General features: G+C 73.0%; 174 protein-coding genes and 1 riboswitch. Of the genes, 58 read left to right on the plus strand and 116 right to left on the minus strand.

What is annotated here, in order from left to right; genetic code table 11:
- Window positions 1–176: 176 nt before the first annotated feature.
- Genes ACF07N_RS19335 through ngcE form a run of 3 tightly spaced genes read right to left on the minus strand, consistent with a single transcriptional unit; the run spans window position 177 to window position 3,523 of the window.
- Window positions 177–1,100 carry a carbohydrate ABC transporter permease gene (locus ACF07N_RS19335; protein WP_094053971.1) on the minus strand — a complete coding sequence of 308 codons (924 nt, stop codon included), beginning with the start codon at window positions 1,098–1,100 and terminating at the stop codon, window positions 177–179.
- Window positions 1,100–2,026 carry a carbohydrate ABC transporter permease gene (locus ACF07N_RS19340; protein ID WP_383330293.1) on the minus strand — a complete coding sequence of 309 codons (927 nt, stop codon included), beginning with the start codon at window positions 2,024–2,026 and terminating at the stop codon, window positions 1,100–1,102. Before ACF07N_RS19340 ends, ACF07N_RS19335 begins: the two co-directional genes overlap by 1 nt.
- Window positions 2,027–2,068: 42 nt before the next feature.
- Window positions 2,069–3,523: an N-acetylglucosamine/diacetylchitobiose ABC transporter substrate-binding protein gene (gene ngcE / locus ACF07N_RS19345; protein ID WP_383330296.1), complete on the minus strand. Its 1,455-nt coding sequence runs from the start codon at window positions 3,521–3,523 to the stop codon at window positions 2,069–2,071.
- Between the two features lie 368 nt (window positions 3,524–3,891).
- Between ngcE and ACF07N_RS19350 the strand changes: the two genes are divergently transcribed.
- Both ACF07N_RS19350 and ACF07N_RS19355 read left to right on the plus strand, forming a co-directional pair.
- A complete protein-coding gene (locus tag ACF07N_RS19350; RefSeq protein ID WP_392114321.1) occupies window positions 3,892–7,692 on the plus strand; it encodes a GH92 family glycosyl hydrolase in 3,801 nt (1,266 codons plus the stop codon).
- A gap of 20 nt (window positions 7,693–7,712) precedes the next feature.
- Window positions 7,713–9,695, plus strand: coding sequence for an alpha-glucuronidase (locus ACF07N_RS19355; protein ID WP_392114324.1), 1,983 nt, complete (start codon window positions 7,713–7,715; stop codon window positions 9,693–9,695).
- A gap of 58 nt (window positions 9,696–9,753) precedes the next feature.
- Here the strand turns inward: ACF07N_RS19355 and ACF07N_RS19360 are convergent, their stop codons facing one another.
- The 4 genes from ACF07N_RS19360 to ACF07N_RS19375 are packed head-to-tail and all read right to left on the minus strand — an operon-like array spanning window position 9,754 to window position 14,014.
- Window positions 9,754–10,437: a hypothetical protein gene (locus ACF07N_RS19360; RefSeq protein WP_392114327.1), complete on the minus strand. Its 684-nt coding sequence runs from the start codon at window positions 10,435–10,437 to the stop codon at window positions 9,754–9,756.
- Window positions 10,438–10,456: 19 nt separating this feature from the next.
- The gene (locus tag ACF07N_RS19365; RefSeq protein ID WP_392114330.1) at window positions 10,457–12,112 is read right to left on the minus strand and encodes an extracellular solute-binding protein; all 1,656 of its coding nucleotides are present in this window, start codon (window positions 12,110–12,112) and stop codon (window positions 10,457–10,459) included.
- A gap of 43 nt (window positions 12,113–12,155) precedes the next feature.
- Window positions 12,156–13,028 carry a carbohydrate ABC transporter permease gene (locus ACF07N_RS19370; protein ID WP_392114333.1) on the minus strand — a complete coding sequence of 291 codons (873 nt, stop codon included), beginning with the start codon at window positions 13,026–13,028 and terminating at the stop codon, window positions 12,156–12,158.
- Entirely contained in the window at window positions 13,022–14,014 is a 993-nt protein-coding gene (locus ACF07N_RS19375) for an ABC transporter permease (protein WP_383338234.1), read from the minus strand. The genes ACF07N_RS19370 and ACF07N_RS19375 overlap by 7 nt, the downstream gene beginning before the upstream one ends.
- A gap of 230 nt (window positions 14,015–14,244) precedes the next feature.
- On the opposite strand from ACF07N_RS19375, the gene ACF07N_RS19380 reads away from it, so the two are divergent.
- The 6 genes from ACF07N_RS19380 (at window position 14,245) to ACF07N_RS19405 (ending at window position 23,496) form a co-directional block, all read left to right on the plus strand.
- The gene (locus ACF07N_RS19380) at window positions 14,245–15,285 is read left to right on the plus strand and encodes an acetylxylan esterase (protein ID WP_392114336.1); all 1,041 of its coding nucleotides are present in this window, start codon (window positions 14,245–14,247) and stop codon (window positions 15,283–15,285) included.
- Window positions 15,286–15,750: 465 nt separating this feature from the next.
- Window positions 15,751–18,642, plus strand: a complete 2,892-nt coding sequence (locus tag ACF07N_RS19385) for a SpoIIE family protein phosphatase (RefSeq protein ID WP_392114339.1) — start codon at window positions 15,751–15,753, stop codon at window positions 18,640–18,642.
- 265 nt (window positions 18,643–18,907) lie between these two features.
- On the plus strand, window positions 18,908–20,002 hold the full coding sequence (locus tag ACF07N_RS19390) for a sugar ABC transporter substrate-binding protein (RefSeq protein WP_392114342.1): 1,095 nt from the start codon (window positions 18,908–18,910) through the stop codon (window positions 20,000–20,002).
- A 13-nt stretch (window positions 20,003–20,015) separates the two neighbouring features.
- Complete coding sequence (locus ACF07N_RS19395) at window positions 20,016–20,795, plus strand: ATP-binding cassette domain-containing protein (RefSeq protein ID WP_383330322.1); 780 nt, start codon at window positions 20,016–20,018, stop codon at window positions 20,793–20,795.
- On the plus strand, window positions 20,786–22,081 hold the full coding sequence (locus tag ACF07N_RS19400) for a sugar ABC transporter permease (protein ID WP_392114345.1): 1,296 nt from the start codon (window positions 20,786–20,788) through the stop codon (window positions 22,079–22,081). The genes ACF07N_RS19395 and ACF07N_RS19400 overlap by 10 nt, the downstream gene beginning before the upstream one ends.
- Before the next feature lie 56 nt (window positions 22,082–22,137).
- Window positions 22,138–23,496, plus strand: coding sequence for an ABC transporter substrate-binding protein (locus tag ACF07N_RS19405; protein ID WP_392114348.1), 1,359 nt, complete (start codon window positions 22,138–22,140; stop codon window positions 23,494–23,496).
- A 73-nt stretch (window positions 23,497–23,569) separates the two neighbouring features.
- Here the strand turns inward: ACF07N_RS19405 and ACF07N_RS19410 are convergent, their stop codons facing one another.
- Complete coding sequence (locus tag ACF07N_RS19410; RefSeq protein ID WP_392114351.1) at window positions 23,570–26,368, minus strand: aconitate hydratase; 2,799 nt, start codon at window positions 26,366–26,368, stop codon at window positions 23,570–23,572.
- A gap of 444 nt (window positions 26,369–26,812) precedes the next feature.
- On the opposite strand from ACF07N_RS19410, the gene ACF07N_RS19415 reads away from it, so the two are divergent.
- Window positions 26,813–27,013, plus strand: a complete 201-nt coding sequence (locus tag ACF07N_RS19415) for a DUF4236 domain-containing protein (RefSeq protein WP_365091939.1) — start codon at window positions 26,813–26,815, stop codon at window positions 27,011–27,013.
- 84 nt (window positions 27,014–27,097) lie between these two features.
- A complete protein-coding gene (locus ACF07N_RS19420) occupies window positions 27,098–28,627 on the plus strand; it encodes a helix-turn-helix domain-containing protein (RefSeq protein ID WP_383330336.1) in 1,530 nt (509 codons plus the stop codon).
- A gap of 124 nt (window positions 28,628–28,751) precedes the next feature.
- Here the strand turns inward: ACF07N_RS19420 and ACF07N_RS19425 are convergent, their stop codons facing one another.
- The 3 genes from ACF07N_RS19425 to ACF07N_RS19435 are packed head-to-tail and all read right to left on the minus strand — an operon-like array spanning window position 28,752 to window position 32,622.
- On the minus strand, window positions 28,752–30,938 hold the full coding sequence (locus ACF07N_RS19425; RefSeq protein WP_392114355.1) for a hypothetical protein: 2,187 nt from the start codon (window positions 30,936–30,938) through the stop codon (window positions 28,752–28,754).
- Between the two features lie 2 nt (window positions 30,939–30,940).
- Entirely contained in the window at window positions 30,941–31,789 is an 849-nt protein-coding gene (locus tag ACF07N_RS19430; protein WP_392114358.1) for a hypothetical protein, read from the minus strand.
- Window positions 31,786–32,622 (minus strand): vWA domain-containing protein, encoded by an 837-nt coding sequence (locus ACF07N_RS19435; RefSeq protein ID WP_392114361.1) that lies wholly within the window; start codon window positions 32,620–32,622, stop codon window positions 31,786–31,788. The genes ACF07N_RS19430 and ACF07N_RS19435 overlap by 4 nt, the downstream gene beginning before the upstream one ends.
- An 817-nt stretch (window positions 32,623–33,439) precedes the next feature.
- Between ACF07N_RS19435 and ACF07N_RS19440 the strand changes: the two genes are divergently transcribed.
- Window positions 33,440–35,380 carry a DNA/RNA helicase domain-containing protein gene (locus tag ACF07N_RS19440; protein ID WP_392114364.1) on the plus strand — a complete coding sequence of 647 codons (1,941 nt, stop codon included), beginning with the start codon at window positions 33,440–33,442 and terminating at the stop codon, window positions 35,378–35,380.
- A gap of 304 nt (window positions 35,381–35,684) precedes the next feature.
- On the opposite strand, the gene ACF07N_RS19445 is transcribed toward ACF07N_RS19440, so the two are convergent.
- The gene (locus ACF07N_RS19445; RefSeq protein ID WP_392114367.1) at window positions 35,685–35,870 is read right to left on the minus strand and encodes a hypothetical protein; all 186 of its coding nucleotides are present in this window, start codon (window positions 35,868–35,870) and stop codon (window positions 35,685–35,687) included.
- A gap of 621 nt (window positions 35,871–36,491) precedes the next feature.
- Between ACF07N_RS19445 and ACF07N_RS19450 the strand changes: the two genes are divergently transcribed.
- The 6 genes from ACF07N_RS19450 (at window position 36,492) to ACF07N_RS19475 (ending at window position 42,768) form a co-directional block, all read left to right on the plus strand.
- Entirely contained in the window at window positions 36,492–37,040 is a 549-nt protein-coding gene (locus tag ACF07N_RS19450) for a DUF488 family protein (RefSeq protein WP_392114370.1), read from the plus strand.
- 451 nt (window positions 37,041–37,491) lie between these two features.
- The gene (locus ACF07N_RS19455; protein ID WP_392114373.1) at window positions 37,492–38,958 is read left to right on the plus strand and encodes a Y4yA family PLP-dependent enzyme; all 1,467 of its coding nucleotides are present in this window, start codon (window positions 37,492–37,494) and stop codon (window positions 38,956–38,958) included.
- Window positions 38,955–40,274, plus strand: a complete 1,320-nt coding sequence (locus tag ACF07N_RS19460) for a pyridoxal-phosphate dependent enzyme (RefSeq protein WP_392114376.1) — start codon at window positions 38,955–38,957, stop codon at window positions 40,272–40,274. Before ACF07N_RS19455 ends, ACF07N_RS19460 begins: the two co-directional genes overlap by 4 nt.
- 5 nt (window positions 40,275–40,279) lie before the next feature.
- Window positions 40,280–41,476 carry an aminotransferase class V-fold PLP-dependent enzyme gene (locus tag ACF07N_RS19465; RefSeq protein WP_392114379.1) on the plus strand — a complete coding sequence of 399 codons (1,197 nt, stop codon included), beginning with the start codon at window positions 40,280–40,282 and terminating at the stop codon, window positions 41,474–41,476.
- A 91-nt stretch (window positions 41,477–41,567) separates the two neighbouring features.
- Complete coding sequence (locus tag ACF07N_RS19470) at window positions 41,568–42,332, plus strand: class I SAM-dependent methyltransferase (RefSeq protein ID WP_383583416.1); 765 nt, start codon at window positions 41,568–41,570, stop codon at window positions 42,330–42,332.
- A gap of 136 nt (window positions 42,333–42,468) precedes the next feature.
- Entirely contained in the window at window positions 42,469–42,768 is a 300-nt protein-coding gene (locus ACF07N_RS19475) for a hypothetical protein (protein ID WP_392114382.1), read from the plus strand.
- A 12-nt stretch (window positions 42,769–42,780) separates the two neighbouring features.
- Here the strand turns inward: ACF07N_RS19475 and ACF07N_RS19480 are convergent, their stop codons facing one another.
- The 6 genes from ACF07N_RS19480 to ACF07N_RS19505 all read right to left on the minus strand — a co-directional run bounded on the left by ACF07N_RS19480 (window position 42,781) and on the right by ACF07N_RS19505 (window position 48,533).
- Complete coding sequence (locus tag ACF07N_RS19480) at window positions 42,781–43,434, minus strand: ABC transporter ATP-binding protein (protein ID WP_392114385.1); 654 nt, start codon at window positions 43,432–43,434, stop codon at window positions 42,781–42,783.
- Window positions 43,427–44,356: an ABC transporter ATP-binding protein gene (locus tag ACF07N_RS19485; RefSeq protein WP_392114835.1), complete on the minus strand. Its 930-nt coding sequence runs from the start codon at window positions 44,354–44,356 to the stop codon at window positions 43,427–43,429. The genes ACF07N_RS19480 and ACF07N_RS19485 overlap by 8 nt, the downstream gene beginning before the upstream one ends.
- 98 nt (window positions 44,357–44,454) lie before the next feature.
- Entirely contained in the window at window positions 44,455–45,354 is a 900-nt protein-coding gene (locus ACF07N_RS19490; RefSeq protein WP_392114388.1) for an ABC transporter permease, read from the minus strand.
- The gene (locus ACF07N_RS19495) at window positions 45,344–46,312 is read right to left on the minus strand and encodes an ABC transporter permease (RefSeq protein ID WP_392114391.1); all 969 of its coding nucleotides are present in this window, start codon (window positions 46,310–46,312) and stop codon (window positions 45,344–45,346) included. The genes ACF07N_RS19490 and ACF07N_RS19495 overlap by 11 nt, the downstream gene beginning before the upstream one ends.
- Window positions 46,313–46,332: 20 nt before the next feature.
- On the minus strand, window positions 46,333–47,922 hold the full coding sequence (locus ACF07N_RS19500; protein ID WP_392114394.1) for an ABC transporter substrate-binding protein: 1,590 nt from the start codon (window positions 47,920–47,922) through the stop codon (window positions 46,333–46,335).
- A 170-nt stretch (window positions 47,923–48,092) separates the two neighbouring features.
- The gene (locus tag ACF07N_RS19505) at window positions 48,093–48,533 is read right to left on the minus strand and encodes a DUF6299 family protein (protein WP_392114397.1); all 441 of its coding nucleotides are present in this window, start codon (window positions 48,531–48,533) and stop codon (window positions 48,093–48,095) included.
- Between the two features lie 245 nt (window positions 48,534–48,778).
- On the opposite strand from ACF07N_RS19505, the gene ACF07N_RS19510 reads away from it, so the two are divergent.
- Entirely contained in the window at window positions 48,779–48,973 is a 195-nt protein-coding gene (locus ACF07N_RS19510; RefSeq protein WP_383330373.1) for a DUF5999 family protein, read from the plus strand.
- Window positions 48,974–49,097: 124 nt separating this feature from the next.
- On the opposite strand, the gene ACF07N_RS19515 is transcribed toward ACF07N_RS19510, so the two are convergent.
- Entirely contained in the window at window positions 49,098–49,496 is a 399-nt protein-coding gene (locus ACF07N_RS19515; protein ID WP_392114400.1) for a RidA family protein, read from the minus strand.
- On the minus strand, window positions 49,493–50,620 hold the full coding sequence (locus tag ACF07N_RS19520; protein ID WP_392114403.1) for an acyl-CoA dehydrogenase family protein: 1,128 nt from the start codon (window positions 50,618–50,620) through the stop codon (window positions 49,493–49,495). The genes ACF07N_RS19515 and ACF07N_RS19520 overlap by 4 nt, the downstream gene beginning before the upstream one ends.
- Window positions 50,621–50,746: 126 nt before the next feature.
- Here ACF07N_RS19520 and ACF07N_RS19525 point away from each other — a divergent pair, with 126 nt between their 5' ends.
- Window positions 50,747–52,375 (plus strand): AMP-binding protein, encoded by a 1,629-nt coding sequence (locus ACF07N_RS19525; protein WP_392114406.1) that lies wholly within the window; start codon window positions 50,747–50,749, stop codon window positions 52,373–52,375.
- Between the two features lie 15 nt (window positions 52,376–52,390).
- Window positions 52,391–53,203, plus strand: coding sequence for a PaaX family transcriptional regulator C-terminal domain-containing protein (locus ACF07N_RS19530; RefSeq protein WP_392114409.1), 813 nt, complete (start codon window positions 52,391–52,393; stop codon window positions 53,201–53,203).
- A gap of 25 nt (window positions 53,204–53,228) precedes the next feature.
- On the opposite strand, the gene ACF07N_RS19535 is transcribed toward ACF07N_RS19530, so the two are convergent.
- The 4 genes from ACF07N_RS19535 to ACF07N_RS19550 all read right to left on the minus strand — a co-directional run bounded on the left by ACF07N_RS19535 (window position 53,229) and on the right by ACF07N_RS19550 (window position 61,189).
- Complete coding sequence (locus tag ACF07N_RS19535) at window positions 53,229–57,542, minus strand: trypsin-like peptidase domain-containing protein (protein WP_392114411.1); 4,314 nt, start codon at window positions 57,540–57,542, stop codon at window positions 53,229–53,231.
- Window positions 57,532–57,903: a CU044_2847 family protein gene (locus ACF07N_RS19540; protein ID WP_392114413.1), complete on the minus strand. Its 372-nt coding sequence runs from the start codon at window positions 57,901–57,903 to the stop codon at window positions 57,532–57,534. The genes ACF07N_RS19535 and ACF07N_RS19540 overlap by 11 nt, the downstream gene beginning before the upstream one ends.
- A gap of 122 nt (window positions 57,904–58,025) precedes the next feature.
- Window positions 58,026–60,362 (minus strand): bifunctional salicylyl-CoA 5-hydroxylase/oxidoreductase, encoded by a 2,337-nt coding sequence (locus tag ACF07N_RS19545; protein ID WP_392114415.1) that lies wholly within the window; start codon window positions 60,360–60,362, stop codon window positions 58,026–58,028.
- Entirely contained in the window at window positions 60,362–61,189 is an 828-nt protein-coding gene (locus ACF07N_RS19550) for an enoyl-CoA hydratase family protein (protein WP_392114418.1), read from the minus strand. Before ACF07N_RS19550 ends, ACF07N_RS19545 begins: the two co-directional genes overlap by 1 nt.
- Before the next feature lie 307 nt (window positions 61,190–61,496).
- Here ACF07N_RS19550 and ACF07N_RS19555 point away from each other — a divergent pair, with 307 nt between their 5' ends.
- Window positions 61,497–61,964: an ATP-binding protein gene (locus ACF07N_RS19555; RefSeq protein WP_383330393.1), complete on the plus strand. Its 468-nt coding sequence runs from the start codon at window positions 61,497–61,499 to the stop codon at window positions 61,962–61,964.
- Here the strand turns inward: ACF07N_RS19555 and ACF07N_RS19560 are convergent.
- From ACF07N_RS19560 to ACF07N_RS19590, 7 genes are all read right to left on the minus strand, one after another.
- Complete coding sequence (locus tag ACF07N_RS19560) at window positions 61,921–63,351, minus strand: amino acid permease (RefSeq protein ID WP_383338196.1); 1,431 nt, start codon at window positions 63,349–63,351, stop codon at window positions 61,921–61,923. The genes ACF07N_RS19555 and ACF07N_RS19560 overlap by 44 nt on opposite strands.
- Before the next feature lie 103 nt (window positions 63,352–63,454).
- Window positions 63,455–64,498 carry an ornithine carbamoyltransferase gene (gene argF, locus ACF07N_RS19565; RefSeq protein ID WP_392114422.1) on the minus strand — a complete coding sequence of 348 codons (1,044 nt, stop codon included), beginning with the start codon at window positions 64,496–64,498 and terminating at the stop codon, window positions 63,455–63,457.
- A gap of 84 nt (window positions 64,499–64,582) precedes the next feature.
- Window positions 64,583–65,806 (minus strand): arginine deiminase, encoded by a 1,224-nt coding sequence (locus ACF07N_RS19570; RefSeq protein ID WP_383330401.1) that lies wholly within the window; start codon window positions 65,804–65,806, stop codon window positions 64,583–64,585.
- A 111-nt stretch (window positions 65,807–65,917) separates the two neighbouring features.
- A complete protein-coding gene (locus ACF07N_RS19575; protein ID WP_392114425.1) occupies window positions 65,918–67,642 on the minus strand; it encodes an HEXXH motif domain-containing protein in 1,725 nt (574 codons plus the stop codon).
- Between the two features lie 85 nt (window positions 67,643–67,727).
- Window positions 67,728–67,955, minus strand: coding sequence for a hypothetical protein (locus ACF07N_RS19580; RefSeq protein WP_383330407.1), 228 nt, complete (start codon window positions 67,953–67,955; stop codon window positions 67,728–67,730).
- Between the two features lie 104 nt (window positions 67,956–68,059).
- Window positions 68,060–69,166, minus strand: a complete 1,107-nt coding sequence (locus ACF07N_RS19585; protein WP_392114428.1) for a caspase family protein — start codon at window positions 69,164–69,166, stop codon at window positions 68,060–68,062.
- Window positions 69,163–70,329 (minus strand): hypothetical protein, encoded by a 1,167-nt coding sequence (locus tag ACF07N_RS19590; protein ID WP_392114431.1) that lies wholly within the window; start codon window positions 70,327–70,329, stop codon window positions 69,163–69,165. The genes ACF07N_RS19585 and ACF07N_RS19590 overlap by 4 nt, the downstream gene beginning before the upstream one ends.
- Before the next feature lie 110 nt (window positions 70,330–70,439).
- Here ACF07N_RS19590 and ACF07N_RS19595 point away from each other — a divergent pair, with 110 nt between their 5' ends.
- On the plus strand, window positions 70,440–71,798 hold the full coding sequence (locus ACF07N_RS19595) for a cation:proton antiporter (RefSeq protein WP_392114434.1): 1,359 nt from the start codon (window positions 70,440–70,442) through the stop codon (window positions 71,796–71,798).
- 46 nt (window positions 71,799–71,844) lie between these two features.
- Here the strand turns inward: ACF07N_RS19595 and fxsT are convergent, their stop codons facing one another.
- From fxsT to ACF07N_RS19625, 6 genes are all read right to left on the minus strand, one after another.
- Entirely contained in the window at window positions 71,845–76,443 is a 4,599-nt protein-coding gene (fxsT, locus tag ACF07N_RS19600) for an FxSxx-COOH system tetratricopeptide repeat protein (RefSeq protein WP_392114437.1), read from the minus strand.
- Window positions 76,444–77,568, minus strand: a complete 1,125-nt coding sequence (locus ACF07N_RS19605) for a MoxR family ATPase (protein WP_392114440.1) — start codon at window positions 77,566–77,568, stop codon at window positions 76,444–76,446.
- Window positions 77,565–79,070, minus strand: coding sequence for a hypothetical protein (locus ACF07N_RS19610; protein ID WP_392114442.1), 1,506 nt, complete (start codon window positions 79,068–79,070; stop codon window positions 77,565–77,567). Before ACF07N_RS19610 ends, ACF07N_RS19605 begins: the two co-directional genes overlap by 4 nt.
- Before the next feature lie 204 nt (window positions 79,071–79,274).
- Complete coding sequence (locus ACF07N_RS19615) at window positions 79,275–81,815, minus strand: polynucleotide kinase-phosphatase (protein ID WP_392114445.1); 2,541 nt, start codon at window positions 81,813–81,815, stop codon at window positions 79,275–79,277.
- Window positions 81,812–83,275 carry a 3' terminal RNA ribose 2'-O-methyltransferase Hen1 gene (locus ACF07N_RS19620; protein ID WP_392114448.1) on the minus strand — a complete coding sequence of 488 codons (1,464 nt, stop codon included), beginning with the start codon at window positions 83,273–83,275 and terminating at the stop codon, window positions 81,812–81,814. Before ACF07N_RS19620 ends, ACF07N_RS19615 begins: the two co-directional genes overlap by 4 nt.
- Window positions 83,276–83,431: 156 nt before the next feature.
- Window positions 83,432–84,355: an LLM class F420-dependent oxidoreductase gene (locus ACF07N_RS19625; RefSeq protein WP_392114450.1), complete on the minus strand. Its 924-nt coding sequence runs from the start codon at window positions 84,353–84,355 to the stop codon at window positions 83,432–83,434.
- Between the two features lie 240 nt (window positions 84,356–84,595).
- Between ACF07N_RS19625 and ACF07N_RS19630 the strand changes: the two genes are divergently transcribed.
- Window positions 84,596–84,769 (plus strand): hypothetical protein, encoded by a 174-nt coding sequence (locus tag ACF07N_RS19630; protein WP_311683230.1) that lies wholly within the window; start codon window positions 84,596–84,598, stop codon window positions 84,767–84,769.
- A 273-nt stretch (window positions 84,770–85,042) separates the two neighbouring features.
- Here the strand turns inward: ACF07N_RS19630 and ACF07N_RS19635 are convergent, their stop codons facing one another.
- From ACF07N_RS19635 to ACF07N_RS19650, 4 genes are all read right to left on the minus strand, one after another.
- Window positions 85,043–85,513 carry a DUF6099 family protein gene (locus ACF07N_RS19635; RefSeq protein WP_383330438.1) on the minus strand — a complete coding sequence of 157 codons (471 nt, stop codon included), beginning with the start codon at window positions 85,511–85,513 and terminating at the stop codon, window positions 85,043–85,045.
- Window positions 85,514–85,712: 199 nt separating this feature from the next.
- Window positions 85,713–86,039 carry a nucleotide pyrophosphohydrolase gene (locus ACF07N_RS19640; protein WP_383330441.1) on the minus strand — a complete coding sequence of 109 codons (327 nt, stop codon included), beginning with the start codon at window positions 86,037–86,039 and terminating at the stop codon, window positions 85,713–85,715.
- Window positions 86,032–87,306 (minus strand): AAA family ATPase, encoded by a 1,275-nt coding sequence (locus ACF07N_RS19645; protein ID WP_392114455.1) that lies wholly within the window; start codon window positions 87,304–87,306, stop codon window positions 86,032–86,034. The genes ACF07N_RS19640 and ACF07N_RS19645 overlap by 8 nt, the downstream gene beginning before the upstream one ends.
- Window positions 87,307–87,405: 99 nt before the next feature.
- Window positions 87,406–87,801, minus strand: coding sequence for a cell division protein SepF (locus tag ACF07N_RS19650; protein ID WP_383330446.1), 396 nt, complete (start codon window positions 87,799–87,801; stop codon window positions 87,406–87,408).
- A 193-nt stretch (window positions 87,802–87,994) separates the two neighbouring features.
- Between ACF07N_RS19650 and ACF07N_RS19655 the strand changes: the two genes are divergently transcribed.
- From ACF07N_RS19655 to ACF07N_RS19675, 5 genes are all read left to right on the plus strand, one after another.
- The gene (locus ACF07N_RS19655) at window positions 87,995–92,206 is read left to right on the plus strand and encodes a molybdopterin-dependent oxidoreductase (protein ID WP_392114457.1); all 4,212 of its coding nucleotides are present in this window, start codon (window positions 87,995–87,997) and stop codon (window positions 92,204–92,206) included.
- A 238-nt stretch (window positions 92,207–92,444) separates the two neighbouring features.
- Window positions 92,445–93,797 (plus strand): hemolysin family protein, encoded by a 1,353-nt coding sequence (locus ACF07N_RS19660; protein ID WP_392114460.1) that lies wholly within the window; start codon window positions 92,445–92,447, stop codon window positions 93,795–93,797.
- On the plus strand, window positions 93,794–94,816 hold the full coding sequence (locus tag ACF07N_RS19665) for a hemolysin family protein (RefSeq protein ID WP_392114462.1): 1,023 nt from the start codon (window positions 93,794–93,796) through the stop codon (window positions 94,814–94,816). Before ACF07N_RS19660 ends, ACF07N_RS19665 begins: the two co-directional genes overlap by 4 nt.
- A 402-nt stretch (window positions 94,817–95,218) precedes the next feature.
- Window positions 95,219–95,446 carry a hypothetical protein gene (locus tag ACF07N_RS19670; protein ID WP_392114465.1) on the plus strand — a complete coding sequence of 76 codons (228 nt, stop codon included), beginning with the start codon at window positions 95,219–95,221 and terminating at the stop codon, window positions 95,444–95,446.
- Between the two features lie 197 nt (window positions 95,447–95,643).
- Window positions 95,644–95,814, plus strand: a complete 171-nt coding sequence (locus tag ACF07N_RS19675; protein ID WP_392114468.1) for a hypothetical protein — start codon at window positions 95,644–95,646, stop codon at window positions 95,812–95,814.
- 15 nt (window positions 95,815–95,829) lie between these two features.
- Here ACF07N_RS19675 and ACF07N_RS19680 read toward each other — a convergent pair whose 3' ends face one another.
- The 4 genes from ACF07N_RS19680 to ACF07N_RS19695 all read right to left on the minus strand — a co-directional run bounded on the left by ACF07N_RS19680 (window position 95,830) and on the right by ACF07N_RS19695 (window position 98,579).
- Window positions 95,830–96,165 carry a DUF3140 domain-containing protein gene (locus ACF07N_RS19680; protein ID WP_383330469.1) on the minus strand — a complete coding sequence of 112 codons (336 nt, stop codon included), beginning with the start codon at window positions 96,163–96,165 and terminating at the stop codon, window positions 95,830–95,832.
- 6 nt (window positions 96,166–96,171) lie between these two features.
- On the minus strand, window positions 96,172–96,402 hold the full coding sequence (locus ACF07N_RS19685; protein ID WP_392114471.1) for a DUF2945 domain-containing protein: 231 nt from the start codon (window positions 96,400–96,402) through the stop codon (window positions 96,172–96,174).
- Between the two features lie 120 nt (window positions 96,403–96,522).
- Complete coding sequence (locus ACF07N_RS19690; RefSeq protein ID WP_392114474.1) at window positions 96,523–97,581, minus strand: N-acetylmuramoyl-L-alanine amidase; 1,059 nt, start codon at window positions 97,579–97,581, stop codon at window positions 96,523–96,525.
- A 299-nt stretch (window positions 97,582–97,880) separates the two neighbouring features.
- Window positions 97,881–98,579 (minus strand): GNAT family N-acetyltransferase, encoded by a 699-nt coding sequence (locus tag ACF07N_RS19695; RefSeq protein WP_392114477.1) that lies wholly within the window; start codon window positions 98,577–98,579, stop codon window positions 97,881–97,883.
- 351 nt (window positions 98,580–98,930) lie between these two features.
- Here ACF07N_RS19695 and ACF07N_RS19700 point away from each other — a divergent pair, with 351 nt between their 5' ends.
- The 3 genes from ACF07N_RS19700 to ACF07N_RS19710 all read left to right on the plus strand — a co-directional run bounded on the left by ACF07N_RS19700 (window position 98,931) and on the right by ACF07N_RS19710 (window position 104,036).
- Complete coding sequence (locus ACF07N_RS19700) at window positions 98,931–101,132, plus strand: NACHT domain-containing protein (protein WP_392114480.1); 2,202 nt, start codon at window positions 98,931–98,933, stop codon at window positions 101,130–101,132.
- 33 nt (window positions 101,133–101,165) lie between these two features.
- Window positions 101,166–102,080 (plus strand): hypothetical protein, encoded by a 915-nt coding sequence (locus ACF07N_RS19705; RefSeq protein WP_392114483.1) that lies wholly within the window; start codon window positions 101,166–101,168, stop codon window positions 102,078–102,080.
- 105 nt (window positions 102,081–102,185) lie between these two features.
- Window positions 102,186–104,036: a BTAD domain-containing putative transcriptional regulator gene (locus ACF07N_RS19710; RefSeq protein ID WP_392114486.1), complete on the plus strand. Its 1,851-nt coding sequence runs from the start codon at window positions 102,186–102,188 to the stop codon at window positions 104,034–104,036.
- A gap of 140 nt (window positions 104,037–104,176) precedes the next feature.
- On the opposite strand, the gene ACF07N_RS19715 is transcribed toward ACF07N_RS19710, so the two are convergent.
- Together ACF07N_RS19715 and ACF07N_RS19720 are read right to left on the minus strand one after the other, a co-directional pair.
- Window positions 104,177–104,713 (minus strand): hypothetical protein, encoded by a 537-nt coding sequence (locus tag ACF07N_RS19715; protein ID WP_392114489.1) that lies wholly within the window; start codon window positions 104,711–104,713, stop codon window positions 104,177–104,179.
- A gap of 75 nt (window positions 104,714–104,788) precedes the next feature.
- A complete protein-coding gene (locus ACF07N_RS19720; protein WP_392114491.1) occupies window positions 104,789–105,622 on the minus strand; it encodes a 4'-phosphopantetheinyl transferase family protein in 834 nt (277 codons plus the stop codon).
- A gap of 197 nt (window positions 105,623–105,819) precedes the next feature.
- On the opposite strand from ACF07N_RS19720, the gene ACF07N_RS19725 reads away from it, so the two are divergent.
- A complete protein-coding gene (locus tag ACF07N_RS19725; protein WP_392114494.1) occupies window positions 105,820–106,818 on the plus strand; it encodes a TauD/TfdA family dioxygenase in 999 nt (332 codons plus the stop codon).
- A gap of 88 nt (window positions 106,819–106,906) precedes the next feature.
- On the opposite strand, the gene ACF07N_RS19730 is transcribed toward ACF07N_RS19725, so the two are convergent.
- The 25 genes from ACF07N_RS19730 to sbnA all read right to left on the minus strand — a co-directional run bounded on the left by ACF07N_RS19730 (window position 106,907) and on the right by sbnA (window position 143,313).
- Complete coding sequence (locus ACF07N_RS19730; protein WP_392114497.1) at window positions 106,907–109,468, minus strand: FtsX-like permease family protein; 2,562 nt, start codon at window positions 109,466–109,468, stop codon at window positions 106,907–106,909.
- The gene (locus ACF07N_RS19735; protein WP_383330498.1) at window positions 109,468–110,247 is read right to left on the minus strand and encodes an ABC transporter ATP-binding protein; all 780 of its coding nucleotides are present in this window, start codon (window positions 110,245–110,247) and stop codon (window positions 109,468–109,470) included. Before ACF07N_RS19735 ends, ACF07N_RS19730 begins: the two co-directional genes overlap by 1 nt.
- A gap of 331 nt (window positions 110,248–110,578) precedes the next feature.
- Window positions 110,579–111,259 (minus strand): hypothetical protein, encoded by a 681-nt coding sequence (locus ACF07N_RS19740; RefSeq protein WP_383338160.1) that lies wholly within the window; start codon window positions 111,257–111,259, stop codon window positions 110,579–110,581.
- Between the two features lie 139 nt (window positions 111,260–111,398).
- Window positions 111,399–112,214 carry a 4'-phosphopantetheinyl transferase family protein gene (locus ACF07N_RS19745; RefSeq protein WP_392114502.1) on the minus strand — a complete coding sequence of 272 codons (816 nt, stop codon included), beginning with the start codon at window positions 112,212–112,214 and terminating at the stop codon, window positions 111,399–111,401.
- A gap of 31 nt (window positions 112,215–112,245) precedes the next feature.
- On the minus strand, window positions 112,246–113,601 hold the full coding sequence (locus ACF07N_RS19750; RefSeq protein WP_392114838.1) for an alkaline phosphatase family protein: 1,356 nt from the start codon (window positions 113,599–113,601) through the stop codon (window positions 112,246–112,248).
- A gap of 29 nt (window positions 113,602–113,630) precedes the next feature.
- Window positions 113,631–114,791: a metabolite traffic protein EboE gene (gene eboE, locus ACF07N_RS19755; protein WP_383330507.1), complete on the minus strand. Its 1,161-nt coding sequence runs from the start codon at window positions 114,789–114,791 to the stop codon at window positions 113,631–113,633.
- 9 nt (window positions 114,792–114,800) lie between these two features.
- Window positions 114,801–115,658, minus strand: a complete 858-nt coding sequence (locus ACF07N_RS19760; protein WP_383330510.1) for a TatD family hydrolase — start codon at window positions 115,656–115,658, stop codon at window positions 114,801–114,803.
- Window positions 115,659–115,687: 29 nt separating this feature from the next.
- A complete protein-coding gene (locus ACF07N_RS19765) occupies window positions 115,688–116,383 on the minus strand; it encodes an EboA domain-containing protein (RefSeq protein ID WP_392114505.1) in 696 nt (231 codons plus the stop codon).
- Window positions 116,380–117,366, minus strand: a complete 987-nt coding sequence (locus ACF07N_RS19770) for a sugar phosphate isomerase/epimerase family protein (protein WP_392114508.1) — start codon at window positions 117,364–117,366, stop codon at window positions 116,380–116,382. Before ACF07N_RS19770 ends, ACF07N_RS19765 begins: the two co-directional genes overlap by 4 nt.
- Window positions 117,363–118,643 (minus strand): SCO3242 family prenyltransferase, encoded by a 1,281-nt coding sequence (locus tag ACF07N_RS19775; RefSeq protein WP_392114511.1) that lies wholly within the window; start codon window positions 118,641–118,643, stop codon window positions 117,363–117,365. Before ACF07N_RS19775 ends, ACF07N_RS19770 begins: the two co-directional genes overlap by 4 nt.
- Window positions 118,640–119,842 carry an inositol-3-phosphate synthase gene (locus tag ACF07N_RS19780; RefSeq protein WP_392114514.1) on the minus strand — a complete coding sequence of 401 codons (1,203 nt, stop codon included), beginning with the start codon at window positions 119,840–119,842 and terminating at the stop codon, window positions 118,640–118,642. Before ACF07N_RS19780 ends, ACF07N_RS19775 begins: the two co-directional genes overlap by 4 nt.
- Window positions 119,843–119,957: 115 nt before the next feature.
- On the minus strand, window positions 119,958–120,743 hold the full coding sequence (locus ACF07N_RS19785; protein WP_383330525.1) for a Tat pathway signal sequence domain protein: 786 nt from the start codon (window positions 120,741–120,743) through the stop codon (window positions 119,958–119,960).
- 162 nt (window positions 120,744–120,905) lie between these two features.
- Window positions 120,906–122,303 carry an MFS transporter gene (locus ACF07N_RS19790; RefSeq protein WP_392114517.1) on the minus strand — a complete coding sequence of 466 codons (1,398 nt, stop codon included), beginning with the start codon at window positions 122,301–122,303 and terminating at the stop codon, window positions 120,906–120,908.
- 50 nt (window positions 122,304–122,353) lie between these two features.
- Window positions 122,354–123,334, minus strand: coding sequence for an ornithine carbamoyltransferase (locus ACF07N_RS19795; RefSeq protein ID WP_392114520.1), 981 nt, complete (start codon window positions 123,332–123,334; stop codon window positions 122,354–122,356).
- A 13-nt stretch (window positions 123,335–123,347) separates the two neighbouring features.
- Entirely contained in the window at window positions 123,348–129,806 is a 6,459-nt protein-coding gene (locus ACF07N_RS19800) for an amino acid adenylation domain-containing protein (protein ID WP_392114523.1), read from the minus strand.
- Window positions 129,803–134,881, minus strand: a complete 5,079-nt coding sequence (locus tag ACF07N_RS19805; protein ID WP_392114525.1) for an amino acid adenylation domain-containing protein — start codon at window positions 134,879–134,881, stop codon at window positions 129,803–129,805. Before ACF07N_RS19805 ends, ACF07N_RS19800 begins: the two co-directional genes overlap by 4 nt.
- Before the next feature lie 32 nt (window positions 134,882–134,913).
- On the minus strand, window positions 134,914–135,123 hold the full coding sequence (locus ACF07N_RS19810; protein WP_383339234.1) for an MbtH family protein: 210 nt from the start codon (window positions 135,121–135,123) through the stop codon (window positions 134,914–134,916).
- Window positions 135,124–135,304: 181 nt separating this feature from the next.
- On the minus strand, window positions 135,305–136,564 hold the full coding sequence (locus ACF07N_RS19815; RefSeq protein ID WP_392114528.1) for an FAD-dependent monooxygenase: 1,260 nt from the start codon (window positions 136,562–136,564) through the stop codon (window positions 135,305–135,307).
- Window positions 136,561–138,006, minus strand: coding sequence for a condensation domain-containing protein (locus tag ACF07N_RS19820; RefSeq protein ID WP_383330547.1), 1,446 nt, complete (start codon window positions 138,004–138,006; stop codon window positions 136,561–136,563). The genes ACF07N_RS19815 and ACF07N_RS19820 overlap by 4 nt, the downstream gene beginning before the upstream one ends.
- A complete protein-coding gene (locus ACF07N_RS19825; RefSeq protein ID WP_383587056.1) occupies window positions 138,003–138,713 on the minus strand; it encodes a 2-hydroxychromene-2-carboxylate isomerase in 711 nt (236 codons plus the stop codon). The genes ACF07N_RS19820 and ACF07N_RS19825 overlap by 4 nt, the downstream gene beginning before the upstream one ends.
- A 30-nt stretch (window positions 138,714–138,743) precedes the next feature.
- Window positions 138,744–139,487, minus strand: a complete 744-nt coding sequence (gene fabG, locus ACF07N_RS19830) for a 3-oxoacyl-ACP reductase FabG (RefSeq protein ID WP_383330553.1) — start codon at window positions 139,485–139,487, stop codon at window positions 138,744–138,746.
- Between the two features lie 48 nt (window positions 139,488–139,535).
- Entirely contained in the window at window positions 139,536–140,630 is a 1,095-nt protein-coding gene (locus ACF07N_RS19835) for a beta-ketoacyl synthase N-terminal-like domain-containing protein (RefSeq protein ID WP_392114531.1), read from the minus strand.
- Window positions 140,631–140,667: 37 nt separating this feature from the next.
- Entirely contained in the window at window positions 140,668–141,924 is a 1,257-nt protein-coding gene (locus tag ACF07N_RS19840; protein ID WP_392114534.1) for a beta-ketoacyl-[acyl-carrier-protein] synthase family protein, read from the minus strand.
- Window positions 141,921–142,184, minus strand: a complete 264-nt coding sequence (locus ACF07N_RS19845) for an acyl carrier protein (protein WP_383330562.1) — start codon at window positions 142,182–142,184, stop codon at window positions 141,921–141,923. Before ACF07N_RS19845 ends, ACF07N_RS19840 begins: the two co-directional genes overlap by 4 nt.
- Before the next feature lie 82 nt (window positions 142,185–142,266).
- Window positions 142,267–143,313 carry a 2,3-diaminopropionate biosynthesis protein SbnA gene (gene sbnA, locus ACF07N_RS19850; protein WP_383330938.1) on the minus strand — a complete coding sequence of 349 codons (1,047 nt, stop codon included), beginning with the start codon at window positions 143,311–143,313 and terminating at the stop codon, window positions 142,267–142,269.
- 287 nt (window positions 143,314–143,600) lie between these two features.
- Between sbnA and ACF07N_RS19855 the strand changes: the two genes are divergently transcribed.
- The 3 genes from ACF07N_RS19855 to ACF07N_RS19865 all read left to right on the plus strand — a co-directional run bounded on the left by ACF07N_RS19855 (window position 143,601) and on the right by ACF07N_RS19865 (window position 147,252).
- Window positions 143,601–145,217 (plus strand): tryptophan halogenase family protein, encoded by a 1,617-nt coding sequence (locus ACF07N_RS19855; protein ID WP_392114538.1) that lies wholly within the window; start codon window positions 143,601–143,603, stop codon window positions 145,215–145,217.
- A gap of 117 nt (window positions 145,218–145,334) precedes the next feature.
- The gene (locus tag ACF07N_RS19860; RefSeq protein ID WP_383587053.1) at window positions 145,335–145,997 is read left to right on the plus strand and encodes a flavin reductase family protein; all 663 of its coding nucleotides are present in this window, start codon (window positions 145,335–145,337) and stop codon (window positions 145,995–145,997) included.
- A complete protein-coding gene (locus tag ACF07N_RS19865) occupies window positions 145,984–147,252 on the plus strand; it encodes a cation:proton antiporter (RefSeq protein ID WP_392114541.1) in 1,269 nt (422 codons plus the stop codon). The genes ACF07N_RS19860 and ACF07N_RS19865 overlap by 14 nt, the downstream gene beginning before the upstream one ends.
- Window positions 147,253–147,500: 248 nt before the next feature.
- Here the strand turns inward: ACF07N_RS19865 and trpD are convergent, their stop codons facing one another.
- The 6 genes from trpD to ACF07N_RS19895 all read right to left on the minus strand — a co-directional run bounded on the left by trpD (window position 147,501) and on the right by ACF07N_RS19895 (window position 155,476).
- Window positions 147,501–148,580 (minus strand): anthranilate phosphoribosyltransferase, encoded by a 1,080-nt coding sequence (trpD, locus tag ACF07N_RS19870; protein ID WP_392114544.1) that lies wholly within the window; start codon window positions 148,578–148,580, stop codon window positions 147,501–147,503.
- Between the two features lie 48 nt (window positions 148,581–148,628).
- Window positions 148,629–148,931, minus strand: a complete 303-nt coding sequence (locus tag ACF07N_RS19875) for a hypothetical protein (protein ID WP_383330576.1) — start codon at window positions 148,929–148,931, stop codon at window positions 148,629–148,631.
- Window positions 148,932–149,189: 258 nt separating this feature from the next.
- Entirely contained in the window at window positions 149,190–149,780 is a 591-nt protein-coding gene (locus ACF07N_RS19880) for an anthranilate synthase component II (RefSeq protein ID WP_392114547.1), read from the minus strand.
- The gene (locus ACF07N_RS19885) at window positions 149,777–151,300 is read right to left on the minus strand and encodes an anthranilate synthase component I family protein (RefSeq protein ID WP_392114549.1); all 1,524 of its coding nucleotides are present in this window, start codon (window positions 151,298–151,300) and stop codon (window positions 149,777–149,779) included. The genes ACF07N_RS19880 and ACF07N_RS19885 overlap by 4 nt, the downstream gene beginning before the upstream one ends.
- 38 nt (window positions 151,301–151,338) lie before the next feature.
- Window positions 151,339–152,376, minus strand: a complete 1,038-nt coding sequence (gene sbnB, locus ACF07N_RS19890) for a 2,3-diaminopropionate biosynthesis protein SbnB (protein WP_392114551.1) — start codon at window positions 152,374–152,376, stop codon at window positions 151,339–151,341.
- 124 nt (window positions 152,377–152,500) lie between these two features.
- Window positions 152,501–155,476 (minus strand): BTAD domain-containing putative transcriptional regulator, encoded by a 2,976-nt coding sequence (locus tag ACF07N_RS19895; RefSeq protein WP_392114553.1) that lies wholly within the window; start codon window positions 155,474–155,476, stop codon window positions 152,501–152,503.
- A gap of 837 nt (window positions 155,477–156,313) precedes the next feature.
- Here ACF07N_RS19895 and ACF07N_RS19900 point away from each other — a divergent pair.
- Window positions 156,314–158,626 carry a beta-L-arabinofuranosidase domain-containing protein gene (locus ACF07N_RS19900; RefSeq protein WP_392114556.1) on the plus strand — a complete coding sequence of 771 codons (2,313 nt, stop codon included), beginning with the start codon at window positions 156,314–156,316 and terminating at the stop codon, window positions 158,624–158,626.
- Window positions 158,627–158,812: 186 nt separating this feature from the next.
- Here ACF07N_RS19900 and ACF07N_RS19905 read toward each other — a convergent pair whose 3' ends face one another.
- From ACF07N_RS19905 to ACF07N_RS19915, 3 genes are all read right to left on the minus strand, one after another.
- Window positions 158,813–161,464: an RICIN domain-containing protein gene (locus ACF07N_RS19905; protein WP_392114559.1), complete on the minus strand. Its 2,652-nt coding sequence runs from the start codon at window positions 161,462–161,464 to the stop codon at window positions 158,813–158,815.
- A 280-nt stretch (window positions 161,465–161,744) separates the two neighbouring features.
- Complete coding sequence (locus tag ACF07N_RS19910) at window positions 161,745–162,161, minus strand: hypothetical protein (RefSeq protein WP_392114562.1); 417 nt, start codon at window positions 162,159–162,161, stop codon at window positions 161,745–161,747.
- Between the two features lie 109 nt (window positions 162,162–162,270).
- Complete coding sequence (locus ACF07N_RS19915) at window positions 162,271–163,182, minus strand: LysR family transcriptional regulator (protein WP_392114565.1); 912 nt, start codon at window positions 163,180–163,182, stop codon at window positions 162,271–162,273.
- Window positions 163,183–163,325: 143 nt separating this feature from the next.
- Between ACF07N_RS19915 and ACF07N_RS19920 the strand changes: the two genes are divergently transcribed.
- Genes ACF07N_RS19920 through ACF07N_RS19950 form a run of 7 tightly spaced genes read left to right on the plus strand, consistent with a single transcriptional unit; the run spans window position 163,326 to window position 170,109 of the window.
- Entirely contained in the window at window positions 163,326–164,321 is a 996-nt protein-coding gene (locus tag ACF07N_RS19920) for a fumarylacetoacetate hydrolase family protein (RefSeq protein WP_392114568.1), read from the plus strand.
- Complete coding sequence (locus tag ACF07N_RS19925) at window positions 164,318–165,274, plus strand: cyclase family protein (protein ID WP_392114571.1); 957 nt, start codon at window positions 164,318–164,320, stop codon at window positions 165,272–165,274. The genes ACF07N_RS19920 and ACF07N_RS19925 overlap by 4 nt, the downstream gene beginning before the upstream one ends.
- A gap of 24 nt (window positions 165,275–165,298) precedes the next feature.
- A complete protein-coding gene (locus tag ACF07N_RS19930; RefSeq protein ID WP_392114574.1) occupies window positions 165,299–166,429 on the plus strand; it encodes an FAD-dependent oxidoreductase in 1,131 nt (376 codons plus the stop codon).
- Window positions 166,426–167,424 (plus strand): amidohydrolase family protein, encoded by a 999-nt coding sequence (locus ACF07N_RS19935; RefSeq protein WP_392114577.1) that lies wholly within the window; start codon window positions 166,426–166,428, stop codon window positions 167,422–167,424. Before ACF07N_RS19930 ends, ACF07N_RS19935 begins: the two co-directional genes overlap by 4 nt.
- Before the next feature lie 4 nt (window positions 167,425–167,428).
- A complete protein-coding gene (locus ACF07N_RS19940; protein ID WP_383330608.1) occupies window positions 167,429–168,361 on the plus strand; it encodes a VOC family protein in 933 nt (310 codons plus the stop codon).
- Window positions 168,362–168,388: 27 nt separating this feature from the next.
- The gene (locus tag ACF07N_RS19945; protein WP_392114580.1) at window positions 168,389–169,360 is read left to right on the plus strand and encodes a fumarylacetoacetate hydrolase family protein; all 972 of its coding nucleotides are present in this window, start codon (window positions 168,389–168,391) and stop codon (window positions 169,358–169,360) included.
- The gene (locus ACF07N_RS19950) at window positions 169,357–170,109 is read left to right on the plus strand and encodes an SDR family NAD(P)-dependent oxidoreductase (RefSeq protein ID WP_392114583.1); all 753 of its coding nucleotides are present in this window, start codon (window positions 169,357–169,359) and stop codon (window positions 170,107–170,109) included. Before ACF07N_RS19945 ends, ACF07N_RS19950 begins: the two co-directional genes overlap by 4 nt.
- 315 nt (window positions 170,110–170,424) lie before the next feature.
- On the opposite strand, the gene ACF07N_RS19955 is transcribed toward ACF07N_RS19950, so the two are convergent.
- The 3 genes from ACF07N_RS19955 to ACF07N_RS19965 form a co-directional block, all read right to left on the minus strand.
- Complete coding sequence (locus ACF07N_RS19955) at window positions 170,425–171,753, minus strand: class I SAM-dependent RNA methyltransferase (RefSeq protein WP_392114586.1); 1,329 nt, start codon at window positions 171,751–171,753, stop codon at window positions 170,425–170,427.
- A gap of 110 nt (window positions 171,754–171,863) precedes the next feature.
- Window positions 171,864–173,915, minus strand: a complete 2,052-nt coding sequence (locus ACF07N_RS19960; RefSeq protein ID WP_392114589.1) for an APC family permease — start codon at window positions 173,913–173,915, stop codon at window positions 171,864–171,866.
- 265 nt (window positions 173,916–174,180) lie between these two features.
- Complete coding sequence (locus ACF07N_RS19965) at window positions 174,181–175,095, minus strand: PfkB family carbohydrate kinase (protein ID WP_392114592.1); 915 nt, start codon at window positions 175,093–175,095, stop codon at window positions 174,181–174,183.
- Window positions 175,096–175,351: 256 nt separating this feature from the next.
- Between ACF07N_RS19965 and ACF07N_RS19970 the strand changes: the two genes are divergently transcribed.
- The gene (locus ACF07N_RS19970) at window positions 175,352–176,023 is read left to right on the plus strand and encodes a potassium channel family protein (RefSeq protein ID WP_383330629.1); all 672 of its coding nucleotides are present in this window, start codon (window positions 175,352–175,354) and stop codon (window positions 176,021–176,023) included.
- Window positions 176,023–176,700 carry a TrkA family potassium uptake protein gene (locus ACF07N_RS19975; protein WP_010035052.1) on the plus strand — a complete coding sequence of 226 codons (678 nt, stop codon included), beginning with the start codon at window positions 176,023–176,025 and terminating at the stop codon, window positions 176,698–176,700. Before ACF07N_RS19970 ends, ACF07N_RS19975 begins: the two co-directional genes overlap by 1 nt.
- A 73-nt stretch (window positions 176,701–176,773) precedes the next feature.
- Here the strand turns inward: ACF07N_RS19975 and ACF07N_RS19980 are convergent, their stop codons facing one another.
- The 8 genes from ACF07N_RS19980 to ACF07N_RS20015 all read right to left on the minus strand — a co-directional run bounded on the left by ACF07N_RS19980 (window position 176,774) and on the right by ACF07N_RS20015 (window position 184,606).
- A complete protein-coding gene (locus tag ACF07N_RS19980; RefSeq protein WP_365092089.1) occupies window positions 176,774–177,505 on the minus strand; it encodes a DUF3159 domain-containing protein in 732 nt (243 codons plus the stop codon).
- A gap of 3 nt (window positions 177,506–177,508) precedes the next feature.
- The gene (locus ACF07N_RS19985) at window positions 177,509–177,907 is read right to left on the minus strand and encodes an OB-fold nucleic acid binding domain-containing protein (RefSeq protein WP_383330633.1); all 399 of its coding nucleotides are present in this window, start codon (window positions 177,905–177,907) and stop codon (window positions 177,509–177,511) included.
- A 52-nt stretch (window positions 177,908–177,959) separates the two neighbouring features.
- Complete coding sequence (locus tag ACF07N_RS19990; protein WP_383330636.1) at window positions 177,960–178,643, minus strand: response regulator; 684 nt, start codon at window positions 178,641–178,643, stop codon at window positions 177,960–177,962.
- Window positions 178,640–181,207 carry an ATP-binding protein gene (locus ACF07N_RS19995; RefSeq protein WP_392114597.1) on the minus strand — a complete coding sequence of 856 codons (2,568 nt, stop codon included), beginning with the start codon at window positions 181,205–181,207 and terminating at the stop codon, window positions 178,640–178,642. The genes ACF07N_RS19990 and ACF07N_RS19995 overlap by 4 nt, the downstream gene beginning before the upstream one ends.
- Before the next feature lie 165 nt (window positions 181,208–181,372).
- Window positions 181,373–182,548, minus strand: a complete 1,176-nt coding sequence (locus tag ACF07N_RS20000; RefSeq protein WP_392114600.1) for an alginate lyase family protein — start codon at window positions 182,546–182,548, stop codon at window positions 181,373–181,375.
- Window positions 182,549–182,719: 171 nt separating this feature from the next.
- Window positions 182,720–183,472 carry a DUF3710 domain-containing protein gene (locus ACF07N_RS20005; RefSeq protein WP_309094472.1) on the minus strand — a complete coding sequence of 251 codons (753 nt, stop codon included), beginning with the start codon at window positions 183,470–183,472 and terminating at the stop codon, window positions 182,720–182,722.
- Window position 183,473: 1 nt separating this feature from the next.
- On the minus strand, window positions 183,474–184,025 hold the full coding sequence (dut, locus tag ACF07N_RS20010) for a dUTP diphosphatase (protein ID WP_383584779.1): 552 nt from the start codon (window positions 184,023–184,025) through the stop codon (window positions 183,474–183,476).
- Entirely contained in the window at window positions 184,022–184,606 is a 585-nt protein-coding gene (locus ACF07N_RS20015) for a PaaI family thioesterase (RefSeq protein ID WP_392114604.1), read from the minus strand. Before ACF07N_RS20015 ends, dut begins: the two co-directional genes overlap by 4 nt.
- Before the next feature lie 58 nt (window positions 184,607–184,664).
- Here ACF07N_RS20015 and ACF07N_RS20020 point away from each other — a divergent pair, with 58 nt between their 5' ends.
- Window positions 184,665–185,123 (plus strand): DUF3093 domain-containing protein, encoded by a 459-nt coding sequence (locus ACF07N_RS20020; RefSeq protein WP_392114607.1) that lies wholly within the window; start codon window positions 184,665–184,667, stop codon window positions 185,121–185,123.
- 99 nt (window positions 185,124–185,222) lie between these two features.
- Here the strand turns inward: ACF07N_RS20020 and ACF07N_RS20025 are convergent, their stop codons facing one another.
- The 4 genes from ACF07N_RS20025 to ACF07N_RS20040 all read right to left on the minus strand — a co-directional run bounded on the left by ACF07N_RS20025 (window position 185,223) and on the right by ACF07N_RS20040 (window position 188,793).
- The gene (locus tag ACF07N_RS20025) at window positions 185,223–186,185 is read right to left on the minus strand and encodes a hypothetical protein (protein WP_392114610.1); all 963 of its coding nucleotides are present in this window, start codon (window positions 186,183–186,185) and stop codon (window positions 185,223–185,225) included.
- Window positions 186,186–186,198: 13 nt separating this feature from the next.
- Window positions 186,199–186,495 carry a DUF4193 domain-containing protein gene (locus ACF07N_RS20030; protein ID WP_003993510.1) on the minus strand — a complete coding sequence of 99 codons (297 nt, stop codon included), beginning with the start codon at window positions 186,493–186,495 and terminating at the stop codon, window positions 186,199–186,201.
- Between the two features lie 405 nt (window positions 186,496–186,900).
- Window positions 186,901–188,133: a sensor histidine kinase gene (locus ACF07N_RS20035; RefSeq protein ID WP_392114613.1), complete on the minus strand. Its 1,233-nt coding sequence runs from the start codon at window positions 188,131–188,133 to the stop codon at window positions 186,901–186,903.
- Between the two features lie 6 nt (window positions 188,134–188,139).
- Complete coding sequence (locus ACF07N_RS20040) at window positions 188,140–188,793, minus strand: response regulator transcription factor (RefSeq protein ID WP_003993508.1); 654 nt, start codon at window positions 188,791–188,793, stop codon at window positions 188,140–188,142.
- A gap of 412 nt (window positions 188,794–189,205) precedes the next feature.
- Between ACF07N_RS20040 and ACF07N_RS20045 the strand changes: the two genes are divergently transcribed.
- Window positions 189,206–189,379, plus strand: coding sequence for a hypothetical protein (locus ACF07N_RS20045; protein WP_184989363.1), 174 nt, complete (start codon window positions 189,206–189,208; stop codon window positions 189,377–189,379).
- Window positions 189,380–189,444: 65 nt separating this feature from the next.
- On the opposite strand, the gene ACF07N_RS20050 is transcribed toward ACF07N_RS20045, so the two are convergent.
- Window positions 189,445–190,260 carry an inositol monophosphatase family protein gene (locus tag ACF07N_RS20050; RefSeq protein ID WP_383330661.1) on the minus strand — a complete coding sequence of 272 codons (816 nt, stop codon included), beginning with the start codon at window positions 190,258–190,260 and terminating at the stop codon, window positions 189,445–189,447.
- Between the two features lie 8 nt (window positions 190,261–190,268).
- Window positions 190,269–191,396, minus strand: a complete 1,128-nt coding sequence (locus tag ACF07N_RS20055; protein WP_383330664.1) for a ferrochelatase — start codon at window positions 191,394–191,396, stop codon at window positions 190,269–190,271.
- Window positions 191,397–191,577: 181 nt separating this feature from the next.
- On the opposite strand from ACF07N_RS20055, the gene ACF07N_RS20060 reads away from it, so the two are divergent.
- From ACF07N_RS20060 to sepH, 3 genes are all read left to right on the plus strand, one after another.
- Window positions 191,578–192,816, plus strand: a complete 1,239-nt coding sequence (locus tag ACF07N_RS20060) for an MFS transporter (protein ID WP_383338096.1) — start codon at window positions 191,578–191,580, stop codon at window positions 192,814–192,816.
- On the plus strand, window positions 192,776–194,095 hold the full coding sequence (locus ACF07N_RS20065) for a D-arabinono-1,4-lactone oxidase (RefSeq protein WP_392114618.1): 1,320 nt from the start codon (window positions 192,776–192,778) through the stop codon (window positions 194,093–194,095). The genes ACF07N_RS20060 and ACF07N_RS20065 overlap by 41 nt, the downstream gene beginning before the upstream one ends.
- A 511-nt stretch (window positions 194,096–194,606) precedes the next feature.
- Complete coding sequence (gene sepH, locus ACF07N_RS20070) at window positions 194,607–195,656, plus strand: septation protein SepH (protein WP_383330673.1); 1,050 nt, start codon at window positions 194,607–194,609, stop codon at window positions 195,654–195,656.
- A gap of 73 nt (window positions 195,657–195,729) precedes the next feature.
- Here sepH and ACF07N_RS20075 read toward each other — a convergent pair whose 3' ends face one another.
- Complete coding sequence (locus ACF07N_RS20075) at window positions 195,730–196,581, minus strand: sulfurtransferase (protein ID WP_392114621.1); 852 nt, start codon at window positions 196,579–196,581, stop codon at window positions 195,730–195,732.
- Window positions 196,582–196,833: 252 nt separating this feature from the next.
- On the opposite strand from ACF07N_RS20075, the gene ACF07N_RS20080 reads away from it, so the two are divergent.
- Entirely contained in the window at window positions 196,834–197,637 is an 804-nt protein-coding gene (locus ACF07N_RS20080) for a VOC family protein (protein ID WP_392114624.1), read from the plus strand.
- A gap of 65 nt (window positions 197,638–197,702) precedes the next feature.
- Here the strand turns inward: ACF07N_RS20080 and ACF07N_RS20085 are convergent, their stop codons facing one another.
- From ACF07N_RS20085 to ACF07N_RS20100, 4 genes are all read right to left on the minus strand, one after another.
- On the minus strand, window positions 197,703–198,353 hold the full coding sequence (locus ACF07N_RS20085) for a thymidine kinase (protein WP_392114627.1): 651 nt from the start codon (window positions 198,351–198,353) through the stop codon (window positions 197,703–197,705).
- 43 nt (window positions 198,354–198,396) lie between these two features.
- On the minus strand, window positions 198,397–199,593 hold the full coding sequence (locus tag ACF07N_RS20090) for an alkaline phosphatase family protein (protein ID WP_383338086.1): 1,197 nt from the start codon (window positions 199,591–199,593) through the stop codon (window positions 198,397–198,399).
- Entirely contained in the window at window positions 199,593–200,180 is a 588-nt protein-coding gene (locus tag ACF07N_RS20095) for a DUF5998 family protein (protein WP_309094457.1), read from the minus strand. The genes ACF07N_RS20090 and ACF07N_RS20095 overlap by 1 nt, the downstream gene beginning before the upstream one ends.
- 73 nt (window positions 200,181–200,253) lie before the next feature.
- A complete protein-coding gene (locus ACF07N_RS20100) occupies window positions 200,254–203,220 on the minus strand; it encodes a GNAT family N-acetyltransferase (protein ID WP_392114631.1) in 2,967 nt (988 codons plus the stop codon).
- Between the two features lie 174 nt (window positions 203,221–203,394).
- Here ACF07N_RS20100 and ACF07N_RS20105 point away from each other — a divergent pair, with 174 nt between their 5' ends.
- Window positions 203,395–203,676: an HPr family phosphocarrier protein gene (locus tag ACF07N_RS20105; RefSeq protein ID WP_003993478.1), complete on the plus strand. Its 282-nt coding sequence runs from the start codon at window positions 203,395–203,397 to the stop codon at window positions 203,674–203,676.
- A gap of 176 nt (window positions 203,677–203,852) precedes the next feature.
- On the opposite strand, the gene ACF07N_RS20110 is transcribed toward ACF07N_RS20105, so the two are convergent.
- The 4 genes from ACF07N_RS20110 to ACF07N_RS20125 form a co-directional block, all read right to left on the minus strand.
- Complete coding sequence (locus ACF07N_RS20110; protein WP_392114635.1) at window positions 203,853–204,548, minus strand: GntR family transcriptional regulator; 696 nt, start codon at window positions 204,546–204,548, stop codon at window positions 203,853–203,855.
- A 188-nt stretch (window positions 204,549–204,736) separates the two neighbouring features.
- On the minus strand, window positions 204,737–205,525 hold the full coding sequence (locus tag ACF07N_RS20115) for a M23 family metallopeptidase (protein WP_392114638.1): 789 nt from the start codon (window positions 205,523–205,525) through the stop codon (window positions 204,737–204,739).
- A 12-nt stretch (window positions 205,526–205,537) separates the two neighbouring features.
- Window positions 205,538–205,703, minus strand: a riboswitch (cyclic di-AMP (ydaO/yuaA leader).
- A 192-nt stretch (window positions 205,704–205,895) separates the two neighbouring features.
- Entirely contained in the window at window positions 205,896–207,284 is a 1,389-nt protein-coding gene (locus ACF07N_RS20120) for a M16 family metallopeptidase (protein WP_392114641.1), read from the minus strand.
- Window positions 207,281–208,684 carry a M16 family metallopeptidase gene (locus ACF07N_RS20125; RefSeq protein WP_383330704.1) on the minus strand — a complete coding sequence of 468 codons (1,404 nt, stop codon included), beginning with the start codon at window positions 208,682–208,684 and terminating at the stop codon, window positions 207,281–207,283. Before ACF07N_RS20125 ends, ACF07N_RS20120 begins: the two co-directional genes overlap by 4 nt.
- A gap of 219 nt (window positions 208,685–208,903) precedes the next feature.
- Here ACF07N_RS20125 and ACF07N_RS20130 point away from each other — a divergent pair, with 219 nt between their 5' ends.
- Window positions 208,904–211,360, plus strand: a complete 2,457-nt coding sequence (locus tag ACF07N_RS20130) for a DNA topoisomerase (ATP-hydrolyzing) subunit A (RefSeq protein WP_392114645.1) — start codon at window positions 208,904–208,906, stop codon at window positions 211,358–211,360.
- Between the two features lie 62 nt (window positions 211,361–211,422).
- On the opposite strand, the gene ACF07N_RS20135 is transcribed toward ACF07N_RS20130, so the two are convergent.
- Together ACF07N_RS20135 and ACF07N_RS20140 are read right to left on the minus strand one after the other, a co-directional pair.
- The gene (locus ACF07N_RS20135) at window positions 211,423–212,508 is read right to left on the minus strand and encodes a CobW family GTP-binding protein (protein WP_383585673.1); all 1,086 of its coding nucleotides are present in this window, start codon (window positions 212,506–212,508) and stop codon (window positions 211,423–211,425) included.
- A 161-nt stretch (window positions 212,509–212,669) separates the two neighbouring features.
- Window positions 212,670–213,830 (minus strand): citrate synthase, encoded by a 1,161-nt coding sequence (locus tag ACF07N_RS20140; RefSeq protein WP_392114649.1) that lies wholly within the window; start codon window positions 213,828–213,830, stop codon window positions 212,670–212,672.
- A 112-nt stretch (window positions 213,831–213,942) separates the two neighbouring features.
- Here ACF07N_RS20140 and ACF07N_RS20145 point away from each other — a divergent pair, with 112 nt between their 5' ends.
- The 4 genes from ACF07N_RS20145 (at window position 213,943) to ACF07N_RS20160 (ending at window position 218,702) form a co-directional block, all read left to right on the plus strand.
- Entirely contained in the window at window positions 213,943–215,235 is a 1,293-nt protein-coding gene (locus ACF07N_RS20145; protein WP_392114652.1) for a citrate synthase, read from the plus strand.
- A gap of 53 nt (window positions 215,236–215,288) precedes the next feature.
- On the plus strand, window positions 215,289–216,233 hold the full coding sequence (locus tag ACF07N_RS20150; protein WP_392114655.1) for a sucrase ferredoxin: 945 nt from the start codon (window positions 215,289–215,291) through the stop codon (window positions 216,231–216,233).
- Between the two features lie 118 nt (window positions 216,234–216,351).
- Window positions 216,352–218,022: an ATP-binding protein gene (locus tag ACF07N_RS20155; RefSeq protein WP_392114658.1), complete on the plus strand. Its 1,671-nt coding sequence runs from the start codon at window positions 216,352–216,354 to the stop codon at window positions 218,020–218,022.
- On the plus strand, window positions 218,022–218,702 hold the full coding sequence (locus tag ACF07N_RS20160; protein ID WP_383339230.1) for a response regulator: 681 nt from the start codon (window positions 218,022–218,024) through the stop codon (window positions 218,700–218,702). Before ACF07N_RS20155 ends, ACF07N_RS20160 begins: the two co-directional genes overlap by 1 nt.
- Window positions 218,703–218,730: 28 nt before the next feature.
- Here ACF07N_RS20160 and ACF07N_RS20165 read toward each other — a convergent pair whose 3' ends face one another.
- From ACF07N_RS20165 to ACF07N_RS20175, 3 genes are all read right to left on the minus strand, one after another.
- Window positions 218,731–220,323: a cation acetate symporter gene (locus ACF07N_RS20165; RefSeq protein WP_392114661.1), complete on the minus strand. Its 1,593-nt coding sequence runs from the start codon at window positions 220,321–220,323 to the stop codon at window positions 218,731–218,733.
- Window positions 220,320–220,880: a DUF485 domain-containing protein gene (locus tag ACF07N_RS20170; protein ID WP_383330727.1), complete on the minus strand. Its 561-nt coding sequence runs from the start codon at window positions 220,878–220,880 to the stop codon at window positions 220,320–220,322. The genes ACF07N_RS20165 and ACF07N_RS20170 overlap by 4 nt, the downstream gene beginning before the upstream one ends.
- A 161-nt stretch (window positions 220,881–221,041) precedes the next feature.
- Window positions 221,042–223,165, minus strand: coding sequence for a type IIA DNA topoisomerase subunit B (locus tag ACF07N_RS20175; protein WP_383330730.1), 2,124 nt, complete (start codon window positions 223,163–223,165; stop codon window positions 221,042–221,044).
- Window positions 223,166–223,607: 442 nt separating this feature from the next.
- Here ACF07N_RS20175 and ACF07N_RS20180 point away from each other — a divergent pair, with 442 nt between their 5' ends.
- Window positions 223,608–223,838 carry a hypothetical protein gene (locus ACF07N_RS20180; protein WP_383330733.1) on the plus strand — a complete coding sequence of 77 codons (231 nt, stop codon included), beginning with the start codon at window positions 223,608–223,610 and terminating at the stop codon, window positions 223,836–223,838.
- A 430-nt stretch (window positions 223,839–224,268) separates the two neighbouring features.
- Here ACF07N_RS20180 and ACF07N_RS20185 read toward each other — a convergent pair whose 3' ends face one another.
- From ACF07N_RS20185 to ACF07N_RS20200, 4 genes are all read right to left on the minus strand, one after another.
- The gene (locus tag ACF07N_RS20185; RefSeq protein WP_392114665.1) at window positions 224,269–225,105 is read right to left on the minus strand and encodes a serine protease; all 837 of its coding nucleotides are present in this window, start codon (window positions 225,103–225,105) and stop codon (window positions 224,269–224,271) included.
- A 251-nt stretch (window positions 225,106–225,356) separates the two neighbouring features.
- Window positions 225,357–226,898, minus strand: a complete 1,542-nt coding sequence (locus ACF07N_RS20190) for an RNA polymerase sigma factor (RefSeq protein ID WP_392114668.1) — start codon at window positions 226,896–226,898, stop codon at window positions 225,357–225,359.
- Between the two features lie 426 nt (window positions 226,899–227,324).
- Window positions 227,325–228,212: a FadR/GntR family transcriptional regulator gene (locus ACF07N_RS20195; protein ID WP_383330741.1), complete on the minus strand. Its 888-nt coding sequence runs from the start codon at window positions 228,210–228,212 to the stop codon at window positions 227,325–227,327.
- A 161-nt stretch (window positions 228,213–228,373) separates the two neighbouring features.
- Complete coding sequence (locus tag ACF07N_RS20200; protein ID WP_392114671.1) at window positions 228,374–230,650, minus strand: ATP-binding cassette domain-containing protein; 2,277 nt, start codon at window positions 230,648–230,650, stop codon at window positions 228,374–228,376.
- Window positions 230,651–230,686 lie beyond the last annotated feature (36 nt).

Raw genomic sequence — 230,686 nt, forward strand, 5'->3', positions numbered from 1 at the left:
CGGTGCCGGGGGGTGCCCGTCCTCGGAACGGCGCGATGGGGTTGCGTGCCGGCTGACTCCCCGTTGACGCGCCAACCGCTGCGGGCGGACACCCCCCGGCACGGCCCCTTGCGTCGTCCGGCGGGTGCGGGCCGCCCCCGCTGCGGGCATGCGTGGCGCTGGGGGGCGGCCAGGGTTTACTTCAGCGCCCCCGCGGTCAGCCCCTGCACCACCTGCCGCTGGAAGATGATGTACGCGGCCAGGACCGGCAGCATCGCCATGACCAGGCCCGCGAACAGGCCCGACCAGTCGCCCTTGTAGCCCTGGCTCACCGCCAGCTGGACGAGGCCCTGGGTGAGGACCCGCTTGTCGGGGTCGGTGTTCAGGACCGTGGGGAGCATGTACTGGTTCCACTGGCCCAGGAAGTTGAAGATGCCCACGCTGATCAGGCCCGGCTTGGCCATGGGCAGCATGATCTGGAAGAACGTGCGGCTGTGGGAGGCGCCGTCGACGAAGGCCGCCTCGGCGATCGAGGTGGGGAGGGTGCGGAAGAACGCCGTCAGGAAGAAGACCGTGAACGGCAGCGAGTACGCGATGTAGACCAGGATCAGGCCGTGGATGGTGTTCAGCAGGCCCATGTTGTTCACGACGTAGAACAGCGGGACCAGCGCCAGCATGATCGGGAAGCTCATGCCGCCGATGAACAGGTAGTAGATGAAGCGGTTGCCCGGGAAGTCGAAGCGGGCCAGGACATAGGCGGCCATCGAGCCCAGGACGAGCGTGCCGATGAGCGAACCGCCGACCACGAGGACCGTGTTGAGGAAGTAGTCGCTCATGTTGGCCTGGGTCCACGCCCGCGACCAGTTGTCGAAGTGCAGCGAGTCCGGCAGCGACCAGGGCGAGCTGAAGATGGAGCGGTCGTCCTTGAAGGACGTCATGACCGCCCAGAGCAGCGGCATGACCACCATGATCGCCCAGATGACCAGGACGCCGTGGGAGAAGACGTTGAGGACCGTGCCCTCTTTCTTCTCCTTGGGCGGTACGGCCGGCGGCAGGTCCTCCTTGGTGAGGACGGCGCCGGACTCGGCGGGGAGCGGAGCGGGGGTTTCGGTCGTCTTCATCAGTACTCCAGCCGCTCGCGACGGCCCAGCCGCATCACCACGGCGGCGAAGGCCAGCGTGACGACGAGCAGGGCGACACCGATGGTGGTGGCGTAGGCGGCCTGCCCGTCCCGGAACGCCTTCTGGTAGACGTACAGGACCATGACGGTGGTCGAGTAGTCGGGGCCGCCCGGCCCGGTCGTCATGATCTGCACGACCGCGAACGACTCGGCGCCCAGGGCGAGGATGCCCATGTAGACCCAGCCCGACTGCACGGTGTCCCACAGCAGGGGCAGGGTGATGCGGAAGAACGTGGTGAAGCGGCTCGCGCCGTCCAGCAGGGCCGCCTCGTACATCTCCGCCGGGATGGAGGCCATGCCGGCGGAGAAGAGGACCACGAAGAAGCCGACCGTGGACCAGACGAGGACCGCCATCACGGCCCACAGGGCCAGGTCGGGGTCGCCCAGCCAGAGCGGCTGGACGTCGCCGAGGCCGATGCCGCGCAGGACCGAGTTGATCGCGCCGCTGTCCGGGTTGTACGCGAACGCGAACAGCAGCGCGACGATGGCGATCGAGAGGACCTGCGGGAAGAAGTAGACGATCTTGTAGAAGGACGAGCCGCGGACGCCGGTGACGACCGGGCCGTTCTTCCTCTTTCTGCCGCCCACGTTGATCATGAAGGCGAAGAACAGCGCCAGGCCGATCGTCACCACCGGCAGCAGGAGGGCGAACAGCAGGCTGTGCTGCAACGACTTCCAGAAGATGTCGTCGTCCAGCATCCGGCTGTAGTTGTCGAAACCGACCATCTTGAATTCGGGACTCAGGCCGGTCCAGTCCGTGAACGAGTAATAGATGGACTGGATGAACGGCCAGATCACGAAGAGCGCGTACAGTCCCAGGGGCAGCGCGAGGAAGCCCACGATGAACCGGTACTTGCCGTGCTGCATCGCCACTCCGGTGCCGTTGCGGAAATTGGGTTTCCGGTGCCGTTACTGGTGCTTGTAGTGCTTGATGGAATCGTCCTTGGCGGCCTCGTCGGCGAAGCCCTGGATCTTGTTGATGGCCTCGGCGGGGGTGAGGCGCCCGGCCATCATCTCGCCGAGACCGGAAACACCGATCTTCTCCTTCTGCAACTGCACGTACCAGTCCTGCAGCCGGGGGTTCACCACGTTCTCGCCGGCCTTCTCCAGCGCCGCGACGCCCGACTTGAGGCCGGGGGTGAGGGGGATGCCGTCGGTGCCGCCGTTGTACGCGGTCAGCGACTTCACCTTGCTGGTGAAGTTCTTCGAGGACGCCTCGCTGAGCATGATGCGCAGCTGCTCCATGCCGCCGGGGGCGTTCTTCGCCTTGGCCGGGACGATGAAGGGCTCGCCGCCGGAGGCCCAGATGGTGCCGAAGGGCATCTTGTCGGAGCTGTCGAGGCCGGTGGGCGCGGAGACGGCCAGGTCGAAGTCCTTCGGGATGACGTTCGCCGACTCGTTCTCCACCCAGGAGCCGTTCGGGATGAACAGCGCCTTGCCCTCGGCCCAGGCGGTCTGCGACTGGATGTGGTCCAGGCCCGGGGTGCCCTTGAGGACGTAACCCTTCTTGTAGAGCTCGTAGTAGGCCTCGAAGCAGGCCTTGACGGCCGGGTGCTTCCAGGCGTTCGGCTCCAGGTTGTCGATGGCGTCGAGGACTTCACGGCCGCCGACCTTGCCGATCATCGGGTAGAGCGAGAAGGGGATGTAGTAGGGGTACTTGCCCGCGTACGTCCAGCCCGCCATGCCCTTCTTCTTGGCCTTGGCGCAGACCGCGAGCATCTGGTCCCAGGTCTCCGGGTACTGCTCGTCGAGCGAGTCCAGGGCCTTCTGCGAGTACCAGACGCCGTAGACCGTGTAGGCGTAGTACAGGATCCAGACCTTCTCGCCGTCGAACTGGCCCATCTCCACGATGCCGGGGCGCAGCGTGTCGCGGACCTTCTTGGCCGGGTCGTCGTAGGAGGGCGCGTCCAGCAGCGGGGTGAGGTCGGTGAGCTGGTTCTTGCCGACCAGGACGCCCATGTCCATCTGCTCGGCGCCGGAGTTGTCGATGAGGTCCGGCGGGGTGCCCTGGTTGAAGCGGGGCTGCAGCGTGGACTGGATCTTCTGGGTGGCGGAGAACTTCACCGAGGCCTTGGGGAAGTTCTTCTCGTAGATCTTCACGGCGTCCTCGGCGTACTCCTTGCCGAAACCGCCGTCGAACAGGACGAATTCCATGCCCGCCGTGTCATTGACGGCGAGCGGGTTCTTCGCGGTCTTCTTGCCGGCCTTGGCCTTGTCCCCGCTGTCGTCCCCGCCGCTGCTCGCGCACGCGGAGAGGAAGCTCATGGTGGGGACGGAGATCAGCCCGAGCGCGGCGGACCTTTTGATCAGATCACGGCGGCCGACACCCTCGGTGCCGTGCTGCTCGGCGGAAGTGGATCCCATGCTCAAGTCCTCGCCTTCTCCAGGACTCAGGCGGTGAACCGGATCCTTGCCGGCACCGCGATCGGGTCACGCTGGGTCGTGCAGGAAAGTGCGGGTGGTGACGTGCTGATGGGGTGAATCGCCCGACAGGTATAGTCCACTTCCCGCCAGCGGAGCAAGATCGAACACAAGGTTGGCCACGGGTCTTATCCGAGTTGAGACCTCGCGGAAGTATGAGCGGCCTGTGTGTTTCGCGACGGAAAAATCCCGGTCGTCGCCCCCGAATGCCACAGGCAACACCCTTGACACATGGTGGCACTTGAGCAACTACTGGTCCTTGCGCATCGAAGGTGACAACGTTGTCCACTGCGCAGGGAGGGTACCCGTTGATGCAGCGGAAAGCTCGGTACAGATGGGGTTCGGCGGTCGTGTCGGCGACCGCCTTCGCTTTGACCCTGGGTTCACAGGGCGTTGCGGTCGCACTGCCCCAGGCCCCGGAGAGACCCGATCGGGGGTTCACGTCGTCCTTCGAGGCGGACGACCCGCTTCCGGACTGGCTGAACACCGTCGACACCGGCCCCGGGGGCGAGAAGCGCGCCTCGGGCGTGGACGGCGGCTACAGCAGCGGCATACCGGGCAATGTGACCGGCCAGGTCACCGACGTCCGGGCCAGCGCCGAGAACACGGGCGGTGGCGAGGTGAAGGAGAACCTGGTCGACCTCGAACCGAGCACCAAGTGGCTCGCCTTCGAGCCCACGGGCTGGGTGGAGTTCGACCTGGACGAACCGGTCAAGCTGGCGCGCTACGCGCTGACGTCGGCCAATGACGCCGACGAGCGCGACCCCAGGGACTGGACCCTGAAGGGCTCGTCCGACGGCAAGGAGTGGAGGACGCTCGACACCCGCTCCGGGGAGTCCTTCCAGGAGCGGTTCCAGACGAAGACGTACGACCTGGCCGAGCCCGCCGAGTACCGGCACTTCCGCCTGGAGGTCACCCGGAACAACGGCGGCGGCATCCTGCAGCTCGCCGACCTCCAGCTGTCCACGGGCGGCAGCGACGGGCCGGTCCCGCAGGACATGCTCTCGCTGGTCGACCGCGGCCCGAGCGGCTCCCCGACCGCCAAGGCGGGCGCCGGGTTCACCGGCAAGAAGGCGCTGCGCTACGCCGGCCGGCACAACGCCGGGGGGCGGGCGTACTCGTACAACAAGGTCTTCGACGTGAACGTGGCCGTCGGCCGGAACACGCAGCTGTCCTACCGGATCTTCCCGTCGATGGCCGACGGCGACCTCGACTACGACGCCACGAACGTCTCCGTCGACCTGGCCTTCACCGACGGCACCCACCTGAGCGAGCTGCGCGCCACCGACCAGCACGGCTTCCCGCTGACCCCGCAGGGGCAGGGCGCCTCCAAGATCCTGTACGTCAACCAGTGGAACAACGTGGCCTCGCGGATCGGCTCGGTCGCGGCCGGGAAGACCGTGGACCGGATCCTGGTGGCCTACGACTCCCCCAAGGGCCCGGCCAAGTTCCGCGGCTGGCTGGACGACGTGAGCATCGCCTCGGTCGCGCCCGAGCGGCCCAAGGCGCATCTGTCGGACTACGCGGTGACGACCCGCGGCACCAACTCCAGCGGCGGCTTCTCCCGCGGCAACAACTTCCCGGCTACGGCGGTCCCGCACGGGTTCAACTTCTGGACGCCGGTGACCAACGCCGGTTCGCTGAGCTGGCTGTACGACTACGCGCGCTCCAACAACGCGGACAACCTGCCGACGATCCAGGCGTTCAGCGCCAGCCACGAGCCGAGCCCGTGGATGGGCGACCGGCAGACCTTCCAGGTGATGCCGTCCGTGGCCGCCGGGACCCCGGAGTACGGGCGAGAGGCGCGGGAGCTGGCCTTCCGGCACGAGAACGAGATCGCGCGGCCCTACTACTACGGGGTGCGGTTCGAGAACGGGCTGAAGGCCGAGATGGCGCCGACGGACCACGCGGCGGCGCTGCGCTTCACCTACCCCGGTGACGACGCGAGCGTCCTGTTCGACAACGTGACCGACCAGGCGGGGCTGACCCTCGACAAGGAGAACGGGATCGTCACCGGCTACTCGGACGTGAAGTCCGGGCTGTCCACGGGCGCCACCCGGCTGTTCGTCTACGGCGCGTTCGACAAGCCGGTGGCCGAGGGCGACTCCAGCGGTGTGAAGGGCCATCTGCGCTTCCGGGCCGGCGACGACCGGACCGTCACCCTGCGCCTTGCGACCTCGCTCATCAGCGTCGACCAGGCCAAGGACAACCTGCGCCAGGAGATCCCCGAGGGCCGGTCCTTCGAGGCGGTCAAGAAGAGCGCCCAGCGCCAGTGGGACCGGCTCCTCGGCAAGGTGGAGGTCGAGGGCGCGACCCCCGACCAGCTGACGACGCTGTACTCCAGCCTGTACCGGCTGTACCTGTACCCGAACTCCGGGTTCGAGAAGGTCGACGGGAAGTACCAGTACGCCTCGCCGTTCTCCCGCATGCCGAACCCGGACACCCCGACCCACACCGGCGCGAAGATCGTCGACGGCAAGGTGTACGTCAACAACGGCTTCTGGGACACCTACCGCACGACCTGGCCCGCCTACTCCTTCCTGACCCCCTCCCAGGCCGGTGAGCTGGTCGACGGGTTCGTGCAGCAGTACAAGGACGGCGGCTGGACGTCGCGCTGGTCCTCCCCCGGCTACGCGGACCTGATGACCGGCACCTCCTCGGACGTGGCGTTCGCGGACGCGTACGTCAAGGGCGTCGACTTCGACGCGAAGGCGGCCTACGACGCGGCCGTGAAGAACGCCACGGTCGTCCCGCCGAACTCGGGCGTCGGCCGCAAGGGCATGACCACGTCCCCGTTCCTCGGCTACACGAGCACCGAGACCCACGAGGGCCTGTCCTGGGCGCTGGAGGGCTACCTCAACGACTACGGCATCTCCCGCATGGGCCGGAAGCTGTACGAGGAGACCGGCGAGCGGCGCTACAAGGAGGAGTCGGAGTACTTCCTGGACCGGGCCCGCGACTACGTGAACCTCTTCGACGACAAGGCCGGGTTCTTCCAGGGCCGCGACGCGAAGGGCGACTGGCGGGTCGCGTCCGAGAAGTACGACCCGCGGGTCTGGGGCCACGACTACACCGAGACCAACGGCTGGGGCTACGCCTTCACCGCCCCGCAGGACAGCCGGGGCCTGGCCAACCTGTACGGCGGGCGCAAGGGCCTCGGGGACAAGCTCGACGAGTACCTGTCCACCCCGGAGACGGCCTCCCCCGAGTTCGTCGGCTCCTACGGCGGTGTCATCCACGAGATGACCGAGGCCCGGGACGTCCGGATGGGCATGTACGGGCACTCCAACCAGGTCGCCCACCACGCCCTCTACATGTACGACGCGGCCGGTCAGCCCTGGAAGACGCAGAAGAACGTCCGCGAGGTGCTGTCCCGGCTGTACACCGGCAGCGAGATCGGGCAGGGCTACCACGGCGACGAGGACAACGGCGAGCAGTCGGCCTGGTACCTGTTCTCCGCGCTCGGCTTCTACCCGCTGGTGATGGGCAGCGGCGAGTACGCGATCGGCTCGCCCCTGTTCACGAAGGCGACCGTGCACCTGGAGAACGGGCACGAGCTGGTGGTGAAGGCGCCGCGCAACAGCGCGAAGAACGTCTACGTGCAGGGGCTGAAGGTCAACGGCCGGGCCTGGTCGAAGACTTCCCTGCCGCACTCCGTGGTCGCCAAGGGCGGTGTCCTGGAGTTCGACATGGGCCCGAGGCCGTCGTCGTGGGGCACGGGCAAGGACGCCGCGCCCGTGTCGATCACCCAGGACGACGAGGTGCCGGCGCCGCGCGCGGACCTGCTGAAGCGCGAGGGCGCCCTGTTCGACGACACCTCGGCGACGGACGCGACGGTGACGTCGGTGGACCTGCCGGTCCGCGAGGGCGCCGAGGCCGTCCAGTACACCCTGACGTCCTCGGCGGACCGGGCCGAGGCGCCGGCCGGCTGGACGCTCCAGGGCTCCCCGGACGGCGAGACCTGGCGGACGCTCGACGAGCGCTCCGGTGAGGCCTTCGCCTGGGACCGGCAGACCCGCGCGTTCTCGGTGAAGTCACCGGGTACGTACGAGAGGTACCGCCTGGTCCTCGACGGAGAGGCGACCCTGGCGGAGGTGGAACTGCTCGGCTGAACGAGTGAGTTGGGGGTCTCGTGCCGCTTCCCGTGCCCGTCCTGCCCGAGGGTGTCGACCCGGCCTGGCTGCCGCCCGCCGCCTTCCGGGCGATCGGTGGCCGCAGGACCCTGATCCACGGATCGGGTCCGCTGGTGGAGACGGTGCACGGGGAGGTGGCCGAGGCCTGCCGGCGGTTCGGGGGCCGGGCCGAGCGCGGCGCGCCGGACGGCGGCCCGTACGACCTGGTCCTCGCCCTCGGCGCCGGCGGCCTCGGCGACGAGGGCTTCTCCTGCGTCCGTGAGGGCGGTACGACGACCGTCACGGCGTCCGGCGGGCGCGGGCTGCTGTACGGCCTGTTCCACGTGGTACGGCTCGGCGAGGACGCCTTCCGCGGGGAGCGGGCCCGGGAGCTCCACCGGCCGGCGCTCGCCGTGCGCATGCTCGACCACTGGGACAACGTGGCCGTGCACCCGGTGATGGGCCAGGTCGAGCGCGGGTACGCGGGCGGCTCGCTGTTCTGGGAGGACGGGCGGGCGCGCGGCGACCTGGAGCGGGTGCGGGCGTACGGCAGGCTGCTCGCCGCGTGCGGGATCAACGCCGTCGCCGTCAACAACGTCAACGTGCACGCCACCGAGGCCCGTCTGCTCACCGGGCGGATCGGTGAAGTGGCCGCTGTCGCCGACGCGTTGCGCCCCTACGGCATCCGCACCCACCTGTCGGTCTCCTTCGCCGCGCCGGTCCTGCTCGGCGGGCTGCCCACGGCCGATCCGCTGGACGCGGCGGTGCGCGGCTGGTGGGCGCGGGCGACGCGGCGGGTGTACGAGGCGATCCCCGACTTCGGCGGGTACGTGGTGAAGGCGGACTCGGAGGGCCAGCCGGGCCCGTTCGCGTACGGCCGCAGCCACGCCGACGGGGCGAACGTGCTGGCGGCGGCGCTGGAGCCGTTCGGCGGCACGGTGCACTGGCGGGCCTTCGTCTACGACCACCGGCAGGACTGGCGGGACCGTTCGACCGACCGGGCCCGGGCCGCCTACGACCACTTCGTGCCGCTGGACGGGGCGTTCGCGGCGAACGCCGTGCTCCAGGTGAAGCACGGGCCCATGGACTTCCAGGTGCGCGAGCCCGTCTCGCCGCTGCTCGGGGCCGTGCCCCGCACCCGCCTCGCGGTGGAGCTCCAGGTCACCCAGGAGTACACCGGACAGCAGCGGCACGTCTGCTGGCTGGGACCGATGTGGAGCGAGGTGCTGCGCTTCCGGCCCGGGCCCGGACCGGCCGTGGGTGAGGTGGCCCGGGGCGGGCTCGTGGCCGTTTCGAACGCCGGGGACGACCCCTTCTGGACCGGGCATCCGCTGGCCCAGGCGAACCTCTACACCTTCGGGCGGCTCGCCTGGCGGCCGGACGCGGGGCCGCGCAAGGTGCTCGACGAGTGGATCTCCCTCACCTTCCCCGGCGCCCCGGCGCGGCTGTCCGGCGGGCTGCACGCGGTGCTCGACGGCTCGTGGCGCACGTACGAGAAGTACACCGCCCCGCTCGGGGTGGGCTTCATGGTGCAGCCCGGGCACCACTACGGGCCGAGCGTCGACGGCTACGAGTACAGCCCCTGGGGCACGTACCACTTCGCCGACCGGGACGGCGTCGGCGTGGACCGCAGTGTGGCGGCCGGCACCGGGTACGCCGGGCAGTACGGCGAGCCCTGGTCCGCGCTGTACGAGTCGCCGGACACCTGCCCCGACGAACTGCTGCTGTTCTTCCACCACGTGCCGTACGGGCATGTGCTGCGCAGCGGGAAGACGGTGATCCAGCACATCTACGACACGCACTTCGAGGGGGTCGAGGAGGTGGCGGAGGCCCGCCGGGTGTGGGCGGGCCTCGGGGACCTCGTCCCGCCGCGGTGGCACGCGCGCGTCGCGCAGCGGTACGAGGAGCAGATGCGCAGCGCCCGGGAGTGGCGGGACCAGATCAACAGCTACTTCTTCCGCAAGTCCGGGGTGCCGGACGCCCGGGGGCGGCGGATCCACTGAAGGACGGCGACGCCCCTGAGGTCCTCGGCGTCGGCCGGCCCCGGGGTGCGGGGCGCGGTCACGCGGTGAACTCCTGGCGGGTCTCGGTGATCACCGTGCGGCTGCCGTGCAGCAGGGACAGCAGCAGCGGGGCGGCCAGCAGGGCGGGCAGGGCCTCGGTCAGCAGGACGGTCAGCGCGGCGGTCAGGACGAGCAGGGAGGCCGCGGCGAGGGTGGCGCGGCCGTGCCGGAGCAGGAAGTAGGCGGCCAGCCGGGCGGTGTCCCGGGCACGGAAGGTGAACAGGGAGGTGAGGACGAGCGCGTGCGCTCCCCACAGCAGGGAGCCCGTGCCGATTCCCGCGAGCAGCACCGCCCACCAGCCGGGCAGGCCCGTGGCGGCGAAGTGGGTGAGGGTGAAGGCGATGACCGTCAGCCAGGCCAGCAGGGGTGTCCAGAGGGCCAGTGCCGGGCGGGCGTTGAGCCGCCACCCGCGCACGAAGGCCCGGGCCGGGTGGAGGTCGGTGAGGTCGCGGGTGCGGTGGTGCAGGGCGTAGAGCGCGGCGGACAGGGCCGGGCCGAGGGGCAGCAGACACGGCGCCGCCAGGGGGAGGTTCGCCGGGTCGGGCCCGAGCAGGAGCAGTCCGGCCAGGCCCGGGGAGGCGGCGAGCAGCAGCAGCGCCTCGACGGTGAGGAGGGTGTGGACCAGGGCGCAGGCGCGCGAGAGTGCCCCGGTGCCGAAGCCGCCGGCCCGCACGGTGCTCATGCCGCCGCCTCCCCGCCCGTCACCCGTTCTCCTTCGCGAACCGCTCGTACGCCTTGTTGTGCAGGTCGACGAGGGGCCGCATGTTCTTCGCCTCCAGCTCGGCCACGTAGTCGTCCCACTCGGACAGCGGGCGCTTGCCGAGGACGAACTTCAGGGTGTTCTGGATGACCGTGTCCTTCAGCGGGGTGTCCCACAGGGTCGCCTGCTCCTGCTCGAAGGATCGCAAGGGGTGGGCGGGGTCGACGGGCAGCTGCCGCCGCCGGGCCATGGCGTCCTGGAACTTCTTCTCGTCCGGGCCGAAGGAGGAGGAGACCAGCTCCCAGCTGCCGCCGTAGGTGAAGACGCCGTTGAAGAAGCCGTAGTCCTTCTGGAGATCCTTCGCGGCGTCCGGGTCCGAGCCCATCAGGGAGATGCCGGGCTTCAGCCGGGGCCGGCCGCCGGGCTCGGTGTAGGTGACGCCCTCGACGCCCCACTTGCAGAACTTCTGGCCCTCGTCGGAGTACCAGAGCCAGTCGAGGAACTGCATCATGGCGACGAAGCCGTCGTTGTCGAGGGCCTTGCTGGAGACCATGACGCCGTTCTCCAGCCGGGTGCCGCCGAGCACGACCGGTCCGGCCGGGCCGATCGGCACCGGGATCATCTCGATCCTCGCGCCCTCGACCTGCTTCTCCAGGTTGTAGCGGTAGTTCTGCACCAGCTCCTGGGGGTTGGCGCTCATCGCGAAGCACTTCTCGGCGAGCAGCTTCTGCACCGCCTGGTCGTCGGTCTGGCTGAAGCTCTCGGGATCCATGAGCTTGTCGGCGACGAGTCCGCGCACGTACTCGACCATCCGGCGGTAGCCGTCCTGGGCGCCGGTGAAGACGAACCTGCCTGCCGTGGGGTCGAAGCTGATGTTGTCGTAGCTCCATCCGGCCCGGACGCCGAAGGCCTGGCCGAGGTAGCCGAACAGGGCGCCGCAGGGGAACGGGGTGTTGGTGCTCCAGCGGTCGGAGAGGGGATACCTGCCGGGGTACTCCTCCTTGAGCGCCGTGAGGACTTCGCGCACCTCGTCCCAGGTGGTGGGCAGGGTGAGGCCGTGCCGGTCGAGGACGTCCGTGCGGAGGGACAGCGAGTAGGTGGCCTTGGCCTTCTCGTGCAGGCCCGGCAGCAGGTAGTACTTGCCGTCGGACTGGCGGATCGAGTCCAGTTCGGGCTCCAGCTTCCACTTGCGGGCCTTGTCCCGGAAGTTGGGCATCAGGTGGACGTAGTCGCTGACGGGGAGGATCGCGCCGGAGGAGACGAAGGCGACCTCGGACGGGTGGTAGGTCTTGGGGATCAGGAACGGGGCGTCCCCGGCCCCGATGAGCACGCTGCGCTTCTTCTCGTAGTCGGCCAGCGGGACGTCGACGGGTTTGAGGGTCACGCCGGTGCGGCGGGTGAGCTCCTTCCAGAACAGCCAGGAGTCCTTCATGGGGTAGACCGGGTTGTTGTTGTGCAGCACCGAGAAGGACAGCGGCTCGGCCGCCTTGAAGCGCTGCCCGGCGCGGTAGTTCTTCATCGCCCCGTGCCGCTTGCCGGAGAGGTCCTTCGGGTTGCCGCCGTCGTCCCCGCCGCCGCAGCCGGTGAGGACGGCGAGGCCGGTGAACCCGGCGGCGGCGAGCATCTGGCGTCGCGACAACTGTCCTGCGTTCTGCACGGAGACTCCTTTGTTCCGTGGGCGGGCCGGCGGTGCGGCGGGGTCAGCCCTTGACCGCGCCGAGCATCACGCCCGAGACGAAGTAGCGCTGGACGAACGGGTACACGCAGAGGATCGGCAGGGCGGTGAGCACGATGGTGACCGACTGGATGTTGGCGCCGACCTGGCTGAGCTGCTCGGTGCCCGCGCCCGCGTTGCCGCCGCCGGTGGCGCCCTGGATGAGGTTGCGCAGGTAGACCGTGACCGGCATCAGTTCGGTGCGGTCCATGTACAGGAAGGCGCTGAACCAGGAGTTCCAGAAGGACACGGAGTAGAAGAGCACCATGGTCGCCACGACCGCCTTGGACAGCGGCAGCACGATCCTGAGGAGGATGCCGTACGTGCTCAGGCCGTCGATCTGCGCGGCCTCCTCCAGCTCCGTCGGCAGGTTCTCGAAGAAGGCCTTCATCACCAGCAGGTTGAAGACGCTGATCGCGTTCGGCAGGGCGATCGCCCACACGCTGTTCTTCAGGCCGAGGCTGGTGACCAGGATGTAGTTCGGGATCAGGCCGCCGGTGAAGAACATGGTGAACACGGCGACGCCGACGAGGAGTCCGCGGCCCTTCAGCCGCTTCTTCGACAGCACGTAGGCGTAGCACGTCGTCAGCACCATGGCCACGGTGGTCGCGACGACCGTGTAGAGCACGGTGTTGCCGTAGTTCCGCCAGAACATCGCGTCCTGGAACACGATCCGGTACGTGGTGAGGTTGAACCCCTTGGGCAGCAGGGTCACCTCGCCGGCCCGGATGTGCCGTTCCCCGCTGAAGGAGCGCGCGAGGATGTTGACGAAGGGGTAGAGGGTGACCAGCACCACGAGGGTGAGGACCACTCCGTTGACGCCCTGGAAGACCCGGTAGGAGCGGCTCGGCCTCACCACAGGCTCGTCCCCACCGTGCGGCGCGAGAGCTGGTTGGCGGAGGTGATGAGGACCAGGCCGATGACCGCCTCGAACAGGCCGATGGCGGCCGCGTAGCTGAAGCTGTTGGACTCGACGCCGGCCCGGTAGACGTACGTCGAGATCACGTCGGCGGTCGGATACGTCAAGGGGTTGTACAGCAGCAGGACCTTCTCGAAGCCGACGGCCATGAAGGTGCCGATGTTCAGGATCAGCAGCGTCACCATGGTGGGCCGGATACCGGGCAGGGTGACGTGCCAGATCTGCTGCCAGCGGTTCGCTCCGTCGATGCGGGCCGCCTCGTAGAGGTCCTCGTCGATGGTGGTGAGCGCGGCGAGGTAGAGGATCGTGCCCCAGCCGGCCGTCTGCCAGACCTCCGAGCCCACGTAGATCGCGCGGAACCACTCGGGTTCCTGCACGAAGCGGATCGGTTCGTGGCCGAACCAGCCGAGCACGTGGTTGACCGGTCCGTCGCTGGCCAGCATCTGCAGCGTGATGCCCGCGACGATCACGATCGACAGGAAGTGCGGCAGGTACGACACCGACTGCACGAACCGCTTCAGGGAGCGTCTGCGCACCTCGTTGAGGAGCAGGGCCAGCACGATCGGGACGGGGAAGCAGAACAGCAGGGTGAGCCCGCCGATCCACAGGGTGTTGCGGAACACCTGCCAGAACGTGGGGTCTTCGAGGAACATCCGCACATAGCGCAGCCCCACCCACTCCTCGCCGAAGAGCGATCCGCCGGGCTCGAAGCGCCGGAACGCGATCACGTTGCCGATCATCGGCAGGTAGCGGAAGACCAGGAAGAACAGCAGCGGCAGGATCGCCAGCGAGTACAGCTGCCAGTCGCGGCGCAGGGCCCGGCGCCAGCCGGTCCTGGACGCTGCCCGGCCGTCGCGCCGGGGCGCGGCCCGGGCCGGAGGCGGTTCCCCGGTGCCCGGTGGGGCCGGTGTGGTCGACGTGCTCATGGCTCGGGCCTCCCGTGGACAGGGCACGTGGATCCGAAACTTTCGAGCTCTTACCGGTAACTCCGCGGCAACTTAGGGCCACTAGAAAGCGCTGTCAATGGGTGCCGCGGCAGCCCGAGGGGCGGCTGTGGCGCGTTGGATCCCCGGCCGGGATGGGTAGACCCCAGGCACCGCACCGCCTTCTCCGCCGCAAGTTTCTGTCCTGCCACCGACTCCTGCGAGGTGCCGTCGTGCCCGCGTTCGACCTGCCGCCGACCGAACTGGAGCACTACCGCCCGGACGTCGAGGAGCCCGGCGGCTTCGACGCGTTCTGGCGGAGCACGCTGGAGGAGGCCGGGCGGGCCGATCCGCTGGTGTCCGTACGGGAGGTGGAGACCGGGCTGCGGCTGACCCGGACCTGGGACGTGACGTTCCGGGGGTTCGCCGGCGATCCGGTCCGGGCGTGGTTCAGCACACCTGCCGCGGCCGGCCGGGCCCTGCCCGCGGTGGTCGAGTTCGCCGGGTACGGGCGCGGCCGGGGGCTCCCGCACGAGCGCCTCACCTGGGTGAACGCGGGGTACGCGCACCTGCTCATGGACAACCGCGGCCAGGGCGACCAGTACGGGTGCGGCGGTGACACGCCCGACCCGCACGCCGGGGTGCCGGGCGGGCCCGGGGTGATGACGCGAGGACTGCGCACTCCCGAGGACTACTACTATCGACGCCTGATCACCGACGCGGTGCGGGCGGTGGCGGCGGTGCGCGCACTGCCGGGCGTCGACCCCGCGCGGATCGCCGCCGCGGGCAACAGCCAGGGCGGCGGGCTGGCACTGGCGGTCGCGGGGCTGGTCCCGGACCTGGCCGCCCTGCTGGTGACCGCGCCCCTGCTGTGCGGGATCCGGCGGTGTCTCGACCTCACGGACGCCGCCCCCTACGGCGAGATCACCGCGTACCTCGCCGTCCACCGGGGCGTCGAGCACGACGCCCACCGCACCCTCTCCTTCGTCGAGGGCGTCTCCTTCGCCCGCCGCGCCCTGGCCCCGGCCCACTTCGGAGTCGGCCTGCGGGACACGGTGTGCCCGCCGAGCGGGGCGTACGCGGCGTTCAACCGCTACGGCGAACTCGCCGGGCAGGAACCCCGCAAGGAGTTGCACGCGTATCCGTACAACGGGCACGAGGGCGGGGACGCGGTGCAGGTGCGGCGGCAACTTCTGTGGCTGCGGGCGGTGCTGGAGGGACGGGACGGCACACAGGGCGCAGCCCCCTCGGCGCCGGCGCGGGTCGCCCCGTGACCGGGGACTCCGCGGCGCGGCCGCCGGCGGATACCGCACGCTCACCCCGGGCGGGACCGCCACCCCGCAGGTGTCCGCGGAGCGAAGGGCAGCCGAGATCGACGTGCGCCGGGTGGCCGCCGGTTGCGCGCCTGCGGCCCCGCGTTCGCGCGATGTGCGCGAGCCGTTTACAGGCGGGCGACTGGGCGCTACCTTCCACAGCAGCCGGGGTGGGAGCGCTCCCATTCGGTGGACCGGAACCCACCCGTGGGGCGCCCCCACCTCGCGCGTTCGCCGCCGCCCCATATGTCGCCTATATCCGGTTGTGCGACCCTGTTGGTGGGTGCCCTGCCGCTCATGTGCGGCGTGGTTCCGCCGTGTCGGTGTGACCCGGCGCCGCCGGTCCCTGCCCGCGTCGCCGTCGCCTGAGTTCCGGGGACTCCCACCTGCCGGTGGCCGCGGCACGGACGGGAGGTGGACGCGGACATGCCCCATGACGGCGAGACCCCGGCCGAGGTCCCCCGCCTCCGGGCCCCGGTGGGCGGAACCGCCGGTGCGCCTCGCCCGGCGCCGCAGGCCGCCGCGAGGGAACGGGTGCTGGCGTTCGCCGGGGTGGTGCTGGCGGCGGTGTACGTGCGCGGCGCGAGCGGGGCGGAACTCCGGATGGTGGAGTCCGCCGGGGGCGAACCGGAACGGTACGGAGTGCCCGGCGGCGTGCGGCTTCCGGGGGGTGGAGCGCCCGGACCGGCGCCCGCGGGCGGGCCGGCGGAGGGATACGGCCCGGCGGCCGCCGTCGTGGAGGCATGTCTGCGCGGCCGGGCCGTGTGGCTGGACGGAGCCGCCGCACGGGCAGGAGACGGGACCGTCCCCGGCCCGTTCGGGGCGCTGCCCCTCGGCGCGGCGGGCGGGTGGCTGGGATGTCTGGCCGTGGTGGGAGAGGCCGGGGAGGGCTTCGGGGGCGAGCAGCGGGAGTTCCTCGAGCGGTACGCCGAGGCCGTCGCCGGGCGGCTGCGGGGCGAGGCCGACCGGGCCGCGCCCTCGCCGCTGCTGGACTCCGCACTGCGCGCCATGGGCGTCGGCTCCTTCGCCCTCACCCCCGGCACCGGGCTGGTCGAGACGGACCCGGCCCTGCTCGAACTCGTCGGCGTCCCCGCCGACGGTTTCGACGGCAAGACCGACACCCTCCTGTCGTACAGCGTCCCCGAGGACGTCCCCGCCCTGCTGTCGGTCATCGAGCCGTCCGCGCAGACCCCGGGCCGCCGCGAGCTGGAGTTCCGTATCCGCCGGCCCACCGGTGAGCTGTGCTGGCTCCGCCTGGACTGCCGTGTGCTGAAGGGCCCCGACGCCGCCCCGCGGCGGGTGCTGGGCGTGGTCACGGCGGCCCCGGTGCTGCGTCGTGGCGCGGGCGACGTCGCCCGCCTCCAGTGGCTGACCGCCGCGCTCGACGACGCAACGACGGTGCGCGACGTCAGCCGGGTGGTCGTCGCCGCGCTGCGCGAACCGCTGGGCGCCGGCCGTGTGGCGCTCGCCGAGGTGCTGGAGGACCGGCTGGCGGTCACGGTGCTCGATCCGCCGGGCGCCGGCGCCTGGCCGAAGCTGTGGCGTTCGGAGTGGCGCTCGGAGTGGCCCGACGCGCCGGTCAGCGCCCTGCCCACGCTCCAGGCGGCGCTGCGGGACGGCCGGATCAGCCTGTGGCCCGCGGGCGCCGAGCTGGAACCGGGGCTGGCCGGGATCGGCCCCGGCGGGCTGGCGGTCCTGCCCCTGCCGGCTAAGGCCGGGGTGGCCGGGGTGTGCCTGGTCGGCTGGGACGCCCCGCACGATTTCGCCCCCGAGGAGCGGGCCCTGCTGACCGCGACCGCCGGGCTGGTGGGCCAGGCGCTGCAACGCGCCCACGCCTACGACGCCGAGCAGGAACTCGCGACGATGCTCCAGCGCAGCCTGCTCCCCCGCCGCCTGCCCCGGCTGCCGGGCGGCATCGCCGTCGCCCGTTACCTGCCCGCCCGGCGCGGACTGCAGGTGGGCGGCGACTGGTACGACGTGATCGCCCTGACCGAGGGGAAGGTCGCCCTGGTCATCGGGGACGTGCAGGGGCACAGCGCCGGGGCCGCGACGATCATGGGCCAGATGCGTACCGCCGTGCGGGCCTACGCCGTCGAGGGGCATCCGCCGGACGTGGTCGTCGCGCACGCCAACCGGCTGCTGGTCGGCATGGAGACCGACCTGTTCGCCACGTGCTGCTACGTCGAACTGGACATGGAGGAGGGCAACGCGCTGTTCGTGCGGGCCGGGCACCTGGCCCCGCTGGTGCGTCATCCCGACGGCGGCACGGCGGAGATCGCGGTCGAGGGCGGGCTGCCGCTCGGGGTGCTGGCGGACGCGGAGTTCCCGCTGACGGCGCTCGCACTGGCACCGGGCTCGGTCCTCGCGCTGGTCACGGACGGTCTGGTGGAGTCGGCGGACCTCCACCTCGACGAGGGCATGCGCCTGGTGCGTGAGGCGCTGGCGGCGGCCGATCCCGCCGATCCGGGGCGGATGGCCGACGTCCTGCTGGGCGAGACCGGGCGCCGAGAGGACGACGTGGCGGTGCTGCTGCTGCGCTACGACGGGATGCGGGTCAGGCCGGTGCGGGCCGGGTGGGTGGTGTGGCGGCTGCCGGACGCGGTGATGCACGCCCGGCGCTTCAGCGCCCGCACGCTGCGGTCGTGGGGTGTGGTGGCCGAGGCCGACAGCGTCCTGCTGGTGGTGTCCGAGCTGGTCACCAACGCGCTGGTGCACACGCAGGGCGCGGTCCGGCTGGATCTGACCCTCGCGGCCGACCGGCTGCGGGTGACGGTGAACGACTCCTCGCCGCGCGCGCCGGCCAAGCCGGTGGTCGTCGACTGGGAGTCGACGGGCGGGCGCGGCCTGTTCCTCGTCGAGGCGATGTCGGCGGCCTGGGGTTCGGTGCCGGTCGGCGGTGGCAAGCAGGTGTGGAGCGAGATCGTCGTCTCCCGCCCCGAGGCGGAGGCGGAGCCCGGGCCGGGGTCCGGCCCGGAGGCGGAACCGGAACCCGGGCGGCAGGCCCCGCCACGGCCCCGTGCCCGCGAGCGGTTGGGCGCGTGGGGCTGGGGCACGGGCCGTGCCCGGGGCGGGAACCGCGCTCCGGAACGCGACGACGTCCCCGGCCGGGCGCGCGGTGGCCGCGCCGGTCGGGGCACGCGCCGGAACCGCTCCCGCGGTGAGGAGCATGACCAGGCCCCTGACCGGGACCCCGGGCGCCGCCGCTCCCTCCCCCGGGCCACGGACCCGGGTCACGCCCGTCACCGGGACGCCGGCCCCGGCCGGCTCCGGGGGCGGCCCGGGGAGGGCGGACCTCCACGGCTGGGCGGGCCGTCGTGAGGAGGCGCGACGGGCGGGTGGCCGCCGCGGCAGGCCGGTCCGTCATGGCTGGGCGCGCCGTCGTGAGGGGGCGCGCCGGGCGGGTGGCCGCCGCGGCCCTGCGGCGCCACGGGGAGGGCGGGCCGCCGCGGCTGGGCGGGCCGCCACGGCAAGGCGGGCCGCCACGGCAGGGCGGGCCGTCGTGAGGGGGCGCGACGGGCGGGTGGCCGCCGCGGCAGGCCGGACCGTCACGGCTGGGCGGGCCGTCATGGCTGGGCGGGCCGTCATGGCTGGGCGCGCCGTCGTGAGGGGGTGCGCCGGGCGGGTGGCCGCCGCGGCCCTGATGGCGGCCGTTCTCCTCGCGGCCGGATGCACCGGCGGCGGGCAGGGCGAGGACGGGCCGACCGTCGGCCTGCTGCTGCCGAGCCGTGCCGTGCCCCGCTGGGAGCACTCCGACAAGCCCATGATCGAGAAGCGGGTGAAGGAACTGTGCGCCGACTGCACGGTGATGTACGCCAACGCCGAGAACGACGCGGCGAGACAGCGGCAGCAGATGGACTCCATGATCACGAAGGGCGCCTCGGTGCTCATCCTGGACGTGGTCGATCCCGGGGCGCTGCGCTCCTCGGTCCGCAAGGCGCACCGCGAGGGCATCCCGGTGGTCGCCTACGACCGTCTCGCCGAGGGGCCTATCTCGGGTTTCGTCAGCTTCGACGGCGCCCGGGTCGGCCGGCTCCAGGGCGAGGCGCTGCTCGCGGCGATGGGCCCGCGAGCCGCCGGGGGCGGTGTCGTCATGGTGAACGGCGACTCGTCGAGCCCGAACGCCGCCTGGTACGAGGCCGGGGCGATGAGCGTCCTGAAGGGCAGGGTCCGCATCCTGAGGTCGTACGACACCCTGGGGTGGCGCACGGAGAACGCGCACGACCACATGTCCGCCGCCATCGGCGCCCTGGGCCCGCACCGGATCGACGGCGTACTGGCGGCCAACGACTCGATCGCCGCCGGCGTCATCGCGGCCCTCAAGAGCGCCCGGGTGTCCCCGCTGCCCCCGGTGACCGGTCAGGACGCGGACCTCGACGCGGTGCGGCGCGTGGTCGGGGGCGAGCAGTACATGACCGTGTACAAGCCCTTCCGGCGGGAGACGGACGCGGCCGCCGCGCTGGCCGTCGCGCTGGCGCGCGGTGACGACGTCGACGGCCTGGTGACGACGACCGTGGACAGCCCCACCACCCGGGACGTCCCGGCCGTGCTGCTCTCCCCGGCCGCCGTCACGCGGCACACCGTCGGACGGACGCTCGTGCGGGACGGCGTCTACACGACCGGCCAGATCTGCACCCCGGAACTCCGGCGCGCCTGCGACCGGATCGGGCTCACCCGGTGAGGAGGCGATCGCCGTGCTCCATCCGCCCGTGCTGGCGCTGCGCGGCATCTCCAAGCGGTTCGGCGGCGTCCAGGCCCTGGTGGACGTGGACCTCCAGGTGCGGGCCGGCGAGGTCGTGGCCCTGGCGGGCGACAACGGCGCCGGCAAGTCCACGCTGGTCAAAGTGGTCTCCGGGGTGAGCCCCGCCGACCGGGGCGTCATCGAGTGGGAGGGACGCCCCGTGCAGATCAGGCGGCCGCACGACGCCCACCACCTGGGCATCGCGACCGTCTACCAGGACCTCGCGATGTGCGACAACCTCGACGTGGTCGGCAATCTCTTCCTCGGCCGGGAGATCGACCGGGTGGGCATCCTGGACGAGGTGGAGATGGAGCGGCGCGCCCGCGCGCTGATGCGCACGCTGTCCATCAGCATCCCCGACGTGCGGGTGCCGGTGGCGGCGCTGTCCGCCGGGCAGCGGCAGGCCGTGGCGATCTCCCGCTCGCTCATGGCCGCGCCCAAGGTCCTGCTGCTCGACGAGCCCACGGCCGCGCTGGGCGTCGAGCAGACCAGCCATCTGCTCGACCTGATCGAGGAGGTCCGCGACCGGGGCATGGCGATCATCCTCATCAGCCACAACATGGGCGACATCAAGGCCGTCGCGGACCGGGTGGCGGTGCTGCGGCTGGGGCGCAACAACGGCCTGTTCGACGTGAGCACCGTGACGCAGGAGCAGATCATCTCGGCGGTCACCGGTGCGGCGGACAACGCCGTGGCCCATCGCGCCAGGGGCGACGAGGAGGGGTGGCCGTGACCGGCGGCGGGCCGCGCCGGGACGGCACAGGGGCCGGACCGGTCACGGCCGGCCGGGAGCGGCACGGCCGCGGCTGGCAGGGGAACCTGCGGGGGTACGTCCTGGAGGTGCGCGGGAGCGTGCGCGAGGGCGAGCGCGGGCCGGTCCTGGTGGTCGCCGGGCTGATCGTGATCTGGTGCGTCTTCCAGGCGCTGGACGACAAGTTCCTCTCGCCGCGCAACCTGTCGAACATCGGCGTGGACATCGTCGGGACCGGGCTGGTCGCCGTCGGCATCGTGTTCGTGCTGCTGATCCGGGAGATCGACCTGTCGGTCGGCTCGGTCAGCGGTCTGGCGGGGGCGGCGTTCGCCGTGCTGAACGTGAACCACGGGGTGCCCGAGTGGCTCGCGGTGCTCGTCGCGGTGTCCGCGGGCACGGCCGTCGGGGCCTTCCACGGTTCCTTCCACGCCTGGCTGGGCGTGCCGGCGTTCGTGGTGACGCTCGCCGGGCTGCTGATCTGGAACGGCCTGACCCTGTACCTGCTGGGCGCGAGCGGCACGATCAACATCGACGAGGAGGGGCTGGTCGCGTCGTTGACCAGCCGGTACTTCGGCGCCGACGGGGCGGCGTACGCGGTCGCGGCGCTCGGCACGGCCGGGTACCTGCTGGCCGCGCGCCACCGGCGCGGCCGCCACCGGGCCGCCGGGATGCCGTACCGGCCGGAGCGCGAGATCTGGCTGCGGACCGCGCTGCTGGCGGTGGTCTCGTTCGCCGCTGCCCACACCCTGAACCGGTTCCAGGGCCTGCCCCTGGCGCTGCTGATCTTCCTGGTGGTGCTGGTGGTCTCGGACCTCGTGCTGCGACGGACGCGCTACGGGCGGCGGGTGTACGCGCTCGGCGGCGGTGTCGAGGCGGCGCGGCGCGCGGGGGTGGCGGTGGAGCGGGTGCGGGTGGCGATGTTCATGGTGTCGGGGACGCTGGCCGCGGTCGGCGGGCTGTTCGTGGCCTCGGGGCTGACCTCGGCGAGCCCCACCACGGCACGGGCCGCCGGTTCCGGGATGCTGCTGATCAACGCGATCGCCGCGGCCGTCATCGGCGGCACGAGTCTGTTCGGCGGGCGGGGCTCGCCCTGGTCGGTGCTGCTGGGGGTGCTGGTCATCCAGTCGATCGCCTCGGGCATGGGTCTGCTGGGGGTGGAGGACGCCGTGCAGTTCATGATCACCGGCGGGGTGCTGCTGGCCGCCGTCGCGGCCGACGCCCTCTCCAGACGGTCGGCGGCCCGGAAGGGCCGGACCCGAGCCGGATAGCCCCGCTTTGACCCTTTATGAGTAGAAAGCCGGGAGAAGGGTAAGGGCCGGTTGTCATGACACGGAGCCGCCTCGTCAGAGTGGCCGTGGCCGCCACGGTCGCCGCGGGCCTGGCCCTCGCCGGGTGCGGTGACACCGATCCGCCCGGCGCCGGGGAGCAGCGGGCCGACCTCCGCGTGCTCGCGACGGACGCGCCCCAGATGGAGACCCTGAAGCGGCTCACCAAGCGGCACTTCACCGCGCGGACCGGCATCACGGTCGACTACACGCTGCTCCCGGAGAACGAGGCGCGGGACCGCATGAACCGCGAGTTCGCCACCCAGGCCGGGACCTACGACGTGGCGAGCGTCAGCGCGTACGAGGTGCCCATCTACGCGGACAACGGCTGGCTCGCCCCGCTGGACTCCTATGTGGAGGCGGACGAGGACTTCGACCAGGACGACGTCTTCCCGAACCTGGTGGCGTCGCTGACCGGGGAGGACGGCAAGCTCTACGCCGAGCCGTTCTACGGCGAGGGCTCCTTCCTGATGTACCGCAAGGACCTGTTCCGCAAGGACGGCCTGACCATGCCGGCCGAGCCGACGTGGCGGGAGGTCGCCGGCCTGGCGGCCCGGCTCGACGGCACGGACGGCGCGAGCGGCATCTGCCTGCGCGGCCTGCCCGGCTGGGGCCAGAACCTCGCCCCGGTCAACACGGTCGTCAACACCTTCGGGGGCGCCTGGTACGACACGGACTGGAACGCGCGCCTGACCTCGCCCGAGTTCCGGGAAGCCGTCGGGTTCTACGTCGGGCTGCTGCGCTCCCACGGCCAGCCCGGCGCCGAGCGGATGGGCGTCATGGAGATCCTCGACCGCTTCGTCCAGGGCGGCTGCGCCATGATGTACGACGCCACCTCCCTGGCGTCGACCATCGAGGCCGACACCTCGGCGGTCAAGGGCCGGGTGGGCTACGTCCCGGCCCCGCACGAGAGGACCGGGAAGGCGGGCTGGCTGTGGACCTGGGCGTGGGGCGTCCAGCAGGCCTCGCGGCAGAAGGACGCCGCCTGGGAGTTCATCTCCTGGGCCTCCTCCAAGGACTACCAGAGGCTGGTCGGGGAGGAACTCGGCTGGACGTCGGTGCCCGCCGGGAACCGCCGGTCGCTGTACGCCAATCCGGAGTACCAGCAGGCGGCCGGCGCCTGGTACCGGCAGGAGTACACGGCGGCCACCGACTCCGCCGACCCGCGCAACCCCGGCGTCGCCCCGCGCCCCTACGGCGGCATCGGCTTCCTGGACATCCCCGAGTTCGCCGTGCTCGGCACGGCCGTCTCGGAGCAGATCGCCGCGGCCATCGCGGGGCGGCAGTCGGTGGACGCGGCCCTGGAGAAGTCCCAGGACCTCGCGCAGGCCGCGGCGGCCAAGTACCGGGGCGGGTGAACGGCGCGGGCCGCGCCCCCGGTCACCCGGGAACGCGGCCCTCGAACTGCCCCAGACCGACCTGCGGTTCCGCTTACTTGCGGATCAGGCTGCGCAGCACGTACTGCATGATGCCGCCGTTGCGGTAGTAGTCCGCCTCACCCGGGGTGTCGATGCGGACGACCGCGTCGAACTCGACGCCGGTGTCGGTGGTGACCTTCACCGTGCGCGGGGTGGTGCCGTCGTTCAGCTCGGTGACGCCGGAGATGGAGAAGGTCTCCTCACCGGTCAGGCCGAGGGACGAGGCCGACTGGCCCTCCGGGAACTGCAGGGGCAGGACGCCCATGCCGATGAGGTTCGAGCGGTGGATGCGCTCGTAGGACTCGGCGATGACGGCCTTGACGCCGAGGAGCGCGGTGCCCTTGGCCGCCCAGTCGCGGGACGAGCCGGAGCCGTACTCCTTGCCGGCCAGGACGACCAGCGGGATGCCGGCGGCCTGGTAGTTCTGCGAGGCGTCGTAGATGAAGGAGACCGGGCCGCCGTCCTGCGTGAAGTCACGGGTGTAGCCGCCCTCGGTGCCCGGCGCGATCTGGTTGCGCAGGCGGATGTTGGCGAACGTGCCGCGGATCATGACCTCGTGGTTGCCGCGGCGCGAGCCGTAGCTGTTGAAGTCACGGCGCTCCACACCGTGCTCGGTGAGGTACTTGCCGGCCGGGGTGTCGGCCTTGATGGCACCGGCCGGGGAGATGTGGTCGGTGGTGACCGAGTCGCCGAGCTTGGCGAGCACCCGGGCGCCGGAGATGTCCTGGACCGGGGCCGGCTCCATCTCCATGCCCTCGAAGTACGGGGGCTTGCGGACGTAGGTGGACTCGGCGTCCCACTCGAAGGTGTTGCCGGTCGGGATGGGCAGCGCCTGCCACTGGGCGTCGCCCGCGAAGACGTCCGCGTAGGACTTGGCGAACATGTCCTCGCCGATGGCGTTGGCGACGACGTCGTTCACCTCGGCCTCGGAGGGCCAGATGTCCTTCAGGAAGACCGGGTTGCCGTCCTGGTCGGTGCCCAGGGCGTCCTTGGTGATGTCCACCTTCATGGAGCCGGCGAGCGCGTAGGCCACGACCAGCGGCGGGGACGCCAGGTAGTTCATCTTGACGTCGGGGTTGATGCGGCCCTCGAAGTTCCGGTTGCCGGAGAGGACCGAGGTGACCGCGAGGTCGTGGTCGTTGACGGCCTTGGAGACCTCCTCCGGCAGCGGGCCGGAGTTGCCGATGCAGGTGGTGCAGCCGTAGCCGACGAGGTTGAAGCCGACCTTGTCGAGGTAGGGGGTCAGGCCCGCCTTCTCGAAGTAGTCGGTGACGACCTTGGAGCCCGGGGCGAGGGTGGTCTTGACCCACGGCTTGCGGGTCAGGCCCTTCTCCACCGCCTTCTTGGCCACCAGGGCGGCGGCGACCATGACGTACGGGTTGGAGGTGTTGGTGCAGGAGGTGATGGCCGCGACCGTCACCGCTCCGTGGTCCAGCTCGTACGAGGTGCCGTCGGGGGCGGTCACGGTGACCGGGTTGGACGGGATGCCCGCACCGGTGCCGCCGGCGTGCTGCGGGGCGCCGGCGCCGTTCTCCTGGCTGCCGTAGGCCGGGGCGTCGGAGGCCGGGAAGGACTCGTCGCCGGCCTCGTCGACCGGGGAGGCCGCGGTGCCGGACTGCGGCGCGGCGGGGACCTCGACGTAGTTGAGGACGTCCTTGGCGAACTGCTGGGCGGCCTCGGCGAGGACGATGCGGTCCTGCGGGCGCTTCGGGCCGGCGATGGACGGGACGACCGTGGCGAGGTCGAGCTCCAGCTTCTCGGAGAAGTCGGGCTCGGCGGCCGGGTCGAGCCAGAGGCCCTGCTCCTTGGCGTACGCCTCGACCAGGGCGAGCTGCTGCTCGCTGCGGCCGGTGAGCCGCATGTAGTTGATCGTCTCGTCGTCGATCGGGAAGATCGCGGCGGTGGAGCCGAACTCCGGCGACATGTTGCCGATGGTGGCGCGGTTGGCCAGGGAGGTGGCGGCCACGCCCTCGCCGTAGAACTCGACGAACTTGCCGACGACGCCGTGCTTGCGCAGCATCTCGGTGATGGTGAGCACCAGGTCGGTGGCGGTGGTGCCGGGCTGCAGCTCGCCGGTCAGCTTGAAGCCGACGACGCGCGGGATCAGCATGGAGACCGGCTGGCCGAGCATGGCGGCCTCGGCCTCGATGCCGCCGACGCCCCAGCCGAGCACACCGAGGCCGTTGACCATGGTGGTGTGCGAGTCGGTGCCGACCAGGGTGTCCGGGTAGGCCTTGCCGTCGCGGACCATCACGACCCGGGCCAGGTGCTCGATGTTCACCTGGTGGACGATGCCGGTGCCGGGCGGGACGACCTTGAACTCGTCGAAGGCGGTCTGGCCCCAGCGCAGGAACTGGTAGCGCTCCTTGTTGCGGCCGTACTCCAGGTCGACGTTCTGCTTGAAGGCGTCGTTCGTGCCGAACTTGTCGGCGATGACGGAGTGGTCGATGACCAGTTCGGCCGGCGCCAGCGGGTTGATCTTCGCCGGGTCGCCGCCCAGCTCCTTGACGGCCTCACGCATGGTGGCGAGGTCCACGACACAGGGAACGCCGGTGAAGTCCTGCATGATCACGCGGGCCGGCGTGAACTGGATCTCCTGGCTGGGCTGGGCCTGCGAGTCCCAGCCGCCGAGGGCACGGATGTGGTCGGCGGTGATGTTCGCGCCGTCCTCGGTGCGGAGCAGGTTCTCCAGCAGGACCTTGAGGCTGTAGGGCAGGCGGGCCGAGCCCTCCACCTTGTCCAGCCGGAAGATCTCGTACGACTCGTCGCCCACCTGCAGCGTGCTGCGGGCGTCGAAGCTGTTCGCCGACACGACAGTCTCCTTCATTGATGTGCGCGTACCACCACGATCCTGCCGCCATGGCCTCTCGACCGATCCGCTAAGGTAAGGCTAAGTTAGGTAACCCTTACCGGGGTGACGGCTGCGGTGCTCCTCGGCAGATATCTCGATGTCGAGATAACTCTAGTACACCCGGGGCGGTTGGTCATGCCCGGGCGACGTCCGTGCCGGATTCCGCGATGACCGAAAGACACCGGTGCGCTCCCGCCGGGGGCGGACCGGCGCCACCTCACCCCCGGCGCAGGCGGCGGAAACGCCCCACGGAAGCCGCGGGCGGCCGGGAGCCCGCCGCGCCCGGGACGGCCGGATCGTCACGGCGGGGACTCCCCTCGCGCCGCCGGCGGGGCCATCAGAGGGCGAACTCGGGGTAAGCGAACGGCACCGGAGAAACCCGGTGACACCGAAAGGAGGCCCTGAATGCCCCTCACGTTCCGTAAGAGTTTCCGGATTCTGCCCGGCGTGCGGCTCAACATCAACAAGCGCTCCTGGTCCATCACCACCGGCGGCGGGAAGAACGGTCCCCGGTACACACGGAGCAGCACGGGACGCCGTACGACATCGATGGATTTGCCCGGACCTTTCGGGTGGCGGCGCACCACGACGTCCAAGCGGCACTGAGGTGACCGGGCGGGCTTGACGACCCGTCACCCGAACGGACCCCCCGTTCGGGCCCCATCTCATATCTGAGATAACCTCGATCCCATGGCAGACGACTACCTCGTACGCATCGGCAAGCTCATCCGCGACGCACGGCAGCACCGAGGCTGGACCCAGTCGCAGCTGGCCGAGGCGCTCGGCACCAGCCAGAGCGCCGTGAACCGGATCGAGCGCGGCAACCAGAACATCAGCCTTGAGATGATCGCCCGCATCGGGGAGGCCCTCGACAGCGAGATCGTCTCGCTCGGCTACGCCGGACCGATGCATCTGCGGGTGGTCGGCGGCCGCCGGCTGTCCGGCGCCATCGACGTCAAGACGAGCAAGAACGCGTGCGTCGCGCTGCTGTGCGCCTCACTGCTCAACCAGGGGCGCACAGTTCTGCGCCGCGTCGCCCGCATCGAGGAGGTGTACCGCCTCCTGGAGGTGCTGAACTCCATCGGCGTCCGCACGCGCTGGATCAACGACGGCGTCGACCTGGAGATCGTGCCGCCGGCCGAGCTGGACCTCGCGGCGATCGACGCCGACGCGGCCCGCCGCACCCGCTCCATCATCATGTTCCTCGGCCCGCTGCTGCACCGCATGGACCACTTCAAGCTGCCCTACGCCGGCGGCTGCGACCTCGGTACCCGCACGGTCGAACCGCACATGATCGCCCTGCGGCGCTTCGGCCTGGACATCGCCGCCACCGAGGGCCAGTACCACGCCCAGGTGGACCGCTCCGCCAGCCCCGACCGCCCGATCGTCCTGACCGAGCGCGGCGACACGGTCACCGAGAACGCGCTGCTCGCCGCCGCCCGGCACGACGGCATCACCGTCATCCGCAACGCCTCCTCCAACTACATGGTCCAGGACCTGTGCTTCTTCCTGGAGGCGCTCGGCGTCAAGGTCGACGGCATCGGCACCACCACGCTCACCGTGCACGGCGTGCCGACCATCGACGCCGACGTGGACTACTCCCCCTCCGAGGACCCGGTCGAGGCGATGAGCCTGGTCGCGGCGGCCGTGGTCACCGAGTCGGAGCTGACGGTGCGCCGCGTGCCCATCGAGTTCCTGGAGATCGAGCTGGCGGTCCTGGAGGAGATGGGCCTCGACCACGACCGCACGCCGGAGTACTTCGCCGACAACGGCCGCACCCGTCTGGTCGACCTCACGGTCCGCCCCTCCAAGCTGGAGGCGCCGATCGACAAGATCCACCCCATGCCGTTCCCCGGCCTGAACATCGACAACGTCCCGTTCTTCGCGGCCATCGCGGCGGTCGCCCAGGGCAAGACCCTCATCCACGACTGGGTCTACGACAACCGCGCGATCTACCTCACGGACCTGAACCGCCTCGGCGGGCGCCTCCAGCTGCTGGACCCCCACCGCGTCCTGGTCGAGGGCCCCACCCGCTGGCGCGCGGCCGAGATGATGTGCCCGCCGGCGCTGCGCCCCGCGGTGGTCGTGCTGCTGGCGATGATGGCGGCCGAGGGCACGTCGGTGCTGCGCAACGTGTATGTCATCAACCGGGGTTACGAGGACCTGGCGGAGCGGCTGAACTCGATCGGGGCGCAGATCGAGATCTTCCGGGACATCTGACGGCTCTCACTGGCGGTTCGTGTGAGGATCGTGCGCCGTCAGATCCTGCCGACCTGCGGCATCACTGCGGGCAGGCCCCTCGGGTCAAGGGTTCCGGTGACCCTGCTCTCTCGTGCGGGGGGCCTCAGTGCCCGAGGTACAGGAAGCGCAGGTAACTTCCATACGACAGTCCGCGCTGCCTGCGCTTGGCGGCTTCGAGGGAGTCACTCAGCGTTGCGTGGAGCGCGCTGTTCTGCTGCAGTTCGACGGCGCGCCGGCTGAATTCCTGCCGCTGCTGCCGGGCCCGGTCGCCCGCGCGCGTGTTCTCCCGGCTGAGGCGTTCCTGCGCTTCCTCCAGTTCCTTGCGTGCCTTGGCGCGCGAGGAACTGGCATCGGACTCCACAGCCTTGCGCTGGGTGGTGAGTTGGGACCGTCGGTGGTCGATGCCCTGCTCGATCGACTGTCGCTCCGTCACGCTGAGCGTGGTCGGCTGCCGAGCTTTGGCGGAAGCGACCCGTTCTGTGCGCCAGGCATCGAGAGCGATGGCTTTGGCCTCGCCGATGCCGTGGACACCGACCAGCCGGCCGTTGTCGAGCACGAGTACGGCTCCGGTGCTGTTGAAGTTGGTGTTCTGCACGGACCGGTAGCCCTTGAAGTCGGCCGCCGTCCGAATGCCTGCTGCCGCGAGACGAGCGGCGAGCTTCTGTCCGATGCCGGACGGCGGTGACTGGGCGATCAGGCAACGGCTGAGCTGGTTCCGTACAAATGCGGACTGCTTGTCGGCGAGTGCCTTGCTCAAGGCCCTGCGCAGTTCCTCCGCAAGGCCGTCGATCTTCTTGTCGAGGTCACGCTGTTTGCGGACCCTGCGCTTCTCGATCTCCTTCAACTGCGCGTGGTACCGGGCTTTGACCTTGTCCTGGGCTCTCGGGTGGTCGGCGATCCGCTTCGCCTCGGCCGCGTCGAGCTTCGCCCGCTCCTTGCGCAGTCTCTCAGCTGCCTTGACCGGGTCCTCGAGTCCGGCGAGCTCCTTCGTCAGCTGGGCCAGAGCGGCCCGCGCCTGAGCCCGCTCCACGCGACGGCCCCGGGCGAACGCGGTGAACACGACGGCGGCGGCAACGGGCACAACCGGCCCGATCAGCGGCGCCGAGAGTCCCGCCACGACGATCAGGGCCGTCGCGGCGAACACGAGGGGCCAAAGCACGGCCGTGAAGACATCCAGCGGCATTCGGACGCGGAAGCTGTCCGGTGAGGTGACCACCATTCCGGCCGAGGGTGGCGCGGCCGGCTGAGTGACGTGTCCTGTCATCCATTCGGGCAGTCCGCCCGCAGCGGGGGCGGGGGCAGTGCCCGCGCGGGAAGCGGCCGTTTGCCTGGTCCCTGTCGCGGTGGTGCGCTGTTCAGGAACCGCGGCGGCGAGCGGCGGAAGCACGTCCAGAGGCTGAAAGGCCAGCGACCTCACCTGGTCGGCGAGGCCGCTCACCATCCGGTCGGGGTGGGACAGCAGCGTCTGCAGACCGGTGGAACCGCTGGGACTCTTGAAGTCCTCCTCGGTGAGCAGCAGGAACTCGCCTTTCGGCTCGTGCAGCCGGCTCCATAGGGCGGGGTCGGCGGCGATCGCCTTGAGCGACAGAAAGATGACCCACGCGGAGAAGCGGTCCAGGTTGTCCCCGAAGTCGTCGTTCCCCCGCAGAGGCGACTGGTAGTTGCGGTGTCCCCGCTCCGTACCGTTCAGACCGGCCAGTGCGGGCACGTACATACCGTCGTAGTCGACCAGGCGCAGGGTGTCATCACTCGCGACGAGCAGGTTGCCGTGCTGGAGGTCACCGTGAGCTATCTGATGCTCCGCGAGGTCTCGGGTGAGTGCCTCGAACCGGTCGGCCAGCCGGCCGACGGCGAACCGGTCGGCGTGGTTGTCGTCAAGCCAGGAGGACAGAGTGACGGCCTCGCACCACTCCATCTTCAGGACCGGATAGCGCTCCTTCCCGACGCTGATCGCGTCGGGAAGGTATTCAAAGCCGAGAGCCCACGGTTGGGAGAGTTCGGCCGGGTCCAACTGGGCAAGCCGGGAGCTGATGGCCTGGTAACGGCGTTCCTGGTCGGGAACGTGGCGGGTGAAGCATTTGACCGCGTACCGCTGGCCGGACGTCGCGGAGGTCAGCGAGAACACACTGGCGAAGGCGCCGGAGATGGCGCGGGGCAGACCGAGCTTGGTCAGTTCCGGCCGGGCGCCTTTGAGTTCGGGGTGCCGGAAGCACAGGTGCGTGTGCTGCAGTGCCTCCGCGTAATCGCCGCCGCTGGGGAACTGCCTCTGCGGACCGGAGGCCGAGCCCATGTTCACCGCCCTTCGAAGTCGATCCGTACGACCGCCACGTCGTCGTTGCGCAGGTGGCCGCCACACCGCAGGCCGTTCAGCCACTCCTTGAACCCGTCCAGGTCGTCGGGCCCGGCGAACTCCAGCAGTTGACGCAGCGCGCCCATCTGATCCGCGGCCGACAGGAACCACGCGGCCAGGGCGTCGGTCATGAGGAGCAGCCGGTCACCGGGCGCGCACCGTCCTTCGGTGAAGCGCGTACGGCAGGCCAGCAGCGCCGCATCGTGGTTGCGGCTGCCGAAGAGGTCAGGAGTGGTACCGAACTCCTCGGCGGCCTGCACCGGGAACGCCCGGACCAGGCGGTCGTCCCGCAGGTGGAAGAGGCAGCTGTCCCCCAGGGCGGCAGCCCGCCACCGCCACGCCGGTTCAGTTGCTTCGTGCTCGACACCGGAGTCCGGATCCACGCGCACCATGAGCAGCGTCGCGTAGGCGCCTTCGGCCATCTTGGTGTGTTCGTACCACTTCAGCGGCCGCCCTTCCGCGCTGCGCGCCTGTGTGTACTGCGCCAGCCAGGGGTCCCACTGAGCCACCGCCGACGAAGCGAACTCCTCATAGGCGGTTCCGCCGGCCAGGAGGTCCGGCCGCTGCCAGGCGCTTTCGGCAGCAGCACGGGACAGCAATCGGGCCCAGTCCTTGGCCAGGGCACTTTCCGTCGCACCGTCACAGACGCCCGCGGTGACGGGTTCGAGCAGCATGTCGTCGTGTGAGCGGCTGGGAAGCACGGCGACCGCGTCCTCGCATTCGTCCTCGGTACTCCCGTGCTTAGGGACGATGAGGTGCGTGACGTACACGCAGGAGAACGGAGTCGTCACCGCAGTTCGGTGGCTCGGGTGCCGATGTCGAGGAACTGCACGACCGTGGTGATGTCCGCGTTGTAGACGAAGCCGCGGGTCGTCTCGCTGACCCTCTGCCCCTGGGAGGCGGCGTACGAGCGCATGTGACTGGGCAGCGGGCTCGACATGTTGAAGAGGGTACGGGCGTAGGCGTCGGGAAGTCCGTCGGCCGTGTCGGGGAAGGCGGTGGGGGTTCCCCCCGCTGCGGAGACGTGCAGGTTGAACAGGAGCGCCGCGCCGTCGGCGGTGGCGTGCGAGGTGATGGCCTCGGCGGCGGCGGTGGGGTCCCCGTCGGTCGACTCGCCGTCCGTCAGGTTGATGACGATGGGCGGGAAACCGGCCGGGTAGCGCTCCGTCCAGCCCGCCACGAGGTTCTCGGCGTACTGGAGGGCCCGGTTCATCGGGGTTCCGCCATGGGCGACCGGGTCCATCCACAGCGGGAAGTTGACCACCGTCTCCACCAGTCCACCGGCGCCGTCGGGCACCTTCTTGCTGCGCTCGTCAACGCGGGCCGGATTGTCCGCTACCTCGCTGAGCGGGACGATGTCACGGCCGGCGAGCGAGCCCGCGAACGCCGAGCCCACCGTGGCGCCATAGCCGATGACGGCGATGTGGAAGTAGTCCCGCACGCCCTCTTCCTTGGCGCACTTGACCGAGAGTTCCGTCAGCAGGCGGTTGATGGCGTCAGCGACGACGTCCGCCTTCTGCTGGGGGACCTCCCCGCCGATGGGGTCGCTCATGGAGGTGGACTGATCGACGAGGAAGATGATGCTCGTCGGATTGCTGCGGCTGATCTCGGCCGTGTACGGCACTGGGCGCTCCTGGCTGGCTGCTGAAGATCTCGGTCACGCGGAGGAACTCACACGGCACGTCGAGTTCCGGCTGTCAGCGCGCACGCCGGGACGCCGGGATCCCCCCGGTTACATCGTAGGTCGAGCTCCTCGGTGCCGGGATCGAAGTGGTCAAAATGCGCCTCGCTCGGAGCGATTGCCCGGCGTACCAGCCGGGTCCGAAGGCCCGCGGGCTCACCCGTCTGCCGCGCCGCGCGGACCAGGAGCCTGCGGTTCGGGTGTCCGCCCCGCTCGCGGCAGAGCGTCCTCCTCCCGCCCTGGTCCGCCGTCCAGGAGGTACCCGCTGTCGGTGACCGCGACTGGCGTCAAGCGGATGCACGCATCGTCAGGAAGCCCTCGCCGCCCGTGATGTCCTCGCCTCCGCGCTCAGCCCGGCCGGGATCCAGCTCCCGGCGATGTACATCCATACTCCACGGGTGGCCGACCGCGAGGACGATGCCCGGAACGCGCTCGTCCACCTCGAGGTGTGCTCGTCCCGTACCGCCAGGTCCGGCCACTCGGTGGCGGCCGTGAGTGGGAGGCCGGCCCGCGTCCCGTCCGGCACTGAGCCAGGACGTATCGCTGAGCGCCCTCCTCACCGAGGTCAACGCCCACTCCCCTCGGAGCATCAGGTGACCGTGCCGTCCATCACCGGACGTGGCCGAACCCGTACGGCAGTCCCTCCTCTTGATCGCCGCGCTCACCTAGGATGTCGACACCACATCTCAGCGGCCCGACGGGCTTCCTGATCCACCATCGCACCCGCTTCACGGCAGTGCGCGGCGGACATCCGCAGGACATGCCCCCACCCGCACGAGTCTTCTTCGTGCTGCCTGGGGGCATCTCCTTGCTGTTCCGTGAGTCCGCGGCGTCCGTGGCCACCCGCATCCTCGAAGGGTCGCTGGCACTGCAGCTGACCGAGAACTTCCTTCACCTGCACGGGCGCAGGCCCGCACAGGCGGAGATACGGTCCTGGGAACGCAGCCTCCCCGCTCTCGTCAACGCCCTCATCGAAGCCGGGCTCGGCGAGGTCGAGGTGGTCATCGAGTACAGCCTGCCCCTTACCAGCAAGCGCGCCGACGCCGTCCTGGCCGGCGTGCACCCGACGACGGGGCAGCCGTCATACGTCGTCGTCGAGCTGAAGCAGTGGAGCGAGGCCCACCCGGACGAGGAGGACCCTCTTCTGTGCCGGCTCGACGCCTACCCGCAGCCCGTCCTCAACCCCATCGAACAGGTGCGGGGTTACTGCGAGTACCTGCTGTCGTTCAACGCGGCCTTGGAGCGGATGCCCGGGTCGCTGGCCGGGGTGGCGTTCCTGCACAACGCGACCGAGTCCCGGATCGCGGGACTGCGGAGCGTACAGGAGGACCAGTACGGCCGGATGTACACGGCCGACCAGCGCGGGGCCTTCCTGGACTTCCTGCGATCCCGGCTGGCCGCCAAGTCCGGCGCGGAGGCCGCCGACCTGCTGAGGGAAGCCAGGATCCGGCCGTCGAAGCAGCTGATGGCGGTCGCCGCAGCCGAGATCCGCGACCGTGAGCAGTTCGTCCTCCTCGCCGAGCAACGGGTCGCCTACGAGATGGTGATGTCCGCCGTACGCAAGGCCAAGCGCGGCAACCACAAGAAGGTCATCGTGGTGACCGGCGGTCCCGGCTCCGGCAAGAGCGTCATCGCGATGTCGCTGCTGGGTGAGCTGTACCGGCGTGGGGAGACCGCTCTGCACGCCACCGGGTCGGCGTCGTTCACCAAGACGATGCGCAAGGTCGCCGGGCACAAGAAGCGAGAAGTGCAACAACTGTTCAAGTACTTCAATAGCTTCATGGACGCGGAGCCGAACGACCTCGACGTGCTGATCTGCGACGAGGCGCACCGGTTGCGGAGGACCTCCGCCAACCGCTACACCAAGGCCGAACTGCGCACCGGCCGGCCGCAGGTCTCGGAACTCATCGACGCGGCTCGTGTGCCGGTGTTCCTGCTCGACCAGCACCAGGTGGTGCGGCCCGGCGAGATGGGAACGAAGGAGGCGATCCGGCGGGCCGCCGCCGCGGAGGGGCTCGACTGCACGGTGATCGAGCTGGACGGCCAGTTCCGGTGCGGTGGCAGCGACGCCTACGAGAGGTGGGTCGTCGACCTGCTCGGCCTCGAAGGCGGCACGCCGCACCCATGGAGGCCCGATGGCAGGTTGGAGCTGCGGACCGCCGAAAGTCCGCAGGAGCTGGAGGACTTCCTCATCGCGAAGCGTGCGGAGGGCTACGGCGCGCGGATGTCGGCCGGTTACTGCTGGAAGTGGACGACCAAGGTCACGCCCGAGATGACAGCACTTCCCACCGATGTCGTCATCGGCGACTGGGCACGGCCCTGGAACGTGTACGGCGACCGGTCCGTGTTCGGAGCCCCGCCCGCGCCCCTGTGGGCCACCGAACCGGAAGGATTCGGCCAGGTCGGGTGCGTTTACACCGCGCAGGGCTTCGAGTACGACTGGTCGGGCGTGATCATCGGGCCCGACCTGGTGTGGCGGACGGACCGGTGGGTCGTGGACCGGTCGGCGTCGAAGGACCCGAGCTTCACCAAGGCGACGCCGGACAGCGAGATCGACCGGCTGATCCGCAACACGTACAAAGTACTGCTGACGCGGGGCATGGTCGGCACGATCATCTACTCGACCGACCCGGAGACGCGGGAGAAACTGCGGTCGCTCGTCCACACCGCGTCCGGCGTGGAGGCGCCCGCGCTCGTGTAGTCGGGCATACGGCTGGCTCACCTCGTCCGACGGCGACGGGACGGACGAGGAGGACGAGTGAAGCGAGGCATTCGGCTGGGCGCCCGCGCTGCTTGACACCGCGCTGTCGTCGCCGGAGGTCCACGAGCGCCTGCGGGCGCTGCATCTGGTCAGCCCGTCCCCGCCCGGCTGGCTGCGGGCGGAACGCGGCCGAGGACGGGCACGGGTTCGTCTCGCTCGACGCGGGCCTGTCCGGGATCGCCGGCTCATGGCGACTTGAGCACGATGGAGCAAGGTTCGCCTCACACCGTACGGATTGGACGCGCTACCCCTTCCTCACCGAAGAGCATGGATAGCGCACTCCCCGGCTCACCATGCTGAGACGGTCGCGTCCCTGGGCCGAGAACGGGTTCGGCAGGTCGAAGACGCGGCGTTCCTCCGGGACGAGGGCGGAGGTGATCAGCGGGATGCGGTAGCGGTTGCTGCGGGCGTGATCGCGGGCCGCGTCCACCTCGGACGGTCCTAGTTCGAACTCCACCCGACGGCGGACGGATCGCTCGGGCCACCTCGTACAGCCGAGTGGTGTCACGCCAGGCGACCGCGAAGTCGTGGCCGAGGGGTTGAGCAACTCTTCCTCGCTCAGGGGCAACAGGTCGCCCAGCCCGGTCCCGTCGATGTGACTCCTGCATTCCATCAGCACCGCTCCGTGCCATTCCGCGGGCACCTGAACGCCGTGGCGGCGGCACCAGGCGGTCACCAGGCGGTCACCAGGGGAGCAGCGTCGGAGCGAGCGCGTCGAGCGCGGCCGTGTTGCGCGCACGTAGTCGGTCGGCGGGCTCGAGTTCTGTAGGCCTCTGGAGGTCGTCGTCGGCTCCGTGTGCTCTGAGCCACTCCGTCACGCTGGCTCGCATCGCCTGTTCGGGCGGGGTGATGAAGCTAGGCAGCCATTCCGGGTCCGGCCCGTCGTGTGAGACATGGGTATGTGGCCGCTCCAACTGCTCCCCTTGCATCCGAGCAGTCAGCGACCCGAGACCGGTGTCATCGCGGCAGCTCAGGGGGTCCGCCGGTTCCGAGCACTCGACGGCACACTCCGTTGGGGTGTAGCCCCACCCGAACGGGAAAGTCCGCCCCTGTGGACGCATCACTGCTGACCTTCGGCCACAGCACCGCCGGCCAGGAGCGGATCACGGAGTTGCTGGGTGCGGCCGGGGTCGCGGTCGTCGTGGACGTGCGGACCGCCCCCGGCAGCCGGCGTGATCCCGACCTGCTGCGGGAGCGGCTCGGGGAGTGGCTGCCGGCCGGTGGTGTCGGCTACCGGTGGGAGCCCGCCCTCGGCGGGTTCCGGCCGCTGCCCGCGGACAGCCCGGACGTGGTCTGGCGCAACAAGTCCTTCCGCGGGTACGCCGCCCACACCCGCTCCCCCGGGTTCGTCGGTGCGATGGACCGCCTGCTGCGCGAGGCCGCGGACGCCCGGACGGCCGTGATGTGCAGCGAGGCCGTCTGGTGGCGGTGTCACCGCCGGCTGATCGCCGACTTCGCGGTGCTCGCCCGGGGCGTACCGGTCCATCACCTCATGCACGACGGGCGCCTCACCCCTCACACCCCGACAGCCGGTGCACGGCTGCGGGACGACGGGCTGCTCGTGTACGACGGCTATGAAGGGGAGGCGGCGGGCGGCTGAGTCGGGACCTCGCCGAGCGCGGCGACGGCGGCCGGGGCGTACCCCGCGCGCAGGGACGCGGCGCGGATGTCCCCGTCCAGGTCGCTCGTACGGGGGGAAAAAATCGGTCGCGGCCGCGGTGGTCAGGGGCCGGATCGGTCGCGCGCACCCGGGACACGGCCCGCTCGCGCTTCCGTCACACCCCGTCGTGCGCGGGCACCGCCGGGTACCCCTGGTGCGTGTGGTGCATGCGTGCGGCGTGCTCCCGGACGGACGACCGGGAGCACGGCCGGGCGCCCGGCGCGCGCCGCCTGCTCCGGTCGTGATCCGCTTCGCCCCGGCCGGCAGGGCAGGCCCTGGCCTTACAGGGCGTAAAGCGACCGAAGAATGGATATGGGTCATACGGCGACACGCGGGGAGTGTCCGACGTGCCCGGATGCCGGGCGCAGCGGCTTCAGGGGAGGGAGCGCGCATGGACGGCCGGCCCTTGTTTCTCGAACCGCGGATGGAGGCACGGCTGAGGTCGCTCACGGCGGCGGCGGGGATCTTGCACACGCTCACCGACGCGCTCGGCTCGCCGCTGCACGTCGTGGTGCCCGACCAGATCGCGGAGAACGTGGAGCGGTTCCGGTCCGTGTACCGCGCGCACCACCTGTCCGGGCAGGTCTTCTACGCCCACAAGGCCAACCGGTCCAGCGCGCTGCTGCGCCGCCTGGCCGCCACGGACGCGGGCGTGGACGTCGCGTCGCTGGAGGAGCTGCAGCACGCGTTGGGGGCCGGTTTCTCCCCGGAGCGGATCATGGCCACGGGGCCGAAGAACCCGGAGTTCCTGTGGCTCGCGGCCCGCGCGGGCGTCACGGTCGGCGTGGACGGGCCCGCGGAGCTGGACCAACTGGCCACGCTGGTACGCAAGTACGGGCTGGCAAGGGTGCGGGTCCTGCCTCGGCTGTCGGGGTTCGAGACGACGGGCGTGCGCGTGCTGAGCCGGCGCAGCCGCTTCGGCACCCCCGTACGGGAGGCTGAGCTGCTCCTGGAGGCGGTCGAGCGGCACGGTGACGCGGTCGACGCGACCGGAGTGGTCTTCCACCTGGACACGACGAGCGTGGCGGAGAAGGCGACCGCCCTCGAAGGGTGCCTGGCGGTGCTGGAGGCGTGCCGCAGCCGGGGGTTGCGGCCCCGGGCCGTGGATGTGGGCGGCGGGTTCGGCGTCAGTTACCTCGCCGAGCGGGAGCAGTGGGAGACGTACACGAGTGAGCTCACCGCGGCGGTGATGGGCCGCCGTCCGCCGCTGACCTGGGGCGGGCACGGTTACGGGCTGCGTGAGGAGTCCGGCACCCTGCGCGGCTCGCTCGGCCTGTACCCCGCGTTCCGGTCGGTGGCCGGCGCCGCGTACCTGGACGAGCTGCTCGCGCAGCCCGCTCCCTCCCTGGGCGGGCGTCCGCTGGCCGCGCTGCTGCTGGAGCACCTGTACGACCTGTACACCGAGCCCGGCCGGGCCCTGCTGGACCAGTGCGGGCTGACGCTCGCGAAGGTGCTGGAGGTGCGCACCGATGGGACCGACGGTGCCCTGCTCGTACGGCTGGCCGCGAAGGCGGACGACATCGCCCTGGAGGACCACGGCGTGCTGATGGACCCGGTGCTCATCCCGCGGAGCGGAGTCGCGGCGGGCGAAGGGCCCGTCGCCGCGCACCTCTTCGGCAGTCTGTGCCTGGAGAGCGACCTGATCACGCGGCGCACGGTGTTCCTGCCGCGCCGCCCGGCCCCCGGCGACCTGCTGGCCTTCGCCAACACCGCGGGCTACGCCATGGACTTCCACGCCACCCGCGCACAGCAGCAGCCCGCCGCCCGCAAGGTCGCCGCCTGGCAGGACGGCGACGCCTGGCGGTGGTGCCTCGACGACCAGTTCTGGCCGATCACGCCCTCGGGGGGAGTCCAGTGAGGTACGACAGCATCACCGAGGCGATAGGCAACACGCCTCTGGTGCGGATCGACCCGGCCGTGCACGGCCTGCGCCACATCGACCTGTACGCCAAGCTGGAGATGCTCAACCCGTTCGGCTCGGTCAAGGACCGGGCGGCGTGGAACATGGCCCGGCCCCTGCTGGATGAGGCGGTCGCACGGGGCAGCCAGGTCGTGGAGTTGTCCAGCGGGAACACGGCGAAGGCCCTGGCCGTCGTCGCGGGGATGCACGGTCTGCGCTTCAAGAGCGTCACCAACCGGATGCGGGTCCCGGAGATCAAGGACCTGTTGCTGCTGCTCGGTGCGGAGATCGAGGAGCTGCCGGGCCAGAGCGAGTGCCTGGACCCGACCGCGACGGACGATCCGCTGACCCTGTTCCACCGGACCCTGTCGGCGTCCGGCGACGCGTATCTGCACACCGACCAGTACTTCAACCCGCGCAACACCGAGGCCCATCTGACCGGCACCGGCCCGGAGATCGTGAAGGATCTGGACGGCCGGGTCCCGGACTGGTTCGTCGCCTGCGTGGGCACGGCCGGGTCCTCCACGGGCGTGGCCCGCGCGCTGCGCGAGGAGGACCCGTCGGTGCGGGTGGTCGGGCTGGTCGCGGCCAAGTCCGACTTCATCCCCGGGATCCGCACCATCGACGAGGTGCAGGAGGTCGGCCTGTTCGACCCGGACACGTACGACACGATGGAGTCGGTCACCGCCGACGAGGCGATCGAGGGGATGCTCACGCTGAACCGCCGCTGCGGCATCCTGGGCGGGCCGACCGGCGGGGCCGCCTACTTCGGCGCGGTGCGTCATCTGCGCGCCCTGGACGAGGAGTCGGAGGAGCGGCGCACGGCGGTGTTCGTCGTCTGCGACCGGGTGGAGAGCTACCTGAGTTACGTCCGGCAGCGGCGGCCCGATCTGCTGGGCCGCCCGCCGCGGAAGAACTCGCCGGCCGACCTGTCGGAGGCGGAGGTCGGTGCCGCGCCGTCGGTGACGGTGGCCGAGGCCCGGCGCTGGATCGACACCGACCGGCCGCTCGTGGTCGACCTGCGCAGTTCCTACGCGTACGCGGCGCTGCACATCGACGGGTCGGTGAACATCGTCGACGAGCTGTTCGCCGAACTGGTGCGGGGCGGGCTGCCGTTCAGCCGGAGCCGGCCGGTGCTGCTGGCGTGCCCGGTCGGGGAGCAGTCCGCCCGGTACGCGGCGCTGCTGACCCGGATGGGCCATCCGGACGTGCGCAGCCTGGCGGGCGGCATCATCGCCTGGCGGGACGCGGGCGCGCCCCTGGTGCGGGACTGACGGCCGTGACCGCACTGACCGCAGGCGGGGAACTCGGCCCGTGGCAGCGGGAGCTGCGCGCCCAGTTCCCGATCGTCACCGGCCATCCGGAGCTCGCGTACCTGGACAGCGCGGCCACGGCGCAGAAACCGCGGGCCGTGCTGGACGCCGTGCAGACCTATCTCACGACGTCCAACGCCAACTCCGCGCGCGGCACCTACACGTGGGCCAACCGCACCACGGAGCTGGTCGAGCGGACCCGGGAGCGCGTCGCCCGGTTCCTGGGCGATCCGGGGCCCGGCGGCTCGGCCGTGCACTTCACCGGCGGCACGACCGAGGGGCTGCGCACGATCGCCCGCGACTGGCTGCCGGGATTCCTGCGCGACGGCGACGAGATCGTCGTGCCGGACGCCGACCACCAGGCCAACATCGTGCCCTGGCTGGAGGCGCAGCGGCAGCTGGCCCGTGAGGGCGTGCGGGTGCGGGTGGTGCCGATGCCGTACCAGAGCGGCTCCGGGGACTACGACCACCGGGCGCTGGCGGAACGGGCCGGGCCGCGCACCCGGTTCGTCGCCACCACGCACGTGCACCACGTCTACGGCGGTGACATGAACGTGCAGCGCATCCGCCGGGCGGTCGGCCCGAACGCGGTGATCTGCCTGGACGCGGCGCAGAGCGTGGGCCATGTGCCGGTGTCGGTGGCCGAACTGGACGTCGACTTCGTGGTCTTCTCCGGGCACAAGGCGCTGGCGCTGCCCGGCTCGGGTGCGGTGTGGGCGCGGCAGGCGCGCGGGCCGGCGTTCGTGCCCGGCGGGTGGAGCGGCACCCCGAACACGGTGGGCATCGCCTCGCTCGAAGCGGCGCTGGACTGGCTGGACGCGGCGGGGGTGGACCGGATCGAGCGCTGGACGGCCGACCTGGCGTCCCGGCTCACCGACGGGCTGCGCCGACTGGACGCCTACGAGATCCTCGGCTGCCCGCTGAGCCTGGCCGCCGACTCGCCCGTGCAGCGGCGCCGGGGGATCGTCTCCCTGCGGCACCGGGCCGTCGACTCGGGCGATCTGGGCTTCATCCTGTTCAGCCACGGCTTCATGGTGCGTTCGGACCACCACTGCCAGGGCGACGCGGGCGAGAAGACCGGCTCGGTGCGGGTGAGCCTGCACGTGTACAACACCGTGGAGGAGATCGACCGGTTGCTGTCCGTTCTCGCCTCACTCGAGTGACGGGAGCCGCTGAGCGTAATGAGAACCGTTTCCACCTGTAGGCTCGGGCCCGGCAGCAGTCAGGTGCGAGACGGCAAGGTGGCACGACCGGATGGGGCTGAGTCTGGCGACGGCGGAGCGGTGGGTGGAGCGCTGGGAGCTCCAGCAGCAGCGGTACGCCGTGGACCGCGAGGAGCGGTTCACGGTGATCGCCGACGTGGTCGAGCACGTCGTGGCGGGGCGTGCCGGACGGCCGCTCGTGGTCGACCTGGGCTGCGGTCCGGGCTCCCTGGCGGCCCGGCTGGTCCGGCGGCTGCCGGACGCGGAGATCGTGGCCGTGGACCGTGACCCCCTGCTGCTGGAACTGGGCCGCACCCACCACCCGGACGCCGCCCGCTACGTCGACGCGGAGATCGGCGCCGACGGCTGGACCGGGGCCCTCGGCCTGGACCGCCCGCTGGACGCGGCCGTCTCCACCACCGCCCTGCACTACCTCGACCGCGCCACCCTGCTGCGCACCTACCGGCAGCTCGCCGCGCTGCTGCGCCCCGGCGGCGTCCTCGTCAACGGCGACCACCTCCCCCAGGACCAGGCGGGTCCGGCCGGGATCGCCGCGCATGTCGGGCGGTGCCGGGCGGTGCGGCAGCGGGTGTTCGCCCACGAGGACTGGCGTTCCTGGTGGGCGGCCGTCGCCGAGGACCCGGAGCTCACCGACCTCCTCGCCGAGCGCCGGCGCCGCGCGGAGCCGGCCGGCACCGGCCACCCCGCCGAACTCCCCCTCGCCGTGCACCTGGACCTGCTCCGGCGGGCGGGCTTCGCGCAGGCCGGTCCGGTCTGGCAGTACGGCGAGAGCTGCGTGCTGGTCGCGGTCCGCTGACCCGCCCGGGCTCACCCGTCCGACGCCGCCGGATGGTGGCCGCGGGCGGGCCGCCGGACCATGGACCCAGGAGCGCCCCGGGGCGATGCCGCCCTGCCGGTCCCCCGGCGGCCACCAGCCCACGCGAGGAGCCCCGATGACCACCGCCGAGCACAGCACCCACGAGAACCACGCGCACGCCCACGGCGACGACTGCGGCCACCTCGCCTTCCCGCACGGCGACCACGTCGACTACGCCCACGACGGTCATGTCCACCGGATGCACGGGGACCACGTCGACGAGTGCGCCCCCGGCGGCCACACCGTGCACCAGAACCACGACCACCAGCACGGCGACACCTGCGGCCACCTGGCCGTACGGCACGGCGACCACACCGACTACGTGCACGACGGGCACCGCCACGCCGCCCACGAGGGGCACTGGGACGACCACTGACCGGAACGGGTCTCAGGACAGGCCGCTCCAGTGGACCGTGCGGTCGCACCACCGCTCCAGCAGCGTGCGGTCGTGGCCGACGGCCAGCAGGGCGGCGCCGGACGCGGCCCGGTAGTCCTCGACGGCGGCGACCAGGGCGGCGGCGGTGGAGGCGTCGAGCATGGCGGTCATCTCGTCGCACACCAGCACCCGCGGGCGCAGCACCAGGGCGCGGGCCAGGCAGGCGCGCTGCAGCTGGCCGTCGCTGACCTCGTGCGGCCGTCGGGTCAGCAGGTCGGGGGTGAGGCCGACGGCGGGGACCAGCTCGGCGATCCGGCCGGGGATCTCCCGGGCGCGGCCGGTGGCGCGCAGGGGTTCGGCGATCAGGTCGGTGAGCGGCAGCCGGGGGTCCGCGGAGAGCCTGGCCTGCTGGAAGACGACCCCGAAGGCGGTGCGCTGATCGCGCGGGGCGCGGTGGCGCCAGTGCCGTACGGGCGTGCCGTCCAGCACGACGGTGCCCGAGTCGGGGCGGTGCAGCAGGGCCGCGACCCGGGCCAGGGTGGACTTGCCGCAGCCGCTCGGGCCGAGCAGCCCGACGGATTCGCCCGGGGCCAGGGTCAGGGAGACGTCCCGGACCACCGGGGCGTTCCTGGTGTACCCGGCGGTGATGGAGCGCAGTTCAAGCACGGACGTCCTCCGGCACGTGCGGGTGGTGGCAGGCGACCGGGCCGGGCGGGGGCGCCTGGCCGGTGCAGAGATCGGTGGCCCGGGCGCAGCGGGGGGCGAAGGCGCAGCCGCCGGGGAGGTCGCCGAGTTCGGGCGGCATGCCCGGGACGGGCCTGAAGGCGCGGTCGGGCAGGGCCTGGAGGAGGCCGCGGCTGTAGGGGTGGCGGGGGCCGGGGTCACCGAAGAAGGCGGTGGCGTCGGCGAGTTCGACGATCCGCCCGGCGTACATGACGGCGACCCGGTCGGCGATGCGCTCGGCCGCGGCCAGATCGTGGGTGATCATCAGCAGGGCCCGGCCTGCGCCGTGCGTCCCGCCCGGGTCGTCGACGTGCCGGCGCAGTTCGTCGACCGTGCGGTCCACCAGGTCGCGGTCGAGGCCGGTGGTGGGTTCGTCGGCGAGCAGCAGGGGGGCGTCGCCGACCAGGGCGAGGGCGGTGGCCGCGCGCTGGGCGAGGCCGCCGGACAGCTCGTGCGGGTACCGGTCGAGGTGGGTGGCGGGGAACGCGGCCCGTTCGGCGGCGGCCTCGGCGGCGGCGCGCAGGGCGGTGCGGCCCCGGGTCGCGGTCAGGGCGGCGACCGTCTCCTCAAGCTGGGAGCGGACGGTGCGCACGGGCGTGAGGTGGGCGGCCGGGCTCTGCGGCACGAGACCGACGAGCCGGCCCCGTACGGTGCGGGCGAGGGTGCGCTCCCCGGCCGTGAGCAGGTCCAGGTCGCCGAGGAAGGCGGACCCGGCGGTCTGCGCGTTGCCCGGGAGCAGTCCCAGCAGCGCGGAGGCCAGCACCGACTTGCCGCAGCCGCTCTCCCCGACGAGGGCGAGGCACTCCCCCGGCACCACGTCGAACCGGGCCCCGGTGACGGCCGCGACGCGCCGCCCGCCGGGCATGAGGAACCGCACGGAGAGGTCACGCACGGACAGCACGGGGTCCGGGTGGGAGGCGGGGCCGGTCTCCGTGCCGGCCGGCCCGGGGCCGGTCTCGGTGCTCACAGCATCAGCTCCGATCGGTGACGGGGGTGCAGCCGCTCCCGCCACGCCCCCGCCAGGCCGGCGATGGCCAGGGTGGGGACGATGAGGAAGAGGCCGGGGAAGAGGGTCGGCCACCACTGGCCGGCGAGGAGGGAGCCGCGGGCCGTCTGCACGAGCGTGCCGAGGCTCGCCGTGTGCGTGGGCAGGCCGAGGCCGAGGAAGGACAGGGCCGACTCGTGCCACATGGCGTGCGGCACCATCAGCACGGCGGCCAGGGCGGCTTGGGGCACCACGGCCGGCAGCAGGTGCCGTACGGCCACCCGCCACCGGGACGCCCCGCCGGAGACGGCCGCGTCGATGTAGGGCCGCGAGCGCAGCGACAGCACCTCGGCGCGCACGATGCGGGCGGTGGACAGCCAGTGCGTGAGCGCGACCGAGATCACCACGGGCCACACCCCGGGCCGGAACATCGCGACGATGAAGATGCCGAGCAGCAGGTGCGGCACGGAGGAGAACGTGTCGACGACCCGCATCAGGGCCCGGTCGGCCCAGCCGCCCAGCGCCCCGGCCGCCGCGCCCACGGCGGTGCCGACGACGGTCGCGGTCACCGCCGCCGCCACGCCGACCAGCAGCGAGACGCGCAGTCCGTAGACGCAGCGCAGCAGCAGGTCGCGGCCGACCTCGTCGGTACCGAACGGGTGCCGCGGCGAGGGGGGTTGCAGCTTGGCGGCGAGGTCGACGGCCTGCTGGTCGAGCTGGGCCAGCGGCGGTACGAGCAACACGGCCAGGACGGTCACGGCCACCAGCGCGGCGGAGGTGCGCACGCGCAGGGCGCGGGTGGAGCGGCGCCTGGGTCCGTGCGACCGCCAGGCGCTCTCGGCCGGGGAGGCGGCGGGCGCCGGTGCGTCACATGTCACTGAGCTTCACCCTCGGGTCGAACAGTCCGTAGAGCAGGTCGGCGAGCAGGTTTCCGGCGAGCACGGCGGCGGTGGCCAGGGCCGTCAGCCCGGCGAGCAGCGGGAAGTCGACGGCGGTGGCGGCCTCGACGGTGGCGGCGGCTATGCCCGGCCAGCTGAAGACGCTCTCCACCAGCAGCGCACCGGTGATGAGTTCGGGCACGCGGGAGCCGATCAGCGTCAGCACCGGCAGCAGCCCGGAGCGCAGGGCGTGCCCGAGCAGCACGGTGCGTTCGCTCAGGCCGCGGGCGCGGGCGCCGCGCACGGGGTCCTCGGCGAGCGCGTCGCCGACGCCCTGGCGGACGTACAGCGTGAACCAGGGCAGCTGGGAGATCGCGAGGACCCCGGCGGGCAGCACGAGGTGACTGGTGACCTGACCGAACGTCACCCGCTCGCTGCCGGTGTCGGTCAGCCCGCCGGCCGGCAGGACGTCCCACTGGAGGGCGAACAGCCAGATCGCGAGCAGCGCGATCCAGAAGACCGGGGCCGCCTCCAGGGTGTAGGCGAGGGAGGTGACGGCCCGGTCGACGGCCGAGCCGGGGCGCCGGGCGGCGAGCACGCCGAGGAGCGTGCCCACCAGCACGGCGGCGGCGAAGGCGACCGCGCACAACAGCGCGGACCACACGAGCCGTTCGCCGATCACCTGGGCGACCGGCTGGCGCAGCACGCTGGAGTGGCCGAGGTCGCCGGTGAGCGCGGAGGTCAGCCAGTCCCACCAGCGCGCGGCGAAGGGCCGGTCCACGCCGAGGTTGTCGCGCAGCCGGTCCAGGGTCTCCTGGTCGGCGCCGAGGGCGGCGGTGCCCGCGTAGGCCTTGACGGGGTCGAAGGGGGAGGCGGCGGCGATGGCGAACACGCCGAAGGTGACGACGAGCAGGACGGGGACGGCGAACAGGGCCCGCCGTCCCGCCAGCCGTGCCATGGCTCCCCAGGGCGGACGGCTCATTTCTTCGGCTGCCAGTCCTCGATGTTCCACCAGGGCCCGCTGGCGAAGCCGTGCTCGTGCGGCTCCAGCTGGGTGGTCAGGCCGTCCCAGCGGTCGGCCAGGACGTAGAGGTGGTCGATGTGGGTGAGGAAGGTGTAGCCGGGGTCCTGCACCAGGACGCGCTGCACCGTGGCGTAGGCGGAGCGGCGCTGGTCGGGGTCCTGGCCGCGGCGGGCCTCGTCCAGGGCGCGGTCCACGGCCGGGTTGTCGTAGCGGGCCATGTTGTTGAAGCCGTCACCGGCGACGGAGGAGTGCAGCAGGGTGTACAGGCCGAAGTCGGGGTCGCCGGTGCTGCCGAAGCCGGCGAGGACGGCGGTGTCCTTCATGCGCGGCTCGATGACCTCCCAGGTGGCGCTCTCCACACGCACGTCGATGCCGGCCTCCTTGGCGTCGGAGGCGTAGGCGAGGGCGTGGTCCTGGCGGACCTTGTCGCCGGAGGGGTAGAGCAGGGTGAAGGAGGCCCGCTGTCCATCCTTGGCGCGGATGCCGCCCGCGCCGGGCTTCCAGCCGGCCTCGTCCAGGATCTTCTTCGCCCTGCCGAGGTCGTGGGCGCGTTCGACGGCCTTGCTGAAGGCCGGGTCGTCGGCGGGCAGCGGCCCGTAGGCGGGACGGCCCGCGCCGTCGAGGATCCGGTCGACCATGGCCTCGCGGTCGACGGCGGCGTCGAGGGCCCGGCGGATCGCGCGGTCGCCGGTGACCTTGCCGGCGGTGGGGAGGGTGACGGCCCGGAAGTCGTAGGAGCGGGCCCGGTAGGTGCGCTTGCCGTCGTCGTTCTTGAAGGTGGCGGCGAGGTTGGGCGGGAGGACGGCGCCGTCGAGGTCGCCGGAGCGCAGGCGGGTGGCGCGGACGTTGTCGTCGGCGACGATCGCCATGGTGAAGCTCTTCACCTTCGGCGCGCCGCCCCAGTAGCGGGGGTTGGCCTTGAAGGTGAGCTTCTCGCCCTTGCTCCACTTCGACAGCACGTACGGTCCCGTGCCGACCGGCTCGGTGTTGAAGGACCCGGTGTTCGGGTCCTGCCTGCCCGCGAGGTGCTCGGGGACGATGGGCAGGACCGTGCGGGCGGCGAAGGGGGCGTAGGGGTACTTGAGGGTGAAGACGACCTGGTCGTCGCCCTTGGCCCGGACCTCCTCGACGGCGTCCAGCTCGCTCTTGAAGGTGTTGTTCGTCTTCGCGTCGAGCACGGTCCGGTAGGTGTAGACGACGTCGGCGGCCGTCAGCGGCTCGCCGTCGCTGAACTCGACGCCCTCGCGCAGGGTGAAGGTGTACGTGCGGCCGCCGTCGGTGACCTCGGGCAGCGCGGCCGCCAGGGCGGGCTTGAGCTTCAGGCCGGCGTCGCGGGCGAGGAGCCCGTCGAAGATCTTGGAGTTGCCGTCCTTGCCGTAGCCGAGCAGCGGGCTCAGCGTGTCCGGCTCGGAGGCCACTCCGATGACGACGGATCCGGCGGACGCGCCGTCGCCCGAGCCACCACTGCCCGGCGCGGAGCAGGCGGTGACCGCCGCGGCCAGCGCCGCCGTGACGGCGGCCCCTCGTATCCGACGGGTCGACATGTGACCTCACACCCTTGTTGCGCTAGTCAGGTTGTTGCCAAGACTTCGCAATTAAACAGCCAAGGGGGGTGGTCGCGCACCCTCGTGGCGCGGAGGAGCCAGGTCACCGACGCACGGACCGGCGGCGGGCGCCGAAGCCGGGCCCGCCGCCGGTCCGTTCAGGTGGCGCCTCAGCCCTGGGTGAGGGTGATGTCCTGCCCGGAGGTCGCGTGGAACGTGGGCAGCGGCAGGCCGCTGAAGGTGCGCAGTTCCATCAGGGTGGCCTCGACGCGGGCGGCGCCGGGCACGAGCACGCCGGGCGCGGGCCGGCCCGTGTTCACCCAGCGGTGCACGGCACCGTCACACACGGCCCGGGTGCCGCCGACGCCGTAGCGGGTGGTGGACAGGCCCTGGCTCAGGGAGGAGCTGACGAAGACGGGGCCGCTGGAGCTCGCGCAGCGGTAGGTGCCGGACAGGGTGACGGTGCCGTCGGCGGCGATGCGGCCCACCGCGTCGACGGTCACGGACTCGTACGGGGCGACGGCGGACGCGGCGGCCGGGGCCGCCTGGGCGCCGGTCAGCGCCAGCAGCGCGGCACCGGCCGCCGCGCCGAGAAGGGGACGTACACGCATGGGGAAACCTCCCGGAAGGAGTGGAATGACCGACTCCCACTCGTACCGGCCCTCCGGGCCGCCGCCCGTGACCCTCACCCCTTCGGTGGCGAGTCCGCACCGGGCGTCGTGGAACCGTCCGGGGAGTGTCCGGGGCGTGTCACACTTCCGCCCGCGCCGTTCCGGCGGGTCCGGGGCGGGAGGATGGTCGGAACGTACGCGTCGTTCGAACCGTTCGGACGGCCCTACCGACGTGGAGGTGCGCCATGTGTGCCCACCAGCCCCTGTGCCCCGCGACCGGCTCCCCCGCCGCGCACGTCGTCGCCGCCCGCCCCGAGCAGGGCTGGAGCCTGCTGTGCGACGGGACGATCGTCTTCGACGACGGCGGTGAACTGCTGCCGGACGGACGGGTGGTGGGCCCCCGCCGGGTGGACGTGCGGCGGGTGGCCGCCGCGGCCTGACCGGTCAACGGCGTCACGGCAGGACGGGGAGGCGGTCCGGGCGAGCGGCGTCACGGCAGGACGGGGAGGCCGTCCGGGCGAGCGGCTTCACGGCAGGACGGGGAGGCCGTCCGGGCGAGCGGCGTCACGGCAGGACGGCGAAGCCGTCCAGTTCGACCAGCGCCTCCTCGTCCCACAGCCGGACCACTTGGACGACCGCCATCGCCGGGTAGTCGCGGCCCGCGAGCTTCCGCCACCGGCGGCCCAGTTCCCGGGCGTGGGCGCGGTAGGCGGCGACGTCCGTGGCGTAGACGGTGACGCGCGCCAGGTCGGCCGGGGTGCCGCCGGCCGCCGCGAGGGCGGCCAGCAGATTGGCGAGGGCCCGCTCGAACTGCTCGGGCAGGGTCGCCCCGACCACCGTGCCGTCCGCGTCCAGGGCGGTCTGCCCCGCCAGGAACACCAGGCGGGAGCCGCTGGCCACCACGGCGTGGGCGAAACCGGCCGGCGGGGACAGCCGGGGCGGGTTGACGCGGTCGGTGCTCACCGGGCCTCCTGACGGGCGTACAGCTCCTTGGCGATGATGCCGCGCTGGACCTCGCTCGCGCCCTCGTAGATGCGCGGGGCGCGCACCTCGCGGTAGAGGTGTTCGAGCAGGTGGCCGCGGCGCAGCGCCCGCGCGCCGTGCAGCTGGACGGCCGTGTCGACGACGTACTGCGCGGTCTCGGTGGCGAGCAGTTTCGCCATGGCGGAGCGCCCGGGCACGTCCGGCGCGCCCGCGTCGTACGCCGTCGCCGCCGCGTAGACCATCAGCCGGGCCGCCTCGGTGCGCAGGGCCATCTCGGCGACCTGGTGGGCGACGGCCTGGAGGTCGCGCAGCGTGCCGCCGAAGGCGTCGCGGCGGGCGGTGTGGGCGAGGGTCGCGTCGAGCGCCGCCTGGGCCATGCCGACGGCGAAGGCGCCGACGCTGGGCCGGAACAGGTTGAGCGTGCCCATGGCCACCCGGAAGCCGCGGTCGACCTCGCCCAGCACGTCGTCGGCCGTGACCGGTACGCCGTCGAGGCCGAGCGCGCCGACGGGGTGCGGGGAGAGCATGTCCAGCCCGCGGCCGGTCAGCCCGGGGCGGTCGGCGGGCAGCAGGAACGCCGTGATCCCGCGGGCGCCGGCACCTGGGGTGGTCCGCGCGAAGACGGTGTAGAAGTCCGCCTCGGGGGCGTTGGAGATCCAGCACTTGTCGCCGGTGAGCCGCCAGCGGGCGGGGCCGTCGGGGTGGGCGGTCAGTCGCAGGGCCGCCGCGTCCGAGCCCGCGCCCGGCTCGCTGAGGGCGAAGGCCGCGATCGTGGTGCCGTCGGTCACGCCGGGGAGCCAGCGCTCGCGTTGGGCCGGCGTGCCGCAGGCGTGGACCGGATGGGCGCCCAGGCCTTGCAGGGCCAGGGCCGTCTCGGCCTCCGTGCAGGCCTGGGCGAGGGACTCGCGCATGAGGCACAGGCCGAGCGCGCCCGAGGTGAACAGGCGTCCGAGCAGGCCCTGCCGGCCCAGTTCGGCGACCAGGGCCCGGTTCACCCGGCCCGGCTCGCCCTTCTCGGCCAGGGGGCGCAGCCGCTCCGCGGCCAGGGCGCGCAGCTCGGCGCACCAGGCGAGTTGTGCCGGTTCGAGCGAGAATGCGGTCATCGCCGGTCCCTTCTCCGCCGCCCTGCTTCCGGCCGGGCCACTCCGAGGCTATCGCGTACCGTTGACTGTCGTCACCAAGGCGATACGCTCCAGGGGCGAGCCCACCACGCCGAGGGGGCGAACCGTATGCACGCACGGCGCACGGCCCACGTCGACACCTTCACGCGCGACCATCTGCCACCCCCGGACCAATGGCCCGAGCTCCGCTTCGACCTGCCGGAGCTGCGCTACCCCGAACGCCTCAACTGCGCCGCCGAACTGCTCACCGGCCAGCCCGGCGACCGCGACGCCTTCCTCACCCCCGGCGGTGAGCGGTGGACCTACGCCGATCTGCGCGCCCGGGTCGACCGCGTGGCCCACCTGCTCACCGGTGAACTCGGTGTCGTCCCCGGCAACCGGGTGCTGCTGCGCGGCCCCACCACCCCCTGGCTCGCCGCCTGCTGGCTGGCCGTGCTGAAAGCGGGGGCCGTCGCGGTCACCGTGCTCGCCCAGCAGCGCCCGCACGAGCTGAGCACGATGTGCGAGATCGCCCGGGTGCGGCACGCGCTGTGCGACATCCGCTCCGTGGACGACCTGGCCAAGGCGGAGGTCCCCGGCCTGCGGATCACGGTCTACGGCGGCGACGCGCCGGACGACCTCCTCCACCGCCCCGCGCCCCAGGCCCCGTTCGCGGCCGTGGGCACCGCGGCCGACGACGTGGCGCTGATCGCGTTCACCTCCGGCACCACCGGCCGCCCCAAGGGCTGCGTGCACTTCCACCGGGACGTCCTGGCCATCGCCGACACCTTCTCCCGGCACGTGCTGCGCCCGCGCGCGGACGACGTCTTCACGGGCAGCCCCCCGCTGGGCTTCACCTTCGGCCTCGGCGGGCTGGTCGTCTTCCCGCTGCGGGCGGGGGCGAGCGCGCTCCTGCTGGAGCAGGCGGGCCCGAGGCAGCTGCTGCCGGCCGTCGCCCGGCACCGGGTCTCCGTGCTGTTCACCGCGCCCACGGCGTACCGGGCGATGCTCGGCGAACTCGACGGCCACGACGTCTCGTCGCTGCGCCGCTGCGTCTCGGCCGGCGAGAACCTGCCCGCCGCGACCTGGCAGGCCTGGCACGAACGCACCGGGCTGCGCCTGATCAACGGCATCGGCGCCACCGAGCTGCTGCACATCTTCATCTCCGCCGCCGACGAGGACATCCGCCCGGGCACCACCGGCCTGCCGGTGCCGGGCTGGCAGGCACGTGTGCAGGACGCGGACGGCGCACCGGTGCCCGACGGGCGGCCGGGGTTCCTCGCCGTGCGCGGACCGGTCGGCTGCCGCTACCTCGCCGACCCGCGGCAGCGGACGTACGTGCGCGACGGCTGGAACATCACCGGGGACACCTACGTCCGCGATCCCGACGGCCGGTTCCGGTACGTCGCCCGCGCCGACGACATGATCATCTCGGCCGGGTACAACATCGCGGGCCCCGAGGTCGAGGACGCGCTGCTGCGCCACCCGGACGTGACCGAGGCGGCGGTCGTCGGGCGGCCGGACGAGGAACGCGGCCAGGTCGTGGTGGCCTTCGCCGTACTGCGGGAGGGCGCCGACCGGGACGCCGAGGCGCTGCGCGCCTTCGTGAAGGCCGAACTGGCGCCGTACAAGTGCCCGCGTGAGATCGTCTTCCTGGACGCGCTGCCGCGCACGGCCACCGGCAAGCTCCAGCGGTTCCGGCTCCGCGCCGAAGGCCTCGGCGCAGAACGCCCGCCCACCGAGGGCCACCGGGACTGACCCGTACGACCTAAGATGATCAACGTGTCCGACCAGCATGCACCACGGTCTCTCATCGTCACGCTCTACGGCGCGTACGGGCGCTTCGTCCCGGGCCCCGTGCCCGTCGCCGAACTGATCCGGCTGCTGGCCGCGGTCAGCGTGGACGCCCCGTCCGTACGCTCGTCGGTGTCACGGCTCAAAAGACGCGGCCTGCTCGTGCCCGCCCGCACCGCCCAGGGCGCGGCCGGGTACGAACTCTCCCCGGACGCGCGCCAGTTGCTCGACGACGGCGACCGGCGCGTCTACGCCGCCGCTCCGCCGGAGGACGAGGGCTGGGTGCTGGCGGTGTTCTCGGTGCCCGAGTCGGAGCGGCAGAAGCGGCACGTGCTGCGCTCGCGCCTGTCCGGCCTCGGCTTCGGCACGGCCGCCCCGGGCGTGTGGATCGCGCCCGCGCGGCTGTACGAGGAGACCCGGCACACCCTGCAGCGGCTGCGGCTCGACACGTACGTCGACTTCTTCCGCGGCGACCACCTCGGCTTCGCCCCGACCGCCGACGCCGTCGCCCGCTGGTGGGACCTGGCCGCCATCGCCAAGGAGCACGAGGCGTTCCTGGACCGCCACGCACACGTCCTGCGCGCCTGGGAGAAGCGCGAGGACACCCCGCCCGAGGAGGCCTACCGCGACTACCTCCTCGCCCTGGACTCCTGGCGCCACCTGCCCTACACCGACCCGGGCCTGCCCGCCGAACTCCTCCCGGCGGACTGGCCGGGGGGCCGCTCGTCGGCGGTGTTCCGGGGGCTGCACGAGCGGTTGCGGGACGCGGGGGCCGAGTTCGTGGGGCTGTGACACCGTCCCGTGACCTTCGCCGCGTTCAGGTGGACGGGCACGGCGGTGTGTCCTTGGCCATGTCGAGGACCGGACGGGCGCGCTGCGCACGGGTGTTGGGGCCCTCCAGGGCCGCGCACAGTGTGTCGTGCCACGCGGAGGGCGAGAGGCGGAGCGTCCGCGCCCCCTTCTCCGTGACCAGATGCAGGGTGTCCCCTTCGATCCGGGCCGCGTGCACGTTCTCGCCCCCGTCCTCGAGGCGACCGAGCGACTCACCGTCGTCCGGGGAGACCAGGCTGACGCCCGCCCCGTGGACGAGGAGCGTTCCGTCGGGTGCCACACCAAGAAAGCCGGTGGCTCCACTGATGGAACGGGTCGGCTCCTCCCGGCGCTCGCCGTCCACGTCCCACCACACCACGCGCCGCTCCTGGTCGAGCGCGGCGAGCCGGTTGCCGTCGGGTGTGAAGACCACCCACCGTTCCGCGTCCTCCTTCAGGAACGAACCACCCCCCAGCGGCCCTCCCTCCAGCCGAGCCACCCGCGTGCCCTGCCGGACGTCCCACACCTCGATCCTGCCGCTCTCGCGCCAGGGACCCGTGACCACGGCCACCTGGTGAGGACGGCCCGGCCTGGTGGTCAGCCGGCCGGTGTTCTGGAACATCCCCCGCTCGGCCGGAGTGTGCTCCAGCCGGACCGGGCCGCCGCTCTGCACCCCGGAGCGCGGGTCGAGGCGAACCAGCGTGTCGCCGAGGCACAGCAGCACGAGGTCGCCGTCGCCCGTCTGCACGATGTCCTGGGGCTTGTTCGCGGTCGGATCACCGGACCGGCCGCAGTCCCAGGTGATCCTGCGCGAGCGGAGGGTCTCGGTGTCGTACAGGCGGGCGTCGGTGGAGTCGTCGGACCAGACGAGCAGCGCGTCCTCGCCCTTACGGGCGACCCAGGTCAGGTGCAGTTCCCAGGTCTCGAGCTCGCGCGCCTTCTCGGGGAGGGACGCGTGCCGGGTGCGGGTTCCGGGGCCCGTGACGGCCAGCCGGCCGGCGTGCAGTCGTGCGGTACGCGAGCCGTCGGGCGAGAGAGCGGCGGCATCTCCTGCACGGGAGAAGAGTTCACTCACGACCGCGGGGACGGGCTCGGCGCGCGCACGGAGCAGGGTGTCCCCCTGGACCGAGAGAACGGTGCGGGGCCCGGACCCCTCTCCGAGGATCCCGAGCGTTCTGGTGCCGTCCCGGCCGGGGAGCGTGACGGACCAGTAACGGTCGCGCTCCCTGGGGTCACGGATCGTCACGGTCCGGTAGTAGCCCGTCTCCCCTGACACGGATGTGGAGTCGCGGTACAGGTGTGAGCCCGTCAGGTCCCGGGAATTCACGTCCCCGGAGTAGGTGCCGTTCGGCTGACGCCTGCCCGGAAGCAGTGCGTACCAGCGGAGACCGTCCGACAGATCCAGCCAGACACCCCGGTCCCGGTCGGCCGGCTGCTGGGCCAAGGCGTCCACGGGTCCGTAGACGCGGCGGACCTGCTCACCGGAGGCGGTCGAGTAGAGGTGCAGGGATTGCTTACCCCCCTCGCTACTGGCGACCGCTACGCGGCTGCCGTCTCCGGGCAGCCAGGCCGTGACCGGGTTCCGCTGGGCCACGACGCGCTGGGAGACGCGCAAGGCGCGGCCGCTGCTCGTGTCCCACAGCCGCAGGAGCGCCTTGCGGCCGTCGTCCTCGGGACGTGGTTGCTTGAACGGGAGGAAGTGCAGCAGCCGGGTGCCGTCGTCGGAGAAGTCGACGTACGGGTACTCGAGGCCGCCTCGGGCGGGCACAGCATCGGACAGCTGCCGCGGTGGTGCTCCGGCGGCGGTCAGATCCCACAGCAGCACCCGGCCGTCCGAGGTGACCAGGGCGTAGCGGCGGCCGTCGGCGCTGAGCGCGTCACGGACGTTCCCGACGCGCAGACCAGTGGGGACCCCGCGGAGCGGCGTTCCGTGGGGCCGGCCGCCGGCCGCGCCGGTCACCACGGTCGCCGTCAGATCCACGGCGCCGTCCCGGCGCGAGAGCACCACCATGCTGCGGCCGTCCGGGGACATCGACGTCCACTGCGCGGTCCCCGGCCACAGTCCGCTGTGCGACGACGTCACGTCCGCGGCGCGGACATACTGCCCGAACAGGGCCTGCTGGGACTGCGGGGTGTGCCGTGCGGTCCAGGCTCCGGCCGCGTAGCGGAACGCGCTGTCCGGCGAGCGGTCGGCCACATCGGTGGCGAGCGTGCCGAGTTCGGCTGCGGCGGCCGTGCGCAGTTGTGCCCGGTCCCGTTGGAGGGCCCGGTACGTGCTCACCGCGAGCGTCGACGCCAGCACGGCGAGCACCGTCACCAGGGCGGTCACGCTCCACAGCCGGCGCAGTCCCCGGCGCTGCCGCCGCCGGCCCGCCTCCAGATAGGCCAGCTCGATGCCGGTGAGGTCGTCGGGCCGGTCGGCGAGCCACTGCAACCCCTCGGCCAGGCGGGCTCCGTGGGGCAGCAGCCCGTCGGGGCGGCCCGCGCCGTCCCACTCGGCGGCGTCCCGTGCCGTGCGTTCGTGCCACTCCAGGAAATCGGCGTCTTCGTGCAGCCACGCCGCCGGGCGCTTCCACTCGCGCAGCAGCGCTTCGTGCACCACCTGCACCGTGCCGGCCTGTCGCCCGGCCGGGCCGGGGCTGTCGACGACGTCCCACACGAGCAGCCGGCGCCCGGCCAGGGCGCGGGCCAGCGCCGCCTGTCCCGGTGACAGCTGCCGGATCGGCGCGGCACGCCGGGTGAATCCTCCTTGGCCGTCGGGCCGGGCCAGTTGCCGGAACAGCCGCCGGGCGGTGTCCTCCGGGACCCCGGTCGAGGCCAGGCAGTCCCGCAGCGCCTCGTTCGCGTACTCGGCCAGCGCCTTGACGACACCGCCGGTCCGCTCGTAGGCGGTGTGGGTCATGGTGTGCGCCTTGCGCTGTTCCCACAGGCGTGTCAAAGCGAACTGCAACAGCGGCAGGCAGCCCGGTTCGTCCACGGCATCGGACACCAGACGCCGTGCGAGCCCTTCCTCCAGACGCAGGCCCGCGACCGCCCGCACCGGTTCCTCCACGGCCCGGGTCAGGGCTTCGGCGGTCATCGGCGCGAGGAACTGCACGGCGCCGTCCAACCGCGCCGATGTGTCAGCGGCGGTGAGGGCCTCCAGCGTGGCGGAGCGGGCGGTCAGCACGACGCGCAGGCCACCGCCCTGGGCCGGGTCCGGCGCCTGGGTCAGCGCCGACAGGGCGCGGAAGGCACGCAGCGCTCCCTTCGGAGAGGCCGCGGCGTACTCCTCGAACTGGTCGAGAAGCAACACGGCACCGCGCGCGCCGAGTTCCTGGGTGAGCCGGCCCCGCAGCACACGTCGCGCGGTCTCACCGCCGGCGCACGCCTCACGCACGTGCTCGAAGCGGTCACGCCGGGCGCCGTCGTCCGGAACGGCGTTGTGCCAGGCTGCCGTGACCGCTTCGGCGACCCAGGCGTCGGCGTCCTCGGCCGGTGCGCCGGCCGGGTCGGCGGGCTCGGGCACCCTCAGCGCCCATGGCGTCCCTTGCTTACGGACCGCTGTCAGCAGCCCTGCTCTGAGCAGGGACGACTTGCCGCTTCCGGAGGGGCCGACGAGAACCGTGAGGGGGCGCGCGTCCAGCGCCCGCACCAGTTTTCCCACCTCTTCCTCGCGTCCGTGGAAGTACCGGGCATGTTCGCTCTCGAACCGGGCCAGGCCGCGGAACGGGCAGGCCAGCGCGTCGGAGTCGGACAGCCGCTCCGCGGCGAGCAGGTAGGCGGTGTCGCTGATCGGCCCCTTGCCCCGCGTGGTGAGCATGCCGACGACTGCTTCTTCCTGAGGGTCCCAGACCGCGGCGCCGCTGAACCCCGGGCCGATGCGGACGCCCGGCGCGGTCAGGTCGAGCTGGATGAGGTCGGCGCGTTGCCGGCCGCGCACAGTGCCGGTCGCGTTCACCCCGCGGGGAACGCCCGGGGGGAAACCGAAGGCCCGGATGTCCCGGTTCCACTCCCCTGCGGAGCCGTCCGTGAGGGGGAGCGGCTCCGTCCCGTCGACGGTGGTTTGCAGACGCAGGTGAGCGATGTCGTCCTCGGGCCGCCACGACTCCACCACGGCGGCCACCCGTGGGCCCGCTTCCGCACCGGCGAGCAGGGGGAAGTCGACCACGACCGGCTGCAGGGGGCGGCTGCCGTCCGGCTCGGCCACGACGTGGGCGCATGTGCACAGCACGTCCTCGTCCAGGAGGAATGCCGCACCGACCGGCTCACCGTCGGGTGCGAACACCCGGGCGGCGCCGCGCTCGTACCGTGCCCGGCGCGGCAGGGGACTAGCCGGCATCGGTGGTTCCGGCGACGCTCGCGGCGTCCCACTCGACGCCGACGGTGAAGTGTGCCTCGGCCGCGGTCCTGGCCACGACCACACCCGCCTCGGCAGTCACCTTCACCCCGAACTCCAGCGTGATCCGATCGGGCCGGCGGGGCATGGAGCGCAGGGAGTCCACGATGTCCGAGACCGCCGGGCGGACCCGGTCGACGGCGCTGCGCAGGGTGTCCGCCGCACCCGTCACGTCATCCGCCGGACGCGGCCGGCGGATGGGTTCGTAGGGGTCCTCGGCCACAGGGCGCGGTAAAGCCGGTGCTGTGGTTTCGACGCGCAGCACAGAGCCGTCGTCGAGTCGGATGCTGGTGATGGCCGTCATCGGTGGCTGTCTGTCCTTCGGTGCCGTAGTGAAAGGATGACAACTCAGCGTAGTGACAGGTCGGTGCCAGGTAGGCAACCTCCGTCCCTCGGCGGGTGGTTCGGCTCAAAACCGCCGTCGTCTCACAGGCTCAGCCGCGGCTTCGGTGCGTCCGTGCGGCCCGTGCGGGGGCGGCGGCTGCCCGCGCCGTAGGGGGCCGGCCAGGGGGCGGCCGGGCCCGAGTAGCCCTGTTCGGCGGCCGCGTGCAGGGTCCAGTGCGGGTCGTACAGGTGCGGGCGGGCCAGGGCGCACAGGTCGGTGCGGCCCGCCAGGATCAGGGAGTTGACGTCGTCCCAGGAGGAGATCGCGCCGACCGCGATCACCGGGACCCCGGTGGCGTTGCGGATGCGGTCCGCGAAGGGCGTCTGGTACGACCGTCCGAACTCGGGCCGTTCGTCGGCGACGACCTGCCCCGTCGACACGTCGATCGCGTCCGCGCCGTGCGCGGCGAAGGCCCGGGCGATCTCCACGGCCTCCTCGGCGCTCGTCCCGCCCTCGGCCCAGTCCGTCGCGGAGATCCGGACGGTCACCGGCCGCTCCCCCGGCCAGGCGTTCCGTACGGCGTCGAACACCTCCAGCGGGAAGCGGAGCCGCTTGTCCAGGCTGCCGCCGTAGGCGTCGGTGCGGCGGTTGGTCAGCGGGGAGAGGAAACCGGAGAGCAGATAGCCGTGGGCGCAGTGCAGTTCGAGCAGGTCGAAGCCGGCGCGGGCGGCCCGGCCGGCGGCGGCGGCGAACTGCTCGCGCAGGTCGGTCAGCTGGGCGCGGGACAGCTCACGCGGCGTCTGGCTGAAGGACTTGTACGGCAGCGCCGACGCGGCCACGAGCGGCCAGTTGCCCTCCTCCAGCGGCTCGTCCATGCCCTCCCACATCACCTTCGTGGAGCCCTTGCGGCCGCTGTGGCCGAGCTGCACGCCGATCGCCGTGCCGGGGGCCTGCGCGTGCACGAAGTCCGTGATCCGCTTCCAGGCCTCGGCCTGCCGTCCGGTGTAGAGGCCGGCGCAGCCGGGCGTGATCCGGCCCTCCGCGCCGACGCACACCATCTCGGTCATCACCAGCCCGGCCCCGCCCAGTGCCCGCGCCCCCAGGTGGACGAGGTGGAAGTCGCCGGGAACGCCGTCGGCCGCCGAGTACATGTCCATGGGCGAGACGACGACCCGGTTGCGCAGGGTCAGGCCGCGCAGCCGGAACGGGGTGAACATCGGGGGCGTGCCGGGCGGGCAGCCGAACTCGCGCTCCACCGCCCGGGTGAAGTGCGCGTCGCGCAGGCGCAGGTTGTCATGGGTGACGCGGCGGCTGCGGGTGAGCAGGTTGAAGGCGAACTGGCGGGGCGGCTGGTCCAGGTAGTGGGCGATGTCCTCGAACCACTCCAGGCTGGCGCGGGCCGCGCGCTGCGTGGAGGCGACGACCGGGCGCCGCTCCGCCTCGTACGCGGCCAGCGCCTCGGGCAGAAAGTCCTGTTCCTCCAGGCAGGCCGCGAGCGCCAGGGCGTCCTCGACGGCCAGCTTGGTGCCGGAGCCGATGGAGAAGTGGGCGGTGTGCGCGGCGTCGCCGAGCAGGACGACGTTGCCGTGCGACCAGCGCTCGTTGACGACCGTGCGGAAGGTGGTCCAGGTGGAGTTGTTCGAGCGCAGGGGGCGGCCGTGGAGCGTCTCGGCGAAGATCTTGGCGCAGCGCTCGATCGACTCGGCCTCGTCGAGTTCGCCGAAACCGGCCGCGCGCCAGACCTCTTCGCGCATCTCGACGATCACGGTGGAGGCGTCCGGCGCGTAGGGGTAGCCGTGGAGCTGCATCACGCCGTGTTCGGTCTCGGCGATGTCGAAGCGGAAGGAGCCGAAGGCGAAGTCGGCGGCGAGCCAGATGTAGCGGCAGCGGTGTGCGGTGGCCCGGGGCCGGAAGACGTCCGCGTACGTGTCGCGGGTGGTGCTGTGGATGCCGTCCGCGGCGACGACCAGGTCGTGGGTGTGCGGGAGGTCGTCGGGCGCCTCGGTACGGAAGCGGAGGCGGACGCCCAGGTCGCGGCAGCGGGTGTGGAGGATCTCCAGCAGGCGCCGGCGGCCGAGCGCGGCGAACCCGTGGCCGCCGGAGGTGTGGCGTACGCCGCGGTGGACGATGTCGATGTCGTCCCAGCGGACGAAGTCCCGCTGGAGGGCGCGGTAGACGGTGGGGTCGGCGTGCTCTATGCCGCCGAGGGTCTCGTCGGACAGGACCACGCCGAAGCCGAAGGTGTCGTCGGGGGCGTTGCGTTCCCAGACGGTGATGTCGCGGGTGGGGTCGAGGCGTTTGAGGAGGGCGGCGGCGTAGAGGCCGCCGGGGCCGCCGCCGATGACGGCGACGCGCAGGGGGTGGTCCGGCCCGGTGTGCGACTGCGGGTCTCCTGTGGTTGCTCGCGCAGTTCCCCGCGCCCCTTGAGGTGCGTCCATTATCGTCCGCTCCACTTCGGCGGGCGCTTCTCGGTGAAGGCCGCGTGGAACTCCGCGTAGTCCTTCCCGGTCATCAGCAGGGCCTGGGTGGAGGCGTCCAGTTCGACCGAGGCCGCCAGGGGCATGTCCAGCTCGGCCGTGAGCAGCGCCTTCGTCTGGGCGTGGGCCAGGGCCGGGCCCTCCGCCAGGCGGCGGGCCAGTCGCTGCGCGGTCTCGTCCGCCCGGCCCTCCTCCGTCAGTTCGCTGATCAGGCCGATGCGCTCCGCCTCGGGGGCCCGGACCGCGTCGCCCAGCATCAGCAGGCGGGTCGCGTGGCCCAGGCCGACGACCCGGGGCAGGAGGTAGGCCGCGCCCATGTCGCCGCCGGACAGGCCGACGCGGGTGAAGAGGAACGCGAAGCGGGTGGTGGGGTCGGCGACGCGGAAGTCGGCGGCCAGGGCCAGCACCGCCCCGGCGCCCGCCGCCACGCCGTGCAGGGAGGCGATCACCGGGAACGGGCACTCGCGGATCGCGCGGACCACCTGGCCGGTCATCCGGTTGAAGTCGAGCAGCTGGGCGGTGTCCAGGGCGAGCGTGGCGCCGATGATCTCGTCGACGTCGCCGCCGGAGCAGAAGCCGCGCCCCTCGCCGGCCAGCACCAGGGCCCGTACGGACCGCTCCCGGGACAGCTCCGCGAGCAGGTCGCGCAGGTCGGCGTAGGCGCCGAAGGTGAGCGCGTTGAGCTTGGCGGGGCGGGCCAGGGTGACGGTCGCGACGCCGTCGGTGACGCCGACGCGCAGATGCTCCCAGCCGGGGGTGCGGGCGGCGGAGCCGGTGAAGGGACTCATGACGGGCGGCCTCCTCGGGCGGGCACTGCCTCTCTGAGCTCTACCCCTCGAAGCTATCACTCATCCGTGACTGTCGTCATGAGTGCGCGATAGAGCGTCCGGGTAGGAATCCGGTGAGCCCGGCGCCCGGCCTGGGCCGGTCACATCCGTCACAGATCGTCCACACCGGCGTAACGGTGGGAGCAGCCGTGCGCGGCACCGCGTTCACCTGGGTAAGCCGTCGGCAAGGGGGCGACGGTGCCCCCGCCGGTGCCCCTCGGACGTGTCCGGAACGGGGCGCCGTACCATTCATAAGGTTGTCAGCAGGATGTCCTGCTCCATGAACGGACCCGCCTTGTACGAACTCCCCTCAGCCCCCGCCTCCTGGCGCGTCGCGCTGCCGCACACCGCCGCGGCGGTGCCCGTGGCCCGTGCCCTGGTCCGTACGGCGCTGGCCGAGCTGGAGCACGGGGCGGACTGCGACACCGCCGAGCTGCTCACGGCGGAGCTGGTCGCCAACGCCGTGGAGCACACCTCCGGCGAGACGCCGATAGAGCTGGTCGTGGAGCTGATGCCGTCGGGCTGCCGGGTCGAGGTGCACGACACCGACCCGGCCCCGCCCGGCGACCTCACCTGTCCGGCCGGCGGGCCGCCCGACCCCTGGCAGGAGCACGGGCGCGGTCTGCTGCTGATCCGCGCCCTCAGCTCCTCCTGCGGTCACCGGCCGACGGAGTCGGGCAAGGCCGTGTGGTTCAGACTGCCTGCGGTTCCCGCTCAGCGGCGCCCGTCGGCGTGAGGCGGCCGAGCCGCGAGTTCCGGCGCCCGTAGAGCAGGTACAGGGCGGCACCCACCGCCAGGAACACCGCGAACTGGATCCAGGTCGCCCGGCCCGTCTCGTACATCAGGTACAGGCAGAAGCCGACGCCGAGCAGCGGCGTGACCGGGTACAGCGGCACGCGGAAGGTGCGGGCGAGTTCCGGCTCGCGGCGGCGCAGGGCGATGACCGCGATGTTGACGACGGCCATGATGGCGAGCGTGCCGATGGTGCACAGGTTGACCACTGCGTCCAGCGGCGCGAAGGCGGCGGGGAGCGCGAAGACCAGCGCGACGATCAGCGTCCCGGCGACCGGGGTGGAGGTCCTCGGCGAGACCCGCTCGAAGACCCCCGGGATGAGCCCGTCACGGGACATCGACATCAGGATGCGGGTCTGGCCGTACATCACGGCGAGCACCACGGAGGCGATGGCGACGACCGCGCCGAAGGCGATCACGCCGCCGCCGACGGTGGAACCGGTGACCTGGTTGACCACGTACGACAGCGCGGCGGGACGGCCGCCGACCGCGTCGCCGCCGATGGCGCCGATGGCGGCCAGCGCGACCGCGCAGTAGAGCACGGTGACCAGGCCGATGCAGACGAGGATCGCGACCGGGATGTCCCGGCGGGGGTTCTTCGCCTCCTCGCCGGCCGTGGTGATCGCGTCGAAGCCGATGTACGAGAAGAAGGCGGCGGTGGTGCCCGCGCCGATGCCGGCCAGGCCCTCCGGTGAGAACGGGGTGAGGTTGCCGTCCCGGAAGGCGGTGAAGCCGATCGCGACGAAGGCGACGAGCACGGCCAGCTTGAGGACGGCCATCGCGGCCGTGGCCCGGGCGCTCTCGCGCACGCCGCGGACCAGCAGGACGGCGGCCATGGCGATGACGATCACGGCCGGCAGGTTGACCACGCCGCCTTCGGCGGGGCCGCCCGACAGGGCCTCGGGGAGCCGCAGTCCGACGAGGCTGTCGAGCAGCTCGTTGACGTACTGGCTCCAGCCGACCGCCACGGCGGACACCGACACGCCGTACTCCAGCAGCAGGCACCAGCCGACGAGGAAGGCCGTGCCCTCGCCGAGTCCGGCGTAGGCGAAGGAGTACGAGGAGCCGGATACCGGGATCGCGCCGCCCAGCTCGGCGAAGGCGAACGCGGTGAAGACGCAGGTGACGGCCGCCAGGACGAACGAGACGACGACGGCCGGGCCGGCCTGGGCCACCGAGTCGGACAGGCCGACGAAGATGCCGGTGCCGACGATCGCGCCGACGCCGAAGCAGACGAGCTGGAAGAGGCCCATCGTGCGCTTGAGGCCGTGGCCTTCGCGGTCGGCGCCGGATTCGGCCACCAGCAGATGGGGCGACTTGTAGCGGGGCATGCGGGTGGTGCTCGTTTCTGGTGGTGCGGGGTGCGACGGGTGCGTCGCGCGGACGGCCGCGGAGGAGGGGTGGTTCCGGGCCGCCGGTCAGCATAAGGCCTGTTCAGGCGGGGGTTGCCACGATGGCGCGGGAAGGGCCTCGGGCCAGGGTGGCCACCATGACCGCCTTGATGGTGTGCATCCGGTTCTCCGCCTCGTCGAAGACGACCGAGTGGGCCGACTCGAAGACCTCGTCGGAGACCTCCAGGTGGTCCAGGCCGTGCGAGGCGTGGATCTCCCGGCCGACCTTCGTGCCGAGGTCGTGGAAGGCGGGCAGGCAGTGCAGGAACTTCACGTCCGGGTTGCCGGTGGCGCGCAGCACGTCCATGGTCACGGCGTACGGGGCCAGGGCCGTGATGCGCTCGTCCCAGACCTCCTTCGGCTCGCCCATGGAGACCCACACGTCGGTGGCGACGAAGTCGGCACCGCGCACGCCCTCGTCCAGGGTCTCGGTGAGGGTGATCCGGGCGCCGCTGCTCTCGGCGAGGGCACGCGCCCGGTCGACGACCTCCTCCGCCGGCCAGTAGGCCTTCGGCGCGACGAGACGGACGTCCATGCCGAGCAGGGCGCCGGTCACCAGGTAGGAGTTGCCCATGTTGAAGCGGGCGTCGCCGAGGTAGGCGAAGGCGATCTCCGTCAGCGGCTTGGCGCAGTGCTCGGTCATGGTCAGCACGTCGGCGAGCATCTGGGTGGGGTGCCAGTCGTCGGTGAGCCCGTTGTAGACGGGGACCCCGGCGTGCGCGGCCAGCTCCTCCACCTTCTGCTGGCTGTCCCCCCGGTACTCGATCGCGTCGTACATCCGCCCCAGCACCCGCGCGGTGTCCTTGACCGACTCCTTGTGCCCGATCTGGGAGCCGGAGGGGTCGAGGTACGTGGTCGAGGCGCCCTGGTCGGCGGCCGCGACCTCGAACGCGCAGCGGGTGCGGGTGGAGGTCTTCTCGAAGATCAGCGCGATGTTCCGGCCCCGCAGGTACGGCGTCTCGGTCCCGGCCTTCTTGGCCGCCTTCAGCTCGGCGGCCAGCGCGACCAGACCGCGGAACTCCCCCTCGGTGAAGTCGAGCTCCTTGAGGAAGTGACGGCCGGCGAGGGCGGTCGGGACTGTCGCCATGGGGGCGCTCCAGGGATACGGGGACACAGACTCCTGGAATACTATACGAAACTCAGCATGCCTATACGGCGACGGGCCGGGGCGTCACACCGGGTCCCGCTCCACGGGGCAGCTCATGCACCGCGGTCCGCCCCTCCCCCGGCCCAGCTCGCTGCCCGGGATCTCTATCACCTCGATGCCCTGCTTGCGCAGATGGGTGTTGGTGGTGGCGTTGCGCTCGTAGGCGACGACGACGCCGGGCTCGACGGCCAGCACGTTGCAGCCGTCGTCCCACTGCTCGCGCTCGGCCGCGTGCACGTCCTGGGTGGCGGTCAGCACGCGGATCTCGTTCAGGCCGAGCGCCGCGGCGATCGCGCGGTGCATGTGCTCCGGCGGATGGTCGGTGACCTTCAGCTCCTTCTCGCCGACACCCGGCTCGATGGTGTACGAGCGGAGCATGCCGAGACCCGCGTACTGGGTGAAGGTGTCGCCGTCGACCATCGTCATCACCGTGTCGAGGTGCATGAAGGCGCGGCGCTTGGGCATGTCGAGCGCGACGATCGTCTCGGCCGAGCCGGCGGCGAACAGCTTGTGCGCGAGCATCTCCACGGCCTGCGGGGTGGTCCGCTCGCTCATGCCGATGAGCACGGCTCCGTTGCCGATGACCAGCACGTCCCCGCCCTCGATGGTGGACGGGTAGTCGGCCTGCCCCTCCGACCAGACGCGAAAGGACTCGTCGCGGAACAGCGGATGGTGGCGGTAGATCGCCTCGAAGTGCACGGTCTCGCGCTGCCGCGCGGGCCAGCGCATCGCGTTGATGGACACGCCGTCGTAGATCCAGGCGGAGGTGTCCCGGGTGAAGAGGTGGTTGGGCAGCGGGCCGAGCAGGAAGTCGTCGAGCTCCATGACGTGGAAGCGCACGGAGGTCGGCTCGGGGTGCACGTCGAGGAACTCCCGCTTGGTCATGCCGCCGACCAGCACCTCCGCCAGTTCCCGCCCGGGCAGGTTCTCGAAGGCGGCTCTGAGGTGGTCGGTGGCCAGCGGGCCGTACTCCTTCTCGTCGAAGACCCGGTCCAGGACGAGGGTTCTGGCCTCCGGGACCTCCAGCGTCTCGGCCAGCAGGTCACCGAAGAGGTGGACGGCGACGCCCCGGTCGCGCAGCACGTCGGCGAACCCGTCGTGCTCGGCGCGGGCCCTGCGCACCCACAGCACGTCGTCGAAGAGCAGCGAGGTCTTGTTGCTCGGGGTGAGCCTTTTGAGCTCCAGGTCGGGCCGGTGCAGGATGACACGGCGCAGCCGCCCGGCCTCGGAGTGGACGTGGTATGCCATGCCTTCATCCTGACCGCAGGGGCCCGCCTTGACGCGTTCCCCGCACGTTTCGGCGCACTTCTGTTCGCGTCCGGATGACGACAACGGGGTCCGGTGGCAGGCGGCGGTGCGTCAGCCGCTGGGCAGGGGCTGGAGGAGTTCGGGCCGGGCCAGCATGCGGCGGGTGTCGCGTCCGGGTGCGAGGGCGGCGCGGGCGACGATCCAGCCGGCCAGGGCGTGCGGCTCCGCCGGGTCGGAGGCCAGCCGGGCGGCGTACCCGGCGAGCGCGGCCGCGGCGTCCCCGGCCGCGAGATGCGCGTCGGCGGTGCGCGCGACGGCCGGGCGGGTGGCGAAGACGTGGGTGCGGACGTCGGGCCAGGGGGTGCGGTCGGGGCGGAAGCGAGGGCCGTCCGGCGGCGGCTTCGCCGCGGGGTCGACGTTGCGCAGACGCCACTCGGTGCGGTGCAGGGCGGCGGCGGTGCGGGCGCGTCTGAGGGCGTCCCGCGGCACCGGTTCGCGCAGCCAGGCGTCGAGCGTGCGGGCCAGGCCGGAGACCAGGGCCCGGCCCTGGGGGGTGAGTGCGCCTTCCGCCAGCAGCGTGCGCACGACCAGCCGACTCTGCAGGCGGCGCAGCGCGAAGTGGTAACCGGCCCGCTCGGCTGCCGCCTCGTCTCCGGCGAGGGCGAGCCGGTCCCGCCAGAACCCGGCGACGCCCGTGAAGGCGTACGCGCCGTGCAGCAGGCCGGTGAGGTGCCGCGGGTCGGGCCGCCACGGCGCGTAGTAGCGCTCCTCGCGGTCGTCGTCGAGCAGCGGGAAGAGATGGAGCAGGGCCGCGAGCTTGCTGTGCTGGAACTCGTGGACCAGGGTCTCGGCCAGGGCGAGGGGGGACGAGGGGCGGGCGATGACCATGGCCCCGAAGGAGTCGCCGCTGGTGGCGGAGACGACGACGGTGGGCGGCGGGGGCGGCAGGGCCCGGGTGCGTCCCCACGGCACGACGGCCCGGATCGCTCCCGCGTCGAACCGGCCGGGCCCCTCACCGCCCGCCGCGGTGAGCAGGGCGACGGCGTCCTCGAACAGGCGCTGCCAGGCCTCGGCCTCGGCGGGGTCGAGGCGTGCGGGCGGGAGGGGGTCGTCGAGGTCGCGGTAGGGATCGAGGTCTTCGAGCGGGATGGCCACGGAACCGGCGGGGGCGGGACGGGTGAGGGTCCGCAGCGGGAGCCAGACCGGGGTGTCCCGCGGTGGCGGTGCCGGAGCGGCGGTCCTTCTCGCCGGCAGCGGCTGCGTCGCCGGGCGGACGGTGACCGCCGGAGCCCCGCCGCCGGCCCGGCCCGGCCCGGACAGGAACAGTTCGCCGTCCCGGGTGCGCGCGTCACCGACCGCCAGCCCGCCCGGGGCCTCGGGGAGCCGGGCCAGCCCCAGGCCCGGCAGGGACAGCCCGCCGTCGGAGAGGGGGACGCGCAGGCGGGCCTCGGTTCCGGCGCGCAGGGACGCCGCGATCGCGAGGGCGCACAGGTGCCCGGCCTCGGCCCACAGCGGCGGGCCCGAGGCGGTGCCGTGCAGCCGGCGCAGGACGTGGGCGATCCAGCCGCCGGTCGACGGGGCCAGCAGCAGCCGGTCGACCGGTCCGGGCGCCGCGGCCGCTGCCGCCTTGAGCACGCCCCAGGCGTCGGCGGCGGGGCTCAACGGCGTGCTCACGGTGCCGAGCCGGTCCAGCAGGGTCCGCAGGAGCAGCAGCCTGCGCGCCCGCTCCGCCCGTTCGAGGAAGGCGACGGCTTCCGGGGACCCGCCTCCCGCGGCCAGTTCCGCGAAGATCCGTTCGGGCATGCGGAACGGGGCGTGGCGCGGCTCGCTGGGCATGCGGGACCTCCGGTCGCGGGTGCGGGGGTGGGCCCCGGCACGGCGCCGAACCCCGTGCGGGCCGCCTGCCGTCGGGGCCGGGGAGCTATTCGGCCCGAGCGCTCCCCTCGCTGCCCCCTCTGATGCTGCCCCGAGCCCGCAGTACCTCGCCGAGCAGACGGGCGGAGGGCTGCAGCGGGGCGAGACCGTCCACCTCGGTCAGGGGCAGCCCCGCCAGGTCGGCGAGGTCCGATTCCCAGACGTCGGTACCCGCGGCGACGGCCGCCTCCCGGGCGGCGGCTTCGGCGTGGCACAGAGCGGGCGGCTGGTCCAAGGTGCTCCCCCTTCTCGCACGGTGGCACGCGATGCCCCGTGCCCGTCCCTCTCCATCATGGCCATTCCTGCCCGGGTCGAAAACCGTACGATCACGCCACCCGATCATTTCCGATCGCGCCGGCGCTTCACGGACGTCTCCAATTCACGCAGCGCGGCGGCCAGTTCGTCCTTGAGCTCCGGGTCGTCGTCGAGGGAGACCACGGCGTCGAACACGTCCCACAGCGCTTCCGGCCGGCGCCGCGCCAGCCCGTTGAGGATGCCGACGGCATCCGTGCGGGCCTTGCTGTGACGGGCCAGCGTGCCCGAGACGCCCGGGTCCAACGAGGCGACCACCGCCTGCCGTTCGGCCGGGTCCTGCATCAGCGGATAGGCGAGGAGAGCCGTCACGGCCCGCTGCAGCGGTGAGGCCGGACGCGCCACGGCGGCCGCCGGTGCCGGGGCCACGATCTCGGTGCGCTCGGGGCCCTGCAGCCGAATCTCCGGATACTGCAGAGTATGTCCCGCTTCCCTGAGGGCGGCGATGCGTGACCTCACGGCCGGAAACAGCCCCTCCGGATCGGGGGGTGCGGGCAGGGCGGCGGCCCCCTCGGCCAGCAGGCCCAGCAGGATCTCGGAGAACAGGCCCGTCCCCCGCTCGGGGTCGTTGGCCGCGACGCGCCCGCGCCCGGCCGCCCGCAGCAGCGTCTGCCGGTGTGCGTGGTTGCGCCGCCCCGCGGGCAGGGCGTCCGGGGGCAGCGGCTCGCGGAAGGCGAGGTCCTCCTCGAAGCTCTCGCAGGCGTCGACGACCCACAACTGCTCACCGAAGCCCGGTACGGCGTCCCCGGCGTACCGGTCGAGCGCGGAGTCGAGGTCGATGCCGAGCTTGTCGGCCGTGGTGGCGTCGGCGCAGAACAGCCGCAGGTGCCCGGACCGGTCGAGCACACCGTGCCCGCCCCACCACACCCACAGGACGTCGCCCTGTTCCCGGGGCAGTTCCCGGACGAGGACCCGGCGCAGGGTGGTCCGGTCGGCGGGCCGGTGGGGCACCGCGGGCACGAACGGCGGCAGGGGCGCCAGGTGCAGGCGCAGTTGCTCCTCCGGCACCCCGGCCGCGCGCAGCAGCCGGTGGAAGGCGACGGCGTCCCGGGCCGGCCCGGGCAGGTCCCAGGCCGGGCCGGCGTCGTAGCGCTCGATGCCGACGATCAGCGCGTGCACCCGGTCGGGGTTCACGGCAGCCGGTCCACGATGTGCCGGTAGACCTCGGCGTTGGTCCAGTAGGCGCTGTGGGAGGCCGGGAAGGGCTGGCGGCTGTCGACCGCGACGTCGGTGACCCGCCCGGGGAACAGGCCGGCGCCCAGGTAGGAGAGCAGATCGCGCGGGTCGTACAGGTTCAGCCACTGGGGCAGGTGGGGCGGCAGTGGTGCCGGATGTTCCAGGGAGGGCAGCGATCCGGACTCGTAGAGGAAGGGCGCCTGGGAGCCCGCCGTCACCAGGAGCCGGACCTGGGGCAGTTCGGCGGTGACCAGGGTGTCCAGCGCGATGATGCCTCCCAGGCTGTGGCCGACGAGGGTGACGGGTGGCTCCAAGCCCGCCACCAGGCGGCGCAGATCGGCGCGGACGGCCTCGCCGCGGCTGAGGTAGCGCAGGATGTCACCGGCGGCGGGGTGGGCGGCCTCGGTGAGGGCGCGCCGGCGGCGCAGGACGGCACGGGATGCCGCCGAACCCGCGGCCTTGAGCACGAGCGAGCGCACGCCGCGTTCCGTGCCCGCGGGCCGTGCGCCGAGTCGCCGGGCGAGCCGTTCGGTGACGGTGTCCCGCAGGTCGCCTGTAGGCACGAGCGGGACGTCCGAGTCCAGGGCATCGGCGATGACCCGGGCGGCCAGGGCGCGGGCGGCGAGGACCGCGAGGTCGTCCGTCTCCAGTGCGAGGGCGGCCGGCCCGAGCAGCGGATCGGCGGCGAGGTCGGTGGCGGCGCGCGCCAGGCCCGGTCCCAGTTCCGCCGCCGTGCCGTCGCCCTGGGCGGCCAGGCCGGCCAGCGCCGCGCGCATCGCCTGGTCCGGTGGCAGGGAACCGGGGGCCCGCTCGGTGACCTGCGGCGCACCGGCCGCCGCGAGCCGCAGTTCGCTCCGGGGATCGGCGTAGAGGGCGGCCCAGGCGGCGGCCGTCTCCTCCTCCGGGCCGGGCCCGGCGAGGCCCCGGGACGTGCCCCCCGGCCCGGCGGGGAAGCTGGCCCCGCCCGCGGCGAGCGTGGCGCCGTGCGTGCCGCCCCAGTAGTACGGCACGATGCGAAGTCCCTCGCGCAGGGCGGTCAGGCCGGCCGCCACGCGCCCCGCAAGCTTCGAGAAGCCTGGTTCGCGCACCCCTGTCCCATGGATGAAGACGACTGTCGCCATGTGCCCCCCGTGACACCGGTACAGAGTTGTGTACGACTGCCGATACGCCGCCAAGTTACCAGTAACATACGTAAGTTGGGGTCCGCGACGACCGGATGCAGGGGGGCGCCGTGAGCGCTGAAGCCGTGGTCACGCATTTCCTGTTCGCCTCGGCCCTGATCCTGGTGGCCGGCCATGGCGCCGGCTGGCTGGCACAGCGTCTGAAGCAGCCGTACATCGTCGGCCAGTTGGCGGCGGGCATCGCCCTGGGTCCCTCGCTGCTCGGCGGCATGGCCCCCCGCGCCCACGCCCTGCTGTTCCCCGGAGAGATCGGTACGGCGCTGACCGGGCTGGCGCAGTTCGCCCTGGTGGTCTTCCTGTTCGCGGTGGGCTACGAGCTGGATCTGAAGGTCCTGGGCGACCGGGCCCGCACGGCGGTGACGGTGGCGCTGGCGGCGTTCGTCGTCCCCATGGCCGTGGGCAGCGGCTGCGCCCTGCTGTTCCGGGAGCAGTTGCGGGCTCTGGACATGCCCGCTCCCACCGTCGGCACGGTGCTGTTCGCCGGGGTGGCTTTGTCGATAACGGCCGTACCGGTCCTGACGGCCATCGTGCGGGAGAACGGCCTGGCCGACACCGTGCCGGGCGTGCTCGCGGTGTCCGCCGCCGGGCTGCTGGACGTGCTCGGGTGGACGGTGCTGGCCGGGACGATGCTGGACGGCGACACCGGTGAGCAGGCGCTGGCCTGGCAGTGGCGGGCACTCGTGGCCACCGGTTTCGCCCTGCTGATGCTGCTCGCGGCCCGGCCGCTGCTGCGGCGGCTGCTGTGGCGGACCCGGATGGAACCGTCCCTGCGGCTGGCGCTGCTCATCGGCTTCGCCTGCGCGTCGGCCTCCGTCACGCAGTTCCTCGGCCTGCACGCGATCTGCGGCGCGCTGCTCGCCGGGCTCGTCTGCCCGCGCCAGGAGGACGGGACGCTGGATCCGGACCTGCTGCGGCCCTTGCACGTCGTCAGCTCGCTGCTGATTCCCTACTTCTTCGTCTTCTCCGGGCAGTCGGTCGCGCTGAACGGCATGAACGCCACCGGCTGGCTCACGCTGCTGGTGGTGACCGTGCTGGCGGTCGTCACGAAGGTGAGCAGCGGATCGGTGGCGGCCCGGCTGGGCGGTCTCGGCCGCGACGACGCCCGGACGGTCGGCGTGCTGCTGAGCGCCCGCGGCCTGACGGAACTGATCGCGCTCAACGCCGGGCTCCAGGCGGGGCTGCTGAGCAAGCCGCTCTACACGGTGCTGGTATTCATGGCGCTCGCCACGACCCTGTTCACCCAGCCGCTGCTCCTCCTGGTCCGCCGCCTGTCGGCACACGGACCGGCACCCGCCCCGGGCCGTGACGCGGCGGCACGGGTTCCGGGCCCGCCGCACCGGCCCGCCCAGGAGGCGCCACGGCAGCCGGCCGACGGATCCGCCGCGCAGCCGGTGGCGGACGCGGGCTGAACCGGCCCGGGGCGGCGTCCGCGCGCCACCCCGGCCGGACCGTCCGCTACAGCGGCATCGGCGCCATGTCGCACTCGATCCGGCGGCGCTGGCGGGCCGCGAGCAGCCAGGGGTGGTCGGCGCGGACCACCCGGGCGAAGCCGTCCGTGGCCTTGCGCTGGAGCTCGTCCGCCTCCGCCGCGCGGCCCAGCCCCCGCAGGTCGAGACCCAGGTTGGCCATGCAGGACAGCGTCAGCGGGTGCTCCTCGCCCGCGACCTCGGTGAGCCGGGGCAGATTGGCCTGGTCGATCTCGAAGGCACGCTCGAAGTCCACCCGGGCGTAGGCCGTGTTGGCCTGCCCGAGGGCGACCGTCAGGGTGGTGACGTGCTGGGGCCCCACCCCGTCCGTCAGCCTGCGCGCCGCGTCGTCCTCCAGCTCCTGGGCCTGTTCCAGGGCTCCTTGCGCGCGCAGCGTGGCGGCCAGGTTCGCCTTGGTGAGCAGGGTGTAGGCGTGGTGCGGGCCGAGGCGCTGCTCGAAGCGGCGCAGCGTCACCTCCGCCAGCTGCCGGGAACTCTCCAGGTCCCCGGCCAGCCGCTGGTCGACGGACACGTTGGTGGCCGACGACATGGCGTCGAAGTGGTCGGGGCCGTAGCGGGCGATGAAGCGCCGCAGCGTCTCCTCGGCGAGCTTGGCCGCTTCCGCGTGCGCCCCGTCCCGGCGGCGGCAGACGGCGAGGTTCCGGGCGATGCGCAGCGTGAGCGGGTGTTCCTCGCCGAGTTCGCCGCGCGCCCGGCGGTAGGCGTCCTCCTGGAAGTCGCGGGCGCCGGGATAGTCACCGCTCTCACGCATGTCGATGGAGAGGGCGTTGAGGGTGTTGAGGGTGAAGAAGCTGGCGGGGCCGAACAGCAGCTCGCGCTGCTGGGCGTTCTCCTGGTCCAGCGGCAGCGCGTCCTTGAACCGGCCGCACAGGCGCAGGGCCACCCCCCAGGCGTGGGTGGCGCGCAGGGTCATCGGGTCGTCGGGCCCGAACAGGGACCGGGCCAGTTCGGTGGCCTCCTGGGTCAGCGCCCTGGCCTCCTCGAAGCGGCCCTGGTAGCCGTGGGCGTCGGCCATCTCGCACAGCGAGTCGATCAGGTTCTCCGGGTCGACCTCGGTCCGGCGGGAGATCTCCAGGGCCTTCTCGGTGAGCGGGATGGACTCGGGGACCTGGCCGATCTGGCGCAGCAGGAAGCCGAGGCTCTTCATCATCCGCAGGACGTTGACGTCCTCCTCGCCGGAGGCGGCGAGCCAGGCGCTCCACGCCTGACGGGCGAAGTCCGCGGCCCCCACGTGGTCGCCCCAGTAGTAGAGGAACCACACGGTGTCGAAGACCAGTTCCCGCACGTAGGTGTCGGTGCTGGTCACCGCCTGGGAGGTGAGCACATGGGGCAGCAGCGCCTGGTAGGCACGCCATTCCAGCGACGAGCCGTAGGGGCCCGGCTTGGCGGCCGACAGCAGCTGGTGCGCGGCGTCCCGCATCCGCTCGCGTTCCTCCGGGCTCAGTTTGGCCAGGAGCACGGTCTGCAGGAGGCGGTGCATCTGGAGGGTGTCGGACCGCGGGTCGACCCTGACGAGGGAGAACTGGCTGAGGTCGCGCACGGCGCGGTTCAGTTTGATCGACTCGCGCAGCAGGGGATCGACCTCGGGCGTGACGTTGACCCCCCGGCTGCCGCGCAGCATGGCCCGGGGAATGGGCTCGGGTGCCATGCTGGCGCAGATGTCGAGCAGTTGCCGGGCGCCGGGGTTGTTGGCCTTGATCCGCTCCAGCGAGATGTCCCAGGCGGCGGCGACGGAGACCGGGTAGTCGGGGGCCGGGTCGAGTTCGAGGATCTCGGGGCTGCGCTCGGCGAGCAGGTCGAGGTACTCGTCGACCTGCATGCCGGTGACCGCGCGCCAGGCGCCCGCCTGCTCGACCGCCAGGGGCAGGTCGCCCAGGGCCTCGGCGAGCCGGTCGGCGTCCTCGGCGGACAGGTCCGGCGACCGCTTCTGCAGGAGCTCGATCGACTCCGCACGCTCGAACACGTTGACGGGCAACGAGGTGGCCACCCTCTCCCAGGCGCGGTTCCGGGAGGTGACGATGACCTTGCCCGGGCCGTTGGTCGGGAAGTACTGACGCACCGCCTCGACGTCCTCGGCGTTGTCGAAGACGAGCAGCCAGTTGTCGTAGGGCGTTCCGGTGCGCAGCGCCTCCAGTACGGCCGGCACGGCCGTGTTGGCGGCGGGCGCGCCCAGGCTGTCCTGCCCGCTCGGGGCCACGCCCAACTGCGCGGCCAGCTGGGCCAGCGCGGCGAGGATGAGGCTCTCGCGCTCGGCGGGGATCCAGCAGATCACCCGGTAGTCGTGCTGGTGGGTGTAGACGTACTCCAGTGCCAGCTGGGACTTGCCGACGCCGCCGAGCCCGTGCAGGGCGTTGGGCAGCACCGCCGCCGTGTCCTGCGCCCCGAGCTGCTCCTCCACGGCACTCAGCAGCGCCTGCCGGCCGACGAACGAGGTGTTCCGCAGGGGAACGTTCACCAGCAGGGCGGGCGTCGACGAGGGCGTCGGGGTGCTCGGCATGGGGGGCTCAGCCTCCAGGGGTTCTTGTGGGGTGGCGTCGGATACCAGAGGTGGCACGGGTGGTTCTCCAGCTTCGTTGGGGCGGTTCGACGGTGGCAGACTTCCCGATCCGTCGGACAATCCCCCATCAGCCGCACCGTTCACCTCAGAGGGTGTAACTCCGGACATTCCCGGACTCACTCGTTCGGCGGCGCCGGGCCCGCGGGTCCGCGACAGCCGGGGCTCGATACGGCGGGCGCGTGCGGCGTACGGGCCCGACAGCGCCCGCATCACGGCCAGCTCGCTGCGCGCCCAGCCCCGCTCGGACGGGTCGGGAAGCGTGGCGCCCATCGGGTCGCGCAGGGCGGCGCGCAGGGCGACCCCGCGGGTGCCCGCCGCGGGCAGTTCCCCCACCACGCTGACGGTGTGGGCGAGTTGGCTGCGGGTGGTGGTGGCCAGCAGTTCCTCACGGACCCCGTCGGCGAACTCGGGGCGCCCCTCCCCGCCGCCGTCCCAGTCGATGAGGCCGCCCATCAGGATCTCCGCGAGGTGGTCCGGGCCCGTCTCCGGCATGGTGCGCCGCCTGAGCTGTTCCACCAGGTCGAAGTCGAAGGGGACGGCGGCGAGTTGGGCGGCGAGCCGGCGCGCGGCGGGGGTGGCGAGGGTGAAGAAGCGGCGCACGGCGGCCCGGGCGGCCCGCGGGTGGCGCGGGGCGCGCAGCCCCGGCGCCGGCGACCCCTTGGTGAGGGTGCCGGCCAGGACGACGGGCAGGGCGCGGCGCACGCCCCGCTCCCCGGTGACGAGGTCGGCCCAGGCGGACAGGGAGGCGGGTTTCAGGGAGAGGACGGGGACGGCCACCGACCCGTCCCCGGCGTCGGGCAGCGGGCGCAGCGGGTCGGGTCCGGCGGGCGGCGCCCAGTGTCCGAGCCCGTCGTTGGCGGCGCCGAATCCGCCGGCTTCCAGAACGGCCGGGTAGGGGTAGAGCGAGGTGCGGTGGCGCAGATGCGGGGCGAGCAGGTGCACGAGCGCCGTGGGGCCGGCGTGGGCGAGCCGGCCGAGCAGGTCGTCGGCGGCGGGGGCGGCCCAGCCGTGGGCCAGCCCGTCGGTGACCACGAGGAAGACCCGGTCGCCGCGCCCGTCGAGGAGTTCTCCCGGGTCGCAGGCGGACCGGCCGGCGCTCCAGCGCAGGGCGGCCGGGCCGGTGCGGGGCACGTGCACGCGGACCGTGCGGACGGACCGGAAGGCGCCGCTCTGCTCGGCGGCCTCGGCGAGACGGGCGACGGCCTCCTCCCAGATGCGCAGGGTCGGCGCGTCGTCGACGAGGAGGACGAGGTCGAAGGCCGCCGTGCGGGCCGGGCGCAGGAAGGGCATCCACATGCCGTCCACGACTCCCTGCTCGGCGGTGGTGTCCTCGTCGAGTTCGAGCGTGTCGCGGGAGGGCACGCGGCGGGCCAGCTGGTGCAGGGCGCGGGCGAACCGGGCGGTGATCCGTCCCGGCGCGGGCTCCTGGCGGTCCCCGGCGGGCAGCAGCGGCTGCCCGAGGCGCACGGTGAAGCGCCCCTCGGCGTCGGGTAACAGGCGGGAGCCGGTGGTCCGCGCCGAGGAGGCGGCGGGGGCCCACGGCAGGGGCGGGTCCGCGGGGTCCGGGCGGGGGGCGGGGGCCGCGGGCGGGTGCGGAAGCCGCTCGGCGCCGGCTGCCGGGTCGCCGGCGTGCGGATCTCCGGGATGCGGATCTCCGGCGTGTGTCTCTCCGGCGTCTGTCCCGCCGGCCGGCCGGGCCGTCTCCTGCTCGCCGGTGTCCCCGTCCTCGGCCCTGGGCGGGGCCGCCGGGGAGGGGGGCTCGGTCTTCGGCGGAACAGGCTCCCCGCCGGGTGCGGGCGGGCCGCCGTGGCGGTTCCAGTACGCGGCGAGCCAGACGGCGTCGGCGACGTCCTGCCAGCGCGGGACGGACCGGTCCGGGGCGGCCGGGACCTCCGCCGCGTGCTCCGGCTCCCGGTCGCCGGGCTCGGGGAACGCCGAAGGGGGCGACGACCCCGACACGGGGAAGCCGTCGCCGGGCCCGGATGCGTGCTCCCTGGGATTGCCCTTCATTCAGCGGCCCTTCGCGAGGTCGCGCAGGAGCATTTCCACGAGCTTACGCCCGTCACCATCCGCCTGGAAACCACCGGCGGTGGTCATCTGGACGGCGTTGAGGAGCTGGTCCAGGGAGTGGGTGCCGCCGGCCTGGACCCGCTGGACGAACAGGTCGACCAGGTCTTCCGTGCCCTGGGGGCGGGTTCCGAGGTGGCCTTCGACCATGGCCAGGAGTTGCTCCCGGCTGGGCGTGCGCATCTCCAGGGGCAGGCAGCGGCGGCGGAACGCCGCGGGGAACTCGCGTTCCCCGTTGCTGGTGATCACCACGACCGGGAACTCCCGGCACTCGACCCGCCCGTCGCGCACCTCGGCGCGGCCCCCGGGGTCGCTGGTGTGGACGTACGCCGTGTCCGCGGCGTCGCGCACCAGCTCGGGGACGTCATAGCTTCCGTTCTCCAGGACGTGCAACAGGTCGTTCGGCAGGTCGATGTCGCTCTTGTCGAGTTCGTCGACGAGAAGCACACGGGGACGATCGTAGGGCAGCAGCGCCGTCCCCAAGGGGCCCAGGGTGATGAAGTCCCCTAATACTGGCGGAAGTTGACGAGGATTTTGAGTAAGCGCGGTGTTGACGCCTCCGCTCGGCTCCACGTCCTCGGCCGCCGCCGGCCCGCCGGCCGGCGGCTCGTCCCCGGGCTCCCAGGCGGCGTGGCGCAGTCCGGCGCGCCACGCGGCGATGGCCTGGGCCCGGCCCATCGCGTCGTGGGCGTAGAGGCCGTCGCGCAGGGTGGTGCGGCTGACGATGTTCCACTCCAGGACGCGGCCGAGACCGAGCTCCCGCGAGACGAGGTAGGCGAGGGTGGACTTGCCGACGCCGGGCGGGCCGGTGATCAGCAGGGGCCGCCGCAGCAGCAGCGCGGCGTTGACGACGTCGATCTCCTCCTCGCCCAGCTGCGGGGTGACGTCGCCGGGGCCGAGCCGGCGGAGCGCCGCCTCGGGGTCGGCCGGCGGCACCGGTCGCGGCGGACCGCCGCGGAACGTGCGCCAGGGCGGCGGCGCGGGCAGTGCGGGCGGTTCGGCCGGGGCGCCGCCCGTGCCGTGGAAGATCCGCCAGCCGTTCTGGGCCGTCTGCTCCTGCGTGCTCATGCCGGTGCCTCCTCGCTGGCGAGATCGCCGGGGTCGGTGGGCTGAACGTCCACGGGACGCGTGGGATCGTCCCAGAAGAATCCGATATGTCTGCCGAGGAGCTCACCGGGTCCCCGGCCCTCGCTCTCGGCGTTCCTGCGCAGCAGGTGCACGGCCACCGGGATCCTCGCCGGGGTGGGCGCGGCCGCGAAGAGGGCGGTGACCACCTCCCGGCGCTCCTCGCGGAAGACACCTCTGCGGTCCCAGATCGCCAGTCCTATCCCTTCCGCTATGGCGGCCTTGAGGGCCTCCCGTGCCGGCATGTCGGACGGGGCGTCGAGCACCACCGCCGTATGTCTGGGTTCCCCGGCGAGCCCGGCCTGCCACGCGCCGAGCCGGGCGCCGTCCGGTTCGCGCCAGCCGTGCACCAGGACGCCGTGTTCGCGCAGGGTTCGCCAGCGTTCCCGCCACTGGTCCCGCACGAGGACGTCGTCCGTGCGCATCCGCTCCAGACTGCGCAGGTGCACCCCGTACTTCAGGCTGAGCGGCAGCGGCTGCCCGTCGCCGATCCGGAAGGTCAGACCGGCCACATCGTGGTTGAGGAGGTCGTACGGAAGGATGAACTCGATGTACGGCGGTGGCTGCGGGTGTCCACCCGGGCCGGTTTCGCCCGGGGCGGCCCAGAGGCGGGCGCCCTGCCGTAACGCGCCCTGGACGGCCGCGCCGAGTCCGTCGAGGGTGGTCGTGGCGGGCTCGCCGGGCTGCGGGTCCCAGTGCCCGGGCGCGGTGTTGAGCCAGGGGCGGACGACGATCTCGCCGGTGCCGTCGCGTGCGGGCTCGACGGAGACGACCAGACAGCGCGGGATGTCCGGGTCGGCCGTCGCCGTGCGGCGCGCCCGGCGGCGTTCGTCCACGGCCCCGGTGAGCCCGGCCCGCCGGGCCCAGTCGTCGACCCAGCCGGTCAGGGCGGTGCGGTGCCCGGGGTCGGCGGAGAGCGCGGCGGCGTGGTCGGCCAGGAGGACGGCGGGGGGCAGTCCGTCCGGTTGCGCGTTCCGGTCGAGGACGTGCGCGAGGAGCTGTTCCGGGGTGAGGCCGGTGGGCAGGTCACCGCCGTTGAGTTCCTCGACCAGGGCGTCGCGCAGCCGGCCGGCGGGCGGGGCGGCCGCGGCGAGCAGGGCGCGGGCGCTCGCCTCGTCCTCGCGGGAGAGGGGGCCGTGCAGGACGGGCGGCGGGGCGGGGTTCAGCCACTGGTCGAGCAGGTCGTCGAGGTTGTCGCCCGCCAGGTCGCCTTCGAGGATGCGCACCACCTCGACCAGTACGCGCTCGCCACCGGGCACGTTCAGCGCGGCACGCACCATCAGCACCACGTCCTCGCGCAACTTGACGCCGCGCAGGTCGATCTGACGCCCCAACAGGTCGCCCAGCACGACACCGAAGTGCAGCCGGCCGTGCGCGTCCTCCATGCAGCCCAGGTCGCAGAGCGCGTTGGTCAGCCGCCCCAGCAGCAGCCGTAAGCCGTCCACACCCCCGGGTCCGCCCTCGGGTTCGCGGGACCCCGCGTGTCTCTCCACCGACTTTCCCCCCGAGCCGGTACACCTGCCTGACCGACCAGCGAAGTTAGCACGGCAACCAGCGGTTAACCAGGGACGAACGGGACCCGGCGGACGACGTCCGGCCAGGATCGCCCGAGGCGGGACGAGCCTGGCCGGAACCGGGTCCCGACCGCCTCACAGCCGCGGATCCACCGGCTCCGACTCCAGTGCCAGCACCGCGAACACCGCCTCGTGCACCCGCCACAGCGGTTCACCCCCGGCCAGCCGGTCCAGGGCCTCCAAGCCGAGCGCGTACTCGCGGATCGCCAGGGAGCGCTTGTGGTTGAGGAACCGGGAGCGCAGGCGGGCGAGGTTCTCCGGGCGGGTGTACTCAGGGCCGTAGATGATCCGCAGGTACTCCCGGCCACGGCACTTGATGCCGGGCTGGACCAGGCGGCCCTGGCCGTCGCGGACGACCGCGCCGACCGGCTTGACGACCATGCCCTCGCCGCCGCGGCCGGTCATCTCCAGCCACCAGTCGACACCGGCCCGGACCGACTCGGGGTCGGCGGTGTCGACGTAGAGCCGGCGGGTGGTCTGGAGCAGGCCGCTGCCGTCGTGCTCGACGAGCCGGTCGATGAGGGCGAGCTGCTCGTCGTGCGGCAGGGCGGCCAGGCTGCGGCCCTGGACCGCGAGGAGCTGGAACGGTGCCAGGCGGACGCCGTCCAGGCCGTCGGTGGTCCAGCAGTAGCGGCGGTAGGCGGCGGTGAACGCGGCCGCGTCGGCGGCGCGTTCACCGGTGCGGGCCAGCAGGCCGGACACGTCCACGCCCCGCTCGGCGGCGCCCCGCAGCGCGTCCAGCGCCCCGGGGAACACCGCGCCGGACGCGGCGCCCACGGCGGCGTACTGCGACCGCAGCAGCCCGGACGCCTTCAGCGACCAGGGCATCAGCTCGGCGTCCAGCAGCAGCCAGTCCGTCTCCAGTTCGTCCCACAGGCCCGCCTCGCCGATCGCCGTGCGCAGCCGGTCGAGGACCGCCTCGGTGAGCGTGTCGTCGTCCAGGAACGGGCGGCCGGTGCGGGTGTAGACAGACCCGGTGGGCCCGTCCACGCCGAAGCGCTTGCGGGCCGCCTCCGCGTCGCGGCACACCAGGGCCACCGCGCGCGAGCCCATGTGCTTCTCCTCGCACACGACCCGCGCGACACCGTCCCGCTCGTACTGGGCGAAGGCCTCGGCCGGGTGCTCCAGGTAACCGTCGACGTGGCTCGTGGCCGTCGGGGCCATGGTCGGCGGCAGGTACGGCAGCAGCCGTGGGTCCACGGCGAAGCGGCTCATGACCTCCAGGGCCGCCGCCGCGTTCTCCTCGCGGACCGAGACGCGGCCCTGGTACCGGGTCTCCACGACCCGGCGGCCGCGCACGTCCGCGAGGTCCAGCGGGCGGCCGTCGTGCCCGCCGGGCGCCTCGCTGCGCAGCGGCTTCAGCGGCTCGTACCAGACCCGCTCGGCGGGGACGTCGACCAGCTCGCGCTCCGGCCAGCGCAGCGCGGTGAGCTTGCCGCCGAAGACGGCGCCGGTGTCCAGGCAGATGGTGTTGTTGAGCCAGGTGGCCTCCGGGACGGGGGTGTGGCCGTAGACGACCGCCGCGCGGCCGCGGTACTCCTCCGCCCACGGGTAGCGCACCGGCAGGCCGAACTCGTCGGTCTCCCCGGTCGTGTCGCCGTACAGGGCGTGGCTGCGGACCCGGCCGGAGGTGCGGCCGTGGTACTTCTCGGGCAGGCCGGCGTGGCAGACGACGAGCCGGCCGCCGTCGAGGACGTAGTGGCTGACGAGCCCGTCGAGGAACTGCCGCACCTCGGCGACGAACTCCTCGCTCTCGCCGGCCATCTGCTCGATGGTCTCCGCGAGCCCGTGGGTGTGCTGGACGTTGCGGCCGCGCAGGTAGCGGCCGTACTTGTTCTCGTGGTTGCCGGGCACGCACAGCGCGTTGCCGGACTTCACCATGGACATCACGCGGCGCAGCACGCCGGGGCTGTCGGGGCCGCGGTCGACGAGGTCGCCGACGAAGACGGCCGTGCGGCCCTCCGGGTGGACGCCGTCGGTGTAGCCCAGCTTGCCGAGCAGGGCCTCCAGTTCGGCGGCGCAGCCGTGGATGTCGCCGATGATGTCGAACGGTCCGGTGAGGTGGGTGAGGTCGTTGAAGCGCTTCTCGGTGACGACCGTCGCGTGCTCGACCTCGTCGACGCCGCGCAGGACGTGCACCTTGCGGAAGCCCTCGCGCTCCAGGTGCCTGAGGGAGCGGCGCAGTTCGCGGGTGTGGCGCTGGATGACCCGGCGGGGCATGTCGGCGCGGTCGGTGCGGGCCGCGTTGCGCTCGGCGCACACCTCCTCGGGCACGTCGAGCACGATGGCGATGGGCAGCACGTCGTACTGCCGGGCCAGGTCGATCAGCTGGCGGCGGGCCTCGGACTGCACGCTGGTCGCGTCCACGACCGTGCGCCGGCCCGCTGCCAGGCGCTTGCCGGCGATGTAGTGCAGGACGTCGAAGGCGTCCTTGGTCGCGCTCTGGTCGTTCTCGTCGTCCGAGACGAGGCCGCGGCAGAAGTCGGACGAGATGACCTCGGTCGGCTTGAAGTGCCTGCGGGCGAAGGTGGACTTGCCGGATCCGGAGGCGCCGATGAGCACCACCAGGGACAGGTCGGTGACGGGCAGCACGCGCCCCTGCGTCTCGTCGGTCATGCCGCCTTCGCCTCCTTCGGGCCGGTCAGGGTGAACAGGGCCATCTGGGTGGGCGGTCCCACCTCGGGGTCGTCGGGTCCCACGGGCTCGTACGCGACCGTGTAGCCGTGGCGTTCGGCCACCGCCTGCGCCCAGGCCCGGAATTCGTCGCGGGTCCACTCGAAGCGGTGGTCGCCGTGCCGGACGTGTCCGGCAGGGAGGGTCTCCCAGCGCACGTTGTACTCGACGTTGGGGGTCGTCACGAGGACCGTGCGCGGCCGGGCCGCGCCGAACACGGCGTACTCCAGGGCGGGCAGCCGGGACAGGTCGAGGTGCTCGATGACCTCGCTGAGCACGGCGGCGTCGTAGCCCTTGAGGCGGGTGTCGGTGTAGGTGAGCGAGCCCTGGAGGAGCGTGACGCGGGACGCCTGCCGCTCGCCCATGCGGTCCAGCTTCAGCCGCCGGGAGGCGATGGTGAGGGCGCGCATCGACACGTCGACGCCGACGATCTCGGTGAACGCCGGGTCCTTGAGCAGGGTCTGCACCAACTGGCCCTGGCCGCAGCCCAGGTCGAGCACGCGGGAGGCCCCGGAGTTCCGCAGCGCGGTGACGATCGCCTCGCGGCGCCGCACGGCCAGCGGGGTGGGCTTCTCCTCCGTCTCGGTCTCCGCCTCGACCGCGTTGTCGATCGTCTCGACCTCGCTGTCGTCGGCCTCGGCGAGCCGCACCAGCTCCAGCCGCTCGGTCGCCTGGCGGGTCAGCGACCAGCGGCGGGAGAGGTAGCGGCTGGTGATCAGCCGCTGCTCCGGGTGGCCGGGCAGCCAGCCCTCACCGGCGCGCAGCAGCTTGTCGACCTCGTCGGGGGCGACCCAGTAGTGCTTGGCGTCGTCGAGGACGGGGAGCAGCACGTACAGGTGGCGCAGGGCCTCGGCGAGGGTGAGCGTGCCGGATTCGAGGACGAGACGCACGTACCGCGAGTCGCCCCAGCCGGGGAACGCGGTGTCCAGCGGCACCGGTTCCGCGGTGACCGTCCAGCCGAGCGGCTCGAAGAGCTTCGCGACGAGGGCCGGGCCGCCGCGGGCGGGCAGCGCGGGCACCTCGATCCGCAGCGGCCTGGCCTGGCCGGGCAGCTCCGGGCGGGCGTGGCAGACACCCTTCATCGCGCTGGAGAAGACGTTGCCCAGCGCCACGGCGAGCAGGGAGGAGGCCGCGTAGGGGCGGTCGTTGACGTACTGGGCGAGCGCCGCGTCCGGGGCGCCGCCGCGGCCCTTGCCCTTGCCCTTCCTGACCAGGGCCACCGTGTCCACTTCCAGCAGCAGGGCCGCCGTGCAGCGCCGGGCGTCCGCCTCGGGGTAGAGGACGTGCGCGGTGCCGGAGGAGGTGGAGAACGCCTGCGCCTTGTCGGGATGCTTGTGCAGCAGGTAGCCGAGGTCGGTCGCGGGACGCTCTGGGGTGCCGGTGGTACTGATCGTCAGGAACATGCGGAGGGCCTCTCCGGCCGGGTCGGATGACTGCGGTGCCGTATGCGAAAGCCCCCAGGAGTGGTGATCCCGGGGGCCCGGCAGGACGACGCCCACAGCTTCGCACACCTGTGCCCACCAGCGCCTTCGTTTATCGGCGGCGGACGGGCCCGGCCGCTACGACAGCTGCGACTGCACCTGTGAGGAGATCAGCTCCAGGTGGTCCAGGTCGTCCAGGTCGAGGACCTGGAGGTAGATGCGGCGGGAGCCGACGGCGGCGTAACGGCCGATCTTGTCGACGACCTCGGCCGGGGACCCGGCCAGGCCGTTGAGCTTGAGCTCGTCGACCTCGCGGCCGATCGCGGCGGCCCGGCGGGCCACCTCCTGGTCGTCCCGCCCGACGCAGACGACGAGGGCGTTGGAGTAGATCAGGTCGTCGCCCTTGCGGCCGGCCTCCTCGGCGGCGGCGCGCACCCGGGCGAACTGGCGCTCGCTGTCCTCGACGGAGGCGAACGGCATGTTGAACTCGTCGGCGTACTGGGCGGCCAGCCGCGGGGTGCGGGTCGGGCCGTGGCCGCCGACGAGGACGGGGATCTTCGCCTGGGCCGGCTTGGGCAGCGCGGGCGAGTCCGTGAGGTCGTAGTAGGTGCCGTGGAAGTCGTAGGTCTTGCCGGCGGGCGTGGCCCACAGGCCCGTGACGATCTCCAGCTGCTCCTCGAGTCGGGCGAACTTCTCCTTGGGGAAGGGGATGCCGTAGGCCTTGTGCTCCTCCTCGAACCAGCCCGCGCCGAGGCCGAGTTCGACACGGCCGCCGGACATCTGGTCGACCTGCGCGACCTGGATGGCGAGGACGCCGGGCAGCCGGAAGGTGCCGGCGGTCATCAGCGTGCCGAGGCGGATGCGCTTGGTCTCGCGGGCGAGGCCGGCCAGCGTGATCCAGGCGTCGGTCGGGCCGGGCAGGCCGTCCACGCTGCCCATGCGCAGGTAGTGGTCGGAGCGGAAGAAGGCGTCGAAGCCGAGGTCCTCGGTGGCCTTGGCGACGGTGAGCAGAGTGTCGTAGGTGGCCCCCTGCTGGGGCTCGGTGAAGATGCGCAGATCCATGCCTCCCATCCTGCACGCCGGGGCGCCGGATCACGCGATCGGTCCCCCGTCCCGGCCCGTCCCCGGTCGGGTGAAATTACGTCAATACCGCTGGACGTGCCTGACCGGGCCAGTGACCGCCCCGGGTGGTGATCGTTGGCTCGGGCGGAGCCGGAGCCCCCGGCTTCCGCACCGGCCCGTCACCGCCGGGGCGTCACCCGCGTCGGCCTCCCCGGGGGGCCAGGGGCCGAGGAGGCCGTCATGTCCGAAGAGACCGTGCCGCAACAGGGCGGGACCGGGCAGCCGAAAGGGCTGCTGCAGCAGATGGAGGAGCTGATGGCGGCGCTGAACGCGGACCTGTCGGCGCTGGACGCGGACCTGCAGGCGTCGGGGGACGCGGGGCGGGAGGCGGTGGAGGAGGGCCGGGCCGGCTAGGGGCCGGCTGTCCGGGACTCAAGCGCTGCACGCCGGGAGGGGCTGGGACCGGTTCAGGCCTGGGGGGGCACGAGGGCCGCTTCACGCCGGGGAAACGAGGGCCCCATCACGCCTGGAGCGGCTGATCGGTTCACGCCGGGGCCGCAGGGGCCGGTTCACCGCCGAGGCTTTCGGACCGGTTGCCGTCCTCGTCCGCCCGGCATCCGCCGGAAGCGGCCCGCGGGTCCCGTCAAGCGGTCCGCCGGTCCCGCCGCCCTCACCCCGCCGCCCGCCTCACCCCGCCTCCCGCTCAGGTAACGCCTGTTCGCGGTCGGCGAGTCTGCGAAGCATCTCCAGGACGCGGTCGCGGGACTCGTCGGCCGCGTCGATGGCCTCCATGCACTGCCAGTACGTGCCCTCGTCGGCCGCGGCACAGGCGAGGGCGACCAGGGCGATGCCGACCTCCCCGAGCAGGCCGCCGAGGTACATCAGCGTGTGGCGGGCGTCGCCCAGCTCCGTGAGCTGGCCGGCCCGGAGCTCTCCGGGGGCCAGTTCGGGCGCGTCCAGCACGCCGCAGCCGCGGCCCGCCAGCTCCGTCAACCCCAGCGCCTCACCGCGCAGTTCCGGTGGGCCGGCGACGGCGAGGCGGCTCCCTATCGCCTGCGCGAGGGCCTGCGCCTGCCACACCTCGGCCATGACCTCCCGCGCCTCGCCGCCCGCGGCCAGGGACCGCCTGCTCGTCACGATGAGCCGCACCGCGTCCATGCGCTGCCCCCGTCTGTCCGACGCGCCCCGCGCGTCCGCCTGCCCGAACTCCCTTGTTCACTACCCAGAGTGAAGGCCCGTGAGACCAAAAGCCAGAGGAAGACGGAAATTAACGGACAACAATTCGGATTCGGGCCGCCAGTTGATTACTCAGAGTACAAGTGGACTGTGCGGCTCCCCCGGTCGGGCCGGACGCGCGCTACGGCAGCGGGAACCGCCGTTCGTTGCGGTCGATCTTCGCGTCCAGCGCTGCCAGCGGGTCGATGCCGAGCACCTCGCACAGTTGCAGCAGATACGCGAGCACGTCGGCGACCTCGTCCGTGACGCGGTGCGCGGTGTCCGGGTCGGACATCACGCCCGCCGACTGCTCCGGCGTCAGCCACTGGAAGATCTCGACCAGTTCGGACGCCTCCACGCTGAGCGCGGCGACCAGGTTCTTGGGGGTGTGGTACTGCTGCCAGTTCCGCGCGGCGGCGAAATCGGCCAGCCGGCGTTGCAGCGTCGCCACGTCCAGGGGTTCAGTCACGGTCCAGGTGTACCACCGTGACGCCCTCGGCCCCGGCCGCCCAGGAGGCGTCGCTGACCGTGCCGACCAGCCGGAGGTGCCCCCGGTCGCACATCCGGGCGGCGAGGGCCAGCAGCTCCCGCCGCTGCCGCGGGTCCAGGGCCCGGTCGAGTCCGTCGGCCAGGACGGTGAGTGTCTGGAGGGCGGCGGGCACCTCGCAGGCCGGGTCGACCTCCAGGACACCGGGACCGGTCAGGAGCACCAAGGAAAGCGCCAGGTAACGCAGTTCGCCGTCGCCGAGCCGGCCCAGGTCGGTACGGACGCCGTCACCGCGGTCGAGCGCCGCACGGACGGCCCTGGCGCCGTCCGGCCCGACGGCCCCGGGGCTGCCGGGCCCGGCGAGCACGTCCGCCACCGGCCCGGCGCATCCCGCCCGCACCGCCGCCACGAACAGCGCGTGCCGCCGCCCGCACTCGGCCCGGGTGCGCCACAGCACCTCGGCGAGGTTGCCGCAGTCGCCCAGCAGGCGGCCGGGCCCGGCCGGTACGGGGCCGCGCATGCGGGCGGGGTCGGGGTCGCAGGCGAAGACGGAGCGCAGCGCGACGACCATCTGCTCGGCGGCGGCCAGTACGCTGCGCTGCCCGGGTGTCCGGCCCGCCACGCGCAACGGCAGCAGGGCGGTGCCGAGCCGGTCGTCGGGGAGCGGACCCCGGGTCACCGGGGACGGCCCGGCCGTGTGCCAGGCGGCCTGGACGGCGCGTTTGCCCGGGTCGCGCAGGGCGGTCTCCAGCAGGACCAGTCCGCCGGAGGTGAGCCGTTCGCCCACGATGCGGGGTTCGGGCTCGGCCTGCACGGCGACGTCGAGCCGGACCGGACCGGCCGGGCCGTCCGCGGTGCAGCCGATGCGGAAGCCCCGGCGGCGCTGGGCGTCGGGCCGGGCCCGTTCCGGGACGCAGACGGCGAGGTCCGGGAACGCCTCGCCGAGGGCGGCGCCGCCTCCGAGCCGGGCGAGTGCCTCGTAGGCGCGCAGCGCGCTGGACTTGCCGGAGCCGCTGGGACCGGCCAGGAGGGTGAGCCGCCCCAGCGGCAGCACGGCCCCGCGGTGGCCGGCGAAGGCGGACAGGCGCAGTTCGGTGACGCGGGGGCGGTCGGGATGCCCGGGTGCGGCGGGGCCGCCCGGAGCGGGGACGGGCGGTGGTGCGGGGTGGGGGGTGGGCGGTGAGGGGGGCGGAGGCGCCGGTGCTGCGGCCGGGCGGGAGGGCGTGGCGGGATCGAGGGGCGGCGTCATATCCGGACGGTAGGACTCCGCCCGCGGGGCGAACCGTTCCGCCCCCGCGGCGTTCCTACGATCGGGCGACCACTCCCTCCCAGTGGTCCGGTCCCCGGGTCACGCCCCGGGAACCCCGACGCCCTCCATCAGTCCCGTCACCTCGGTCCCGGCCGGGGTCAGCAGGAACACGTTCCGGTCGACCCGGTGCATCCCGCTCGCCAGGCCGAAGACGACGCCCGTGCTGAAGTCGAGGACCCGCTTGGCCACCTCCGTCTCCGCGCCGGTCAGGTCGAGCAGCACCGGCACGCCCGCCATCAGGGTCTCCGCGACGTCCCGGGCGTCGGCGAAGACGTTCACGCGCAGCACGACGAAACGGCGGCGCGCCTCGGTCACGGCCTCGGGTATGGAGCGGTGGCCGACGGAGGAGGGCCAGGCGTCCCGGCCCCGCAGCGGCACGACCTGGGCGAGCCCCTCCCACTGTTCGTCGGTGACATCGTGGCTGTTCACCGGCATGCTCCGTCCTGGCTCGCACTGGCTGTCTGCATCGGGCAATTCTTGCGCAGAGTCACCCGTTCGGCCCAACTGCGACACGCTCCGCGATGTCAATGCACCTCACAACGGCCTGTCGGCGGCTGTGTGACGGGCGTAACTTCCGATGATCGAGCCGCGTGACAGTGGCGTAACGGGCGATTCGTACCGTCGGGGCATGACCACGATCCCCGGGACCCCGCCGGACACGCGGCAGGTGCGCACCGTCTGCTCCTACTGCGGTGTCGGCTGCGGTCTCGTGCTCGATGTGGCCAGGGGGCCGGACGGCCGGCGCACCGTCCTGAAGGCCTCCGGCGACAAGGCGCACCCGGCGAACGCCGGCCGGCTGTGCACCAAGGGCGCGACGACGGCCGACCTGCTGGCCGCGCCCGGCCGGCTGACCACCGCGCTGGTGCGGGGCGACCGGGGCGAGGAGCCGGTCCCGACGCCGGTGGCCGACGCGATCGCCACGACCGCCGCACGGTTGCGGGGCATCGTCGACGAGCACGGGCCGGACGCGGTCGCCTTCTACGTGTCCGGGCAGCTGAGCCTGGAGGCTCAGTACCTGGCGAACAAGCTGGCCAAGGGGTTCGTGCGGACGAACCGGATCGAGTCGAACTCGCGGCTGTGCATGGCGAGCGCGGGCACCGGCTACAAGCTGTCGCTGGGCGCGGACGGCCCGCCCGGCTCCTACGAGGACTTCGACCGGGCGGATCTCTTCCTCGTCATCGGCTCGAACATGGCCGACTGCCATCCGATCCTCTTCCTGCGGATGATGGAGCGGGTCAAGGCGGGTGCCAAGCTGATCGTGGTCGATCCGCGCCGGACCGCCACCGCCGCCAAGGCCGACCTGTTCCTGCAGGTCGCGCCCGGCACCGACCTGGCGCTGCTGAACGGCCTGCTGCACCTGCTGCACGAGGGCGGGCACACGGACCCGGAGTTCGTCGCGGCGCACACCGAGGGCTGGGAGGAGCTGCCCGCCTTCCTCGCCGGCTACGCCCCGGCGGCGGTCGCCGGGATCACCGGCATCGCGGAGGAGGACCTGCGCGCGGCCGCGCGGCTGATCGGGGACGCGGGTGCCCGGTGGATGAGCTGCTGGACCATGGGCCTGAACCAGTCCACACACGGCACCTGGAACACCAACGCCCTGGTCAACCTGCATCTGGCGACGGGCGCGATCTGCCGTCCGGGCGCCGGGCCGTTCTCCCTGACCGGCCAGCCGAACGCCATGGGCGGGCGCGAGATGGGCTACATGGGCCCGGGCCTGCCGGGGCAGCGGTCGGTGCTCGTGGCCGAGGAGCGGGCGTTCACCGAGGAGGTGTGGGAGCTGCCGCCGGGCACCCTGCGCGCCGACGGCGTCGGCAGGGGCACCGTGGAGATGTTCCGGCAGCTGGCCGACGGCGGGATCAGGGCCGTCTGGATCATCTGCACCAACCCGGTCGCCTCGGTCGCCAACCGCCGCACGGTCATCGAGGGGCTGGAGGCCGCGGAGTTCGTCGTGACGCAGGACGTCTTCGCGGACACCGAGACGAACGCGTACGCCGACGTCGTCCTGCCCGGCGCGATGTGGACCGAGGCGGAGGGCGTCTTCGTCAACAGCGAGCGCGACCTCACCCTGACCTCCCCGGCCGCCGACCCGCCCGGGGAGGCGATGGCCGACTGGCGGATCATCGCGGAGGTCGCCCGCGCGATGGGGTACGGGAAGGGCTTCTCGTACGACAGCGCCGAGCAGGTCTTCGAGGAGATCCGGCGCTTCCACAACCCGACGACCGGGTGGGACCTGCGCGGGGTGACCTACCGGCGGCTGCGCGAGACGCCCGTGCAGTGGCCGGCCGCGCGCGAGGACGGCCCCCAGCGCAATCCGATCCGGTACGTCGGCGACGGTGAGCTGCGTTTCCCGACGGCGAACGGGCGTGCCGTCTTCTTCGCCCGGCCCCATCTGCCGGCCGCGGAACTGCCCGACGACGACTATCCGTTCACGCTGAACACCGGCCGGGTGCAGCACCAGTGGCACACACTGACCAAGACCGGGAAGGTCGCCAAGCTCAACAGGCTGAACGCGGGGCCGTTCGTGGAGGTGCACCCCGGGGACGCCTCGGTGCTCGGGCTCACCGAGGGCGATCTCGTGGAGGTGGCCTCCCGGCGCGGCCGTGCGGTGCTGCCCGCGGTGGTCACGGACCGGGTGCGGCCGGGGTGCTGTTTCGCGCCGTTCCACTGGAACGACCTGTTCGGCGAGTACCTCAGCGTCAACGCGGTGACGAGCGACGCGGTGGACCCGCTGTCGTTCCAGCCGGAGTTCAAGGTCTGCGCGGTGTCACTGGCGAAGGTGGCGGCAGCCGCAGGGGCGGGTTCCACCCGGACCGGCTCCGGGCAGACCGGCTCCGGGCAGACGGGTTCCGGGCAGACCCGTTCCGCCGGGGCGGCGGCCGGCGCGCCGGCCGCGGACGTGACGGCGTCCGTCACCTCGGGCTCCGCCCCCGCCGCCCCCGGCGAGGCCCTGGCGCCCACGGCCGTCACGCCCGGCACCGCGAGCCCCTTCGGGATCGAGCCCTCCCCTCCCCCGGTGCTGTCCGCGCGGGAGCGCCAGTACCTCACCGGCTTCCTCGCCGGGCTCGGATCGGGTGCCCCGGGTGTTCCGGTGCTGCCGCCGGACGCGCCCTTCTCCCCCGAGCACGCCCTGTGGGTCGACGGCGTCCTCGCCGGCATGTACTCGCGCTCGGCACCGCCTGCCGGACCCGCGGGCGAGCCGGCCGGGCGTGAGGTCGTGGTGCTGTGGGCCTCGCAGACCGGCACCGCCGAGGAGTTCGCCGCCGCCACCGCCGAGCGGCTGACCGCGACCGGGCACCGCACGACCCTCGTCGGCATGGACGAGGCCGACGTCGGCGCACTCGCCCGCACCGCCGACCTGCTCTTCATCACGAGCACCTTCGGGGACGGCGACGCGCCCGACAACGGCGCCGGCCTCTGGGACGCCCTCTCCGGGGACGGCGCCCCGCGGCTGGACGGGGTGCGGTACGCCGTGCTGGCCTTCGGCGACTCCGCGTACGACGACTTCTGCGGGCACGGGCGGCGGCTGGACGCGCGCCTCGGCGAGCTGGGCGGGGTGCGGCTGGCCCCGCGCACCGACTGCGAGCCGGACTACGGACCGCTGGCGGGCGCCTGGCTCGACGAGGTGCTCGCGGTGCTGGGCGGAACCGTCTCCGAGCGCCCCGGGCCGCCGGCCCCGGCCGGGTCCGCGGCCCGCTCCGGGCTCCCGCCCGCCACCGCCCGTCCGGAACCGGCGGCCACCACGGCCCGGCTCGTGGGCAACCGGCTGCTCAGCCGGCCCGGCGCGGGCAAGGAGGTCCGGCGGTTCACCTTCGACACGAGCGGCACGGACCTGACCTACGAGGCCGGGGACGCGCTCGGGGTGCGGCCGGTGAACGCGCCCGCGCTGGTGGAGGAGTGGCTGGCGGTGACGGGGCTGGACGCCTCGACGCCGGTGCCGGTCGGCGGGGCCGGGGACGTCCCCTTCGGTGAGGCCCTGCTGCGGCACCTGGACATCACCCGGATCACCCCCGACCTGCTCCGCTTCGTCGCCGGGCGCGCCCGCGACGACCACGAGCTGCGCAGGCTGCTGCGGCCCGACAACCAGGACGGCCTGGCGCAGTGGAGCTGGGGGCGGCAGGCCGTGGACGTGGTCGCCGAGTACGCGGTCCGGGCGAGTGCCGGGGAGTGGGCCGGGGTGCTCAGGAAGCTCCAGCCGCGGCTGTACTCCATCTCCTCCAGTCCGCTGGTCGACCCGCACCTGGTGGCGCTGACGGTGTCGGTGGTGCGCTACGAGAACCTGCGCGGCCGGGCGCGCGGCGGGGTCTGCTCGCCGTTCCTCGCCGACGCCGGGCCGGACACGCCGGTGCCGGTGTTCGTGCGGCGTTCACCGCACTTCCGGCCCCCCTCCGACGCCTCGACGCCGATGGTCATGGTCGGCCCCGGCACCGGGGTGGCGCCCTTCGTCGGCTTCCTGCAGGAGCGGCGGGCACTCGGCCACCGCGCCCCGAACTGGCTGTTCTTCGGCGAGCAGCACCGCGCGACGGACTTCTACTACCGGGACGAGCTGACCGCCCTGCGCGACGAGGGCACCCTGACCCGGCTGGACACGGCCTTCTCCCGCGACCAGCGCAACAAGGTGTACGTGCAGGACCGGATGCGCGAGCACGGGCCGGAGCTGTGGCACTGGCTGTCCGACGGCGCCCGGTTCTACGTGTGCGGGGACGCCTCCCGGATGGCCAAGGACGTCGACCGGGCGCTGCGGGACATCGCGGTGGCGCACGGCGGGCTCAGCGAGACGGAGGCCGCCGCGTACGTGAAGCAGCTGGCGGCGGACAAGCGGTACGTGCGGGACGTGTACTGACCGCTGGTTCCGGCCCGTCCGGACGTCCCGGACCGGGGCCGGACACGCCCGGCACTGTTTTCTACACCCTCGTAGAATGAGTTCGGGAACACCGGCGCGGCGAGGAGCGTTGTGCCCGGTACCGACCACACACGAGGAGCACGTCCTTGTCCGCCAGACCGACGGACCCCCCGGGGCACAGTCCCGGACCATCCCGCCACGGCATCACTGATCGCGGCACACGGCGGGGTGGTGTTCGATGAGTGCCGCCGAGGCCCTGCTGGGCCTGTTCGCCGTCTTCCTGCTGACCGCCGGCACCGGCTACTTCGTCGCCCAGGAGTTCGCCTACGTCTCCGCCGACCGGCTCACCCTCGCGCGTGAGGCCGACGCCGGGGACCGCCGGGCCGCCCGTGCGCTGAAGGTGCTGGAGCGGCTGTCCTTCATGCTGTCCGGCGCCCAGCTCGGCATCACCGTCACCGGCCTTGTCGTCGGCTTCATCGCCGAGCCGTCGGTGTCCGCGCTGCTCAGGCCCGCCCTGTCCGGCTTCGGGCTGCCCGACGCGGCCGTCGGCGGCGTCGCCGTCGTGCTGGCCTTCGTGCTGGCCACCGTCGTGCAGATGGTGCTGGGCGAGCTGGCCCCGAAGAACCTCGCCATCGCCGTGCCGGAGCGGCTGGCGAAGGCGCTGGCCCCGTCGACGCTGGCGTATCTGAAGGTCGTCGGACCCGTCGTCCACGTCTTCGACAGCGCGGCGAACAGGCTGCTGCGCAAGGCCGGCATCGAGCCGGTCGAGGAGCTGCACCACGGCGCCACCCTGGAGGAGCTGGGCCACCTGATCGGCGAGTCCCACGAGCAGGGCGCGCTGCCCAAGGACACCGCCGCGCTGCTCGACCACGCGCTGGAGTTCTCCGAGCGCACCCTCGACGAGGTGATGGTGCCGCGTGCCGACGCCGTGTTCGTCCGCAAGGACGCCGGCGCCGACGAGGCGGTCGGTCTGATCGCCCGGCACGGCCATTCCAACTACCCGGTGCTCGGCGACCACCCGGACGACATCGCGGGCGTGCTGGGCGTGCGCGAGTTGATGGCGCTGCCCGCGGCCCGGCTCGCCGGGGCGCGGGCGGGCGAGGTGGCCCGGCGTCCGCTGCTGCTGCCGGACACCCTGGCGCTGCCCGACGCGGTGGCGCGGATGCGCGAGCAGGACGACGAGTTCGCGGTCGTCCTGGACGAGCACGGCGGCGTGGCGGGCCTCGTCACGTACGAGGACATCGCCGAGGAACTGGTCGGGGACATCGCCGACGAGTCCGACAAGGTCACCCTGCTCGCCGTCGCCGTCGGCGACGGCTGGCTGGTCGACGCCGGCCGCCGTCTGGACGAGGTCGCCGAGGCGACCGGCGTCCTGCTGCCCGAGGACGACGACTACGACACCGTGGCCGGACTGGTCGTGGACCGGCTCGGCCGCTTCCCCACCGTCGGCGACCGGGTCACGGTCACGCTGCCCGAGGGCGGCCGCGCCGTGATCGACGTGCGCACGCTCGACCGGCACGTGGCCGAACGCGTCCGGATCAGCGTGCTCACCGGCACCGGGGCCGCCGAGGAAGCCGAGGAGAGCGCATGAGTTTCCCGATGGCGGTCTTCGTGACCGTGCTGCTGCTGATCGGCAGCGGCTTCTTCGTGGCGGCGGAGTTCGCCCTGGTCGCCGCCAAGCGGCACCGCATGGAGAAGGCGGCGGCGGAGGGGCGGCGCGGGGCCGGGGCGGCCCTGGCCGGCATGCGCGAGCTGTCGCTGATGCTGGCCGGTGCCCAGCTGGGCATCACCGTCTGCACCCTGGGGCTGGGCTCGGTGTCGAAGCCGGCCATCTCCCACGAGCTGGACCCGCTGCTGCACAAGCTCGGCCTGCCCGGCGCCGTGAGCTACGGCGTCGCGTTCGCCGTGGCGATGGTCGTCGTGGTGTTCCTGCACATGGTGGTCGGCGAGATGGCGCCGAAGTCCTGGGCGATCGCCCACCCCGAGCGGTCGGCGATGCTGCTCTCGCCGCCGTTCCGGGCGGTGGTGCGGACCGTGCGCCCGCTGATCCGGCTGCTCAACCGAGTCAGCAACGCCCTGGTACGGCTGTGCCGGGTCACACCGCGCGACGAGCTGGCCTCGGTGCACAACCGGGAGCAGCTGACGCACCTGGTGGAGGAGTCGGAGCGGCTGGGCCTGATCAGCGCCACCGACTCGGAGCTGCTGACCCGCTCGCTGACCGAGCCGGAGACGCCGGTGGCCGCGCTGCGGATCCCGGCCGCCGACATCACCTGGGTCGAGGGCGGCTGGGACGTCGACGCGCTGCTGCGGCTGGCCGCCGACCACGACCGCACCCGGCTCCTCGTCCGGGAGGACGGCGTCGTCCTGGGGTCCGTGCACGCCCGGGACGCCCTGGTCGCACGGGCGCGGGGGCGCGCCACGACCGCGCGGGACCTGGCCCGGCCGGTTCCCGAGCTGACGGAGGCCACGACGGTCGCCGACGCGATCGAGGTGCTGCGCCGCCGCCGGTCGTCCCTGGCCGTGGTGCGCGACGGCTCGGGCCGGCTCTCCGGTCTGGTCACGCTGGACGACCTGCTGGCCCGTCTGATGCAGCCGGCCGCGACGGTCTGACGGCCGCGCGGAGGGAACCTCCCGCACATCTGCACACCGCGCGCCGGAGGGCGGCGGGCCGGGGCGGCCCGCCGCCCTCCGCCCGCCGCCGCCCGCGGATTTGGCTCCGATGTGCCCGTTTCCGCCCGCGGGGCGCAACCCTCGGGCGTGCCGCCGCGCGACGGGCCCTGTGAAGGAACGGCCATATCGGGTGACCCGGCGGTCACAGCGGTGAAGACGGCCGCCGGAATGTGCCGCGTACGGCCGGTGGGCGACTGGCCCTCTTTCCCGGGGAGTGCTTTGATCCTGCGCACGGCGGGTCCGCCGGGGCGGAATCCCGGTTTTCGGGAATTCTCGAGAATCGCGGCCGCCCCCTGGCGCTCACCGCCATTGCGAGACATTCACGCGAAGGGAAACACCCCCATGAACCTCACTCCTCGGGTCGACGTCGCCGAGCTGTCCGACACGGACCTGGAGCAGATCTCCGGCGGCAACGCGGGCGTCGCCGCCTCCGCGGGCCTGGTGGGCAGCCTCTCCGCCAGCCTGGTCGGACCGCTGACCGGCGAGGTCTGCGCCTCGGTGCAGGGCGCGCTGTCGCCGGAGGGCGCCGCGCTGGGCGGTCACGCGGGCGTGCGCGCGACCTCGCTCTGACGAGCACCGCGCCGAAGGCCCCGGGAAGCCGTTCCCGGGGCCTTTTTCCATGCCGTGCCGGTCACACATGTGGGGAATCGGCGGAGTACGTGACCGAGACATGGACATCACGGGGGTGGGTGACGCCGTGCGGGGCGGTGACGCAGACTTACTCGGACCCCTCAGGAACCGGCTGTGAAATCGATGGGAATACCGCTGTGAAATCCGACGCGTACCGGACCGAAGAACTGCCGATCTACGAAAGCCTCATACGCGAACGCGGTGACGTCGTCGAGGAGGCCCGTGCGGTGGCGGAGGAGACCCAGCAGCAGATGAGCCAGGCGCTCGCCGGGCACGGCGCGGCCCTGCCGGAGCCCGCCGGGCACTGACCGCGGGCCGGCGGCTCACCCGTCGAGCGGGTCGTGCCCCCAGTTCATCAGGGAGTGCCGCCACCGTGTGTCCCGTACGTCCCCGGAGGGCCGCTGGGCCAGGTGCCGGCGGACGTAGCCGACGACCTTGCGCATGTGGCGGTAGTCGTCGTCCGTGAGGTCGCCCTTCCTGGCCCGCAGGATGGTCACGATCCGCCGGCCGGAGGCGTGCCCGGTGGACTCGCCCCCGTCCCGGTGCTGCCCGGCGTCGCGGGACTCGTCCGACTCCAGCCACTTCTCCAGCTCCGCCGGGGTCATGTTCACCAGCTCACGGAAGTCGTGCCAGGTCTCCTCGCGCTCCTGGTCGTCCACGCCGCCTCACTTCTTCTTCTTGAGCGCGGACGGCTTGTGCACCGCGGTCCGGCCGGACTTGTCGCTGCGCACCTCGTACTGCGGTTCGTCCTGCGAGGCGTCGACCGTGCGGCCGGCGGCCTCCGTCCGCTCGGTGATCTCCCGTTCCACGGTGCCCTCGGTGCGGCTGCCGTGACTGCTCCAGGTGACCTTGTCGCCCTTCTTCGGTTTCCCGCCCTCGCTGCGGCGCTTCGCCATGCCGGTGCTCCCTCACGCTGTGGTTGCTGTCCCTCCAGCGTGCGGGCTCGGCGCGCGCGGCGCAGCCCGGGGCCGCTCAAGGTTCCCGGGCCGCTCGCGGGCTCGGGGGCGCGGGGCCGCTCAGGGCTCCTTCCACACCAGCACCGTCAGCACGGCGCTCGTGACGGTCACCGGGACGGCGGCCTGGTTCAGCAGCCGCACCCGCATGCCGCGGCCGGACGCCAGTCGCTTGGTGACGGGCAGGACCACGAAGGTGCCGCCGCCGGTGCCGGCGACCTCGTGGATCGGATGGTCGGCGCGCAGCTCCTCGCCCTGGTACTCCGACATCCGCGCCTGGACGACCGCGCCGGCCGGCAGACCGTCGATGTGCACGCTGAAGGTCCCGCTGAACCGGGCCGGGCCGCGTGCGAACACGCTGCCGCCGGCGGCGTGGTCGCCGGTCTCGTCGGTCCACTCCGCGGCGAACTCGACCGAGTCCCAGGCGCCGGGCGCGAGGGAGTACGGCCCGGCGATACCGAGGTTGACGTACTGGGGCATGTCCTCTCCTTCCCACAGGCCCGCCGGGAGGGCCAGGGCGTCGGCGACGTCACGGCGGAAGTCGGCCATGTCGAACCCGCGCGGGTCGACCTTCCAGTCGCTCCATTCCAGGTGGCCTATCGCGCTCTTGTGGCCCCAGCCGTGGGCGCGGCAGACCGCGGCGGTGGCCTTGACGATGGCGAGGTACTGCGCCCGTGGCCACGGGTCCCTGCCGTCGCCGCGGTTCTCGCACTCCCAGCCGTAGAAGCGGGCGTTGCCGTCGATCGCGCCGCCCGAGCCGTCGTGCTCGTGCGTCGGGGGCGGGTAGGTGCCGTACGACTCGCCGATGACGGCGTTCAGGACGTCGCCGTCGCCGCCGCCGGCGTGGTTGGCGCGGCCGTTGCCGGTCAGATGGACGACCCCGTCCTTGGTGATGCAGCCGGTGGCGAGCGGGCCGGGCAGGGCGCTGTGACCGCGGTAGATGAGGCCGACGACGTCGGTGCCGGGGCCGGTGACGGTGTGGTGGACCATCACGCCGTGCACGGGCCCCCAAGGGCCCACGTGGTTCCGGTTGTTGGTGCGCCAGCCGTCGACCTCGCGCACGGAGCAGCCCTCGGCGCGCAACGCGGCGACGAGCCGGGAGGCGGTGAGCGGTGTGGCCATGGGTCGGTCCTCCGTTCCGGCGCGTACGGGCCGATGTGAGGTCACCGCGGCGGCAGTTCCGGAACGCTCTCCGTCCGGACGGCGGACGGTTGTGCGGGACTGGGGCACCGCGAAGGGGGCGGGGGGATGCGCGGAAGATGCGTGGGGGGCGCCGTCACGCCGGAGCAAAGGGCGTGAACTCGCCGGGTGTTCTTCATTCTTCCGCCCCTCGCGCCGTCCCTCACCTCATTGCGCGTCCCGACGCGAAATCGGCGTGATTACGACGGTGCCGCGGCGGGGGTTCGAGAGGCACCCGCGCGTCAGGGGATGCGGAAGCCCCGGAACGTCACGCGTTCGCGGGTGGTGAGGCCGAGGCGCTCGTAGAGGGCGAGCGCACCGGTGTTCGCCTCGGCCACGTGCAGGAACGGACGGTCGCCGCGGGCCGTGACCCGCGCGGCGACCGCGGTGATCAGACGTGCGGCGTGCCCGCGCCCGCGCGCCTCGGGGGCGGTGCAGACGGCGCTGATCTCGGCCCAGCCCGGGGGCCGCAACCGCTCCCCGGCCATCGCCACCAGCGTGCCGTGTTCGCGGATGCCCAGGTACGTGCCGAGTGCGTGGGTGCGCCGGCGGAACGGACCCGGCCGGGTGCGCGCGACGAGGTCGAGCATCTCGGGCACGTCCCGCGCGCCCAGCTCGACCACGGCGGTCCCGCTCTCCTCGGGCACGGGCGGGATGTCTCCGGACCACACCATCTGACGGCCTTCCATGTGGAAGACCGGCTCCCAGTCCCGGGGCGGCGTGGCCGGAGCACTGAACAGGTCGGCGAGTTCGCCCGGGCCGAGCAGCTTCGCCAGGTCGTTCCAGTCCGCCGCGTCCGGGTCGGCCGGGACCGCGCAGAACGACGCCACGTCCGGCACGTAGCTCACGGCCCGGCCGAAGTGCCGGGCGAGATGCGCGTGCCGGCCCGTGAGCGACTGGCCCACCGGGTCGTCGAGCGCGGGGACGTCGCCGTCCGTCATGTGCTGCACCTCCGTTGTCGTCACGCACTCCGGTGGTGCGCCACGGGGATCGTGCCAGGCCGGGACGGCGGAGCGGCAACCGGCCGGTCACCCGGGTGGGGGGCCGGCGCTTCGGGCACGCCGGCGGGGCGGGGAGCACAGGCCGATCGCATGCCGCCTCCCCCTGCCCCCGGCTTGCGTCCGTCATCGGGCCGGAGCCGACCGCGCAGGCCACGGCACGCCACCCGCGGAGGCACACATGTCCGGTCAATCACCCGGGCAGACGGTTCCGCGCCGATCCCGCTTCGGACGGCCCGGCGGCGTGCCAGCGTGGTGGCCGACGACGGGACGGCGGGTTGCGGTGGGGCAGTGGTGACGGGGACATCCTTCCGGCGGGCACGCAGGGTGCGCCGGACCGGACTTGCGGTGGCGTGCGCGGCGCTGGTGACGCTGGCGGTCGTACTCGTGCGCGACCGGGGCGACGCCGACACGGCGTCCATGTGGGTGTCGGTGGTGTCGGCCGTCGTGTCGGTGTGCGCCTTCCTCGTCGACCTGGTGCGCGGAGCGGACGCCGAGGAGCCCGGCCCGGCCGAATCGCCGGAGGCCAGGCGGCGGCAGGCGGCCGACGACCTTGCCCTGGCCGTGCGGGTGCAGTGGTCGGCGGAGGCCCGCGGGCGCCGGCTGCAGGACCCGGAGCCACTGGACGTCCACTGGTCGCGTTCGGGCCCGCCGCTCGCCGACCGGCGCGCCGGCGCGGCGGTGCCGGCCCAGCGGGAGGGGGATCAGCGACTGGTCCGTGTCGTCGAGGCCTTCCGGGCGGTGCGCTCCGGGCGGATGGTGGTCCTGGGCGCACCCGGGGCGGGCAAGTCCGTCGTGGCCGTTCAGTTCGTGCTGGGGGTCCTGGAGGGACGGCAGGCGGGTGAGCCCGTTCCTGTGCTGTTCCCGCTGGCGGACTGGGATCCGTGCTCGGCCACGTTGCGGGACTGGCTGGCGGACCGGCTGGCCAAGGACTACGGCTCACTGGCCGCCCCGGTGGGTGGCGGCCGTACTCTCGCGCAGGAACTGCTCGACGCCGGGCTGATCCTGCCCGTCCTCGACGGCTTCGACGAGATTCCCCGGGCAGCGCACGCGGCCGCGCTGCGCTCCCTGAACTCGGAGCTGGACGCCCGTCTGCCCGTCCTGCTCACCTGCCGCACCGCCGCCTGGGCTGACGCGGTGCTGCGGGGCGGCGTCCTCACCGCCGCTGACGTGGTCGAACTGCGTCCGCTGGACTTCGCCGCCGCGCGCACCTACCTGACCCGCACCGCGCGGCACGGCAGCGCATGGGCACCGGCCCTGGAGGCTCCGCGGCCGCAGCTGGTGCGGGCCCTGCGCACTCCGCTGACGGTGACGCTGGCGCGTGCGGTGTACGAAGACCCCTCCCGTGACCCTTCCGAGCTGAACGATGCCGGCCGCTTCCCGACAGCGGATCACATCGAGGAACACCTGCTGGAAGCGTTCCTTCCCGCGGCGTTCAGCGGACCGGGGACGCGCTGGCACCCGCAGGCCGCCCAACGCTGGCTGACTCGACTCGCGCGCGACCTGCCGGGCTCCGGGTGGAGCCTGGCCTGGTGGGAACTGCCCGCCGCGATGCCCCGCGCCCTGCGTGTCGTCGGCCCCGCCGTACTGGCGCTGGTGGCCACGGCCGCGCTCCTGGTGCCCCTCGCCGTCCGTGGCGGCGGGGTGATCGCCAACTGGGACACCAAGGTCTCGGCGGTGCTGAACTTCGCGGGCATCCTGACCGGCCTGTGCTTCGGCCTCGCGTACCTGCTGCCGCCGACGCCGGAGACGCCTCAGGGGCCGCGGTGGCTGGCCGGAACGGCCCTGCGGACGGCAGCCGCGGCGGCGGTCGCCGGGGTGGGGCTCGGACTGCTGGCGCCCCCGCTCGTCAGTTCCCGGCTCGGCGCCGTCCTGACCCCGCGGGCCACCTGGTACCTGAACGGCTGCTGCTTCGGCCTGACCCTGACCATGATGTTCGCCGTCGCGGGTCTGTCCCGTCGCCCCGGCCCGCTCAGTCTGCCGTGGTCGGGCAGCCCCAGCGGTCCCCGGACGGTGCGCGCACTGGGCGCGCTGGTCGTGTTCGCCGGACTGGCGGTCCACGGGTACACCGGCGCGGCGGTCCCAGCGGTGACCTGCGTCGTGGCGGGACTGGTGCTGCTCATGGCGGGCTTCGGCCGCAGCGGTCGCCCGACCGGGTCCTACGTGGCACCCACCACCGCACTGCGCGGCTTCGCCCGGGGGCTGCTGCGGGGGTTCGTCGCCTGCACCCTGATCGGGGTCTTCTCCGGGGCGGTCGTCGGGGTCATCAGCGGTGCCTTCGCCGCCGTACGGATCGACTCGGCCCCCAAGCACGATCCGGGCACGGAGGTCCGTGGCTGGCGGCTGATGGAGACGGCGGACGGGGAGCGCGCCGTCCGTTCGACAACGCCGCAGGCCGTGCTGCTGGTCGAACGGACGGCGCTGGACGCCCCGTTCGTCGTGGCAGAGGGTGCGCGGATCCACAAGGACAGCACCACAGGCAGGTTCGAGGGATAGCTGACGATCCGGCACTCCCACGACGGCGGCTGGGTGACGGACTGGCCGGGGACACCCACCGCCTGGCGGGGCAAGGCGGTGGATGCCCACAACGTGGTCCTGGCGTTGCCCGCCGAGGTCAGGCTGTGGCTGGTGCACCGCACCGCACCAGCCGTCGTCCGGGACGCCGTTCGCCCGCTGGTGGCCTTCGGTTTCCTCGTCGGCACGATCGGCGGCTGCGCGTCCGGGGTCTACCGCGCCCTGAACACCCCGTCCGACACCATCCGTGCCGTGGGGCCCCGCATCACCCTGCGCACGGACCGCACCGCCACCCTGGCCCGGAGCGCCGTCGCGGCCCTCCTCGCGGGCGCCGTCTGCCTGCTGCTGATCGCCGTGACCGGCCGGAACAGCACCCTCGGCACCATGCACACCGAGCTGTGGGTACCCGTCGGTACCTCCGCCCTCGCGCTCAGTGCATGGGGCCGCACGGCCACGGCCCGCGTCTGGCTGGCGCTGACGGGCAGGGCTCCGTGGCGGTTGATGGCGTTCCTGGAGGAGGCGCACCGCCTCGGCGTACTGCGCCAGACCGGCGCCCGCTACGAATTCCGCCACCAGCGCCTCCAGCGCCACCTGGCCGAGACCGCCTTCCCGGGACCGGACCGCCCCCGCGCGATCCGCCGGCTGTATCGCCGGGTCACTGTCGCGGCCGCCGCGTACGTGGTGGCCTATGTGACCGGCCGCCCGCTCCTCGAGGCCCCGCGCACGTCCCTGGAACCGTCGGACACCGCCCAGGTGGTCACCGCCGTCGGCGCGCTGACCACCGCTGTCGGCATGAGCGTGGCCGCCGTGATCAAGGCGGTCGCCCTGCTGATCCATGCCCGTGCGGACAGGGAGCGCGCCCGGACGGGCCAGCAGCCGGCGCTCCCTGAGCCGGACGGTGAACCCGCGCCGAGTGACGACCGGGTGTGAGGCCGGCCCCGCGAAAGCGACTCCGTCCCGGCGATAACCCTCCGATAACCGCGTCTCCTACCTTCTTCAACTGTAGGAATAGCCGCACCAGAAGGGGGGTGCCCCATGGAGTTTCGGGTCCTAGGGCCGGTGGAGGCTGTACGGGACGGCGAGCGGGTTGCCCTCTCCGGGTCCAAGATTCACACGGTGCTCGCCGCCATGCTGCTGGCGCAGGACCGGGTCGTGTCCGACGCGCGGCTCAGCTCACTGCTGTGGGGCTGGGATCCGCCGGCGACGGCGAGCGCGCAGATCTACACGTACATGTCCCGGCTGCGCAAGCAACTGGGCGACGAGGCCGAGATCGTACGGCGGCCCCCGGGGTACGTGCTGCGCGCGCCCGGCGCCCCGGTCGACCTGGTCGAGTTCCGCCGGCTGGAACGGGACGGCCGGCGGGCGCTGGCGGAGCGGCGGTTCGAGGAGGCCTCGGACGCGCTGCGCCGGGCACTGCGGCTGTGGCGGGGGCCGGCCCTCGCGAACGTCACCGAGCACCTGCTCGACGCCGAACTGGCGCCGCTGGAGGAGGAGCGCATGCTCGCCCTGGAGTCCCGGATCGAGGCCGATCTGGAGCTGGGGCGGCACGAGCAGGTGACGGCGGAGCTGACCGGTCTCGTCGCCTCGTTCCCGGTACGGGAGCGGCTGCGCGCCCAGTTGATGACCGCGCTGTACCGGTGCGGCCGGCAGGCGGACGCGCTGAACGTCTACTACGAGGGACGCGGCGTCCTCGCCGAGCAGCTCGGCATCGACCCCGGCGAGGTGCTCGGATCGACGTACCAGGCCGTGCTGGGCGGCGAGCTGGGACTCGGGCGGAGTGCCGGGGCGCGGGCCGGGCGGACCGGTCCTGTGCCCTCGATGCTGCCGGCCTCCGACGGGGAACTCGTCGGACGGCAGCGGGAGTTGCGGGCCCTGCGGGGGCGGCTGGGGCGCGAGGAGCCCGCACAGCGGCGCATCCTGGTGACCGGCATGGCCGGGATCGGCAAGACCGCGCTCGCGGTCCGGGCCGCCGCCGAGAACGGCGAGCACTTCCCCGACGGGCTGCTCTTCGCCGAGCTGTGCGGCTCCGACGGTGCCCCGCGGGCGCCGCGCGCCGTGCTCGCGCAGTTGCTGCGGGCGCTCGGCGAGGGCGACCCGAACCTGCCGGCGGGAGATCTGGACGAGCTGGTGCGGCTGTACCGGACGCGGACCGCCGGCCGGCGGCTGCTGCTGGTGCTGGACAACGTCTCCGGTGACCGGCAGCTCGCCCCGCTGCTGCCGGCCGGGCCGTCCGCCGTCCTCATCACCAGCAGGCGGCGGCTGGCCCGGGTGACGGCGGGCGACACGTTCGCCCTGCCGCTGCTGGAGGAGGAGGCGGGCCTGGACCTGCTGGCCGCCCGCGCGGGACGGCAGCGGCTGCTGGAGGACCCGGACCGGGCCGAGGACCTGGTGGCGTACTGCGGCGGGCTGCCGCTGGCGCTGGCCATCGCGGGCGCCCGGCTTGCGGCCCGGCCGCACTGGACGGCGGCCCGGCTGGCCGACCGGCTCGCCGACCCCGCCGCCCGGCTGGACGAACTCGCCTTCGGCGACCTCGACCTGAGCCGGGTCCTGGCGTCCTCGGTGGAGCAGCTCGGAGCGGTCGAGCGGGCGGTGTTCGGGGCGCTCGGCGGAGCGGACGGCGAGCCGTTCCCCGCCCGCTGGGCCGGGGACCGGCTCGGGCTGCCGGAGCACACGGCGGAGAACGCCCTGGAGTCCCTCGTCGACGCCGCGCTCCTCGAACTGTCCGGACTCGACGACCGGGGACGGCCGTTGTACCACTGCCACGAGCTGGTCCGGCTGCTCGCGGCGGCGGCCCCGTGGGAGGCGCGGGGACCGCGGGAGCAGGAGACCGCGCCGGTGCTCGCACCCGCGGCCCGGCAGGGCGCGCCCGTCACCGGGGCGGGGTGAGCCGGGCCGTGTCGCTGTCCCTGTTCCTGTGCCTGTACGTGGCGCTGCCCGTGTGCGTGTGCCTGTACGCGGTCTCGCGGTCGGCTGCGCCGGTGTCCGGTGAGCCGGGCACGGCAGCCGTGTCCGATGCGCCGGGCACGTCACCACGCCCCGCGGGCGCGGGTGAAGCCGGGGCCGGTCGTGAGCAGGGCAGGGGCGATGATCTCCTGGGCGATCCGCCAGGCGTCGGAGACGACGCGCTCGCGCGGGGGCCGTGGGGACTGTGTGACGGCCAGCGCGGTGACCGACCAGACCGCGGCCACGGCCGCGGCCGCGCGGACGTGGGGGGCCGGGCGGGCGGGGCGGATGCCGGTGCCCGAGACGTCCATGCGCAGCCCGAGCTCGGCGGCCTGGCGGTGCTGCGCGCAGCGGGCGGCGCCGGCGTCGGGATGGCCGAACACGGCGGCCGACAGGGGATGTTCGTAGGCCGTGCGTACCCAGGTGGAGAAGCGCAGCCGCTCCCGGTTCTCCCAGCCGCCGGGTGCGGACGGGCCGGGGTCGATCCGCTGGGCGGCCTCGGCGAGGGTGTCGAAGTACGCGGTCAGTTCCTCGGTGGACAGGTGACCTGCGCGGGGCCCGCGCGGTGCGGTGCCGAGGTCGGCGGGACGGGCCGGCGGTGCGACGGATTCCGTGGTCATGATGCGTGACGTCCTCTCTCGGTGGGCGGTCGGGACTGCGGCCGGGGCCCGGGGTGGCAGGGGCGGGCCGCCGGATCACGGGCCGGTGGGCGGGTGGAGGTGGACCGGGCCGCGGGCCGCGGGGCCGGCCGCGCGGGCCAGGGCCACCGCCAGGTGGTCGGACAGGCGCAGGTCCTGCACCGTCCACTCGGTGGGGCGGCCCACGCCGTGGTGGGTGACGCGCAGCGGGCCGTCGCGGTCGGGGCGGGTCTCCAGCTGGTCGAGTTCCGTGCCGACGAGGCCCACGCCGACCGCCTTGACGACGGCCTCCTTGCGGGTCCAGACCCGGTGGAACGCGGCGTGCCGGTCCGGGCCCGGGGTCATGGAATCCAGCCGGCGCCGCTCGGCCGCGGTCAGCACGGACCCGGCGAACAGGGTCTCGCGCACCGGGCGCAGCGCCTCCGCGTCGACGCCGATGGCGAGGCCGGCGCCGACCGCGAAGACGCCCCAGCCGGCCGTACGGCTCAGGCTGATCGCCAGCGGGAGCGCGGGGCGCACCAGCAGCGGCGGGCCGTGGTCGTCGGCGCCGCAGCCCGGGCAGCGCCGGTGTCCCAGCCGGGCGCTGGCCGGCGGGATGCCGAGCAGCTCGCCCAGCGCGCGGCGGGCTCCGGCCCGGGTGCGCACGAACTCGGCGGCGTCCCGTTCGGCGAGCATGCCGAGGGCCCGCCGGAACTCGTCCGTGCCCAGCAGCGCGAGGTCGGCGGGGTCGACCCGCTCGGGGCAGCGCCACCACCACACGTGTGCCTCGCCCCGGGCGATGATCCGGTCGACGGCGGTGGCGGGGTCCGCGTCGGCGGCCGTCGTGGTGCGGAGCTGTTCTTCCGCCCCGCCAGGGGTGTGAGCCCGGCTTCGATCGCGTGGGAGCGTCATGTCCCGCGTCTCCTTTCCGCACCCGTCCGCCGGGGCGACCGGGCTGTTCAGAGGTGCTCGGATGCGTACGGTCACTGTTCTCGAGCCTCCTCCTCAGGGCTATCGACGGCCTATACCGACGGCCCATAGGGACGCGATAGGACGGCCTCCCAGAATTGCCCGGGACAATGCCGACGACCACCTGAGGAATCTCTTCCATGACTCAGATCCAGATGCTGGGGCGGACCGCCTCGGACACGGTGACCGGGTACGAACTCAGCGAACGGGAAAGGGCGCAGCTGGTGGCCCTGACCCGTCGGCTGACCGGCCCGGGGAATCCGCTCATCGACAGCCCCGAGTGGCTGGGCGCGGCCCTCGCCGCCTCCTCGTCGATGCCTCGCACGCTGCTGGCCACGCTGCGCGCGTTCCGGCACGACCCCGGTGAGGACGGGGTGCTGCTGCTGCGCAACCTGCCGGTGGTGGCGGGCGATCCGCTGCCGCCCACACCGAGCGTGCCTAATTCCGTCGAGCGCGTTCCGACGACAGCCGCTTCCGTCATCACCTCGCTGATGCTGCAACTCGGCGAGGTGATCTCTTTCCGGAGCGAGAAGAACGGCGCCCTGGTGCAGAACGTGGTGCCGGTGCCGGGCCGGGAGGAATCGCAGAGCAATGCCGGTTCCGTTCTTCTGGAATTGCACGTGGAGAACGCCTTCCACGACAACCGGCCCGATTTCGTGGGGCTGCTCTGCCTTCGTGAGGACCCGACCGGCGACGCGAAACTGTGCACCTCCTCCGTCCGCCGCGCGCTGCCGCTGCTGTCGGAGGAGGCGCGCCGGGTGCTCGCCGAGCCGCGGTTCCTGACCGAGCCGCCGCCGTCGTTCGGCGGCCTCGACAGCGTCCGGTCGGCGCACCCGGTGCTCCTGGGCGACCCGGAGGACCCCAACGTGCTGGTCGACTTCGCCGCCACCCACCCGCTGGACGACCCGGCGAAGGCGGCGCTGGCGGCGCTGCGGGACGCGTTCGTCGAGACGATGACGGCGCACCGGCTGCGGGTCGGTGACTTCGCCGTCGTGGACAACCGCATCGCGGTGCACGGCCGTACCTCCTTCGTTCCGCGCTACGACGGCGCGGACCGCTGGCTGGAGCGGGTCTACGCCCACCTGGACAACCGCCGCAGCCGGGTGGACCGCAAGGGCGGTGGCCCGGTTCTGGACTAGGGCAGGAGGGCGAAGGCGACCGACGACGGCTGAAGGGCCGGCCCCGCGGGGCCGGCCCTTCAGCCGTGCGTGCCGTGGCGCGGTGCCGTCACTGGCGGGAGCCGATGACGTCCGCGGGGCGGCCGGTCAGCGACAGCCGGCCCGGCACGACCGTCGCCAGCAGGGCCAGGACACCGGCGAAGCCGAGGACACCCAGGTACATCCACGGGTCGACGGAGGGAGCCGCGGTGCCCGTCATGCCGACGCTGAACGCGGTCAGGACGGCGAAGGCGATGCCGCTGCCGAGCGCCGCGGCGATGATCACCACGACCAGGGACTCGATGCGCAGCATGCCCATGACCTGCCGGCGGGTGGTGCCGACCAGGCGCAGCAGGGCGAACTCGCGGAAGCGGTCGGAGACCGACATGGCGAGCGTGTTGACCACGGCGATCGCGGTGAACGCGATGATCAGCCCCATGGCGACGTAGTTGACCTCGGCGTTGGACTGCTGCACCTCCGCCTGGAGGTCCTCGACCTGGCCGCGGTCCAGGACGCCGACGCCCGGGAACGCGCCGACGGCCTTCTGCAGCTGCTCGCGGCCCGCCGAGCCGTCGTCGGCGGTCTGGACGAGGACGGAGGAGGCGAGCGGGTTGTCGACGTGCCGCGCGACCAGGTCGTGGGCCATGGTCAGGTCGCCGAAGCCCAGTCCGCGGGCGTAGACGGCGGCCACCTTCAGGGTGACGACGGTGCCGTCACCGAGGGTGATCTTGAGGGAGTCGCCGGGCTTCTTGCCGAGGTGGTCGGCGGCGACCTCGCTGAGCGCGACGCTGCGCGTGCCGAAGCCGGCCAGTGTTCCCTCGCTGACGTCCGGGTCCCAGTTCTCGCGCAGGCCGTCCGTGGACAGGCCCTGCGAGGGGTACTTGTCGAGGCCGACGCGGACCGTCGTACGGACCACCTCGGTGATCGCGGTGACGCCGGGGGTGTCGCGCAGGGCGTCGGCGGCCTGCCCGGGCACGCCGGGGCCGGAGGAGGCGACGACCCAGTCGGCCCGGTTGCCGTCCTTGGCCTGGGCCGAGGCGGCGTCGCCCATCGTGGTCTGCACGAAAAGCACTGTGCAGGCCATGCCGACGAGCAGGGCCAGCGGGGTGATCGCGGACGCCATCCGCTTGGTGTTGGCGCGGACGTTGGCCGTGGCGAGGTGGCCGGCGACGCGCGAGGCGCGCAGCGGCACGCCCAGGACCGCGACGGCGAGCCGGGCGATGACCGGGCCGAGCAGGGCGACCGCGACCGCGAGCACCACGACGGTCAGGAACGTCACCGGCGTGGACGCCGGCTCCGTCTTCAGCACGCTCAGGACGGCCAGCAGCACGATCCCGCCGGCCAGGGTGAGCGCTCCGGCGAGGAAGCGGCCCCAGGCGAAGCCGGTCCGTTCCATGGCGGATTCGGCGAGCGCCTCGGCGGGCCGGATCCGGGCGGTGCGGCGGGCGGAGATGCGGGCCGCGGCCCAGGCGCCCAGCAGGGCGGCGCCGACGGCGGCGGCGAACGGGAAGAAGCCGAAGGTGACTTCCAGGGTGTCGGGGATGGTGCCGAAGCCGACGAACTTGTGGTGCAGCCAGTACGCGATCGGCAGTCCGGCGGCGGCGCCGAGCAGCCCGGCGCCCAGGCCGACGATCAGGGCCTCGCGGCCGATCAGCTGCCGTACCTGCTTGGGGGTGGCGGCGATGGCGCGCAGCAGGGCGAGTTCGCGGTAGCGCTGCTGGATGGAGAGGGCGAAGGTGCCCACGACCACGAGGATCGCGACGAGCAGCGAGGTGCCGCCGATGGCGCCGCCCATGGAGACGAGCTTGATGCGGGCCTTCGCCGCGTCGAGGAACTCGACCGGGCCACGGTCGCCGCCGGTGACGACCTGGGCGGTGGTGCCGTCCAGCGCCTTCTTCACCTGGTCCGCCAGTTCGGCGGTGCCGACGCCCTTGGCGGGCAGCACGCCGATCGCGGTGACCTGGCCGTCGCGGCCGGAGAGCCGCTGGGCCTCGGGGGTGGAGAAGAACAGCGAGGTCTGCTGCTTCAGGTCGCCGCCGGCGGGTGCCGCGATGCCGGTGACGGTGTAGGTGCGGGGGGCGTCGGTCGACTGCACGGTGAGCTTCGAGCCCGTCTTCAGGCCCGCGCGGCCGGCGAGTTCGCGGTCCACGACGACATCGGCGGCGGACGCGGGCGCGGCGCCGTCGACCAGCTTGAACGGGGTGAGGGCGGCGGAGGCCCAGGCGTGCCCGTAGGAGGGCTTGCCGTCGACGCCCTGGACGACGCGGTGGTCCGGGCCGACCGCGTAGGCGGGGAAGGTGATCTCGGGCACGACGGCCCGGGCACCGGGCACCTTCTCCAGCGCGGTGACGGTGGAGGCGGGCAGCCAGACGCGTTCGGACAGCGGCTTCGCCTTGTGCTTGACCTTGGTCTTGCCCTTCTTCTTCTTGACGGTCGTCTGGTGGACGTTCTGGTCGCCGCCGACGATCACCGGGGCGGCGGCGTACCGCTCGGTGCCGATGGTGCCGCGCAGGCCGGTCTCCAGGAGGATGCCGCACGCGGTGACCAGGGCGGCGGCGCACATCAGCGCCAGGAACGCGCCGATGAACCCGCCCTTGCGCGCCTTGAGGGTCTGGAAGGCGTAACGCAGCATCAGGCCCACGCTCCCAGGTGTGTCATCCGGTCCGCGACGCGCTCGGCGGTCGGGGCGTGCATGCGGTCGACGAGGCGGCCGTCGGCGAGGAACAGGACGGTGTCGGCGTACGAGGCGGCGACGGGGTCGTGGGTGACCATGACGACGGTCTGGCCGGTGTCGTCCACGCAGGACCGCAGCAGCGAGAGGATCTCCTTCGCCGTGACGGTGTCCAGGGCGCCGGTCGGCTCGTCGCCGAAGATGACCTCGGGGCGGGTGATCAGGGCGCGGGCGATGGCGACGCGCTGCTGCTGGCCGCCGGAGAGTTCGGCGGGGCGGTGGCCGGCCCGGCCGCTGAGGCCGACGCGGGTCAGGATCTCCTCCAGCCACCGCTTGTCCAGGCGCTCGCCGGCCAGCCGCAGGGGCAGTTCGACGTTCTGGCGCACGGAGAGGGAGGAGATCAGGTTGAACGCCTGGAAGACGAAGCCGACGCGCCGGCGGCGCAGCTTGGTCAGCTGGTTCTCGTTCATCCCTCCGAGTTCCGTGTCCCCGATCCAGGCGCGGCCGGAGGTCGGCTTGTCGAGGCCGGCCGCGCAGTGCAGGAAGGTCGACTTGCCGGAACCGGACGGGCCCATGACCGCGGTGAACGAGCCGCGCTCGATGCCCACGGAAACGCCGTCGAGGGCCCGCACGCCACGTCCGTTCCTTCCGTAGACCTTGCTGACCTCGTCCAGCCGCAGGGCGTGGCTCCGGGTGACGGTGCCGCTGCGCGGCTCGGTGTTGGTCCTCTCGGTCATCATGCGTGACCAGTCCTCTCCATCCATCGTCGCGTGGGGCGGTGAGCACCTCCGCCGCGGCGCAGGTGCATCGGATCGAACCTGGCCGTCCGATCTATATCGGCCCTATGGGAAGGACCCGTAGGGGTGGATCGAGGTAGGGGTTTCGGACGATGCGGCGGAGAATCGTCCGAAAGTGGGCGGGTGCGGTGGCCGGAGGGCGCCGGCCCGGGCCGGGGCACGGGTGCCGGTACCGGCCGGGCGGCCTGGCGTGCGGACCGGCCGCGGCGCCCGCCGGTGGCGGCCTTTCGGCCGGACCGGCGGGCGCCGTGGTGGGGGTGGGGCCGCGCTCCCGTCAGGTGCGGCGCCGGGTCCAGCGCAGGATGAGGGTCGCCGCCACCGCCGCGGCCGTCGTCAGGTAGGCGGCCGTAACCCAGGGGGCCGGGGGGCGGCCCGCCGTGAGGCCGTGGGCCAGGGCGGCGGCCCAGGCGGCGTAGGAGGCGCCGTGGAGGAAGCGGAACGGGCGGATCCAGCGGCGTCGCGCGAAGACGCCGCGCCAGATGCCGGTGGCCAGGGCGAGCAGGAAGAGGTGGCAGGCGAGGGTGCCCAGGCCGACCAGGACGTCGCCGCTGCCCCAGCCGAGCGCGGCCGCCGCGGCGTCCACCCGGCCGCCCGCCACCTTCACGCCGATGTGGGTGAGCAGCGCGCCGACGCCCACCGCGCCGAGCGCGCGGTGCAGGCGCTGCGCGTGCGAGCGGACCGCGGGCGCCAGCAGTCCGCGCAGGGCGGTGGCCAGGCCGAGCACGACGGCCGCGGAGAGGGCGACCAGGGCGACGACGCCGGCCATCCGGTCCAGGAAGTCGCGCAGGGCGCCCGCCGCGAGCACGCCGGTCAGCAGGGCGGCACCGGCCGCGGCGAGTCCGCCCCCGACCAGAGCGGCGCCGGGGGACGGAGTGTGCGGGGGGCCCTTACGGGCCGGCGGGGGTTCGGGGGGCGGGGTCAGGACCGGGGTGCCGGTGCCGGTGGTGCGGGTCATCGTTCCTCCCTCGCGGTGATGCCGGCCGGGACGGTTCCCGGCCTCCGCCGGGGAGGGCCGGGGGCCGGGAACCGTGGTGCCCCGGGAGCCGGGGGACGCTCCCCGGGGCGGGGTCCGTACCGACGGATCGGTACGGGGGTCAGGCGGGCGGATGGACGTGGACCGGGCCCAGCCGGCCGGCGGACGGGCGGGACAGGGAGGCCGACCAGGGGCCCGGCAGGTGCAGGTCCTCCACGTGCCAGGTGGTGGTGCGCTCGCGGTGCACGTGACGCACGGTCAGCGGGCCGTCCGTGGACGGGTTCACGTCCAGGGTGTTCAGCGGCATGCCCATCAGGCCCAGGCCGACCGCCTTGACGACCGCCTCCTTCCGGGTCCAGGCCCGGTGGAAGGTCCGCGTGCGCTCCGGGCCCTCCTCTAGGGACAGCAGCTGCTCGCGCTCGTCCGGCGTGAGGACCAGTTCCGCCAGTGCCGCGGACTCCACGGTGCGGTACGCCTCCACGTCGACGCCCACCCAGGCGCCCGCCCGGACCGCCAGCACACCGCAGCCGGTGGTGCGGGACAGGCTGACCGCGAGCGGCACGGGCGGCCGGACGACCGCGGGCGGACCGTGTTCGGCGTCGCCGCAGCCGGGGCAGACGCGCCGGCCGAAGCGGACGGACTGCGGGGCCACGCCCAGCAGTTCCGCCACCGCCCTGCGCGCGCCCGCCCGGGTGGTCGTGAAGGCCGCCGCGTCCCGTGCCGCGTGGAAGCGGCGGGCACGGGCCCGTTCCGCCTCGTCCAGCAGCGCGAAGTCGACCGGGTCCACGGCCTCGTCCAGCGGCCACCACCACACGTGTGCCGCGCCGTTCTCCTCCAGCCGGGCCACCACCGCGCGTGCCGTCTCCGGCACGTACACGTCGCTGATGTCCGCCGCGTGATCGATGTGCGCGGCGGCCGGGGCCGATAGCGATGACATCTTTCCTCCTCTCGTGTCGTCACGGCCGGTCTCAGGCCAGTCCGTTGAGGCGCAGAAGGAGTTCCTTCACCTCGGTGGCGTGGTAGCGGTCCCGTTCCTGAGCCGGGTCGGAGCACAGCAGCAACGGCCCGTCCCGGTCGTCGGAGGGCAGCCGTCCATGGCTGCCCCTGACCAGGCCGGGGTCGAGCGGCACCACGGTCAGCGGTGCGCGCATCCCGGCCTTCTTGCGCAGCAGGGTCAGTGCCGCCTTCGCCTTCACCGCCGGGATCGACGGGTCGAAGAAGAGCTCGGCGGGGTCGTAGCCCGGCTTGCGGTGGATGTCGACGCCGCGTGCGAAGTCGGGCGCGCGGGCGTCGTCGAGCCAGTAGTAGTAGGTGAACCAGGCGTCCGGTTCCGAGACCGCGACCAGCTCCCCGGAGTTGGGGTGGTCGATGCCGTACGCGGCCTGCTCGGTGCGGTCCCAGATCTCGTCGACACCGTCCAGTGCCTTCAGCACGTCCCGCACCCGCGGGACGTCGGTGGGGTCGGCCACGTAGACGTGCGCGGCCTGGTGGTCGGCGACGGCGAACGCCCGCGAGGTGTGCGGGTCGAGGTACTCCATGCCGCGCTGGGCGTACACCGAGAGCAGTCCCTCGCGGCGCAGGGCGCGGTTGATGTCGACGGGCCGGCTCACCGGGCTGATGCCGTACTCGCTCAGCGCGACCACCGTCGTGCCGCGCTCGCGCAGGTCGGCGAGGAGCGGGGCGAGGGCCGCGTCGGTCTCCCGGGCGGCGCGGACGGCCTGCGGGCTGTCGGGGCCGTACCGCTGGAGGTCGTAGTCGAGGTGCGGGACGTAGACGAAGGTGAGGTCGGGGCGGCGGCGGTCGACGACGTAGCGGGCGGCGCCCGCGATCCAGCGGGTGGAGGCGATCGACGCGGTCGGGCCCCAGTACTGGAAGAGCGGGAAGTCGCCCTGGGCGACGGTGAGTTCGTCGCGCAGGGAGGCCGGGACGGTGTAGCAGTCCGGGGACTTGCGGCCGTCGTGGTGGTAGACGGGGCGGGGGGTGAGGACGGTGTCGACGCCGGCGCCCATCGCCCACCACCAGCACAGGTAGGCGGTGGAGTGCTCCGGGTCGCGGCGGCGGGCCGCCTGCCAGACCTTCTCGCCGTGCACCAGCCCGTTGTGCTGGCGCCACATCATGACCTCGCCCTGGTCCCGGTGGTACCAGCCGTTGGCCACCGCCCCGTGCTCGCGCGGCAGCGCCCCGGTGGTCAGGGTGGCCTGCACGGTCGCGGTGACGGCCGGGAAGACGGTGTCGAGGCGGGCGGTGAAGCCCTGTTCGCCGACCGCGCGCACCTGGGGCATCTCGTCGAGCAGCCGCCTCGTCAGGCCGACCGTGCACAGCACGGCGACCTGCCGGCCCGTCCGGTGGCCGGTCACGACGTCACCTGCGCCATACCGAGGGCCGTCAGTTCGTCCCGCATCCAGGTCATCTCGGCGGCCAGGCCGGTCACGAGGGCGTCGTCCTGGTGGCCGGGCAGCACGGACCAGGTGTAGGTCTCCACCTCGACGTGGTCGGTGACCGCCCGCTCCCCCGCGAACAGCGTCCGCAGGGTGGCGCGCAGCACCTCACGCGTTCCGGCCAGTGGCGGTGGCGGCTCCTGGTGCAGGGGCACGTGGTAGTGGACGCGCCAGGGCGACCGGCCCGGCAGCGCGCCGGCGAGGGCGCCCCCGAGGTCGTCGCAGGCCAGCAGCGCCCCGCCCGGGCCCGCCTCCCTGGTCTGGTGCAGGAACCGCCGCTCCGCGAAGGGTGCGAGCACCTCGCGTACGGAGCTTCCCGTGGGATCGGGGACCTCCAGCGCGGTGGACGCCTGGAGTTTGACCACCGGGATGCCCGCCTCGCGCAGCCGGGCCAGCGCGGCGGCCGGTTCCTCGTGGGCGACGGCGAGGTGGCAGGCGTCGAGGCAGACGCCGATCCACTGCGGGTCGGTGCCGGCCAGCACGTCGACGGCCTGCTCGGTGGTCTCGGCCACGCAGCCGGGCTCCGGTTCGATGCCGACGCGTACGGTCTTGCCGGTGTCGGCGGCGATCTGCTTCAGCCCCTCCGCGAGCGCGTCCAGTTGCCGGGCCGCGGTGGTGCGCTGCGCCGAGGTCCACACCGTGCGCCAGGCCAGCGGCAGGGTGGAGATCGAGCCGCGCGCCGTGCCGTCGGGCAGCAGTCCGGCGAGCACCCGGGCCAGGTCGAGCGTGTATTCCAGCCGGGCCGGTTCCGACCAGTCCGGGTAGTACACGGCCCGTTTGACGACGGGGGCGTGGAAGCCGCGGTAGGGGAAGCCGTTGAGGGTGACCGTCTCCAGGCCGCGGCTGCTCAGCTCGCGGCGCAGCCGGGCCACGCCGGCCGGGTCGGCGGCGAGCGCGCCGGCCGTCTCGGCGGGCAGCCACAGGCCGATGCCGATCAGCCGGGCACCGGCGGCGACGCGCACGGGCTCGGCGTAGGCGGCGAGCTGGCCGACGATGCCGTCGAGGGTCTCGGCGGGGTGCACGTTGGTGCAGTACGCCAGGTGGACGGTGCTGCCGTCAGGGTGTCGGAAGCGCATGAGGGGGCCTCAGCTCCCGCCGCGGGCGATGGAGTTGCCCGCGAACAGTCCGGCGGCCTGGGTCTCGTTGTAGCCGTCGAGGTCCAGCCGGCCCGACTGCCCGTAGAAGCTGACCGGGTTGCGCCACAGGACCCGGTCCACGTCGTCCTCGTCGAAGCCGGCGGCGAGCATCGCCTCGGCGGTGGCGCGGGTCAGCAGGGGGTCGCTGTGGCCCCAGTCGGCCGCCGAGTTGACGAGCACGCGCTCGGTGCCGAAGCGCTGCAGGACGGCGACCATGCGCTCGGCGGTCATCTTGGTGTCGGGGTAGATGGAGAAGCCCATCCAGCAGCCGCTGCCGGCGACCTCGCCGACGGTGACCTCGTTGAGGTGGTCCAGGACGACCAGGGCCGGGTCGATGCCGGAGGCGCGCACCGCGTCCAGGGAGCGCCGGGTTCCGCCGGCCTTGTCGCGGTGCGGGGTGTGCACCAGGGCGGGCAGGCCGTGCTCCGCCGCGAGCTCCAGCTGCCGGACGAAGGCGGTCTCCTCGGCGTCGGTGCCGGTGTCGTAGCCGATCTCGCCGACCGCGACCACACCGTCCTTGGCGAGGTAGCGCGGCAGCAGGTCGAGGACCGGCAGGCAGCGCGGGTCGTTGGCCTCCTTGGGGTTCAGGCCGATCGTGCAGTAGTGGCGGATGCCGAACTGGGCGGCGCGGTAGGGCTCCCAGCCCAGCAGCGAGTCGAAGTAGTCGGTGAAGCTCGCCGGGTGGGTGCGGGGCTGGCCGAGCCAGAACGCGGGCTCCACCAGGGCCCGGACGCCCGCGGCGTGCATCGCCTTGTAGTCGTCCGTCGTACGGGACGTCATGTGGATGTGGGGATCGAAGATGCGCATGGCCGTGGCTTCCGCTCGGGGTGGGTGGGTCAGGCGTCGTACGGGGCTCGGTCCGCGGTGGCGGACGCGGCGTCCTGGGTGGCGACGAGCCACAGGTCGGCCGGTACGGTCCGGCCGGCGGCCCGCCGCTCGGCGGCGAACCCCTGGGCCATGCGGGCGAGTTCGGCGTCACGGCGTTCGTGCAGGCCTGCGACGCGGTGCAGCGGGATCCCGGTGAACAGGCACTTCAGCACTGCCTGGCGCCAGCGGTACTGGTCCAGGTGGACACGGGCGTACGGGCCGAGGGCGGCCGCGATCAGCCGGGTGTCGTTGGTGCGCAGCGCGTCGTCGGTGAGGGTCAGGCCGGCGGCACCGATGCGCAGGAACGGCAGGGCGCGCAGGACGCCCCGGCGCTCGGCGGCGTCGCCGCCCCGGTAGCGGTCGGCGACCTCCGCCGCCAGGTCGTCGCCCTGTGCCGGCAGCCGCAGCAGCAGGGCGGTGCGGACGCCGTCCTCCACGCTCCAGCCGGCCCAGCCGGGCAGCGGGCCGCGTCCGTAGTACCGGCCGGCCGCGGGGAAGCGGGTGTCCAGGGCGGTGGCGCCCTGGTCGGCGACGGCGACGGCGTCCCGGACGAAACGGTTCCGCTGGTCCGTGGAGAGGACGGAGAGCAGGGACTCCTTCAGTGTGCGCACGGTCAGGGCGTCGTGGACGGCCCCGGGCGCCTGCGTCAGTGTGGGTGCGGTCATGTCGGTGTGACCTCCTTCGAGAGGGGTGCGGGCGCACGGGGAGCGCGGGGCGCGGGTACGGCGGTCCGGGCCGCCGCGGCGCGCAGGAACTCGATGCTGTGGCGGGCCGTCGCGGTCGCGGCGTGGCTGTGCCGGGGCAGCTCCACGGAGACCAGGCCGCGGTACCCGGCCGTGCGCAGCGCGTCCAGGACCGGCGGGAAGTCGATCTCCCCCGCCCCGAACGGCAGGTGCTCGTGCACGCCCCGCCGCATGTCCTCGATCTGCACATGGGCCAGCGTGCCGGCGGCCAGCTCGACGCACCGGGGCTCCGGGTACGGCTCCAGGCACCGGCAGTGCCCGATGTCCAGGGTCAGCCCGAACCGGTCCGGCGCGCCGAGCGACCGCCACAGCCTGCGGTACCCGGCCAGGTCGGCGACGAGCATGCCCGGCTCCGGCTCGAACGCGAGCCGGACCCCGGCCCGTCCGGCGTCGGCGAGGGCCGTCGCGCAGCCCTCCTCCAGCCGCTTCCATGCCTCGTCCCGGGTGGTGCCGGGGTCGGGGGTGCCGCTCCAGAAGTGCACGGCCTCGGCGCCCAGTTCGGCTCCGATGACGATCGCGCGCCGCAGCAGCTCCTGCCGGGCGGCCCGCCCCTCGGGCTCGGCGCTCAGCAGCGTCGGCCGGTGCTTGCGCATCGGGTCGAGCAGATAGCGCGCCCCGGTCTCGACGACCACGGCCAGACCGGCCCGCCGGATCGCCCGCCCCGCCTCCCGGACGCGGGCCGCCAGAGCAGGGGCGTACGGGTCGAGGTGCTGGTGGTCGAGTGTGAGCGAGACCCCGTCGTACCCGAGGTCGGCGAGGACCGCGAGGGCGTCGGTGAGCCGGTGGTCGGCGAAGCCGTTGGTGCCGTAGGCGAAGCGGAGGCGTCCCGTGCCCGCCGGGTGCGGGTCCGCGGGGAGCGCGGCGCCGGGCGTCCCGCCCGGGCGGGCTGCCTGGTGGGCTGTCATGTCGGGGACACCTTCCTGGCGAGGCGGGCCGCCTGCGGGAGGACCGCGGCGAGCAGGGCGGCGAGCTTCGTGGCGCCGGTGCGCGAGACGAGGGCCGCTTGGAGGGGCAGGAGGGCGTGGATGCCGGCGCCGACCGCGGCCCGGGTCCGCGCGGCGTCCGGGTCGCGCCAGGCGGCCCACTGCGCGCGGGCGCAGGTGACGGCGTAGCCGGAGGCGGCCAGGGCGGTCACGGCGGTCACCGTGGCGGAGCGGCCGGCCGGGCGTGGCGCGCCGGTGCCGGGGGCGTGTCGCGCGACGGGCCGGGGGAGGTGACGCGCCACCGGGCCGGCCGGGTGACGCGCCACGGCGGACGGGGTGGCCGGCGGGCCGCTCGACGCCTGCCGCGCCGCGGCGGCACCGGAGTCCGGACGCCGGCGTTCGCGGGCCCCCGGGGTGCCGGCCGTCGCCGCCAGGGTCACCGCCGCCGTCACGGCCAGGGACAGCAGGGGCTCGTGGCCCGCCGTGCCGTTCACCTCGTGGCGGCTGAGCCGGGTCAGCGCCCAGGTGTGGGCGCCGACCGTGGCCGCGGCGCGCAGCGCGGGACCGGCCGGCGAGGGGCCGGTGCCGTGCAGCACGTCGAGGGCACGGGCCGCCGCCATCGCGACGGGTCCCAGCGGGGTGTGCTTCAGGCCGAGGTCGTACGCCCACACCGTCGCCGCCAGCGGCAGGGTCCGGCGCAGCAGGACGCGGCGGCCGCCGGCGAGCGCGCCCAGGCCGAGGCCCGCGGCGGTGAGCCCGCCGGCGATGCCCAGCGCGGCCCCGGCACTGATCCGCCCGGACGGTACCGGGCGTTCGGGGCGTTCGCGCGCGTCCTCCTCGCGGTCGGCCCAGTCGTTGAGGGCCATGCCGGCCCAGTACAGGCTCACGGAGGAGGCGGCCAGGAGCAGGGTCCGGCCGCCCGCCGGGCGGCCGGCGGCGAGCGCGCCGGCCAGGACGTCGCCGGGGACGGTGAGCGCGGCGGGCGCCCGTACCAGCTCGGCGACCGCGGCGGCGTGCTGCCGTACCGCGACGGAACGGGGCCGGTATCCGGTGTCGTACCGGGGGCGGCGGTGAGGAGCGGCAGGGGTCTCCCGCGCCGTCCGGAACGCCGTCGCCGCCGCCCGGGCCGCGGCGCGGCACGCCGTGAGCGTGTCGCGGGCACCGCGGGTGATCTCCCGCAGGGTGCGACGGCGCGGCTGCGGCTGCTCGGGTGCCGGGGCAGCGTCCGCCACCGGGGGCGGCGCGGTCGCGGTGGTCATCGCGCCACCCCGGACCGGCGCGCGGCCTCGGCGGGGACGGCCGCCCACGCGGTCAGGGCTCCGTACTGCAGGGTCAGGTTGTGCTCCGCCGAGGCCGCCGGGTCCTTGAAGAAGAAGCCGAGCGCGGGCAGCGCCCCGCTCTCCCCGCGGCGGCGGGCCAGCGCGGCGAGCCGGACCAGGTCCACCACGAGCGGCGCCGCCAGCGCCGAGTCGCAGCCCTGCCAGGTGAACTGGAGGGTCATGCGCACGCCGAGGAAGCCCTCGAAGGTGATGTGGTCCCAGGCGGTCTTCCACTCCCCCAGCTCCGGCACGTTGTCGATGTGCACGACGCCTTCGACGGCGTGCCCGACGGTCTCCTCCAGCGCGCGCTGCTTGGACTCGGTCTTGCTGCGCGCGGCGGCGGGGTCGGCGAGGGTGGCGCCGTCGCCGCCGCCGAGCAGGTTGGTGCCGGACCAGGAGCGCAGCCGAAGCGCGCGCTGCGTGAACATCGGCGCGAGGGCGCTCTTGACCAGCGTCTCGCCGGTCTTGCCGTCGCGGCCCGCGTGCGGGACCCCGCGCAGCCGGGCGAGTTCCTCCAGGGCGGGCAGCGCGGCACCGGCGGACGGGGTGAAGTTGACGTAGGCGCAGCCGGCGTGGAAGGCGGCGTACGCGTACAGCGCGCTCGGCGGCAGCAGGTCCGTGCTCGCGGCGAGGGCCTTGTCGAGGCCGGCGAGGTCGAGGAAGGCGGGGTCGGGCTCGGGCAGCGGTTCGGTGGAGGAGACGTTGACGACGACGACCTGCTCCAGGCCGTGCCGTGTGCGGAAGTCGTCGATGTCGGCCGCGAGGCGGCGGGCGGTGGTGTACTGCGGCTCACCGGGCAGCGGCGAGCCGTCGCGTATCGCGGCGTCGGCGGTCTCCAGGGCGGGGCGCACCGCGGCGACGACGGGGGCGGGCAGGACGCCCGCGTGGGCCAGTTCGCCCGCCCGCACCGTCAGCGGCACGTCGACCACGTCGTGGCCGCCGAAGACGAGGTCGGCGAGGTCCGGCAGGCCGGCGCCGGCGAAGTCGGGGGACTCGGTGACGCATCCGGTCGCGGAGGCGAGGCCCGCTGCGATGGCGGCCACGCCCGCGACGGCGGTGGTCGCGACCGAGCCCCGGGCGCCGACCAGCCAGACGCCGATACGGGGAGAGGATCCGAGGGAGCGGGCGGTGTCCTGCATGGTGAACGTGCCTCCTGCGCTGGGACGGGGCTGAGCCGGGTCGGGACGGGGGCCGGTGGGGGCGCCGCGGGGGCGCCCCCTGCCCGGTTGGGTCGGTGTCTGCCGCTGCGTGCCGCTACTTGCCGAGGTCTGCCGGGAAGGGCCAGACGTCGAAGGCCCTGTCGAGCTCGGCGCGGTCGCGGCCCATCCACTTGGCGGTGACGCGGCGGACGGTGCGCTTGGGCAGGTGCGGGTTGTCGTCGCGGTCCGTGATCGGCTGGGCCAGCGACTGCAGCTCCCAGGCGACGCCGACGAGCCGGTTGATGTGGGTCCAGTAGTGCGGCTTGATGCCGAGGAGCGCGAAGCCGGCCAGGAACGGGTGCCAGCGGTGGTAGGCGTGGGTTGGCGACGGCGGCGTGTAGTTCATCATGTGGACCTTCTGGCCGTCCGGACGGCGCGGGTCGAACAGCGTGCCCTGGCCGTACTCCTGGAAGGCGAAGAGCAGTCCGCGCGGGTCGCGGCCGTAGAACCGGTCGTAGACCTTGATCTGCTCGCGGGAGATGACCTCGAAGGCGGCCTTGTTCGGCCTGATCAGCTCAGCGAAGCTGCGCGGGTAGCGGCCGCTCTTGCGGGTCTCGACCCAGGCGTCGTAGGTCTTGGTGAAGCCGCCGAACGGCTCGACGATGGCGTAGACCGCGTCCGACATCTCCTGGGACGGGGTGTAGTACGACATCTCGTCGTACTGGTACCAGAACTCGTTCGCCCAGCGGTCGCCGACCATGCCCGGGACCCGCGGCAGGGAGGGGTGGCGGCCGTGGGCCTCGGCGGGCGTGGCGCCGACGAGGGACGCCGTGGCGGCTGCTCCGGCGACGCCGAGGGCGGCCCGCAGCGCGCTCCTGCGGTCCAGGGTGTTGAGCGTCATGCGCGTTCTCCTTACACGGGGCGGAAGGGGCGGGTTCACGGGGTGTCGGGCGAGGACGCGGGCCCGTGGCCCGAGTGCTGTGCGTGCTATGACTCTCGCGTACGGCCCTATCGGCGACCTATACCGGAAACCGGCAGGTCAGGGCCGGTTTCCGGGCAGCTCTCAGGGACGCTCGCGGGGGGTGTTCCCGGGGTCGCCGGCGGGGGTGTTCCCGGGGTCGCCGGCAGGGGTGTCCCCCGGCTCGGGGAACGGCTCCCGGCGCAGGCCGGGCGAGGCCAGCGCCACCAGTGCCGTGAGCGCCATGACGGCACTGAGGGCCAGGGCGGTGCGCAGGGCGTCCGTGGCCTCCAGGAGGAAGCCCGCGGCGACCGGCCCGGCCGCCATGGCGCCCGAACCCACCAGGTTCGCGACGGAGTTGGCGCGGCCGCGCAGCCGGTCGGGCGCGGCCCGTACGAGCAGGACCCCGCCGGCGACGTTGAAGACCCCGCCGACGTAGCCGCTCGCCGCGAACAGGGCGCCCAGCAGGACGGGGGTGTCCAGGGCGGCGGCCACCGGGATCATGAAGGCGGTCCAGGCGAGCAGTCCGCCCAGGACCAGGGTCCGCAGCGGGAACCGGGTGCTCCACCAGCCGCCGGTGAGGGCGCCGACGAGCCCGCCGGCGCCGCTGAGCGAGAGCACCAGGCCGACTTCGAAGGGGGTGCCGTCGCGCTCCTGGATGCCCGCCATCACGGCCAGGTTGAGGCCCTGGAAGAGGACGTTGGTGACCGCGACGGCGGTCATCACGGCCCGCAGGAAGGGCTGCCGCCACATCCACACCAGGCCCTCGCGGATCTCGGTGCCGAGCCGGGCCGGCGGTCCGGTGCGGGTGTGCTGGAGCTTGCCTCGTACTCCGGACAGGCAGACGAGGGACGCCAGTTGGGCGACGGCGGCGGCCGCGTAGGGCAGTGCGGCGCCGAGCGCGACGAGTCCGCTGCCGAGCGGTTGCCCGGCGATGGCGGCGCCGCGGGTGCGGGCTTCGTTGCCGGTGAGCGCGGCGGGCAGCTGTTCGCGCGGGACGACGGCCGGCACGGCCGCCCGTTCGGCGAGCTGGTGGAGCACGCCGAGGGCGCCCTCGGCGAACGCGGCGGCCAGCAGCGCCCACAGCCAGGTGCGTCCGCTGAGCAGCAGCGCGGTCACCGCCACGGCGATCAGTGCCTGGCCGAGCCCGGCGCCGATCATGATGCGCCGCCGGTCGTAGCGGTCGACGAGCACCCCGCCCGGCAGCTGCATCAGCAGCATGGGCAGCAGCAGGGCGGTGCCGACCAGTCCGGCGTCGCCCGGCGATCCGGTGGCCCACAGCACGGTCAGCGGATAGGCCACCGCGGTCGCCCGCCCGGCCAGCAGCGACAGCCCGGCCCCGCCCCACAGCAGGGTGAAGTCCCGGTTGCGGCGCAGCGGCGGGCGGGGCGCGGGCTCGGGCTCGGCGGGCGCCGGGTCCGGTGCGGTGCCCGGTGCCGGCTCGGACGCCTCGGTGACCGTACCCACCCCGCTCTCGCCGCCTGCGCGCGTCTGCTCCGTCATCAGCCACGGTACTTCCGAGGGGTCCGTGGCCGGACGACCCGTGGGGCCGCTCATCGGACGGAGGCGATCTGGGGCACGCGGGCCGTCAGCGGGGCGCACGCGTGCTCCAGGACCGCCATGGCGCTGTGCATCTTGTTGGTGGCCTGCGCGAAGGCGATGCTCGCCGGGCCGTCCAGGACGTCCGCCGTGACCTCCTCGCCGCGGTGGGCCGGCAGGTCGTGCATGAACACGGCGCGGGGCGAGTCGTCCCACAGCCGGGCGTCGACCTGGAACGGCGCGAAGATCTCCCGCCAGTTCGCGTCCGGCTTGCTGGTGCCGGTGGTCTGCCAGCGGGTGGTGTAGATGACGTCGTACGCCCCGTCGAGGGCGGCCATGTCGTGCCGCTCGGTGATCCGGGCGCCGCTGCGGGCGGCGTGGGCCGCGGCCCGCGCGGCGACGGACGGGGTGAGCCCGTAACCGGGCGGGGTGCGCAGGTCGAGGTGGACGCCGGAGTAGCGGCCGAGGGCCAGGGCGAGCGCCGCCGCGGTGTTGTTGCCCTCACCGGCGTACAGGACGCGCAGGCCCTCGATGCGGCCGAAGTGCCGCAGCAGGGTGGTCAGGTCGGTCAGCGCCTGGGTGGGGTGCTCCTCGGACGTCATGGCGTTGACGACGGCCATCCGGTGCTGGCCGGCCCAGCCGCGCAGTTCCGCCTCCGGTCCCGCGGTGCGGGCCACCAGCACGTCGAGCATGCCGGACAGCACCCGGCCGGTGTCCTCGGTGGTCTCGCCGGTGTTGAGCTGGAGGTCGCCGGGTCCGTAGGAGATCAGGGAGGCGCCCAGGCGCAGGGCGCCGGAGGAGAAGGCGGTGCGGGTGCGGGTGGAGGTCTTGGCGAAGTAGACGCCGGTGACCAGGCCGTCCAGCGGGCGGGCCGGGCCCGCGCGCCCCGCGGAGAAGGCGGCGCCGCGGGCGACGACGCGGTGCAGTTCGTGGTCGGTGAGGTCGTCGACGGAGATGAGGTGGCGCGCGTGGCGCACGTCCCGGGGGACTTCCATGGGTCAGCCTTCCCTAGCTGGTTGCGGAGTGGTCCAGGGCGGCGGCGAGCCGCGCGACGGTGCGGTGGCGCAGGGCCGTGGCCAGGTCGAGGGCGAGGCCCGCGCGGCGGGCGGCGACCAGCAGCGGCGGCACGAGCAGCGAGTCGCCGCCGAGTTCGCGGAAGTCGTCGTCGACGCCGACCCGTTCGAGGCCGAGCACCTCGGCCCAGACCGCGGCGAGCCGCCGTTCGGTGGCGGTGCGCGGTGCCGTGTAGGGTGCCGCGCCCGCGCCGGTCGCCTCGCGGGCCGCGACGGCGGCCCGGTCGCGTTTGCCGTGGGCGGTGAGCGGCAGGGCGGCGACGACCTCGACGGTGGCCGGGACGAGTGCGGCGGGCAGGAGGGTGTGCAGCCGGTCCCGGAGCGCGGTGACCTCGACGGCGCGGTCCTCGGCGGGCACCACCCACGCGGCCAGGCGCTTCCCGCCGTCGGCGGCCGGGACCGCCGTGACCAGCGCCTCCCGTACGGCCGGGTCGGCGGTGAGGGCGGCCTCGGCCTCGCCGGGCTCCACCCGGTGGCCGCGGATCTTGACCTGGCTGTCGGTGCGGCCCGCGAACTCCAGGTGCCCGCCCGGCAGTCGCCGGGCCAGGTCGCCGGTGCGGTAGAGGCGGGTGCCGGGCAGTCCGTACGGGTCGGGCAGGAAGGCGAGCGCGGTCAGGCCGGGACGGCCGCCGTAGCCGCGGGCGAGTCCGTCGCCGCCGAGGAACACCTCACCGGTGACGCCGTCGGGCACGGGCCGCAGCTGCGCGTCGAGGACGCGGACCAGGACGCCGGGCAGCGGGGCGCCCAGCGGCACCAGTGCGCGCGCGGACCGGGCGCGCACGGGGCCGTAGGTGGCGGCGACGGTGGCCTCGGTGGGCCCGTACTCGGCGCCCAGGGCCATGCCCCCGCCGCCGGCGCGGATCCGGGCCGCGACCCGGCCGGCCTGCACGGTGGGGTAGGCGTCCCCGGCGCAGACCGCGAGCGCGGCCAGCCCGGCCAGTTCCCGGTCGGTCAGCTGGTGCTCCAGCAGCGCCAGATGGCCCGGCGTCAGGCCGACGAACGCGTACGGCGCGCCGCGCAGCAGCAGCGGCCCGAACTCGTCCGTGCCGTACCTCTGCGGCAGCACCCGTACGGGCTGCCCGGTCATCAGCGGCGCGTACAGCGCGGGCATCCCGAGGTCGAAGCCGGCCGGGGTGAACCAGGGCGCTCCGCCGGAACCGGCCTCGGCGTACTGCCGTACGGCCCAGTCGAGGTAGTGGGCGAGGGCCCGGTGGGAGACCTCGACGGCCTTGGGGGTGCCGGTGGAGCCGGAGGTGTGCAGGACGTAGGCGAGCCGGTCCGGGTCGTGGCGCAGGCCGAGCGGCGAGCCGTCGCCCTCGTGGGCGGCGTCCTCGGCGAGCAGCACGTCCGCCTGGGGCAGCCGGAAGGAGTACGAGCGCTGGGTGACGGCGATCCGCGGCGTGGCCCCGGCGAGCCGGGCGTCCGGCGCGCACGGGTCGAGGGGCACCTGCACGGCGCCCGCCTTCCACACGCCGAGCAGGGCGGCGACGAGGTCCGGGCCGCGGTCGAGCAGCACCGCCACCCGGGTCTCGGCGGCGGCGCCGAGGGCGCGCAGCCGGCGGGCGATCCGGTTGGCGCGGGCGTCGAGCTCGCCGTAGGAGAGGCGGAAGTCCTCGCCGTGCAGGGCGGTGGCCGCCGGGGTGCGGGCGGCCCGCTCCTCGAAGGCGCCGAGGACGTCGGCCGGGGTGTCGGGGTGGGGCAGGGCGGGCGCCTTGAGGCGGGCGCTCTCGTACCGGTCGGGGTAGGTGCCGGTGCTGTCGCCGCCGGCGCCCGTACGGGCCATGTCGGTGAGCACCGCGCGGTACAGCGCGGCCAGCCGGCCGGCGGCGGGCCGGGAGAGCGTGCGGGTGCGGGAGGCGAATGAGAGGTGGCCGCGGACGGGGGTGCCGACGACGAGGGGGAACTCGTTGGGGCTGTCGTCGCGGCTGGCCATGATGTCGATCAGCTCGGTGTCGACCTGGTGGAAGTCCAGGTAGTGGAAGAGCACGTCGATCAGGTGGGCCTCGCCGCCGGGCACCCGCATGGCGGGCATCGGGTAGCGGCGGTGCGGCCACAGCGCGACCTCGTGCGCGAAGACCTGCCGGGCCAGTTCGCCCCAGGTGCGGGCGGTCCGCTCGTAGGGGAAGGGCACCGAGTTGAGGTACATGCCGGAGACGGTCTCGGCGCCGGCCTCCTCGGGGCGCGCGTCGGCGACCATGCCGCCGCGGAAGGCGGCGGAGCGGGTGAGCAGCGACAGCACCTTGCTGTGCGCGGCGTGCAGCACGCTCTTGTACGGCACCTCGGCGGCGGTCGCCAGGGCGCGCAGGCCGGGTTCCAGGTCGGTCAGCGGCAGGTCGATGCGGTACCGCTCATCGGGTTCCGCCGGGTCGCCCGCCCAGCCGGGCGGCACGGTGACCTTGTCGTGCCCCTCGACGATCCCGCGCCAGAACTCCTGGTCGGCCGGGTCGTCGAGGGCGCGCAGCTCACCGGCGATGAAGTCGGCGTAGCGGACGGCGGGCGCGGGCGGCGCGGGGTCGGGCTCGCCGCCGGTGCGCAGGGCGCGGTAGGCGCGGAGCATCTCCATCAGCTGGGAGTGGTAGCTCCAGCCCTCGATGACGGGGTGGCACTCGGTGATCGACAGCCACCAGCTCTCGTCGTCCAGGAGGTGCACGGCCATCCGCATCAGCGGTGCCCGGGTCAGGTCGAACAGCTCGGCCCGGTCCCGGTCGGCGAAGTCCCACAGGGCCTGCTGCCGGGCGTCCTCGGGGAGGTGGCGCAGGTCCTCGTGGACGACGGGCATACGGGCGGCGGCGTGCACCAGCTGGAGCGGCTGGGAGTACCCGGCCAGGGCGAAGGAGGTGCGCATCACCTCGTGCCGCTCGGCGATCAGGTCGGCGGCCCGCTGGAACGCGGCCGGGTCGAAGGGGAGTTCGTCGCGGATCCGGAAGGAGGTGATGTTGTGGTAGCGGTTCTCGCCGCTGCCGCCGTGCATCTCGACGAGCATCCCGGCCTGGATGCGGGAGACCGGGTAGGCGTCGGTGACGCCGGCGGGCAGGCGCGCCCGGTCGGCGGCGTCGATCAGCGCGAACCGTGCGACGGTCCGGGACGCGTCGGTGTCCGGGGCGCCGGTGCGGGCGACGGCCGCCGCCAGGCGTTCGACGGTGCGGTGCTCGAAGACGTCCCGGACGCTGGTCTCCCAGCCGGCCGCGCGCAGCGCCCCGACCAGCCCGACCGCGCGCAGCGAGTCACCGCCCAGGTCGAAGAAGTTGTCGCGCACCCCGACGGTGTCCAGGCCGAGCACCTCCGCCCACACGGCGGCCATGGCCCGTTCGGCGCCGGTGCGGGCCTCGACGTGCGCGCCGACGGCCGTGGCGGCGCGGCCGGGCGCGGGCAGCGCGCGCCGGTCGAGCTTGCCGTTGCCGGTCAGCGGCAGCGAGTCCAGCGTGAGGTAGGCGGTGGGCAGCATGTACGGCGGCAGCGACGCGCCGAGGTGGGCGCGCAGGGCGGCCGGGCCGAGGTCGTCGGCAGCGGCGCCGGGGGCCGGTACGAGGTAGGCGACGAGCTGCTTGTCGCCGGGGGTGTCCTCGCGGACGAGCGCGACGGCCTCGGCGACGGCCGGGTGCGCGGTGAGCGCGGTCTCCACCTCCCCCGGCTCGATGCGGTAGCCGCGCAGTTTGACCTGGTGGTCGACGCGGGCGAGGAAGTCGAGGTTGCCGTCGGGCAGTACCCGGGCCAGGTCGCCGGAGCGGTACAGGCGGCTGCCGGGCGGGCCGAAGGGGTCGGGCACGAACCGTTCGGCGGTCAGGTCGGGCCGGCCGGCGTACCCGCGGGCCAGTCCGGTGCCGCCGATCCACACCTCGCCGGGGACGCCGGTGGGAAGCGGGCGCAGCCGGTCGTCCAGGACGTACATCGTGGTGTTCGGGACGGCCCGGCCGATGGGGACCAGCTCGGTGGCGACCGGTCCGCGCAGGAAGTAGGCGGAGTTGCCGACGGTGATCTCGGTGGGCCCGTACTCGGCGGCCAGCCGGGTGCCGCCCTCGCCCGCCGCCGTCGCCCACCGTTCGGCGAGCCGGGCGGTGAAGGAGTCACCGGCGGCGATGACGAGTCCGGCCAGGCCGTGCACCTGCTCGGGGCCCAACTGCTCGACCAGCAGGTTGAGGTGGCCCGGGGTGAGCTTGATGAAGGCGTACGGTCCGCCTGCCGCGAGCAGGGCGCCGAGGCCGGCGGTGTCGGCGTCCTGCGGCAGCAGGTGCACCGGCTGTCCGGTCATCAGCGGCGTGTACAGGTCGGGCACGCCCAGGTCGAAGGCGATGGAGGAGAACAGCGGTGCTCCCCCGGTGCCCGCGCTCGCGTACGCCTGGACCGTCCAGCCCAGATAGTTGGCGAGGCCGCGGTGGCCGATCAGGACGCCCTTGGGGCGCCCGGTGGAGCCGGAGGTGTAGATGACGTAGGCGAGCCGGTCGAGGTCGTGGGCGGCGGGCAGCTCGGCGTCGGCCGTCTCCAGGGCGGCCCGGTCGGCCGGGTCGTCGACGACGACCGTGCGGACGCCGGTCAGGCGGCCGGCGTACCGGGTCTCGGTGACGGCCAGGGCGGTCGCGGTCTGCGCCAGCATGTGGGCGACGCGGTCGTCCGGGTGGGCCGGGTCGACGGGGAGGTAGGCGGCGCCCGCCCGCCAGATGCCCAGCAGCGCGGCGACCAGGTCGGGGCCGCGGTCGAGGAGGACGGCGACGACGGCCTCGGGGCCGGCGCCCAGCTCGGTGAGGCGGCGGGCGAACCGGTCGGCCCGCGCGTCGAGTTCCGCGTAGGTGACGGTGGTGCCGGCGTGCCGCAGGGCGGGCGCGTCCGGGGTCGCCGCCATCTGCGCGGCGATCGTCTCGTGGACCGGGCGCAGGGCGGCCGGTTCCAGCGGGCGGTCGGTGCCGACGGGGGCGGCCGGGCCGTCGAGGAGCAGGGCGCGCTCGGCGGCGTCCAGGACGTCGAGGTCGGCGACCGGGGTGCCGGGGTCCCGGGCTATCGCCGTGAGCAGGGTGCGGTAGTGGCGGGTGATCCGCTCGGCGGTGGCCGCGTCGAAGAGGGCGGTGGCGTACTCCAGGCTGCCGAGCAGGCTGCCGTCCGGCCGTTCGGCCAGGTGCAGGGTGAGGTCGAAGCGGGAGACGCGGCTCCGGGCCGGTACGGGCGCGACGGCCACGCCGGGCAGTTCGGGACCCTCGGGGCCGCCCTCGCCGGAGACCAGGTCGAACATGGCCTGGAAGACGGGGGTGGTGGACAGGTCCCGCTCCGGCTCCACCTCGTCGGCGATCCGGTCGAAGGGGGTGCCCTGGTGGTCGAAGGCGGCCAGCACGGCCGTACGGCTGTCGGCGAGGAAGCGGCGGAAGGGTGTCCCGGGCCGCCAGGTGGCGCGCAGCGCCAGCGTGTTGTAGGCGTAGCCGGCCATCCGGTGCAGCTCGGGCCGGGTCCGGCCGGAGGAGGCGGTGCCGACGCACACGTCGGTGGTGCCGGCGTAGCGGCCGAGCAGCAGCTGCCAGGCGGCGAGCAGCGCCATGAAGGCGGTGGCGCCCTCCTCCCGGGCGAGTCCCCGCAGGCCTTCCGCGACCGGTGCGGGCACCTCGAAGCGGGCGACGGCGCCGGCGCCGTCGCGGACGGCGGGCCGGGGCCGGTCGGTGGGCAGCCCGAGCGGGGCGAGCCCGGCCAGCCGCTCCCGCCACCAGGCCAGGCCGGCGGCCGCGGCCGGTGAGCCGTCCCGCTCGGCGCGCCAGGCCGCGTAGTCGGCGTACTGGAGGGCCGGTTCGGGCAGCGCACCCGCCGGGTCGCGGCCCTCGACGGCGGCCGTGTACAGGGCCGAGAGCTCGGACAGCAGCAGCGGTCTGGTCATCGCGTCGCAGGCGATGTGGTGCACCACCGCGACCAGCACGTGGTCGTCGGCGGCGAGCCGCAGCAGCCGTACGCGCAGCGGCTGCCGCGTCGCGAGGTCGAGGGGCAGCGCGGCCTGCTCCTCCGCGAAGGCGACGGCGCGGCCGCCGGCGTCACCGTCGCCTTCGCCGCCGTGGACGACGGCGAAGTCCACCGGGCCGGCCGGGTCGATCACCTGGCGGGGCTCGGTGCCGTCGAGGACGTACCGGGTGCGCAGGATCTCGTGGCGGGCGGCCAGGGTGTCGAAGGCGCGGCGCAGGGCGCCGGTGTCGAGGGCGCCGCGCAGCCGGTACACCATCGGCAGCAGGTACTCGGGGCTGTCCGGGTCGAGCTGGTGCAGGAACCACAGGCTGCGCTGTCCGGCGGAGAGGACGAGGGGTGCCGAGCGGTCGGCGCGGGGTATGCCGGCCGGGACCGCGCGGCGGCCTGCGGCGCGGGCGGCCAGCCGGCGGCGCAGCAGTTCGGCCGCCAGCTGGTCCCGGTTCGGTGCGGTGGGTGCGGTCACGGCTGGTACTCCCGGTGGGCGAGGGCCAGTTCGGCCTCGGTGAGCGATTCGATCTCGGCGCGTACGGCCTCTTCCACGGCGGTGGCCAGGCCCCGCACGGTGGGCCGCTCGAAGACGGCGCTCAGCGGCAGCTCGACGTCGAACTCCTCCTGGACGCGGGCGATCACCCGGGTCGCGCGGACCGAGTTGCCGCCGAGGCGGAAGAAGCCCTGGCGGGCCCCGACCGGCCGGGCGGTGCCGTCGCCGTCGCCAAACAGCACGTCGGACCAGATCGCGGCGAGGGCCTCCTCGACCGGTCCCTCGGGCGCGCTGTACGGCTCGTCGGCGAGGGCGGCGGCCAGGTCGGGCACGGGCAGCGCGGCGGTGTCGACCTTGTTGTGCCGGGTCAGCGGCAGCCGTTCCAGGCCCACCAGCAAGGCGGGCAGCATGTAGTCGGGCAGCCGGCGGGCGCAGTGGTCGAGCAGGTCGCCCTCGGTGACCGGCCCGGCGTCCGGGGCGGGGGTCCAGTAGCCGACCAGGGCGGCCTCGGGCCCGGAGCCGTGCACGGTGACGAACGCGTGGGCGACGGCCGGGTGCTCGACGAGGACGCCCTGCACCTCGCCGGTCTCCACCCTGCGACCGCGGATCTTGACCTGCCCGTCGGCGCGGCCGGCGAACTCCAGGGTGCCGTCGGGCCGCATCCGGGCCCGGTCGCCGGTGCGGTACAGCCGTGCCCCGGCGGGGCCGTAGGGATCGGGCACGAAGGCGGCGGCGGTCGGGCCGGGGCGGCCGTGGTAGCCGCGGGCCAGCCCGTCGCCGCCGACGCACAGTTCGCCGGTGACGCCGTACGGCACGGGCTGCAGACGGTCGTCGAGGACGTACGCCGTCACGTGCGGGTAGGGGTGGCCGACGGGCACTCCGGTGGCGGTGTCGTCGGCGTCCCAGCGGGTGGCGGCGATGGTGGTCTCGGTCAGCCCGTACTCGTTGATGAACCGCATGAGCCGGCGCGAGAGTTCGCGGGCCAGCGCGGGCGGGCAGGGTTCGCCGCCGGTCTGGCCGACGATCGGGCGGCGGCCGAGCCCCGCGTCCAGCAGCATCTGCCAGTGCGCCGGGGCCACTTGGAGGTGGCTGACCTCGTGTGTGTCGATCATCCGCAGCTGGGCGGCGTGGTCGCGCTGCTCCTGTTCCCGGGCGAGCACCACCCGTCCTCCGGCCACCAGCGGCATGAACAGTTCGGTGCAGGAGATGTCGAAGGTGACCTGGGCCAGCGCCAGCCAGGCGTCGTCGGGGCCCTGCCCGAAGTCCAGGTGGGCCTGGGAGGCGCGCAGCATGGTGAGCAGCGAGCCGTGCTCCACGGCGACGCCCTTGGGCCGCCCGGTGGAGCCCGAGGTGTACATGAGGTAGGCGAGGCGGGCGGGGTCGTCGGCCACCGCCGGGACGGGCTGCGCGGCCGCGGCACCGGTACGCGTGGTCTCGGCGACCGTGCGCACGTCCAGCACCCGGCCCGCGAAGCGGTCCGTGAACCGGGCGGCGTGCGTGTCGTCGGTGATCAGGATCGTCGCCGCCGCGTCCGCCAGGACGTGCGCGGTGCGCTCGTCCGGGGCGGCCGGGTCCAGCGGCACGTAGGCGGCTCCCGCCCGCCACGCGCCGAGGAAGGCGGCGACCAGGTCGGGGGTGCGGCCGAGCAGGACGGCGACCACCGAGCCCTCGCCGGCGCCCGCGGCCCGCAGCCGGGCGGCGAACGCCTCGGCCCGGTGCTCCAGCCGCTCGTACGTCCACCTCTCGCCACCGCACTCGACCGCGGTGTCCCGCGGCGCGCGCCGGGCCGCCGCGGCGATGGCGGCGTCGACGGTCCGCTCGGGTCCGGTGACCGTGCCGGGCTCCGGCCGGCCGGGACCGCGGCCGAGCAGTTCGGCGCGGAGCGGCGGGGGCAGCAGGTCGGCGTCGGCAAGACGGCGGTCCGGGTCGGCGGTGACCGACTCCAGCAGCCGGATCCAGCAGTCGGCCAGCCGCTCGACGGTGGCCGCGTCGAACAGGGCGGTGGCGTACTCGGCGAGACCGAGCAGCGAGCCGTCGGGGCGGCGCTGGAGCACGAAGGTCAGGTCGGTGCGGGCGGTGCGCCAGGCCCCGCGGAAGGCGGCCACGTCACCGGCGTCGACCGCGGTGCCGGTGCGGCCCTCCTCGTGCACGTCGAACATGACCTGGTAGAGCGGGGTGCGGGCGGGGTCGCGGGTGTCGTCCAGCTCCGCCACCAGCCGGTCGAAGGGCAGCTCCTGGTGCGCGAAGGCCGTCCGGGCGGTGTCGCGGACCCGGACCAGCGCCTTCCTGAAGGGTGTGCCGGGGGGCGCGTCGCAGCGCAGCACCAGCGTGTTGAGGAAGTAGCCCGCCACGTCGGCGGCCTCGTCGCCGTGCCGTCCGGCGACCGGCACCCCGACCGGGACGTCCCAGCTGCCGCTGAACCGGGCCACGAGCGCGGCGAACGCGGTCAGCAGGGTCTGCTGCAAGGTGGCACCGCAGCTGCGGCCGAGCGCGGCGGCCTGCTCGGCGAGCGGGGCCGGCACGGTGAAGACGTGCGCGGCGCCGGCCGCGTCCCGGGTGGCCGGGCGGGGCCGGTCGGCGGGCAGGTCGACCGGTGTGATGCCGTCCAGGGTGTCCTTCCAGTGGGCGAGTTCGGACCTGAGGAAGGTGTCGGTCAGCCGGGCGCGCCGGTGGACGGCGTGGTCGGCGTACTGGACGGGCAGGGCGGGCAGGTGGGCGTCGGTGCCGGTGTGCAGGGCCTCGGCGAGCGCCTTGAAGTCGCGCTCCAGCACGACGGAGGTCCAGCCGTCGCAGGCGATGTGGTGGATGCTCAGCAGCAGCGTCAGCGTGCCCCGGCCGCGCACCGCGAGGGCCCGGCGCACCGGCCCTCGCGCCAGGTCGAAGGGGAGGGCGAACTCGGCCTCCACCAGCGCGTTCAGCTCGTCGGCCGTGTCGGCGCGGGCGAAGCGGACGTCCCACTCGGCCGGCAGGTCGGCGAGCTGCACCGGCTCGGTGCCGCGGATCAGATAGCGGGTGCGCAGGATCTCGTGGCGGGCGGCGAGCGCGGTGAGCGCCCCGCGGACGACCGTGTCGTCGTACGCGGCGGGCAGGGTGAGGAAGACCGGCGCGTTCCACTCGGCGCTGCCGGGGCGCAGCCGGTCCAGCAGCCACATGCTCTGCTGGCCGGGTGACAGCGGCAGGCCGTGCGGGTCGCGGGCGACCGGGGTCACGGAGTGCTCCGCCGGGGGGACGGCGGTGCCGTCCGCCGCCCGGCCGGGGGTGAGCAGCGCGGCCTGCTGCTCCACGGTGGTGGCGGTCAGCAGCGCGGTCGCCGGGATGGGCCGGCCGGCGGCTCGGGACAGGCCGGCCGCGAGCCGGTTGAGCATCAGCGAGGAGCCGCCGAGCTGGAAGAAGTCGTGGTCGGCGCCGATCTCGGCGGCCGGGGTGCCGGTCAGCCGCGTCCACTCCTCGGCGACGACCCGCTCGGCGGGCGTGCGGACCGGGAGGTGCGCGGTCTCGGCGGCGGCGGTCGCCGGGTCGGGCAGTGCGGACCGGTCGATCTTGCCGTTCGGGGTGAGCGGGAACTCGGTGACCGGCACGTAGGCGGCCGGCACCAGCGGCTCCGGCAGCGAGTGGCGCAGGAAGGCGCGCAGCTCCTGCGGGCCGAGCGGCTCGCCGCGCGACTGCACCCAGGCGACCAGCCGGTGTCCTCCGCGCCCGTCGGGCACGCCGGCCGCGACGGCGGCGCGCACCCAGGGGTGGGCGGCGAGCGCGGCCTCGACCTCGCCGGGCTCGATCCGGACGCCGTTGACCTTGACCTGGTGGTCCAGGCGGCCCAGGTACTCCAGGACGCCGTCGGTGCGCCAGCGCGCCCGGTCGCCGGTGCGGTAGAGGCGGGCGCCCGGCCGGTGCGGGTCGGGCACGAACCGCTCGGCGCTCAGGTCGGGGCGGCCGAGGTAGCCGAGGGCGAGACCGACGCCGCCCGCGTGCAGTTCGCCGGGGACGCCCACGGGCACCGGGCGCCCCGCCTGGTCCAGGACGAGGACGCGCATGTTGCCGATGGGCCGCCCGATCGGCACGGCCCCGGTGTCCTGTGCCGGGTCCCAGCGGTGCTCGGTGATGTCGACGGACGCCTCGGTGGGCCCGTAGGTGTTCCAGATCTGCGCCCCGGGCACCCGGTCGGACAGGGCACGGCACAGCTCGGCGTGGAGCGGCTCTCCGGCGCTGAAGAGCAGGCGCAGCGCGCCGGCGCGTTCCCAGCCGGGCTCCTCGACGAGGCGCCGGTAGACGGACGGCACGCCCTGCAGAATCGTCACGCCGCCGTCGATGACGGCCCGCAGCAGGGCGGCCGGGTCGCGCTCGGCGCCCTCGGGGGCGAGCGCCACGGCGCCGCCCGCGACGAGCGGGGCGAACAGTTCGAGGCCGGCGGCGTCGAAGCCGACGGTCGTCTTGAGCAGCATCCGGTCGCCCGGGCCCACCCCGTGCCGGTGCGCCAGCCAGCGCACCCGGTTGGCGATGCCGCCGTGCGGCACGACCACGCCCTTGGGGCGGCCGGTGGATCCGGAGGTGTGCAGGACGTAGGCGGGGTGGTCGGCGTCGGCGGCGAACTGCACTCCCTCGTGATGCAGTTCGCCTTCGGCGCTCTCGGTGCCCGGGGTGTCCCGCAGGCCCTCGACGGTCAGCGTGCGGACGGTGCCGGGCAGGCTGTCCGTGGTGGCGCGCTCGGCGAGGACGACCGGGTCCCCGGTGTCCGCCAGGACCGCGGCCAGGCGGGCCGCCGGGTGGTGCGGGTCCAGCGGCACGTACGCGGCGCCCGCGAGCCAGACGCCGAGGAACGCGGCGACCAGTTCCGGGCCGCGGCGCAGGCACACCCCGGCGAAGTCGCCGGGACGCACCCCGGCCGACCGCAGTCCGGCCGCGAACCGGTCGGCCAGCGCGGCCAGTTCGGCGTAGGTGACGGCGGTGCCGTCGGCCCGGACGACGGCGGCCGCGTCGGGGGTGCGGGCGGCCTGTGCGTGGAACAGCTGCGGTATCAGCAGATGGCCGGGGACGCGTCCCGACTTCGCAGGCTCGTTCACGATCTCTCCTCCATCGGGATCGGCGGTGCGGATCAGCTGCCGGCGCCGGCCTCGGCCATGCGGCGGCGCAGGCTCAGCGGGCGCATGTCGGTCCACAGGGCGTTGATGCGCTCCAGGCACTCCTCGCGGCTGCCCTCGGTGCCCTCGGCGTGCCAGCCGGCGGGCAGGGCGCGGTCGGCCCACCAGATCGAGTACTGCTCCTCGTCGTTGAGCACGACGCGGTACACGTTTTCGTCGCTCATGTGTTCAGCCATGGGGTGTCCCTTCTGCGCGGTGAGGTGTGGCCCATGGTTGAACGGAGCGCTATCGGGCGTTTATCGGCCACCTATACGGTCCGCTGGGACACCGTGGACAGGGGCGAGCCCCCGGCGCCGAGGGGCGCCGGGGGCTCGTGGTTGCCGCGGACTGTTCGCCGGTGAGCGGTCAGGCGGCGTTGTTCAGCGGGTTGTTGTCGCCGCGGTTGAGGTCGGCCTCGACGTCGTTGGCGAGGATCCACGCCACGTTGGCGGCCTGGTGGTTGACGTTGCGGTTGTTGAGGTTGCGGTTGTTGTTCGTGTTGTTGTTGGCGTTGTTGTTGTTGAGGTTGTTGTTCATGGAAGGGTTCCTCTTCTCTGTCGGGGTGGGCTGTCCGTCCCGTGAACCCAGCTGCACACGGGTCGTGTGCGGCCGGCGGGTCGCTTCATAGCGGCGGAGCGCGGCGGCGATGCCGGCGGCTCCTGATGCCTCGTCCTTGAGGCAGATCGCGAGGGCCACCGCGTCCTCGATGGCCTGGTTGGCTCCCTGGCCGTGGTGCGGGAGCATCGGGTGGGCCGCGTCGCCGAGCAGCGTGGTGCGGGCGGTGCTCCACCGCTCCAGCGGCGCCCGGTCGTACAGCGCCCAGCGGCGCACGTCCCGCGCCGCGCCGACGAGGGCCCGTACCTGCGGCGCCCACCCGGCCAGCGCCGCGTCGAGGTCGGCGGGCCCGGCCGCGCTCGTCCAGGACTCGTCGGATCCCTCGGGCGACGGGACGACGGCGACGTAGGTGAACTGGCGTCCGCCGCTGACCGGGTAGAGCAGGACGCGCCCGGCGGGGCCCGCGAACAGGTACATCCGCGCGGGGTCGAGGTCCGGCAGCGCGGCCGCGTCGACCAGGCCCCGCAGCGCGCAGTTGCCGGAGTACACGGGCCGCTCGGGCCCGGCGAGCCGGTGGCGCACCAGGGAGTGCACGCCGTCCGCGCCGATCAGCGCGGAGGCCCGGGTCACCGTGCCGCCCGCGAACCGGAGCGTGACGCCCTTGGCGCCCTCCTCGTAACCGGTCAGCTCGCGCCCGGTGTGGACACGCTCGGCGGGCAGCAGTGAGGCCAGCATCCGGTGCAGGTCGCCGCGGTGCACCGTCAGGTAGGGGGCGCCGAACTGCTCCTCCCACGCGGCGCCCATCTCCTGCCGGGCCACCGTGGAGCCGTCGTGGAAGGCGCGGACCTCCAGCGCCTCGGGCCGCACCGCCTCCCGGGCTAGCTGCCCGGCCAGTCCCATGCGGGTCAGCAGCCGGGTGCCGTTGGGGCCGAGGTGCATGCCGACGCCTTGTTCGCGCAGGGTGCCGCCCCGCTCATAGACGTGGACGTCGATACCGCGGCGGTGCAGGGCGGCGGCGGTGGCGAGTCCGCCGATGCCCGCGCCGATCACCGCGATCGTGGTGGTGGTCATCGGTGGTCCCATGCCTTCTCGAAGGAATCGAAGGAGTTGAAGGAGTTGAAGTCGTCGAACGCGCCGGTCTCGCCGGAGCCGAGGGCGAGGACGGCGTCCAGGTCGGCGTCGGCGGCCAGTTCCACATCGGTGACCCGGGCGTCCGGGTCCCGTACGGCGGCCGTCAGCATCCGCTCGTAGCCGTCCGCGAACCGCTCGACGGTCGTCCGGTCCAGGACGTCGGTGTCGTAGGAGAAGACCGCGGTCACGCCCTCGGGGGTCTGCTCGATGCGCAGCAGCAGGTCCAGCTGGCCCTCCTGCTGCGGCACGTCGATCAGGGCGATGTCGAGCCCGGCGTACGGGATGGCGCGGCCGACCGCCTGGCCCGGCGGCACGTTGGGCACCGGCGGTTCCATGCGGTCCATGTGGACCAGGAACAGCGCGGCGCGGAACAGGGTGGCCTGCGGGAAGGCCAGGCCGCACGGGTAGCGCACACCCAGCATGCCCCGCATGATCCGCTCGCCGGCCTGCGCGGCGGCGGCCCGGAAGGTGGTGCCCGGCGCGAACTCGGCCCGTACCGGGATGGTGTTGAGGAAGCAGCCGATCACGTCCCGCTGGCCGCGGCCGGAGCGGCTGGAGGCCGGCACCCCGAGCAGGAAGTCGTCCTGTCCCGTCCAGCGGTGGGTCAGCGACTGGAACACGGCGAGCAGGTAGGCGAAGGGTGTCACGCCCGCCGCGGCCGCCGCGGCGCCGATCCCGTCGGCTGCCTCGGGGGCGAGCCGCCGCACGACGGTGTCGCCGCGCAGCGAGCGCACCCGGGGGCGCTGCCGGTCCAGCGGCAGTTCGGCCGGGGCCGATCCGGCGACGGACTCCCGCCAGGCGGCGGCGGCCCGCAACCCGGACTCGGAGGCGGTGTGGGCCAGCTCCGCCGCCGCGTGCTCGGTGTAGGTGCCCTTCAGCGGACGCCAGTCGGGGGCGGTGCCGGCGGCGTGGGCCGCGTAGGCGACGAGGACGTCGCGGACCAGCAGCCAGCGGGAGGTGAAGTCGCTGACGATGTGGTGGGCGGAGGTGACCAGCGCCCAGTCGTCGTCGGCGCGGCGCAGCAGCACCACCCGGAAGGTCCCCGACTCCAGCCGGAACGGCCGGGCCCCGGCCTCCTCGACGGCGCGCAGCAGCCCGGCCTCGTCGATGCCGTCGAGGTCCCGCAGTTCCAGCCGTACGACGGGGGTGTCGGAGGCGACACGGACCGGGCGCCCGCCGTGCTCGGCGAAGACGGAGCGCAGCAGTTCCTGGCGCTCGCCGACCGAGGTGACGGCGGCGTCCATGGCGGCGGGGTCGACCCGGCCGCTCAGCCGCAGCGGCATCACGATGTTGTAGGCGGCGCTGTCCGGGGCGATGCGGTACGCGGTCCACATCGACTCCTGGATCGAGGTCAGCGGCAGGGCCCGCACGGTGGAGGTCATCCGCAGCCTCCCGCGTGGCTCAGGTCGGAGGCGGGGCCGCCGACGAGGGCGACGCCGGGCCCGGGCTTCTGCGCGGCGGGCGCCGGGGCGGGCCCGGGGAAGGACGCCGCGAAGTCGGCCACCCGGTCCAGGCCCCAGAAGGGCTCCGAGCCGTGGATGAAGTACGGCACCCCGAACACACCGTCGCGGTCCACGTCCACCAGGGCACGGACACCTTGCGCCCGGATCTCCGGGTCGTCGGTGACGGAGCCCGCCTCCTCGGCGTCCAGGCCGATGGAGACGGCCAGTTCGCGCACGGTCGCCGGGTCGCACAGGTCACGGCCCTCCAGCCAGCGGGCCCGGCCCGCCCGCTCCACCCACGCCCGGCCCAGGCCCCGGCGCTCGGCGAGGAACCACGTCAGATGCGCGGGCTCCCACCACGGGTCGGCGTCCACCGGCCAGGTCAGGGTGAGCCCCCGGTCCGCGGCGAGCCGGCGTACGTCCCGCAGGATGTAGAACTGCTTGGCCCGGGACATCGGAACGTAGGGGAACTCGGCGCCCGCCTCGGCCAGCAGCTTCCGGCTGATCTCGTCGGGCTCCCAGAAGGGCCGCCACTCCAGCCGGTCGAGCAGGCCGGGGTGGTTCTCGCGCAGCTCCCGCAGCGCGAGGAAGTTGTAGGGGCTGCGCAGGTTGAAGTAGAAGCGCGGCGGCCGGGCGGCGCGTGGCATGGCTGACTCCCTAAGGCGGATGGGGTGTTCTCAGACGACCAGTCCGCCGTCGACGGCGAAGACCTGTCCGGTGATGTAGGCGGCACGGTCGCCGGCCAGGAAGGACACGAGTTCCGCGACCTCCTGGGGTTCGCCGAAGCGGCCCAGCGGGATGCGGCGGGTCATCTCCTTGGCGTGCTTCTCGGAGAGACCGCCGGTCATGTCGGTGCTGATGAAGCCCGGGGCGACGGAGTTGGCGCGGATGCCGGAGCGTCCCGCCTCCTTGGCGAAGGCCGCGGTGAAGCCGATGATCCCGGCCTTGGACGCGGAGTAGTTGGTCTGCGTGGCGTGTCCCGCGGCGGCGACCGAGGAGAGCGTGACGACGGTGCCGCGGCGGCGCTTGAGCATGGGGAAGGCGAGCGTGCGGACGACGTTGTAGGTGCCGTCGAGGTTGGTGCGCAGCACGGCGTCCCAGTCCTCGTCGGCCATCATCGCCAGGTGCTGGTCGCGGACGATCCCGGCCGCGGTGACCACCACGTCCACCGGTCCGAGCAGTTCCTCGGTCTCGGCCGCGAACGCGGCCACGGCGGCCCGGTCCGTGACGTCGACGCGGCGGGCCAGGGTGCGGGCGCCGTGCGCGGCGGCGGACTTGGCGGCGAGCTCGGCCGCCTCCTCGTTCGACTGGTAGCACAGCGCGACGTCATGGCCGTCGCGGGCGAGGGTCTCCACGACGGCCCGCCCGATCCCGCGCGAACCGCCGGTGACCAGGGCGACCGGCCTCGGTGTGTCGGACATGTGACGTGCCTCTTTCCTCGGTGACGGAACGGGGGGGCCGCGGGTGTCTCAGGCCAGCCGCAGCAGCAGCGCGCCGACGGTGCCGTCGCGGTCCGCCGCGGTGATCAGGGCGAGCCGGTCCAACGGGCTCGGTTCGCTCTCCGCCTCGGCCAGCGCGGCGGCGAGCTGGAAGGCGGCGGAGGCCGCGCCGGCGTCGCCCACCAGGGAGCGCACCGGGAGCCGGTTGCCGGTCAGCCCGTCGAGGGCGGACTCCTCCTGCTTGCCGAGCAGGCCGGGCGGATTGCCGGGCACGATCAGCTCGACGTCGCCGGGGGCGGCGTCCGCGTCGGCCAGCACGTCGGCGACGCAGCGTTCCAGCGCCGCTCCGGCCCGGCCCTTGTCCTGGAAGGCGCGGAACCGGGAGCCGAGGACCGACGCGAGCACCGGCCGGCCTCCCTCGCGGGCGGCGGCCTCCTCCTCCAGGAGGAAGAGGGCGGCGCCCTCGCCGAGCGGCTGCGGTTCGGCGCCGTCGTGGTCGGCGACCCGTTCCAGCCGGGCCCGCTGCACGGAGAACTCCTCGGCCGCGCCGGCCAGCAGCGCCGTGCCGTGTCCGCCGCGCAGCAGCCGGGAGGCGTACTGGAGGGCGAGCAGGGCGGTGGCGGCGCCGCCGGAGACGGTGACGTTGGGGCCCTTGAGGGTGTGCCGGATGGCACTGGTCCCGGCGGGGCAGTTCATGACGGTGTTGGGGAAGCGCGCCGGGTCGACGAGGTAGGGCTTGTCGCCGGTGAGCGCGTCCCGGGTGAAGTCCATGATCGACTGGACGCTGCCGGAGGTTCCGAGCACCAGGCCGGTGCGCTCCGGGTCGGCGGCGAGCCGGGTTCCGTACTCGTCGAGGAGCATGCCGACCGTGGTGGCCGCGATGCCGGTGACCCGGTCCATGGAACGGGTGCCCTTGCGGCCGAGGACGGCCTTGATGTCGAAGCCGGGGATCAGCCCGGCCTCCGGGTAGGGGACCGGCCAGGTCTCCGCGTCCACCGGCGCGACCGCCCGCAGCCCGGACCTGAGTCCCTCGGTGAAGCTCTGCCTGCCCAGTCCGTACGGCGAGGACACGGACCAGCCGGATATCGCCAGCCGGGGCGCGGCGGCGTTCGCCTGGAGCGCCATGCTCGTCAACTCCTCTCGAATTTGCTGCCGCCGGCTCTCACGCCGCCTGCTCCCACTTGCCGAGCACCAGGACGGCGTTGTTGCCGCCGAAGGCGAGGCCGTTGTTCTGCACGACCTTCAGCTCCGCCTCGACCGCCTCGTTGGGCACGCAGTCGACCGCGCACGCGGGGTCCGTCGACCGGTGGTTGATCGTCGGGGGGATGAAGCCGTCCCGCAGGGCCAGCGCGCAGGCCGCGGAGGCGAGGGCGCTGGCGGCGCCCATGGTGTGGCCGATCATCGACTTGATGGAGACGGTGCGCGGCAGGGTGTCGCCGAACACCTGCCGGATGGCGCCGACTTCGGTCACGTCGTTGGCCTTGGTCCCGGTGCCGTGCGCGGAGATGAAGTCGACGTCCGTGGCCTCGATGCCGGCGTTGCGGTGCGCCGCGGTGATGCAGCGGGCGATGGAGTCCCGGTCGGGGGCGACCGGGTGGCTGGCGTCGCAGGACAGGCCGTAGCCGAGGACCTCGGCGTAGATCCGGGCGCCGCGGGCGAGCGCGGACTCCAGCGACTCCATCAGCAGGATGCCGGCGCCCTCGCCGGTCAGGATGCCCTGCCGGTCGGCGTCGAAGGGGCGGCACACGTCGGGCGCGATGGTGCCGAGCCGGTAGAAGCCGGTGAAGGTCTTGCGGCACAGCGCGTCCGCGCCGCCGCACAGCGCCATCTCGACGTCTCCGGAGCTGATCGCGTCGTAGCCGTAGCCGACCGCGTAGTTGCCGGCCGCGCAGGCGGTGGGCACCGTGACGGTCTCCACGTCCTCCAGGCCGAGCTCGCGGACGATGCCGGCCGACAGCCGGCCGGGCCACACCCGGCGGGCCGCCACCTCGTCGAGGGCGTCGTCGCCCTCGGCGACCTGGAGCGCGGTGAGGTGGTCGAGGTCGCGGGACTCGCCGTCGGTGGTGCCGACCGAGACCAACGAGCGCACGTCGCGCACCTGCTGTGCGGTCAGGCCGGCGTCGGCGACCGCCATCCGGCTCGCGGCGACCGCGAACTGCGCGGCCCGGCCCAGGTCGTCCGGGGACTGGGCGGTCAGCCAGGCCGCCGCGTCGAAGCCGTTGATCTCGCAGGCGTTGGAGTACGCGAAACCGGTGGTGTCGAAGGCACCGATCGGTTTGGCGCCGCTGCGGCCGGCCCGCAGGCCGGCCGCGAAGGCGTCGACACCGGTACCGATGCTCGTCACCACGCCGAGGCCGGTGACGACCACCCGGTGCCGCGCACCGCGCCGGCCGCCCTCCGGCGTCGCGACCCCGCTCACTTGACCTGCGCCTCGGCGACCACGGCGTAGACGCCGGCGAGGTTGACCATCCGGCTGAGCTCCGACTGCGTCAGGGCGATGCCGAAGGTCCGCTCCAGGGAGGAGAGGATCTCGATGGTGCGCAGCGAGTCGGCGTCGTGCTCCTCCTTGAACAGGCTGACGTCGGTGACCTCGTCGAGTTCCAGCTCGAGGATGTCGCAGACGATCTCCTTGATCTCCGCCTTCTGCTCGTCGTCGAGGGCAGGGAGCTGAGTGGTCATGGGATGCCTCCGTGCATCGGTGTGCGGCCGCGCGGGCCTCGGGTGGTGGTGTTCGGGGATGCGTTCATGGTGGCGGGGCCCGCTATCGGTGCCCTATATCCGCCAACTCCTGTGCTTCGGCAGCAAGTTGAGACGGCAGGTCGGTGTCCTGTGCCAGTTCGGCGACCTCGCCGAAGTGCCGCCGCACCCAGGCGTCGTCGTAGATCGTGTCGAGGTAGCGGTCTCCGCCGTCGGGCAGGATCAGCACGACGTTGGAACCGGGTTCGAGGTTCGGTGCGATGCGGTCCAGCGCGGAGACCACGGCTCCGGAGGAGCCGCCCGCGAGGATCGCCTCGCGCCGTACGAGCCGGCGGCAGCCCCTCACGCAGTCCAGGTCGGTGACGTGGACGACGTGGTCGGCGTCCGAGGGCCGCAGCAGCTTGGGCCGGATCGACGCGCCGTGGCCCGGCACCAGCCGGGTGCAGCCGGTGCTCCGGCCGAACAGCACGCTGCCGACGGCGTCCACCGCGTGCACGGTCGTCGTCAGGCCGTTCTGCCTGATGTACTCGGCGCAGCCGCCCAGGGTGCCTCCGGTGCCGGCCGCCAGGATCAGGTGGTCGACCTGGCCGTCCAGCGCCTCGGCGATCTCGCGCATCGTGGTCAGGTGCGCCTGCCGGTTGAGCGGGTTGGCGTACTGGTCGGGCCAGTACGAGTCGGGTGTCGAGGCCAGCAGTTCCGCCACCCTGCGCAGCCGCATGGGCAGCAGCTCCCCGGTGACCGGGTCCGGGTCGGTGACGACCTCCACCCGGGCGCCGTAGGCCCGCAGGATCGCGAGGTTCTGCTGGGTGGTGCGCGCGTCGACCACGCAGATGAAGCGCAGTCCGAAGTACGCACAGATCTGGGCGAGTCCGATCGCGAGGTTTCCGGAACTGGACTCGATCACGGTGGAACGACCGGGCACGAGTTCCCCGGAGCGGATCCGGTTCAGCACCATAGAGAGCGCCGACCGGTCCTTGACGCTGCCGCCGGGATTGAACCGCTCGGCCTTGGCGAACAGCCGTACCGGTAAGTCCGGCGCGAGCCGTTCCAGCTCGATGAGCGGAGTGTTCCCCACCACGGCGAGGATTCCCCGGAGTTCGGCGAGCGGCATGCCGGGAAGTCCGCCCGGTCCCGGGGCAACGGCCTTCCCGTCTTCGTACGGCATCTGATGCAGCCATCCTCTGCTGGGAGTTGCGGGGGCGGTATTCGACGCCAACCGAGAATCGCCGAGCCGCCTATACCTCACCCATACGAACCTGCTCAAGCGGCAATTCTGGCCACCTATAGATGCCGCATAGCGGGCCAGCCGATTCTGGCGTGTAATCCCACTCGACAGCGCACAAAGACGCTGCGCACAACGCCTCACAGACGCACCCGACCGAAGAAATGAGCTTTCCCATGACCGACATCGGTACGACCGACAACGACTCCCGCATCCGCAGAGTCGTCATCCTCGGCGGCGGCACGGCCGGCTGGATGACCGCCGCCTATCTCGGCAAGGCGCTCCAGGGCACCGTCGACATCCAGGTACTGGAAGCCCCGGCCATTCCCCGGATCGGCGTGGGCGAGGCCACCGTGCCGAATCTGCACCGCGTCCTCTTCGACTACCTCGGCATACCCGAGGAGGAGTGGATGCGCGAGTGCAACGCCAGCTTCAAGATGGCCGTGCGCTTCGTCAACTGGCGCACCCCGGGCCGCGGGGAGCCCGGGGCGCGCACCCTGGACAACGGCCGGCCGGACCACTTCTACCACCCGTTCGGCATCCTCCCCGACCACGACAACACGCCGCTGTCCCACTACTGGTACAAGAACCGGCACGAGGGCCGCACCGACGAGCCGTTCGACTACGCCTGCTTCCGCGAGCCGCCGGTGATGGACGCCAACAAGTCGCCCAAGTGGCTCGACGGCACCCCGTCCACCCGCTACGCCTGGCACTTCGACGCCGCCCTGGTCGCCGACTTCCTGCGCCGCTTCGCCACCGACAAGCAGGGCGTGGAGCACGTCCAGGACGAGATGGTGCGGGTCGAGCAGGACGAGCGCGGCTACGTCACGGCCCTGCACACCAAGTCCGGCCGGGTGCTCGACGCCGACCTGTTCGTGGACTGCTCGGGCTTCCGCGGGCTGCTCATCAACAAGGCGCTGGGCGAGCCGTTCATCGACATGAGCGACCACCTGCTGTGCGACCGGGCGGTGGCCACCGCCGTACCGCACGACGACGAGGCGAACGGGGTCGAGCCGTACACCTCGGCCATCGCGATGTCCTCCGGCTGGGCCTGGAAGATCCCGATGCTGGGCCGTTTCGGGTCCGGTTACGTCTACTCCAGCAAGTTCACCTCCCAGGAGGAGGCGACCGCGGAGTTCTGCGAGCTGTGGGGGCTGGACCCCGCAAAGACACAGTTCAACCACGTGCGTTTCCGGGTCGGCCGCAACCGCCGCGCCTGGGTCAACAACGTGGTCAGCATCGGCCTTTCCTCGTGCTTCCTGGAGCCGCTGGAGTCGACCGGCATCTACTTCATCACCGCCGCGATCCACCAGCTCGCCAAGCACTTCCCCGACCGCACCTTCAACCCGGCCCTGGCGGACAGCTTCAACCAGGAGATCGAGGTGATGTTCGACGACACCCGCGACTTCATCCAGGCGCACTTCTACTACGCGCCGCGCGACGACTCGCCGTTCTGGCGGGCTCAGAAGGAACTGAAACTGCCGGAGAACATCCAGCGGAAGATCGAGGCCTACAAGGCGGGGCTCCCGATCAATTCTCCGATCACCGACGAGTCCACGTACTACGGGAACTTCGAGGCGGAGTTCCGCAATTTCTGGACCAACGGCAGCTATTACTGCATCTTCGCCGGCCTCGGCCTGGAACCGGACACGCCGCTGCCCGCGCTCGCCCACAAGCCGGAGTCCGTCGCGGGCGCCCAGCCGCTGTTCGACAAGGTCAAGCAGGAGCAGCAGCACCTGCTGGACACGCTGCCCAGCGCCCACGACTACCTGCGCCGCCTGCACGGCGCGTAGGCCCCGGCCGCTCCGGCCACGGATCAGCCCGGCGGCGCTGAGCCCCCGCAGTCCGCCGGGCGGACCCGCACCGTCCCGATTCCGGATCCGATCCTGCTACCGACAGGAGCCGACCGCATGACCGGTACAGCTGAGACCCACACGAGCACTCCCCCGACCGCTGCGGCCCTTTCGACGGCACCGGCCGCCGCGCCGGAGCCCACCGACATACGCCCCCTGATGGCGTCCTTCCCCTCCGGCGTCAGCGTGGTGACCGCGCTCGACGCCGACTCCGCCCCGCGCGGCATGACCTGCAGCTCGCTGGCGAGCGTGGCGCTCGACCCGGCGACCCTGGTGGTCTGCCTGCGCACCGCCGGCCCGACCCTGCGTGCCGCCCTGGACAGCGGGCACTTCGCCCTGAACCTGCTGCACGAGGAGGCACGGTCCGTCTCCGACCTGTTCGCCTCGGCCGGCACCGACCGGTTCGCACGGGCCGAGTGGCGGCTCCCGCTGGGCGCCGCGGGGCCGCACCTGACGGAGGCCGCGCTGGCCGTCGCGGACTGCACGGTGGTGCACGCCGTCGAGGTCGGCGACCACACGGCCGTCTTCGGCCGCGTCACCCGCGTCACCCAGACCGACGGCCGGTCACCGCTGCTCTACGGCAGGCGCCGGTACGCGCGCTGGTCCGCGGCCGCGTCGGCCCCGGCGCCGGAGGCCGGGCCCGCACCGGTCCGCACCCTGCCCGCAGCCGCGCTCGCCGCGCCCTCACCCCTCGAAGGAGAAGCCCATGTCGGGTCCTGACCCGTTGCCGGGCCTGCTCGTCGCCGTTCCCGTGGTGATCGGCGTGTGCGGTCTCGGAGCGCTGCTCTTCCGCCGGATCGGGCAGCCGCCCGTCATCGGCGAGATCACCCTCGGCATCCTGCTCGGGCCGTCGCTGCTCGGCTGGATCTCCCCCGCCGCCCAGCACTGGCTGTTCCCGGCGGAGATCCTCCCGCACCTGCTGGTGCTGGGCCATCTCGGCCTGCTCGCCTTCATGTTCCTGGTCGGCCTGGAGCTGGACCTGTCGGCCCTGCGCGGCCACAGCCGTACCGCCGTCGCCGTCTCCTACGCCGGCATGGTGCTGCCCCTGCTGCTGGGCGCGCTGCTGGCGCTCGGGATGTACGGCCCGTTCGCCCCGGCCGGGGTGGGGCGGCTGCCGTTCGTCCTGTTCATCGCCGTCGCGATGAGCATCACGGCGTTCCCGGTGCTCGCCCGGATCCTCACCGACCGCGGTCTCTACACCACACCCCTCGGATCGCTGGCCATGGCGTGCGCGGCCGTGGACGACGTCAGCGCGTGGTGCCTGCTGGCGCTGGTCGCGGCCGTCAGCACCAGCGGTTCGATGGAGCAGGCGGCCGTCACGGCCGCCTGGTCACTGGTCTTCGTGGCCTGCATGATGTACCTGGTCCGGCCGGCGCTGAACCGGCTGACCCGGCAGGCGGGCAAGGCCGCGGAGAGCTCGGTCCTGGTGTTCGTCTTCGCCGGCCTGTGCGTGTCGGCCTTCGTCACGGACGGCATCGGCATCCACGCCCTGTTCGGCGCGTTCCTCTTCGGTGTGGTCATGCCGCGCGGTTCCCGGGCGGTCGAGCTGTCCGCGGCCCGGCTGCGGGCGTTCACCGTCCCGGTGCTGCTGCCGCTGTTCTTCGTCAGCACCGGACTGCGCACCGATGTCTCGCTGCTCACCGGGGACGCCACCCAGTGGCTGTGGGCCGGCGCCGTCCTGGCGGTGGCCCTGCTCGGCAAGTTCGGCGGCGGCACGGCGGCGGCCCGGCTGTCGGGCCGGTCCTGGCGGGACGCGCTGTCGCTCGGCGCGCTGATGAACTGCCGCGGCCTGACCGAGCTCGTCGTCCTCAATCTCGGCCTGGAACTGGGCGTCATCGGCCCCGATCTGTTCACCATCCTGGTCCTGATGGCCCTGATCACCACGGCCATGACCTCCCCCGCCCTCACCTGGTTCCTGCGCAGACCGGCCCCGGAACCGTCCGTCCCCGCCCCCCGGCCGGTCACCGCCGCGTGACGCGGCCCGCCCCGGGCGGACCCGCCCGGCACCCCGCCGCGGCCGTTCTCCGTACCGGCCGGCCCGGACGTGCGCCACGGCCCCCGCCGCTCGCCGGCCCGGACCCGCGCCCCGCCCGCCGCACACCGGCCCGGATCCGCGGCCCGGCGCCCCACGCCCCGCCCGGAGTGCGCACCCCGGCCCCGCGCCCCCGGTCCCCGCCGTCACGGCGGGGACCGGGGGCGTCGCGGTCGCGGGGCGGCCCATGGTCAGGCCGCCGGTGTCAGGGCGTGGGCGCCGCTGGCCAGGGCCCAGCGTTCGAGGGTGGACCGGGCGGCCCCTGAGTCGATCGCCTCGGCGGCCCGGCCGACGGCCGGGGCGAGGCGCTCGGTGACCGTCCGTCCGCCGGCCGGCTCCAGCGCGGCCAGGGCGGCGGCGGCCGAGAGCAGGACGGCGTCGCGCACCGGTCCCCGTTCACCGCCGAGGATCCGCCGCGCCACGTCCGCGTTGTGTCCGGCGTCCGCCCCGCGCAGCGCCTCGACGGGGGCGTACCGGAAGCCGAGGGCCCGTGGGTCGAACGTCTCCTGGCGGACCGTGCCGCCTTCCACCGTGAGGACGGTGGAGGTGGTGGTGACGGTCAGTTCGTCCAGGCCGTCGTCGCCGCGGAACACCAGCGCGTCGGCCCCCCGGCGCGCCAGCACCCCGGCGACCAGCGGCAGCAGCCGGGCGTCGGCGACGCCGACCGCCTGGGCCGTGGGGGCCGCCGGGTTGGTCAGCGGCCCGAGGGCGTTGAAGACGGTGGGGATGCCGAGCGCGCGCCGGGCGACCGCCGCGTGGCGCATCGCCGGATGGAAGTCGGGGGCGAAGCAGAACGTGATGCCGACCTCCTCCGCCAGTGCCGCCACCTGCCGCGGCGGCAGCCGCAGGCTCACCCCGAGCTTCTCCAGTACGTCGGCCGAGCCCGAGGCGGAACTGGAGGCGCGGTTGCCGTGCTTGACGACGCGCGCCCCCGCGCCCGCCGCCACGACCGCGGACATCGTGGAGATGTTGACGGTCTTCGCGCCGTCCCCTCCGGTGCCCACCACATCGACGGTCCTCCCCGGCACGTCGATGTGTACTGCGTGCGCCATCATCCCCCGTACCAGCCCCTGCAGTTCGCCGGTCGTCTCCCCCTTGGCGCGCAGCGCCACCAGGAAGCCGGCGATCAGGGCGTCGGAGGCGTTGCCCCGCATCACCTGGTCCATCACCCACGCGGTGTCCGGCTCGGACAGGTCGCGACCGTTCAGGACGGAGCCGAGCAGCTCGGGCCAGGACCGTTGCGGCCCGCCCGGTGCGGTCCTTGCGTTCACTCCGGTTCTCCTTCAGTCATCCGGTCCCGGACCAGTGCCTCGCGGGCGTCAGCTCCAGGGATCCACATCGGCGTCGGCGGCCGCGCCACTCCAGGGGTCCACGTCGGCACCGGCGGTCGCACCGCTCCACGGGTCCACGTCGGCACCGGCGGTCGCACCGCTCCACGGGTCCACCTCCGCACCGGCGGTCACGCGGCTCCACGGGTCCACCTCCTGGGTGGCCGCCACCGCGCTGTGCGGAGCCGCGTGCGCCTGGCCGGCCACCGCCACTCCGGTGAACAGGACGCCGGCCGTGAAACCGGCGGCGACGAGAGCGTGGATCCCGGACTTCTTGATCTGTGTGAGCTGCATTTCCGTCTCCCCGTTATGTTTTTCTCTTGGTTTCGGTCCGGCTCGTCCGTTCCGACACCGAGGAAATTACGGAGCTACGGCTTCAGTCGATTATCAGAGATGCTTCAGCGATCACCGCCGGAGCAATAACGGCGATATACTCGCAGGTCACCATGGGTTAACGCGAAATTCGGACCCGTAGGTTCCAGGGGTTCCGCGAAGGTCGCGGAGGCCTTCCTCGCAGCCCGCACGGGCCACACAGGCAGAAATTCGAATTATTCAGGGAACGGGCATGGCGGCCCGTTCGGACGTACGCAGGAAATTCTCCAGCAGTCGCATTCCTCCGACCGTCGTGATGGACTCGGGATGGAACTGCAGCCCCTCCACGGCGAGCGTGCGGTGCCGCAGGCCCATGACATGGCCGTCGTCGGCGGCCCGTGCCGTCACGGCCAGCTCCCGCGGCAGCGGCTCCTCGACGACCAGCGAGTGGTACCGGGTGGCGGTGACCTCGCCGCCGAGGCCGGTGAAGACGCCGGCGCCGTCGTGCCCGACGGGGCTGGTCTTGCCGTGCTTGAGCCGGGCCGCGACGGCGATCCGCGCCCCGTAGGCGAGGCCGATCGCCTGGTGGCCGAGGCAGATGCCGAGCAGCGGCACCCGCCCGGCGAAGGTGTGCACCAGCTCCACGTGCCCCGAGTCGGCCGGATGCCCCGGCCCGGGCCCCAGCACCACCGCCTCCGCGCCCAGGGCCGCCAGTTGCGCCGGGGTGCGGGTGCCGGAGCGCACCACGTCGGTCTCGGCGCCCAGCGTGCGCAGGTACTGGTCGATGATGTGGGTGAAGCTGTCGTAGGCGTCGACGAGCAGGACCTTCACGGCAGCAGCTCCTCACCGGTCAGCGCCCAGTAGGCGGCGCCCATCTTGTGCAGCGTCTCGTGCCACTCGGCGAGCGGATCGGAGTCGGCGACGATGCCGGCGCAGCTCTGCGTGGAGTACACCGTCCCGTCGTGGGTGACGGTGCGGATGCACAGGGCGAGCCGGGACCAGCCGCGCACGTCGACCAGGCCGACCGCGCCCGCGTACATCCCCCGGGGCGCGCTCTCCAGCTCGTCGATGATCTCCATGGCCCGGATCTTCGGGGCACCGGTGACCGTGCCGGCCGGGAAGGTGGCGCGCAGCACCGACCAGGTGTCCTCGCCCGGCGCGAGGACACCCTCGACGGTGGAGACGAGGTGGAAGACGTGCGAGTAGCGCTCCACGGTCATCAGCCGCTGCACGTCCAGCGTGCCCGGCGCACTGACCCGGCCGATGTCGTTGCGGCACAGGTCGACCAGCATGACGTGCTCGGCGCGTTCCTTCTCGCTGGCCCTCAGCGCCTCGATGCGCGGCCCGTCGACCGCCGGGTCGCCGCTGCGCGCGGTGGTGCCGGCGATGGGCCGCATGACGATCCGGTCGCCCTCGGTGCGGAACAGCACCTCGGGGCTGGCGCCGATGAGCGTGGAGCCGTCGCGCGGGACGAGGTACATGTACGGCGACGGGTTGCGGTGCCGCAGCCGCCGGTAGACGTCCAGCGGGGTGAGCGCGGTGTCCACGTCGATGCGGTGACCGATCTGGATCTGGTAGATGTCCCCGACGCCGATGTGCGCCAGGCAGCGGTCCACCTGGGCGAGGAAGGCCCGCTCGTCGGTGCTGTCCCGGACCGTGCGCGGGGCGGGCGCCGCGGGCAGCGGGGCGGGCTCGGGGGCGGGCGGATGCAGCCCGGCGGCGACGGTCGCGACGAGGCCGGGGACCGCGGCGGGCGGGAAGTCCGGGCAGTGGGCGGTGAGTTGGCGCGCGGTGCCCGCGTCGAGGTCGTAGCAGACGACCTCGCGGAAGAGGGTCAGGACGAGGTCGGGGCCGCCGTCGGGGGTGCGCTCGGGCAGCCGCTCCATGTGCCAGGCGGCGCCGTAGCCGACGGTGGTCAGGAAGCCGAAGGCGTATCCGCTCGCGGGCACCGTGGTCTCCACGGCGAACGTCCGCTGGGCGGCCCGCAGCAGCTCCCACACCTGGCCGGCGTCGGCCAGGGCGCGGGCGCCGTCCGGCAGTTCGGCCAGCTGCAGGTCGTCGGCGGCGGCGCGCAGGGCCTCGGTGACGGCGGGGGCCCCGTCGACGGTGACGCGGTCGGCGTGCACCTGGAGTTCGGCGAGCCGGCCATGGCCGACCACGGCGCCGTTGCCGTCCCCTTCGGGGGCGGCGAGGCTCTCCAGCAGGAACACCTCGTCGCCGGCGCGGGCGCGCAGGGCCGTGTAGAGGTCCAGCGGGTCGTGCGGGGGCAGGACGGTCTCGTCGACCTGGACGGTGAGCGGCCGGCGTGGTGCGCCGGCCGCTCGGGGCGGTGAGTCGAGCAGTGTGGTCACAGGTGTACCCCATCCTCGAGAAGGGTGGCGGGCGATGGTCAGCCGTAGCGGCGCAGCTCGTGGAAGAAGTCCTGCTCCACGGCGAGTTCACCGGAGTCGAGCAGCCGGTCGTAGACGTGCTTGCCGACGGCCAGGTCGAGGACGCCGAGTCCGAACGGCGAGAAGAACACGGGCCGGCCGGCGGGCACCCGGGCCGCGCCGGTGAGCACGTCGTGGAGGGTGCCGTCGATGAACTCCCGTCCGCCGCTCAGCCGTTCGGCCAGGTGCGTGGAGGTGTCGGCCTTCAGGCAGTGCTCGACGTCGTCGACGAAGTTGGCGCCGGAGAGGATCACCTCGGGCGCCAGGTCGCGCAGCGACACGTGCAGCACCAGCGGGTGGTGGCCGAACCAGCCGGGGTCGGTGACGTGCGGGGTGCCGGCGACGGTGGCGAAGACGACGAGGTCGCTGCCGCGGACGAGGTTCTCGGCCGACTCGTGCACGGTGACCCGGCCCCCCGCCCCGGAGCGGCCGAGGTGCCCGGCGAACCCGGCGGCGTGCTCCGCCGACAGGTCGTGCACGCCGATCTCGTCGAACTCCCAGCCGGTGCCCGCCAGATACTGGTGGATGTACCGGGCGATGAGACCGGTGCCGAAGAAACCGACCCGGCGCGGCCGGTCCCCGCGCGCCCGGCCGAGGGCGTCGGCGGCCAGCGCCGCGGAGGCGGCGGTACGGGCCGCGCTGATGATCGAACTCTCCAGGCAGGCCAGCGGGTAGCCGGTCTCCGGGTCGTTGAGGATGAGCACGGCGGAGGCGCGCGGGAGGCCCGCCGCCACGTTGCCGGGGAAGCTGGAGATCCATTTCAGGCCGTCCACGCCGATGCCGCCGCCGATCGAGGCCGGGAGCGCGATGATGCGGGAGGCGGGCCGGTCGGGGAAGCGGAGGAAGTAGGACGGCGGGTTGACGGTGTCACCGGCACCGTGGACGCGGTACGCCGTTTCGATCAGACGCACCACCTCCCGGTGCCGGCCCGCCAGGACCCGGTGGACCTGGGCGCCGGAGATCACGGCGAAGGTGGGCGCCTTGGCGACAGGCGGCATCGTGTACTCCACGTTTCGGCTGGCAGTGGTACCGGCCGAACGTAGGCAGCCCGCTTATCGGTGGGGTATCGGCCGTCTACAACGGCACGTGACGGACCCGGGCGCTCCTCGCCGGCGCCCGGGGTCAGCCTTCCTCGTTCTCCAGCCGGGCCAGCGCGCGTTCCGCCTCCGCGCGCCACTGCGGGGCGTCGGCGCGGACGAACACGTCATGGGCGGCGGTCAGCCGTTCCCGCGCCGCGTCGAGGCGGGCCAGCCGGCGCAGGGCGTCGCCGAGGACGAGGTTGATCCGGCCGTCGACGAGGGGGGAGTCGATGTGCTCGACGATCTCCAGCGCCTCGGTCAGGGTGGTCGCGGCGGCCTCCACCTCGTCCGCGCCCAGGCGGCTCTCGCCGAGTCCCAGCAGGGCGTAGGCGAGCCCCACCCGGTCGGACTTGTCGGTGACGAGCGTGACCACCTGCTGAAACGCTTTTTCCGCCAGATCGAAGTCCGACCGGGCCAGATGCACCCGGCCCAGCCGGTGCAGGGTCTGGGCGGCGCCGCGCCGGCTGCCGCCGCCGATCGACTCCATGAGCTGGACCGCTTCGAGACTCAGCTTCATCGCCGGCTCGGTGGCGCCGCGGTCCAGTTCGATCTGCGCCATGTTGTCGAGGGTGTGCGCCTCGGAGGAGGTGTCGCCGACCCGGCGCAGGATGTCCCGGGCCGTCCGCAGCCGCTCCATGGCGACGTCCAGGTTGCCGCGGAACCGGTCCAGGATCGACAGGTTGCGCAGGTTCAGCGCCTGCCCGTGCTCCTCGCCGGCCTGCTCGAACAGCTCCAGCGCCTCGCTGTAGCGGGCGTGTGCCTCCTCCAGCCGGCGGTAGGACTGGGCGACGCCGCCGAGCTGGTGCAGCATGGCGGCCTGCCCGCGCAGGTTGCCCGTCCTGCGGGACGCGGCCAGCGCCGCCTCCGAGCAGATCCGCCAGTCGTCCAGGTAGTGGCGGGTCTCGAAGAGCACCGCCGCCGAGACCGTGAGGTCCCAGGCGAGGTCGGCCATGTCCAGGGCGGCCGTCTGCTCGACCGCGGCGACCAGCGACAGGCGTTCCGCCTCCAGCCACTCCAGCGGCGAGTCGAGGAGTTCGTCGAGGTGGATGGGGTCGACCGGCCGGCGCGCCACCTCGCTGTGCACGACGCTGAAGTGGCCTCCGTACTCCCGTCGGTGGGCCTCCTCCGCGATCGTCAGCCAGGTGCGGAAGGCGCGCTCGCGGGCGGCCCGCTGGGCGTCCGGCGGCTCCTCGGCGTAGGCCCGCTCGCGGGCGTACAGGCGCATGAGGTTCTGCAGCCGGTAGCGCAGCCGGCCGGTCGCGTCGACACCGACGACCTCCAGGAACTGGGCGTCGACGAGGTCCTCCATGATCCGCTCGGCGTCCAGCACGTCGACATCGAGCAGCGCGCCGCCGACCCAGGCCGCGAAGTCGGGCACGTCGAGCAGGCCGAGCCGCCGGTAGAGCAGCGCCGCCTCCTCGGGCAGATAGCGGTACGACAGCGCGAAGCTGGCCCGCACCCGGGAGGCGCCCTGGCTCAGCTCGTCCAGCCTGCGTGCCTCGTCGGTGAGCCGGGTCACCAGGTGCCGTACGGTCCAGTGCGGTTTGGAGGCGAGCCGGGCGGCGGCGATGCGCAGGGCCAGCGGCAGCCGGTCGCACAGCTCGGCCAGCCGCACGGTGTCGGCGCGGGCGGAGGCGATGCGCTCGGTGCCGACGATCCGGCCGAGCAGTTCCACGGCCTCCGGCTCGGGCAGCACGCCGAGGTGCACCCGGGCCTCCTGCGGCCAGGTGACCAGTTCCTCCAGCTGGTCCCGGCTGGTGACCAGCACGGCACAGCGCCCGCTGCCGGGCAGCAGGGTGCGCAGCTGCGCGTAGGAGCGGACGTTGTCCAGGACGACGAGCACCTGCCGCTCGGCGAGCACGCTGCGGTACAGCGCGACGAGCGCCTCCGTCTCCGGCGGTATCTGGTCACTGGGCACGCCCAGTGAGCGCAGGAACCGGCTGATGACGTCGGCGGCGATCGTCGGCTCGTGCTCCTCGTCGTAGCCGCGCAGGTCGGCGAAGAGCCGTCCGTCCGGGAAGTGGGCGGCGGCCCGGTGGGCCCAGCGGACCGCGAGGCCGGTCTTGCCGACGCCCGCGATGCCCGTGATCAGCCCGAAGGCGGGTCCTTGTTGCCGGTCCCGGTCCGCCACCAGCAGGTCCAGTACGGCCAGTTCGGGCTCCCGGCCGGTGAAGCCGGGCACGTCCGGCGGAAGTTCGGACGGGACGATGACGGAGTCGGAGCGCAGCGCGTCGGCGGCGACCACCGGCGGTGCGGGGGCGAGGGAGGGGTCGTCGCGCAGGATCGCGTCGTGCAGGTCCTGGAGGTCGGGGCCCGGCTCCATGCCGAGTTCCTCGATGAACTGCGAGCGCGCCTCCCGGAAGGTGCCCATCGCCTCGGCCCGCCGCCCGGACCGGTATTGCGCGAGCATCAGATGGTGCCGGGTGCGCTCGCGCAGCGGATGCTCCCGCACGACGGCCGCCAGCTCCGGTACGAGGTCCTGGTGGTTGCCGAGTTCCAGCAGGACGGAGGTGGCGTCGTCGTAGGCGTTGAGACGGTGGCCTTCGAGCCGGGCGGCCTCGTCCTCCACCAGCGGGCTGGCGATACCGGCGAAGGCGGGGCCCGTCCACAGGGCGAGGGCACGGGCGTAGCTGTCGGCCGCGTCGGTGTACCGGCCCTGCTCCACCGCCGTCTCGGCGTCCTTGACCAGCCGGGCGAAGTCCACCGAGTCGACCGAGTGCCCCTCGGATCTGAGGACGTATCCGGGGTGGGCGGTGACGATGATGTCCTCGGTGACGCCCTCGGCCTTGAAAGCCTTGCGCAGGGCGGCGATCACGATCGCGATCTGGGTGCGGGCGGTGGCGGGCGGGCCGCTGTTCCAGACACCGTCGACGAGGGTGTCGACCGGTACGATCCGGCCAGGGTTGAGCAGCAGCAGAGCCAGGACCGTTCGCTGGCGCGCACCGCCGACGGTGAGCGCACGGCCGTTCGCCGTCACCGACAGGGGCCCCAGGATCTTGAAACCGAGCCGCTCGCCCACGGATGTTTCCCCCTAGAACTCCACCCACCGTCCTCACCGGAGCGCCTGGACGACAATACCTGAGCGGCCGGGCGGGTTCGCTGGCGTTTTCCAGCCGTCCCTGAGGTCAGGGGCTTCGACGGCGCGGAATTGGGGAATCCTCTTCCCTTTTCACGGATTGCCGGAGAGGTCAGGTGTGCGAATTCGCACCGAGTAATCCGGACCGGAATATCCCTTCCGAGAATTCGTTGCCCTTTACATCGGGCAACCACGAAACTCCCCGGTACCTGGAGTGGCCGGATCCCGCCCCGGGATCCGGCCGTCACGCAGGCACGAATGGCCGATTCGCTATCGCACAGGTGATCCAATCGCGTCATACCGGGCACCACCTCGCCCGGCATGCCCACAGGCCCCCGGGGGGCCGCGCGGAGCGGGGGAGGAAACGACGGCCTCGGAGGCCGGATCGACGATGCCCACCGCCCCGCACGGGGGCAAGGAACCGGCACCGTGACCGAAAAGGATCAGGCCCGGGGCGCAACAGGCTGCGGAGAGCCCGCCCGAAGGGCTCACACCCGCTCGGGCCGCCCTGGCGCGCGACGGGCTGCGTCAGAGGCGAGAGCCGGACGAAACCCGCGAGGAGCCAAGTCTTTCGCGTCGCACGACTGGACAGGAACAACATCCGTAGCCGTTAATCCATCCCATGTATCGCTCACCGGAGCCGATCGACCGGGACCCCGTCGAAACGAGCACGTGACGCGTCGCGTCCGACCGCCCGCCCGGCCGGCCGGCCGGCCGGCCGGCCGGTGAGCGAACGCACCGAAGACCAAACAGTCACCTTCCCCCACCGAGAGGTGCAAGATGTCTTCCTCCGTCAGCAGACGGCGTCTTCTGCAAGTGGCCGGGGCCACGGCCGCCGCCTCTGCCACCGGTTCCTTCATCGGCGCATCGCCTGCCCGAGCGGCCGTCCCTCCCGCACGGGCGGACATCGGGGTGTCCGCGCATCCCTTCGCGCTCGGCCAGGTGCGGCTCACCGCGAGCCGCTGGCTGGACAACCAGGACCGTACGCGGAACTACCTGCGGTTCGTCGACGTCGACCGGCTGCTGCGCAACTTCCGCGCCAACCACCGCCTGTCCACCAACGGCGCCGCCGCGAACGGCGGTTGGGACGCGCCGACCTTCCCCTTCCGCACCCACGCCCAGGGGCACTTCCTCACGGCGTGGGCGCAGCTCTACGCGGTCACCGGAGACACCGTCTGCCGGGACAAGGCGACCCACATGGTCGCGGAGCTGGCCAAGTGCCAGGCCAACAACAGTGCCGCCGGGTTCGGCGCCGGGTATCTCTCCGGCTACCCCGAGTCCGACTTCACCGCTCTCGAGCAGCGGACCCTGAGCAACGGCAACGTGCCGTACTACACCATCCACAAGACCCTGGCCGGCCTGCTGGACGTGTGGCGCCACATCGGCAGCACACAGGCCCGCGACGTCCTGCTCTCCTTGGCGGGGTGGGTCGACCGGCGCACCGGCCGGCTGAGCGCCCAGCAGATGCAGGCCATGCTGCAGACGGAGTTCGGCGGCATGAATGCCGTGCTGGCCGATCTCTACCAGCAGACAGGCGACGCGCGGTGGCTCGCCGTCGCCCAACGGTTCGATCACGCCGCGGTGTTCGACCCCTTGGCGGCCAACCAGGACCGGCTCAGCGGACTGCACGCCAACACGCAGGTACCCAAGTGGATCGGGGCCGCCCGGGAGTTCAAGGCCACCGGCACGACCCGGTACCGGGACATCGCCACCCATGCCTGGAACTTCTGCGTCGGCAACCACACGTACGCCATCGGCGGCAACAGCCAGGCGGAGCACTTCCGCGCCCCGAACGCCATCGCCGGCTACCTGAACAAGGACACGTGCGAAAGCTGCAACACCTTCAACATGCTCACCCTCACCCGGGAGCTGTTCGCGCTGGACCCCGATCGGGCCGCCTTGTTCGACTACTACGAGCAGGCGTGGCTGAACCACATGATCGGCCAGCAGAACCCCGCGGACGACCACGGCCATGTCACCTACTTCACCCCGCTCAACCCCGGAGGCCGGCGTGGCGTGGGCCCGGCATGGGGCGGCGGCACGTGGAGCACCGACTACGGCACCTTCTGGTGCTGCCAGGGGACAGGCCTGGAGATGCACACCAGGTTGATGGACTCCGTCTACTACCGCAGTGACACCACGCTGATCGTCAACCTGTTCGTGCCCTCGGTGCTCGACTGGTCGGAGCGCGGCATCACCGTCACCCAGACGACGACCTATCCCGTGAGCGACACCACGACCCTGCGGGTCACCGGGAACGCCGGCGGAACCTGGGCGATGCGCATACGCATCCCGGGCTGGACCTCCGGGGCCACGGTCAGCGTCAACGGCACGGCGCAGAACATCCCCACCACACCCGGCAGTTACGCCACCTTGACCCGCTCCTGGACCTCCGGCGACACGGTCACCGTCCGTCTGCCCATGCGGGTCGTCATGCGCGCGGCCAACGACGACGCCAACGTCGCCGCGATCACCTACGGCCCGGTGGTCCTGTCCGGCGACTACGGCGATTCCGCGCTCACCTCCCTTCCGGCGCTGGACACCTCCTCGATCAGGCGGACCGGCAGCACGTCGCTCGCCTTCACCGCCCGCGCCGACGGCTCCGCCGTCGACCTGGGCCCGTTCCACGACGCGCACGGCCACAACTACACCGTCTACTGGAACACCAGCGGTACCGGCACCGTCCGGCTCGCCAACGTGGGCAGCGGTCTCGTGCTGGGCATCCAGAACATGTCCACGGCGGACGGCGGCCGCGCGCTGCAGTGGAACGACTCGGGTACCGCCGACCACGACTGGCACATGATCCCCGACGGAACCGGGTTCCGCTTCCGCAACGCCCACAGCGGCAAGGTGCTCGGTGTCCAGGACATGTCCACGGCGGACAACGCGGCCGTCCTGCAGTGGGCGGACAACGGCACCGCCGACCACCGCTGGACGCTGCTCGACCAGGGAGACGGGACCTACAAGATCCGCAACGTGCACAGCGGCAAGTTGCTCGCCATCGCGAACGGCTCCACCGCTGTCGGCGCGTTCGCGGTCCAGGACCGGGACGACGGCACCGCGGACAACCGCTGGCGCCTCGTGCGGAACTGACGCCCCACCCGGATGTAGATGGTGATCAGTCCGCGCACTCCCATGCGCGACTGTTCGACCATTGTCCGAAATATCGACCACTCAAGGAAGGAGACCGGCACGCCGGTGGTCATCCGGCCCAGCCGGGCACGCCGGCCACGGCGGGGCCGCAGGCGCGAGTGCCTGCGGCCCCGCTCGGGTGCCGAGTCAGGACGGGTCGCCGTACTGCAGGCCGCGGCCGTTGGTGCCGACGTAGACGCGGCCGTAGATGTCGGGGTCACCGGTGATGACGCCGACGCCGCCGATGGCGCCCCACTGGTGGGCGTCGTCGTTGACGCGGAGCCAGGTGGCGCCCCTGTCGGTGGAGCGGAAGACTCCGGTGACGTTCTTGACGGTGCCGATCAGGTACAGGGCCTGGTAGCCGGTGCCCGGCTTGGCCTTGCCGAAGCCGAGGGCGGAGGCGGACTGCACCGACCTGAGGGTGGTGAAGGTGCGGCCGCCGTCGGTGGAGTGCAGCAGCCCCTTGGTGCCGCCGGCGATCCACAGGTCTCCGGTGATGCCGGGCACCGCCGTGAGCCGGCCGGCGGGCAGGCCGGTGGCGCGGGCGGTGAAGCTCGCGCCGCCGTCGGTGCTGGCGTGGAGCGTGCCGCCGGACAGCGAGTAGAAGGTCCTGGCGGAGGAGCGGTCGGCGACGACCACCGCGCCGGTGCCCAGACCGCCGACGCGCGACCAGCTCGCGCCCTTGTCGGCCGACCGGTACGGGGCCTGACCGGCCTGGGTCCAGACGAGGGTGGAGCCGTCCGCCGCGAGCGCGACATGGCCGTCCTGGGCATCGGCCACCGGTTCCGCCTTGAAGCCGTTCCAGCTGAGGCCGCCGTCGGTGGAGTAGGCGCCGTCCTGCGCGCCGCCCCGGCCGACGCGGACCATCATCGAGGGCTTGGACTGGGCGAAGTCGATGTCGGTGCTGTTGGTCATCATCGGGTTCTTGAGCCGCCCGGAGGGCACCTTGGTCAGGTCGTCGTGCCGGAAGCCGCCCTGGTCGCCCATGGAGGTGATGACGGTGGCGCCGCCGGGCGGGGCGATCGCGTCCAGCAGCGCGGTCTCCTCCAGCCCCCGGGCCCCCATGCTCCAGTGGCTGGTGCCGCCACGGTCGGAGGCGTCTGCGTCCTTGCTGCGCAGGATGCCGTTGCCGGTGCCGTACAGCACGTGCCCGGAGTCGAAGGGGTCGATGGCCAGGGCGGTCATCCAGTGCCCGGTGTGGGTGCCGACGTAAGGAGCGGCGGAGGCGTTGCGCTTCGACGTGCCGGCCAGTGCCTTCCAGGTCGTGCCGCCGTCGGTGCTGCGGTAGATCTCGTCCTCGGGCCACCAGCGGCCGAGGGTGGTGACCATCACCGTGGAAGGCTTGCGCGGATCGACGGCCAGACCGGAGAACCCGTAGCCGCCCTGGGAGGGGGAGATGTTCTTCCACGCCCCGCGGTTGGGCGTGTACTTCCACACCGAGCCCGCCGTCACGCCGTTGGGCCCGAGGTTGTCGGTGTACGTCAGGTACAGCGAGCCGTCACCGGAGAGCACGCCGTGCTGCGGCAGCAGGCCGGTGGGCTGCCCGGAGACGGCCTGCCAGGTGCTGCCGCCGTCGGTGGAGCGGTAGAGAGAGGTGGCCCTGTCGTTGACGCCGACGTAGATCGTCTTGCTGCCGGCCGGGCCGTACGTCACGAAGGAGATGCCCGCGCCGCTGCTGGCCCCGTCCTTGACGGGGAAGGAGGCGACCTGACGCCAGGTCACGCCGTGGTCGGTGCTGCGCCACAGGCCGTTCCTGCGACTGCCCAGCAGCAGGGTGCCGTGGTCGGCCGGGTCGATCACGAGCCGTTCGCCGGCCCCGCGGCCGTCCTCGTTGCCGCCCACCTTGAACGGCAGGTCCGTCCGCTTGAAGGTGCGGCCCCGGTCCGTGGAGCGCAGGATCGCGCCGTTGCCCGCCCAGTCGTTGGTGTAGGTGCCCGCCATCAGGTAGAGCCGCTCGGGGGCGACCGGGTCGGTGGCCACCGAGTCGATCCCCAGCAGGTTCCAGTCCTTCTCGCCGATCCAGTCGGTCAGCGGGATCCACTGCTCGGCCGCACTGTCCCAGCGGTAGGCGCCGCCCATGTCGGTGCGCGCGTACAGCAGACCCTTCTCCCGCGGGTTGAACACCAGCCCGGTGACGTAACCGCCGCCCACGACTTGGGCGTTCCTCCACACATACGGTCCTGCCGCGGCCGTGGTCCGCGCGGTGCCGGATCCGGACGCCGGGGTCCGGTCCACCTTCACGAGCTTCCACCGCTGACCGGAGCCACCCCGGCTCGGATACTGCACGACCGCCGCGCCCTGGGCCGTGGAGCCCCGCGAGACGTCCAGGACCTGCCCGCTCCTGCGGGAGGTGAGGGTGACGGCGCCGGAACCACTCACCTCGCTGATCCGCCACTCCTGGGACGTGGCGGAACTGTCGGTCTGCTGCTCTGCGGCGGCCCCCTGAGCCCGGGAATCGCCCGCTATACCCAGCACCATGCCGCTGTTGCGGTTCACCAGCTCGAAGTAGCCGTCGCCCGTGGGGCGCAGCCTCCACTGCTGGTTGGCGGTGTTCTCGTCGGTCCACTGCTGGACGCGGGTGCCTTCGGCGGTGGAGAAGCCGTTGACGTCCAGCACCTTGCCGCTGCGCACGGAGACCAGCCGGTAGTAGGCATCGCCGTCGACCGTCGCGGCCTGCGAGTCCTCCTGCGCGAACAGGAGGTACGGCACGAGGACGGCGGGCACACCGAGCACCAGACCGGTGGCGGTCCAGCGGCGGCGGTGACGCCCGCGGCGCCCGCCGTTCGTGGGGTGGTTCATGGGGCGGCGTTCTCCTTGCATGCTGTTCACGCGGAAATCCGGATACCAGCCGTCGAACCGGCCGGATCCGATACCTTGTGGTCACAGGCTGCGCGAAGGGTTGCCGTGATGCCGGAGCCGGCCCACGCTGACGTCCGTCGCCCTCGCCGTCCGAGGCGCCCACGCTCTCCTGGACCACCTGAGTCCCCGGCCGAGCGCAGTACACGGACCGCTCAGGCGGGATGCGACCCGTCGAAGCGGTCTGACGACAGCTCACGCGGAGTCCCGCGAAGCTCGCAGATCAACCGGCAGCGCCGATACGGCAGGTGCGGGCGAGGTGCCGCCGACCGCGGGCCGCGCCCCGGGGCCATGTTCGACGCTGGTGCGTCAGCAGCCCGAGGAACCCGGCGAGGAAGCCGCTGATCAATCCGGACGCGGCGTGGTTGGCGGCGTTCACGCCGGCGCTGGAAGGCACGCCGATGACCAGGTAGTTGGCCAAGGCGCTCATCACCGCGCCGATCCCGCCCCCGATCGCGCCGCTGATGACCGATGCGCGCACCGCGGAGGGCCGGTCGGAAGCGGGCCCGCGACGCCCCGGCGCGGCCGCTTCGACACCGAGAACGCGGTCGAACGCGAGCGGACCCGACCCGGCCAGCAGTACGAGGACGAGGAAGGCCCCTCCGGCCGTCTCCCCGACCGTGACGGCCCATGCCGTCACGGTCGGCGCGGGCCACTCGTACCACTCAGGTCGGCGCCGAATCCGGCCGGTGGCATCGACGGCCGGTCGGCCCTCTCGCAGGCGCCACGCGCCGGCGTACGGCTCCCGCCTACGAGACGCCGGCCAGCCGGCTGCCGACCCGCGCGGCCGTCTCCCGCAGCCAGATGTGGGCCGCGTCATGCGTGTGGACCGGGTGCCACCACAGCGCCTCACGCAACGGCACCGCCTCGTAGGGCGGCTCCACCGTCCGCACGGCGGCGATCGGCGTCAGCGTCCGCGCCAGCCGTGCCTGGACCAGCGCGATGCGCCGGGTGCCGGTGACCAGCAAAGGCAGGAGCTGGAAGCTGTCGACGGACACCTCCACGCGCGGTTCGATGCCGAGCATGCCGAGCTGGCGTACGGCGGGCGCGTCGTAGGTGCGCTGGTACGTCACCCACGGCAGCCTCGCCAGGTCCTGGCGGGTGAGCCGGTCACCGACGTCCGGATGGCCCTCGGCGACGAGGAACACCCAGCGGTCGTCGTAGAGGTCGGTGGCGGGGAAGTCGCTGATCACACCGTGCGGCATGAGCAGGCCGTCGGTGGCGCTGAGCAGGGTGGCGGTGTCGTCGACGACGGACGGCGGAGTCTGGGTGAACCGCAGCCGGATGCCGGGGGCCTCCTGGTGCACGACGCGGGCGAGTTCGGTGCCGAAGACGGCCACCGCGTAGTCGGACGCCACCAGCCGGAACTCCCGGCTCTCCGCGGCCGGGTCGAAGTCGGCCTGGCTGGCGAAGAGGCGTTCCAGCACGTCGTAGGCGGTGGCGGTGCGGTCCAGGAGGACCTGCCCGAGCGCGGTCAGCTCGTAGTGGCCGCCGACGCGGGCGAGCAGGTCGTCGTCGAAGTGGCGGCGCAGCCGGGCCAGGGCCGCGCTCATCGCGGGCTGGCTGAGACCGACACGCTGCCCGGCGCGGGTGACGTTCCGCTCCTCGAGCAGAGCGCGCAGGGCGACGACGAGGTTGAGGTCGAGTCGGGTCAGGTTCACGGACGGTCCTCGCACGGGGCGACGAGCAGGGAGAGTGAGCGGCGGGAATAAATCCGGTGGATGCCGATCATCCACAGAATCTATTTCCCTGATCACGGCGAGCGGGTCCAGATTAGTCCCACCGCAATCAGGAGGACACGTCCGTGAGACCCGAACCCTCGTCCGCTCTCTTCGCCGGACCGTTCGCCCTTGCCACCCTCTCGGCCCCGGACGGCCCGGAGTTCCCCGCCCTGGTCACCGCCGACGGCCAGGCCCTCGACCTGCGGGACGTCTTCGGCGACGACCGGCTGACCACCCTGGACGTGCTGGACAGCTGGGAGACGGCCCTGCCGCGGCTGCGCGCGCTCGCGGCCGACACCGGTCCGGCCCGCACGGCCGTCACGGACCTGCGCGTGCACGCGCCGGTGGCCCCGCGCCAGGTGTTCCAGTCGGGCGCCAACTACCGGCAGCACGTCATCGACCTGCACGTCGCCCACCGCGCCCCCGGTGACGACCGGCCGGAGAGCGAGCGCCGCGCTGAGGCCGCGGAGATCATGGACCGGCGGGCCGCCGAGGACCTGCCGTACGTCTTCATCGGCCTGCCCGGCTCGATCACCGGCCCCTACGACGACGTCGTCCTGCCGGCGTGGGCCGAGCAACCGGACTGGGAGCTGGAACTGGCGGTCGTCATCGGCAGGCCCGCCCACCGGGTGCCGGTGCGGGAAGCCGCGCAGTACATCGCCGGCTACACCATCGCCAACGACCTGACCGACCGCGCGACCGTCTTCCGCCGGGACATGCCGCAGATCGGCACCGACTGGCTGCGCAGCAAGAACGCGCCCGGGTTCACCCCGCTCGGCCCGTGGATCGTGCCGGCCGAATCGATCGCGAACCCCGACGACCTGCGCGTCACGCTCAAGCTCAACGGCGAGACGATGCAGGACGAGTCGACCGAGGACATGATCTTCAAGGTCGCGCGGATGGTGTCGTACGCCTCGCAGACCGCCCGCCTGCTCCCGGGCGACCTGGTCCTCACCGGCTCCCCGGCCGGCAACGGCATGCACTGGGGCCGGCTGCTGCGCGACGGCGACGTCATGGAGGGCACGGTCACCGGTCTCGGAGTCCAGCGCACCCGTTGCGTCGCGGAGGGCGCCACGTGAACCGCAACGACCCGGAGGGTGCGATCGCCGAGGCCGCCGAGGCGTACTCCAACTGGGGGCGCTGGGGCGAGGACGACCGGCTCGGCACCCTCAACTTCCTGGACGAGGGCAAGCGCCGTGAGGGCGCCGCCCTGGTGCGGCGGGGTGCCTGCTTCTCCCTCGCCCAGTCCTTCGACATGAACGGCCCCCAGAAGGGCTGGCGGCGGCGCACCAACCCGGTGCACACCATGCTGGACACCGGCACCGACGCCGCCCTCGGCAACCAGGGCTTCCCGCACGGCATCGGCGGCGCCGACGACGTGATCGCGATGCCGCTCCAGTGCTCGACCCAGTGGGACGGGCTCGGCCACATCTTCGACCACGGCAAGGCGTGGAACGGGCGGGCGGCCGAGCGGGTCGTCACCTCCGACGGCGACCTGGTCACCGGTATCGAGCACATGGCGCCGCACGTCGCCGGGCGCGGGGTGCTGCTCGACGTGGGCCGGGTGCTCGGACCGGACGGTGAGCTGCCCGACGGGTTCGCGATCACCGAGGAGCACCTGACGACGACGGCCGAGGCGCACGGCGTGACCGTGGGCCGCGGCGACATCGTCGTCGTACGGACCGGACAGCTCACCCGGGCCCGCCGCGACGGCTGGGGCGACTACGCCGGCGGGCCGGCGCCCGGTCTGTCGTTCACCGCGGCGGGCTGGCTGCACCGCACGGAGATCGCCGCCATCGCCACCGACACCTGGGGTTTCGAGGTCCGTCCGAACGAGTTCGAGCACGCCTTCCAGCCGTTGCACCAGGTCGCCATCCCGAACATCGGGCTGTTGATCGGCGAGATGTGGGACCCGGACGCGCTGGCCGAGGACTGTGCGGCCGACGGCGTGTACACGTTCTGGCTCACGGCCGCACCCCTGCCCATCACCGGCGCGGTCGGCTCCCCCGTCAACCCGATCGCCGTCAAGTAACCCACGGAACAAGGGAGTTCCCTTATGAGCGCAGCCCGCACGGTTCTGGTGATCGGCGGTGGCGCGGCCGGTAACGCCACGACGGTCTTCCTGCGCCGCGCCGGCATCGCCGTCGATCTGGTCGAGGCCAAGGACGACTGGAACGCCACCGCCGGCTCCGGCATCACCCTCCAGGGCAACGCCCTGCGCGTCCTGCGCGAACTCGGCGTCTGGAAAAGGGTCGAGGAGTCCGGCTTCGGTTTCGGCTCCGTCGGCATCACCGCCCCCGACGGCACCGTCCTGCACGTCGCCCAGGACCTGCGCACCGGCGGTGACGACCTGCCCGCCACGGTCGGCATGCAGCGCCCGCAGCTCCAGCGGATCCTGATCGACGCCGTCCGGGCCAGTGGCGCCACGGTGCGCCTCGGCACGACGGCCGACATCCTCGGCCAGGACGCGGACGGCGTCTCGATACGGTTCTCCGACGGCACCGAGGGGCGGTACGGCCTCGTCGTCGCCGCCGACGGCCTCGGTTCCTCGACCCGCGAGGCGATCGGCATCGCCGACAAGCCGGAGCCGACCGGCATGGCCATCTGGCGCGTCGCCGCCCCACGCCCGGCCGGGGTGACCCGCACCGACCTCGCCTACGGCGGGCCGGCCTACATCGCCGGCTACTGCCCCACCAGCGACAGCACGCTCTACGCGTACGTCGTCGAGGCCAACCGCGACCGCGCCTCCATCCCGCCGGAGACGTACGCCGACGAGATGCGCCGGCTCGCCTCCGCCTACGGGGGCCACTGGCCGGAGATCACCGCGCACATCACCGACCCGGCGAAGGTCAACTACACCTGGTTCGACCGGCTGCTGGTCGAGGGCTCCTGGCACCGCGGCCGTGTCGTCCTCGTCGGCGACGCCGCCCACTGCTGCCCGCCCACCCTCGCGCAGGGCGCGGCACTCTCCCTGGAGGACGCCTGGGTGCTCACCCAGCTGCTGACCGCCTCGGACACCTGGGACGACGCGCTCTTCCAGGCGTACTACGAGCGGCGTGCGGCCCGCGTCCGCCCGGTCGTGGAGGCTTCCGTACAGATCGGCCGGTGGCAGCTCGACGGCGTCCAGGACCCGGACCTCCCCGGCCTGATGCGCCGCATGATGACGATGCTGCGGGAGCTGCCGTGAGCACGCCCACCATCGACGTCCACGCCCATGTGCTGCTCCCCGAGGTCGAGGCCCTGGTGGCCGGCCTGCCGGGGCTGGCGGAAGCGAAGGCGCTGGACGCCCGGCGCAACGGTCCGGCGGCGCTCGCCGTCAGCGGGTCCATGGTCCGCGAACGCATGCCGAAACTCACCGACCCCACCGTGCGGCTGGCCGCGATGGACGCCCAGGGCGTGGACGTGCAACTGGTCAGCCCCTCCCCCTCCCACTACCACTACTGGGCGGACGAGGACACGGCCGAGAAGGTGTACCGGCTCGCCAACGAGGCGACGGCCGCGCACTGTCGCGCCGCCCCCGGTCGGCTCCGCGGGCTCGGCCTCGCGCCGCTGCAGCATCCTGATCACGCGGTGCGCGCCCTCGATCACGCGCTGGACCAGGAGCTGCTGGGCGTCGAGATCTCCAGCCACGCACCCGGACGGGAACTGTCCGACCCGGCCTACGAGCCCTTCTGGTCCCGGGCCGAGCAGACCGGCGCGATCGTCTTCCTGCACCCCTTCGGATGCACGCTCGACGAGCGCCTGGACCGGTGGTACCTGTCCAACACCGTCGGTCAGCCGGTGGAGAACGCCGTCGCGCTCTCCCATCTGATCTTCTCCGGTGTCCTGGACCGTCACCCGGGGCTCACCCTGATCGCCGCGCACGGCGGCGGCTACCTGCCCACGCACATCGGTCGCTCCGACCACGCCTGGTCGGCCCGCTCCGACGCGGGCGCGGGCTGCGCGCACCTGCCCAGCAGCTATCTCGAGCGGCTCTACTTCGACTCCCTCGTCCACGACCCGCACGTGCTGCGCGAGCTGGTCCGGGTCGCGGGCGCCGGCCGGGTCCTGCTGGGCTCCGACTTCCCCTTCGACATGGGCGCCGAGGACCCCGTCGGCGCGCTGCGCGCCGCCGGACTGTCCGACGCCGACATCCACGCCGTCAGCGGCGGCAACGCCTCCGCCCTCCTCTTCAAGGAGTGATCTCATGCGCCTGCTCACCCACCTGCGGCACGTCGACCTCGCCGTGCCCGACTACGACAGGCAACTCGACTTCTACGCCGGCGTCTGGGGCCTGACCAAGGTCGCCGAGGACTCCGGCATCTCCTTCCTCGCCGCCGAAGGCTCCCCCGAGCAGTACGTGGTCCGGCTGCGCAAGGCGGAGGAGAAGCGCCTCGACCTGGTCTCCTACGGCGCCGCCTCCGCCGCCGACGTCGACGCGCTCGCCGAGCAACTGCTGGCCGGAGGCGTGCAGTTGATCACCCGGCCGGGCACGGTCGACACGCCCGGCGGCGGCTACGGCTTCCGCTTCTTCGACGTCGACGGCCGCACCATCGAGGTCTCCGCCGAGGTCGAGGTGCGGCAGCACCGCAAGATCGAGGAGAAAGAGGCGATCCCGGTCAAGCTGAGCCACGTCGTCCTCAACTCCCCCGATCTGAACCGCACCCGGGAGTGGTACGAGCGCCACCTCGGCTTCCGCCTCTCCGACACCCTCAGCTCACCCCACATGGGCGAGGTCATGCACTTCATGCGGATCTCCAACCAGCACCACTCCATGGCGCTGGCCAAGGGACCGCACACCTCCCTGCACCACGTCTCCTTCGAGATGCGCGGCCTCGACGAGTACATGCGCGGCTCCGGCCGGGTCATCCGCGCCGGGTTCCGGAAGATCTGGGGCCCGGGCCGGCACATGGCGGGCGACAACACCTTCACGTACTTCCTCGACCCGCACGGCAACACCGTCGAGTACACCACCGAGCTGGAGTGCCTCGACGAGGACACCTGGCACCCGCACGTCTACGACTTCTCCCAGCCCGAGGTCACCGATCAGTGGGGCACGGCCAACCCGATGAACGAACTCGTCGCCAAGGAGTCCTTCAACGACCCCGACCGCGGCGTGTTCGTCGCCCCGCCGGTCTGATCCCGCCCCCTGCCCGGAGCCGCACTCATGCGTTTCGCCAGCTACGAACACCGTCACCGCCGCCGCGTGGCCGTCGTGGAGGACGACGGCACCCTGCTGCCCCTGCCCGGCGTCACCTCGCTCACCGGCCTGCTGCGGGAGTCGGGCGGTCTGCCCGGCCTGCTCACCGCGGGCGCGGCGGCGCTCGACGTACCGCCCGGCCCGCACGTGTCGGAGGTCCGGCTGCTGCCACCGCTCCAGCCCGCCTCCGTCCGGGACTTCGTCACCTTCGAGGAGCACGTCGAGGGCGTACGGCGGTCCGTGGACGGCGCGGCCGGCGTGCCGGAGCAGTGGTACGCGGCGCCGACCTTCTACTTCACCAACCCGCACGCGATCCACGGCCCGGACGAGGGGATACCGGTGCCGCCCGGCTCCGCCGTCCTCGACTTCGAACTCGAAGTGGCCGCCGTCATCGGCCGGGAGGGCAGCGACCTCACCCCCGAGCAGGCCCGCGACCACATCGTCGGCTACACGGTCCTCAACGACTGGTCGGCCAGGGACCTGCAGTCCGCCGAGATGAGGGTCGGTCTCGGTCCGTGCAAGGGCAAGGACACGGCCACCACCCTCGGCCCGTACCTGGTCACCGCCGACGAACTGGAGCCGTACCGGGACGCCGGCGGCTTCCTGCGCCTGGCGCTCACCGCGGAGGTCAACGGCGAGGTCGTCGGCCGGGATCTGCTGTCCAACATGAGCTGGACCTTCGAGGAGATGACCGCCTACGCCTCACGCGGCACCCGGGTCGTGCCCGGCGACGTCCTCGGCTCCGGCACCTGCGGCAACGGCGGCTGTCTTGCCGAGCTGTGGGGCCTGCGTGGCGAACAGACACCGCCCCCGCTCGAGCCAGGGGACACGGTCACCCTCACCGTGGAAGGGATCGGCAGTGTGTCCAACACCGTCGTGCCGGGCGCGGACCCCGTGCCGCTGCCCGCGGGCCGGCGCAGGTCGAGGGAGCGGCCGTGAGCGACCTGCGCTCCACGAGGCTCCTGGGCAAGGTGGTCGTGGTCACCGGTGCGGCACGCGGCCAGGGCGCCGCCGAGGCGGAGGCGCTGACCCGGAAGGGCGCACGGGTGATCGCCACCGACGTACGGCCGGGAGGCGGCTGCCGCCGTCTCGACGTGACCAGCGCACAGGACTGGGCCGACCTCGCCGCCGAGCTGAAGGAGTCGTACGGACACGTGCACGGCCTGGTCAACAACGCGGGCGTCACCTGGCGCGCACGTCTCGGCGACGTACGGGCCGAGGACTTCGACCGGGTCCACACGGTCAACGTCACCGGCCCGCTGCTGGGCATCCAGCACCTCGCGCCGCTGATGCCGCCCGGCTCCTCGATCGTCAACGTCGGCTCCTCGGCAGCCCTCACGGGCCACTACCCGGTGGCCTACACCGCCAGCAAGTGGGCGCTGCGGGGCCTGTCGAAGACGGCGGCGCTGGAACTCGGGCCGCGCGGCATCCGCGTCAACACCGTCCACCCCGGCTACATCGAGACCGAGATGACCGCCTCGGCCGCCCCCGCCTTCCGTGAGGCCAACATCCGCGAGACCCCGCTCGGCCGCACCGGAACCGTGGGGGAGGTCGCCCCGCTGGTGGTGTTCCTGCTGTCGGAGGAGTCGTCGTTCATCACCGGCGCCGAGATCCCCGTCGACGGCGGGCTCACCGCGCACGGCGGGGTCAAGTCGGTCTCCGACGCGCTGCGCGAGAGGGCCTCGTGAAGCGGCTGGAGGGGAAGGTCGCGCTGATCTCCGGCACGGCCCGCGGTCAGGGCCGGGCCGCAGCGCTGCGGTTCGCGGCCGAGGGCGCGCTCGTGGTCGGCGGCGACCTCACGCACGAGGAGGCTGTCGCGACACAGCGGCTGATCGCCCGCGAGGGCGGCACGGCACTGACACCATCACCGCAGAGGACATCACGGCCCGGACGCGCCGGTACGCCAGGACGCTCTCGGGGGGGCACGCTGATTCATTCTGCGCCGTGGCGCCAAGGCGCCGGACCTCCATCGACGCTCCGTCGGAATACGAGAAAATGGCAGGTCAGAGTCCCTTTGCAGCAGGCTCCAGAATCGCCACGCACTCCACATGATGCGTCATCGGAAACAGATCGAACGCCCGCAGCGTCCGCACCCGGTATCCGCCCTCCCGGAAGTACCCGAGGTCCCGAGCCAGCGCAGCGGGATCGCACGCCACGTACGCGATCCGCCGCGCCCCCAGCGACGACAGCTGCTCCACGGTCTTGCGCCCGGCCCCGGCCCGCGGCGGGTCCAGGACGATGAGGTCGACCTCCGAGATGCCGGTGCGCGGCAGCACGCTCTCGACCTTGCCCTGCTCGATCCGCACACGCTCGAAGTCGGCGAGGTTGTGCCGGGCGTCCTCCACCGCGCGCTTGCCGGACTCGATGCCGAGCACCGCGCCCTGGTCGCCGACCCGGTCGGCGAGGGCGCCGGCGAAGAGGCCCACGCCGCAGTAGAGGTCGAGCGCCATGTCGCCCTTGCGCGGCAGCAGGCCCTGCATGACCGCCGTCACCAGTGTGTCCGCCGCCTTCGGGTGGACCTGCCAGAAGCCGCCGTTGGCGACCCGGTGGGTCCGTCCGTCCGCGCGCTCGCGGACGAACGGGCGGCCGTGGACGCGGTGGACACCGCCGGAGCGCTCGTCGACGCGCAGCACGGACACCGGGCGGTCCAGCTCGACCAGCGGCAGGCGCGCGCCCGGCTTCGGCGTGAGGATCACCTGCCGGTCCTGCGAGCCCGTCGCCGCGATCGCCTCGACGGAGTCCATGCCGGTCCAGTCGCGCTTCTCGACGCCCAGCTCGCTGACGCCCTCCGCGGCGATCATGCAGTGGTCGATCGGCTCGACCTCGTGCGACCGGTGGCGACGCAGACCGGCCCGGCCGTCGGCCGTGACCGCGTACTGGACGCGCGTGCGCCAGGCCGGGACCTGGCCGGCCGGCACCTTGTCGCCCTCGGCGGGCACCACGGTGCCGTCCCAGCCGACCTCCTCCGGGGTGAGCCCGGCGAGCCGCTGGAGCTGCTCGGCGATCACGTCGGCCTTCAGCCGCCGCTGCGCTCCGGGCTTGGCGTGCTGCCAGTCGCAGCCGCCGCAGCGGCCCGGCCCGGCGTACGGGCAGGGCTCGTCGATGCGGTCCTTGGAGGCGTCGAGCACGCGCACCGCGTCGGCCCGCAGGAAGCGCGCGCCCTCCTCGCCCTCGGTCACCCGCGCCACGACCCGCTCACCGGGCAGGGCGTGCCGCACGAACAACACCTGGCCCTCGGACGTACGGGCGATGCAGTGGCCGCCGTGGGCGACGGGGCCGACCTCGACCTCGTACTCCTCCCCCACCAGCGACTTCCTCGGTTCTGCCTGCATGGCGGGGTGACTCCATAACGCGTGAGGGGCAAGTGCCGTACGGAAACGGCCGGACAACAGCCCACCAGTCTACGTGGCCGCGGCCCGGCCGTTTCACACGAGCCGTGGGGTCACGGGTTGTGCTCGGTCGTCTCCTTCGGCCGCACCTGCGCGGGGCCCCGGCGCACCGACCCGGGCGCGTTCCACTCCTGCTGCCTGCGGGCGCGCCGCTTGGCCGCCTCGGAGGACTGCAGCTGGTACGGCACGGAGGTCACCATGATGCCCGGCGTGAACAGCAGCCGGCCCTTCAGGCGCAGGGCGCTCTGGTTGTGCAGCAGGTGCTCGTACCAGTGGCCGACGACGTACTCGGGGATGATCACGGAGACCGCGTCGCGCGGCGACTCCTTGCGCAGGCTCTTGACGTACTCGATGACCGGCCGGGTGATCTCGCGGTAGGGCGAGTCCAGGACCTTCAGCGGTACGTCGATGCCGCGCCGGCTCCACTCCTCCTGGAGCGCCTTGGTCTCGGCCGGGTCGACGTTGACACTGAGGGCCTCCAGGGTGTCCGAGCGCATCAGCTTGGCGTAGGCCAGGGCGCGCAGCGTCGGGCGGTGGATCTTGGAGATCAGGACGACCGAGTGGACGCGGGAGGGCCGGACGCTGTCGTCGCTCGGGCCGTCGGGGGCGGCGATCTCGGCGGCGACCCGGTCGTAGTGCTTCCGGATGGCCGTCATGGTCGCGTAGAAGATCACCATGCCGAGCAGGGCGACCCAGGCGCCGTGGGTGAACTTGGTGACGAGGACGACGACCAGCACCAGGCCGGTGAAGAACGCGCCGAAGGCGTTGATGGCGCGCGAGCGGATCATGTGGCGGCGCTTGGCCTGGTCCTTCTCGGCGGCCAGGTGCCGGTTCCAGTGCCGGACCATGCCGGTCTGGCTGAGCGTGAAGGACACGAACACGCCGACGATGTACAGCTGGATCAGGCGCGTGGAGTCGGCGCCGTAGATGCCGACCAGCAGGGCGGCGGCGCCCGCGAGGAGCACGATGCCGTTGGAGAAGGCCAGCCGGTCGCCGCGGGTGTGCAGCTGCCGCGGCAGGTAGCGGTCCTGGGCGAGGATCGAGCCGAGCAGCGGGAAGCCGTTGTAGGCGGTGTTGGCGGCGAGGAACAGCACCAGCGCGGTGGCCGCGGCCAGGACGATGAACAGGAGGCTGCCCTTGCCGAAGACGGCCTCGGCGACCTGGGAGATGACCGGGTTCTGGACGTAGTCCGGGCCGAGCGGGACGCCGTTGTGGATCAGGTCCTTGGCCGGGTTCTCGGCCATGCGGACGTCGGTGGCGGCGGCCAGCGCGATGATGCCGCAGAACATGGTGACGGCCAGCAGGCCCATCATCGCCAGGGTGGTGGCGGCGTTCCGCGACTTGGGCTTGCGGAAGGCCGGGACGCCGTTGGAGATCGCCTCGACGCCGGTGAGGGCGGCGCAGCCGGAGGAGAAGGCGCGCAGCAGCAGGAAGACCAGGGCGAAACCGGCCAGGCCCTGGTGCTCGGGCTTGATCACGTAGTCCGCGGTCGGTGCCCGCATGGTGTCGTCCAGGACGAGCCCGCGGAAGGCACCCCACGCGAGCATCGTGAAGACGCCGGCGACGAAGACGTAGGTGGGGATCGCGAAGAGCGAGCCGGACTCCTTGACCCCGCGCAGGTTCATCAGGGTCAGCAGCACGATGACGCCGATCGCGCAGGCGACCTTGTGCTCGACGACGAACGGGACCGCGGAGCCGAGGTTCTCGATGCCGGAGGAGATCGAGACCGCGACGGTGAGGACGTAGTCGACGAGCAGCGCGCTGGCGACCGTGAGACCCGCCTTGGGGCCGAGGTTGGTGTTGGCCACCTCGTAGTCGCCGCCGCCGCTGGGGTAGGCGTGCACGTTCTGCCGGTACGAGGCCACGACGGTGAACATCAGCACGACGACCGCGACCGCGATCCACGGGCTGAAGTGGTACGCCGTCACGCCCGCGATCGACAGGACGAGCAGCACCTCGCCGGGTGCGTACGCCACGGAGGACAGCGGGTCGGAGGCGAAGACGGGGAGTGCGATGCGCTTCGGCAGGAGCGTTTCCCCGAGCCGGTCACTGCGCAGTGCGCGCCCGATCAGGATCCGTTTGGGCACGTCGGTCAGTTTGGACACAACAGAGGATCGTAAGCGTTCGAACGCGGGGCCGCCCACCCGCCACCCCTCATCGGCGTTCCCTCTGCTCTCCGAGTGAATTCAGAGGCTCCTGCGGCTGCGGATTCCGCAGGTCACGCGACTTCCATGCCTATATGACTAAGCCCGTCCCCGACCTGGCCGTTACCACCCCAGGAGGCCCTCATGCACGCCCCCGCGGAACTGATCGGCGCCGCAGCCACACTCGTCGTCCTCGGAATCCTCACCTTGGCGAGCGTGCGCAGCATCAGCCGCCGGTGAGCAGCGCCGCCACCCCGGCCTCCAGTTCCTCCGGCCCGATGCTGTCCGTCCGGGTCGACGGCACGGTGCAGGCGTAGGCGCCGGCCACGGTGCCGTACAGGGCGCAGCGGCGGGGTGGTGCGCCGGCGAGCCAGGCGTGCAGGAACGCGGCGGCGAAGGCGTCGCCGGCGCCGTTGGAGTCGACGACGGGGGCCGGGGGCACGGCGGCGGGTACGTGGGTCAGCTCGCCGTCGGCCAGCAGGTACGCCCCGGCCGCCCCGGCCGTGGCGACGACGGCCCGGGCCCGGCCCCGCCCGGCGATGCGGCGCATGGCCGCTTCCGGGTCGTCCAGCGCGGCGGCGGAGAGGAAGACCAGGTCGGCCTGGTGGGCGAAGGGCTCGTGGTACGGGTTCGCCCCGTCCCAGTCGTGCAGGTCGGTGGAGATCGTGACGCCCGCCGCGCGCAGGACGGGCAGCGCGTGCACGCACGGCTGGGTGATGACGACGTGGGCGTGCCGGCTCACGGCCGCCAGGTCCCGCAGCGTGGCTTCGGGCAGCCGGTCCGTCTCCGCCGAGCGCGTGGCGTCGTACAGGGACAGCCGCCGCCCGTCGGGGCCGACGAGGTTGACCGCGCGTTTGGTGCCGAGCGGCTGCGGGACGGCCGTGAGCGGGATCCCCCGGTCGCGGTGGAGCGCCCGGACGAGTTCGCCCTCGGGGTCGTCGCCGAGCAGGTCGAGGTGGTGCGTGCGCAGCCCCAGCGCGCTCGTCGCCAGCGCGACGAAGTCCCCGCTCTGGCCGGCCCGGGTCACGATCCCGGGCCGGATCATGTGGCTGTCGGCGTACGGCACGGGCAGCTCGGGCACGTGCACGATCGTGTCCACGCCCGCGCCGCCCAGCACCAGCACGTCGATCTCGATGGTCATGGCCCGTCCTCCCCGCCCGCGGCCCGGCGGGGACCCGGCAGGGTCCCCGGCAACGCCCGCGGCTTTGCCGATACGTTGGACTCGGGCAGCCGCACGCGGCACCGCCCCCGGAGGGCATCATGGCGTGATTTCACCGGCATGATGTTGCCGGCGGCCCGCACGCAGGCCGCGATGTGTTGCCTGGCGAGCCGAAAGAGAGACATGAGCACGACATCCATGAAGGTCAGAGGGCCTGCAGGAAGCGCGGTGTGACGCGATGCATATTGTGATCATGGGTTGCGGAAGGGTCGGCTCCGCCTTGGCCCAGAACCTGGAGCAGCAGGGCCACACCGTCGCCGTGGTCGACCAGGACCCCACCGCCTTCCGTCGCCTGGGGTCCTCCTTCGGCGGCCGCCGCGTCACCGGGGTCGGCTTCGACCAGGACACCCTGAAGGAGGCCGGCATCGAGGAGGCCGGCGCCTTCGCCGCCGTCTCCAGCGGTGACAACTCCAACATCATCGCCGCCCGCGTGGCCCGCGAGATGTTCGGCATCGAGAACGTCGCCGCCCGCATCTACGACCCCCGCCGCGCCGAGGTCTACCAGCGCCTGGGCATCCCCACCGTCGCGACCGTCCGCTGGACCGCGGACCAGATGCTGCGCCGGCTGCTCCCGTCCGGCGCCGAGCCGCTGTGGCGCGACCCGACCGGCGGTGTCCAGCTCGCCGAGGTGCACACCTCCACCGGCTGGGTCGGCCACAAGATCAGCCGGATCCAGGAGGAGACCGGCGTGCGCGTGGCGTTCCTCACCCGGCTCGGCGAGGCGGTCCTGCCCACCTCCCAGACGGTGCTGCAGGAGGGCGACCTGGTGCACGTGATGATGCGCACCGACGAGGTCGACAAGGTCGAGGCGGCGTTCGCCAAGGGTCCCGAAGAGGAGGGCGGTCACTGATGAGGGTCGCCATTGCCGGAGCCGGCGCGGTCGGCCGCTCGATCGCGGGCGAACTGCTGGAGAACGGCCACGAGGTCCTGCTGATCGACAAGGCGCCGACCGCCATCTCGGTCGAGCGCGTCCCGCAGGCCGAGTGGCTGCTGGCCGACGCGTGCGAGATCACGTCCCTGGACGAGGCGGCGCTCCAGCGCTGCAACGTCGTGATCGCCGCGACGGGCGACGACAAGGTCAACCTGGTCGTCTCCCTGCTGGCCAAGACGGAGTACGGCGTCCCGCGGGTCGTCGCCCGGGTGAACAACCCGAAGAACGAGTGGCTGTTCAACGAGTCCTGGGGCGTGGACGTCGCCGTCTCCACGCCGCGGCTGATGTCGGCGCTGGTGGAGGAGGCGGTGAGCGTGGGCGACCTGGTCCGCCTGCTCCGCTTCAGCCACGGCGACGCCAACCTCGTCGAGCTGACCCTGCCGGAGGAGTCGGCCCTGGCCGGCACGCAGGTGGGCGACGTCGAGTGGCCCGAGGACACCTCCCTGGTCACGATCATCCGCGGCACGCGCGTGCTGACCCCGTCCCGGGAGGACTCCCTGGAGGCCGGCGACGAACTCCTCTTCGTGGCCGCGCAGGCCCGCGAGGAACAGCTGGAGGACCTGCTGTCGGTGCGCCGGGACAGCGCGGCGAGCTGACCGGACCGGACAGGCGGAAGGGGCGTCCCGGACCACCCGGGACGCCCCTTCCCCTTCGCTCAGCTGTGCGGGCTCACTGCTCGGCGGACCGGGCCGCGGCCTGCCGTTCCCGCTCCTCGGCGGCCTTCTCCTCCGCCTCCATCTCCGCGAACACGTCGATCGGCGCGGGCGCCTTGGCGAGGAAGACCCACGTCAGCCACACCGCGAGCAGGAACGGCGGGATCTTCAGGGCGACCAGGACCCAGCCCAGCTGCGTGGTGTCGGCCCACCAGTACAGCGGGAAGAGGATCGCGCACTTGGCGAGCAGGATGGCGCCCCAGGCGTAACTGGCCTTCGTGTACGCCTTCTTGCGCCCCGGGTTCCGCGTGCGCCAGGAGAGGTTCTCCTTGAAGACCGGCCCGAGGATCAGGCCGATCAGCGGCACCCCGCACACGGCCGTGATCACGTACGCCAGCCCGAGGCCCAGCGTGTAGAGCATGCCGGGCAGGTAGAAGTCCTTGGCGTTGCCGGTCATCATCGCGAAGACGACACCGAAGGCCACGCCGAAGACGCCGCTGAAGGCGTGCTTGACGGTGTCCTTCATCACCAGCCGGACCGCGACCAGCACGAGCGAGACGGCCAGCGCCGCGATCGCCGACAGGTGCAGGTCCTTGTTGATCGTGTAGATGGTGACGAAGAGCAGGCCGGGCACCACCGTCTCGACCATGCCCCGCACGCCGCCGAACGCCTCGAACAGGGCGGCCTCGGTCACCGCCCGGGCGTCGTCCGCAGAATTCTCTTCGGTCGGCTTGTCGAGCGACGTCACCGGCTACTCCCGTCCGAGGGGTCTCAGTTCGTACTTGGGGTTGAACAGCACCCGGCGGCCCCGGCTCATCGAGATCCGGCCCGATGCGATCAGCTTCCGGCCCGGCTCTATGCCGACGATGGAACGCCGGCCGAGCCACACCACGTCCAGCGCGGCCGAGCCGTCGAACAGCTCCGCCTCCAGCGCCGGGACTCCGGCACGCGGCCTGAGGGTGACCGTGCGCAAGGTACCAGTAACCGTGACTATCTGGCGGTCCTGGCAGTCTCCGATCCGGGTGCAGCCGGTCGTCGCGGTGTCCTCACGCAGTTCCTCGGACTCCAGGTCCTCCTGCGACGAGGAGAGCCGGTCGAGCATGCGCCGGAACCGGCCCGCCGGCTTTTCGGAACGAGGAACAGCACTCATATCTGAAGCGTACCGGGGCCCACCGGCATCCCCGTAGCCCCGGGCGGCGACCCTACTTCTCGAACCGGTAGCCCATCCCCGGCTCCGTCACGAAGTGCTTCGGATGCGACGGGTCCGCCTCCAGCTTCCTGCGCAGCTGCGCCATGTACACGCGCAGATAGTTGGTCTCCGTCCCGTAGGACGGCCCCCACACCTCCTGGAGCAGCTGCTTCTGCCCGACCAGACGGCCGCTGTTGCGCACGAGCACCTCCAGCAGGTGCCACTCGGTGGGCGTCAGCCGGACGTCCTTCCCGGCGCGCTGGACCTTCTTCGCGGCCAGGTCGACGGTGAACTCGTCGGTCTCCACGATCACGTCGCCCTCGCCTCCGCCGGCCGGCTCGGCCCGGCGCACGGCGGCCCGCAGCCGCGCCAGCAGCTCGTCCATGCCGAACGGCTTGGTGACGTAGTCGTCGGCGCCCGCGTCCAGCGCCTCGACCTTCTCGTCGGAGGAGTGCCGCGCGGACAGCACCAGGATCGGCACCCGGGTCCAGCCGCGCAGGCCCCGGATCACCTCCACGCCGTCCATGTCGGGCAGCCCGAGGTCGAGGACGACCACGTCGGGGTGGCGGGCCGCGGCGAGCTGGAGGGCCGTGGCACCGTCGTGGGCCGCGTCGACCTCGTACGTGCGTGCCTTGAGGTTGATCACGAGGGCGCGCACGATCTGCGGCTCGTCGTCGACCACCAGGACGCGGGTCATGAGGCCTGCCTTTCCGGTTCTGCCAGGGGTTCTTCCGGTTCTCCCGGCGGGACGAGGGGCTCCGGGCGGGTTCCGGCCGCGCGGAGGGTGAGGACCATGGTGAGTCCGCCGCCGGGGGTGTCCTCGGCGTTCAGGGTGCCTCCCATGGCCTCGGCGAAGCCGCGGGCGACCGCGAGCCCGAGCCCCACGCCGGCCCCGCGGGGGGCGTCGCCGTAGCGCTGGAACGGTTCGAAGATGCGGTCCTTGGCCTGGTCGGGGACGCCCGGCCCCCGGTCCACCACCCGCACTTCGACCCGGTCGGCGAGCGCGCTCGCGGCCACCAGCACGGGCACGCCGGGCGGGGCGTACTTGACGGCGTTCTCGACGAGGTTGGCCATCGCCCGCTCCAGCAGCCCGGGGTCCACCTCGACCATGGGCAGGCTCTCCGGCACGTCCAGCTCGACGCTGCCCTCGGGCACCCCGCCGAGCGCCATCGGCGCCACCTCGTCGAGGTCGATCTCGCGGATCAGCGGGGTGACGGTGCCGGTCTGCAGGCGGGACATGTCGAGCAGGTTCCCGACGAGGTGGTCGAGGCGGTCGGCGCCCTCCTCGATGCCCTCCAGCAGCTCGGCCCGGTCCTCCTCGGACCACTCCACGTCCTCGGACCGCAAGGAGGACACCGCCGCCTTGATGCCGGCCAGCGGTGTGCGCAGGTCGTGGCTGACGGCGGCCAGCAGCGCCGTGCGGATGCGGTTGCCCTCGGCGAGCCCGCGGGCCCGGTCGGCCTCCTCGCGGAGCCGGCGCCGGTCCAGGACGACGGCGGCCTGGGCGGCGAAGGCGGCCAGCACCCGGCGGTCCTCGGCGGGCAGGACACGGCCGGTCAGCGCGAGGGCCATGTGGTCCCCGACCGGCATGTCCACGTCCGCCTGGTCGGGACGCTCGACGGGACTCCCCTGGCCGGCGCGCCCCGCGCAGGTCCACGGCTCGACGTCGCTCTCGCGTTCCAGCAGGGCCGCCGACTCCATGCCGAAGGTCTCCCGGACCCGTTCCAGCAGCTCCTCCAGGCCGGTCTCGCCGCGCAGCACGTTGCCCGCGAGGAACGACAGGATCTCCGACTCGGCGCGCAGCCGGGCCGCCTGGTGGGTGCGGCGGGCGGCGAGATCGACCACGGAGGCCACGGCCGCGCCCACCGCCACGAAGATCACGATGGCGACGATGTTCTTCGGGTCGGCGATGGTCCACCGGTGCAGGGGCGGTGTGTAGAAGTAGTTCAGCAGCAGCGACCCGACGGCCGCCGAGGCCAGGGCGGGCAGCAGCCCGCCGAGCAGGGCCGCCGCCACCGTCAGCGCCAGGAACAGCAGCATGTCGTTGGCGAGGCCGAGGTCGACGGCGCTCAGCAGCGCCGCGAGGACCGGCGGCCCGGCGACACCGGTGATCCATCCCCACACCCGCCGCGACCGCCCGAGGCGCGCGCCCCGGGCCACCGGCAGACCGCGGCCCTTGGCGACCTCGTCGTGGGTGACGATGTGCACGTCGAGGTCGGGTCCGGACTCCCGCGCGACGGTGGCGCCGACGCCGGGCCCGAAGACGTACTGCCAGGTCTTGCGGCGGGAGGAGCCCAGCACGATCTGGGTGGCGTTCACGCCGCGGGCGAAGGACAGCAGCGCGGCCGGTATGTCGTCGCCGACCACGTGGTGGAAGGTGCCGCCGAGGTCCTCGACGAGGGTCCGCTGCAGGGCCAGTTCCTTGGGCGAGGCGGAGGTCAGCCCGTCGCTGCGTGCTATGTAGACGGCGAGCACCTCGCCGCCGGCGCCCTTCTCGGCCAGCCGGGCGGCACGGCGGATGAGGGTGCGGCCCTCGGGCCCGCCGGTCAGGCCGACCACGATCCGCTCGCGCGAACCCCAGATCCGCGACACCCGGTGTTCGCTGCGGTACCGGGTGAGGTGGGCGTCGACCCGGTCGGCCACCCACAGCAGGGCCAGCTCGCGCAGGGCGGTGAGGTTGCCGGGGCGGAAGTAGTTGGACAGGGCCGCGTCGACCTTGTCGGGCTGGTAGATGTTGCCGTGCGCCATCCGGCGGCGCAGCGCCTCGGGCGACATGTCGACCAGCTCGACCTGGTCGGCCCGCCGCACCACCTCGTCCGGCACGGTCTCCTGCTGCCGCACGCCGGTGATCGACTCGACGACGTCCCCGAGGGACTCCAGGTGCTGGATGTTGACGGTCGAGACCACGTCGATCCCGGCTGCCAGCAGTTCCTCCACGTCCTGCCAGCGCTTGGCGTTGCGCGAGCCGGGGACGTTGGTGTGGGCGAGTTCGTCCACCAGGGCGACCCGGGGCGCGCGGGCGAGCACGGCGTCGAGGTCCATCTCGGGGAAGACGCCCCCGCGGTACTCCAGCTCCCGGAGCGGCACGTGTTCGAGACCGCGCAGCATCACCTCGGTGCGGGACCGGCCGTGGTGCTCGACGAAGGCGACCACGCAGTCCGTGCCCCGCTCGACGCGGCGGTGCGCCTCGGACAGCATCGCGTACGTCTTGCCGACGCCCGGTGCCGCACCGAGGTAGATCCGTAGCTTGCCGCGTGCCATGGCCCCATTGTCTTCCGGTCTGCTGCCTGCGCGGCATCGACTGTCTTCCGGTCTGCTGCCTGCGCAGCGTCGACCTTACGGCCGGGCGGGGCGGTGTGCCGGTGCCGGGCGGGTCCGCGGGACCGTCCTTGACGGAACTCTGACGCGCCCGGCCGGACGGGGACCTCAGGCGGGGTTGTCGCCGTGGGTGAGGGTCTCCCAGGCGACGAAGAGGTTGTTGCTGCCGGCGGGGCGGCCGCGCTGGTTCAGCGTCCCGGTGTTGGTCATGGCGTGCCCGAGGCGGTTGGCGAGGGCGTTGTGGCCGACCTCGGTGACGGGGCCGAGTCCGGGCTTGAGCGAGCCGCCGCACAGCCAGCTCGGGACGGCCGTGCCGAGTTCGTACTTGGCGTGGAAGCCCAGCCCGTGCCGCAGCCGCTCCCCGACGTCCGTGCCGTAGAGGTCCTGGCCCTGGATCCGGCTGGTCTCGGCGACGTGCGAGATGGCAGAGAGGCCGTAGCCGGTGTGGGTGAAGTCGCGGCAGGTCTCCTGGCTGAGCCCGTTGACGAAGGTCGACTGGCCCTGCCAGTACTTGACGATCTTGTCCCGGGTGTCGAGGTTCTGGCTGGGGACGGTCTTCGGCAGCGCGCCGTCGGACTCCAGGTAGACGTAGGCGGCCGTCCGGGTGCGGAACTTTGCCATGGCCTTGTCGTAGGAGGCCTCGTCCTCCAGGAAGACGGAGATGCCGACGGCGGCCTCCATCATCGACAGCTCCCAGTTGCCGTTGGAGTTCGAGCCGTTGATGATCTCCGGCAGGTAGACGGTGCGCAGCATGGCGGCGAAGCGGCCGGAGTTCGCCCAGGTCCCGGTGTACGTGTACTTGATGATCTCGGCGGCCCTGGGCCAGGTGGAGCCGGCCCAGCCGGTCTGCAGGGGCGCGTTGCTGTTGGTGTGGTCGCGGATCACGGCGGACCAGGCGTCCATCAGCTCGATGGCCTTGCGCGCGTGCCGTTCGTCGCGCGTGACGTACCAGGCCAGGGCCTGGGTGTACGCGGCGATCGCGTCCTCGCGTTCGTCGGTGCAGCCGTGGTTGGGGTTGGAGTACGAGCCGCACTCGACGACCGCCCGGGGCCTGGGAGTGCGGTTCAGGTCGGCGTACCGGCTCGCCATCATCTGGTCGAAGGCGCTCTTCCAGGGCTGGGCGCCGGCGGTGACCTGGGAGCGGGCGAAGTCCAGCTGGCCCTGGGAGACGGTGACTCCGGGGTGGACGAAGGCGGCGGGGGCACTGGGAGCGGCGCCGGCGGGCCGGGCGAGGACTCCGGCGACGAGGGCGGCCGCGGCCGCGAGGAGAGCGGTTCTGCGCATGCGTGGGGGGCCTTCCGTTCTCGTATGTGAACGTGAAGCGCCTTTATGAACAGGCGCGCTGGACGGAGACGGTAGGTACAGACCAATTCGCCGTCAAGGTTCCGCGCACGAGAAAGGGCCGCGCCCCCGGTGGGGTGCGGCCCTGGTGTGTCTCTGCCGTGTCTCTGCGGGTCAGCGGACCTCGGTGATTTCCGGTCCGCGCTGGAGCTGGCCCATTCCGCCCGCGAAACGGGAGCCCTCCTCCTGCTGCACGCCCTCGGGGACCATCTGGGCGTCGTTGGGCAGCTTCAGGACGATCGGGTCGCGGGGCGCCATCGGGCCCTCGCCGCGGACCACGACCGTGTCCCGGAAGATCTGCTCCAGCAGCCCGGCGGCCTGCGGCTGCACCGCGCCCTGGCCCGAGATGACCCCGCGCAGGAACCAGCGGGGGCCGTCCACGCCGACGAACCGCACGACCTGGAAGCCGCCCGTGCCGTCCGGCAGCTGGACGGGGACCTGGGCACGCAGCTCCCAGCCGAGCGGGCCCTCGACCTCGTCGACGATGCCGCCCTGCTGGGTGATGCCGGTGCCGATCTCCTCGCGCACCTCGCCCCAGATGCCCTCGCGCTTGGGTGCGGCGAAGGCCTGCAGCTGGATGGCGCTGTCGCGCAGCACGACCGTCGCCGCGACGATCGCGTCGCCGGCGACCTCGACCCTGAGCTCCATGCCGTCGACACCCGGCACGAACAGGCCACCGAGGTCGACCCGCCCCTCGGCGGGGTCGCGTACCTCGGAGCTGTCCCAGGGCCCGTCGGGGCGCGGCGCCGGCTCGAGCCTCAGGCGCCCGCCCTCTTCGTCCGCCTCGGTGTCGACACCGTCGACGACCTGCTCGGCCTCGCCGGCCGCGTCCTCGGCGGCATCCCTCTTCTTGCGACGTCCGAACACGTCACTGTCCTTCCCGGTCGGATACGACCGAAGCGTATCGATTCCCACCCGTCCGACCGCCCAGGGCGGCCTGACCGCTTGTGCCGCTCGTCCCGTCCACCGCGGCGTGCCCTCCGGTGGACCCGAAGCCCCCCTCGGCCCGCGCGGAATCGGGAAGCTCCGCCACCTCCTGGAAGCGGACCCTCTCGACCTGCTGGACGACCAGTTGGGCGATCCGGTCGAAGCGCTCGAACCGCACGGCCTCGCGCGGGTCGAGATTCACCACGATCACCTTGATCTCCCCACGGTACCCGGCATCAACCGTCCCCGGGGCATTCACCAGGGCGACGCCGCAGCGCGCGGCCAGGCCGGATCGCGGGTGCACGAAGGCCGCGTACCCCTCCGGCAGCGCCACAGACACCCCGGTGGGCAGCACGGCCCGCTCCCCGGGCGCCAGTTCGCACGCCTCGGTGGTGCGCAGATCGGCCCCCGCGTCCCCGGGGTGCGCGTACGACGGAAGCGGGACGTCCGGGTCGACGCGCCGGATCAGCACGTCCACGGGCCGGCGGCTCACGGGTTCACCTCGAAGGCACGGGCCCGCCGGACCTGGTCCGGGTCGTCCATGGCCGCCTGGATCTCCTCCTTGCGGCCGTGGTCGACGAAGTGGTCGACCTTCACCTCGATGAAGAGCGCGTCGGCGCGTACGGCGACGGGACCCTCGGGGCCGCCGACCCGGCCGGTCGCGGTCGAGTAGATCTTCCGCCCGGCCACGGCCGTCACCTCGGCCTCCAGGTGCAGCGTGGTGCCGACGGGCACCGGCCGCACGAAGTCGGTCTCCAGCCGTCCGGTCACGGCGATCGTGCGCAGCAGCCAGTTCAGCGAGCCGAGGGTCTCGTCGAGGGCGCTGGCGAGCACACCGCCGTGCGCCAGACCGGGCGCACCCTGGTGGGCGGGCTGCACGGTGAACTCGGCGGTGAGCGAGACGCCCTCGCCGGCCCGCGCCTCCAGGTGCAGCCCGTGCGGCTGGTCCCCGCCGCAGCCGAAACACTGGCCGTAGTGCGCGCCGAGGAGTTCTCCCGGCGCGGGGGCGTCCGGATGGCGTACGGGCTGCACGGCGTCGGCCGGGGGCTGAAGAGCTGCGGAAGTACCACTCACAGGCGCAGACCTTACCCGCGCGTCGGCCCGCCGCGGACACCGTGCCAAGCTTGGCTCCATGCAGCTCTCCGCCGCCCCGTACGAAGAACGCCTCACCGCCCCGCGGACCTGGTGGCTGATCTCGTTCCTCGTGGGAGTCTCCCTGGCCCTGGTCCTGCTCCCGTTCGGCACGCTGCCGATGCTCGGCGGGCTGGCCGGGGGCACCGCGGTCGCCGCCGTCGCCGCGAGTTCGTACGGTTCGGTCCGCATCCGCGTCGTGGGCGACGCCCTGATCGCCGGAGAGGCGCGGATCCCCGTGGCGGCCCTGGGCGAGGCCGAGGTGCTGGACGCGGAGGAGGCCCGCGCCTGGCGCACCCACAAGGCCGACCCGCGCGCCTTCATGCTGCTGCGCGCCTACATCCCCACGGCCCTGCGCGTGGAGGTCACCGACCCGCAGGACCCGACGCCCTACCTGTACCTGTCGACGCGCGAGCCGGAGCGGCTGGCGCAGGCGCTGCGGGCCACGCGTCAGGCTTAGCACAGCCGCTCGGGTCCTCACCCGGGAGGCGGACTCGCCCCGGGCGGACTCGCCCCGCACTCGCTCCGGGAGACGGACGGCGGGTCTCTGCGCCCGCCGTCACCGAGGCTCGCTCTTCCCTCCGCCGTCGCGCCCGCGGTCGTCGCCGCGGCCCAGCGGGTCGTGGGTGATCTCGCCCATCTCCAGGGCGTCCGACGGCTGGTCCAGGGCCGGCAGGGCGTCCAGGGCGTCCCACGGCACCTGGATCCTGCGCAGGTCCTCGCGGATCCGGCCGGCGAGCTTTCTCGTCTCGCTGCGGTTCATGACCGCGCCCACGGCGGCCCCCACCATGAACGGCAGCAGGTTCGGCATGTTGCGGACCATCCGTTTCATGATCCGCTGGCGCAGCTCGCGCTTCATGCGGCTGTTCAGCGCCGTGCTGATGGTCGACGGCTTGGTCGCGTCGATGCCGCGCTCCCCCGACCACGAGTCGAGGTACGCGGTGCTGCGCTGCTTGAGGTTGCCGGGCGGTCTCACGCCGTAGACCTCGTGGAGTTCGGCGATCAGCTTCAGCTCGATCGCGGCGACGCCGGTGACCTCGGCGGCCAGTTCCGTCGGCATCGCGGGCGGCACGGGCAGCATGGCCGCCGCGCCGACACCGGCTCCGACCGTGGCCGTCGCCTTCGTGGCACCCGCGACGAGCCGGTCCGCGAGTTCCTCGGGCCCCAGCCCCGGGAACTGCCTGCGGAGCGTCGCCAGGTCCCGCACGGGGACCCGAGGGGCCAGGTCGATGATCCGGTCGGCGAGATGCGCGAGCCCCGCCCGGGCCCGCTCGCCGCCCTTGCGGGCGCTGCGCACGGCCCGCTCGCGGATCGCCCCCGCCCGCCGCCGGGCGACGGGTGCGGGGACGTCCACGGAGGCCGGGAGGTCAGCCCGGCCCGCTGCCGGTTCGAGCGAGGCCGCCTCCGTACCGGTGGAGCCTCGCTCGTCGTCACGCGCGCCGTAGGGGCCGTCTTCGATCGGCCCTTCGTCCGCTTTCCGGTGGGAGAAGCGGCGCTTCCAGGGAGGGGTCGAGCCAGTCACGGCCGACCCGCCCTCAGTCGCAGTCGCGGCAGATCGGCTGACCGTTCTTCTCCCGGGCCAGCTGGCTGCGATGGTGCACCAGGAAGCAGCTCATGCAGGTGAACTCGTCCTGCTGCTTCGGGAGCACCCGGACGGCCAGTTCCTCGTTCGAGAGGTCGGCTCCGGGCAGTTCCAGGCCTTCCGCGGCCTCGAACTCGTCGACGTCCACCGCGGAGGCCGACTTGTCGTTCCTCCGGGCCTTCAGCTCTTCGAGACTGTCCGAGTCGACGTCGTCATCGGTCTTGCGTGGAGTGTCGTAATCGGTTGCCATGTCGCTCTCCCCCTCTGGGTGTCTGCGGTGTCTCCAGCGCACGTAACGCGTGAGAGGCCGGACTTGTGCCCGACCTGAGGCGGAGATTTTGCCTCACATCAAGGTCTGTTACTCAATCGACACCCAACCGGACTCCTCATGAGTGATCGGCTTGGATGGCGATGGGGACCGTACACGGTCCGAATGCCGCACTACAAAGGCGTCTCACCGTGTACTTCCCGTGATCAAGACCCTCGAAAACCGGGATTTTCCCGGCTTTCCGCCAGGGTGCATGATCACGGAGAGTAGATGGCCAGAAAGGCGCCCCTGTGATCGATCACACACGGGACTCGTGCGGCAGCCCGTGCGAAATTCCGCGCAAAGCGAACATCCCCGCGTGTCGCCGAGTGGATCGGCGCCATGATCTCAGATGGGCAGCGTGACCCGCATCACGAGCCCCCCTCCCTCGCGCGGCTGCGCGTAGATGTGCCCGCCGTGCGCCCGGGCGACCGACCGGACGATGGACAGACCCAGTCCGACGCCCTTGTCGCTGCCCGTGCGCTCGGTGCGCAGCCGCCGGAACGGCTCGAAGAGGTTGTCGATCTCGTACGCCGGCACGACCGGGCCGGTGTTGGACACCACCAGCACCGCCTGGCCGTGCTGCACGTCGGTGGTGACCTCCACCCAGCCGTCCTCGGGCACGTTGTACCGCACGGCGTTCTGCACCAGGTTCAGCGCGATCCGCTCCAGCAGGACCCCGTTGCCCTGGACGACCGCGGGCTTCTGTTCGCCCCGGAGGGCCACGCCCCTGCTCTCGGCCTCGCCGCGCACCTGGTCGATGGCCTGCCCGGCGACCTCGGCGAGGTCCACCGGGCCCCGCTCGACGATCTGGTTGTCGCTGCGGGCGAGCAGCAGCAGGCCCTCCACGAGCTGCTCGCTGCGCTCGTTGGTGGCCAGCAGCGTCTTGCCGAGCTGCTGGAGCTCCACCGGGGCGCCCGGGTCGGACAGGTGCACCTCCAGGAGCGTGCGGTTGATCGCCAGGGGCGTCCGCAGTTCATGGGAGGCGTTGCCGACGAAGCGCTGCTGGGCCGTGAAGGCGCGCTGCAGCCGCTCCAGCATGTCGTCGAAGGTGTCCGCCAGCTCCTTCAGCTCGTCGTCCGGGCCGTCCAGCTCGATGCGGCGCGAGAGGTCCGAGCCCGCCACCGCGCGGGCGGTGCGGGTGATCCGGCCCAGCGGCGACAGCACGCGCCCCGCCATCGCGTAGCCGAAGGCGAACGCGATGACCGCCAGCCCGAGCAGGGCGAGCAGCGAGCGGCTGAGCAGGCTGTCCAGGGCGTGCCGGCGCTGCTCGTTGACGCAGGCGTTCATCGCGCTGTTGAACTCGTTCGGCGAGGCCTGGTCGGGCAGGTTGCACATCTCGCTGGTGACCTTGCCCTCGACGATCTTGAAGGGCAGGTCGCTGCCCACGTTCAGCGCCTGGGCGGCCAGCAGGTAGATGATCGACAGCAGCAGGATGCCGGCGATCAGGAACATGCCGCCGTACAGCAGCGTGAGCCGTATGCGGATCGTCGGGCGCAGCCAGGGGAACTGCGGCACGGGCCTTCTGGGGTCCCAGGTGGGCTTCGGGGGCGCCTGGGGAGGCGCGGGGGTCGCTGCCACGGGAGATCAGATCCGGTAGCCGGAGCCGGGGACGGTGACGATGACGGGCGGCTCGCCCAGCTTGCGGCGCAGGGTCATGACCGTCACGCGCACGACGTTCGTGAACGGGTCGGTGTTCTCGTCCCAGGCCTTCTCCAGGAGCTGCTCCGCCGAGACGACGGCGCCCTCGCTGCGCATCAGCACCTCCAGGACCGCGAACTCCTTGGGCGCGAGCTGGACCTCCTTGCCGTCGCGGAAGACTTCCCGGCGGTTGGGGTCGAGCTTGATGCCGGCGCGCTCCAGCACGGGGGGCAGGGGCACGCTGGTGCGCCGGCCCAGGGCGCGCACGCGCGCGATGAGCTCACTGAACGCGAACGGCTTGGGCAGGTAGTCGTCGGCGCCGATCTCCAGGCCCTCCACACGGTCGCTGACGTCGCCGGAGGCCGTGAGCATCAGTACGCGCGTGGGCATGCCGAGTTCGACGATCTTGCGGCAGACGTCGTCGCCGTGCACGAGCGGGAGGTCGCGGTCGAGGACGACCACGTCGTAGTCGTTGACGCCGATGCGCTCCAGGGCGGCCGCACCGTCGTAGACGACGTCGACGGCCATGGCCTCCCGGCGCAGTCCGGTGGCCACCGCATCGGCGAGCAGTTGCTCGTCCTCGACGACGAGTACGCGCACGTCCCTTGTCCTTCCTCATGTCCACACGCGTAGCGCTCTCGGGGCGCACGCGGGCAGGGGTCTTCGACGGTGTCGGTGTGTTGCCCTCCATCCTGCCCTTTTCGGCCATAAGTCGGAGGTAAGGCGGGTGCGGGGCCCCGGAACGCGAAGGGGAATAAGAGATTTTCTCCCGCGGTTAGGTTTCCACGGAAGGGAGCTTGGGGAGGACGGCTTTACATCCCACGATCACGCTCTGCAGGTACCGCACCACCATGCGGTGCGCACCTCTCCGCTTTTCCGCAGGGCGGGCGTGGATGTCCGGCACCGCCGCCGCCCGGCCGAGCGGGGCCGGGCATCCGCAGGAGACGTGATCGTCCCTTCCGAACGGCACACCCCCGTGCCATTCCCACGACCCAGGACGAGGGGGCGCAGCATGGACGCATTCACCGCAGGACTTCTGCAGCGCATAAGGGCGACCGAGTCCGATCTGTCCCGGGCTCGCGACGAGGGCGACGAGTTCCTCGTCGAGGTGGAGCAGGGAGAGCTCGACGACCTGCGCCGTCTCGCGGCCGAGCACGGTGTGGAGGTCAGCGCGACGAGCGTCTGATCAAGGCCCGAGCGACGGGCCCCGGCGAATCCAGCGCCGGGGCCCGTCGTGCTGTCCGGCGGTCCTCAGTCGTGCCAGGCTCCGAAGTCCTCCAGGAGGCGCTGGAGGGGCTCGAAGACGCCGGGGGTCCCGGCGACCGTCAGCTCGCCCGACGGGCGCTCTCCGGGGCGTCCACCGGTCAGCGCGCCCGCCTCCCGGGCGATCAGGTCGCCCGCCGCGAGGTCCCAGGCGTGCAGTCCGCGCTCGTAGTAGCCGTCGAGGCGTCCGGCGGCCAGGTCGCACAGGTCGACCGCGGCCGAGCCGCCGCGCCGGATGTCGCGCAGCAGCGGGATCAGCCGCCGCGCGACGTCCGCCTGGTGGGCCCGGACCTCGGCGACGTAGTTGAAGCCCGTGGAGACGAGGGCCTGGTCCAGGGGCGGCGCGGGGCGGCAGGCGAGCCTGCGCTCACCGTCCCAGGCGCCGGTGGCCCAGGCACCGCGGCCGCGCACCGCGTGGAAGGTCTCACCGCGCATCGGGGCCGTGACGACTCCGACGACGGTCTCGCCGTCCTGCTCGGCGGCGATCGAGACGGACCAGGTGGGCAGCCCGTAGAGGTAGTTGACCGTGCCGTCGAGCGGGTCGATCACCCAGCGGACGCCGCTCGTGCCCTCGGTGGAGGCGCCCTCCTCGCCGAGGATGCCGTCGTCCGGGCGCCGCTCGGCGATCAGCCCGGTGATCAGCTTCTCCGCCGCGATGTCCATCTCCGTGACGACGTCGATGGGGCTGGACTTGGTCGCGGCGACCGCCAGGTCGGCCGGACGGCCGTCACGCAGCAGCGCGCCGGCGCGGCGGGCGGCCTCCTGGGCGAGTTCGAGCAGGTCCGTGTGCAGGGGGTCGGTCACAGGGCTCCTCACGCGTAGGGGCTGTCGGCGCCCGCGGCGGCGGGCCGGGGGGCGCGGGCCGGGCAGCAGCCGACCGGGCAGAGGTCGTGGCTCGCGCCGAGCGCGCCCAGGGCGCACGGTGTGATCTCCTGCCCGCGCTCGGCGGCGGCACGCTCCAGGACGAGTTCACGGACGGCGGCGGCGAACCTCGGGTCGTCCCCGACGGTGGCCGAGCGGCGCATCGGCAGTCCCAGGTCCTCCGCCTTGGCCTTGGCCTCCGTGTCGAGGTCGTACAGGACCTCCATGTGGTCGGAGACGAAGCCGATGGGGGCGATCACCACGGCCGGGACACCGGCCGCATGGCGTTCCTCGAGGTGGTCGCAGATGTCGGGCTCCAGCCACGGGATGTGCGGGGCGCCGGAGCGCGACTGGTAGACGAGCTGCCAGGGGTGGTCGACGCCGGTGCGCTCCCGGACGGCCTCGGCGATCAGCTTCGCCACGTCCAGGTGCTGCCGCACGTACGCGCCGCCGTCGCCGTGGCCCTCCACGGGCCCGGAGGTGTCGGCTGCGGCCGTCGGGATGGAGTGCGTCGAGAAGGCCAGGTGCGCACCGTCGCGCACGTCCTCGGGCAGCTCCTGGAGGGAGCGGATCACGCCGTCGGCCATGGGCTCCACGAAGCCCGGGTGGTTGAAGTAATGCCGCAGCTTGTCGACCTTCGGCAGCTCCAGGCCCTCGCTCTCCAGGGCGGCGAGCGCGTCGGCGAGGTTCTCGCGGTACTGGCGGCAGCCCGAGTACGAGGCGTAGGCGCTGGTGGCCAGGACCAGGATGCGGCGGCGTCCGTCGCGGACCATCTCGCGCAGGGTGTCCGTGAGGTACGGCGCCCAGTTGCGGTTGCCCCAGTAGACCGGCAGGTCCAGGCCGTGCTCGGCGAAGTCCTTGCGCAGGGCGTCGAGCAGGGCGCGGTTCTGGTCGTTGATGGGGCTGACCCCGCCGAACAGGAAGTAGTGCTGCCCGACCTCCTTGAGGCGTTCCTTCGGGATGCCGCGTCCGCGCGTCACGTTCTCCAGGAACGGGACCACGTCGTCCGGGCCTTCCGGGCCGCCGAAGGAGAGCAGGAGCAGGGCGTCGTAGGGGGTGACATCGCGCGCGTCTGGCATGACTCCGATCCTGCCACCCTGCACTCACAGCCCGGAAACGGCGGGGGGCACCCGCGCGGCGCCGGTTCGGGAGCGGGCCGGCGGGCGGTTCGGAAGCGGTCGAACAGGTGCGCCAGAGACATCCGGAGTCGTAAGCTGTGTCGACTGCGTTCGCAGCTTACTGAGCCCTTCGGAGACCCCGTTGCCCAGCCCTTACCGCGCTCTGTTCGCCGCCCCCGGCACCAAGGGCTTCTCGGCCGCGGGTTTCCTCGGCCGGATGCCGCTGTCGATGATGGGCATCGGCGTGGTCACGATGGTCTCCCAGCTCACCGGGCGGTACGGCCTGGCCGGCGCCCTGTCGGCGACGATCGCGCTCGCCGCGGCGGTGGCCGGACCGCAGGTCTCCCGGCTGGTGGACCAGTACGGGCAGCGGCGGGTGCTGCGCCCGGCGACGCTGGTCTCCCTGGCTGCGGCGGCCCTCCTGCTGCTCGCCGCGCACTACCGCTGGCCGGACTGGGTCCTGTACGTGGCCTGCGTCGGCATCGGCTGCGTGCCGAGCGTCGGCGCGATGATCCGGGCCCGCTGGGCGACCCTGTACCGGGGCACCCCGCAGCTGCACACCGCGTACTCCTTCGAGTCCGTGGTGGACGAGGTGTGCTTCATCTTCGGGCCGATCATCTCCATCGGCCTGTCCACGGCCTGGTTCCCGGAGGCCGGTCCGCTGCTCGCCGCCTGTTTCCTCGCGGTGGGCGTCTTCTGGCTGACCGCCCAGCGCGCCACCGAGCCGGAGCCGCATCCGCGTGAGCGCGCGGGCGGGGGCAGCGCGCTGCGCGCCCCGGGGCTGCAGGTCCTGGTCGCCACCTTCGTCGCGACCGGGGCGATCTTCGGCGCGGTCGACGTGGTGACCGTGGCCTTCGCCGACGAGGAGGGACACAAGGCGGCCGCGAGCGTCGTCCTCGCGGTGTACGCGGCGGGTTCCTGCGTGGCGGGCATGGTCTATGGGCTGATGCACTTCGCCGGGGCACCGGAACGCCGGTGGCTGCTGGGCGTGTGCGCCATGGCCGTGAGTATGATCCCACTTCTACTGGTCGGAAACTTGCCGTTCCTGGCCGTGGCGCTGTTCGTTGCGGGTCTGTCCATCGCGCCGACGATGATCACGACGATGTCCCTCATCGAAGAGCACGTACCACGCGCGCAGCTCACCGAGGGCATGACCTGGGTGAGTACCGGGCTCGCGGTGGGGGTCGCGCTCGGCTCCTCCGCGGCCGGGTGGGTGATCGACGCGGCCGGGGCGCGCGCCGGGTACGGGGTTCCGGCGGTGTCCGGGGCCGTCGCGGTCGCGGTGGGTTTCCTCGGTTACCGCCGGCTCAAGAGGCCGGCTCCGGGTCGGGGAGGCTCCGTTGAGCAGCACAGCGAACGGAAAGAACGGCACGTGGCGTAACTGGGGCGGCAACGTCTCGGCGCGTCCCGCGCGGGAGGTCACCCCGGCCTCCGTCGACGAGCTGGCCGCCGCCGTGCGGCAGGCCGCCGAGGACGGCCTGACGGTGAAGGCCGTCGGATCCGGTCACTCCTTCACGTCCATAGCCGCGACGAACGGCGTGCTGATCCGCCCTCAACTGCTGACCGGCATACGCCGGATCGACCGCGAGAACATGACGGTCACCGTGGAGGCGGGCACCCCGCTCAAGAGACTCAACGTGGCCCTGGCGCGCGAGGGCCTGTCGCTGACGAACATGGGCGACATCATGGAGCAAACCGTCTCCGGCGCCACCGGCACGGGCACGCACGGCACGGGCCGCGACTCCGGTTCGATCGCCGCCCAGATCAGGGGCCTGGAACTGGTCACGGCGGACGGCTCGGTCCTCACCTGCTCCGAGAAGGAGAACCCGGAGGTCTTCGCGGCCGCCCGCATCGGCCTCGGAGCCCTCGGTGTCGTCACCGCCCTCACCTTCGCGGTCGAGCCCCTCTTCCTGCTCACGGCCCGCGAGGAACCGATGCCGTTCGACCAGGTCCTGGCGGACTTCGACCAACTCTGGGCCGAGAACGAGCACTTCGAGTTCTACTGGTTCCCGCACACCGGCAGCACCAACACCAAGCGCAACAACCGCAGCGCGGGCCCGGAGCAGCCCGTGCCCCCTCTCAAGAGCTGGATCGAGGACGAGTTCCTCTCCAACGGGGTCTTCCAGGTGGCCAACTGGGTGGGCCGGGCGGCGCCCGCCACGATCCCCGCCCTCGCGCGCATCTCCAGCAAGGCCCTGTCCGCGCGGACCTACACGGACATCCCTTACAAGGTCTTCACGTCTCCGCGCCGGGTGCGCTTCGTGGAGATGGAGTACGCCGTTCCGCGCGCGGCCGTCGTCGAGACGCTGCGGGAGCTGAAGAAGACGATCGACCGCTCGGGGCTGCGGATCAGCTTCCCCGTCGAGGTGCGCACCGCCCCGGCCGACGACATCACGCTCTCCACCGCCTCCGGACGCGACAGCGCCTACATCGCCGTCCACATGTTCCGGGGCACGCCCTACCACCGCTACTTCACCGCCGCCGAGCGCATCTTCACCGCCCACGAGGGCCGCCCGCACTGGGGCAAGATCCACACCCGGGACGCGGAGTACTTCTCCCGGGTGTATCCGCGCTTCGGCGAGTTCACGGCGCTGCGGGACCGTCTGGACCCTGACCGGCGGTTCCAGAACGACTACGTGCGGAGGGTCCTGGGGGCTTAGGCGACCCGGACGGAACCCTCGTGACGCCGCGTCACCTTCCGAACCCGCGTCGCAACCGGCGCACGCTCCGCGGCCGGCAACCGCACAAGAAGGGGACGTACGGCCGAAATTCCCGATTCCGATTCCGGTGATCGCGTGAAGTTCCCCACGTTCAAGATCGGGGAACGGGGGCATGGGGTGACCAAGTCCCGCCCCTTGCCAGAAGTTGGGCGGCGTGCCGATCCACGCACGTGGCCCGAATGGAGTACTGTGGCGAGCCCTGGGTCCGGTCTCCCATCAGGGTGCTCGGGACCTTTGAGGACCGCCGGGAGGGGGCTAGTTGCACAGGGTGATGAAGTTCGTCACTTAGCGTTGCGAATAGGTAACCGTGCCATAACGGCGGTCCAGGGCCCGCGCCCGACACGCCGGGCAACTCGGCAAGGTTGTGGCAGGCTGCACCCGGGCAGGCCACACTCGACTAGCGGAAGCAGCGACGCACGTGACGTCGGCAGGCACCACCCGGGAGGTCCCCATGCCCGAACTGCGTGTCGTGGCCGTCTCGAATGACGGCACACGGCTGGTGCTGAAGGCTGCGGACAGCACGGAGTACACGCTTCCGATCGACGAACGGCTCCGCGCCGCCGTGCGCGGCGACCGTCCCCGCCTCGGCCAGATCGAGATCGAGGTGGAGAGCCACCTCCGCCCCCGCGACATCCAGGCGCGTATACGCGCCGGCGCGACCGCGGAAGAGGTCGCGCAGATGGCCGGCATCCCCGTCGACCGGGTCCGCCGCTTCGAGGGTCCCGTGCTCGCCGAGCGCGCGTTCATGGCCGAGCGGGCCCGCAAGACCCCGGTCCGCCGCCCCGGCGAGAACTCCGGTCCGCCGCTCGGCGAGGCCGTGCAGGAGCGGCTGTTGCTGCGCGGGGCCGACAAGGACACCGTCCAGTGGGACTCGTGGCGTCGTGACGACGGCACGTGGGAGGTCCTGCTGGTCTACCGCGTCGCGGGCGAGCCGCACTCGGCGAGCTGGACGTACGACCCGCCGCGGCGGCTCGTCCAGGCCGTGGACGACGAGGCCCGCTCGCTGATCGGCGAGTCCGACGACCTGGCCGCGCCCGAGCCCAGCTTCCCGTTCGTGCCGCGGATCGCGCGGCTGCCGCGCGACAGGCCGCTGGACCGTCCCGGCGACCGCGAGCGGCCGAGCCTGCCCGCGCCGGCGCCGGAGCCCGACGAGGAGGCCCTGGCCATCACGGCCTCCAGCGAACGGGATTCCCTGACCAGCCTGCTGGAGGCGGTGCCGAGCTTCCGCGGCGACCTGGTGGTCCCGGAGCGCCCCGCGCCGGAGCCCGACGAGGAGCCGGTCGCCGAACCCGAGGAGGAGGAGCCCCCGGCTCCCGCCGCCTCGGCCGGTTCCGCGTACGCCGACGTCCTCATGCCGCGCTCCGTCGGCAGCCACCGCGACCGGCTCATCGGCGCCACCGACCGTCAGGCGGAGGCCGACGGGGTCCGCCCGGGCCGCAGAGCGGCCGTGCCCAGCTGGGACGAGATCGTGTTCGGCACCCGGCGCAAGAAGCAGGAGTAGCCGGGCCGACCGTCGTACGCGTACCTACGCGTGGGGGCCGCGCCTCGCCGGGCGCGGCCCCCACGCGTTCCGTTCACTGCGGGTCGGGACCCACGGCGACCGGACGGTCCGGGTCGGAGGACCACTCCGACCACGAACCGACGTACAGCTCCGCCGGAATGCCCGCGACCGCGAGCGCCAGCACCTGGTGCGCCGCGGACACGCCCGACCCGCAGTACACGCCGACGCGCGCACCCTCCGTCACGCCGAGCCCCTCGAAGCGCTCGCGGAGCTTGCCGGCGGGAAGGAAGCAGCCGTCCGTGCCGACGTTCTCCGTCGTGGGCGCCGACACCGCCCCCGGAATGTGCCCGGCCACCGGATCGATCGTTTCCACCTCGCCGCGGTACCGCTCCCCCGCCCGTGCGTCCAGCAGCACCCCGGACCGCGCCAGCGCCGCCGCGGCGTCCGCGTCGAGCAGTCCCGCCGCTCCCGGCTCGGGGGTGAAGTCGCCCTCCGCCGGAGCCGGCACGATCTTCTCCAACGGCCCCTGCCAGGACGGCAACCCGCCGTCGAGGACCCGCACGTCCGGGTGACCCGTCCAGCGCAGCAACCACCACGCCCGGGCCGCCGCCCAGCCCTGGCCACCGTCGTAGACGACCACCGGCGTCCGGGACGACACGCCCGCCCGGCGCATGGCCGCGCCGAAGCGCGCGAGGTCGGGCAGCGGATGCCGGCCGCCCGCGCCCGGGGCCGAGGCCAGCTCCCGGTCCAGGTCCACGTAGACGGCCCCGGGCAGATGCCCCGCCTCGTACGCGGCCCGGCCGTCGAACGGCGGTTCACCGGAGGCCTTCGCCGCGGTGAGCTGCCAGCGGACGTCGAGCAGGACCGGCGGGCGGGGGCCCGCCAGATCGCTCGCGAGGTCGGATGCGGAGATGATGGCGTTCATGGTCACCATCCTCGCGCACCGGGTGGCCGAGCCGTCGATGTCCGGCTACTCTGCTCCGCCGAACCGGGTCGATCACACCGCGTACGGGAACAGACACGTGCTGTACAGCTGAACGACACCCGTCGACAAGCGCGCCGCGAGGGAGAGCGCCCCGCACATCGGGCATTCTCCCGGACAACGATCGTCCCGCCGGGTGAGCCCCACGAGGGCTGCGGAGAGCACGGCCACCGCGAGGCCGAGAAGAGAGTGACGATGACCGACGCACCGGGGTCCGCCGGCCCGAACGGCACAGCACCCGCGCGGCACGCGCCCGGCACGCCCTGCTGGGTGAGTCTGATGGTGCACGGCCTGGCCGCGACCGAGGATTTCTACGGAGCGTTGTTCGGCTGGGAGTTCCGGCCCGGGCCGCAGCAACTCGGCCCGTACGTGCGCGCGCTGCTCGCCGGGCGCGAGGTGGCCGGCATCGGGCAGCTGCCGCCGGACCGGCAACTGCCCATCGCGTGGACCCCCTACTTCGCCTCGCGCAACGCCGATCTGACGGCCGAGACGGTGCGCAGCTGCGGCGGCACGATCGGTGTGGGCCCGCTGGACGCCGCCGACGCCGGCCGGCTGGCGATCGGTTCCGATCCGTCGGGAGCGGTCTTCGGCGTCTGGCAGCCCGCCGCGCACCTCGGCACGGCCGTCTCGGACGTCCCCGGCACACCCGCCTGGAACGAGCTGCTGACCTTCGAGTCGGCGACCGTCGCCAAGTTCTACCGGACGGTGTTCGGCTACGAGGAGGAGCCGGTGGTCTCGGCCGACTTCGACTACGTGACCCTGCACCTCGGTGGCCGGCCCGTCGCCGGCGTCCACGGCCTGGGGCAGGCGCTGCCCCGCGACCGGGGCCCGCACTGGGTGACGTACTTCCAGGTCGCGGACGCCCGGGACGCCTTGGACCTTCTGGTCCACCTGGGCGGCACGGTGCTCGGACCGGTGCGGGACACCCCGCAGGGGCGCGTGGTGGCGGTGGCGGATCCGGAAGGGGCGCGGTTCGCGCTGCTGCAGCGGCCGGACTGACGATCGGCGGGCCCTCGACTCTCGGCCCTCGACTTAGGCCCTCGGCCCCCGGCTCTCGCCCCCGGTCAGGCCGACGTCACCGGCAGGACGTCCGGGGACAGGGCCGCCGCGCGGGCCGTCGCGGCGGTCATGCGGCGGCGGTGGTGGCGGCGGCACAGCACCTCGTAGCCGACCTCGTCGGCGGAGTGGGTGACGTCGCCGACGACCACCTGGGCGCCCTCGACGACCATGACGCCGCCTATCGTGCGGGCGTTGTGCGTCGCGCGGGCTCCGCACCAGCACAGGGCCTCGACCTGGAGCACCTCGACCCGGTCGGCCAGTTCCACCAGCCGCTGGGAGCCCGGGAACAGCTTGGAGCGGAAGTCGGTCGTGATGCCGAAGGCGTAGACGTCCAGGCTCAGGTCGTCGACCACGCGGGCGAGTTGGTCGATCTGCTCGGGAGCGAGGAACTGCGCCTCGTCGGCGATCACGTAGTCCGCGCGGCCGCCCTGCGAGAGGTGGTCGACGAGGTAGGCGTAGAGGTCCTGCCCGTCCTCGACCTCCACGGCGTCCGTGACCAGGCCGAGGCGGGAGGAGAGCTTGCCGTGGCCGGCGCGGTCGTCGCGGGAGAAGATCATGCCCTGCAGGCCGCGCGCCGAGCGGTTGTGCTCGATCTGGAGAGCCAGCGTCGACTTCCCGCAGTCCATCGTTCCGGAGAAGAACACCAGCTCGGGCATGGGGGGTTGAGCACCTTTCGGTGGAAGGGGTCGGAGTGCGGTCTCAGGAGCGTACTTCGAGCAGCGGGACCAGCTGCTCGGCGGGGGTCATCGAACCGTGGTTGCCGACCATCGCCGACTCCTTGGGCTCCCGCTCGGAGGCGATGAGCAGGACGTCGTCGCGCGCGGCGGCGACCACGTCGCCGATCCGGTCGTACACCCGGGCGTCGATGTGCGGGCCGAACCAGCCCGCCTCGACGGCCTGGTCGCGGGAGGCGACCCAGAACTGCTCGCCGAGCACCTCGCGCCAGCAGGTCAGCACGTCGTTGGCGGCACCCGGGACGGCGTAGACATGCCGGGCGCGGCCCTCACCGCCGAGCAGGGCGACTCCGGCGCTGAGCTCCCAGTCCTCGTCGAAGTCGATGCGGTGCTGCTCGCCGAAGGGCACATCGATCATGCCGTGGTCGGCGGTGACGTACAGGGCGCTGCGCGGGGGCAGTTGCTCCGCGAGGCGCTGGACCAGGCGGTCGGCGTACATGAGCTGGCCGCGCCAGGCGTCCGAGTCGACGCCGAAGCGATGGCCGGCGCCGTCGACCTCGGCGAAGTACGTGTAGACCAGGGAGCGGTCGCCCGCGGCCAGTTGCTCGGCGGCCAGGTCCATGCGGTCCTCGCCGGTCAGCCGCCCGAGGAACGTTCCGCCACTGAGCGCGACCCGGGTCAGCGGGGTGTTCTCGAAGGTCGGGGACGACACCTGCGCCGCGTGCACGCCCGCCTGGTGGGCCAGCTGGAAGATCGTGGGGTACGGCTGCCAGGGGCCCGGCGGGGTCCAGGGCTGCCAGCGCAGCTGGTTCATCAGCTCGCCGGTGTCCGGATTGCGCACCGTGTAGCCGGGCAGGCCGTGCGCGCCGGGCGGCAGGCCGGTGCCCACGGAGGCGAGGGAGGTGGCCGTGGTAGCCGGATAGCCGGCCGTGAGGGGGCGCCCGGTGCCGCCGCGCGAGGTGGCGAGCAGGGACGTCATGAACGGGGCGTCCTCGGGATGCGCCTTCAGCTGCTCCCAGCCGAGGCCGTCGATCAGGAAGACGCAGTTCCGGTCGGCGGGGGTCAGCTCGGGGATCGTGGCGGTCATGCCGGGCACGCCCAGGCCTGCGGCCAGGGTGGGCAGCAGGTCGGCGAGGGAGCCGCTGCCGTACTCGGGGACCGGCGCGGAGGCCACGGTGAGCGGCTCGGGGTGCTGGTCCCAGGCCGTTTTCGGCTGTGTCATCAGCGGGCGCTGTCCGCGGTCGCCTCGGAGAGGGCCTGGGCGAAGGCGAGGGCCTGGCGCACGGTCTCCGGTCCGTCCCCGGCCTCGCTCACGCGGAGGCTGAGGTCGTCCGCCGTGGAGTTGCCGGTGTAGCCGTGGTCGGCCTCGCAGTTGGGGTCGCCGCAGGCGGCCGGCTCCAGGTCGATGCGGGAGACGGCGCCCCAGCCGATGGTGAGCACCACCTCGCGGGGCAGGGTGCCCGGCTTGTACGACTCCGGGTTGGCGACCACGCGGCTGACCACGATCGACGAGATGCGGCCGATCTTCACGGACTCCGTGGACGTCGTGGCGTACGGCGTGGGGGACGTGCTGTCGGCGGCCTGCTCGTCGGTGTGGCTGACGATGAAGCGGTTGTCCGTGAGGACGAGCACCGTCACGTGCCGGCGCACCTCGTTCTGGTCGAACGTCGTCTCCTGGTGGACCAGGTACGACCGGATGGGCTCGCCGCCCACGGCGGCCTCCACCGCCTCGGCCACGAGGGCCGGGTAGTAGCCGCTGCGCTCGATCGCCGCCCGCAGCCCCTGGGTCGTCGTACTGGTCTTGGCCATGACGCCCATCCTACGGGGGACCACTGACTGCGAGGCACCGCTCGCCCCCGGTCCGTGCGCGGGGAGGGTGCGCTCAGTACGCGGGGAGGGTCCGCGGACCGAGGTCGTCGCGGGCGGGTGGCGGCGCGAGGCGGACGGAGGCGCCCAGGACGCTCAGGCCGCGCGCGGCGACGACGACCGGCTCCAGGGTGACCGCCACCACCTCGGGGTGGTCGTCGACCAGCCGGGAGACGCGCAGCAGCAGCTCCTCCAGGGCACGGGTGTCGGCGGGTGCGGAGCCGCGCCAGCCGAACAGCAGGGGCGCGGTGCGGATGGAGCGCACCAGGGTGTTCGCCTCGCGGTCGGTGACGGGGATCAGCCGGTGCGCCGTGTCCCCGAGCAGTTGCGAGGCGGCTCCGGCCAGCCCGAAGGAGAGCACCGCGCCGGCCGCCGGGTCGATGACGGCCCGGACGACGACGTCCACGCCGCGCGGCGCCATCCGCTGCACGACGGGGCGCAGCTCGTCCGGCGCGCCGAACAGCTCGGTCAACTCGGCGTACGAGCGGCGCAGTTGTTCCTCGTCGGCGAGGTCGAGGCGGACGCCGCCCAGGTCGGCGCGGTGCCTCAGGTGCGGGGCGGTGGCCTTGAGGGCCACCGGGTAGCCGAGGGTGCGGGCGGCCTGCGCGGCGGCGTCCGCCGTCGGGGCCGGCAGGGCGCGGTGGACCTCGATGCCGTAGTGGCCGAGCAGGTCGCAGGTCTCGTCCGCGCCGAGCGTGAGGCCCTGCCCGCGCGCCAGCAGCCCGTCGATCAGGACGGCGGCGCCCTTCTCGTCGATGTCGTCGTACTCGGGGACCTTGCCGGGGTCGGCGGCGTCGCGCCGCCACTGCGCGTAGCCGACGGCCTGGGCGAGGGCACGGACGGCGCGTTCCGCGGCGGGGTAGGCGGGGATGAGGTGGGTGCCGTCGGGGGCCTCACCGACGGGCGGCCGTGCCGCGGCGGAGGCCGGCTCGGGGGCGGGCGGCCGTGCCGTGCCGAACCCGGGCGCGGGCGGCCGTGCCGCGGCGGACGCGGACGCGGGCGGGGGCGGCGTCGGCTCGGGCGCGGGCTGCTGTGCCGCGGCGGATCCGGGCTCGGGCGCGGACGGCGTCGGCTCGGGGGCGGGCTGGGCCGGCTGCCCCGTCCCGGCCTGCGGCGCCGTGCTCGCCGCCGCCGACAGGGCCTCCGCCAGGCCGCCCAGCTCGACGTGGACCACCAGGACCGGCTTGGCCGGTGCGGCGGCCGCGGCCGAGCGGAGGGCCTGGGCCAGGGCCGCGTCCCCGACCGAGCCCTCCCCCACCGACGGTATGGCGGTGACGACCACCGCGTCGCACCGGTCGTCGGACAGCGCGCGGGACAGCGCCGCGTGGAAGTCCGCGGCCGAGGCGGCCGTGGTCAGGTCCTGCGGCGGGTGCGGCCGCAGGCCCTCGGCGAGGCACGCGTCGTACGTGAGCAGGCCGAGCGACTCGGAGTTGCCGAGGATCGCCACCCGGGGACCGGCCGGCAGGGGCTGGCGGGCGAGGAGCAGGCCGGCGTCCACCAGCTCGGTGATCGTGTCGACCCGGATCACACCGGCCTGCCGCAGCAGGGCCGAGACCGTCGCGTGCGGCAGCCGGGTCGCGCGTACGGCGTGTCCCTGGGGCGCGGCCCCGTGCCGGGCGCCCTGGACGACGACCAGCGGCTTGGCCGCGGCCGTCCGGCGGGCGAGGCGGGTGAACTTGCGGGGGTTGCCGATCGACTCCAGGTACATGAGGACGACGTCGGTGTCCGGGTCCTCGTACCAGTACTGCAGGACGTCGTTGCCGGAGACGTCGGCGCGGTTGCCGGAGGAGACGAACGTGGAGACGCCGGTGACCCCCGTGACGCCGCCGCCGCGCCGGTGCAGCCGGGACAGCAGGGCGATGCCGATGGCGCCGGACTGGGCGAACAGGCCGATCCGGCCCGGGCGCGGCACCTCGGGGGCGAGGGAGGCGTTGAGCCGCACCCGGGGGGAGGTGTTGATGATGCCGAAGGCGTTGGGGCCGATGATCCGCATGCCGTGGGTGCGCGCCTGCCGCACCAGGGCGCGCTGGCGTTCGCGCCCCTCGGGGCCGCTCTCGGCGTACCCGGCGGAGACGACCACGAGCCCCTGCACGCCGTGTTCGCCGCACTCGGTGACGACCTCGGGGACGTGGTCGGCCGGCACGGCGACGACCGCGAGGTCCACGGGGCCGTCGATGTCCCGCACGGAACGGTGGGCCGGCACTCCGTCGAGCTCCTTCTGCCCCTCGGGCAGGGCCCTGTTCACGGCGTACAGGCGGCCGGTGAAGCCGGCGTCCCGGATGTTGCCGAGGACGCTGCGGCCCACGCCGCCCGGGGTGCGCCCGGCGCCGATGACGGCGACCGAGCCGGGGGCGAGCAGCCGCTGCACGGACCGGGCCTCGGCGCGGTGCTCGCGCGCGTACTGCACGGCGAGGGAGCGGTCGGTGGGCTCCAGGTCGAACTCCAGGCGGACCACGCCGTCCTCGAAGCTGCGCTGCTGGGTGTACCCGGCGTCCGTGAACACCTTGATCATCTTGGTGTTGGCGGGCAGCACCTCGGCGGCGAAGCGGCGGATGCCGCGCTCGCGGGCGACGGCGGCGATGTGTTCGAGCAGGGCGGAGGCGACGCCGCGGCCCTGGTGGGCGTCCTGCACGAGGAAGGCGACCTCGGCCTCGTCGGCGGGCCCGGACGCGGGCGTCCCGTCCGGGCCGATCCGGTCGTAGCGTACGGTGGCGATGAACTCGCCGCCGACCGTGGCCGCGAGTCCCACCCGGTCCACAAAGTCGTGGTGCGTGAAGCGGTGGACGTCCTTGGCGGACAGGCGAGGGTACGGCGCGAAGAAGCGGTAGTACTTCGACTCGTCGGAGACCTGCTCGTAGAAGCTGACCAGACGCTCGGCGTCATCGACGGTGATGGGCCGGATGCGCGCGGTGCCACCGTCGCGCAGCACCACGTCGGCCTCCCAGTGGGCGGGATACTCGTGCCGGTCCGGCGAGGTCTGCATGGGCCCCAGAGTACGGCTAGCGCCTGACAACGGCGCGAGGCAGTCTGTGGAGGGCGTCAGTCGGGTCGAGGCCGCGATCCGACGGCACCCGCGGGGCGGAACGACAGGTCCGCCCCCGGCTTCACGTGTGGGAAACTGGTCTAGACAACCCTGAACAGCGAAGGGCAGCAACACATGGCTGAGCGCCGCGTCAACGTCGGCTGGGCCGAGGGCCTCCACGCCCGCCCCGCCTCCATCTTCGTCCGAGCCGCCACGGCCGCAGGCGTCCCGGTGACGATCGCCAAGGCAGACGGCAACCCCGTCAACGCGGCCTCCATGCTCGCCGTCCTGGGCCTCGGCGCCCAGGGAGGCGAGGAGATCGTCCTCGCCTCGGACGCCGAGGGCGCGGACGCCGCCCTGGACCGGCTCGCGAAGCTGGTCTCCGAGGGTCTTGAGGAGCTGCCCGAGACCGTCTGAGTCCTCGAGCGGTTTTCACGGTGAAGCCGCGTCGGCCTTTACGGCCGGCGCGGCTTCCCGCATTCCGGGATGCGGGCTCTGCAATTCACGTGCTGACGCCCGGGCCTGCCTGCCGGTAAAAGGGCAGCAGAAATAACGCCCCGCGAATGGGCTCCTCTTTGTATACGGCTTGCGTGTTAATGACGCGGGCTCGCCGTGTTTACGGGATGTTGCGAGTTCCTCACACGCTCGCCGCGTTCCCCGGCGACGACGAGCCGCAGCCGGTGTGCGGCCGTGGCGCGCTCCGTGTGCAGCGCCGTGACCGCCCGCGCGCGCTCGGTGTCGCCGCGCGCCACCGCGTCCACGATCGCGCCGTGCTCGACCCAGGACTGGGCCGGGTCGGCCGGCGCCTCCACCGCGTACATCCAGGCGATCTTGTGGCGCAGCTGCGTGAGCATCGTGATCAGAGCGGGGCTGCCGGAGGCCTGGGCCAGCGTCTCGTGGAACCAGCCGTCCAGAGAGCGCAGGTCGTCGCTGGTGCCCCGGCGGGCGCGCTCCTGGCCCAGCCGGACCAGACCGCGCAGGACCTTCAGATGGGCCTCGGTGCGGCGCTGCGCCGCCCGGGCGGCGCCCAGCGGCTCCAGCAGCGTCCGCATCTCCAGCAGGTCCGCCGCCTCCTGCTCGGTGGGTTCGGCCACGCACGCGCCCGCGTGCCGCCGGGTCACCACGAAGCCCTCGGCCTCCAGCGTGCGCAGGGCCTCCCGGACGGGGACGCGCGAAACGCCGTAGCGGCGGGCGAGGAGTTCCTCGGTGAGCCGGCTGCCGCGCTCGTGGACACCCGCGACGATGTCGTCCCGGATGGCCGTGCACACCGAGTGCGCGGGAATACGCATGACCCGACCTCCGCTTAATCCCCGTGAAACGTCGACGAGTGACGTGTGTTCCGTGACTCTATTGCAATCAGCCGGAATTTCCGACGGCAGCCCGGAATCCATGGATATTTTTTGGACAGCGGGTCCCGGGAATGCCGAAAGGCCCCGGCTCGGTGAGCCGGGGCCTTTCGGATGCGCTGCGGGTGCCGTCAGAGGCTGACGCCGTGCGAGCGGAGGTAGGCGAGGGGGTCGATGTCCGAGCCGTACTCGGGGCTCGTGCGGGCCTCGAAGTGCAGGTGCGGGCCGGTGACGTTGCCGGTCGCGCCGGACAGGCCGATCTGCTGGCCCGGGGTGACCTGCTGGCCGGCCGAGACGCCGACGGACGACAGGTGGCCGTACTGGGTGTACGTCCCGTCGTTCATCTTGATCACGACCTGGTTGCCGTAGGCACCGCCCCAGCCGGCCTCGACGACCGTGCCCGCGCCGACCGCGTGGACGGAGGTGCCGGTGGCCGCGTGGAAGTCGATGCCGGTGTGGCTGCCGGAGGACCAGACGGCGCCGCCGGCCTTGTAGCCGGTGGACACGTAGGAGCCCGGGATCGGGGAGACGTAGCTGTTGAGGCGCTTGCGCTCGGCCTCGCGGGCGGCGCGCTCCTTGGCCTCGCGGGCCTTCTCGGCGGCCTCCTTGGCCTTCTTCGCCGCCTCGACGGCGCGCTCCCGCGCGGCCTCCTCAGCCTTCTTCACGGCGGCGGCCTCCTCGGCCGCCTGCTTCTGCGCGACGGCCTGGGCGTCGATCTGCTGGGCCACCGTGTCGCCCATGGTGATGACGGGGGTGAGGCCGGTCTGCTCGACGGCGGGCTCGTTGGCGGCGAAGGCCGGGCCGGCGACGGTGCCGATCACGCCGGTGGTGGCGAGAGCCGCGACGCCCGCCGCGCGGGCGGTGCCGCGCTGGATCCTGCTGGGACGGCGATGCTTGCCGGTGGCGCGTGTGAACGCCATGAAGTGGCTGGTCCTTTCCTTCCCTCTCGCCTACCGGGTTAGCTGACGGGTTCGGAGCAGGAAGGTCTCCTACGGATGCCCTCGCGACTCGCGCGGGCGTCCGATTCACCCCAGGGACTGCGGTTGGGTCCCCGGCTCCCCTGGCTCGCGCCGTACGGGGACTCGGCGATGACTGTCCGGTGCCGCGGGTGCGGCGCACTGCCTGACGAACAGCCCGGACGACGCTAAGCGGCGCCACTTTCAAATCCCAAACGGATCGGGCGTTTTGTAGCGCATCCCACAGGGCAGACAGGCAACTCCCGCCCCAATTCGGGCATAAAGGAGCCCTGGTGCCTTCGAAGGCGACCAGGGCTCCTTCGCGCGCGTGCCGCTACTCGGCGGCGACGACCGTGACGTCGCCGATGCCGAGGGCCTCCACAGGCGCCTTGATCTGCGCCGCGTCACCGACGAGGACGGTCACCAGACGGTCCACGGGGAAGGCGCTGACGACCGCCGCCGTGGCCTCCACCGTGCCGGTCGCGGCCAACTCGCGGTACAGCGTGGCCTGGTAGTCGTCGGGCAGGTGCTGCTCGACCTGGTCGGCGAGCGTGCTCGCGACGGCCGCGGCGGTCTCGTACTTCAGCGGCGCCACGCCGACCAGGTTCTGCACGGCGACGTCCCGCTCGGCGTCGGTCAGTCCCTCCGCGGCGAGGGTGCGCAGCACCGTCCACAGGTCCTGCAGCGCCGGGCCGGTGTTGGGGGTGTCCACGGACCCGCTGATGGCGAGCATGGAGGCACCGCTGCCGTCGGGCGCCGACCGCAGCACCTGCGCGAAGGACCGCACGCCGTAGGTGTAGCCCTTCTCCTCGCGCAGGACGCGGTCCAGGCGGGAGGTGAGGGTGCCGCCGAGGCAGTACGTGCCGAGCACCTGGGCGGGCCAGACGCGGTCGTGCCGGTCCGGGCCGATCCGGCCGATCAGCAGCTGCGTCTGGACGGCGCCCGGGCGGTCCACGATGACGACCCGGCCCGTGTCGTCGGCGGTCACCGGCGGCACCGGGCGCGGCTCGGCCGAGGAGCCGGTCCAGGCGCCCAGCGTGTCGCCGAGCAGGGCGTCCAGGTCGATGCCCGTGAGGTCGCCGACCACCACGGCCGTGGCCGTGGCGGGGCGGACGTGCTTCTCGTAGAAGGCGCGCACGGCAGCGGAGTCGATCGCGGCGACCGTCTCCTCGGTGCCCTGCCGGGGCCGCGACATGCGCGAGTCCGCCGGGAACAGCTGCCTGGAGAGCTCCTTGGCCGCGCGGCGGGAGGGGTTGGCCAGCTCGTGCGGGATCTCGTCGAGGCGGTTGCGGACCAGGCGCTCGACCTCGCTGTCCGCGAACGCGGGCGCCCGGAGGGCGTCGGCGATCAGGCCGAGGCCCTTGGTGAGCCGGGAGGCGGGGACCTCCAGGCTGATCCGGACCCCGGGGTGGTCCGCGTGCGCGTCGAGGGTGGCCCCGGCCCGCTCCAGCTCGGCCGCGAACTCCTCGGCGGAGTGCTTGTCGGTGCCCTCGGAGAAGGCCCGCGCCATGATCGTGGCCACGCCGTCCAGGCCGGCCGGCTCGGCGTCCAGGGGTGCGTCCAGCAACACCTCCACGGCGACGACCTGCTGGCCCGGGCGGTGGCAGCGCAGCACCGTCAGGCCGTTGTCGAGCGTGCCGCGCTCGGGGGCCGGGAAGGCCCAGGGCCGGGCCTCGCCCGCCTGCGGCCGGGGGTGGAAGTCCATCGTGGCCAGCTCGGTCACTTGGCCGCCTCCTCGTTCTCGTCGCCGGCCGCGGCTGCGGTCTCCCCGGCGGTGTCGGCGTCGTCGGTCTCGCCGGCGGTCGCGCCGGCGTTCTCGTCGGCGACGGGCTCGTAGACGAGCACCGCGCGGTTGTCGGGGCGCAGGCGGGCCTTGGCGACCTCCTGGACCTCCTCCGCCGTCACCTCCAGCACGCGCTGCACGGCGGTCAGCGCCAGCTGCGGGTCGCCGAACAGCACGGCGTAGCGGCACAGTTCGTCGGCGCGGCCGGCGACCGTGCCGAGCCGGTCCAGCCATTCGCGCTCCAGCTGGGCCTGGGCGCGCTCCATCTCCTCGGCCGTGGGGCCCTCCTCGGCGAACCGGGCGAGCTCCTCGTCGATGGCGGCCTCGATGACCGGCACCTCCACGTCGCCGGACGTCTTCACGTCCAGCCAGCCCAGGGACGGCGCCCCGGCCAGCCGCAGCAGGCCGAAGCCCGCCGCGACGGCCGTACGGTCGCGGCGCACCAGGCGGTTGTAGAGGCGGGAGGACTCACCGCCGCCGAGGACCGTGAGGGCCAGGTCGGCCGCGTCGCACGCGCGCGTGCCGTCGTGCGGCAGGCGGTAGGCGGCCATCAGGGCGCGCGCCGGGACGTCCTCCTCGACGACCTCGCGCAGCTGCTCGCCGATGATCTCGGGCAGCGAGCCGTCCCGCGGCGCGGGCTTGCCGTCGTGCCCGGGGATGGAGCCGAAGTACTTCTCGATCCAGGCCAGCGTCTGCTCGGGGTCGATGTCGCCGACCACGGAGAGCACGGCGTTGTTCGGCGCGTAGTAGGTGCGGAAGAACGCGCGCGCGTCCTCCAGGGTGGCCGCGTCCAGGTCGGCCATGGAGCCGATGGGGGTGTGGTGGTAGGGGTGGCCCTCGGGGTAGGCGAGGGCGGTGAGCTTCTCGAAGGCGGTGCCGTAGGGGACGTTGTCGTAGCGCTGGCGGCGCTCGTTCTTCACGACGTCCCGCTGGTTCTCCATCGACTCGTCGTCCAGGGCGGCGAGCAGGGAGCCCATGCGGTCGGCCTCCAGCCAGAGGGCGAGCTCCAGCTGGTGGGCGGGCATGGTCTCGAAGTAGTTGGTCCGTTCGAAGCTGGTGGTGCCGTTCAGCGAGCCGCCCGCGCCCTGGACGAGTTCGAAGTGGCCGTTGCCCTTCACCTGGGCGGAGCCCTGGAACATCAGGTGCTCGAAGAGGTGAGCCAGGCCGGTACGCCCCTTGACTTCGTGACGTGAACCGACGTCGTACCAGAGGCACACCGCCGCGACGGGGGTCAGGTGGTCCTCGGAGAGCACCACGCGCAGACCGTTGGCCAGGCGGTGCTCGGTCGCTGTCAGGCCTCCGGAGCCTGCCTGGGCTGTGGCCGTGTGACCCATGGGCATGTACGTCCCTTCGATCGCGGAGCGGTCTTCCCGACCGCGGTTTCCTGCCGGTCCTGCCACTGTATGCAAGCGTGCGGAGGCCTGGTGAAGTTCCCGGCGGCGACGTGGTCCGCGGACCGCGAAGGGCCTTCGGTACCGGGTGCTGGTCCCGGTTGTCACTGCGGCGGTCCACAATGGTCGGCGTCAGATCCGGATCGCAGCAGCAAGGAGCCGGCAGCGATGGCCCGCCGCAGCACGAAGACCCCGCCGCCCGACGACTCGTACGAGGAGCGGATCCTCGACATCGACGTCGTCGACGAGATGCAGGGCTCCTTCCTCGAGTACGCGTACTCGGTCATCTACTCCCGGGCCCTGCCGGACGCCCGCGACGGCCTGAAGCCGGTGCACCGGCGCATCGTCTACCAGATGAGCGAGATGGGCCTGCGCCCCGAGCGCGGGTACGTCAAGTGCGCCCGTGTCGTCGGCGAGGTGATGGGCAAGCTGCACCCGCACGGCGACGCGTCGATCTACGACGCCCTGGTGCGCATGGCCCAGCCCTTCTCGATGCGGGTCCCCCTGGTCGACGGCCACGGCAACTTCGGCTCGCTGGGCAACGACGACCCGCCCGCCGCCATGCGGTACACCGAGTGCCGGATGGCCGAGGCCACGAGCCTGATGACGGAGTCGATCGACGAGGACACGGTCGACTTCAACCCCAACTACGACGGCCAGGAGCAGGAGCCGGCCGCCCTGCCGGCCGCCTTCCCGAACCTCCTGGTCAACGGCGCCTCGGGCATCGCGGTCGGCATGGCCACGAACATGCCGCCGCACAACCTGCGCGAGGTCATCGCCGCCGCCCGGCACCTGATCCGCCATCCGAACGCGGACCTCGACGCCTTGATGAAGCACGTGCCGGGACCGGACCTGCCGACCGGCGGCCGCATCGTCGGCCTGTCCGGCATCCGGGACGCCTACGAGAGCGGCCGCGGCACGTTCAAGATGCGCGCGACCGTCTCCGTGGAGCAGGTCACGGCCCGCCGCAAGGGCCTGATCGTCACCGAGCTGCCCTTCGCGGTCGGCCCGGAGAAGGTCATCGCCAAGATCAAGGACCTGGTCGGTTCGAAGAAGCTCCAGGGCATCGCCGACGTCAAGGACCTCACCGACCGCGAGCACGGCCTGCGCCTGGTCATCGAGATCAAGAACGGCTTCGTGCCGGAGGCGGTGCTGGAGCAGCTGTACAAGCTGACGCCGATGGAGGAGTCCTTCGGCATCAACAACGTCGCCCTGGTGGACGGCCAGCCGCTCACGCTGGGTCTGAAGGAACTGCTGGAGGTCTACCTCGACCACCGGTTCACCGTCGTGCGGCGGCGCTCGGAGTTCCGCCGCGGCAAGAAGCGCGACCGGCTTCACCTGGTCGAGGGCCTGCTCACCGCCCTGCTGGACATCGACGAGGTCATCCGGCTGATCCGCTCCAGTGAGAACTCCGCGCAGGCCAAGCAGCGCCTGATGGAGCAGTTCTCGCTGAGCGAGGTGCAGACCCAGTACATCCTCGACACGCCGCTGCGCCGCCTGACCAAGTACGACCGCATCGAACTGGAGACGGAGAAGGAGCGGCTCACCGCCGAGATCGAGGAGCTGACCCGGATCCTCGACTCGGACGCGGAGCTGCGCAAGCTGGTCTCCTCCGAACTGGCCACGGTCGCGAAGAAGTTCGGCACCGACCGGCGTACGGTCCTGCTGGAGTCGGGCGGCGCCCCGGTCGCGGCCGTGCCGCTGCAGGTGGCCGACGACCCGTGCCGGGTGCTGCTGTCGTCGACGGGGCTGCTGGCCCGCACGGCGAACGGCGACCCGTTCCCGGAGGGCTCCGGCGCCAGGCGCGCGAAGCACGACGTGATCGTCTCGGCGGTGCCGGCCACCGCGCGCGGCGAGATCGGCGTGGTGACCTCGGCGGGCCGGCTCCTGCGGGTGAACGTGGTCGACCTGCCGATGCTCCCCGAGTCGATGCCGACGCCGAACCTCGCGGGGGGCGCCCCGCTGGCGGAGTTCGTCTCCCTGGAGGACGACGAGACGGTGGTCTGCCTGACGACGCTCGACGAGTCGTCGCCCGGCCTCGCGCTGGGCACGGCCCAGGGGGTCGTGAAGCGCGTCGTGCCGGACTATCCGGCCAACAAGGAGGAGCTGGAGGTGATCACCCTCAAGGAGGGCGACCGGATCGTCGGCGCGGTCGAGCTGCGCACGGGCGAGGAGGACCTGGTCTTCATCACCGACGACGCCCAGCTGCTGCGCTTCCAGGCCGCCCAGGTGCGCCCGCAGGGCCGTCCGGCCGGTGGCGTGGCGGGCATCAAGCTCTCCGAGGGCGCGAAGGTCATCTCCTTCACGGCGGTGGACCCGGCGGCGGACGCGGTGGTCTTCACGGTCGCCGGTTCGCGCGGCACGCTGGACGACTCGGTCCAGACGACGGCCAAGCTCACGCCGTTCGACCAGTACCCGCGCAAGGGCCGGGCCACCGGCGGTGTGCGCTGCCAGCGGTTCCTGAAGGGCGAGGACTGCCTGTCCCTCGCCTGGGCGGGCCCCGCTCCCGCGCTGGCCGCGCAGAAGAACGGCAGCCCGGCCGAGCTGCCGGAGATCGACCCGCGGCGGGACGGTTCGGGCGTGTCCCTGGCGAAGACCGTCGCGGTGGTGGCCGGGCCGGCCTAGGCCGGTTCCGGGATGCGCGCCGGCCGGCCCGGGCCCGGTTCCCGGGTCCTCGCCGGGCGGGCCTAGGCCCGGTCGGCGTCGTCCGGTTCCGCGGGATCCTCCCCGGCGTCGCGTACGTACCGCAGGACGCCCCACATGCCGTGCTCGTCGGCGTGCGGGGCGTCGCTGCGGCAGGCGTCGAGCCGCTCGGCGAGAGCGGGTGCGTCGATGCCCGAGCCGATGAGGACCAGCTGGGTGAGGCGCTCCTCGCCGGCCGGCCAGGGCTCCGGGTAGAAGCGCAGGAACCGCCCGACGGCGTGCACGGCGTAGCGGTTGCGCACGTCGTACGGGCCGAAGCCGACATACCCCTTGATCCGGTACAGGCCCTCCGGGCGGCTGTCGAGGAACTCCATCAGCCGCCGCGGGTCGAGGGGCTCCGGCGAGCTGAACGACAGGCTGTCGTAGGCGCTGTGCAGGTGACCGGCGTGCTCGTCGTCCTCGCCGGGCCCGCCGTGCGCGTGCAGGTCGTCGAAGGACAGCTGCCCGACGCGTTCCTCGCTCGGCCGGCAGTCGAAGAGGAACTCGGGGTCGATCCGGCCGTAGGTGGCCGGGACGACGGCGGCGCCGTCCACCAGGGACCGGACGAGACCGAGGACGCGTTCGCCGTCCGCCGCCCGGTCCAGCTTGTTGACCACGACGAGGTCCGCCAGCGCGAGGTGCCGGTCGATCTCGGGGTGCCGGGTCCGGGTGGCGTCGAACTCGGCCGCGTCGACGACCTCGACGAGCCCGCCGTAGACGATGCCCGGGTGCTCGCTGGCGAGGAGCATCCGCACCAGTTCCTGCGGTTCGGCGAGGCCGCTGGCCTCGATGACGACGACGTCCGTGCCGAGGGAGGGGTCCGCGAGTTTCTCCAGGTACTGGTCGAGCTCGCTCGCGTCGACCGCGCAGCACAGGCACCCGTTGCCCAGGGAGACCGTCGAGTCGCCGAGCGCTCCGGCGACGGCCATCGCGTCGATCTCGATGGCCCCGAAGTCGTTGACGATGGCGCCGATGCGGCTTCCGCCGCTGCGGTGGAGGAGGTGATTGAGCAGCGTCGTCTTCCCCGAGCCGAGGAAGCCGGCCAGGACGACGACCGGGATCTGCTGCGGTTGGGGGCTCGGCTGACTCACCGTGCGACCTCTTTCACGCCGACGCGCGCACCGGCTCGGACCGCCGGCACACGTACGAGTTGGGGATGCCGTCCCAGCATACGAGCGGGTAGATCACGCCCGGGCGCGGTCGTCGGGGTGCCGCGGGCGAGCCCCCTGAGGGCGCCCCTCGGCCGGCCCGCTCAGGCGGGAACCGGTGCCGGCGCCGCCGGGCCCACGTAGCGCGCCACCGGCCGGATGATCTTCGTGTCCTCCGCCTGTTCCAGGATGTTGGCGCTCCAGCCGACCACTCGCGCGGCGGCGAAGGTCGGGGTGAACATCTCACGGGGCAGGCCGCAGAGTTCCATGACCACGCCCGCGTAGTACTCGACGTTGGTGTGGAGTTCACGGCCGGGTTTCAGCTCCGCCAGGATCGCCTCGACGTGCCGCTCGACCTGCACGGCGAAGTCCACCCGCGGTCCGCCGAACTTCTGGGCGACCTCGCGCAGCATCCGCGACCTCGGGTCCTCGGTGCGGTAGACCGCGTGCCCGAAGCCCATGATGCGCTCGCCGGCGAGCACCCGCCCGCGCACCCAGGAGTCGATGCGGTCCGGGGTGCCGATGGCGTCCAGCGTGTCCAGCGCCCGGCTGGGCGCGCCCCCGTGCAGGGGCCCCGACAGCGCCGCCACGGCTCCCGCGAGGCAGGCCGCCACGTCGGCCCCCGTCGAGGCGATCACCCGGGCCGTGAAGGTCGACGCGTTGGATCCGTGGTCAATGGTGGAGATCAGGTACTGCTCGACGGCCCGGGCGTGCTCCTGGTCCGGTACCGCGCCGGTCAGCATGTAGAGGTAGTTCGCCGCGTAGGAGAGGTCCGCACGCGGCTCCACCGGATCTAGCCCCTGCCCCAGCCGGTACAGGGCGGTGAGCAGCGTGGGCACGGCCGCCGCCGCGTCGAGCGCGTCCCGCCGGCGCTGCTCGGCGTCGATGTCGTACACCGGGCGGAATCCCTTCGCCGCGCCCAGCAGCGAGAGCGCCGTGCGCATCCCGGCGAGCGGGCCGGAACGCCCGCCGGCCGCGGCGACGGCCGGCAGGGCCGCGCGCACCTCGTCGGGCAGGTGCCGCAGTGCCGCCGTCTCACGGGCGAAGGCCGCGCTCCGCCGGGCGTCGGGGAGGTCGCCGTGCACGAGCAGGTGCCAGACGTCCTCGAAGCTGCGGGTCCGCGCGAGGTCGACGGCCGAGTACTGGCGGTAGTGGTAGAAGCCCTCGAGACCGCGGACGTCTCCGATCCGGGTGTCGGTGACGACGACACCGGCGAGTCCCCGCGGTACCTCGACAAGAGCGGCTGCGGACCTGTTGACGGACATGTCTTCCTCCCTTGAACTTGATTCGACTGTCCATGCTTGACTGGAGCTCTGTCAACATTGATTGAATCAATATATGCGTCAATGCTTTCCAGAGACGGATACGGTGACCCCCATGCGCGATCAAGACACCGCCCCCCTCGGCCCGGGGCGGCGGCTGAGCACCAAGGAGGCCGCCGAGCTGCTCGGCGTGAAGCCGGAGACCGTGTACGCGTACGTCAGCCGCGGCCAGCTCAGCAGCCGCCGGGGCAGCGGCGGCCGGGGCAGCACCTTCGACGCCCGGGAAGTCGAGGCGCTCGCCCGGCGCAACAGACGGGACAGCGGGGGCGGTCCGGGATCCGGCGGCGACCTGTCCGTGCGGACCCGCCTCACCCTCATCGACAGCGACCGGTACTACTTCCGTGGCGTCGACGCGGTGGAGCTGGCCACGCGGCACAGCTACGAGGAGGTCGCCGAGTGGCTGTGGACGGGCCGGATGCGGCCGGGCAGCACGTTCACCGCGCCCGCCCGGTCCGTGGCCGTCGCCCGCCGTGCCGTCGACGCCCTGCCGGATCACGCCGCACCCGCCGACCTGCTGCGCGTCGCGACGATCGCCGCCGCCACCGCGGACCCGCTGCGCTTCGACCTGTCCGAGGACGCCGTGCTCGGCACGGCACGCACCCTCATCCCGACACTCGTCGCCGCCCTGCCACCGGCGGGACGCGACCGCCGGGACGACCGCCACGACACCCACAGCGACGACCGCCGTGAGCCGGGCCCCCTGGCCCACCGCCTGTGGACCCGGCTGTCCCCGCGGGAGGGCGACGAGGCGTCCCTGCGCGCCCTGGACACCGCCCTCGCCCTGCTCGCCGACCACGACCTGGCCGCCTCCACCCTCGCGGTGCGGGTCGCTGCGTCGGCGCGTGCCCACGCCTACGCGGCCGTCTCCGCCGGACTCGGCGTGATCGAGGGTCCGCTGCACGGCGCGGCCAGCGGGCTCGCCCACCGGATGCTGCTGGACGTGCTCGACCAGGGCGACGCGGGACCGGTGATCGCGGACGAGCTGCGCGCCGGCCGCCGCATCCCGGGACTCGGGCACCGGCTGTACCCGGGCGAGGACCCGCGCGCGCGTGCCCTGTTCACCCTGCTCGAGGATGTCCCGCGCGCCGAGCCGGCCCTGCTCGCCGCCCGCGACGTCGTCGACACCGCCGCCCGGCACGCCCCGCTGCACGCCAACGTCGACCTCGCGCTCGCCGTGCTCACCGCGTCCAGCGGGATGCCCCCGGCGGCGGGCGAGACGATCTTCGCGGTGGCGCGTACGGCGGGCTGGATCGCCCACGCCCTGGAGGAGTACGGGGAGTCACCGCTGCGAATGCGCCCGAGCGGTCTCTACGCCGGCCCGAAGCCGCCGCAGCCACTGCCGGAGTAGGCCGGGGCGGCCCCGGCAGGAAGACCGCCACAAGTCAGGTTAGGCTCACCTCTGTGAGTACGTGCTCAAGCGTCTCCCGGGACTCCGACGAGCCCGTTTCGGGAACCGCGGCCACCGCGAGGACCTGGCTCCTGCTGGAGCAGCCCGGTCCGTGGGGTGCCAAGGCGCTCACCTCGAGCCACCTGGACCCCGTGGTGGGCCGTGCCCTGGAAGCGGCCGCGCAGGACACGGGCGTGCGGATCGCGCTGATCCGCCGCCCCGGGCGCCACGCCGATCGCCGCATGCCCTCGAGCCGTCGTGTGTACGCGGCGCACACCGTGCCGGGCCGGGTGTGGCTGCACACCGCCACCCTCACGGATCCCGCGCGGCTGCTCGACCTCGACTTCGCCGCACTCGGCCGGGGCGACCACGACGGCTTCGACACACTGCTCGGCGGACAACCCCACGACGGTGACCCGCTGGCGCTCGTGTGCACCAACGGCAAGCGCGACCGCTGCTGCGCCCTCCTCGGCCGCCCCCTGGCCGCCGAACTCGCCGCCTCGGGCCTGGAGGGCATCTGGGAGGTCACCCATCTGGGTGGTCACCGTTTCTCCCCGACGGTGCTGGTGCTGCCGTACGGCTATGCCTACGGGCGGGCCGAGGCGCACCTCCTCAAGGAGGTGCTGCACGGGGCGCGGGAGGGGCGGATCGTCGTCGACGGCTGCCGGGGCAACTCGGCCTGGGAGCGGCCCGGGCAGGCCGCCGAACTCGCCGTGCGGACCGGCACCGGCGAGTACGCGGCGGAGGCGCTGAGGGTCGTACGGACGGCCGGAGCGGCTCCGCGCTGGGAGGTGACCGTCGCCCACGCCGACGGACGCCGCTGGCAGGTCGACGTGGCCCAGAGCGCCGCGCTGCCGCCCCGCCCGGAGAGCTGCGGGGCGTCGGTCCTGGGGTCACCGGCGCGTATGGACGTCGTGGCGGTGCGCGAACTGAGGATGACGGCGGCCCTGGCGAGCTGACCGGCACGGCCGGCGGGTCCATGCCGATCCACACATTGATCAGCAAGCTGTGCGTTGATCAAGAGATCCATGCCACACCCGTTACGGCCGGCGGGCAGCCGCACGTACCGTCTTCGGTATGAGCCCCACTCCCCCCGCACGCCGCCTGCGCCTCGGCCTGCCGCGGCGGGTGTTCTCGCAGGTGCTGCTGATGCAGGTGGCCATCGCCGCGGGAGTCGCGGTCCTCGCGACCGGGCTTTTCCTCGCACCCCTCGGTGACCAGCTGGACGACCAGGCGATGCGCCGCGCGCTGGCGATCGCCCAGACCACGGCGCAGCACCCCGGGCTCGCGCAGGACCTGCGGGACACGCCGCCCGCACCGGACGGCCCGGTGCAGCGGGAGGCGGAGCGCATCCGGGAGGTCACCGGGGCCGAGTACGTCGTGGTGATGGACTGGCGGGGCGTGCGCTGGTCCCACACCGACCCGAAGCAGATCGGCGGCATCGTCTCCACCGACCCCGGCCGCGCCCTGGCCGGCCACGAGGTCATGGAGATCGACGACGGCACCCTGGGCCGCTCCGCCCGGGGCAAGGTGCCGCTGCGCGACGACGACGGCGCGGTGGTCGGCGCGGTGTCGGTCGGTATCGCCTACGACAGCGTCCGGGCCCGGCTCGTCCACGCGATCCCGGGCCTGCTCGCCTATGCCGGCGGCGCCCTGGCCGTGGGGGCACTCGCGGCCTGGCTGATCTCCCGGCGCGTGCAACGGCAGACCAGGGACCTGGCCTTCTCGGACATCGCCGCGCTGCTGTCGGAACGGGAGGCGATGCTGCACGGCATCCGCGAGGGCGTCGTCGCCCTGGACCGCACCGGCCGCATCCGGCTCGTCAACGACGAGGCGCAGCGCCTGCTGGGCCTCGGGGAGACGACGGTGGGCCGTACCCCCGACGAGGCGCTGGGCGCGGGCCGTACGGCCGACGTCCTGGCCGGACGCGTGACCGGCACCGACCTGCTCACGGTGCGGGGCCAGCGCGTGCTGGTCGCCAACCGGATGCCCACCGACGACGGCGGGGCCGTGGCGACCCTGCGCGACCGGACCGAGCTGGAGCAGCTGGGCCGCGAACTGGACTCCACCCGTGGTCTGATCGACGCCCTGCGCGCCCAGGACCACGAACACGCCAACCGGATGCACACCCTCCTGGGGCTGCTGGAACTGGAGATGTACGACGACGCGGTCGACTTCGTCGGCGAGGTGGTCGGCGACCACCGGGCCACCTCCGAGCAGATCACCGAGCGGATCGAGGACCCGCTGCTCGCCGCCCTGCTGGTGGGCAAGGCGACCGTGGCGGCCGAGCGGGGCGTCGCCCTCGGGGTGTCGGACCGGACCCGGCTGCCCGACCGGCTGGTCGACCCGCAGGGCCTGGTCACGGTCGTGGGCAACCTGGTGGACAACGCCCTGGACGCCGTCGCGGGCACCCCGGACGCGCGCGTGGAGGTGGAACTGCGCACCGAGGGCCGTACGGCGACCCTCCGCGTGCGCGACACGGGCCCGGGGATCCCGCCGGAGCACCGCGAGTCGGTCTTCACCGAGGGCTGGTCCACGAAGAAGCCGCCGGCCCACCGGGAGCGGGGCATCGGGCTGTCGCTGGTGCGTAGGCTCGCCGAGCGGCAGGGCGGCAGCGCGACCGTCGGCGAGGCGCACGGCGGGGGCGCGGAGTTCACCGTCGTCCTGCCCGAGGCACTGGCCGAGCCGGGACCCGAGGCGGCCCTGACCGTGCCGTCCGTTGCGCGAGACACCGAGGAGGGGTCGTGATGATCGAGGTCCTGGTCGTGGACGACGACACCAGGGTCGCCCGGGTCAACGCCGCCTACGTCGAGAAGGTGCCGGGATTCCACGTCGCCGGCGAGGCCCACAGCGCCGCCGACGCGCTGCGCCAGATGGAGACGCTGCCCCGGCTGGACCTGGTGCTGCTGGACCACTACCTGCCCGACGAGACCGGGCTGGCGGTCGTGCGGGAGATGCGGCGGCGCGGTCACCGGACCGACGTGATCATGGTGACGGCGGCCCGGGACGTGTCCACCGTGCAGGAGGCGATGCGGCACGGTGCCCTGCAGTACCTGGTCAAGCCGTTCGCCTTCGCCGGCCTGCGCGCCAAGCTGGAGGCGTACGCGGAGTTGCGCCGCACCCTCGACGGCGGCGGGGAGGCGGAGCAGGCGGAGGTGGACCGGATCTTCGGGGCTCTGTCGGCCGGGGCGGAGCCTGCCCTGCCCAAGGGGCACTCCCCCACCACCGCGGAGCTGGTCCGGCAGTCCCTGATGAACGCCGACGGGCCGCTGTCCGCCCAGGAGATCGCCGAACGGACCGGGGTGAGCCGCCAGACCGCCCAGCGCTACCTCAAGCTCCTGGAGCGCACCGGCCGGGCGCGGCTCACCCTCAAGTACGGCGACGCGGGCCGCCCGGAGCACCGTTACGTGTGGGCGACCCGCCCGTAGCGGCACCGACGGCCCGCGGGGGCCGCTGTCACGCCGCTCCGGCCCCCGTCAGCGACCGCACCTCGGTCTCCGCGTGCCGGGCCTCGTCCGGCACCTCCGCCGACGTGATCGTCCCCAGCCAGCCCGCGAGGAAGCCCAGGGGGATCGAGACCAGCCCCGGGTTCTGCAGCGGGAAGTACGAGAAATCGGCGCCCGGGAAGAGCGAGTCGGGGCTGCCGGAGACGACGGGGGACAGCACCACCAGCAGCACGGCCGGGACCAGACCGCCGTAGACGGCCCAGACGGCGCCCCGGGTGGTGAAGCCGCGCCAGAACAGGGAGCAGACCAGTACGGGCAGGTTCGACGACGCGGCGACGGCGAAGGCGAGGCCGACCAGGAACGCGACGTTGAGGTCCCGCGCCAGCAGTCCGAGGGCGATCGCCACCACGCCGACCCCGACCGCGGCGAGGCGGGCCACGGCCACCTCGCTGCGCGGTGTGCCGCCCCTGCGCCGCAGGGACGCGTACAGGTCGTGGGCCACGGACGCCGAGGACGCGAGCGTGATCCCGGCGACCACGGCGAGGATCGTCGCGAAGGCGACCGCGGCGACGATCGCGAAGAGAACCGTGCCCCCCGTGCTGCCGGCGCCACCGCCCAGATCGAGCGCGAGCAGGGGAACCGCCGTGTTCCCTGCCGCGTTCGAACCGCGCACGGCCTGCGGTCCCACGATCGCGGCCGCGCCGAATCCGAGCACGATCGTCATCAGGTAGAAGCCGCCGATGAGCCCGACCGCCCAGACCACCGAGCGGCGTGCGGCCCGCGCGGTGGGCACGGTGTAGAAGCGGGACAGGATGTGCGGCAGCCCCGCCGTCCCCAGGACCAGGGCCAGTCCGAGGCTGATGAGGTCGAGACGTGCGGTCCAGTCGCCGCCGAACCGCAGTCCGGGCGCCAGGAACGCCTCTCCGTGCCCGCTGCGCTCGGCCGCCGTGAGCAGCAGCCGGTTGAGGTCGCCGTGGAAGCGCACGAGGACGAGCGCCGTCAGCGCGATCGTGCCGCCGAGGAGCAGGACGGCCTTGACGATCTGGATCCAGGTGGTGGCCCGCATCCCTCCCAGCGACACGTAGACGACCATCAGCGCCCCGACACCGATGACCGTCCAGGACCGCGCCGCCCCGCTGGTACCGCCGAGCAGCAGCGCCACCAGGCTGCCCGCGCCGACCATCTGCGCCACCAGGTACAGGACGGACACGGTGACCGAGGAGGTGCCCGCGGCGATCCGCACCGGCCGTTCCCTCATGCGCGCCGCCACCACGTCCGCGAGCGTGAAGCGCCCGCAGTTGCGGACCAGTTCGGCGACGAAGAACAGCACCACCAGCCAGGCCACCAGGAACCCGACGACGTACAGCAGCCCGTCGTAGCCGTACAGCGCGATGAGACCGGTGACTCCGAGGAAGGACGCGGCCGACATGTAGTCACCCGCGATGGCAAAACCATTCTCCATGGGAGTGAAGAGCCGCCCGCCGGCATAGAACTCCTCCGCCGAACCACGGCGGTTGCGGCTCACCCAGGTGGTGATGCCCAGGGTGACCGCGATGAACGCGCTGAACAGCAGCAGGGCCAGCGTCTGGTGCCCGTCCGTCATGAGGCACCGCCGTTCACGCCGCGCGTCAGCTCCTGGGTGTCCCAGCGCAGTTCCAGCGCAGCCCGGTCCCGCCGCAGCCGCGCGTGCCGTGCGTACGCCCAGGTCAGCAGGAACGTGGTCAGGAACTGGCCGAGCCCCGCCACCATCGCCACGTTGACCGCGCCCGCCACGGGGCGGGCCATCAGCTCCGGCGCGGTCGTGGCCGCCATGACGTAGCCCACGTACCAGGCGAAGAAGGCCGCGAAGGCCGGTACCACGAACCTCCGGTAGCGCCGCCGCACCTCCTGGAAGGCCGCGCTGTGCTGCACCTCCAGGTACACGTCGGCCGCCGCCGCGCCGGCCCCGCCCTCCTCGCGCGGCGAGGGCACCGCCCCCGGGACGGGTGTTCCGGCGCCCTCCGACTCGCCCCAGCCGGAGGCGAGGGCGTCGTACCAGGGATCCTCGTACGTCAACCGCCCGGCCTCACCGGCCGGGTCCGGGACATGACCGTCGAGCCGCTCGACCGAACTCTCCTGACCGGCCCCGACTCCGTGGGGACGGCCCTTGCTTGACTGCATGCCCAAGGATGGACAGAACGGGAAGATCCCCGACTCTTCTTCCCCGCGCTCTTCACCCCATCAGGTGACCCGGTCCGCGGAACCGCACGGGGCCCGCCGGGAACGCACAACGCCCGCCGGGATCTGCCTGATCCCGGCGGGCGCGGAGCCCGGTGATGCCGTCACGCGTCGATCCGCGACCGGTCCAGCGTGGCCGCCGAGTTGGAGATGAACTCCTTGCGCGGCGCCACGTCGTTGCCCATCAGCAGGTCGAAGACCTGCTCGGCGGCCTCCAGGTCGGAGAGGTTGATCCGGCGCAGCGTGCGGTGGCGCGGGTCCATGGTGGTCTCGGCCAGCTGGTCGGCGTCCATCTCGCCGAGGCCCTTGTAGCGCTGGATCGAGTCCTTGTACCGGATGCCCTTGCTCTGGAACTCCATGAGCTTGTCGCGCAGTTCCCGGTCGGAGTACGTGTACACGTACTTGTCCTGGCCCTTCTTGGGCTGGGTGATCTCGATCCGGTGCAGCGGCGGGACCGCGGCGAAGACCCGGCCGGCCTCGACCATGGGCCGCATGTAGCGATGGAAGAGCGTCAGCAGCAGCGTGCGGATGTGGGAGCCGTCGACGTCGGCGTCGGTCATCATGATGATCTTGCCGTAGCGGGCCGCGTCGATGTCGAAGGTCCGGCCCGACCCCGCTCCTATGACCTGGATGATGGCGCCGCACTCGGCGTTCTTCAGCATGTCCGTCACGGACGACTTCTGGACGTTGAGGATCTTGCCGCGGATCGGCAGCAGCGCCTGGAACTCGGAGTTCCGGGCGAGCTTCGCCGTGCCGAGCGCGGAGTCGCCCTCGACGATGAACAGCTCGCTGCGGTCGACGTCGTCGCTGCGGCAGTCGGCCAGCTTCGCCGGCAGGGACGAGGACTCCAGGGCCGTCTTCCTGCGCTGCGCGTCCTTGTGCTGCCGGGCCGCGATACGCGTACGGGCCGCGGCGACGGCCTTCTCCATGACGACACGGGCCTGCTGGGCCGCGTCACGCTTCGTGGACGTCAGGAACGCCTTGAGTTCCTTGCTGATGACGCTGTTCACGATGCGGCGGGCGGCGGAGGTGCCGAGGACCTCCTTGGTCTGCCCCTCGAACTGGGGCTCGGCCAGACGCACGGTGACGACCGCGGTCAGGCCCTCCAGGGCGTCGTCCTTGACGATGTCGTCCTCGGCGACGCGCAGCAGTTTCTTGGCGCGCAGCACCTCGTTCATCGTGGCCGCCACAGCCTGCTCGAAGCCGGCGACGTGGGTGCCGCCCTTGGGCGTGGCGATGATGTTCACGAACGACTTCACCGTCGTGTCGTAGCCGGTGCCCCAGCGCATGGCGACGTCGACGTCCAGCTCGCGGGTGACCTGGGTCGGGGTCATCTGGCCGTGCTCGTCCAGCACCGGGACGGTCTCCCTGAACGTGCCCTGCCCGGAGAACCGGAGGACGTCGCAGATCGGCTTGTCGCCGGCCAGGTACTCGCAGAACTCGCTGATGCCGCCGTCGAAGCGGAACGACTCCTCGCCCTTGCTGCCCCCCTCGCCGAGGCCGTACTCGTCGCGGACGACGATGGTCAGGCCGGGCACCAGGAAGGCGGTCTGGCGGGCGCGCTGGTGCAGGTTCTCCAGGGAGAGCTTGGCGTCCTTGAGGAAGATCTGCCGGTCGGCCCAGTACCGCACGCGCGTGCCGGTGCGGCTCTTGGGGATCTTCCTGGCCTTGCGCAGGCCGCTCCCGGCCTCGAACCTGGCGTCCTGGCCGTTGCCGGTGAAGGCGCCGGGGACGCCGCGCCGGAAGCTGATCGCGTGCGTGTGCCCGCTGCGGTCGACCTCGACGTCGAGCCGGGCCGACAGGGCGTTCACCACCGAGGCGCCGACGCCGTGCAGACCGCCGGAGGCGGCGTACGAGCCGCCGCCGAACTTGCCGCCGGCGTGCAGCTTGGTCATGACGACCTCGACGCCGGACAGGCCGGTCTTGGGCTCGACGTCGACCGGGATGCCCCGGCCGTTGTCACGGACCTCGACCGAGCCGTCGTCGTGGAGGATCACCTCGATGTGGTCGCAGTAACCACCGAGGGCCTCGTCGACGGAGTTGTCGATGATCTCCCAGAGGCAGTGCATCAGACCGCGGCTGTCGGTCGAGCCGATGTACATGCCAGGGCGCTTGCGCACGGCCTCGAGCCCCTCGAGGACGAGCAGGTGCCGCGCGGTGTAGTTGGAACCGTCCCGGTCTGCTCCTGCCAGCAGAGCTGTGGACGGCACGGACGTCTCGGCGGTCACGCGGTTCGCTCCTCGCTGAATTTCAGATGGGGCCCTCGTGGGTAAGGGCGCGGCTTCAGTCACCGGTGAGAGGGTACCCAGGCCTGGTAGAGCCGTTGTAACGCCACCCTCGTCGGGAAACTCAGACTAGACCAGACTCGTATGCCTGTTCGATCCCTCGATGGAGTGAAGTCCACATCACGTTCCCTTCCAGGCATGAACCATTTAGGCTCCGGGCACGTCCTCATGAACAACCGGCAACCCAGCCGGGAGGACCGACCACCGATACAACGCGAAGCCCCGTAAGACACATAGACACGCAATACGGCACATTCGCCGCCAACCGGCAGCAGACAGCCGCCTCGGAAGATTTTTTCGAGGAAAAGCCACGAGCGGGAACGTTTTGGGGCTGGTTGGATGTTGACCCTGGTACGACAGCTCGTCGAGCTAGAGAAGAGGCGACGTGACTACTGTTCTGACCCCTGCGAGCCAGTTGACGGCCGCTGATCGCTGCGACCGCTGCGGCGCCCAGGCGTACGTGCGCGTCGTCCTGCTCAGCGGCGGAGAGCTGCTCTTCTGCGCCCACCACGGGCGCAAGTTCGAGCCGGAACTCAAGAAGATCGCCGCTGAGATACAGGACGAGACGGAGCGGCTCACGGCCGTTCCCGCGAACGCCTCCGAAGAAGAGCGCTGACACTTCGCGTCCGACGACGAGCCAGCACGGCACAGGCCGGTGAGCGGGCGGCTGCCTCTCCCAGAGGCAGCCGCCCGTCCTCGTCACCACGAAGCCGTACGGGCCCCGTCGGACGCCTCACACACTTCTGACCGCCGGATCCGGTCCCGTCGCCGGGTCCGGTCTCCGTCTCCCGCTCCGGCCAGCCCGTTGTGAGGGCCGGTCCGCCCGTCGTGGGGGCCGATCCGCCCATCGTGGGGGAGGTTGGCCGTTGCGGGGCGGCTCCGCCCGTTGCGGGGCCAGTCCGTCACTCCCGGGCCGGGCCGGGCCGGGCCGGTACTCCGGTACTCGTATCGGCCCGTCCACGGCCAGCCCCGTTCCTGGCCTCCGGCCCCGGGGCGTGATCTCCGGACCGGTGTCTCAGTCCCGGGCCCAGCCGAGGGTCCGCATCTCAGTCCCGGGCCCAGCCGAGGGTCCGCATGATGTCCGAGACCCTCATGTACACGCCGGGGCTGCCGGCCCGCCCGCAGCCGATCCCCCAGGACACCAGGCCGATCAGACGCCCCTGAGCCACCAGCGGCCCCCCGCTGTCACCCTGGCAGGCGTCCCGGCCTCCTTCCGTCTCCCCGGCGCACAGCATGCTCCTGGCGTCGTACGTGCCGTCGGATCCGCCGGGATAGGCCTCCTCGCAGAGGGCGTCGGGAAGCACGCGCACCCGGGCCGCGCGCAGATCGCTGGGGTACTCCCCCGCGCCCGAGGTGTCGCCCCACCCGTACACCGTCGCAACTCCCCCCGGCGCGTACGCCGGGTCCCCGGGGCCCGCCATGCCGATGACCGAGTCGGCCGGGAGCGGCCGGGCCAGGGTGAGCACGGCAAAGTCGCCGATGTTGCTGCTCCCGTCATAGGCCGGGTTCACCCAGACGGAACGGACCGGGATCTCCTGCCCGCCGCGGTCCGCGAGCAGGTCCGTGCGGCCCGTTATGACCTTGAGGTCCCTCACCCGCTCCGGCGGCCCGCCCAGGACACCGTCGGCCATGCAGTGCGCGGCGGTGAGCACGGTGGTGCGGCCGACCGCCACGCCGCCGCAGAACTGTCCGGCGCGGTTACCTCCGAACCGGTCACGGCTGGACAGGGCCACCGTCCACGGGCTCTGCGACGCGTCGACCGGGAAACCCCCTATGACGCCCCTGTCGGCGGCCACGGAGGCGGTGGAACCCGCTGACAGGGCGGTTGCCGCGGCTGCCAGGACCAAGGGTCGGATCAGGGCTCGGGCCAGGCGACGACGCATACGCACTCCTCACTCCGTGATGTCGGCGAGACACCCAGGGTGATCCACCCGGCAGCGCCCCGCACCCGCGGGACACCGGCCGCCACTCGGGGTGCACCGACCTGTTCCCGCGGGACACCGGCCGCCATTCCCGGTGCACCGGCCTCCGCCCGTCCTGGCCGGTTCGGGGAGGCGGGGACGGCGAAGGCCCGGCCCCCCGAGGGGGCCGGGCCTTCCGCGTCGCACGGCCGTGGCCGGCCGTGCGACCGCGATCAGTCGAGGTAGTCGCGCAGCACCTGCGAGCGGGACGGGTGGCGCAGCTTCGACATCGTCTTGGACTCGATCTGACGGATCCGCTCACGTGTGACGCCGTAGACCTTGCCGATCTCGTCGAGGGTCTTCGGCTGACCGTCGGTGAGACCGAAGCGCATCGAGACGACGCCCGCCTCGCGCTCGGACAGGGTGTCCAGGACGGAGTGCAGCTGCTCCTGGAGGAGCGTGAAGCTGACCGCGTCGGCCGGGACGACGGCCTCGGAGTCCTCGATGAGGTCACCGAACTCGCTGTCGCCGTCCTCGCCGAGCGGGGTGTGCAGCGAGATGGGCTCGCGACCGTACTTCTGGACCTCGATGACCTTCTCCGGGGTCATGTCGAGCTCCTTGGCCAGCTCCTCCGGGGTGGGCTCACGGCCCAGGTCCTGGAGCATCTGGCGCTGCACACGGGCGAGCTTGTTGATGACCTCGACCATGTGCACCGGGATACGGATGGTGCGGGCCTGGTCGGCCATGGCGCGGGTGATCGCCTGACGGATCCACCAGGTGGCGTACGTGGAGAACTTGTAGCCCTTGGTGTAGTCGAACTTCTCGACCGCGCGGATCAGACCGAGGTTGCCCTCCTGGATCAGGTCCAGGAAGAGCATGCCGCGGCCGGTGTAGCGCTTGGCCAGGGAGACCACGAGGCGGAGGTTGGCCTCCAGCAGGTGGTTCTTGGCGCGGCGGCCGTCCTCGGCGATGATCTCCAGCTCGCGCTTCAGCTTGGGCGCCAGCTTGTCGGCGTTGGCCAGCTTGTCCTCGGCGAACAGACCCGCCTCGATGCGCTTGGCGAGTTCGACCTCCTGCTCGGCGTTGAGCAGGGGGACCTTGCCGATCTGCTTGAGGTAGTCCTTGACCGGGTCGGCGGTGGCACCGGCCGCGGCGACCTGCTGCGCGGGCGCGTCGTCCTCGTCCTCGTCGGAGAGCACGAAGCCCGCCGCCTCGGTGCCCTCGGGCTCCTCGCCGGCCTTGCCGGGGGCTGCCTCCTCGAGCACCTCCTCTTCGAGGAGCTCGACGTCGTCCTTCTTCGCGCCGGCCTTCTTGGCCGTCGCGGTCTTCTTGGCGGGGGCCTTCTTCGCCGCCGCCTTCTTCGCGGTGGTCTTCTTGGCGGCCGCCTTCTTGGCGGGCGCCTCCTCCTCGGCGGCGGGCTCGGCGGCGGGCGCCGCCGGCGTGGCCGGGGCTGTGGTCTTCCGGGTGGTCACCGCCTTGGCCGCGACCGCCTTGGTGGCGGTGCGCTTGGCGGGACTCTTCGCTGCGACGCTCTTGCGGGTGCGCTTGGGCTCTGCGGCACTGACCATCAGCGTCACACCCTCTTCCTCGAGGATCTGGTTGAGGCTGCGCAGTACGTTCTTCCACTGAGTGGCCGGAATCTGGTCAGCTTCGAAGGCCCGACGCACGTCATCGCCGGCGATCTGCCCCTCAGCCTTTCCCCGCTCAATGAGCGCCATGACAGAGACGGACTCGGCGATCTCCGGCGGGAGCGTACGGGATGTGCTGGCCGACACGAACAACCTCTCGGAACGTTGGAAAACGGCTTCCGGCCCCGTCCACAGGGACAGGAGCCGACCGCCGGCTTGGGGATGGGCCGACGGTGCGGGCGGGGGCCGGGAAGATGCACAGCGCCGTGAACGGCGTCCGTATTCCCTCCGCGGCTGTCACCTCTTAGGTCATCGCGTTCTTCCCACGAGCGTTACGCCCAATCTGCGTGGCCCGAGTCACACCCCGTAAGCGAACAAAAACGGTCAGATGCGGGCAGAGCAGGACACCTCTGGCACCGGCCCGGCCGCTCCGGTGGGGCACGGCCCTTTCGCGCCGTCGGACCCCGCAGGATCACCAAGGATCCCACGGGGTCCGACGGGAGGCGGATCACCGAGCGGGCGCTGCCACAGGAGGGGGGTGGCACACCCGGTCGCGCCGCCCGTGGAGCGCGGTCAGTGCTCGCGAGGGGCGGGCACCACGCGTTCCACCTCGGGGTGGACCGTCAAGAGTTGCCGCATCGCCGCCTCGGCCCCGGCTCCGTCACCGGTGGCGATGGCGTCGCAGATGCGGCCGTGGTGGGCCAGCGAGGTCTCGTTCGGCCGGTCACAGCCGGTGACCGGGCTGCCGGAGACCTGGAGGGCCGCGGAGACGATGCCGGACAGGTGCTCCAGCATGCGGTTGCCCGCGATCTGGATGAGGAGCGAGTGGAACTCGGCATCGGCGCGGGAGAAGGTCAGCGCGTCACCCTGGGCCATCGCGTGCCCCATGATCTCGACCATGTCCGCGAGGCGCTGCTGGACGTCCTCGCGGCCGTGCCCGGCGGCGAGCCGGGCGGCGAGCGGCTCGATGGTCCAGCGCAGCTCGCTCAGCTCTCGGCGCTGGTCGTCACGCTGGGGCCCGAAGGCCCGCCATTCGATGATGTCCGGGTCCAGGAGGTTCCAGTCGCTGACGGGGCGCACCCGCGTGCCGACGTTGGGGCGGGCGCTGACCAGGCCCTTGGCCTCCAGGACCCGGAGCGACTCGCGGACGACGGTGCGGGAGACCTCGAAGCGCTGGCCGATCTCCTCGGGCACCAGGGGACGGTCGGCACCCAGGTCACCGGAGACGATCATCTGCCCCAGCTGCTGAACGAGTTGGCCGTGCAGCCCGCGCCCGCGGCTGCCCGCGGCACGCCGGCCCACACGGCCCAGCTCGGGGTCCGCGCCGTCCCAGGCAGGGGCCCCGACGCGGTCGACGGCGGGCGCCTCGGCGTAGGGGTAGCGGTCGAGTTCGCCCGGGCTCGGGAGGCCGGTGTCAGCGGAGCGGGCGGCGGTCATCATGGTGTGCGCAAGGGTACTCACGCATCCTTTGTCGGCGTCGTCTCCAACTCCCTTGAGGTCTTTGGTGAAAAGCACACGAAAGGGTGATCGCTCACCCCGTCGCAATTGACGCCTTATCGGAAAGAAATGGGCGTTCTGCGGGGAGTTGTGCGCAGGGCCGGACTAAGGGTTACGGACAGTCGTCACCGGAAGCGGCTCCGCAGGCCGGTGAGCAGGTAGGCGCAGAGCAGGGCGGACAACGACAACGCCAGTGCCCCGCCGACGGGTTGGGAGACCACCCGCAGCGCGGCCTCCAGGTAACGCTCACCCCCGAAGGGCCACCGTGGTGCGAAAGCCTCGCGCAGCCGCGCGGGAAGCCCGGCCGCGGTCCGCACGGACGGTCCGTTCAGGAGCTGGTGTACGACCGGCACGACGAGCAGGGGCACGGCGGCCACGGCGGCGAGACCGGCCGTGGTGGACCGGAAGACTCCGGCCGCCAGCACGCCCGCCCAGGCGCAGCCCACCACCAGCCCGATCCAACTGGCACTGAGTGCGAGCCAGTCGGCGGGAACCCGGGCGAGCTCCTGTCCGTACACGAGATAGAGGATCTCGGCGTCGCAGCCGACGGTGAGGGCGGCCAGGACGAGCGCGGTGGCCGAGGCGACGAGCAGCTTGGCGACGAGCAGCCCCAGCCGGCGGGGCACGGTGCCACGGTCGGCCGCCAGGGCGGGGTGCCGGAACTCGTCGCCGAAGGCGAGCGCGCCGAGCAGGCCCGCGCCCAGTGCCGCCGGGGGCAGGGGCAGCTCCCGCGGCCACGCGGCGAGCAGGCGCGGTTGCGGGGTGTGCCCGATGCGGGCGAGCACGACGGCGGTCACGGCGGACACGACGAGCACGACGGCCCCGGTCAGAAAACCGGTACCGATCCCGGCGGCGCGCCGGATCTCGTACCGGAGGGGCCGGAGAGGGCTCGGGGCGGGGCGGACGGAGATGGGGGGTGGCAGAGGAGGCAACGTGTCGAGGGTCCGGGCGGCCGTGGGTCCGACGGCACCCGTCGACCGTGGGGCGGTGCGGTGGGCCGGGGGTTCGTGGCTGACAGACGGGGACGGGCCGCCGACGGGTGGGGGTGTTGGCGTGCCGGGGGCGCCCTGCGAGGAGTCCGCACCCATGAGTGCCGCATACGGGAGCCGCAGGGTGTCGGCCGGTGCCTGTGTCCCGGAGGACACCGGCGACGGCGGCGTGAGTGCCGACGTCGACGCCGAAGACGGCGAGGGCGCGGGTGACGGTGAGGGCGCGGGTGACGGCGGAGGCATAGGCGAGGGTGCCGGCGACTTCGAGGGCGCCGGCGATGGGGAGGGCGCCGGCGATGGGGAGGGGGCGTTCCGGGCCGCCGCCGGGGCTTCATCGGCCAGGTGGTCGGCCGAGACGGCCTCCGGGCGCTCAGGGGGCTCGCTGGACGGCTGGTCCGGCCTGGAGGGGTCGAGCGGCTCCTCCGCGCCCGCCGGGGCGTCGAGGGCGGCGGGAGGGCTCAGCGCGGGACGCCGCCTCGCGGCGCCGGCGGACGCGGCGCCGCTCAGGCCCGGTGCGGCCGGAGCACCTCCCGCACCGGGCCCCATGTCACCGATCTCGTCGGCCAGTTGGTGGACGACGATGCCATGGCGGAACGCGGTCTCCCCGACGTCCGCACACGTACTGCCGTAGACGGAGAGGCGGTTGCCGTCTTCACGGACGACTTCGACGGAGCGGTGCGCGGTGCGGGCCTGCTTGGTCAGGAGGGCGGCGAGTCGGGCGGCGTGCGGGCTGCGCACGGCGACCCGTGGACGGAGCCGGGTCCGTGAGAACTCGGCGGCCTCCTGATCGGCCACGACTCTGCCCTGGTCCAGGGTGACGACACGGTCGGCGTTGCGTGCGGCCTCCTTGGGGTCGGCCGTGGTGAACAGAACCGTGCCGCCCTGCGCGGCGTGCGCCCGCAGCATGCCGTGCAGCCAGTCGCCTTCGCGGGCGGAGAGTCCATCGGCAGGGTCGTCGAGGACGAGGGTGTGCGGGTCGGCCAGGAGGACGCAGGCCAGGCCGAGTCGGCGGTCCATGCCGCGTGAGAGCGAGCCGAGTCGCTCTTCGCGCAGGCTCACCAGCCCGACTGCCTCGAGGACTTCGTCGGCCCGCCGCACCGGCACCCCCGCCGCGGCGCACAGCATGCGCAGATGACCGCGGACTGTGCGGGCGGGGTGCCCCGGTACGTCTCCGAGCAGAACGCCGACCTCCCGTGACGGGTGGGCGATGCGATGCAGCGGCCGGCCCCGGAAGTAGGCGATGCCGCGGCCCTGTTGGAGTTCCAGCATGAGTCTCAGGACCGTCGACTTCCCGGCTCCCGGCGCGCCGAGCAGCACGGTGACGCGGCCCGCGCGCGCCTGGAAGGAGACGTCATCGGCCGCGGGCGGGAGCTCTTTGCGACGGTTGCTGGTCAGTCCGTAGGCCTCGATCACCCGCAGCAAGATAGCGTGCTATGTCCGGTTTTTCGG

It is taken from the genome of Streptomyces sp. NPDC015242, assembly GCF_043079125.1.
Taxonomy (GTDB): Bacteria; Actinomycetota; Actinomycetes; order Streptomycetales; family Streptomycetaceae; genus Streptomyces.

Bases quoted from the DNA above. Each gene is read 5' to 3' on its own strand.
- ACF07N_RS19335 (WP_094053971.1), bottom strand. From the start codon at position 1,100: ATGAAGACGACCGAAACCCCCGCTCCGCTCCCCGCCGAGTCCGGCGCC.
- ACF07N_RS19340 (WP_383330293.1), bottom strand. From the start codon at position 2,026: ATGCAGCACGGCAAGTACCGGTTCATCGTGGGCTTCCTCGCGCTGCCC.
- ngcE (WP_383330296.1), bottom strand. From the start codon at position 3,523: ATGGGATCCACTTCCGCCGAGCAGCACGGCACCGAGGGTGTCGGCCGC.
- ACF07N_RS19350 (WP_392114321.1), top strand. From the start codon at position 3,892: ATGCAGCGGAAAGCTCGGTACAGATGGGGTTCGGCGGTCGTGTCGGCG.
- ACF07N_RS19360 (WP_392114327.1), bottom strand. From the start codon at position 10,437: ATGAGCACCGTGCGGGCCGGCGGCTTCGGCACCGGGGCACTCTCGCGC.
- ACF07N_RS19375 (WP_383338234.1), bottom strand. From the start codon at position 14,014: ATGAGCACGTCGACCACACCGGCCCCACCGGGCACCGGGGAACCGCCT.
- ACF07N_RS19385 (WP_392114339.1), top strand. From the start codon at position 15,751: ATGCCCCATGACGGCGAGACCCCGGCCGAGGTCCCCCGCCTCCGGGCC.
- ACF07N_RS19390 (WP_392114342.1), top strand. From the start codon at position 18,908: ATGGCTGGGCGCGCCGTCGTGAGGGGGTGCGCCGGGCGGGTGGCCGCC.
- ACF07N_RS19405 (WP_392114348.1), top strand. From the start codon at position 22,138: ATGACACGGAGCCGCCTCGTCAGAGTGGCCGTGGCCGCCACGGTCGCC.
- ACF07N_RS19415 (WP_365091939.1), top strand. From the start codon at position 26,813: ATGCCCCTCACGTTCCGTAAGAGTTTCCGGATTCTGCCCGGCGTGCGG.
- ACF07N_RS19420 (WP_383330336.1), top strand. From the start codon at position 27,098: ATGGCAGACGACTACCTCGTACGCATCGGCAAGCTCATCCGCGACGCA.
- ACF07N_RS19425 (WP_392114355.1), bottom strand. From the start codon at position 30,938: ATGGGCTCGGCCTCCGGTCCGCAGAGGCAGTTCCCCAGCGGCGGCGAT.
- ACF07N_RS19440 (WP_392114364.1), top strand. From the start codon at position 33,440: ATGCCCCCACCCGCACGAGTCTTCTTCGTGCTGCCTGGGGGCATCTCC.
- ACF07N_RS19455 (WP_392114373.1), top strand. From the start codon at position 37,492: ATGGACGGCCGGCCCTTGTTTCTCGAACCGCGGATGGAGGCACGGCTG.
- ACF07N_RS19470 (WP_383583416.1), top strand. From the start codon at position 41,568: ATGGGGCTGAGTCTGGCGACGGCGGAGCGGTGGGTGGAGCGCTGGGAG.
- ACF07N_RS19475 (WP_392114382.1), top strand. From the start codon at position 42,469: ATGACCACCGCCGAGCACAGCACCCACGAGAACCACGCGCACGCCCAC.
- ACF07N_RS19485 (WP_392114835.1), bottom strand. From the start codon at position 44,356: ATGCCCGGCGGGCGGCGCGTCGCGGCCGTCACCGGGGCCCGGTTCGAC.
- ACF07N_RS19495 (WP_392114391.1), bottom strand. From the start codon at position 46,312: ATGGCACGGCTGGCGGGACGGCGGGCCCTGTTCGCCGTCCCCGTCCTG.
- ACF07N_RS19500 (WP_392114394.1), bottom strand. From the start codon at position 47,922: ATGTCGACCCGTCGGATACGAGGGGCCGCCGTCACGGCGGCGCTGGCC.
- ACF07N_RS19505 (WP_392114397.1), bottom strand. From the start codon at position 48,533: ATGCGTGTACGTCCCCTTCTCGGCGCGGCGGCCGGTGCCGCGCTGCTG.
- ACF07N_RS19510 (WP_383330373.1), top strand. From the start codon at position 48,779: ATGTGTGCCCACCAGCCCCTGTGCCCCGCGACCGGCTCCCCCGCCGCG.
- ACF07N_RS19520 (WP_392114403.1), bottom strand. From the start codon at position 50,620: ATGACCGCATTCTCGCTCGAACCGGCACAACTCGCCTGGTGCGCCGAG.
- ACF07N_RS19525 (WP_392114406.1), top strand. From the start codon at position 50,747: ATGCACGCACGGCGCACGGCCCACGTCGACACCTTCACGCGCGACCAT.
- ACF07N_RS19530 (WP_392114409.1), top strand. From the start codon at position 52,391: ATGATCAACGTGTCCGACCAGCATGCACCACGGTCTCTCATCGTCACG.
- ACF07N_RS19535 (WP_392114411.1), bottom strand. From the start codon at position 57,542: ATGCCGGCTAGTCCCCTGCCGCGCCGGGCACGGTACGAGCGCGGCGCC.
- ACF07N_RS19540 (WP_392114413.1), bottom strand. From the start codon at position 57,903: ATGACGGCCATCACCAGCATCCGACTCGACGACGGCTCTGTGCTGCGC.
- ACF07N_RS19545 (WP_392114415.1), bottom strand. From the start codon at position 60,362: ATGGACGCACCTCAAGGGGCGCGGGGAACTGCGCGAGCAACCACAGGA.
- ACF07N_RS19550 (WP_392114418.1), bottom strand. From the start codon at position 61,189: ATGAGTCCCTTCACCGGCTCCGCCGCCCGCACCCCCGGCTGGGAGCAT.
- ACF07N_RS19555 (WP_383330393.1), top strand. From the start codon at position 61,497: ATGTCCTGCTCCATGAACGGACCCGCCTTGTACGAACTCCCCTCAGCC.
- ACF07N_RS19560 (WP_383338196.1), bottom strand. From the start codon at position 63,351: ATGCCCCGCTACAAGTCGCCCCATCTGCTGGTGGCCGAATCCGGCGCC.
- argF (WP_392114422.1), bottom strand. From the start codon at position 64,498: ATGGCGACAGTCCCGACCGCCCTCGCCGGCCGTCACTTCCTCAAGGAG.
- ACF07N_RS19570 (WP_383330401.1), bottom strand. From the start codon at position 65,806: ATGGCATACCACGTCCACTCCGAGGCCGGGCGGCTGCGCCGTGTCATC.
- ACF07N_RS19575 (WP_392114425.1), bottom strand. From the start codon at position 67,642: ATGCCCAGCGAGCCGCGCCACGCCCCGTTCCGCATGCCCGAACGGATC.
- ACF07N_RS19590 (WP_392114431.1), bottom strand. From the start codon at position 70,329: ATGGCGACAGTCGTCTTCATCCATGGGACAGGGGTGCGCGAACCAGGC.
- fxsT (WP_392114437.1), bottom strand. From the start codon at position 76,443: ATGAAGGGCAATCCCAGGGAGCACGCATCCGGGCCCGGCGACGGCTTC.
- ACF07N_RS19605 (WP_392114440.1), bottom strand. From the start codon at position 77,568: ATGAGCACGCAGGAGCAGACGGCCCAGAACGGCTGGCGGATCTTCCAC.
- ACF07N_RS19615 (WP_392114445.1), bottom strand. From the start codon at position 81,815: ATGACCGACGAGACGCAGGGGCGCGTGCTGCCCGTCACCGACCTGTCC.
- ACF07N_RS19620 (WP_392114448.1), bottom strand. From the start codon at position 83,275: ATGTTCCTGACGATCAGTACCACCGGCACCCCAGAGCGTCCCGCGACC.
- ACF07N_RS19625 (WP_392114450.1), bottom strand. From the start codon at position 84,355: ATGGATCTGCGCATCTTCACCGAGCCCCAGCAGGGGGCCACCTACGAC.
- ACF07N_RS19630 (WP_311683230.1), top strand. From the start codon at position 84,596: ATGTCCGAAGAGACCGTGCCGCAACAGGGCGGGACCGGGCAGCCGAAA.
- ACF07N_RS19635 (WP_383330438.1), bottom strand. From the start codon at position 85,513: ATGGACGCGGTGCGGCTCATCGTGACGAGCAGGCGGTCCCTGGCCGCG.
- ACF07N_RS19645 (WP_392114455.1), bottom strand. From the start codon at position 87,306: ATGACGCCGCCCCTCGATCCCGCCACGCCCTCCCGCCCGGCCGCAGCA.
- ACF07N_RS19650 (WP_383330446.1), bottom strand. From the start codon at position 87,801: ATGCCGGTGAACAGCCACGATGTCACCGACGAACAGTGGGAGGGGCTC.
- ACF07N_RS19655 (WP_392114457.1), top strand. From the start codon at position 87,995: ATGACCACGATCCCCGGGACCCCGCCGGACACGCGGCAGGTGCGCACC.
- ACF07N_RS19660 (WP_392114460.1), top strand. From the start codon at position 92,445: ATGAGTGCCGCCGAGGCCCTGCTGGGCCTGTTCGCCGTCTTCCTGCTG.
- ACF07N_RS19665 (WP_392114462.1), top strand. From the start codon at position 93,794: ATGAGTTTCCCGATGGCGGTCTTCGTGACCGTGCTGCTGCTGATCGGC.
- ACF07N_RS19670 (WP_392114465.1), top strand. From the start codon at position 95,219: ATGAACCTCACTCCTCGGGTCGACGTCGCCGAGCTGTCCGACACGGAC.
- ACF07N_RS19685 (WP_392114471.1), bottom strand. From the start codon at position 96,402: ATGGCGAAGCGCCGCAGCGAGGGCGGGAAACCGAAGAAGGGCGACAAG.
- ACF07N_RS19690 (WP_392114474.1), bottom strand. From the start codon at position 97,581: ATGGCCACACCGCTCACCGCCTCCCGGCTCGTCGCCGCGTTGCGCGCC.
- ACF07N_RS19695 (WP_392114477.1), bottom strand. From the start codon at position 98,579: ATGACGGACGGCGACGTCCCCGCGCTCGACGACCCGGTGGGCCAGTCG.
- ACF07N_RS19710 (WP_392114486.1), top strand. From the start codon at position 102,186: ATGGAGTTTCGGGTCCTAGGGCCGGTGGAGGCTGTACGGGACGGCGAG.
- ACF07N_RS19715 (WP_392114489.1), bottom strand. From the start codon at position 104,713: ATGACCACGGAATCCGTCGCACCGCCGGCCCGTCCCGCCGACCTCGGC.
- ACF07N_RS19720 (WP_392114491.1), bottom strand. From the start codon at position 105,622: ATGACGCTCCCACGCGATCGAAGCCGGGCTCACACCCCTGGCGGGGCG.
- ACF07N_RS19725 (WP_392114494.1), top strand. From the start codon at position 105,820: ATGACTCAGATCCAGATGCTGGGGCGGACCGCCTCGGACACGGTGACC.
- ACF07N_RS19730 (WP_392114497.1), bottom strand. From the start codon at position 109,468: ATGCTGCGTTACGCCTTCCAGACCCTCAAGGCGCGCAAGGGCGGGTTC.
- ACF07N_RS19735 (WP_383330498.1), bottom strand. From the start codon at position 110,247: ATGATGACCGAGAGGACCAACACCGAGCCGCGCAGCGGCACCGTCACC.
- ACF07N_RS19740 (WP_383338160.1), bottom strand. From the start codon at position 111,259: ATGACCCGCACCACCGGCACCGGCACCCCGGTCCTGACCCCGCCCCCC.
- ACF07N_RS19745 (WP_392114502.1), bottom strand. From the start codon at position 112,214: ATGTCATCGCTATCGGCCCCGGCCGCCGCGCACATCGATCACGCGGCG.
- eboE (WP_383330507.1), bottom strand. From the start codon at position 114,791: ATGCGCTTCCGACACCCTGACGGCAGCACCGTCCACCTGGCGTACTGC.
- ACF07N_RS19760 (WP_383330510.1), bottom strand. From the start codon at position 115,658: ATGCGCATCTTCGATCCCCACATCCACATGACGTCCCGTACGACGGAC.
- ACF07N_RS19765 (WP_392114505.1), bottom strand. From the start codon at position 116,383: ATGACCGCACCCACACTGACGCAGGCGCCCGGGGCCGTCCACGACGCC.
- ACF07N_RS19770 (WP_392114508.1), bottom strand. From the start codon at position 117,366: ATGACAGCCCACCAGGCAGCCCGCCCGGGCGGGACGCCCGGCGCCGCG.
- ACF07N_RS19775 (WP_392114511.1), bottom strand. From the start codon at position 118,643: ATGACCACCGCGACCGCGCCGCCCCCGGTGGCGGACGCTGCCCCGGCA.
- ACF07N_RS19780 (WP_392114514.1), bottom strand. From the start codon at position 119,842: ATGCAGGACACCGCCCGCTCCCTCGGATCCTCTCCCCGTATCGGCGTC.
- ACF07N_RS19785 (WP_383330525.1), bottom strand. From the start codon at position 120,743: ATGACGCTCAACACCCTGGACCGCAGGAGCGCGCTGCGGGCCGCCCTC.
- ACF07N_RS19790 (WP_392114517.1), bottom strand. From the start codon at position 122,303: ATGACGGAGCAGACGCGCGCAGGCGGCGAGAGCGGGGTGGGTACGGTC.
- ACF07N_RS19795 (WP_392114520.1), bottom strand. From the start codon at position 123,334: ATGGAAGTCCCCCGGGACGTGCGCCACGCGCGCCACCTCATCTCCGTC.
- ACF07N_RS19810 (WP_383339234.1), bottom strand. From the start codon at position 135,123: ATGAGCGACGAAAACGTGTACCGCGTCGTGCTCAACGACGAGGAGCAG.
- ACF07N_RS19815 (WP_392114528.1), bottom strand. From the start codon at position 136,564: ATGACCACCACCACGATCGCGGTGATCGGCGCGGGCATCGGCGGACTC.
- ACF07N_RS19820 (WP_383330547.1), bottom strand. From the start codon at position 138,006: ATGACCTCCACCGTGCGGGCCCTGCCGCTGACCTCGATCCAGGAGTCG.
- ACF07N_RS19825 (WP_383587056.1), bottom strand. From the start codon at position 138,713: ATGCCACGCGCCGCCCGGCCGCCGCGCTTCTACTTCAACCTGCGCAGC.
- fabG (WP_383330553.1), bottom strand. From the start codon at position 139,487: ATGTCCGACACACCGAGGCCGGTCGCCCTGGTCACCGGCGGTTCGCGC.
- ACF07N_RS19835 (WP_392114531.1), bottom strand. From the start codon at position 140,630: ATGGCGCTCCAGGCGAACGCCGCCGCGCCCCGGCTGGCGATATCCGGC.
- ACF07N_RS19845 (WP_383330562.1), bottom strand. From the start codon at position 142,184: ATGACCACTCAGCTCCCTGCCCTCGACGACGAGCAGAAGGCGGAGATC.
- sbnA (WP_383330938.1), bottom strand. From the start codon at position 143,313: ATGCCGCTCGCCGAACTCCGGGGAATCCTCGCCGTGGTGGGGAACACT.
- ACF07N_RS19855 (WP_392114538.1), top strand. From the start codon at position 143,601: ATGACCGACATCGGTACGACCGACAACGACTCCCGCATCCGCAGAGTC.
- ACF07N_RS19860 (WP_383587053.1), top strand. From the start codon at position 145,335: ATGACCGGTACAGCTGAGACCCACACGAGCACTCCCCCGACCGCTGCG.
- ACF07N_RS19865 (WP_392114541.1), top strand. From the start codon at position 145,984: ATGTCGGGTCCTGACCCGTTGCCGGGCCTGCTCGTCGCCGTTCCCGTG.
- ACF07N_RS19875 (WP_383330576.1), bottom strand. From the start codon at position 148,931: ATGCAGCTCACACAGATCAAGAAGTCCGGGATCCACGCTCTCGTCGCC.
- sbnB (WP_392114551.1), bottom strand. From the start codon at position 152,376: ATGCCGCCTGTCGCCAAGGCGCCCACCTTCGCCGTGATCTCCGGCGCC.
- ACF07N_RS19900 (WP_392114556.1), top strand. From the start codon at position 156,314: ATGTCTTCCTCCGTCAGCAGACGGCGTCTTCTGCAAGTGGCCGGGGCC.
- ACF07N_RS19905 (WP_392114559.1), bottom strand. From the start codon at position 161,464: ATGAACCACCCCACGAACGGCGGGCGCCGCGGGCGTCACCGCCGCCGC.
- ACF07N_RS19930 (WP_392114574.1), top strand. From the start codon at position 165,299: ATGAGCGCAGCCCGCACGGTTCTGGTGATCGGCGGTGGCGCGGCCGGT.
- ACF07N_RS19940 (WP_383330608.1), top strand. From the start codon at position 167,429: ATGCGCCTGCTCACCCACCTGCGGCACGTCGACCTCGCCGTGCCCGAC.
- ACF07N_RS19945 (WP_392114580.1), top strand. From the start codon at position 168,389: ATGCGTTTCGCCAGCTACGAACACCGTCACCGCCGCCGCGTGGCCGTC.
- ACF07N_RS19955 (WP_392114586.1), bottom strand. From the start codon at position 171,753: ATGCAGGCAGAACCGAGGAAGTCGCTGGTGGGGGAGGAGTACGAGGTC.
- ACF07N_RS19965 (WP_392114592.1), bottom strand. From the start codon at position 175,095: ATGACCATCGAGATCGACGTGCTGGTGCTGGGCGGCGCGGGCGTGGAC.
- ACF07N_RS19970 (WP_383330629.1), top strand. From the start codon at position 175,352: ATGCATATTGTGATCATGGGTTGCGGAAGGGTCGGCTCCGCCTTGGCC.
- ACF07N_RS19975 (WP_010035052.1), top strand. From the start codon at position 176,023: ATGAGGGTCGCCATTGCCGGAGCCGGCGCGGTCGGCCGCTCGATCGCG.
- ACF07N_RS19985 (WP_383330633.1), bottom strand. From the start codon at position 177,907: ATGAGTGCTGTTCCTCGTTCCGAAAAGCCGGCGGGCCGGTTCCGGCGC.
- ACF07N_RS19990 (WP_383330636.1), bottom strand. From the start codon at position 178,643: ATGACCCGCGTCCTGGTGGTCGACGACGAGCCGCAGATCGTGCGCGCC.
- ACF07N_RS19995 (WP_392114597.1), bottom strand. From the start codon at position 181,207: ATGGCACGCGGCAAGCTACGGATCTACCTCGGTGCGGCACCGGGCGTC.
- ACF07N_RS20000 (WP_392114600.1), bottom strand. From the start codon at position 182,548: ATGCGCAGAACCGCTCTCCTCGCGGCCGCGGCCGCCCTCGTCGCCGGA.
- ACF07N_RS20020 (WP_392114607.1), top strand. From the start codon at position 184,665: ATGCAGCTCTCCGCCGCCCCGTACGAAGAACGCCTCACCGCCCCGCGG.
- ACF07N_RS20030 (WP_003993510.1), bottom strand. From the start codon at position 186,495: ATGGCAACCGATTACGACACTCCACGCAAGACCGATGACGACGTCGAC.
- ACF07N_RS20045 (WP_184989363.1), top strand. From the start codon at position 189,206: ATGGACGCATTCACCGCAGGACTTCTGCAGCGCATAAGGGCGACCGAG.
- ACF07N_RS20055 (WP_383330664.1), bottom strand. From the start codon at position 191,396: ATGCCAGACGCGCGCGATGTCACCCCCTACGACGCCCTGCTCCTGCTC.
- sepH (WP_383330673.1), top strand. From the start codon at position 194,607: ATGCCCGAACTGCGTGTCGTGGCCGTCTCGAATGACGGCACACGGCTG.
- ACF07N_RS20075 (WP_392114621.1), bottom strand. From the start codon at position 196,581: ATGAACGCCATCATCTCCGCATCCGACCTCGCGAGCGATCTGGCGGGC.
- ACF07N_RS20080 (WP_392114624.1), top strand. From the start codon at position 196,834: ATGACCGACGCACCGGGGTCCGCCGGCCCGAACGGCACAGCACCCGCG.
- ACF07N_RS20085 (WP_392114627.1), bottom strand. From the start codon at position 198,353: ATGCCCGAGCTGGTGTTCTTCTCCGGAACGATGGACTGCGGGAAGTCG.
- ACF07N_RS20090 (WP_383338086.1), bottom strand. From the start codon at position 199,593: ATGACACAGCCGAAAACGGCCTGGGACCAGCACCCCGAGCCGCTCACC.
- ACF07N_RS20095 (WP_309094457.1), bottom strand. From the start codon at position 200,180: ATGGCCAAGACCAGTACGACGACCCAGGGGCTGCGGGCGGCGATCGAG.
- ACF07N_RS20100 (WP_392114631.1), bottom strand. From the start codon at position 203,220: ATGCAGACCTCGCCGGACCGGCACGAGTATCCCGCCCACTGGGAGGCC.
- ACF07N_RS20105 (WP_003993478.1), top strand. From the start codon at position 203,395: ATGGCTGAGCGCCGCGTCAACGTCGGCTGGGCCGAGGGCCTCCACGCC.
- ACF07N_RS20110 (WP_392114635.1), bottom strand. From the start codon at position 204,548: ATGCGTATTCCCGCGCACTCGGTGTGCACGGCCATCCGGGACGACATC.
- ACF07N_RS20115 (WP_392114638.1), bottom strand. From the start codon at position 205,525: ATGGCGTTCACACGCGCCACCGGCAAGCATCGCCGTCCCAGCAGGATC.
- ACF07N_RS20125 (WP_383330704.1), bottom strand. From the start codon at position 208,684: ATGCCCATGGGTCACACGGCCACAGCCCAGGCAGGCTCCGGAGGCCTG.
- ACF07N_RS20130 (WP_392114645.1), top strand. From the start codon at position 208,904: ATGGCCCGCCGCAGCACGAAGACCCCGCCGCCCGACGACTCGTACGAG.
- ACF07N_RS20140 (WP_392114649.1), bottom strand. From the start codon at position 213,830: ATGTCCGTCAACAGGTCCGCAGCCGCTCTTGTCGAGGTACCGCGGGGA.
- ACF07N_RS20145 (WP_392114652.1), top strand. From the start codon at position 213,943: ATGCGCGATCAAGACACCGCCCCCCTCGGCCCGGGGCGGCGGCTGAGC.
- ACF07N_RS20155 (WP_392114658.1), top strand. From the start codon at position 216,352: ATGAGCCCCACTCCCCCCGCACGCCGCCTGCGCCTCGGCCTGCCGCGG.
- ACF07N_RS20160 (WP_383339230.1), top strand. From the start codon at position 218,022: ATGATCGAGGTCCTGGTCGTGGACGACGACACCAGGGTCGCCCGGGTC.
- ACF07N_RS20165 (WP_392114661.1), bottom strand. From the start codon at position 220,323: ATGACGGACGGGCACCAGACGCTGGCCCTGCTGCTGTTCAGCGCGTTC.
- ACF07N_RS20170 (WP_383330727.1), bottom strand. From the start codon at position 220,880: ATGCAGTCAAGCAAGGGCCGTCCCCACGGAGTCGGGGCCGGTCAGGAG.
- ACF07N_RS20185 (WP_392114665.1), bottom strand. From the start codon at position 225,105: ATGCGTCGTCGCCTGGCCCGAGCCCTGATCCGACCCTTGGTCCTGGCA.